Source organism: Mesorhizobium sp. B1-1-6 (assembly GCF_006443035.1).
Taxonomy (GTDB): Bacteria; Pseudomonadota; Alphaproteobacteria; order Rhizobiales; family Rhizobiaceae; genus Mesorhizobium.
Map to the genome: position 1 here is coordinate 57,486 of NZ_VFWR01000004.1, position 226,969 is coordinate 284,454.

Here is a 226,969-nt window from a genome sequence, read left to right on the forward strand (position 1 = left end):
CGCTACGCCGCGCTCGAAGGCCTCACGGTGATGGATCCCGAAACGATGACGCAGACGCCCGCCGACGGCCAGACCATCGGCGAGGTCATGTTTCGCGGCAACATCGTCATGAAAGGCTATCTCAGGAACCGCAAGGCCACCGACGAGGCGTTCGCCGGCGGCTGGTTCCACTCCGGCGATCTCGGCGTCATGCATGCGGATGGATATATCCAGCTCAAGGACCGCTCCAAGGACATCATCATTTCGGGCGGCGAGAACATTTCCTCGATCGAGGTCGAGGACGCGCTCTACAAGCACCCGTCCGTTGCGTCTTGCGGCGTGGTGGCGCGGGCGGACGAGAAATGGGGCGAGGTGCCGGTCGCCTATGTCGAGCTGAAGCCCGGCAAGACAGCGACCGAGGCCGAGATCATCGAGCATTGCCGTGCGCTGCTTGCCCGCTTCAAGCTGCCGAAAGCGGTGGTGTTCGCCGAGATTCCCAAGACCTCGACGGGGAAGATCCAGAAATTCCGGCTAAGGGAGATGGCGAAGAGTGGCAGCGCCAACTCGTAGCAGTTTGCACCAGCATCCGCGAGTTGGTCATCCCAGAGCGTTGCAGGAGCGAAGCTCCGTCGCGGAGCCCTAGGCTCCATGCCGCGACCCGGCAGCCGTGATCCGACGGCCGACAATGGCTTTCCAAGATTGTGGATGCTGGTCGGCCTAACCCTTTGAGCCGATTTATTTTTTTCGACAGAGGTCGCAGCATGGATTCTGAGAGTCTGCGCGTCGCTCCGCTCCTTGCTACGCCCTTGATGATGACGGGATGAGCGCCATTCGCAATCGGCAACGTCGGTCATTGCACACCTGCGACTGTCACCATCTGTCACCATTTTGTACGCGTACGCCGAATCCGCGTTGACATCGCGTTCCTTTCGATTTACGAGTGACGAAAATTAAAATTCATCACTAGTAAATCGAAAGAGGCTATGTCCGAAACCGCCAACCTCGTCGCCGATGCCGCTCGCCAGGAGAATGTAACGCGCATTCTCGATTGCGCTGAGCGCCTGTTCCGGCACTATGGCTACGGCAAGACCAATGTCGCCGACATTGCCCGCGAACTCGGCATGTCGCCAGCCAACATCTATCGCTTCTTTGCTTCCAAGGTCGAAATCCACCAGGCGGTCTGCGGCCGGATGCTCGGGGCCAGCTACAGGATGGCCTACGAGATCATGCATTTGCCGATCAGCGCCGAGGAACGGCTGCGGCGCTACGTGCACGCGCAGTACAAGATGACGATGGAGGTCATGCTCGACGACCAGAAGGTCCATGAGATGGTCATCGTCGCCCTCGAGCGCGATTGGGGCGTCATCGACAAGCATGTCGACAGTATCCATGATCTTTTTGCCGAGGTGATCCGCGAGGGCATCGCGGCCGGCGAATTCAGGGAACAGGATCCGGTGATTGCGTCGCGCTGCTTCGGCGCCGCCACGGTCATTTTGTGCCACCCGCAGATGGTGGCCCAGTGTCTTGCCAAGACCAACCGGGCGATGCCCGACGACCTCATCGAGTATGCGATCAAGGCCTTGAAGAAATAGCCGCCGCCCGCCGGGCGCCGGCAACGACAATCAATCTCCAGTTTGGGAGTGCTAAGGTGTCTTCGTCCAATTCCATTATCCGCTGGCTGCCCGTTGCCGGCCTGATCGTCGCGGCACTCGGCCTGGCCGGTTGTTCCCAGGAGAAGGCGGAGGTCAGGGATATCATCCGCCCCGTCAAGGTCGTCGAGATCGGCGCGGCGCAGACCACCCGCCAGCTCGATTACTCCGGCTCGGTGCGTGCTCGCACCGAGATGAATCTCGGCTTCCGCGTTGCCGGCAAGGTCACCGAGAGGCTCGTCGACATCGGCCAGCATGTCACCTCGGGCGACGTCCTCGCCCGCATCGATCCCTCCGATTACGAGCTTTCGGTCAAAAGCGCCGCGGCGAGCCTTGACGCCGCCGAGCGCCAGGTCGAGACGGTGGATCTCGCCAGGAAGCGCGCCGAGCAGCTTTATGCCAAGAATTTCGCGCCGAAATCGCAGCTCGAGCAGGCGATGCTGGCCTACAACCAGGCGGTCGCGACGCGCGATGCCGCCCGCTCGACCCTCGCCCAGGCTCAGAACCAGGTCCACTATACCGACCTCAAGGCGAGCGAGAACGGCATCGTCACCGCGGTCAGTGCCGATGTCGGCCAGGTGGTCGGTGCCGGCACGCCCGTGATGACGGTTGCCGTCGACGGCGAGAAGGAAGTGCTGATCGCGGTACCGGAAATGGATATTGCCGGCTTCAGGCCGGGCAAGGAGGTCAAGGCAAGCTTCTGGGCGGACGATGCGCTGACGCTTGCCGGCAAGGTCCGCGAAGTGGCCGGCAGCGCCGACCCGCAGTCGCGTACCTTCGCCGTTCGCGTCTCGCTCCCCAACGATCCGCGCGTGCTGCTCGGCATGACCGCCAACGTGCAGGCGACGGTCGACAGCAAGACCCAGCTCGTCTCGATCCCGCTTAGCGCCTTGGCTGAAAAGGATGGCCAGAAGATCGTCTGGGCCGTGGACCGCGGCAGCGACACCGTGCATTCGCGTCCGGTCAAGATCGCGAACTTCACCGCCGATGGCGTCGCGGTTGCCGACGGCCTCAAGCAGGGCGACGTCGTGGTTGCCGCTGGCACCCAGTTCATGACCGACGATCTGAAGGTCAAGCTGTCCGGCGACAGTCTCCAGCAGTCCGCCTCGGCGGCGGACGACGCTGCCACCAGCAGCCTGCGCTGACAGCCAGGCACTACGAAAGCCCCCCTGTCTTGGCGGCGCGAGCCGCAAGACCGGGTAGGCCATGGTTTCCGGGCGGCAGGCGCCCGATCGTCGAGACGCCGGCAAGATGGCTCCCCCGCATCATTGTCGCGTCACACGCGATGCGAGTCTCTCCGCTTGAGGGAGCTTCGCCGCCCGGAAGCCAGACGAAGTACGCATGAACGGCATGATGAACCTGCCCTGCAGATCAATTGGACTGGACTGGCGCCATGACCACCGACAGCAACACTGAAAAGCGGCCTTTCAACCTCTCGCGTTGGGCGATCGGGCATCCGAGCATCGCACGTTTCCTGTTCGGCCTGATCATCCTTGCCGGTGCGCTCGGCCTGATGCGCATGGGCCAGAAGGAAGATCCCGATTTCACCTTCCGCGTCATGGTCGTGCAGGCGATCTGGCCGGGTTCTTCGATCCAGGAGATGGAAGACCAGGTCGTCAACAAGATCGAACGCAAGCTGCAGGAAACGCCGCATCTCGACTTCGTGCGCTCCTATACGCGCGCCGGCAGCGCCATCATCACGGTTCAGATCAAGGGCGACACCAATGCTGCCCAGGTCAACGACGCCTTCTATCAGGTGCGCAAGAAGGTCGGCGACATAGCAGGCGATCTGCCGCAGGGCCTGCTCGGCCCCTATTTCAACGATGAATTCGGCGACACCTTCATCACCTTGCATTCGATCAGCGGCGATGGCTTCAGCTATCCCGAATTGAAGAAGTTCGCCATCCAGGCCCGCGATATGCTGCTGACGACGCCCGGCGTCGAAAAGGCGGTCATCATCGGCGACCAGCCCGAGAAGATCTATATCGACGTCTCGTCCAAGGCGCTGGCCGAGCGCGGCCTGACGCTGACTGACCTGCAGAACGCGATCAAGGGACAGAACAATGTCGACCCGGCAGGCTCTGTCGACACCGGCCTGCGCTCGGTCCGCATTTCGGTCGAGGGCGATGTCACCAGCGCCGCCGACATTCGCGAGCTGCGCTTGCGCGCCGGCAACCAGGTAACGCGCCTTGGCGATATCGCGACCGTGAGCTCGGGGCTGGAGGATCCCTTCGAGCGCAAGTATCGGTTCAATGGCCACGAGAGTGTCCAGCTCGGTGTCGTCATGGCCAAGGGCTTCAACGTCACCGATGTCGGCAAGGACGTCGAGGCGACCTACAAGCGATTCGAGGAGGCGCTGCCCTATGGCGTCTCCGTCGACCAGATATCGGACCAACCCGAGGTCGTCAGGGACGCTGTCAGCGAGTTCATGCATGCGCTCGGCGAAGCGCTGCTGATCGTGCTCGTCGTCTCGTTCCTGTCGATCGGCTGGCGCTCCGGACTTGTCATTGCGATCGCCATCCCGCTGGTCCTGGCCGCCACTTTCGCCATCATGTACGAGATCGGCATTGACCTGCAGCGCATTTCTCTCGGCGCCTTGATCATCGCGCTCGGCCTGCTTGTCGACGACGCCATGATCGTCGTCGAGATGATGGAACGCAAGCTGGAGGAGGGGCTGGTCAAGATCGAGGCGGCGGGTTTCGCCTATTCCTCGACCGCTTTCCCGATGCTGACCGGCACGCTGATCACCACCGCCGGCTTCATTCCGGTCGGCTTCGCCGCCTCCACCGCCGGCGAATATGTCCGCACGCTGTTCTACGTCGTCGGCATCGCGCTCGTCGTGTCCTGGTTCGTGGCGGTCTATTTCACGCCATGGCTGGGATATATGATCCTCAAGCAGCGCAAGCATGCCGGCTCCCACCACGACGTCTTCGACACCAGCTTCTATCGCCGGCTTCGCTCGACCGTTACCTGGGCCGTGCGCCATCGCATCATCGTGCTGACGATGACGCTGGTGACCTTCGCCACCAGCCTGTGGGCCTTCCAGTTCATTCCACAGAACTTCTTCCCGCAATCGTCGCGCCCGGAAATCCTCGTCGATCTCTGGCTGCCGGAAGGCACCAGCATCAAGGAAGTCGAGACGCAGGCCAAGGCGCTGGAAGCCAAGATGATGGACGACAAGGACAAGCGCTTCATCGCCACCTATATCGGCGAAGGCGCGCCGCGCTTCTTCCTGCCGCTGGACCAGCAGCTCAGGAATCCTAACTTCGCCCAGCTTCTTGTGATGGCCAATGACGAGCCGGCGCGCGAGCGGCTGATCGTCAAGCTGCGCACCATCCTGGCGCAGGACTTCCCCTCCATCCGCGGCAAGGTCGACCGCTTGTTCCTCGGCCCGCCGACAGGCTGGCCGGTGCAGATGCGCGTCATGGGCCCGGACCGCCAGGAAGTGCGGCGCATTGCCGACCAGGTGAAGGCGAAATTCCAGGCCAACCCGCTGCTCAGCGCCGTCCACGACGACTGGCTGGAACCTGTGCCGGCGATGAAGCTGGTCATCGACCAGGACCGCGCCCGCGCGCTGGGCGTCACCTCGCAACGCATTCGCCAGATGCTGCAGGCGTCCATGTCCGGCGCGCCGCTGGGCGACTTCCGCGACGGCGAAGAAACGGTGTCCATCGTCGCCCGCGAACCGGATGCCAGCCGCGCCCTGCTGTCCTCGGTCGATTCCATCTACATCCCGACCGATTTCGGTGGCTTCGTGCCGCTGTCGCAGGTGGCCAAGGTTGTGCCGGTGCTGGAGCAAGGCGTCGAGTGGCGGCGCGACCGCTTGCCGACCATCAGCGTGCGGGCGACCTTGCCCGACGGCGTGCAGTCCAACGATGTCGTCACCAAAATGTACAACGACATGAAGGATCTGCGCGACGGGCTTGCGCCGGGCTACAAGATCGAGATCCAGGGCGGTGCCGAGGACTCGGCGGAAAGCCAGGCTTCCATCGCCGCCAAGGCGCCGATCATGCTGGCCGTCATCGTCATATTGCTGATGGTCCAGCTGCAGCATTTCGGCAAGGCGATGCTGGTGCTGGCCACCGGTCCGCTCGGCATCATCGGTGCGGCCGCGGCCCTTTTGATCAGCGGCGCGCCGTTCGGCTTCGTCGCCATCCTCGGCGTCATCGCGCTGCTCGGCATCATCATGCGAAACTCCATCATCCTCGTCGACCAGATCGACCAGGACATCGCGAAAGGCATGGAACGCTCCGAAGCGATCATCGGCTCGGCTGTGCGCCGTTTTCGGCCGATCGTGTTGACGGCAATGACCGCGGTTCTGGCGCTGATCCCGATCTCGCGCGGCGTATTCTGGGGGCCGCTCGCCTACGCCATGATGGGCGGCATTCTGGTTGCAACCGTGCTCACCATCCTGGTGCTGCCCGCTGGCTACGCCCTGTTCTTCGGCCGCGAGCGCAAGAAGGTGCCGACCGACGAACAGACGCCCGAACCAGAAACCGTCGAAGGCGTCGAGAGGCCGCAACTCGCTTTGGCGGCTGAATGAACGAAATCGGCCGGTCTCATTTGAGACCGGCCAATTTCTGTTCTTGCGGAGCCGAAGGCCGCTTGCCCGTCAGGCAAATCAGATGACGAAAAACCAGTTGGCGATCAGCATTACCGCCACGCCGGCGACCAGCGTCAGATAGGGCAGCATGCCCGCCTTTTTCACCGAGAGGTCCGCTCCCGCCATGCCGAGGTCGGCCAGCATGTGGTCGGGGAACTTGCCGCCGTCCTGGATGTAATGGCGGAAGCAGAACACCGGGATGATCAGCGCCGCGGTGATCAGCCCGGCCCACAGCGCCATCGGGTTCCACACCTTGGCGCCGGCGCCCATGAAGATCGCGTTGACATAGGCGAAGATCGCCCCGATCCCCAAGAGCCACGTCGGGGCCTTCCACGGCCGCGCGATATGGCCGTTGTCGATGCGATGGATCCAGCCGGCATTGAGGTTGAGGAAGTTGAAGATGATGTAGCCGCAATTGGATACGGCGAGAATGAAGAAGAAGCTCGTCGCATCGGCCGAGGCGATCGCCAGCACGATCAGGTTGAAGCACAGGTCGGTCCACATCGCCCGCGTCGGCGCGCCATGCTCGTTGACGTGACTGAGGTAGCGCGGCAGCCAGCCGTCGACGGAGCCCTGGTAGAGCGTGCGCGAGGAGCCGGCCATCGCCGTCATGATGCACAGCACAAGCGCCAGGATCATCAGCATCACCAGCAGGCTGTGGATAAGCCCGCCGCCGCCGACCATGCCGGCGAGAGCATCCGCCACGCCCGAACCGTCGACGATCGGCGTCGCCAGCATGCCGTTGAGGCCGAGCACGCCCTGGAAGGTGAACGGCACCAGGATGAACAGCAGCATGCAGAGCAGGCCGGAATAGAAGATGGCCTTGAAGGTATCGGTGCCTGGGTTCTTGAACTCGGAGGTGTAGCAGACGGCGGTCTCGAAGCCGTAGGTCGACCAGGCGGCGATGAACATGCCGCCGAGCACCAGCGTCCAGCCGGCGATGTTCCAGGCGCCGGGCTCTGGCGCATAGGCGGCGGCCAAGGGAACCAGCGGCGAGAAATTGGCCCAGTTGATCTGGCCGGTGAAGATCGGCACGACGCCGACGATCAGCATCGGGACGATGACAAGCAGGCCGATATATTTCTGCACATTGGCGGTGCCCAGGATACCGCGATGCTGGATCGAGAAGATCATCAGCATCAGCACGGCGCCGATGAAGAAGGTGGCGTTGAAGGTGAAGGACACCGGACCCAGCGTGTGACTGAACGCCGACCACGTGCGGATCGCCGGGGTCGCCGCCGCGGTCACCGCGGTAATGGCGTCGCCGGCGCTCGTTCCGGCATGTGCCGCGATATAGGCGGCGACCTCGGGCGACGTGTCGGTAAAGATCGGCACCGGCGCCAGCGCATTGAGGATATAGGCGGCGGCGATCGAGCAGCCGAGCGAGAGCACCGGCGACCAGGCAAACCAGTTGCACCATACCGACAAGGGCGCGATGAACTTGGAGTAGCGCAGCCAGGCGGTGGCGCCGTAGATCGAGGCGCCGCCCGATTTGTTCGGGAACAGGCCGGCGATCTCGGCATAGGTGAAGGATTGCAGGAAGCCCATGACCATGGACACCGTCCAGATCAGGAAAGCGAGCGTCCCGGTCGTGCCGGCAATGCCGCCGATCGAGAACAGGACGAGGGCTGGAACGCCGCTCGCCACCCAGAAGGCGCCGCGCCAGTCGATATGCCTGAGCAGCTTGCTTTCGGCAGGCTGGTCCAGGACCGTGCTTATGGTGCTCATGTCGGTGAATTCCCCTTTTTGATGTTCCCCGCCGGCGACGCCTCGGCTGTGCGAAGCTTGCTCCCGGCCAATATCGCCGCGACTTCAGTGTTTCCACTCAGTCGTATTTTTTTCTTAGGAGTGAAGATTGATCCGGCGCGCTTTCACGTCAAGCGTTTTGTCGCGCCGTGCACATCACGCTTGCGGGCGGGCGCACAAATGTGCCCTGCGGCGCCGCCGACGGGCAATCCCGTATGCCCGGAAGGCCGCGGTCAGGAACGCGGCCTGGTCTTCTGCGGATCGTAATGGGCGAAGGCCACGACTCGCGCCGGCAGCCGCTTGGCGTGGCCGTCGAGCTTGCCGATTTCAACTCGCGCGCCGATGGCGGCGTGGGTGACATCGAGCCGCGCCAGCGCGATGGTCTTGTTCAGCACCGGCGAGCGCATGCCCGACGTGACGACCCCGATCTGGGCGCGGCCGACATGCACGCAATCGCCATGGCCGACCGCGACGTTGGCATCGATGTCGAGCCCGACCAGTTTGTTCTGCGGGCTCTCCTTGCGCCGGATCAGCGCCTCGCGGCCGATGAAGTCGTCGGTCTTGGACTTCAGCGGCACGGTGAAGCCGATGCCGGCCTCGAACGGGTCGGTCTGGTCGGAGAACTCGTAACCGGCGAAGATCAGCCCGGCCTCGATGCGCACCATGTCCAGCGCCTGCAGGCCCATCGGCTTCAATCCATGCGGCTGGCCGGCGGCCCAGATCGCGTCGAAGACCTTTTCGGCGTCGCGCGGATGACACCAGATCTCGTAGCCGAGTTCACCGGTATAGCCGGTGCGCGAGACGACGACCGGAACGCCATTGCCGCCGCCGATGCGCGCGACGGCGAAGCGGAACCATTCCAGTTCCTCGATCGACGGCTGCAGCGGCGAGGTCCAGATCACCTTCCTCAGGATATCGCGGCTCTTCGGCCCCTGCACGGCGATATTGTGCATCTGGTCGGTGGACGAGCGTACCAGCACGTTGAGACCGAGCTTTGTCGCCGTCTCGCGCAGCCATTCGCCGGACAGATCGTCGCCGCCGACCCAGCGGAAATTGTCCTTGCCGAGCCTGAGCAGCGTGCCATCGTCGATCATGCCGCCATGCTCGTAGCACATGGCGGAATAGACGACCTGGCCCACGCCGAGCTTCTTGACGTCGCGGGTCAGCGTATATTGCAGCAGCGCTTCGGAATCCGGGCCGGTGACCTCGAATTTGCGCAGCGGCGACAGGTCCATGATCACGGCGTCCTGCCGGCAGGCCCAGTACTCGGCGATCGCGCCTTCCCTGGCGAAGGAATTGGCCAGCCAATAGCCCCTGTACTCGACGAAGTCGCGGGTGTGCTTGGCAAAGCTCGAATGAAAGGAGGTCTCGCGGGTCATTTTCGGTTCCGAATCGGGCGTCATGCGTCTGGCGATCGCACGCGAGAATTTGTGCTGGCCGGAATAGGTGCGCACATGGATGTCGGTCAGGTCCCAGCCATTGGCCGGCGTCGTGTCGTCGGGGCAGGCGGAGGACACGCAGACGATGTCGGTCAGCGCCCGCAGCAGCACATAGTCACCTGGCCGCGACCATGGCTCGTCGGAGACCATGACGCCATGCGCGTCGATTGCCGTGTTGAAGAAGAAGTTGATAGCCATCCAGCCGGCGCGTGGCGTGACGCCCTTGTCCGACAGCGCGCGGTTGAAGTTCTCCGAGCAGTTGGCATGGCCGGGATAGCCGATGTCATCGTAATATTTGGCGGCGCATGCGAGCGCGAAGGCGTCGTGCCGGCCGCATGTGTCCTGCACCACTTCGACCAGCGGCTCCATGTCCTGGTCGTAATATTTCGAGTGCAGCCCCGGCATCGGATAGCTCGATCCCATCAGCGTGCGTGTCGTCGTCACATCGAGCGGATGGTCGAGCCCCTTGTCCAGCTTGCGCGCCGAAAAGCACTGGAAGTCGGTGCATTGGCGCCCGTCGACGTCGATGATCTGCAGATAGTCGCCGGCTTTGACGAAATAGGATTCCGCCGTCGCCGAATGGACGCGCAGGTCGAGCACCGGATCGGCGAGCGGGTCGGCCAATTGCGACTTCGCCGCCGGACGGATGGTGGCACGCCGCACGATCACGGTAAGCGGCGTCGCCGTGTCATGGCCGTCGACCAGCATCGGCCCGCCGGGCGCGGCGATCACCACCGAGCCGACGCGCGCAACGCTGAAAGCCTGTTCGGTGCCGGCCGGCGTGGCGCCGCCGAATACGCGCACCGCCTTGGCCTGATCGAGCTGCACCTGCCGGCGCGCGAGCCCGCGCCGCAGGGACGCGAGACTGTCATCGCCCTCGGCAAGCAGCACCTTGATGCCGGCGGCATTGCTGTTGGATTTTTCCCCGAGGATGGAGGGATCGGTCGCACCCGTGCCATCCCACGCCAGCAGTTCGCAAGCCTGGCCGCCCTCGACATTGCGCACTGTGATCGTGTCGCCGGCCTCGACCTCGATCAGCACCGCACCATTGCCCTGGACCGTATAGCGCTCCATGCCCGGCGGCAGCGCGATCTGGCCGGGCCGCAGGATCAGGCTCGGCCGGGGTGGTCCGGATGCGACGGCAGGGTAGGGCGACTGGCTCATCTCAGCCTTGCGGTTCGAGAAACAAGTTTGCCTGTGCGTGAAATTATTTTAGCAGCAAGAATAGCAGTGCGGGTGGGTTTGGCAAGGCGGTGGTGGGGCAGGTTCTTCCTTCTCCCCTTGTGGGGTCCGAAGGACGGGGCGAGATCCGTGGCTCGCCCCAGGGCGGTGGATCAGTGCCCAGCGCCGAGACGGTTGAGGGGGTGGGTGACGGCGTGCCGTCATTGCCAAGCTGGAGCACCACTCATCCGACCTCGCTCCGCGAGGCCACCTTCTCCTACAACAAGGGGAGAAGGGAAGGGCGTGCGCAAGGCTACGTCACTTCCTCGGAATGGCTGATATCCACACCATATTCCGCCGCCGCATCGAGCATCGTGTGCCACAGGCTCTCGGCAAAGGTCGCGAAGACCAGAACGTTGAACACCGCCTGTCCGTCCGCCCGATCATTCCCACGCCAGAGCGTGACGCTGGTGTGATCCATCGAGGTTGCGGCGGCAGAGCCGACCGCGAACACACCGGCATGCAGATCGAGCGATGAAAGCTTGGCCAACATCGCCCGCGCCTTGTCACCGGAGATGCTGATCAGCGCCCGCGCATGCGACTGGTCAGACAGCGAAGCCGATCCGGCAAGCAGAGGAGCAAGCGCCTTCATCCCGTGCTTGCCACTCTTCGACAGCACGAAAAACTGATCCGGCCCGGACCAGATCAGCGTGGCATCCGCAATCCGCGCCGCCTTGGGCGCATCCGGACCGGCAATGCCGAAACACGCCGTCGCAGCCCTGGCCAGGTCACCCGCCTTGCCGCGGCGTGCCATCACTTGCACGAGGTCGAAATTGCGGATCTCGGTCAGCGAAACGCCGGCATCGCCCTGCGCGCCATGCGGACCGACGACCAGCGTGCGGTCGAGAGGGCTGCGCGCATCCCAGGTAAATTCAGCCACGCTGGCGCCCTCCATCCGGATCGTAGAAGACGGGATTGCACAGTTCGACATCATACTCCTCTGCGCGCAGCGGATCGTGCGCGCGCACGGTCTCGCCGATACGCTCGCGACCACATTCCACGAGAGCAAGCCCGATCCATTGATCCGATGTCGGCGAGAAGCAGACTGAGGTGACATAGCCCTGGTCGTTATCAGGTCCGGGCGTCTGGCCCTTCGGAACGATGTGCGCGCCGGAGCGCAGCCGCCGCGCCTTGTCGGTCGGCTTGATGCCGACGACGACCTGCCGGTCCGGCGCGACCAGCGCCTCGCGCCCGGCCATGATGCGGCCCACAAAATCCTTCTTGGTCGACATCATCTTGCCCAGGCCGAGGTCGGCGGCCGTGGTCGTGCCGTTCAGTTCCGGTCCGGCGACATGGCCCTTTTCGATGCGCATGACGCCAAGAGCCTCGGTGCCGTATGGCGTCACGCCGAACGGCTTGCCGGCCAGCATCAGATTGCGCACGAGCGCCTCGCCATAGCGCGCCGGCACCGAAATTTCGAACGCCATTTCGCCGGAGAAAGAGATGCGGAACAGCCGTGCCTTGATGCCGCCGCGCAGCGCGACTTCGCGTGCACCCATGAAGGGGAAGCCCTCGTTCGACAGATCCTCTGTCGGGTCGACGATCTCCTTCAGCAGATCACGCGTCTTCGGCCCGGCGATCGAGAATTGCGCCCACTGGTCGGAGACCGAGGTCAGTTGCACGTCCAATTCGGGAAACAGCACCTGCCGGCAGAATTCGAGATGCTGCATCACCAGCCCGGCCTTGGCGGTGGTGGTGGTGAGGAAATAATGATCCTCGGCCAGCCGCGAGGTCGTGCCGTCGTCGTAGACGAACCCGTCTTCGCGCAGCATCAGCCCGTAGCGCGCCTTGCCGACGGCGAGGCTGGAGAAGGTGTTGATGTAGACGCGGTCGAGGAAGGCGCCGGCATCGGGGCCGTGCACGTCGATCTTGCCGAGCGTCGAGACATCGCAGAAGCCGACGCCGGAACGCACCGTCTTGACCTCGCGTGTGACGGATTCCAGCCAGTCCTTCTCGTCCGTGCGCGGATACCATTGCGCGCGCTTCCACAGGCCGGTGTCGACGAAGACGGCACCCTGTTCGACGGCCCAGTGATGCGAAGGCGTCAGCCTTGTGGCGTGGAAAGTCTCGTCGCGGTGATGGCCGGCAAAGGCGCCGATCGCGACCGGCACATAGGGCGGGCGGTAGATCGTGGTGCCGGTTTCGGGAATGGACTTGCCCGACACCGCGGCCATGATGGCAAGGCCGGCGACGTTGGAGGTCTTGCCCTGGTCGGTCGCCATGCCGAGCGTGGTGTAGCGCTTCAGATGCTCGACCGACTCGAAGCCCTCGCGCTGCGCCAGTTCGATGTCGGAAGCAGTGACATCGTGCTGCTGGTCGACGAACGCCTTGCCCTTGCCGGCGACATGCCAGAGCGGCGTCAACGAGAACGCCTCGTCATCGGCGATCGGCGCTGTGCCGGCCTTGCCGCTGCGCCCGGCGTCGAGCGCGGCCGCCGCGCCTGCTGCAAACCCTCCCGCCAGGCAGGCGCCGAGACCGAACGAGCCATTGGCTGCACCGGCGGCGACTATGCCGGGAGGCGCTCCGTCGGGCACGAAGGCGGCGATGTCGTCGCGCCATTTCGGCCGGCCGCGATGATAGGAGGTGAGCCCGACCGCCGGGTTCCAGCCGCCGGAGACGGCAAGCCCGTCCGCTTCCACTTCGGCTCGCGCGCCGCCGGTGAGAGAGACGGAGATTTTCCTCACACCGTCCTTGCCGCCGTCCGCACGGCTGACGGCGCCATGCAGCACCGGGAAGCCGCTCTTCGAGGCGAGCGAACGATGGGCGGGCGAGACGTCAGGCCGTGCGTCGATGACCGCCGCAATCTGCAAGCCTGCGCCGAGTACTGTCTCGACCGTGCGCCAGCCATCCTCATTGTTGGTGAACAGCGCGATGCGTTTTGCCGGCGCGGCGGCATAGCGCGCGACATAGGTCCGCATGGCCGAAGCCATCATCACGCCGGGCGTATCGTTGCCGGCAAAGACGACCGGCCGCTCGAGGGCGCCGGCCGCGACGACGCAACGCCTGGACACGATGCGCCACATGCGCTGGCGCACCTGGTGCTCGGGCGGCGAGGGCAGATGGTCGTTGACCCGCTCGATCGCGCCATAGGTGCCGCCATCGTAGACGCCGAACAGCGTCGTGCGGGTCATGATGCGGACATCGGGCATTGCCTCGAGTTCCGCCAGGGTTCGCGACAGCCACTCGGCTGCCGGCAGCCCGTCGATCGTGCCGCCATCCGAGAGCAGGCGGCCGCCGGGAATAAAATCCTCTTCGCACAGGATGACGCGGGCGCCGGAGCGGCCGGCGGCAAGGGCCGCCGCAAGCCCGGTCGGGCCGGAGCCGGCGATCAGCACGTCGCAATGCGCCCAGGCCTTGTCATAGTGGTCGGGATCGGCAACGCCGGCGGCGCGGCCGAGGCCTGCGGCGCGGCGGATCGCCGGCTCGTAGATCGCCTCCCAGAATTTGGCCGGCCACATGAAGGTCTTGTAGTAGAAGCCGGCGACGAAGATCGGCGCGAAGAGCTGGTTGACCGACATCACGTCGAAATGGAGCGACGGCCAGCGGTTCTGGCTGGCGGCCTCGAGCCCTTCATAGAGCTCGGCGGTCGTGGCCTTGGTGTTCGGCTCGCGGCGTGCGCCGGTGCGCAGTTCGACCAGCGCGTTGGGCTCTTCCGAGCCGGCGGTCAGAATGCCGCGCGGACGGTGGTATTTGAACGAGCGGCCGACCAGCTTGACGCCGTTGGCGATCAGCGCCGACGCCAGCGTGTCGCCCTCGAAGCCGAAGAACGTCTTGCCATCGAAGCGGAAGCTCAGCGGTGACGAACGATCGACGAGGCCGCCAGTGGAGAGACGATTGGACTGGGAGGAAATCACGATGCAGCCCCATGCACTGGCGTCGCGCTGCCCCTCATCGCCCTGCCGCTTCTTACCCTCCCCCTGGTGGGGAGGGTCGCTGCGAAGCAGCGGGGTGGGGGGGCGGCGCCGACCCCCACCCGGACTTGCGGTCCGACCTCCCCACAAGGGGGAGGTAAAGACGTACCGGCCCTCACCGCGGCGCTGAGCTGGACAGAAAAATTCATTTCGCAACCTGCCTCGCCCCGGCGCCCGCCGCCGGCTCCACGGCCGAAATTTCGTGCGTCAGCGTGTTGCGGGTGACCTTCAGCCACGCTCGGCAGCCGCCGCCGTGATACCAATTCTCGTCCATCACGCCGGCGACATTGTCGCGCAGGTAAACGTAGTCGAAGACGTCGTCCTCCGAAGCGCCAGCCTCCGGACGCATCGGCTTGGCGTCGCCGAGATAGGTGAACTCGCCGAGGTCGCGTTCGCCGCAGAAGGGACAGGTGATGCGCATGGCAGGGCCTTCAGTGCAGGTTCGGTTGGGCGCCCTGGCCCTTTTCGTCTATCATCGCACCAGACCGGAACCGGTCGAGGCGAAAGCGGGCGGCCTCCTTGTGGGACTGGTCGCGGGCCAGCAGGTGGGCAAAGACGAGGCCTGAGCCCGGCGTCGCCTTGAAGCCGCCATAGCACCAGCCGGCATTGAGGTAGAGCCCGTCGACCGGCGTCTTGTCGATGATCGGCGAGCCGTCCATCGACATGTCCATGATGCCGCCCCACTGGCGCAGCAGGCGCACACGGCCGATCATCGGCATCAGCGCCATGCCGCCTTCGCAGACGTCTTCCATCACAGGCAGGTTGCCGCGCTGGGCGTAGGAATTGTAGCCGTCTATGTCGCCGCCGAAGACCAGGCCACCCTTGTCCGACTGGCTGACGTAGAAATGGCCGGCGCCGAACGTCATCACATTGGGGATGAGCGGCTTGATCGCCTCGGAGACGAAGGCCTGCAGCACATGGCTTTCGATCGGCAGGCGCAGGCCCGCCATCGCGGCGACGCGCGAGGAGGAGCCCGCGACGGCCATGCCGACTTTCCCGGCGCCGATCTTGCCGCGCGAGGTCTCGACGCCGGTCACCTTGCCGTTGGCGTCGCGCACGAAGCCCGTCACTTCGCAATTCTGGATGATGTCGACGCCGAGCGCGCTCGCCGCATGGGCGTAGCCCCAGACCACCGCGTCGTGCCGCGCCGTGCCGCCGCGCCGCTGCAAGAGCCCGCCTTGCACGGGAAAGCGCGCATTGTCGAAATTCAGGAACGGCATCATCTTCTTGACCGCGGCAAGGTCGAGCAATTCGGCATCGATGCCGTTGATGCGCATCGTGTTGCCGCGCCGCGCATAGGCGTCGCGCTGCGCGTCGGAGTGATAGAGGTTTATGACGCCGCGCTGGCTGACCATCGTGTTGTAGTTGAGGTCCTGCTCCATCCGCTCCCACAGCTTCATCGATAATTCGTAGAAGCCGGTGTTGCCGGGCAGGCCGTAATTGGAACGGATGATGGTGGTGTTACGGCCGGCATTGCCGGAGCCGATCCAGCCCTTTTCAAGTACGGCGACATTCCTGATGCCGTACTCGCTGGCGAGGAACCAGGCGGTGGCCAGGCCATGGCCGCCGCCGCCGATGATCACCACGTCGTAGCGGTCCTTCGGGCTGGCGTCGCGCCAGGTGCGCTGCCAGTTCTTGTGGCCGGAGAAGGCGGCGCGGGCGAGCGAGAAGATCGAATATTTCATACGTTCATTCCGAGGTCGCTCGCACGCTGCGCCGGTCAGATGTCCAGCGTGTGGTCGCGCTCCCATTGCGTGAAGTGCGAAGCATAGGAATTCCATTCCTGGTGCTTCAGCTTTAGATAAGCCGACGAGAATTCCTCACCCAGCGCCGTCTTGAGCGATTTGTCATTGTCGAATTCGCGCAACGCGTCGAGCAGGTTGAGCGGCAATTTCGGCGCGCCCTCCACCGTGTGACCGTGCTGGTACATATCGATGTCGTAGCGCCTGCCGGGGTCGGCCTTGGAGCGGATGCCGTCGAGGCCGGCGGCGATGATGACGGCTTGCAGCAGATAAGGGTTGGCCGCGCCATCAGGCAGCCGCAGCTCGAAACGGCCGGGGCCGGGCACGCGCACCATGTGGGTGCGGTTGTTGCCGGTCCAGGTCACCGTGTTTGGCGCCCAGGTGGCGCCTGAAATGGTGCGCGGGGCGTTGATGCGCTTGTAGGAGTTGACCGTCGGGTTGGTGATGGCGGCGAGAGCCGAGGCATGTTTCATGATGCCGCCAAGAAAGTTCTTGCCCTTGGCCGACAGGCCGAGCTCCATCGAATTGTCGGCAAAGACATTGGTCTTGCCTGTTTTGTCCCACACCGAGATGTGCGCATGGCAGCCATTGCCGGTCAGTCCCTGGAAGGGCTTGGGCATGAAGGTGGCGCGCAGGCCGTGCTTTTCCGCGATCGACTTGACCATGAACTTGAAGAAAGAATGCTTATCGGCGGTCGCCAGCGCATCGTCGAAGGCCCAGTTCATCTCGAACTGGCCGTTGGCATCCTCGTGGTCGTTCTGGTAGGCGCCCCAGCCGAGCGCCAGCATGTGGTCGCAGATCTCGGCGATGACGTCGTAGCGGCGCATCAACGCTTGCTGGTCGTAGCATGGTTTCGCCGCCGTATCATATTCGTCGGAGATCGTTTTGCCGTCGGGCGAGATCAGGAAGAATTCCGCCTCGACGCCGGTCTTGACATGCATGCCGTCGTTAGCGGCTTCCGCGATCAGTCGCTTAAGCGTGTTGCGCGGTGCCTGGTCGACCTCCTTGTCGTCCATGATGCAGTTGGCGGCGACCCAGGCGACGTCAGGCTTCCAGGGCAGCTGGATAACCGAATTCGGATCCGGCACCGCCAGCATGTCGGGATGTGCCGGCGTGAGGTCGAGCGAGGTAGCGAAACCGGCGAAGCCGGCGCCATCCTTCTGCATATCTGATATCGCCTGCGCCGGCACCAGCTTGGCGCGTTGCCCGCTGAACAGGTCGGTGTAGGAGATCATGAAATATTTGACGTTTTTCGCCCTTGCGAACTCTGCAAGATCAACTGTCACGGAAGTTCCCCATTTTTTGTCGATTGTTGGCCCTAGAGCATATGGCCTTCGGCCCTTTGTTGATCAGAAGCCGTTCTTCCCCGGTATCCAGTTGGTGCCGGCCAGCGGCACGCCGGCCATCGCGGCGGCCTCGATCGTGAGCGCGACGAGATCCTCGGGTTCGAGATTGTGCAGGCTGTTCTTGCCGCAAGCGCGGGCGATGGTCTGCGCCTCCAGCGTCATCACCTTGAGATAGTTCGCCAGCCGGCGGCCGGCGGCCACCGGATCGACCCGCTTCATCAGTTCGGGATCCTGCGTGGTGATGCCGGCCGGGTCGCGGCCCTCGTGCCAATCGTCATAGGCGCCTGATGTGGTGCCGAGCTCGTTGTACTCCGCCTCCCAGCGGGGATCGTTGTCGCCGAGCGCGACAAGGGCAGCCGTGCCGATGGAGACCGCGTCGACGCCGAGCGCCAGCGCCTTGGCGACATCGGCGCCGTTGCGGATGCCGCCCGAGACGATCAGCTGCACCTTGCGATGCATGCCGAGATCCTGCAGCGCCTGCACCGCCGGCCTGATGCAAGCGAGCGTCGGCTGGCCGACATTCTCGATGAACACTTCCTGCGTCGCCGCCGTGCCGCCCTGCATGCCGTCGACGACGACGACGTCGGCGCCGGCCTTCACCGCAAGCGCTGTGTCGTAATAGGGGCGGGCGCCGCCGACCTTGACGTAAATCGGCTTCTCCCAGTCGGTGATTTCGCGCAGTTCGAGAATCTTGATCTCGAGATCGTCCGGCCCGGTCCAGTCGGGATGGCGCGAGGCCGAGCGCTGGTCGATGCCCTTGGGCAGCGTGCGCATCTCGGCGACGCGATCGGAGATCTTCTGTCCGAGCAGCATGCCGCCGCCGCCGGGCTTGGCGCCCTGGCCGACGACGACCTCGATGGCATCGGCGCGCCGCAGGTCGCGCAGATTCATGCCATAGCGCGAGGGGAGATATTGGTAGACGAGTTGCTTGGAATGGCCGCGCTCTTCCTCGGTCATGCCGCCGTCGCCGGTCGTGGTCGAGGTGCCCGACAGCGTCGCGCCGCGCCCGAGCGCTTCCTTGGCCGGGCCCGACAGCGAGCCGAAGCTCATGCCAGCAACGGTGATCGGGATTTTCAGCTCGATCGGCTTCTTGGCATGGCGTGAGCCCAACACGACTGATGTGTCGCAGCGCTCGCGATAGCCTTCGAGCGGATAGCGCGAGATCGATGCGCCCAGGAACAGAAGGTCGTCGAAATGCGGCAGCTTGCGCTTGGCGCCGGCGCCCCGGATGTCATAGATGCCGGTGGCCGCGGCGCGGCGGATCTCGGAAAGCGTGTAGTCGTCGAAAGTCGCGGATTTGCGCGGCGTCGTCGGCGGGTTGCGATAGGTCATGCTGCCTCAATACGCGTCGGCGTTGTCGATATTGAAATTGTAGAGCGTGCGCGCCGAGCCGTAGCGCTTGAATTCAGACGGCTTGACACCGGTGACGCCGGCACGATCGAGCAGGCCCTGCAGCAGTTCCAGGTGTTCGGGCCGCATTTCCTTGGCGATGCAGTCGGCGCCCAGGCTGTCGACCTTGCCGCGCACGAACAGCCGTGCCTCGTAGATGGAATCGCCGAGCGCGTCGCCGGCATCGCCCAGCACCACCAGATTGCCGGACTGCGCCATGAAGGCCGACATATGGCCGATATTGCCGTGCACGACGATGTCGATGCCTTTCATCGAAATGCCGCACCGCGAGGACGCATTGCCCTCGATGACGAGCAGCCCGCCCTTGCCGGTGGCGCCGGCATACTGGCTGGCGTCGCCTTTGACTGTTATCGACCCCGACATCATGTTTTCGCCGACGCCGGGTCCCGCCGAACCATGCACGGTGATGGCACTGCCGGAATTCATGCCGCCACAGTAATAGCCGACGCTGCCGCGCACATCGATGCTGACCGGCTGGTCGACGCCGACGGCGACCGAATGGCTGCCCTTCGGGTTCAACACTTCCCAGGCGGTCTCGTTCGAGCCTGGCGTCAGATTGTGCAGTGCCTGGTTGAGCTCGCGCAACGACATCTGGTCCAGGTCGAACACCCGGGAGGCATGGTCGCTCGCCGCCGCGGTTGAAAGTTTTGTTGCCGGCATGAACTCAATGCTCCCAGAAATAGACGGTTGCGGGTTCCGGTTCCCAGACTCTCGCATTGTCTATGCCGGGCAGTTTGGTCAGCGCGCGATATTCCGAGCCGAAGGCGACATACTGGTCCGTTTCGGCCATCACGGCGGGCTTGCAGGCGATCGGGTCGCGCACCACGCCGAAGCCGTTCTTGGTGCCGACGACGAAGGTGAAGAAACCGTCGAGATCTGAGAGGGTGCCCTTCAGCGCCTCGCCGAGGTTCTTGCCATGCGCCATCTGGGAGGAGAGATAGGCGGCCGCCACTTCGGTGTCGTTCTCGGTCTCGAATTTCATGCCTTCGCGGACCAGTTCGCGGCGAACGTTGTTGTGGTTGGACAGCGAGCCATTGTGCACCAGGCACTGGTCGGCGCCGGTCGAGAACGGATGCGCGCCCATCGTTGTCACCGCCGATTCCGTCGCCATGCGGGTGTGCCCGATGCCATGCGTTCCGGTCATCCCACGGATGTCGAAGCGGTCGACCACAGCCCCGGGCAAGCCGACTTCCTTGTATATTTCCACGGCTTCGCCGGCACCCATGATGCGGATGTCGGGCCTGAGCGACTGGATGGTCTCACGCGCGGCATCGACCTTTTCGGGCGTGGTCCTGATGACGGCATGCGTCGATTTTACCATGACGCTCACCGGCACGCCGAGCGCCTTGGTGAGTTCGGCGTCCAGTCCACGGAAATCACGCTCCGGCCTCGGCGACTGGATGGTGATCTTGGCCTCGTTGCGGGACGGCGCGCCATAGATCGCGATGCCGGCGCTGTCGGGTCCGCGATCGCTGAGCGATACCAGCATCTGCGACAACATCGCACCGAGCTGCGGCTCCAGCGCTTTGTCCTTGAGGAAAAGTCCAACGATTCCGCACATGCCAGCCTCCAGACCCTTTGTAGCTAAAAATGATGTATCGAATGAGTTCGGGGAATTCAATTGGTATGAAAAAAATATTCCTCTCGTTACGCGTTGTGTTTTGTCCCATCCGGCGGCCCATCGCCTTGTCGGCGCATGGAATGGGCCCATTTGGCGGTCCGGATACGAGCCATCTTGTAGGCGTCGAGGATCGACAGCGCATAGATCAGGAAGCCGCCGGCGTGGCGGCCGACAAAGCTGGCGTCGGGCGGGGCGATCTTCGCCGTCACCCAGGCCAGGATGACCATGAAGAAAAGAAACTGCAGGCCGCGCGTCGGAACGCCCAGCATGACGTGGCCGCTGCCCGGCAGCAGGGTTGCCGCGCCCAGGACGATATATGGGCTGGTAGGTCCGGGCGAGGGGGTTGCGCCGGTCATGCCGCTTTCCGTTCGTTCCTGTTGATCGCGTCGCGCAGTCCCGAAAGGGATACGAGCAGCCGCGACATCAGCGCCGGGTCGATTTGCGCGTCACCGAAAGCGGCTTGCCGGAAGACACCGTAGCGGGCCCGCTCGGCTTCGGCCAGCAGCCAGACGATACGCACACCCTTTGGCGTGATCAGTAGCTCCTTGGCGCGTCCTTCTGAAAAGGGCTCCAGATGGTCGGCGATGATGTTTTGCGGGAAGCGCACGCCTCTGCGGTCCGTTCGAAGCACCGCCTCGGCGGGAAAGCCGGGCGCCTTCGGCAGCGTGTGGTCGAGATGGTCGAAATTGGAGAACGTCGTCGGCGAGCCCGGCCGCATCATCATGTCGAACGTGCCGGGCACGACTGTTTTCTCCGTTATCGATACGCTGAGCCAGCGCGCCGGCAGCTTTCTCGTCGCCAGCGTGTCGACGATGGTGCGCAGCTGCACGCGCTGGCCGTTCCACGAGCCTTCCCAGGTGATGACGCCGGCAGTACCGTCCGAGACATCTTCGGCGTCGGCAATGACGGCGCGGATGCTGGCCTGGTCGGCGGCGCGTGCCACGGCAGCCCTGTTGCGGCTGCGGCGTGCCAGCCAGGCAAAATGCAGGACGAGAGCCAGGACAGCCGCCCCGGCAAGCAGTGCTGACGTCACCTCGGACATTTCGTCATGCCAGGCCCGCCCAATTCGGACGGGCCTACTCCCATCAATAGCCCTGCGGTTTCGGCCACGGCATGGTGAACTGGTCGCCGCGCCGTACGAATTTGTAGCGGTAGAAATGGAACCACAGCGAGATCAGGAAATAGAACGCGACCATGGCGATGAGCTGCGAGCCGAAGCCGAGGAAGATGGCGAAGAAGGTCACCACGCACAGGCAGAACAAGACGATCGCCGGCAGCGGGTGGAAGGGATGCGTGTAGCCGCGGCGGATGGAGCCCAGCGGCCACTTCTTCCGGAACATCATGATGTTGATGCTCATGAACGTATATTGCAGCACGCCAGACAGGATCGAGAAAGTAATCGCCTGGTTGAGGTCGGCGATGAAGGCGAAGGCGAGCGCGATCGGCAGCAGGAACAGGATCGAGCGGTAGGGTGTGCGGTATCTCGGGTGCACCGCCGAGAACCAGCTCGGCAGGTAGCGATCGCGGCCGAGCGAGAACCAGGCGCGCGCCGCGTCGTTGATGCAGCCATTGGCGGACGCCAGTGCGGCAAGCAGCGTGGCGATGAACAGCAGGTTTTCCAGCAGCGGGTTGCCGGTCAGCTTGCCGGCGTCCCACAGCGGATAATAAGTGATGCCGAGATATTCCCAGGGCATCAGCGAGGCGCAGACATACCAGGTCATGGCGGCGGCGATCAGAAGCGTGATCATGCCGGCCATCGTGCCATAAGGCAGCGAGCGCGCGGGCGAGCGCACTTCCTCGGCCGCCTGCGTGGTGCCCTCGATGCCGAGATAGTACCAGATGCCGAACTGGAAAGCGGCGATGACGCCGATCCAGCCATAGGGCAGCGCGTTCTCTGGGGTGACCAACTCGTTGAGCTTGAGCACCGCGCCTTGCGTCCACGGGCTGACCGAGAAGAACAGGATGACGATGGAGATGTAGGCAATCGCGGTGATGACGAAGTTGACGTTGAGCGTCATCAGCACGCCGCGATAGTTGAGCCATGCCAGGACGACGATGGTGGCGGCGATGAAGGAGTTGTGGGTGAGGCCCTCGACGCCCGCCTTGGCGACGATCGTGTCGCCGAGCAGGATGGCGTCCGACACTTCGAGCATGGTGTAGGCAAAGACCAGGAACAGCGCGACGTTGAAGGCCATCAGCGGCCCGACGATGTGCTTGGCCTGCGCATATTGGCCGCCCGCGGCGGCGACCGTCGACGTCACTTCGGAATCGATCATGGCGACCGAGGTATAGAGCAGCCCGACGACCCAGCAGACGATCAGCGCGGCAAGCGCGCCGCCCTTGTCGGCGGAGAAATTCCAGCCGGTGAACTCGCCGACCAGGACGATGCCCACACCCAACGCCCAGACATGGGCCGGGCCAAGCACCCGAAGCAGCGAGACCCTGTCGCCATTTGTTGCCGAACCCGCAGTTTCAACCACGACCGTCATCGATCAATCCCCACTCAGATCCGGTGTTTTTCGGAAGCGGCTTCAAGTTCGCCTTCGCGCGAGGACGTCAGCACATCCTCGGAGTAGGTCGTATCGACCTTGAACCAATCGTAGAGCATCCACAGCGCAAGCACGATCGAGATGCCCCAGCATGCGTAAGAGAGCGCTATCCACATGGTCTTGTCCCCGGATTATTTCTCGTCGAACTTCTCGTTGATGACGTCGCGATATTCGCGGTCCGATGCCCGGAACAGGAACACGAAATAACCGATTAGCACGGCTGCCATGACAACAAGCGTCGGCCAGTCGATGATGTAGTGGAAACGGTTCTGGATTATGTCGTGCGCGGTCTCTGGCGTATAGCCGAGCCTTTCCCAGATCGACGCCATGGTCGGGTTCTGGCCGAGCGCCTCCCAGGTCTTGGCGTCGAGCGCGTCGATGGACTTGGCTGCTCCCGCCAATCCCAGTTTCAGCGGCAGCCACAGCGCCACGAAGATGGCGACCACGACGACGGCGATATCGAAGACCTGCCCGGCCTTGCTCTGTTGCGGCGGCGTGTAGCGGGACATGCTTCTCTCCCCCCTCAGGATTTGCGGTTGCGGTCGTAGTTCTTGATGTCGAGCCCGTAGATGAACTCCTTGTCCTCCTTGTAGTGGTTGACCATGGCCAGGATCGCCGCCGTGTTGAAGATCAGCACCGCGGCGGCGGCAATCGCGACGACGGCCTTGATGCCGTCATGCGGGATATGCGGCCATGTCATGAAGAGGACGAAGAGGATCGTCGCCCACAGGCAGATGATCAGGAGCGCGGATCCGCGCAAGTCGGAACGGTACAGCGCCTCGATGCGCTGCTGCAGGTCTGACATCGGTTTTCCCCTTTTTCGACGTCCGGTTCCGAATCCACCGTCCGCCGTTCTCTTTCAAGAGAGTGAAATTTTTTTCATAAATTCAGACCGAATTCGGAAATTGTCAAGACGAATTTACGCAGAGTTAACCGTCTTGTTCGGATGACGAATTTTGCCTGACAATGAAATTATTTGCTTTCAGGGGATTGCAGGCCCCACGCGTTTGCGATCAATATTCGCTCAAAGCTCCAGCCCGCGCGCACAGGAGCAGGGAACATAATCAAAATATCGAACGGAGGATCGGATGACGGCATCCTGGAGATTTTCAACCCTGGCGGATCGCCATCGCGCGCTGGGTTCGAAACTCGAAGACTGGAGCGGCATGGGCACCGCCTGGACCTACGACAAGGATGCCGACGAGGAATACATCGCTATCCGCACCAAGGCCGGGCTGATGGATGTCTCGGGCCTGAAGAAGGTCCACATCACAGGCCCGCACGCCTCGCACCTCATCGATCTCGCCACCACGCGCGACGTCGAAAAAATCTATCCCGGCAAATCGGCCTATGCCTGCATGCTCAACGAGGCGGGAAAATTCACCGACGACTGCATCCTCTACCGCACCGGGCCGAATAGCTGGATGGTGGTGCATGGCTCGGGAACCGGACATGAGGAGTTGCAGCGGGCGGCGATGGGCAGGGACGTGTCGCTGCGCTTCGACGACAATCTGCACGACCTCTCGCTGCAGGGGCCGGCGGCGGTCGACTATCTTGCCAGGCACGTGCCGGGCATTCGCGACCTCAACTATTTCCATCACATGCAGACGCAGCTCTTCGGTTTTCCGGTGATGATCTCGCGCACCGGCTATACCGGCGAGCGCGGCTATGAAATCTTCTGCCGCGGCCAGGATGCCGGCACGATCTGGGACAGGATCCTCGACGAGGGCAAGAGCGCCGGCATCATCCCGTGCCGCTTCACTACGCTCGACATGCTGCGCGTCGAGAGCTATCTCCTGTTCTATCCCTACGACAATTCGCAGAAATATCCGTTCGAGAATGAAGGCCCCGGCGACACGCTGTGGGAACTCGGCCTCGACTTCACCGTCAGCCCGGGAAAGACCGGCTTTCGCGGCGCCGAGGAGCACTACCGTCTCAAGGGCAAGGAGCGCTTCAAGATCTATGGCGTGTTGCTCGACGGCAAGGAGCCGGCCGACGAGGGCGCCCCGGTCTATCGCGATGGGAAGAAAGTCGGCGTCGTCACCTGCGCCATGTATTCGCCGCTGGTCGAGAAATCGATGGGCATCGCCCGCCTCGACGTCGACTGCGCCGTCAAGGACACAAGGCTCGAGATCCGCAACAGGAGCGGATCGATCAAGGCGACGGCGCAGCCATTGCCGTTCGACGACCCAAAGAAGACCAAGCGCACGGCGAAAGGCTGAGGCATAGTCGAAGGCGAGGGTTCGAGGCACGAAGCAGAGAATGGCAGCCAAGTCGATCATCAGCCGGCCCGTCTACGGAACCTTGTCTCCGCAGCCCGGCAAGCACCATCTTTTCATCGCCGATGCCGAGGGTGCGCTCGCGATAGCGGACATGGCCAAAACGGCTCCGGACGGGTTCTTCGACGGTGCCGAGATCGTCTTCATTCCCGGGCCGGACGACAGGCAAGTCGCCGCTCTCGAAGCGCTGAAACCGGCGCGCTTCCACCAGGCGCCGTCCTTCGCCAGTCTGCTGCCGCGGCTGAAACAGACGCTTGATAACGCGCATATGGGCCTGCGCCTCTATCTCGCCGGTACCGAAGGGCTGATCGGCCAGGCCATGCAGGTGGCGCTCGATGCCGGCATCGACCACACCGCGATCCAGACCGAACATCGCGGCTCGCTGGCGCGCCGCGTGCAGTGCGTGCATTGCAAGGGCATCACCGAGAATGTAACGACGCAACCCGCCACCTGCTCGCATTGCGGCCTGCTACTTCTGGTACGCGACCACTATTCGCGGCGGCTGGCGGCGTTCCAGGGCGTCTGCATCAATGCCGAGGATCGCAGCGAAATTCCTCCGTTCGAGGAGGTCTTCCGATGAGCACCGGCACCACCAAGCTCGACGTCGTCGTCAGCGATGTTGTGCCCGTCAACGAGCTGGTCACCCGCTTTCATTTCCGCCGCCGCGACGGCGAGCTGTTGCCGACCTTTTCAGGCGGCGCCCATGTCGTGGTCGAGATGCGCGACGGCGACCGCACAAGGCTCAATCCCTATTCGCTGATGGGCTCGCCGCTCGACACGCGCGAATACACGATCTCGATACGTCGCGACGATGTCGGCCGGGGCGGCTCGCTTTTCATGCACCGGAGCGTCAAGCCCGGCCTGGAGATGGTGATCTCCTATCCAGTCAATCTGTTCTCACTCGATCTCCGGGCGAAGAAACATTTGATGCTGGCGGGCGGCATCGGCATCACGCCCTTCATGGCCCAGACCGCGCAGTTGGCAGGCGAGGGCGGCAATTTCGAACTGCACTACACCTGCCGCACGGCTTCGCTCGGCACCTATGCCGATGTGCTGCAACAGCGCTACGGCCGCCGGGTCCGGCTCTATCACGACGACCGCGGGGAACGCATAGACCTCGACCGGCTGCTGTCGTCGCAGCCGCTCGGCACGCATCTCTATGTCTGCGGTCCGGCAGGCATGATCGGCTGGGTGCGCGAGCGCGCCGCCGCGCTTGGCTGGCCACCGGAGACCGTGCATTTCGAGCATTTCGCGGCGCCGCAACCGGGATTGCCCTTCGATGTGACGCTGGCCGTCAGCGGCAAGAGCATCCGGGTCGGCGAGCAGCAGAGCCTGCTCGAGGCGATCGAGGCGGCCGGCGTCGATCCGCCCTATCTCTGCCGCGGCGGCGTTTGCGGCCAATGCGAAACCAACGTCATCGCGTCCGACGGCAAGTTCATCCACAACGACCATTGGCTGAGCGAGGAAGATCATCGCTCCGGCTGCAAGATCATGCCGTGCGTGTCGCGCTTCGAAGGCAAATCGCTGGTCTTGGAAAGATAGGAGGCGAGCTTGGGCATCACCTTTCGCAAGGAAACGTTTCGCGACGACTTCACCTTCAGGAACAGCCCTGAGCACATCAGGCGGTTCCCGTTTCCGTTCCATGAAGACAGCTACATGTATGCGGTCAACATCGAGCCGCATGTCGTCGGTCCGAAGGGCAGCGTGCTGGAAAACCTGATAGATGTCGATGAGCACTATGTCGCCGAGATGCAGGACCGCGCTCTGGTCCTGGCCGAGGATCCGTTGCGCTGCCAGTCGCTGCCGCACATGACGCTCGCCGGCTGGGATCTGCTCGAACTTCTGATGGAGCAGCAGGCGCTGGGCTATCCCGAGCATTTCACGCTGACCCGAGACGGCGATCGCTGGCGCTGGATCAACCGGCCGCTCGGCATCGACGACACCTTCACCTTCGGCGACACAACGACGCTGCCTTACGGGCCGATGGAGTACATCACCCGCCAGAGCCAGGGCGATTTCTGCATCCTCGATCAGCGCGACGGCAATCTTTGGATGGATGCCGGAATGGTCACCACCCAGGCCGACTGGTCGCTCGATTTTGACATCGGCATGAACTTCTTCGAGTGGCACGCGCCGGTACCGCTGGCACATGAAAAGGGGATTTTCGTCAGGGCGCTGAAGTTCCTCATCAACATCCAGCAGGGCAAGCCGGCGCGTCGCCTGAACTGGACCATGACCGTCAATCCGCGCCTCGACACCAGCCCCGAGAATTATCACAAATGGGGCCCGGACCGGGCGACGGTGACGCCCGACAATGTCGGCGACAAGGTGCATCTGCGGGTCGAGTTGCAGAGCTTCTGGCGCCTGCCGCGCTCCAACGCCATCGTCTTCCCGATCCGCTGCTACCTGATCAAGATGGACGAGCTGGTGACGCAACCGAAATGGGCGCGCCGCCTGCACCGCGTCGTCCGCGACCTGCCCGAGGAGCTTGCCACCTACAAGGGGCTGACGCGCTACCGCCCGACACTGGTCGAGTGGCTGTCGAAATTGGATGATGGCAGTGCGACGAGCCCGGGATTCGGGCCGGATTGATTGCTGTATTGACGCTGCCCTCCAAGCAGCCAATCTCCCCCCAAGAGGGGGAGATGCCCGGCAGGGCAGAGGGGGGCGCCGTGGAGCGCAGGCCTTGCCCAATGTCCAACCTCTAACGCTCCGCGAAACTCACCCGCCGCCCAGCCCGGCCACAATCACGACATGCTGGCAGACACTGTCGATGTCGCGGATAACATCGTCGTTCCAGAAGCGCAGGACGGTCCAGCCCAGGGCTTCGAACTTGGCGGTTCTTGCAGCGTCCAATTCCAACGCTTCGGCTTGGCCATGCTGGGAACCATCAAGCTCGACGATCAGCTTTTTGTCCGGGCATGCAAAATCGACGATATGGCCGGCGATAGGCATCTGGCGCCGAAAACCCCAGTCCATCAACCTACGTGCCCTGATCTCATTCCAGAGCTTGAGTTCGGCGTCGGTCATCACCTTGCGCATCCTGCGCGCATTGCGGCGGTTGTTGGAGGATACGAGATTATGCGTCATCGCGGTTCGCCCCCCTCTGTCCTGCCGGACATCTCCCCCTCAAGGGGGGAGATCGGATGTCACTTCGGCTTTCGCCAATCGCCAATGCTGTAAAAAAGGAAATCGAGCCCCGTTAACCCGCGCTCTGCGGATAGCAAATAATCGACAGATAGCGCATGGGCAGTTTCGTCAGCTGCTCCGGTCCGTGCGGGGCGTCGGCGTCGAAGAACAGGCTGTCGCCGGGCTTCATCGGATAGAGATTGCTGCCGTGCCGGTAAATGACCTCGCCCTCGAGCATATAAAGGAATTCCATGCCCTCGTGCTGGAAGGTCGGGAACACGTCCGAATCCTCGGTCAGCGTGATCAGATAGGGCTCGACGACGACGCCGCTGGTGTTTGAGCCGATATGGCCAAGCAGATTGTACTGGTGGCCGGCGCGCGTGCCGCGGCGCTCGACGTCCAACCCTTCGCCCGCCTTGACGAAAACGGCGCTGCGCTCCTCTTCGAAGCGGCGGAAGAAGGCGGTGACGGGAACACCCAGCGCCCGCGACAGCGCCTGCAAGGTGGTCAGCGACGGCGAGGTGATGCCGTTCTCGATCTTCGACAGCATGCCCAGCGAAATGTCGGTGGCGACCGCCAGATCGGCGACGGTGATGCCGAGCTTCTTGCGGAACGCGCGCACCTCGCGGCCGATCGCCACTTCCAGCACCTTTTCACGCGTGTCGCGGATGGCGTGCGGGTTCTGGGTAAGCGGCGCGCGGATGGTCTTCCCGTCCACCGAGACCTTTGGCAGCGGCTTTGCCTTTGCGCCGCCGGCTCCAGCACCGGCCTTTGGATTTGAAGCGTTTTTCGCCATGTCGCCCCCCGGACTTCGCGGATTTATTTCACTCAAGGTGAACATGTTCGGTGGCGATACATGAGCGCAGCCGCGTCGGCAAGCCGTCTTATGTCGCATGCGCCAATCCCGCGATTTCGGCCAATGCGGGTTCTTCGCCAGGAATCCGCCTTGCGCAAACGCCGCTCCCGCAGATGACTGTTGACAGTGCCGAAGGGCCAATTACTGTCACTGCCAGTGAAATTTGTTTCGCTGGGGAAATCAAAAAAATGGAGGCCCGGAAATGAACACTCGCGTTGCCGTCATCGGGGCCGGACCGTCCGGCCTAGCACAGCTCAGGGCCTTCAAGTCAGCGGCCGACAAAGGGGCAGACATTCCCGAGATCGTCTGCTTCGAAAAGCAGTCCGACTGGGGCGGCCTGTGGAATTATACATGGCGCACCGGCCTCGACGAGCATGGCGATCCGGTGCACGGCTCGATGTATCGCTATCTCTGGTCGAACGGGCCGAAGGAATGCCTGGAATTCGCCGACTACACGTTCGAGGAACATTTCGGCCGACCGATCGGCTCCTATCCCCCGCGCGCCGTGCTGTGGGACTACATCAAGGGCCGCGTCGAAAAGTCAGGCGTGCGCAAATGGGTGCGCTTCAACAGTCCTGTGCGCATGGTGACCTTCTCGGACGAGACGAAGAAATTCACCGTCACCGCGCATGACCGCACCAACGACGTCACCTATTCGGAAGAGTTCGACAATGTCGTCGTCGCGTCCGGGCATTTCTCGGTGCCAAACGTTCCCTATTTCGAGGGGTTCTCGACCTTCAACGGCCGCATCTTGCACAGCCACGATTTCCGCGACGCGATGGAATTCAAGGGCAAGGACATCCTGATCATCGGCCGCTCCTATTCGGCCGAGGACATCGGCTCGCAGTGCTACAAATACGGGGCGAAGTCGATCACCTCGAGCTACCGCTCCAAGCCGATGGGCTTCAAATGGCCTGAGAACTGGAAAGAGGTGCCGCTGCTCCAGAAGGTCGTCGGCAAGACCGCGCATTTCAAGGATGGTTCAACCAAGGATATCGACGCAATCATCCTGTGCACCGGCTATCTCCATTCCTTCCCTTTCCTCACCGACGACCTGAAGCTCAAGACCGCCAACCGCATGTGGCCGCTGGATCTCTATGAAGGCGTCGTTTGGGAGAAGAACCCGAAGCTTTTCTACATCGGCATGCAGGACCAGTTCTACACTTTCAACATGTTCGACGCGCAGGCTTGGTTCGCGCGCGACGTGATCATGGGCCGCATCAAGCTGCCGTCCGCGCAGGCAATGGCCGAGCACGGCGCCAGATGGCGGGCGCGCGAGGAGACGCTGGAAGACGCCGAGCAGATGATCTGGTTCCAGGGCGACTACACCAAGGAACTGATGGACCAGACCGACTATCCCGGCTTCGACGTCGAGGCGGTCAACCAGACCTTCATGGAATGGGAGCACCACAAGGTGGAAGACATCATGAGCTTCCGCGACCATTCCTACCGCTCGTTGATGACCGGCACCATGGCGCCGCTGCACCATACGCCCTGGCTTCAGGCGCTAGACGATTCGATGGAGAGCTATCTGGAAGTGAAGGGCGTCGCTGCGGAGTAGCTTGCCGTCAGGCCGGCAATACGACCCAGTCGTGGCGGCTTTCGCCATAGACGGCTTGCGTCGGTGCAGGGAAAGACGGATCGGCGAAACAGCCGACCGCGACAGCGACCGCCTCCGGTTTGCGCGACGGATACCAGAACACCGTCGAGCCGCAGTTTCCACAAAAGTGGAACGTGACGGGAAAGCCGCTGTCGGAATTGCGCCGGAATATCTGGGATGAGCCGTCGATGTCGATCGCGTCGGCATCGAAAAAAGCCGCTATCCCGAACGGACTGCCGGTGCGCCGCTGGCAGTCCAGGCAGTGGCAAAGCGATATTTTGGCCGGCTGTTGCGGACAGCGGATCTGCAATTGGCCACAGGTGCAGCGGGCAATCCTGCTGGTCATGTCTTCCTCCCTTGATAAGTTCGCCGGTTGAGCTTTAACCCAGCCTCGCCCGTGCCTTGGCCGTCCAGGCATTGAATAGCCGGTCGGCGACGATGCCGATGAAGGCGATGGCGAGCCCTGCCACGATGCCGCGGCCCGAATCGGCCTTTGACAGCGCGATGAACACCTCCTGGCCGAGATCACGGGTGCCGACCATGGCGCAGATGATGATCATCGCCAAAGCCATCAGGATCGTCTGGTTGACGCCCAGCATGATCTCGGGCAGCGCGAGCGGCAATTGCACGCGAAAAAAGGTCTGGCGCTGCGTGCAGCCCGAAACCTTGGCCGCCTCGATCAGCGCCGGCGGCACCTGCCTGATGCCGTGATTGGTATAGCGGATCGCCGGCACCACGGCGAAGGCGATCGTTGCGATCATCGCGGTGACGTCACCGACGCGGAACAGCATCACCACCGGAATGATGAAGCAGAAGGAGGGCAGCACCTGCAGCGTATCGATGACGGGCGTGATCACCTTCTCGACGCGATCGCTGCGCGCGGCCATCAGGCCGATGGGAATGCCGATCAGGCAAGCGATGAAAGCAGAGATGCCGCAGAGATAGACCGTCGCCATGGTCTTTTCCCACAGCCCGGTGACGGAGCAGAAGGCGGTCAGCACTGCCACCAGAGCGGCCAGGCGCAGGCCGGAAAGCTGATAGCCGGCAAGGCCGAGCAGAAATACCGCGCCCAGCCACGGAAAGCTTTCGCAGAAGGCGCGCACCGGGTTCAGCACGTTAAGGATCAGCGCCACGCGGAACGCCTCGATGACATCGAAGAAGTTGATCGTCACCCAATTCACCGCCGCTTTCCACAATGGCGCGGTGGTGAAGGTGATCGCCTTCGGCACCGCCGCAAAGGCAGGCACGAAGAGGCCAAGCAGTGTGGTGACGATCAGGATGGCGACGGCCAGCGTCAGATAGCGCCGCCAGAAGGCGGGCTGGACTTGCCGGTGGACGTGACCTTTTGCATGGTTGGCGGCGATGGCCTGGCTCAACCGGTCGAGCGCGACGGCCAGCGCCACGATGGCCAGCCCCGCTTCCATGGCTTCGCCGACCTTCAGCGCACGCAACGCCAGCAACACGTCATAACCCAGCCCGCCGGCGCCGATCATCGAGGCGATGATCACCATGTTCAGCGCCAGCATGATCACCTGGTTAACGCCGACCATCAGCGTCGGCCGCGCCGACGGCAAAAGCACGCGCCACAGTTTCTGCCGCGCCGTGCAGCCGGCCATCTCGCTGAAATCGTCGATCTCGGACGGCACCCGCGAGAGGCCGAGCATCGTTGCCCGCACCATTGGCGGCGCGGCGAAGATGGCGGTGGCGATCATCGCCGAAACCGGGCTGTTGCCGAACAGAAGCAGCATCGGGATGAGGTACGCGAAGGTCGGGATGGTCTGCATCAGATCGAGGGCAGGGGAGACGATCAGCCTTTCCGCCCAAGGCTTGCGCCAGGCCCAGATGCCGACGAACAATCCCGTGGCGATGCAGAATGGCACGGCGATGGAAATCAGCGCCAGCGTCAGCATGGCGCTGGTCCATTGGCCGAACAGCGCGATGTAGAGAAAACAGCCGCCGACCAGCATGCCGAGCTTGCGACCGCCAGCGGCATGCCCGGCGAGGAAGGCCGCCGCGCAGATGCCGATCCAGGACAGGCGCGGCAGCACATAGGCGTCGGCGCCGTGGCCGATCTTGAAATTCTTAGCCAGAAGGTCGAGCGCGAAGTCGAGCGGCACGCCGAGCACGGCAGTGATCGACCGCGTCAGCCATGACAGGTTTATTTTTATCCAGCGCATCAGGGCGCTGATCCAGTCGGCGACCGGCACGATCGCCTCGGCCGGATAATTGACGGCCCAGGGGAGACTGTCCTGGAGCAGGAACACGACCAGCACCACGCCAAGCGCTGCGGCCCAGACCAGCAGCCGGGTCTGCGCCGGTCGCGGCCTCGTCCCACTGGCGCTTGCCGTTACTGTCATGCACCGGCTCCTGACCTCTCGATGCCGGCGAGCAGGTCGATCACCGCTTGCGGCGTCACCTCGCCGATCGGCTTGCCGCTGCCGTTGATCACCGCGAACGGTCTGCCGCCCGCCACGATGCTGGCCGAGAAGCTGGCAATCTTGGCCTCCGGCGCCACCGTGCCGCCATGCTCGGCGCCGTCGCAGGCGCGCATCAGGCTCTTCGCCGAGATCACCTTGGCGCGGTCGACGTCGCGGGTGAATTCGGCGACATAGTCTGTCGCGGGATTAACCACCAGTTCCTCCGGCGTGCCGATCTGGATGACTTCGCCATCCTTCATGATGGCGATGCGGTCGGCCAGCCTTGTCGCCTCGTCGAAATCATGGGTGATGAAGACGATGGTCTTGTGCAGCATGGTTTGCAATCGCATCAACTCGTCCTGCATCTCGCGGCGGATCAACGGGTCGAGCGCCGAGAACGGTTCGTCGAGGAACCAGATCTCCGGCTTGGTCGCCAGGCTGCGGGCGATGCCGACACGCTGCTGCTGGCCGCCTGAAAGTTCGCGCGGATAGAAATGCTCGCGGCCGCGCAGGCCGACAAGCTCGATGACTTCGCGGGCGCGTGCTTCGCGCGTCGCACGGTCCTGCCCCTGGATGCTGAGCGGAAAGGCGATGTTGTCCAGCACGTTGAGATGCGGCAGCAGCGCGAAATTCTGGAACACCATGCCCATGCGGTGGCGCCTGAGTTCGATGAGCGCTGCATCCGAGATCTTGAGCAGGTTCTTGCCCTCGAACTCGACCTTGCCGTGCGTCGGCTCGACCAGACGCGACATGCAGCGCACCAGGGTCGACTTGCCCGACCCCGAGAGCCCCATGATGGTGAAGACCTCGCCCTGGCGGATTTCAAGATCGACGCCGCGTACCGCCCCGACCAGTCCGGCAGCGGCGACATCGGCCATGCTGGCCTTGCCGTCGCGCTCGCGGATGAAACTGGCCGCGTTCGAACCGAACAGTTTCCAGACATTGCGGCAGGCCAGCTTTATCGGGCGGGCATCCTTTGGCGCGCCCGCAACGTTTGATCCCTGTTCGGTCTTGTCAGGCATTCAAGCGTCCTTCTGGAATATCGACGATTGAGGCCCGGCCGATCGACGGCCGGGTCTCATTCTCCAGTCGGAGCAATCACTGTGCCCAGGCTTTCCAGTCGGCTTCGTGGACGGCGATCCAGGCGGCGGCGACGTCCTCCGGCGTCTTGCCGCCGAGGTCGATCTCGCCGCTCATCTTGTTGAGCTCGTCGGTGTCGACCGTGTAGGCCTTGGCCACCTTGTAGGCGACGGGCCATTTGTCCTTCATGCCGTTCCAGGCATATTTCCAGATCTCGCCATGCGGCTTGCCGCAATCATATTTGGCATCGGGATTCGTGCCCCATTTCGGGTCGCTGTAGCATTCGGGCGTGTATTCGGGGAATTCGACCCACTCGCCCTTGTATTTGGCCGGCGCCCAATGCGGCGAATAGATCCACAGCATGATCGGCGCCTTGCGCTGATAGGCCGAATCCAGCTCCGCGAACATCGCCGCGTCGGTGCCGGCGTGGATGACTGTGAATGGCAATTTGAGTGCCTCGACGCGCTCGTCGTCAAAACCCTCCCAGGTCACCGGACCGCCGAGATAACGACCCTTGGGTGTCGTCTCGGCTGTCGAAAAGGCCTCGGCGCATTTCGGGTCTTTCAGCGCTTCCCAATTGGGCAGGCCGGGGCATTTCTCTTTCATATATTCGGGGAACCACCACTCTTCCTTGGCCTTGGGGCCGAGCTTGCCGAGGCGCTCGGTCTGGCCGGTGGCATCGGAAGCCTTCATCGCCTCGCCGGCGGTCGTGTCCCAGAATTCCAGGCCGACATCGAGGTCGCCATTGGTGAGACCGGTGGTCAGGCTGGAGAGGTAATCGGCGGTCGGATATTCGACGGTGTAGCCGAGCTTTTCGAGAATGCCGCCGAGAATCTTGGCGTTGAGGTTGACGCTGGTCCAGTCGAACAGCGCGATCTTGATGGGGTCGTTGGATTCAGGGGCTGCGGCGTGGACGGAAAGCGTTGGCAGGCTCAGTGCCGCGAGCGCGGCGGCGCCCAGGGACAGTTTAGAAACTCTGCTCCGAAATGACATGCTTGTTCTCCTTCAAGCTGTGACGGTTATCGTTCGTTCCCTTCTTGCGTCTTTCTGCCCTTGTTGGGTTTTTTCTTGATTGTGTTGGAAAGACCTGCCTTTGCGCAAGGCCGTTTCCGCCATCGCGCGGCCAAAACCGGCGCAGGCGGGATTGTGCTGAGTTTTTGATTTGCGGAAATGGTGCTGAGAGGGTCGGCGTCATAGCTGCCGACGCATCGCTACGACAGCGATCACCTGCCGGTCGATTGCCAGCCTTATGGCGCCCTGCAAAATGCGAGCCATCAGGGTCCCCTGACCTCGGCTATCGGCCCGGCAAGCCCCATCGCCAGGACGGTTTCATGGGATGAAATTATATATACCAACGTTCATCGCGCGCAACGACTAAGGCTTTGCTGGATGCATAATTCGGACCGCAGGCGAGGTCGCACCCAACCCACCTGCCGAGCCACCTTACCAGCAGACGTAGCCGCCATCGACGATCAGGTCGAGGCCGGTGACGAAGCTCGACGCGCGGCTGGCCAGGAACACGGTCGGCCCGACCATTTCCTCGGGCGCCGCCATGCGCCCCATCGGCGTGTCGCGCTTGAAGATCTTTATCTCTTCCGCCACCTCCGGCCGCTTGTTCATCGGCGTCAGCGTGTAGCCCGGGCTGACCACATTGACGCGCAGGCCGCGGTCGGCCCACTCCATGGCGAGGCTCTTCGACATGTGGATGACGGCGGCCTTCGAGGAATTGTAATGCGCCTGCGTCAGCCCGCGATTGACGATGGTGCCCGACATCGAGGCGATGTTGACGATCGAGCCCTTGCGCCGCGCCAGCATCTTGCGCGCTTCGGCCTGGCAGGACAGGAACACGCCGGCGACATTGACCTCGTGCACCTTCCGCCACGTCTCCAGGGCCATTGTCTCGGCCGGCTCCGATCCGGCGATGCCGGCATTGTTGACGGCAATCGTCAGGGCGCCGAGTTCGCTCTCGACGCGGTCGGTCGCCGCCGCGAGATCGCTCTCGGACGTCACCGTGCCCGTCAGCACCAGCGCCTTGCGCCCAAGCGCGGTGATACGCTGTGCGGTCTCCTCCAGCCCGCCCTTCGATGCATGGCCGAAACAGGCGACGTCGGCGCCGGCCTGCGCCAATCCGATCGCGATTGCCTGGCCGATGCCGCTGCCGGCACCGGTAACCAGCGCGACATCGCCGTCCAGCTTGAAAAGATCCATCGATAACCCTCCCTGCTTCAGGGAGGGTATGCGCTGTCCCGCGTTCCGATCAAGCCTTCAGCGCGGGCATTGCGACACGGCTAGAAATAGCCGTCGGAGGCGGCCGTGGCTTCTTTCGGGATCTCGACGCCGTCGACCAGGATCTTGTCGACCAGTTCGTGATGGAAGCAGACCAGGCCCTTGATGCGCTCCGCCTCATGCACCGGCTCGGGATAATACCAGACGAGGTTCTCGTGGCGCTTCTTGCCCGTCGTCACGTGATAGTAGTTGGAGATGCCCTTGTAGGGGCAGCGCGAGATGTAGCGGCTGGGCGCGAACATATCGAGCCGCGTGTCGGAGATCGGCAGATAATGGCGTACCGGATGGCCGGTCTCGAACAGGAACACGCCGCGCCGTGAATCGGCGATCTGCTCGCCGTCCAGGATGACCTGCACCCGCCGTGAGGACGGCAGGCAGTCGACCCGCCGGAACGGGTCGCGGGCGTGGACGAAGATCTCCTCGTCCTCCTCATACCAATGCGTCATCTTGGGCCAGTAGAAGGACATGTAGTCCGCGATCGGTGGGCAGCCCTTGACCGGGTCGAGATAGCGCCAGGCGGCATCCTCGACCAGCGTGATGCCGGTGTTGAGCGAGTAGTGCGTGGCCAGGCCCTTGAACGGATCTTCCGTCGTCGTCCTGCTCGGCAGCAGGAATTCCTCGCGCACGTCGCTCATCGGGAAATAGTAGACCGGCAGGTGATCGGATTCGTAGAACACCAGCGCCCTGGTCGTGTCGGCGACGATCATCGATCCCACTTGCACGCGCAGCCGCTTCTGCATCGGCATGGTGAAGGCGACGTAGCCGGGCTCGAACTCATACTGCACGATCGTGTCGAGCAAGGGAAAATGCGGCCCGCGGCCGCGCAAATGAGGCTTGCGAATGGTAGTCTCCCGTTTCTTTTCTTTTGTCATAGAGTGCTGGCGCAAAGCGAGATGGACCTGGATTGAGTCGTCTCGGAGTGGGTTTCCGGGCGGCGGGCTTCTCCTGAGTCGAGCGGCTCGAACGATGGCCCCCCATCGCCCTTCGCAGCCCCGCTGGCGGATAGCCTCGCCGCCCGAAAGCAGAAATTGTCCATCCAGCCTCTATCCCAGCGACACCCGGTCGAGCAGCAGGCCGGCGGCGATCGGCGGCAGCCCGCTGACATTCTTGCGCACCGGCACCAGGAGGTCGGGGAAATAGCTGAAGATGACAGGCGTCTCGTCGAGCAGCAGCTTCTGGATGTCTGACGCCGCCGCCCGCTGCGCGCCGATGTCGAGCGCCTTGAGATAGGAATTGACCATGCCGTCATAGGCGGCGCTCTTGAAATGCGCCGCATTCCACGGGCCGTCGCTGACCAGCGGGCTTTTCAGGAAGACGTTCGGCACGCTGCGATGGGCGTAGTCGGTGATGCCGAGCGGGCTGTCCAGCCAGTCCGATTGACCGAACACCGCCTTGCCGTAATATTTGTCCTGGTCCTCGATGTTGAGCGAGACGCGCGCGCCGATCTCCTTGGCGAAGTTCTGGAACAGCTGCGCGTAGCCGGGAATGTCGGAGTAGCGCAGCGTCGTCAGCGTGATGTCGAAGCCGCTGCTGAGGCCCACGGCTTCCATAAGCTGCTTGGCCTTGGCGATGTCCTGGGCGCGCTGCGGCACCGTTCTGTCGGTCGCGGGGAAGGCCGCCGCAAACGGGCTGTCATTGCCGGTCGCCGCCATCCCGCGGCACAGCCCATCCACCAGCTTGGAACGGTCGATGCACAGCGCCAGCGCCTGGCGCACGCGCTTGTCGGTGAAAGGCGCCATGTCGCAGCGCATGTGGAGCTGGCGGTGCGCGGTCGAGGCGACGCGCAGCACGGTGATGTCGGGGCTGTTCAGCACCACTTGGCTGACATCGAGCGGAACGGCGTCGAGAATGTCCACTTCGCCGGCCTGCAGCGCCAGGATGCGCGGCTGGACATCGCCGTAGAATTTGAACTCGAGCCGGTCGGGCAACGCCTTCTCGCCCCAATAATCGGGGTTGCGGATGAAGGTAGCGCCGACTTTCGGCGTGTAGCTCTCCAGCCGGAACGGGCCGGTGCCTTCAAAGGTCTTTTCGTAGTCGCCCTTGTAGCTCGCCGGCAGGATGACGGCATTGTAGTTGTCGATCGACACCGAATAGGGAAAGCTGCCGTTCGGCACGTCGAGATGGAAGGCGACGGTGTGGTCGTCGACCTTCCGGGTGCCGCCCTTCGACAGCAGGCCCTTGAACACCGAAAGCGCGTTCGAGGCCCCGTCCGGGTCGGCCAGCCGGTCGAAGGTCGCGACGACGTCGTCGGCCTTGAAGTCCTCGCCATTGTGGAATTTCACGCCCTTGCGCAGCTTGAACGTCCAGACGCTGCCGTCCTCGTTCGGCGACCAGCTTTCCGCCAGCACCGGCTTCAGCGTGAGGTCCGGCTGTGTGACGCAGAGGAATTCGGCGGTCTGGAAAACCAGCTGGTAGCTGCCGCTGTCGTAGTAGGTGACGGGATCGATGGCCCCGCCTGGCGTCGCCACGCCGGCGCGCACCGTGCCGCCCGGTTTGCCTTCGGCGCGGGCTTCTTGCGTGCCGAGACCGGCGGCGGCGACAAGGCTGCCCAAGAACGGCAGCGAAAGGCCGAGAACGCTGCCATGGCGCAGGAAATCGCGCCGGTCGAGCCGGCCGGCCAGCAATTCGTCGACAGCGGAATTTTCGATTGCAGTGAGATTCCGGCGGGCGATGTCGATCCTCTCGAAATGCTTCGGCATGGCTGCAATCCTCGCTTGTCTTGGGGCAGGCCATCTAGTTCATCGTTGACCGCGAGCGGAAAGCGATATTTTTTGATAGGGGCCATCGGAATTTTCGATGCGGAGAGCCAAGGCATGGACACCGAAAACCTGCGCAGTTTCCTGGAGATTGCCGAGCATGGCAGCTTCACCGTCGCGGCCAATCGGCTGAACCTTGCCCAGTCCACCGTCAGTGCGCGGATAAGAGTGCTGGAGGAGCAGTTGGGGCGACGGCTTTTCATCCGCGACCGCGATGGCATCACGCTGACGCCGGCCGGCCGCCAGTTCCTGCCGCATGCGTCCGCCATCACCCGCACCTGGGAGCAATCGAGGCAGGACATCGCCGTTCCCGATGGCTATGAAACACTGCTCCGGCTGACCGCGCCCGCCTATCTGTGGGAGCGCATCACTTCGCCATGGGTCGAATGGATGCGCGCCGAGCGGCCGAACGTTGCGTTACGGCTCGAGGGCAGTTTTCCCGATCTGGCGATCGACCAACTGGCCGAAGGCCTGCTCGACATCTGCATCCTCTATCTGCCGCGGCCGCATCCCGGAATCGTTTACGAAACGCTGGCCGTCGATCAGGTCGTGCTTGTCCAGCATGCCGCGCAGACGAAGCCATGGACCGAGAACTACATACTGATGGACTGGGGGCTCGAATTCCGCATCGAGCATGATCGGGCGTTTGCCGGCATGGTCAAGCCGGCCATTTCGGCCGGCCTGGTCTTCATCGGTTTGCAGCACGTGCTGTCGCAGCAAGCCGCCGCCTATCTGCCGCTCAGCGCCGTCAGCGGCCATATCGAGCGCGGCGAAATGAAACGCGTCGCGAACACGCCCGTGTTCCAGCGGCCGATCTATCTTGCCTATCCCAGCAATCCGGCGTCGTCGGATGTGCTCGACGTGGCCTTGGCGGGATTGCGGGCACTGACGAGGGATTGGGCCGGCGAGCAGGGCTTTGCCGAGGGCGACCGGTCCTTCAGCATGGCCGGCCATCCGTGAAGGGCAGGGGCCGTATGTTCGGCTACGCCGGCTCGGTATCGACCGCTGCCGGCCTCTGCAGCCTGGCGAGTTCCACATAGGGAATATGGCAACGGATCGAGTGTCCGGGGCGCGCCTCGGCCAGCGGCGGTTCCTGTTGTTCGCAGATCGGGCCGATCTTGCGTGGGCAGCGCGTGTGGAAGACACAGCCCGGCGGCGGATTGGTGGCGCTGGGGATTTCGCCGTCGAGACGGATGCGCGCCGTCTCGGTCTGGTCGAGCCTGGGCACGGCCGACAGCAGCGCTTCGGTGTAGGGATGATGCGGGCCGGAGAAAACGTCCTCCGACGGCCCAAGCTCCATGATGCGGCCGAGATAGAGCACGGCGATTTTGTCGGAGAGGTAGCGCACCACGCCAAGATCATGCGAGATGAAGATGTAGCTGACGTCTTCCTTCGCTTGCAGATCGGCGAGCAGGTTCAGGATCGCGGCCTGCACCGACACGTCGAGCGCCGAGGTCGGCTCGTCGCACACGACGATGCGTGGATCGCCGGCGAAGGCGCGCGCTATGGCAACGCGCTGTTTCAGTCCGCCCGACAGCTGGCGCGGCTTCACGGCCAGATGCCGGTCGGTCAGCCGCACCGAGCGGACGAGGTCGTCGAGGCGCGCCTTGAGCGCCTTGCCGCTCAAGCCCGCCAGCCGCTTCAGCGCGCGGCCGATCAGATGCCTTATCGAATGCGACCGGTTGAGTGCGGAGTCCGGATTCTGGAAGACGATCTGCATCGCCTTGACCTGGTCGTCGCTGCGGTCCCCCAGCCGCGGCGCCAGCGCCTTGCCCTCGAGCTCGATGCTGCCGCCGTCGTCGGGCGGCACGAGGCCGAGCAGCAGCCTGGCGAAAGTGGTCTTGCCGCTGCCGGACTCGCCGACCAGCCCGAGCGTTTCGCCCGGCCTGAGATCGAGCGACACGTCCTTCACCGCGCGCAGCGAATGGCCATGGCTGGCAAAGGTCTTGTTCAGCCCGGCGACCCGCAATACCGGCGTGGCTGCGGCTTTCGGCGCGGCGGGCGCGTCGCTGGGCGTCGTGCGCGGGAGGGATTGCGCCTTCTCGTGATAGTGACAGCGCGACAGCCGGCCGCCCAGCTCGTAGAGCGGCGGCAACTCGTTGCGGCAGCGGTCTGTAGCGAGAGCGCAGCGGTCGGTGAAGGGGCAGCCCTTGATGTCGGCCCCGATGCCGGGCAAAAAGCCCGGGATGGTGTCGAGGCGGCCCTGGTCCTTGCGCTGGCCGCCGCGCGGCAGGCAGCGCAGCAGCGCTACCGTATAGGGATGGCGCGGATCGTTGAAGACGGCCTCCGTCGGCCCTTCCTCGACCAGCATGCCGGCATAGAGCACGCCGACGCGATCGCACATGTTGGAGACGACGGCGAGATTGTGGCTGATGAACAGGATCGAGGCCGACAATTCTTGCCGCAGCTGCGCGATCAGGTCGAGCACCTCGGCTTCGACGGTCGCGTCGAGGCCGGTCGTCGGCTCGTCCAGGATCAGCATCGAAGGATCGTTGGCCAGCGCCATGGCGATCGCCACGCGCTGCTGCATGCCGCCGGAAAGCTGGTGCGGATAGCGTTGCATGACGCTGACCGGATCGGAGATCCGCACCCGGTTCAGCATGGCGATTGCGCGATCCTCGGCTGCCTGCCCCGTTTTGCCCCCAAGCTCGAAGATCTCGGTCAGCTGGCGACCGATGCGGATCGACGGGTTCAGCGCCTTGCCGGGGTCCTGATAGACCATTGAGACGCTTTCGGCTCGCATCTTTCTGAGCGCCTCGGCATCGAGCTTCATGACGTCCTGTCCGTCGAGCGAGATCGCGCCGCCTGATATGGAACCGTTTCGCGGCAGGTAGCGCACGACGGAAAGGGCGACCGTGGATTTGCCGCAGCCGGATTCGCCGACCAGCCCATAGGCCTCGCCTTGGCCGATGGTGAGACTGAGATTGCGCAGCACCGCCCGGTTTCGGCCGGAAACACGATAAGCGACCGACAGGTCGTTGAGGTCGAGTGCGTTCTGGGCCTGCGCCTTCCGGGTCTTGGAGGGTTCAGTCATTGAAGGCTCCATGCACGCCGTCGGCCGCCAGGTTGACGCCGATCACCAGCGAGGCGATGGCGAGCGCGTCGAACAGCACGGTCCACCAGAAGCCGCCGCCGATCATGCCGTAATTGCTGGAAATCGAGAGCCCCCAGTCCGGCGACGGCGGCTGGATGCCGAAGCCCATGAAGGAAAGCGTGGCAACCGCGAAAATGGCATAACCAAGCCGCACGGTCGTTTCAACCAGGATCGGCGGAATGACGTTGGGCAGGATCTCGACGAACATCGTATGCAGCGCACTCTCATGCCTGAGCTGGGCCGCGGCGACATAGTCGAGCTCGCGCTCAGCCAGCACCGCCGAGCGCACGGTGCGCGCGATGATCGGCGCGAAGCTCAGGCCGATGACCACGATGACGGTGGTCTTGGACGTGCCGAGCGCCACGATGGCGAGCAGCGCCACGATCACCACCGGGATTGCCATGAAGGCTTCCAGGATGCGGCTGACGACATCGTCGACGATACCGCGGAAGTAACCGGTGAGCAGCCCGAGCGCCGTGCCGGCCACCGTCGCCAGCAATGTCGCCAGCGGCGCCACGGTCAGGATGTCGCGCGAGCCGACGATGACGCGCGAGAAGACGTCGCGGCCGATCTGGTCGGTGCCGAACCAGTGTTCGGCCGAAGGCGGCGCCAGCGCGTTGATGATGTCGTCGGCGAGCGGATCGTAGGGCGCGAAATGTTCGCCGAACAGCGCACAGGCGACCCAGAACAGCACGATGGTGATGCCGACGAGGAAGGTGCCGGAGCGAAGCAGCGAGGACAAAACCTCCGCCAGGGGGCTGCGCTGGCGGGTGTCGTCCTGTCTGGCGGGACTGGTCTGGACGGCGCTCATTGTTCTGACCCCAGCCGGATGCGTGGATTGAGCACGGAATAGAGGAAGTCGGCCACAAGGGTGGCCACGGCATACACGATGCCGATGGTCAGGATGCCCGATTCCAGCATCGGGAAATCCTTGCCCCGCGCAGCGGTGAAGATCAGCGAGCCGATACCCTGGTAGCGGAACAGCGTCTCGATCACCACCAGCCCGCCGATGAGATAGCCGGTCTGGGTGGCAATGACGGTGATGGTCGGCAGCAGCGCATTGCGCAGCACATGGCGCCAGATCACCGTGCGCCAGGGCAGGCCCTTGAGCACCGCGGTTCGCGTATAGTCGGAATCGAGCGCCTCGATCATGCCCGAGCGCGCCATGCGCGCGATATAGCCGAACAGCACCAGGAACAGCGGCAGCGCCGGCAGGATCAGGTAGTAAAGCTGCGTGAAGAAACCGGCATCGCGCGGCCATGCCGCCGAGATCGGCAGCCAGCGCAGCCAGACGCCGAAGATCAGGATCAGGATGATGCCGGTGACGAACTCCGGCAGCACCGTCACTGACAGGCCGCCAAGGCTGATGATGCGGTCGAGCGGCCGGTTGAGGTTGAGCGCCGCGACGACGCCGCCAAGGATGCCGATCGGCACCACCAGCACGAAGGCGACCGCCGCCAGCTTCATCGAATTCCCCAGCGCATCGATGACGAAGGGGGCGACTGGCGAGCGGAAGATGTAGGACGTGCCCATGTCGCCCTGGACGAAGTTTGAAATCCAGCTCCAGTACTGGGCAAGCAGTGGCCGGTCGACGCCGAGCGAATGGTTGAGCGCATCGACGGCGCGCTGGTCGGCGAACGGCCCCAATATGGCGCGCCCGACATTGCCGGGCAGCACCTGCCCGCCCAGGAAGACCATGATGCTGAGCAGGAACAGCGTGACGAGCGAAAGCGAGACGCGCCGGACAAGGAAGGAGAGAATGGCTAACACTCCCTGAGTAGCCAGCTCCCGTCAGGAAGCTGGCTGTTATAGGATTGGCTTTCCCTTCCGCTCAGGCCTTCGACGCCTTTTCCAGGAACAGCTGCGACATCGCGGTCGGCTGCACGCCGGCCACGCCCTTCGCCGTCGCCGTCAGATAGTCGTAGAAATAGCCGAAGATGACCGGCGTCTCCTCGAGCAGAAGTTTCTGGATCTTGCCTGCCGTCGCCTTCTGCGCTTCGAGATCGAGGGCCGCGATATAGCTGGTCGCCAGCGCGTCGTAGTCCTTGTTCTTGAAGTGCGCCGCGTTCCACGTGCCTTCGCTCTTCAGCGGGGCGGCAAGATAGACGTTCGGCACGCCGCGGTGGCCGTAGTCGGTGATGCCCATTTCCGAGTCCAGCCAGTTCGATTTGCCGAACACGGCGTCGCCGTAATAGGCGCTCTGGTCGAGGATGTTGAGCTCGAGCTCGATGCCGATTTCCTTGACCCAGTTCTGGATGAGCTGGGCGTATTCGGGGATTTCGAGATAGCGCTCGGTGGTCAGCGTCATCTTGAAGCCCTTGCCCGCGCCCGCCGCCTCCATGAGTTGCTTGGCCTGCGCGATGTCCTGCTTGCGCTGCGGCACGCTCGCATCGGTCGAGGGATAAACCGGGGCGAACGGGCTGTCGTTGCCAGCCACGGCGCGCCCCTTCATCAGGCCCGCGACCAGCTTGTCGCGGTCCAGGCTGAGCGCGATGGCGCGGCGCACGCGCGCATCCTTCATCGGCCCGTCGTCGCAGCGCAGGTGCAGTTGCTGGTGCGCCGACGATTTCAGGCTGATGATGTCGATGTTGGGATCGTTGAGCAGCGCCACGCCAGACAGCACAGGCATCTGGTTGATGATGTCGACCTGCCCGCCCTGCAGCGCCAGGATCATTGGCTGCATGTCGGCAAAGAAGGTGAATTCGGTGCGTTCCGGCAGCGCCTTCTCGCCCCAGTAGCCTTCGTTGCGGACGAAGGACGCGCCGACCTTTGGCGTGTATTTGTCGATCTTGAAGGGCCCGGTGCCGTCGAAGCTCTTTTCGTAGTCGCCCTTGTAACTCGCCGGCACGATGACGGCGTTGTAATTGTCGGACGACACCATGTAGGGAAAGTTGCCGTTCGGGGCGTCGAGGTGGAATTCCACCGTGTAGTCGTCGACCTTCTTGCTGGCGCCCTTCGACAGGATGCCGGTGAACACCGACAGTGCGTTGGACGAGTTGGCCGGGTCGGCGATCCGGTCGATGCTGGCCACCACGTCGTCGGCCTTCATCTCGCCGCCGCTATGGAACTTCACGCCCTTGCGCAGCTTGAAAGTCCACACCGAGCCGTTGTCGTTCGGCTTCCAGCTTTCAGCCAGCGCCGGCTTGAGCACGAGATCGGGGCCGTCGACGCAGAGGAACTCCGCGACTTGCTGCATGATCAGCAGGCCGCCGGCATCGGCGATGGTGACAGGATCGATCGTCGCCGCCGGCACGCTGCTTGCGACGCGGATTGTGGCGCCTGGCGCGCCTTGCGCCCGGACGAGCGACGGCATGGCGCCGAGGCCCGCGGCCGTGGTGATGCCGCCCAGCAGCGGCAGCGACAGGCCGAGCAGGCTGCCATGGCGGATGAAGTCGCGGCGGCTGACACGGCCGTCGACGAGACCGTCGATGAGGTGATTTTCGAGCGGCGAGCGGTTGCGCCGGATGAGGTCGAGAATGCGATAATTCTTGCTCATGGGTTTGACCCTTTCCCCTGTTTCTTATGGTTGACGAAAATTCGCGACTACACCGTTTCCGGTCGCCAGAGGCCTGTAGACCGGGACTGTAGCACGCGGTTTTGTCCGGTCCATCCAGTCCTTGGCGTGGACGTGCCGGTTTCTGGGCTGCACTGCTTCCTCTGGTCCGTGGCCACCCTTTCCGATCGGGATCGCGGTGGCTGGCTTCTTCTGTTTTGGCCGGCCGCCCTCATCTAGTTCAGCGGCAAACGACGGTAAGTTCCGGGCTTTGCCGGATCGTGATATTTGTTGCAGGGCCCGTTCTCGGCGAAGTCGCGATGGCAGGCAGCGAGCCGTTCTCGCGACAATGTGATGCCGAGACCGGGCCCCTCCGGCACAGGCACGACATTGTTCCTCGGGCAAAACGGTCCTTCCTCGGTGATGTCGGTCGGTTGCATGCGAAACAGCGACTGGTTCGGTTCCCGTATCCAGCCGAGCGCCGCGCATAGATGCAGGTAGGCGGCGCTGCCGATGCCGCTGTCGCCGCTGTAGCACCAGAAATCGATGCCGGCGTGCTCGCAGGCGCCGACGAAGCGCAGCATGCGGCCGATGCCGCCATGCGCGGTTGGATTGCCGACGAAGGCGTCGGGCACCTTGAGGTCCATGGCGCGGGCGATGTCGATGTTGTGGGTCGAGAACGGGATCGAGCAATGGCGCCTGAGTTCGCGCATCTCCTCGATCGTCGCCACTGGATCCTCCCAATTGCGCACGCTAAGCTCTTCCAGCGGCCGCGTCAGTCGCCGGGCGGTGCTGAGCGAATAGGCCTGGTTGGAATCGATGCGGATCATTGCATCGTCGCCGAGCTTCCTGCGGATCAATTCGATCATCTTCAGCGAGATTTTTGGATCCTGCGTCGAGAACTTCCCTTCGAAGAAGGTCGTTCCGTGGGTCTCATGAAGCTCGACGCAGTAGTCGGCGACTTCCTCCGGCGTCGTCTCGCCTTTCACCCTTGGCCCGTCGCCGCGCAGCGAAAAGTAATCGGTGAACGGGATCTCCTTGCGCACGGCGCCGCCGAGCAGTTGGTAGAGCGGCTGGTTCCACACCTTGCCGCGCAGGTCCCAGAGCGCCATCTCGATCGCGCCGAAGGCCATGATGCGGGTGCGGTCGTTGATCGACTGCACGCCGGTCCAGTAGGGGAGGCAGACATGCTCGGCGCCCGCGATGTCGAAGGCGTCGCGGCCCACGAGCCGCGGTGCCAGGATGTCGTTGATGATCGCGGCTGCTGCCGGCGTCGGTGCTTCGCCGAGGCCGATCAGGCCATCTTCGGTCTCCACTTCGACAATGGTCGGCGAGAAGCCGTCGAGTTCACCGAACACCCAGGCATAAGGCGCCTCGAGCCTGAGGTTGATCGGCGTCGCCTTGATGCCGCGGATTTTCACTGGCCGACCTCGAAGAAGGGCTTGCCGAGAAGATCCGGGACGACGTCGATGCCGAGGCCCGGACCATCCGGAACGCCCATGCGGCTGCCGGTGACCGGCGGCTTGTTCGACGCCGTGCGCACCGTCACCCATTCGTGGAACGCGATGGCGTGCAGGCGGCGCTCCTGCGGCGTCGACAGCGACAGATGCGCCATGGCTGCCGTGTCGATCTCGGCGCCGCCGGTATCCTCGACGGTGATCATGAAGCCGAGGTCGACGGCGACATCGCGGATCAGCCGGGTCCTGCCGACGCCGCCGAGCCGCGAGATCTTCAGCGTCAGCCCGTCGGCCGCGCCTCGGCGATGGATTTCCAGCATGTCCTCGAGCGAGGTGACGGATTCGTCGAGCACCATCGGCTTGTCGAGCATGCGGCGCACCGACATGTTTTCCTCGATCGTCGTGCAGGGTTGCTCGAATGTGTAATCGATCGAGCGCGTCGCATCGGCGAACTGGCGCGCCTGGTAGGGCGTCCAGCCGGCATTGGCGTCGCAGAAGATGACAGTGTCTTTCGGCACTGAGGCGGCGACCGCCGTGACGCGTTCGATGTCGTCGCGGACGTTGCCGCCGACCTTGACCTGCAGCCGGTGGAAGCCGTCCTGGACGATGCGCTGCGCAAGGGCGGCCATGGCATCGACGCTGCCATGGGTGACGACCTTGTAAAGCTCGGCCGTATCGCTCTCCTTGCCGCCCAGCATCGTCACCAGCGGCACGTCGGCGGCGCGCGCGGCGAGATCCCAGCAGGCCATGTCGAGCGCCGACTTGATGTAGGGATGCCCTTTGAACACGATGTCCATCAGCCGGCCGATGCCGGCGAGGCCGCGCGGGTCGTGGCCGATGAGGTGCGTGGCGATCTCCATAACGCCGGCACGGGCGCCCGCCGGGAAGGCGGCCGAATAGAAATTGCCGAGCGGCGCCATCTCGCCCCAGCCGGTGATGCCATCGTTCGAGGTGATGGCGACGATCACCGCGTCGAAGGCGTCGGCGACGCGCCCCTTCGACATGCGATAGGGGCCGTCCACGAAGGGCTGCGCGACATGGTAGGCTTTGATGGTTGCGATCTGCACGTTGATGTCCGTTGTCCGCTGGGGAAGGATCAGGCGCCTTTCGACGGGCGCCGTTCGAGAGCGCGCGCGTAGGCAAGAAGCTCTTCGAAGTCGTGGTCTATATGCTCGCGGGCGTGGCGCTGGGCAGCGCGCATGTCGTCGCCCTTGAGCAGCCGCACGTAAGTCTCGTGAACGTTCTCGGCAGGCACCGCTTCGTTGCGTGCCTGCTGGTGCAGGGCAAAATACATCTGCAACCGGCTGGTCAGCCGTTGCCATGTTTCCAAAAGAACGGAATTGTCGGCCCATTCGTGAATCAGGCCATGCAGTTGCAGCGCGGTTTCGATCTGCCTTGTGGTGTCGCGGTCGCGCGTCGCCTGCTTCACCGCCTCATGGCGCCGGTCGAGCTCATCGAAAAAGCGCCGATCGCGCAGCTCCCATGTCCGCTCGATGGCGAATTCGTCGAGCACCTTGTTGAGCGAGTAGACATCGTCGATGTCCTTGGCGGTGACATTGATGACGAAGGTGCCGGCATAGGGGATGCTGGTCAGGATGCCTTCCTGCACCAGCTCGCGCATCGCTTCGCGCAAAGGCGCGCGGCTGACGCGCATCTGCTCGGAAATCCGCAGCTCGTTGAGCTTCTGGCCCGGCTCCAACTGGCCGGTCAGGATTGCCCGTCGCAGCAGCGCCACGATCTCCGCGCGTCGGGTCGTATCCGCGATTGGACTGAAATCCGCCTTTGCCATCCCGGCCACTCCCGACGAAACAAGGGCAAGACAAGCAGATTGTCGACAATCTAACAAGGACTTTTGCGGCTTTTTTCACATGGCCGGTACTGGTCGGGCGGAGCTGCTCGCAAAAGCGGCGCCCGCGACCTGTGGGAAGGCCGGGGCGCCGCGCTGAAACCGGGCCTGCGGGGGAGTCAGGTGGCCGGTTTCTGTGGCAGTGGCGAAATCGGCATTCCAGGGCCGATCTTCTGCAGATTGCCTGTTATCACCTGGTCGCCTTCCGTGACTCCGCTCAGGATGGCCACCAGGTCGCCGCTGGTCGGCCCGGTCGAGACCAGCCGCTGGTCGACCGTGTTGCCCTTGCCGACGACGTAGAGATATTTGCCGAGCTGGCTCGAACCCAGTGCCACCTGCGGCACCATAAGCGCATCGGGCTGCTGTTTGACGTGCAGCCGGACGCGGACATATTGGCCAGGCAGCAGCGCGAACTTGGCGTTGCCGATGGTGGCGCGCGCAGTGATGGTGCCGGTCGAATGGTCGATCGTGTTGTCGATGAAGGTGAGTTCACCCTTCTGATGGGCTTCGGTCTCGCCCGGGAACAGCACCTCGACCTCGATCGGGCCGGCGGCACGAGCTTCCTCGATCTGCGCCAGATCGCTCTCGCTCGGATTGAAGGTTACATAGATCGGGTCGAGCTGCACCAGCGTGTTGAGCACCGTGCCGGCGACGCTGACCAGCGTGCCGATCGAGGCCTGGTTACGGCCGATGCGGCCTGCGAAGGGAGCGCGAATCTCCGAATAGCTCAAATTGAGCTCGGCCGAGCGGACCGCCGCCTGGTTGAGCGCCAGCGACGCCTGCGCCTCGCGCAAGGTGCTGGTGCGCTGGTCGAAGCTGTCCTTGGCCAGATAGCCGCTCTTGGCGAGCTCGGTGCCGCGGCCGAGATTGGAGCGGGCATAGTCGAGCGTCGCTGTATCACGCTGCACCTGCGCCTTCGCCTGGTCGAGCGCCGCCTGGAAGTCCTGCGGCGCGATCCTGTAGAGGAGGTCGCCCTTCTTGACGTCGGCGCCGTCTTCGGCGGCCTGCTCTTCCAGGTAGCCCGGCACTCTGGCCTGCAGCGTGACGCTGCGGATCGGTTCGGTGCGGGCGGCATAGTCGAGATAGATCGGGATCGTTTTCTTCACCACGCTGGTCACCGGCACCGGCATGACGAATGCCGCGGGAGCGGGCGTTGCCGCTCCGGCCGTGCCGGCATTGAGGCTGAGGCTGCCCATATCGAGCAGGTGAACGCTCGCCACCGAGATTGCGCCCAGCGCGACAGCGGCGCCCAAAGCGATTTTCCATTTACGCATGTTCAGTCTCCAATCTTATTCGGCCGCTTGCGCCATGGGCGGCAAGGCGGGTTCGGCAGTTGGTTCGGAATGCAGGGAAGCGGGCTCGTCGCCGCCGCGCCGTTCGCGCAGCTGTTCGATGACCGCATAGAAGACCGGCACGAACACCAGCGACAGGATGGTCGCCGCCACCATGCCGCCGAAGACGGTGGTGCCGATCGATTGACGGCTGGCAGCACCGGCGCCGGTCGCGAACATCAGCGGCAGCACGCCCAGGATGAAGGCGAAGGCCGTCATCAGGATCGGCCGCAGCCTCAGCCGTGCCGCTTCCATCGCCGCTTCGACAATGCTGAGGCCTTCTTCGCGCCGTCGCCGGGCGAACTCGACGATCAGGATGGCGTTCTTGGCCGCCAGGCCGATCAGCATGACGAAGCCGATCTGCGAGTAGACGTCGATCTGCATGCCGCGCACCCACAGCACCACGAACGCGCCGAACAAGGCGAGCGGCACTGCCAGCAGCACCATGAACGGCATCGCCCAGCTCTCATATTGCGCCGCCAGGATCAGGAAGACGAAGACGATGGCGAGGCCGAAGACGACCGACGCGATCGATCCCGCCTTGAGCTCCTGGAAGGTGATGCCGGTCCATTCGAAGCCGAAATCCCTTGGCAGAGCCGTGGCGGCGGCCCGTTCCATGGCGGCGACCGCCTGGCCGGACGAATAGCCGGGCGCGGCGCCGCCATTGATCGAGGCCGAGGCGTTGTTGTTGTAGTGCGGCACCGTTTCCGGGCCGACGAACGGCACCAGCTTGCCCAGCGTGCTGAGCGGCACCATGCCGCCGGAGGCATTGCGCACATAGAGCCGCGAAATGTCGGCCGCACCCGCGCGTGCATCCTTGTCGGCCTGGATGGTCACCCGGAAGGTGCGGCCGAACAGGTTGAAGTCGTTGACGTAGAGCGAGCCGAGATAGATCTGCAGCGTGTTGAAGACATCTGGCAGATTGAGTCCAAGCAGCTTCGCCTTGGCGCGGTCGAGGTCGTAGTTGAACTGCGGCGTCGAGGTCGAGAATGGCGAGAAAAGCTGCTGGGGGTTGATTTCCGGCTGCTTGCGCGCCTCGGCGATCACGGCTTGCGTTGCGTCGTTGAGCGCGGTGCTGCCGCGGCCGGTAAGGTCCTCGACGACGAATTCGAAGCCGCCCGTGGTGCCGATGCCCGGGATCGAGGGCGGATCGAAGGAGAGCGCGAACGCCTCCGGGATCTGCATCAGCTTGCCGCGCACGTCGGCGACGAGCTTGGAGGCGCTCTGGTCGGGACCACGCTCCTCCCACGGCTTGAGGATGGCGAATTCCACTGCGGAATTCGACTGCGCCGCGCTGGTCAGGAAGTTCAGGCCGCTGATCGAGCCGACGATGTCGACGCCGGGCGTCGCCTGCAGGATGTCGCGCGCCTTCTGCGCCACCGCGTCGGTGCGTTCCAGCGAAGCGCCGTCGGGCAACTGGATGACGACGAAGAAATAGCCCTGGTCCTCGACCGGAAGGAAGGTCGAGGGAAGCTTCGCCCAGACGAAATAGGTGGCGACCAGTCCGGCCGCGAAAAGGCCGAGCATGATCCAGCGCAAACGGATGAGGATGCGCACGCCATTGGCATAGGCATGCGACAGCCTGTCGAAGCCCGAATTGAACCAGCGGAACAGCACGAATTGCGTGCCTTGGCGATGGCGCAGGAAGGCAGCGCTCAGCGCCGGGCTCAGCGTCAGCGAATTGAAGGCGGAAATGCCGACCGAGATCGCCACCGTCAGCGCGAACTGGTTGTAGAGCCGTCCCGAAACGCCGGGGATGAAGGCGACCGGCACGAAGACGGCCATCAGCACCGCTGTCGTGGCGATGATCGGACCGGTGACTTCGGCCATGGCGGCCTTGGTAGCCGCCAACGGTTTCAGCCCGGCCTCGAGCTGTCGTTCGACATTCTCGACCACCACGATGGCGTCGTCGACGACAAGGCCGATCGCCAGCACCATGCCGAGCAGGGAGAGCATGTTGAGCGAGAAGCCCATCATCTCCATGACGACCAGCGTCGCTACCAGCGACACCGGGATGGCGATCGTCGGAATGATTGTGGTGCGCCAGCTTTGCAGGAAGATGAAAACCACGGCGACGACGAGGACCAGAGCCTCGCCGAGCGTGATCAGCACGTCATGCATGGAGGCCGAGACGAAGCGCGTCGTGTCGTAGTGCATGGCATAGCTGACGCCCTTGGGGAAGCGGGCGGACAGCTCCTGCATCTTGTCCTTGACGCGCTGCTGCAGATCGAGCGCGTTGGAGCCGGGCATCTGATAGACGGCGAGCACCACGGTCGGGTCCTTGCCGAAGAAGGCCGACGACGAATATTGCAGGGCGCCGAGCTCGATGCGGGCGACGTCGCGCAGCCGCACCAGCGAGCCGGTGGTGGTGTTGGCGCGCACGACGATGTCGCCGAACTCCTTGGGATCGCTCAACCGGCCGACGGCATTGACCTGCATCTCGAAAGCGGTGCCGGCAGGCGCCGGAGACTGGCCGATCTTGCCGGCGGCCACCTGGACGTTCTGCTCGGCAATGGCGTTCTGGACGTCGACGGCGGTGATGCCGAGATTGGCGAGCTTGTCCGGATCGAGCCAGACGCGCATCGAATAGCGCCGCTCGCCGAAGATCTGCACGTCACCGACACCGGGCAGCCGCTTCAGCGGGTCGACCACTTGCAGATAGGCAAGGTTCGACAGTGCCACCGGATCGACGGAACCGTCGGGCGAGGTGAGGTTGACGATGAGGACAAAGTTCGGATTCTGCTTCTTGATCGTCACGCCGCCCTGATTGACGATCGCCGGCAGCGACGAGGCAGCTTGCGAGACGCGGTTCTGGACGTCGACGGCGGCGGTGCTCAGGGAATAGCCGACATCGAAGGTGATGGTGATCGTCGAGGAGCCGTCGTTGGAGCTGGTCGACGACATGTAGGTCATGCCTTGCACGCCGTTGATCTGCTGCTCCAGCGGCGTCGTCACCGTGTCGGCGACCACCTGCGCGCTGGCTCCCGGATAGTGGGCGCTGACCACGACCTGCGGCGGTGTGATGTCGGGAAACTGCGAGACGGGCAGCAGGAAATAGCAAATCGTCCCGGCGAGCACCATGATGATGGCGATCGCCGAGGCGAAGATCGGGCGGTGAATGAAGAAGTTTACCACGACACGCACGCCTCTCCGGCTGCTCTTGCCTTGCCGAACGCAGTGGCAACCCTGGACAGCCTTTGGCCGCGTCCGAACTCTTCCGACGAACGGAGCAACGGCACATCACCGCGCTGCGTGCCGGCAAGCGTGCGCAGCATTGTTTCGAAAGCGCGCGGATCGACCCCGTCGGCTTTCATGACCAGCCGGATCATCGGATCCCGGACGGCTTCATCTATGGTAAGATCGCGGCGCTGTGGCATTGGCCGGCTCCTTGTCTGTCGATTCGCAGCCCATGCTCGCGAACCGTTTTTCATCTCTTCACCGGCCGGAGCCGCATGAAATGCAATTTTTCGCCCGCCCCGATCTGGCCGGACCAGATCACGGTCTTGTTATTGACGGCGGACGCCATAGGTGTTACCAGTAAGTAACATTCTGGAAGTTACAGACCGGTAACACCCTAGTCAAGAGGTGGCCGAGGGATTTTTGGAAACGAAGGAGATCAATGATGACAGACGGCGTCGTGGAGCGTCCTCGTCCCCGGGATCGGATCCTGGAGACGGCGCGCGACATGTTCCACAAGCACGGCATCAAGGGCGTCGGCGTCGACGCCATCACCGAGGCTGCCGGCACGAACAAGATGACGCTCTACCGTCATTTCGAATCCAAGGACGATCTGATCATCGAATGCCTGCGCGCCACCGCATCAAAGGCCGGCGCGATGTGGGACGCATTCGAAGCCGAGCATCCGGGCGACAAGCTCGCGCAACTGCATGCCTGGGTTCGCAAGGCGGCCGAGATGCTTACGGCCGATTGCCGGGGCTGCGACATGGCCAACGCCGCGGTTGAGCTGACTGAACCCGACCATCCGGCCAGGCGCGTGATCAAGGAACTCAAGGAAGCCCAGCGCGAGCGCCTGGTGGCGCTCTGCCGGGGCGCCGGCATCGGCCAGGCCGAACTTCTGGCCGATACGCTTTCGCTGCTGTGCGAAGGCGCGCGCGTGAGCGTGCAGACCGTTGGCACCGAAGGTCCCAGCGCGCAATTGGTGCGCATGGCGGAAGGGTTGATCCAGTCCTTCAGGGGCGGAGCCGCCGCGGGCTGATCCATCGGCAAGGCTCATTGGCACCGGACAGCGCGTGCGCTTCCGGTCTGCCGTGGCTTTGATGTTGCGTGGATTCCCTGCCGTTCCCGGAAATGTCCGGCATGCAATAAAAAAGCCCGCTGCCGGGAGGAGGTGGCAGCGGGCTCGATTTCGAATGTGGTGCGGGAGGAGGTGCACCCCACTCAGCGCCGGCATCGCATCTGGGAGGAGTAGATGGCCGACAACCAGAAGCTATGAGTTGCCCAATGATTCGGCAATCGTGAATCGTGCATAGCAGCTGTGCAGATTCGCCGTATCGCTCGCGAACACCGTGACCGAAAGGCCTCGCGGCCGCGTCACTGCACCGGGACGTTTTCCCGGAAGATCAGCCGCGGCTCGATGAATTTCCGCGTCAGGTAGGGCGCCGATGATGCGATCGAGCCAAGCAGGCGGATGACCGATTGCTCGGCGATCAGCCTGGCATTCTGGTCGATGACGACGTCGGCGAGATCGTCGACGAGATAGCCGCGCGTTTCCCTCGTCAGGTCGTGACAGATGAATACCGGTTTGCGGTTGGGCCTGGCCTCCCGGATGGCTTTGGCAACGCCGGAGCGTCCGGCTCCAATGCAATAGATGCCGAGCAGTTCCGGCTCGTTGCGCAGCGCCTTCATGGTTTCGGCATAGCTGGCATCGGTCTCGTCGTTGATCTCGACGGCGCTGCTGACGCTTAGGTTGGGGAACTCCTCGCCGAGCACGGAGCGGAAACCCATCTCGCGTTCCTCATGGCCGCGATAGGAGCGCGAGCCGACCACCATCGCCAACTGGCCCTCGCGGTCGCCGAGGAAGCGCCCCATCAGGAGTGCGGCGGTCCGTCCCGCCACCCGGTTGTCTATGCCGACATAGGCCGAGCGTGGTGCGGCCGGAATATCGGACACCAGCGTCACCAGGCGAATGCCGGCCTCGACGATGTCGCGCAGGATGTTGCGCGTCCTGGGATGATCGACGGCGATGACGCCGACGCCGTTGGCTTTCAGCGACAGGTTTTCGACGGCGGTCTGCAAAGCGTTCGGCGAGATTCCGGCGAGGTTGTGGATCCGGCACGAGGCAACGAGCGGCAGGCGCGAGGCATAATCCTCGATATGCCTGGCCAGATCCTGCATGAAGGCGTTGCTGCCGATCGGCAGGAAGAATTCCAGATTGGCCGGCCGCGAGGGGAGCGTTACCTGATCGGCGACCGGCAGATAGCCGAGCTGCTTGGCGGCCTCCATGACGCGCTGCCGGTTGGCCGCGCTGACCCCCTTCCGGTTGTTGAGCACCCTGTCGACCGTCGCCGTCGACAGTTCGCAGTTCCTGGCGATGTCAGAGACGGTGGCTTTCATGCCGCAACCCTATTGCCGATGCGATAGCACGCCAGACGGCCGATTTGAGCGGCGCCGATCGCGCCCATCGCCCGGACGCCCATTCTGCTGTTTCGCAGGGATGTTGCCCTCGTCCTCAATGCGATCCCTTGCCATCGGCGATGGCGTCGCGGATCTCCTTGTCCGACATGCCGGTGATGACGCGTTCAACCTCCGCCACGCTGGTCGTCTTGGGGTCGATGTCCCCGGCCACCACCTTGCCGCGCCGCATGACGACGATGCGGTCCACCACCTGGAAGACATGGTGGATGTTGTGCGCGATGAAGATGCAGGAATGGCCGGAATCGCGCGCGCTGCGCACGAAGCTCAGCACGCCCTGGGTTTCGGCGACGCCAAGATTGTTGGTCGGTTCGTCGAGGATGATGAGATCGCTGTCGAAATGCATGGCGCGCGCGATCGCCACCGCCTGGCGCTCGCCGCCGGAGAGCGAGCCGATCGGCGTGGTCGGCGGAATGTTCTTGGAAATGCCGACCTGCTTGAGCAGGTCGCGGGCGACCGTGTTCATCGCCTCCTGGTCCATGCGGTTGAGGAAGCGCGGCGGCTTGATCGGCTCGCGCCCGAGGAACAGATTGCGGGCGATCGACAGTTGGGTGACCAGCGCCGAATCCTGGTAGATGGTCTCTATGCCGTTGGCGATGGCGTCGCTGGTGTTGCGCAGGTTCACTTTCTTGCCGCGGATGAAGATGTCGCCGCTGGTCAGCGGCACCGCGCCCGACAGCACTTTGATCAGGGTCGACTTGCCGGCGCCGTTGTCGCCGAGCAGGCCGACGATCTCGCGCTCGTTGACATGGAAATTGGCGTCCACCAGCGCCTGCACGCGCCCGTAGGACTTGCGGATGTTCTGCATGCGGATCAGTGGCTCGGCCATGGTTCACGTCCCTGCCTGATGCCGGCGTTCCAGCCATGAATGAAGCGCCATCATGCCAAGGATGATCGCGCCGATGAAGATGTTGTAGGCAAGGCCGGGCACGCCGATCAGCACGATGCCGTTGCGCATGACGCGCAGGATCAGGATGCCGAGCACGGTGCCGATGATGGTGCCGCGCCCGCCCGTCAGCGCCGTGCCGCCGATCACCACCATGGCGATGACCTCGAGTTCGTAGCCGGTGCCGCTGTTGGGGTTGGCCGCCGAGGTGCGCAGCGAGGAGATGACGCCTGCAAGCGAGGCCATGACCGAGGACAGCACGAACAGGCCGATCTTGACGCGGCTGACATTGACGCCGCGCGCCCTCGCAGCGTTCGGGTTGCCGCCGGCGGCCTGGATCCAGTTGCCGGTGCGGCTTTGCGTCAGCACATAGCCCAGCGCGATGGCCGCGGCGATGAACCAGAACAGCGACATGTAGATGCGGAACGGGCCGATGAAGAAATCGCCGACCAGCGCCTCCGCCAGCCAACTGCCCTCGGCGCTCCAGGTGCGCTGCGGAAAGCCGTCGGTGACGAACAGCGCGGTGCCGCGCACCACCAGGAGCATGCCGAGCGTGACCAGAAAGGACGGGATCTTGAGCTGCGTGACGAACCAGCCATTGACCAGGCCGATGAAGGCGGCGACCAGCAGCGCGAGGACGAAGCCCATCTCCAGCGAGGTGAGGCCGCTGTTGAACAGCGTCCACATCAGCACCGGCGAGAAGCCGAACAGCGAGCCGACGGAAAGGTCGAACTCGCCCGACGTCATCAGCAACGTCATCGCCAGCGCGATCAGCCCGAGCTCGACCGTGAAAGCCAGCGTGTTGGAGATGTTCTGGGGTGACAGGAAGTCGTGGTTGAAACCCCAGAAGACGGCGATCTCGACGACGAGCAGCACGAAGGGGCCGAATTCCGGCCGCGCGATCAGGCCTTGGACAAGCGAACGATTTTCCACGTGTAACCCGCGACTGGTTGGAATGGGCCGGGCCATCGGGCCGCATCAAACGGCTCGATACCAGGCGAAAGGGCGGGACGCCGCACGCCCGGTAGACGCGCGGCGCTGGAGATCAGGGGCTATTTGCCGGACAGGATTTTGTCGTAGATCTCGGCGGTGTCTTTCTCATAGAGCGCGCCGGTGATGACGTTGAAGCCCGGGGGAATGCCGCTGGCGGCCATGTTGGCGAGCGACAGCGCGACATAACTGGTCGCCTGCGGATCCTGCCACTGGCCGGCATTGACGTAGCCGTTCAGCACTTCCTGGGTGGTGTCGAGCGAGTTGCCCCAGCCGACGACGGGGATTTCGCCGGGCTTGACGCCGACTTGGTCGAACACGCGTTTGATCGAGCCGGTGACGAGGTCGCCAAGGCCGATGATCGCCTTCACCTTGGCCTTGTTGGCGGTGAGATAGTCGACCATGCGGTTGATCACCTCGGCCTGGTCGAGCGTCGCCTCGGTCACCTCATAGGTGATGCCGAGCGGCTCGAACACGCTCTTGATGCCTTCCTCTTCCTGCACGCCGTAGGTGGCGCCGGGAATCTCGACAGGCATCCAGACGAAGTCGCCCTTCTTCACCAGGCCCTTGTCGACCAGATACTGCGCCCAGTGCTTGCCGAAGGTGACATTGTCGCCGCCGACATAGGCGTTGAAATTGGCCTTGGGATCGGGCGTGTTGAAATTGATGATCGGAATGTTGGCCGCGCGGGCTTCCTTGACGATCTCGACAAGGCTGCCCGGATCGGGGCTGGTGGTGGTGATGCCGTCGGCCTTGGCCGAGATCGCGGCCCGCACCGCCTCCTGCTGCGAGGCGACGTCGCCATTGTGGAACGAGGTGTTGACGGTATTGCCGGTGTCCTTGGCCCATTGCTTGGCGCCGGCAAGGAAGTAGGTCCAGACCGGATCGGCCGGGCCGCCATGTGAAATCCAGTAGAACGTCTTGGCCTGCGCCGCCGCCGGAATGACCGTCAGCGCGACCAGCAGGCCGTATAGAACCACTCTTAGCCGTGTCAGCATTTGATTTCCTCCCGTTTGAAACTGATCAGTTCGAAACCGCCCTCTTGATCGGGCAAGACCGCGTCCTCCCCGCCAACGTCGTGTTGGATGATCAGAGCATCCTCTTTTTCGACAAATGGCAAGCCTCCGCCTGTCAGTCGTAGTCGGCGCCTGACGGGGCGCCATCAGCGGTCCCATCAGATTGCATCAGTTCGGATGATTTTCGCGGCAGGCGATACCGGCCTCAAGGGTCGCCGGAGCGATGATTGACCGCCCTCGGGTGAACCCAGAGCTAGAGGAGGCCGGCCATGGCAAGATCGCGCATCAGATGGCTGGCGCCGTAGGTCCAGTGCGGGCAGTCCGGCGACAGTCGCACCCGGTTGACCAGCGCGCCGAATTTCTCCGACGAGATGGTGACGATGTCGCCGACCTTGTGGGTAAACCCCTTGCCCTTCTCGCCGCGGTCCTTCGAAGGCACGAACATGGTGCCGAGATAGAGCGCCAGGCCGTCCGGGTACTGGTGATGCGGGCCCATGGCAGCCGCTACGAGCTCTTCGGGAGAGCGGCTGATCTCGGCCATCGAGCTCGCGCCCTCCAGCGAGAACCCGTCCTCACCTTCCACTTTCAGCCGGACCACGGCCCGCTTTACGTCGTCGATGGAGAACGTGCCGTCGAACAGGCGGATAAAGGGGCCGAGCGAGGCGGAGGCGTTGTTGTCCTTGGCCTTGCCGAGCAGCAGCGCGGAGCGCCCTTCGACATCGCGCAGATTGACGTCGTTGCCGATGGTGGCGCCGACGATCCTGCCGCTTGAGGCGGCGATCACGGCGATCTCCGGCTCCGGATTGTTCCAGGTAGAGACGGGATGCAGGCCGACATCGGCGCCGAAACCGACCGAGGCCATCGGCTGGCATTTGGTGAAGATCTCGGCATCGGGGCCGATGCCCACTTCCAGATATTGCGACCAGGCGCCGCGCGCGATGAGCTTGGCCTTGATCTCCATCGCTTCCGGCGAACCGGGCTTGAGCTTGGACAGATCGTGGCCGATCAGCCCGGCAATGTCGGCGCGGATGGCATCGGCCTTTTCCGCCGAACCGCGCGCCTGTTCCTCGATGACGCGTTCCAGCAGGCTGACGACGAAGGTGACGCCCGAGGCCTTGATCGCCTGCAGGTCGACGGGGGAGATGAGATAGGGCCTTGCCGGATCACGCGCGGCCTCGAAACTGTTGGCCGCGATCTCATCGAGCGAGCCGATCGGCTTGCCCTTGGCCGAGCGCACATAACCGGCCGGATCGGCCATCTCGCAGATATCGCGCACGGTCGGCGCCGTGCTCGACGTGATGTCGAAGACTGTGCCATCACGCACCGTGACCACCAGGGGATGCGAGGCGTCGCTGCTTCTGGCGCGCCCGACAAAAAGGCCTTCGGCGGGCAGATGCATCGGGTTTGTCATGCGTGCGGTCCTCTGATCATCAAAAATGCGGCTTGCCGGTTCGGCGCGGCACTTTCACCGGATTCCTGTCAAAGGTCTATCCCGTTTGTGGTGAGCCAGGCGCCATGTCTGCCGGCGTCGTCGGCGATTGGCGTACCGCAAGGAAGCACTCCGTCGGGGGTTGGATGCATGCGGCGGTGCGGGAGCCCCAACGCCTGCGTCATTTTTCGGCTTGCGTTTGTTCTCGTTTTGTTCTAGTATGCTCGCCCTGAGTCAATTGGCGGACGAGATCAGTATGAGTGGGCAACCCGCATTCGGAACCGCGAAGAACGGCCAGGCCTTTTTCCGATGGGAACAGGCCGGGAAGCATTTCCACCGGCTGTTCTTTGCCATCCTCGTCGGCAGCGCGATTGCTGGTCGTCTCGCGCGAAAGGCCATTGCCTTGAACCGTGAGTTCGGATTGCAAGGCTGGCTGGTTCCGGAAAATCACATCCACATCTCGCTTGTCGGCCTCGGCGACCATGAGGAGTACCCGCAGGAGTTGGCAGAGGCCGCCTGTCATATCGGATCGATGATCGTTGCGAAGCCCTTCGAGGTCTCGTTCGATCGCCTGTCGGCTTTTGGCGGTGGTGCACTGGTCCTGCGCGGCAGCGATGGCAATCCGTCGCTGCAGAAGTTCTGGCGTGACCTGACGGCGGTGATCTCGGACAGCCCGCTAAAACCCTTTCTCACCAGGTCCATCGAACCGCATGTCACATTGCTTCGTGATGAAGTGGGCGTTCCCAGCATTCGCGAGCGGTCGATCGATCCGATCGGCTGGACTGTCCGGGATTTTGTGCTGATCCACAGTCTCATTGGGAAAGGCGCCTACAAGCAGCCCGGACGCTGGCGGCTGACCGGTCAGGACGATGCACTGCCCGCCATGTGAGAGCCTGGAATCGTCCTCGCATAGTCCGCGCGGTCCATCATCCTGACATGGCATGTCAGCTACCAGACGGCACGACGATGGCAGGCCGCCAACCTTTCCCTATTTGCAATGCGTCTGAACAGGAGGAACACATGACCAACACGGAAATTGCCAAGGATTTCACGGAGCTTCTCAAGCGCGGTGACTACGAAAGTGCTGCCGAGAAATACAACGCCGACGACATCGTCAGCTATGAGGCCATGGAGGGGCCGATGGCCGTCTGCCGCGGCAAGGACGCCGTCAAGCAGAAAGGCCAGTGGTGGCAGGAAAACAACGAAGTCCATGGCGGCTCGGTCGAGGGCCCTTATGTCAACGGCGACCAGTTCGCCGTGCGCTTTACATTTGACATAACGCCCAAGGCCACGGGCCAGCGTGTCACCATGGACGAGGTTGGCCTGTACACGGTCAAGAACGGCAAGATTGCCGAAGAGCGCTTCTATTATTGAGACGGGTTTCCGGCTGTCGGCACATTTCGCCGCATCCTAAGCGGCCAGGATCATGTCCTGGCCGCTATCCGACCTGATGCACATCGTCGTCACGGATCGGCGACCGCGCGCCCGCCATTGAAGAAACTTACTCTTCGATGGTTCTGCCGGGCCGCTGGCAAAGCGCGCCGGGGCTGCTTAATCTGCGGCCAGATTCGAAGTCCGGAAGGCACCTGTTTTGACGATCACCATGTACGGCATCACCACCTGCGACACGATCAGGAAGGCCCGCGTCTGGCTGGAGGGCCACGACGTGCCGTACCGGTTCCACGACTATCGGGCCGAAGGCATCGAGGCGGGCAGGCTGGATGGCTGGGTCCGCAAGGTCGGCTGGGAAAAGCTGCTCAATAAGGGCAGCACCACGTTCCGCGAGTTGCCGGACAAGGATAAGCAGGGCCTGGATGAAAAGAAGGCCAAGGCACTGATGCTGGCCAAGCCGACGATGATCAAACGGCCTGTGCTCGAGGTTGGCGACCGCATCCTGGTCGGGTTCAAGCCGGATGTTTATGAGGCGGCGGTGGTCGGGAAGTAGGGCGCGGTACACTCTCAGTTCGTCATCCTAGGGCGGAGCAAGGAGCGAAGCGACGCGGCGCAGACCCTAGGATCCATGCCGTGACTTTTGGGCGTCGCAGCCGTGCAGATTCTGCTCCGTTGCATTTGCGGACGGACGTCACGGCATGGATCCTCGGGTCAAGCCCGAGGATGACGAAGGGACAGGTCACTGTCCTCTCAGATACCCCGCCAGTACCACGGCATTGTTGTGCGCCTCGTCATGGGCGCCGTAGAGCAGCGTCACCTTGCCGTCGCGGAGCAGGGCGCGCAGTTGCGCCACGGCCTCGCCATTGCCTTCCAGTTCGGCACGATACCGCTTCTGGAACTCGGCCCATCGTTCGGGCTCGTGCCCGAACCACTTGCGCAAGTCGGTACTCGGCGCGATGTCCTTCAGCCATAGCGCCAGCGCGGCATGCTCCTTGCTGACGCCACGTGGCCAGACACGATCGACCAGGACCCGCTGCCCGTCATCGGGCGAGGGTGGTTCATACACCCGTTTGACCGCGATCTCGAAGGCCATCCGCTCTCCTTCGTGCGCTCCCGTCAGGCCCACTCGCCCTTGCGCATGACCGGCACGCGGCTGCCGTCCTTGCCGACGCCGTCGATGTCGATCTTGTCCGAGCCGATCATCCAGTCGATGTGGATGAAGCTCTTGTTGCCGCCGCGCTCCGCGATCTCGGCCTGGCTGAGCGAGGCGCCGTCGACGAAGCACTTCGAATAGCACTGGCCGAGCGCGATGTGGCAGGCGGCGTTTTCGTCGAACAGCGTGTTGAAGAACAACAGGCCGCTCGCCGAGATCGGCGAGGAATGCGGCACCAGCGCCACTTCGCCAAGCCGGCGTGCGCCCTCGTCGGTGTCCAGCACTTTCTTCAGCACGTCCTCGCCCTTCGAAGCCTTCGCCTCGACGATCCTGCCGCCCTCGAAACGCACCGAGATCTCGTCGATCAGCGTGCCCTGGTAGGAGAGCGGCTTGGTCGATGAAACATGGCCTTCCACCCGCCGTGCATGCGGCGTGGTGAAGACCTCCTCGGTCGGGATGTTGGGATTGCAAGTGACGCCGTTCTTGGCGGTGGAGGCGCCGCCCATCCATTCATGGCCGTCGGCCAGCCCGACCGTCAGGTCGGTGCCCGGCCCGGTGAAATGAAGCGCATGGAAAGCATGGCCGTTGAGCCATTCGGTGCGGCTGCGAAGGGCGGCATTGTGCGCCTTCCAGTTGCCGATCGGATCTTCCACGTCCACCCGCGACGCGGCGAAGATGGCGTCGGCGAGCTTGGCGACCGCAACATCGTCGGCATCATCGGGGAAGACCTGCTTGGCCCAGGCGAGATCGGGATAGGCGACGATGTTCCAGTTGATGTCGAAGCCGGTGATCTTTTCCAGCGCCGGCTGGTAGGCCATCGAATTGGCCTTGTTGGCGCGCGCCACGTTCGCCGGGTCCTGCGCCGACAGGAGCGAGGGATCTTCGCCGCGCACGGCAAGTCGCGCCGCATTGTTGGAGAAGGCTTTGGCCATGCCTTCATAGAGCCAGCCGGCGGCGCGGTCGAAGCCGGCGTCGGCGCCATAGCGAAAGCGCGCCAGCGTGATCTCGTCATCGTTGAAGATCGGCGTCACCAGCCCCGCGCCGGCCTTGTAGGCATGCTCGACGATGCGCCGGGTCAGCGGCAGCGCGGCGATGGAGGAGGTCAGCACCAGGTCCTGCCCGGGCTGCAATTGCAGCCCCACCTTGATGGCGACTTCCGCCAGCCTGTCGAGCTTCACCGGGTCGATCGTTGCGGAAACGCCGCGCGAATGTGTGGTCATGATCCTGCCTGCCGTAGTTTGATGTCGGACTCTACATAGACCGGCGCCACGGTGCTTTCCACCGTGATCGCATCGGTCGTGCCCGTCTTCGCGGAGCCGAACCGCGCCATCGTCGCCTCGATCTCTTCCCTGATCCAGAGCTTGAAATCCCGGACCTTGCGGCTTTCGGCCTTGGCGGCGGAGGTCACCAGCCAATAGCCAAGCCCGCTCTGGGCGCGGATCCCGAACGGCGCGACGAGCCGCCCGTCCGCCAGCGCGTCGGCGGCGAGCAACTGCCAGCCCAGCATCACGCCATGGCCGGCAATCGCCGATTCCAGGCAAAGCATCGGATCGGTGAAGCGAGCGCCCTTCAGGAAGGTGACTGGTTCGACACCGGCGGCGTCGAACCAGCTTTCCCAGTTGATCATCGCTCGTTCGTCGGTGATCGCGCAGGTCTGGGCAAGGTCTTCGATCGATTTCAGTTTCTTCGCTATCGAGGGCGCGCAGACCGGGAACACCTCTTGTGCCAAAAGCAACTCCGCCTTGCTGGCCGGCCATGTGCCGTCGCCAAGCCGGATGGCGATATCGATATCGGAATGGTCGAGGTCGGCCAGCCGCACCGAGGCGTCGATGCGCAACAGCACGTTGGGATGCCGGGTGAAGTGATGCGACAGCCGCGGCAGCAGCCATTTCGAGGCGAATGCCGGCGCCACGGAAACCACCAGCGTGCATTGTCGCGCCTCGTCGGCCAGCGCCACGGCCTGGGTGAGCTCGCGGAAACCCGCGCCGAGGCGCATCGCGAACATGGCGCCGAATTCGGTCAGGACCAGCCCCTTGGTCGTTCGCTCGAACACGGCCTGGCCGAGCTGCTGCTCCACGCGCTTTATCTGCTGGCTAACGGCGCTGGCCGAAACGTTGAGTTCGCCGGCGGCCGCGGCGAGCGAGCCGAGACGGGCGACGGTCTCCACGGCGCGAAGGCCGTTGAGGTGGACGCGGTTGAGCATGGCCATTGAGTTTTTCTAAACCAGCGGGGCTGAAATCTCAATTGAAAGTGATGCCGAAAACGCAGACTTTATTCACGGGACAGGCCTGCGGAGGCTGACATGTTGAGGCTGTTATCGTCGCTCAAGATAGTATTCCCTGTGCACGAGCCGCCATACGGTGGCGAAGCGGTCGCCTGGCTGGCCGATCCGCTTGCGCATCCCGTGCTCGACGCCATGTCGGAGCGTGAGCTCGGCGACATACCGTTCCGGCTGACGGCGCGACGCACCGCCCACGAGACGGCGCAAGCGGGCTGCCGCTGATTGGTGCTGACGGTCCGGCGCCTGGCCCAACGCAAGCACGTTGTGTCGCCGGTCTTCGCACTTATTGTGCACCGCGATGACATCCGCCACCTCAACAGCGCTGCGGTTCGCTTTCGCCGGCATGATCGCCATGGCTGTCGCCATGGGCATTGGTCGTTTCGTCTATACGCCGATCCTGCCTGGCATGATGGAAGAACTCCATCTGTCGGCGGCCGATGCGGGCTGGATCGCGTCGGCCAATTATCTCGGCTACCTCGCCGGCGCCTTTGCCGCGGCGGGCGGCTGGGCGCATGGGCGCGAGCGCCTGCTGATGCTGGCCGGCCTCGGCGCCAGCGCCTTGCTTGCCGCGCTGATGGGGCTGTCGGATACGATCGCCGCCTTTCTCGTCATCCGCTTTCTTGCAGGCCTGGCCAGCGCCTTTGTCATGGTGTTCCTGGCCAGCATTGTTTTCAGCCATCTTGCCGCGGCCGGCCGCAGCGATCTGCAGGCGTGGCATTTCGGCGGCGTCGGCCTCGGCATCGCCCTGTCCTCGGTGCTGATGGCGGCCCTGGTCAGCGAACATGCCGGCTGGGCGGCGGGCTGGCTGTGGTCGGCGGCGATCTCGGCTTGTGGCTTCGTCGTCGTGGCGCTGTTGGTGGACAGCGGTCCGCTGGCCAGCGGCGATACCGGCCGCGAGCCGGCGCTGCCAAAAGACCGCTCGCTGACCAAGGTGATCGTCGCTTACGGCTTGTTCGGCTTCGGCTACGTGGTAACGGCGACCTTTCTTGTCGCCATTGTCCGGCAAGGCGGCGGCGGACGCGTGTTCGAGGCGGTGGTCTGGATGGTCACCGGTCTTGCCGGCTTTCCCTCGGTCTGGCTCTGGCAGAAGATATCGGCACGGATCGGCCTTTACGCGACCTATGCGCTGGGATGTTTCGTCGAGGTCGTCGGCATTGTCGCAAGCGTCGCGGTGGGCGGGCGCACCGGGCCGCTGCTCGGCGGCCTGCTCGTTGGCGGCACGTTCATTGCCATCACCGCGATCGGCCTGCAGACCGCGCGGCAACTGGCGCCACAAGCTCCCCGGCGGACCTTCGCCTTGATGACGGCTTCGTTCGGTCTTGGCCAGATCATCGGCCCGATTGCCGCCGGGCTCCTGGCGCAGGCGTCGGGCGATTTCTTCCTTGCCTCGATCGCCGCCGCGGCCGTTCTGGTCGCCTCCGGCGTCATCATATGGTCGGCCGCGCCAAAATCGCCATGATTGTGGGTTTGCTCGGTGCCGGGCATCGGGCATGGGCATTTTCTTTCCCCCTAATGTGTGACTTTATGCCCGCTGAACTCAGCTGATTTGCGCAAAAACCGAGGAATTCGCCACAGTGTTCGTATCCTTCTTCCCGCAGCCGAAGCTGTTTTTCTCTTCGGCCGCCGTCTGGAGCCTTGCGGCGATCCTGTTCTGGTTTTTCGGGGGTGAGCAACTGGGCGCCGTCTTCGGCCTGCCGCCGGCAGCAGCCGGTGCACCGCCCATTATCGGCATCGCCGTCCTCGTCTCGAAGCCGTTTCTCTGGTTCTACATCTACTTCGCGTTCTGCGTAGTCGCTTTCTATGCGTTCTGGAGCTGGTATTCGCCGCATCCGTGGCAACGCTGGTCGATCCTGATGACGGCGGTCATCCTGTTCTTCATCTATTTCAATGTGCAGGTCAGCGTCGCCGTCAACGCCTGGTACGGGCCCTTCTTCGACTATGTGCAGGGGCTGATGTCGGGCACCGGAAAATCGACCAACGCCGAATTCTACATTGGGCTGGCCGATTTCTCGTGGCTTGCGCTGGTCGGCATGAACGTGCAGGTGGTCAACGCCTTCATCGTCAGCCATTGGATCTTCCGCTGGCGCACGGCGATGAACAACTACTTCGTCGAGAACTGGGGCAGGCTGCGCCACATCGAAGGCGCCTCGCAACGTATCCAGGAGGACACGATGCGGTTTTCCCAGATCATGGAAGATCTGGGTTCCAGCTTCGTCCAGTCGATCATGACGCTGATCGCCTTCCTGCCGGTCATGATCCAGTTGCAGGCCCATATAACCGAGTTGCCGATCATCGGCGCGATCCCCCAGCCATTGGTGGTCGCGGCACTGGCCTGGTGTCTGTTCGGAACGATTTCGGTCATGATTGCCGGCATGAAGCTTCCAGGGCTGCAGTTCCGCAACCAGCGCGTGGAGGCGGCCTACCGCAAGGAGCTCGTTTACGGCGAGGATCATGCCGACCGGGCCCAGCCCGCCACCACCGCCGCGCTGTTCGCCAATGTTCGCCACAATTATTTCCGGCTGTATTTCCACTACATCTATTTCAATGTCGTCCGGTACACCTACCTGCAGGCCGACAATATTTTCTCGCTGCTGATCCTCGGGCCGTCGCTGGTCGCCCACAAGATAACGTTCGGCGCGCTGAACCAGATTTCGAATGCATTCGGCAAGGTGACAGGTTCCTTGCAGTTCCTGCTCACCTCCTGGTCGACCATCGTCGAACTGCAATCGGTGCATAAGCGCCTGCGCGCCTTCGAGGCGACGCTGCAGGGCGAGCCGCTGCCGGAAATCGACCAGCGCTATCTGGCGCGGCAAGGCGCCGAGGATCCCGCTTAAGTCAGGAAAGACCTGGGTGCGAAACGGGTCGGCGGCTCAGCCGCCGACGGAAGCCTGCTTCTGGCCAGAACCCTGCCGCGAGATGTAATCGCGAAAACTGATGCATTCGACGTCTGATTTGACGCAGACCTCGCCGGCAAAACGCTCCAGCGCGTTCCAGTAGGCGCCGTCATTCATCAGCGCGAAATGGAAGCCGAGTTGCAGCGGAACGCGCTTGCCCCGGTATTGATCCTCGAAGGCGGCGCGGAAAGCCTGGTAGGTGCGGTCCGCGAACTCGCCTGCCTTGCTCGGCCGCTCGAAGCCGCCGGAATGCCTGACATAGAGATTGTAGTCCATGGCGATCACCGGCCGCGATTTCGGTCCTTCCGGGATCTGCGGCAGTGAAAAGCGCGCGAGGCCGGCGGTGGTCGGCGGCTGGACCGGGCCGCGCGAGACGCCGCTGGCGTCGAACCGGTAACCGGCGGCGGGCAGCGCCTCGTAGAGCGCCTTGCTCGTCGACAGATAGGGCGCGCGGAAGCCAACCACCGCATGCCGCGCGAAATCGCGCCAGCCGGTCGGCTCGGGCTCGATGCCGTTGATCGCATAGGCGTTTTCGAGGATGTGCTCGAACGAGGCGAACTCCTTCAGCCAGTCGGCCTTGCTCCAGTCCTTGCCGTCGAAATGGCCGCAGCCATGACTGGCGATGTCATGGCCTTCCGATGCCGCAAGCCCGATCTGCTCCAGCCGCTGGCTCACTTCCTGCGTCGAGGCGGCGAAGCCGATGTTGGATTTGCCCGATGTCTTGCCCGGCGCGGTGTATTGGCTGCGCGTTTCCGATGACAGCAGGAAGACACAGGAGAGGAAATAGGTGAAATGCGCTCCGGTGCGCTTCGCCAGCGCCCGGCTGCGCTTCCATTGCGAGATGTCGCGGGCGCTGTCGAAGGAGATGATGACGACCTGCTTCGGCCTTGCCGGCAAAGGCGCCCGCGAGCCGGGTGGATCGGCGAAAGCCGCACCGGCCGTGGCAAGCGAAGCGAGACAGAACGCGGCAACGCGAGACGAAAAGGATATTGGCAACAGCTACTGACCCCCGGCGGTTTTGGCCCCGCTATAGCGCAAATGTGGCGTGGGTGCGGTGGGCTTTTTGTCCGTTTGCCCCGCGAATAGGTGATTTTCCGGTCGAACCCCTTCCATGCCGACAAAATTTCGCTAAAACGCGGGCTCGCGAACGCTCCGGCCCGGGGCAGGAATGGTTTTATTGATGTCCGACGACAGTTTTATCCGTGAAGTCAACGACGAGATCCGTCGCGAACAGGCGCAGAAGCTGTGGGACCGTTTCGGCCCGGCCCTGCTTGTGGTCGCGGTGCTGGTCGTGCTCGGCACCGCCGCCTTCGTCGGCTACCGCTACTGGGACGAGACCCGCGCCAACCGTTCGGGCGATGCCTTCTCGCAAGCGTTGAAGCTGGCCAATGACGGCAAGAACGACGAGGCGCTGGCCGCGCTCGATCAATTGGAGAAGGATGGCTACGGCGCCTATCCGCTGCTCGCCCGCATGCGCGCTGCCACCGTCAAGGCCGACAAGGGCGACGTCGATGCCGCCGTCAAGGATTTCGACGAGGTGGCGGCCGACGCCGCCATTCCCCAGGGCATTCGCGACATGGCGCGGTTGAGGGCGGCGCTGCTGCTGGTCGATCACGGCTCCTTCGCCGATGTGTCGAGCCGCGTCGAGGCCCTGACCTCGGACACCAACACGCTGCGCCACACCGCGCGCGAGGCGCTCGGGCTGGCCGCCTGGAAGGAAGGCAAGACCCAGGATGCGCTGAAGCTGTTCGACCAGATCGCCGCCGATGACGGTGCCCCGCGCAACACCCGTGAACGGGCGACCCTGATGTCCGAGCTGATCCGCGGCTCGGGCAGCGCGTCGTGACATATGAGCTTCAAAGTCGCCATCATTGGCCGGCCTAACGTCGGCAAATCGACTCTTTTCAATCGGCTGGTGGGAAGGAAGCTGGCGCTTGTCGATGACACGCCGGGCGTCACCCGCGACCGCCGCGTCCATGCGGCAAAGCTTTACGACCTGCATTTCGACGTCATCGACACTGCGGGTTTCGAGGACGCCGCCGCCTCGACGCTGCCCGGCCGCATGCGTGCGCAGACCGAGATCGCTATCCGTGAGGCCGACCTGATCTTCTTCACCGTCGACGCCAAATCCGGCCTGTTGCCGGACGACCGGACCTTTGCCGAGATCGTGCGCAAATCCGGCAAGCCGGTCGTGCTGGTCGCCAACAAGGCCGAGGCGAAGGGCGCGCAGGGCGGCATGCTGGAGGCCTGGGAGCTCGGGCTTGGCGAGCCGGTTCCGGTCTCGGCCGAACACGGCCAAGGCATGCCCGACCTGCGCGACGCGGTGATCGCCGCACTTGGCGAGGCGAGAGCCTTTGGCGAAGATGAGGACGACGACGAGGAGATCGCCTCCAGCGAGGTGCTGATCGGCGAGGATATCGCCGATCCCGACGCCGACGAGGTGCCGGCCTATGACGACACCAAGCCGATGCGCATTGCCGTCGTCGGCCGCCCCAATGCCGGCAAGTCGACGCTGATCAACGCGCTGATCGGCGAGGAGCGGCTTTTGACCGGACCGGAAGCCGGCATCACCCGCGACTCCATCTCGGTCGATTGGGACTGGCGCGGCCGCCGTATGAAATTGTTCGACACCGCCGGCATGCGCCGCAAGGCCAGGATCCATGAAAAGCTCGAGGTCATGTCGGTGCAGGATGGCCTGCGCGCCATCCGCTTCGCCGAGATCGTCATCATCGTGCTCGACGCCACCATCCCTTTCGAGAAGCAGGATCTCCAGATCGCCGACCTGATCATCCGCGAGGGCCGCGCGCCGGTGATCGCCTTCAACAAATGGGACCTGATCGACAATCCGCAGGAACTCTTGGCCGAACTGCGCGAAAAGACCGAACGGCTTTTGCCGCAGGCGCGCGGCATGCAGGCTGTGACGGTTTCGGCCGAGACCGGGCGCGGCCTCGACAAGCTCATGGAAGCCGTCATCCGCACGCACAAGGTCTGGAACAGCCGCGTCTCGACCGGCAGGCTCAATCGCTGGCTGGAAGGCATTCTTGCGCATCATCCGCCGCCCGCGGTTGCCGGTCGCCGGCTGAAGGTTAAATATGTCACGCAGGCCAAGACGCGCCCGCCGGGCTTCGTCGTCTCGTGCTCGCGCCCGGATGCGATGCCGCAATCCTATGTCCGCTATCTCACCAACAGCCTGCGCGAAGCCTTCGACATGCCGGGCGTACCGATCCGCATGGCGTTGAGGACTTCGGACAATCCCTTTGCCGGCAGGGCCAAGAAGCGCTGACGCCCGGGGGAAGGGTGCCAACCCTTCGACGCGGTGTAGACCCTGGAATGACGAAGAGGGGTTGCGACCAGGGCCTAGGCGACCTTCAGCAGGTTCTCATCCGTCCGCGCGCCCTCCGGTAGTGCCTGCCGCGCCGCTTCCAGCAGGATATCGGCGAGGCGGGCGGCCACCGGTTCGGGTTCGGCGTCCCTGCGGTGCAGGAACAGCGCCATCCTGGGCAGAGCCGGCAGCCTGGCAATCTCCGGCGTCATCGCGCTGACGCTGGCCGGCAGGCCGATGTCGGTGCGGATCGTCAGCCCTAGCCCCGCTGCGACCGCGGCCCAGATGCCGCCAAGGCTCGGGCTGGAGAAGGCCATGCGCCAAGGCAGGCCGGCGCGGTCGAGCGTTTCGGTTGCGACCGTGCGCAACAGGCAAGGTGCTTCCAGCGCCACCAGTGGCAGCGGCTCGCCATGGCGCAGGCTGGTCTCGATGCGCTTTGCCGGGCCGATCCAGCGCATCTGCACGTCGGCGACATGCTGGCTGTATGGCAGCGGCGCGCCGCTGTGCCAGGCAAGTGCGATGTCCAGGCTGCCCGAGATGATCCGCTCCGCGAGCTCATGGCTGCGCGCGATGCGGGCCTCGATCTTGACTTTGGGATGGGCACGGGCGAAGCGGCCGAGCACGTCAGGTAGCACCGCCTCGCCAAAATCCTCCTGCAGGCCGAGCCGCACCCAGCCTTCCAGCTCGACATCATGGATGGCGGCGGCCGCCTCGTCATTGAGCTCGACCAGCCGCCGCGCATAGCCGAGCATGGTCTCGCCAGCTTCCGTCAGTGCCAGCCCGCGTCCCGACTTGCGGAAGATAGGCGTCGCCGCCTGCTCCTCCAGTTTCTTCAACTGCGCGCTGACCGCCGAGGTCGAGCGGCCAAGCCGGTCGGCCGCCTTGGCGAAGCTGCCAAGCTCCATTCCGGTGACGAAGCTTCTGAGGACGTCGAGGTCGAATGTCACGCGTCGCATGATAATCCCGTTTTTTAGGATTGTGCGTCAAAAACTTCCTGATTTTATGGACAAAGCTATGGCGATAGACATGCGCCGTCAAGGCCGGTCACCGGGCCGCAAACGGGAATGAAACCATGTCCGCCATCGTCACCCGCACCGATTGTCAGTCGACGCCACGGGCCGAAGGCTCCGGCTCCAGGACCTTCACGCCCAATCACCGCTGGAAGGTGCTGGGCATCGGCGTCGCCGCCAATGCCGGTTTTTCCGCTACTTTCTCCGGCATACCGGCAACCGCGGTGCTGATGCGGCAGGGCTATCATCTCGGCAATGCTCAGCTCGGCCTGGCGCTTGGCCTTCTCGGTCTGGGCGTTGCGCTCAGCGAACTGCCCTGGGGCCTGCTCACCGATCGCTGGGGCGATCGCCGTGTGCTTTTGACCGGGCTCGGCGCCACGGCGGCATGGCTGTTCCTGATGGCGTTGCTTGTCGTTCCATCCCCGTCCGGCGTGCCGGGCGTTCATGTCCTGGCCGCCGCCTTGCTCGCCACCGGCCTGCTCGGCGGCAGCGTCAACGGTTCGAGCGGCCGCGCCATCATGGGCTGGTTCCGCGAAGGCGAACGCGGATTCGCCATGAGCATCCGGCAGACGGCGGTGCCGCTTGGCGGCGGGCTGGGCGCTCTTGTCCTGCCCTTGCTTGCCGCCACGCATGGCTTCGCGGCGGTCTATGGCCTGCTCGCCGCCTTCTCCGTGATCTCCGCTATCTTCGCCTGGCGCTGGCTGCACGAACCGCCGACACAGGGTTCGGCCGCGCCGACCGTTCTGGCCGGGCCCCGGCCGCTGCGCAATGTCGAGGTCTGGCGCATCGCAGCGGCCATCGGCCTGCTGTGCTTTCCGCAAGTGGCCGTACTCACCTTCGCATCGGTCTTCCTGCACGACTTCGCCGGCATGGGGACCCTGGCCACCAGCGCAAGCCTCGCCGCCGTGCAGGCCGGCGCCATGGCGATGCGCGTCTGGAGCGGGCGCTTCACCGACCGCCACGGCAACCGCAGGCCGTTCCTGCGCCTGTGCAGTGCGCTCAGCGCGCTTGCCTTCACGCTGCTCTGGCTGCTGGTCCTGGCCGGCCCGACCATATCAGGCGGCCAGCCCGTCGCGATGGCCACGCTTCCCGTGTTGCTGATTGTCGCAGGCATCCTGGTCTCCGCCTGGCATGGCGTCGCCTACACCGAGCTTGCCACGCTTGCCGGCGCCGGCCATGTCGGCACCGCGCTCAGCCTGGCCAACAGCTTCGTTTTCATAGGCTTCTTCCTGGTTCCGGTGGCCATTCCCGGGCTCTTGCATCTCTGGTCCTGGCCCGGCGTCTGGTTGTCGGCCGCGGCGTGCGCGTTGATCGCATGGCCCATTTTCCTGCGGCCGGCCTCCGTGTCCGTCCCAAAACCGCCCCACTTCGCAACCACGAGCCTGAGCCGACCGGGAAAACCCGATCGAAGCTGTTAACGTCCCATCAAGGTTAATGCATCATTTTGCTCTCCAGTGGGGTCAGTAGCGTTCCTGGAGAGAGTTCCGTGCATCGACGTGTCTTGACGCGGCTTGTTGCCGTCGCCGGTGAGAAGAAACGCAGCCTCGTGGCACCTTTCATCCTCGGCCTCGGCATCTGGATCGGATTTCCGACGGTTTCCGCCTACCAGGATATGACGAGCCTCGTTTCCGGCCTCGAGGCGCCGACCCGCTGGAATTCCTATGTCGAGAAATCCGTCGCCGGATCGGTCCATGCCGCCGAGATGCCGTTTGTCGACGACGCTGTGACGGGTTCGCTCTCCGGATCGGGGGTGCGCCTGCCCGGCGTAGGCGCCGTCTCCTTTCGCGGCAAGGGCGGCAAGGTCAGCACCACGCCTGATGAGGACCGCATCGTGCGCGCCGACAAGAAGGGCCGCATCGTCCAGATCTCTCCCGTCGCCCCGCCGAAGAACTTCAACGCCGGCTCGATCTTCGAGCGCACCTCATCCCTGCTGCGGCCCAGCATGGACAGCGGCCTGAAGATGGCTTTCGCCAAACCCGAGATCAAAGGCAAGGAAATCCAGATCGCCGCGGCATTCCATGCGCGTGAGGACAAGAAGCCGGATCCCGGCGTGTCGCCCATGCTCGCCGCCCTGGTCAACAACGATCATCCGGATGTGCTGGCGACGGCCTATGCGCAGGCCGCGCCCGATTATGCCAAGGCGTCGCCCTTCGAGGCCCTGCTCCAGGACGAGGAGCCCAACAACGGCCGTTTCATCCCGCCGATGGCCAAGGGCGACCATTCGTGGATCCAGAATCCACTTCCGGCGAGCGTCTTCTCCAAGCCCGAGCAGAAATGCCTGGCCAACGGCATCTATTTCGAGGCGCGGGGCGAATCCGTGCGCGGCCAGGCCGCCGTCGCCCAGGTCATCCTCAACCGTGTCCGCAATCCGGCCTATCCCAATTCGATCTGCGGCGTCGTCTACCAGAACGACAGCTGGTTCAACCGTTGCCAGTTCTCCTTCGCCTGCGACGGCAGGAAGAAGCGCATCGACAACCCGGTCGCCTACAAGACTGCGCAGGACGTCGGCATGGCGGTGACCGCCGGCAAGGTCTTCATTCCCGAAGTCGGATCGTCGACCCATTACTATGCCAATTACGTCCATCCCAACTGGGCGCGTACGATGCAGAAGATGACCAAGATCGGCCTGCATATCTTCTACCGCACCTATGGCGGCGGCTGGAGCTGAACGCCCGATAGGCGTCCATATTTTTGCGCGGCTGCGCGGTCTCTCGAAGAGCCGTCGCGCGGAGGATTCGCTCAAGGCGTCCGCGCCGCCATGGCGGGCACGATGTCGCACCTCTCTATTATATTGATTTCATTGTATAAAATACATGGTAACGAACTTCCGCCCGTGGCTTGACGGGCGCAAACCCTCTAACTATGTTGCCGGCGACTTTAGAAGCGGACGGACGGTGACGGTCTGCCCGGGCAGGGGGGTTGCGATGGCCGATGAAACTGGGCCAGGCGGAACCGGAGAAACCGGCCGCGGCAAGCAGCACGAAGCCGCCATCCGCGACGACGAACTTGAGCGCCGCCGGCGTGAACTTGAAGCATCGCTTGCGACAAGGCGGCCGGACCGGCTCGAGGGGAAAGACGCGAAACCAGTGACCGGGTACGGTCAGGCACTCAAGCTGTCCAGCGAGTTCATCGCCGGGGTGGTGGTCGGTGCCGCCATCGGCTGGATCATCGACCGTCTGGCGGGGACATCGCCATGGGGTCTGATCGTGTTTCTGCTGCTTGGTTTTGGCGCGGGCGTGCTCAATGTCATGCGTTCGGCAGGCGTTGTGGCGGAATTCGGACAGGGCGACAAATCGCGCTCTGGCCGCGACGACAGCAAGTGACCGCCGTTCAGGCGGCACTTGGAAATAGCCGCCTTTCGACGGGCGGCATGGTAACAAGGCCGCATGCGGCACTGACGGGGTTTGAACGTGGCAGCTGACAAGGTCGATCCGATCCACCAGTTCCATATCAACAAGCTGATACCGATCGATATCGGCGGTTACGACTTGTCCTTTACCAATTCGGCGCTGTTCATGGTCGCGACCGTGGTCGTCGCCGCGGCATTCCTGTTTCTGACGACGTCGAGCCGCAGCCTCGTTCCCGGCCGGCTGCAATCGATCTCCGAAATGGCCTATGAATTCGTCGGCAACATGTTGCGCGACGCGGCCGGCACGCAGGGCATGAAGTTCTTTCCCTTCGTGTTTTCCCTGTTCATGTTCGTGCTGGTCGCCAACCTGCTTGGCCTGTTTCCGTATTTCTTCACCGTCACCAGCCACATCATCGTCACCTTCGGCCTCGCCGTCTTGGTTATCGGCACCGTGATTGTCTACGGTTTCGGCAAGCACGGCCTTGGTTTCCTCAAGCTGTTCGTGCCGCAAGGCGTGCCGGTGTTCCTGCTGCCGCTGGTGGTGCTGATCGAAGTGATCTCGTTCGTGTCGCGCCCCGTCAGCCTCTCGGTTCGTCTGTTCGCCAACATGCTCGCCGGGCACATCACGCTGAAGGTCTTCTCCGGCTTCGTGGTCAGCCTCTCGGCGCTGGGCGCGGTCGGCGTCGCTGGCTCGGTGCTGCCGCTGGCGATGGCCGTGGCGTTGACCGCGCTCGAACTGCTGGTCGCCTTCCTTCAGGCCTATGTCTTCGCGGTGCTGACCTGCATGTACCTCAACGACGCCCTGCACCCGGGGCACTGATAAAAAATTTCCGGCGCAAGAGTTTTCAACATTGCCGCCGGAATGGAATCGCAACGGAATTTCAGATCCAAAGGAGTTGAACAAATGGACGTAGAAGCAGCAAAGTACATCGGCGCCGGCATCGCTTGCCTCGGCATGGGCGGCGCGGGCATTGGCCTCGGCAACATCTTCGGCAGCTATCTCTCGGGCGCGCTGCGCAACCCGTCGGCCGCCGATGGCCAGTTCGGCCGTCTGATCTTCGGCTTCGCCGTGACCGAAGCTCTGGGCATCTTCTCGCTTCTCATCGCGCTGCTGGCCCTGTTCGGCTGAGCCCCTGTTTGGCTGAGCCGCCATTTGGCTAAGCTATGGGAAGATTGGACAGGCCGGCCGCGAGAGCGGCGGGTCTGATATCAGGGGATAGTCCATGTTCGTGACATCTGCCTTTGCGCAAGAGTCCGCGCCTGCCACCGAGGCTGGCCACGCTGCGACGGAAGGCGACACGCATTCCGGCACCAGCGTGCCTGCCGAAGCTCATGGCATGTTTCCGCCATTCGATCCGGCGACGTTTCCGTCGCAGCTTCTTTGGCTGGCGATCACGTTCGGGCTCTTCTACCTCTTCCTGAAGAGGGTGGTGGTGCCGCGCGTCGGCGGCATCATCGATGTCCGCAACGACCGTATCAGCCAGGATCTCGATCAGGCCGCGAAGTTGAAGGGCGAGGCCGACGCCGCCGTTGCTGCTTACGAGCAGGAGCTGGCGGAAGCCAAGAAGAACGCCAACGCCATCGGCCAGCAGGCCAATGACGCGGCCAAGGCGGAAGCCGAGACCGCGCGCAAGAAGATCGAGGCCGCGCTCGACGAGAAGCTCGGCGAGGCCGAGGCGCGCATTTCTTCCATCAAGGCCAACGCCATGAAGGAAGTCGGCAGCATCGCCGAGGACACTGCCTCGGCGATCGTCGAGGCGCTGGTCGGCGGCAAGGCCAGCAAGGCCGAGATCGCGGCCGCGGTCAAGTCCGTGGCCGGGTGAGGAGCGCATCATGGACGCCACATCTCTTGCAACGCTCTGGGCCACGATCGCCCTGGTCATCTTTTTGGGTATCGCCATCTACATCAAGGTGCCCCGCCTGATCGCCAAGGCGCTCGATGCCCGCGCCGCCAGGATCAGCAGCGAGCTTGACGAGGCGCGCAGGCTGCGCGAGGAGGCCCAGCAGTTGCTTGGCCAATACCAGCGCAAGCGCAAGGAAGCCGAGCAGGAGGCCGCAGACATCGTCGCCGCGGCCAAGCGCGAAGCCGAACTGCTCGCCGCCGAGGCGCACAAGAAGACCGAGGACTACGTCGCGCGGCGCACCGCTCTTGCCGAACAGAAGATCGGCCAGGCCGAGCGCGAGGCGATCGGCGAAGTGCGCGCCAGCGCCGTCGACATCGCCGTCGAAGCCGCTCGCACGCTGCTCGCCGGCAAGATCGACGCCAAGGCCGGCGCGGATTTGTTCAAATCCGCGCTCCAGGATGTGAAGGCGAAGCTGAACTGAGCCTTGACCGACGCAGAACAATCAAAAGCCGCCTGGGCAACCTGGCGGCTTTTTTGTTGGAGCAGTGCGCAGAAGCTGCCAATCTCCCCCCTCGTGGGGGAGATGCCCGGCAGGGCAGAGGGGGGCGCTGTCCCGCCAGCCTGTCAGACAATCCCTCAGACAATCCCTGCGCTGCCTTGCGACTTCTGCGTGAGTAGAAGTAGTTCTGGAAGGTAGCGATCTTTCGCGCCCCCCTCTGTCCTGCCGGACATCTCCCCCACGAGGGGGGAGATCAGCTATATCGCTGCCGCCCTAATCCAGCCCGGCGAAGCTCTCTTCTTCCACCACCTCGGCACCTTCAAGCCTGAATGGCGCGAACGACACGCGGTGCAGCCGCGCCACCGGCCCGTGCGTCTCGATCGCGGTGCGATGGCGGACCGTGGCATAGCCCATATGCACTTCGAAGCCGTAGTGCTGGTGATGGCTGCCGCAGCCGCACATCATGCGGTCGCGCATCACCTTGGCGACGATCGAGGCGGCGGCTATGGATTGCGAGCGCTGGTCGCCCTTGATCAGCGCGCGCCCCGTGCAAGGCAGGCCCGGCGGCACGTCGCGCCCATCGGCAAGCGCGAGCTTCGGCTGCACCGGCAGGCCGGCGACCGCACGGCGCATCGCCTCCAGGCTCGCCTTGAGGATGTTGCTGCCGTCAATGCCCTCGGCGCTGACCGAGGCCATCGACACGCCGAGCGCGGAGCCGATGATGCGCACGAACAGCGCCTCGCGCTGCAAATGGCTGAGCCGTTTGGAATCGTCGAGGCCGTCGGGGATGTTGGCAGGGTCGAGCACGACCGCAGCCGCCACCACCGGTCCGGCCAGCGGGCCGCGTCCGGCCTCGTCCATCCCCGCGACCGGCCACAGGCCTTCGGCCATCGCCTTCGTCTCGAAGGAGAAATCGGGTTTCTCGACGATTTCGAAGAGAGGCGGAGAATCAGAACGCGCGCGAGCCATGTTGCGGCGAGGTTCGCATCGGCTCTGATTCTCCGCAAGTCCCTCCGGGTCGGGTGGGGCGCCGGACCGGGAGGGCACCGTCTGCAGGCCGGGGCAGGCCGGACGGGATTTTTTCGCCACGGCGGCAAACAGCCGCGGTCGTTCAAAGCAGCATCAACTGCTCCTGGTCCTTGCCGGCGGCGACGAACTGGTCGGTCCGCAGCGTGCGCCGCTCGGCATTGAGACCGAGCCGCTTGGCGGTGATTTCGAAGCGCCGGCCGATCTGCCAGGCGTAAGGACCCGCGCCCTTCATGCGCTTGCCCCATTCCGAATCGTAATCCTTGCCCTCGCGCATCGAGCGGATCAGCGACATCACATGGCGATAGCGGTCGGGATAGTGGCGCAGCAGCCAGTCCTTGAAGATCGGGCTGACCTCGAGCGGCAGGCGCAGCACGACATAGCCCGCCTCGCGTGCGCCGGCATGGTGCGCCGAATCGAGGATGCGTTCCATCTCCTGATCGGTCAGCCCGGGGATGATCGGCGCCACCATGACCGAAGCAGGGATGCCGGCATCCGCAAGCTGCCTGATAGCCTCCAGCCGCTTGGCCGGCGTCGAGGCGCGTGGCTCCATGGTGCGCGCCAGCATGCGGTCGAGCGTGGTCACCGACAACGCCACCTTGGCGAGGCCCCGTTCAGCCATGCGTGACAAGATGTCGATATCGCGCGTCACCAGGGCGGATTTGGTGACGATGCCGACCGGGTGGCCGCGCGCCTCCAGCACTTCGAGGATCTCGCGCATGATCCGATACTGCTTCTCGATCGGCTGGTAGGGATCGGTATTGGTGCCGATGGCGATGGTTCGCGGCTGGTAACCGTCCTTCGACAGTTCCTTGTCGAGCAGGCGCGCCGCGTCGGGCTTGGCGAACAGTTTGGATTCGAAATCCAGCCCCGGCGACAGGCCCATGAAACTGTGCGTCGGCCGCGCAAAGCAATAGACGCAGCCATGCTCGCAGCCGCGATAGGGATTGATCGAGCGGTCGAAGGAGATGTCGGGCGATTCATTGCGGGTGATTATGGTACGCGGCTTCTCGACCTGCACCTCGGTCTTGAAGGGAGGCAGTTCCTCCAGCGAGTTCCAGCCATCGTCGAAGACATGCCGGCTGACCGGCTCGAACCGGCCGGACGGGTTGATGCCTGCCGACCGGCCGCGGTTGCGGTCCGGACGCACGCGCATGCCGCTCTGCTCGATCATCGCGTTGGCCATTTCGGCTCGTCCTGCTCCGAAGGCGGCAATGTCGGCGCGCATGATCGGTTCCATCTTCGCCCGCTCCCAAGGACTGTCCATGTTGTTTCGAATCGCTCTGTTCATGAATTTAATCCTATTTGCCGAACGAGAACAAAGCAAGAACTTTCTATGGTGCGCCGCAAAAACTGGCGCTGCGTTCCGCTTTCCGCTATTCGGCAAATGATGCTCACCGTTCTCATAGAGACCCACAATGACGAGGAGGGCCTCGCTCGCACCTTGGCGACGCTGATCGGCGGCGCCGTGGAGGGCGTGGTTCGCGAGGTCATCGTCTGCGACGCCGGTTCCACCGACCAGACCCATCGCGTCGCCGAGCATGCCGGGTGCCAGTATGCGACCGACGGCGTCGCGGCGGCCATCCGGCACGCGAAGGGCGATTGGCTGTTGCTGCTGGAACCGGGCGCGCGGCTGGTCGACGGATGGATCGACGAGGTCGTTGCGCATACAGCGAGGCAAACCATGGCGGCGCGGTTTTCACGCACACGCGCCGGCCGCGCGCCATTCCTGGCCCGTATCTTCTCGGGAAACCGTGCCTTGGCCGACGGGCTGCTGATCAGCAAGCGCCAGGCCACATCCTTGTCGAAAAGAGCCGGCAGCGCCGAGGCTCTCGCTCGCGGCCTGGCGACCAAGCGGCTGGATGCCGAAATCTGGGCCGCTCCGGCAAAACAAGAGCACCGCCCGTCCAAATGATTTTGCAGCTGCTCTGTCTACGTGCGTTGCACATGTGACGCGCAGCTAGCTTCCGATCACGCGGGTGCCGGCGCGCAGGCCGCGGCTGATGATGGAAGTGGTTTCGGTGTCTCGCGGTCCTCGCGCCGGTGCTTCCACGGCGAGCCGGTCATTCGCTAAAACGCATCTCCACAGGCATCCAGCGAAGACGACGTCTGGCTTGACGCTGTGTCTTGCTTTCCGCGTCGTAGTCGACCGGGATCGGTTCCTGACTGAACGACCTTTGATCGTCCAGGGCGTTGATGATGACGATTGCCCTGGCATCGTCCTCTCCGGCGATTGCGGCGGTATAGACACCGCATTCACCGCAGATCAGGTAGTCGGCCGTCCCTAATCCAAAACGGTATTTCTTCAATCGCTGGATGTCCTTGACTGAGATGACCAGTCTGCCGTCCGGATCGGCGACGGCGCGCGAGCCATGCTTGGTACAGAACGAGCACTGGCAGGCGCGAACCTCGATTTTCGATGGATCGAGCTCGGTTGAAAATCGAAGGCGTATGTTGCCGCAATGGCACCCGCCATTATGCACTGTCATCGCGTCCGCCCGTCTTCAACGGCGATGGCCGCCGCCGCGAGACGATACGTCCTGCCGCATCCGGTTTGGAATGGTCTTTCGAAGGCGAAGGCGGTGTTCTGCCTGGCAAACGCGGCGTGAAACCAGCGCCTTGCCTCGGCTTTCACGGAGCCGACATGCCGCGCCGCAGGTGCTCGTCCAGGCGCGGCATGATCTCGACGAAGTTGCAGGGCATGTGCCGGTAGTCGAGCTGCGCCTTCAAGATGCCGTCCCAGGCATCCTTGCAGGCGCCGGGCGAGCCCGGCAGCACGAAGACGAAGGTGGCGTTGACGACGCCGCCGGTCGCCCGGCTCTGGATCGTGGAGGTGCCGATCTTGTCGTAGGAAATGCGGTGGAACACCTCGGAAAAACCATCCATGCGCTTTTCGAAGATCGGCTCCAGCGCGTCCGGCGTCACGTCGCGCCCGGTGAAGCCGGTGCCGCCGGTGGTGATGACCACATCGATCCCATCATCCTTCGACCAGCCGAGCACCTTGTTGCGGATCTTGTCTCCATCGTCGGTGACGATATCGCGGGCGGCAAGGATGTGGCCGGCTTCCGCGATGCGGTCGGCCAGCGTCTGGCCGGACCTGTCGTCGGCAAGGCTGCGCGTGTCGGAAACGGTCAGCACCGCGATGCGGACCGGAATGAAGGAACGGCTCTCGTCAGTCCTGGCCATGGGCATCTGCCTCCGCCGTCATGCTGCGGGTCGCGGCGACGAACCAGTCGGGTTGCCGGGCACGGATGTCGGCGGCCGCGCGCTTGGCGACGTTGCCGGTCTCGAACAGGCCGAAGCACGTGGCGCCGGAACCCGACATGCGGGCAAAACCGGCCCCGGCCTTGTTCAGCACCGAAAGTGCCTTGCCGATAGCGGGCTCGATGGCGCGGGCCGCCGGCTCGAGATCGTTGCGCGTTATCTCCAGCCAGTTGCGCAGGCCGTGGAAGTCGACCACGCGCGGCAGCGGCGGCAGCGGATCATTGTCGCGCCGCGACAGCGCGTTGAATACGTCGGCCGTCGAGACCGCCTTGCCGGGATTGACCAGCACCAGTCCGAGCGCCGAGAAATCAGGCACGATCGACAGCACCTCGCCGATGCCGCGTGCAATCAGCGGCCTGGCCGCCAGGCACATGGGAATGTCGGCGCCGAGCGAAAGCCCGATCCGCGCCAGCGCGGCATCGTCGATGTCGAGTTGCCAGCCCGCCGCAAGCCCGCGCAGAACGGCTGCCGCATCGCTCGACCCGCCGCCGACGCCGGAAGCTACCGGCAGGTTCTTTTCAAGCTTGATGGCGACCGGCGGCGTGCCGCGAGGACCGGCTGCCTGCCGCAGCGCGTCACGCGCCCTGAGCACCAGATTGCTGCCGTCGACGGGAACATCCGGAGCGTAGCGGCCGGACACGCTGAAATCGTCTCGCTCGGCAAGCGCGATCTCGATCCTGTCGCCAAAGCGCGTGAACACCGCCAGGCTTTCGATCAGATGATACCCGTCATCGCGCCTGCCGGTGACATGCAGAGCGAGGTTTATCTTGGCGGGCGCCGGCCACATCCGGACGCGCTGGCCGGATTCCAGGCTCTCGATTGCGAGTGAAATGAGGATCAGTCCTTGGCCAGCCGGTACTCGCCGGTCTTCGGATCCTTCACCAGCGTTCCCATCGCGCCGTTTGCCGTCTGCTTTTCGGTGCGCCGCACCTTGGCGGTTACGCGCTCGGCCTCGCGGATGAAGGTGCGGTAGCCAAAATAAGCGGCGATCCCGACGACGGCGAAGAAAATGATCTGCGGCATATCAAAACTCCTCCCACGCTGGGCCGGCGAAGGGCGGCCGGTCGGGTCGGTTGGCGCATGTCGTCCAAAGGCGGTTTCTGGAGAAAAACGACATGCATGGAACTTCGAGGTTCATGCTAGACGGTTTTGCCAGGTTTTCAAAGCCCGAAGCGCGCCCACAGAGCGCGCTCTTGCGCCGCATCGATCACGCCGCCGGTGGCAGCGGCGGCAATATCGGGCGCCGAAAATCCCTTGCTCGAGCCGAACAGCCCGAAGCGGCCGAACAAACCGCGCGGCGCCGAGATCAGCTTGAGTTGGGTTTTCGCCCCGAACCGCGTCTTGAGCACGGATCGCATGTCGCCGAGCGCATCGACAAGCCCAAGCTCCAGGCCGCGCTTTCCGGTCCAGAACAGGCCGGTGAACAGGTCGGGATCGTCCTTGAGCTTGGTGCCGCGCCGCTCCTTGACCAGATCGATGAAGGTTTCATGCACTTCGAGCTGCAGCGCCTTCAGCCGTTCGATGTCTTCCTTCTTCTCGGGCTTGAATGGATCAAGCACCGACTTGTTCTGGCCAGCGGTGTGGACGCGGCGCTCGACGCCGATCTTCTTCATCAGCTCCGGGAAGCCGAACGAAGCCGAGACCACGCCGATCGAGCCGACGATGGATGATGGATCGGCGAAAATCTCGTCGCCGGCGACCGCGATCATGTAGCCGCCCGAGGCAGCGACGTCCTCGACGAAGACCAGCACCTTTCTGTTCTTCTCGATCGCCAGGTCGCGGATACGCTTGAAGATCAGCCGCGACTGCACCGGCGAGCCGCCGGGCGAATTGATGGAGATGGCGATGGCAGGCGCGTCGAAGGAAAACGCCTTTTCGATCAGCCCGGCGGTGGAGGCAAGCGACAGGCTGGGACGGAACGGGCCGCCGCCCGCCAGGATGGTGCCGTGCAACCGGATAACCGGAATGGTGACGACCGTGGAACGCCAGGATTTCGGCAGCAGGCGGTTGAAAAGGCGTTTCACTGAGGTCGATCTCCGCTCGATGGGTTGCCAGCATGTAGGAATTTCAAGGCCAACGGCAATGCCGCGGCCATCGCGGCCCGGTTGTGTTCAATCTCCGAACAAGGAGGCGAGGCCGTTGTTGATCATCTCCGTCCGTTCCGACGGGCCGTCACCCGTCTGCGCGTGAAGCATCAAAGGCGGCCGGATAGCGAGTTTGCCGCGCGCCCCGAGCGTTGCCCTGACGATGATGCGGATCGCCGCGGCATCGGGGCGGGGATGCACGGCCAGCATCTCGGCGTCGCCGAAACGGCCCGCGATCGCATCGAGAAGCGAACCGAGTTGCTCGGGCCGCGCGATGATGGCAAGCCCGCCGCGCGGCCTGACCACCGCTGCGGCACTGCGGATCCAGCCCTCTAACAGCCCGTCCTCCATGACATGCGCTTCCTTTCTCAAGCGCTCGGGCGTGGCGCGGTCCTGCGCGGCGTTGAAGGGCGGATTCATGATGACGAAATCGAAATCATTGTCGCCGAGGCCGGCCGCCGTCCTGGCGCGGCCCGAAAGCGCGACATTGGCGACGAGCACCGAAGCGCGGTCGACGAGGTGAGCGTTGCCGGGATGCGCGAGCGTGGCCGCGGCGAAAGCCGCCATTTCCGGCGCGCGTTCGACCAGCACGGCCCGGGCCGTCGGGCAGCGCGCCAGAACGGCAAGTGCCGCGGCACCGGCGCCGGCGCCGAAATCGGCGAGACGCCCGCCGAAGGAGGACGGCACGGCAGCCGCCAGCATCATGGCGTCCATGCCGGCGCGATGGCCGCCATGCTTGGGCTGCACCAGCCAGAACCGGCCGCGATGGAAGGCATCGACCGTGTGGGCTGGCGTGTCCGGGGCGAGGGCGGCTGGCGCGGCGGACATTATTTTTGGCGGATCTCGTTGGCGATGCCGGCATCCGTCAGGATGCGCCGCGCCGCGTCGGCCTTGTCGGCGTCGACCATGACGCGCCGCGGCAGGATGCCGAGCGAGCCGTCGAGCACGCTCATATTCTGGTCGGCCACGAAGCAGCCGATGCCGGCATCGCGCATCAGCGATTCGACGAAGGAGATGATGACGGCGTCGTTGGTGCGAATGAGCTCTATCATCGGACGAAACTCTCAGTTTGCCGCGTTCATGTAAACGCATGCGAGGCCCGAAACCAGAGAAGCCGCGCCAATTCGCCACTTGCCGTGGCCGCGTTCGCCGCCCTAGAGTCCGTAACGGAACTAAGGGTGCCGTCGCACGCGTTACATCAGACGGGAGAGTTTGTCGTGGGTGTCGTTCTCAACATCGAAAACGGAAAGCGGGAACCCGCCTCCATCAAGGATCTGATCGACCTGACGGCGGCCGACATGGGGCGCGTCAACGAATTGATCCTGTCGAAGGCCGGATCCGATGTCGAGATGATCCCGGAGGTCGCCAACCACTTGATCTCGTCGGGCGGCAAGCGGCTCAGGCCAATGCTGACGCTCGCCGCCGCACAGATGTTCGGCTATGCCGGCGAGGGCCACGTCAAGCTCGCTACATCGGTCGAGTTCATGCACACGGCGACGCTGCTCCACGACGACGTCGTCGACGAGAGCGGCATGCGACGCGGCAAGAAGACGGCCCGCATGATCTGGGGCAACCAGGCGAGCGTGCTGGTCGGCGACTTCCTGCTTGGCCAGGCATTCCGCATGATGGTCGATGTCGGTTCGCTGGAGGCGCTCGACATCCTGTCGAGCGCGGCCTCGATCATCGCCGAGGGCGAGGTCATGCAGCTTGCCGCCGCCAAGAACCTGGAGACCACCGAGGACGAGCATTTCGCCGTCATCAAGGCCAAGACCGCGGCCCTTTTCTCGGCTGCCGCCGAGGTCGGCCCCGTCATCGCCCAGGCGACGCGCAACGACCGCGCCGCCTTGCGCTCCTACGGCATGAATCTCGGGCTCGCCTTCCAGCTGATCGACGATGCGCTGGACTATGGCGGCACCAGCAAGGATCTGGGCAAGAATGTCGGCGACGATTTTCGCGAGGGCAAGGTGACGCTGCCGGTCATTCTCGCCTACCGGCGCGGCAGCAAGGCCGAGCGCACCTTCTGGAAGCGGGCCATCGAGGACAATGTCACCGATGACGCCGGCCTCGGAAAGGCGATCGGGCTGATGACCCACCACGGCGCGATCGCCGACACGATCGGGCGCGCCCGTCATTTCGGCGAGATCGCCCGCGACGCGCTGGCGCCGCTGGAGGCGACGCCGCAGAAATCGGCGCTGATCGACGTCATCGACTTCTGCATCAGCCGGGTGAACTGAGCCGCTGCCTTTCACGCAGCTCTCCTCTGGCTCGTGCTGGGGAGAAATCCGTGAATCCTTCTCCGCCGCCTCGACAAGCTGCCCGGCTGCAAATTATCTATAAAACATGGCAAAGGGCACGGACGACACCATCGCGGTGCGCATCGGCAAGGTTCTGGCGGATCGCATCATCTCGGGCGCGATCGAGCCGGGCGCCCGGTTGCGGCAGGACCATGTCGCCGAGGAGTTTAATACCAGCCATGTGCCCGTGCGCGAGGCCTTTCGCCGCCTCGAGGCGCAAGGCCTCGCCGTCAGCGAACCGCGCCGCGGCGTGCGCGTGGCGGCTTTCGACCTCGGCGAGGTCAAGGAGGTCGCCGAAATGCGGGCGGCGCTCGAAGTGCTGGCGCTGCGCCACGCGGCGCCGCATCTGACCTCCGCTATTCTCGATCGGGCCGAGGAGGCCAGCAAGGCCGGCGACAAATCCCGGGACGTCAGGTCGTGGGAAGAAGCCAACCGCGCCTTTCACCGGTTGATCCTGACGCCATGCGGCATGTCGCGTCTTCTCGCCACCATCGATGACCTGCACGCCGCAAGCGCCCGTTTCCTGTTCGCCGCATGGCGCTCGGAATGGGAGACCCGTACCGGCCAGGACCACCGGGCGATATTGGCCGCCTTGCGGCAGGGCAACACCGAATCGGCCGCGGCGACATTGGGGCGGCACGTGCAATGGATTGGCCGTAAGCCGGTCAGGACAGCCTCCGGCACCACGCGAGAGGCCTTCGCGATCGTGGGCTAACCGCCTTGCGCAAGGCGTGCCTTGCCATCGTCCGAAAATTGTGGCTTCGATAATAGATCGAAGGCAAAAATTATCTATAATTTTGGATCGACCAAGGGAGCCCCTATGACCGACATCGCGTTCTCGTCCGCAAAACCGTCCTTCAGCCCGCTCCGGCTTCAGGAGCGATCGCTCGGCTGGCAGGCGGGCGCCGTCGTGCTCGGCACCCTGTTTCTGGCGCTGTCCTCCTACATCGAGGTGCCGATGGTGCCGGTTCCGGTGACGATGCAGACCTTTGCCGTGACGCTGGTCGGCGCGCTCTACGGCTGGCGGCTGGGCGCGATCACCATCGCCGCCTGGCTGGCCGAGGGTGCGGTCGGCTTCCCGGTTCTGGCCGGCGGGGCTGCCGGCGTACAACATTTTATTGGCCCGACGGGCGGCTATCTCTTCGCCTTCCCGGTTGTCGGCGCACTGGTCGGCTGGCTGGCGGAGCGCGGTTGGAACGGCGGCAGGGTCGTGCTTGCCTTTGCCGCCATGCTGCTCGGCAACCTGCTGTGCCTAGCCCTTGGCACGGCGTGGCTCGCCGTCATCATCGGCGCCGAAAAGGCTGTTGCCTTCGGCTTCCTGCCGTTTGTCCTCGGTGGCCTGCTCAAGTCGGCGCTTGGCGCCGCCACGCTGATGGCGCTCCCGCGCGGCAAGGCGAAATAGCGCCAGCCGTGACGATAAGGCTGCGCGCTCATCACCTCCTTTGCCTGCTCACCTATGTGGGCAAGGGATACAGCCCCGCATTCACGGCCAACTACGACGGTATCGCGCAGCGCCTTGGCCGGGGCGAGGACATACTGGTCGTGTCCGGCCCGGACGACATCTGCGCACCGTTGCTGGATGAACAGGAGCCACATTGCCTGCGGGACAGCGCCGCCGAGCGGGACCGGCTTGCCGCCCACGATGCCGGCGCCTTGCTCGGGCGACCAATCCGGGCCGGTGCGCGCCTCGATCCCGGTGCGGACATGCTGGCGCGGATGCGGCAGGCCTTCTCGGCCGGCCTCACGCGCGAGGCCTGCCGAGGCTGTGAATGGAGCGGCCTGTGCAGCGCGGTGGCGTCAGGCGGATATCAGGGCGCGCGCCTGCGGCCCTCCGGTCTTCCGGGCACTCCTGACGCCGATGCGCCGGTTTCGGGCTGAAAGCCGTTCTTTGCCGGCATGGTTTGTTAATCGGGTGACCCGATTGTGAATTCGAGGCGGATTGAAGCGTGACCCCAAAAAGGCCATGCTTTTCTCCGAAAGATCGAATCTACGTCGATCCCGCTGACGCGGAGATGGCGCCTGGCTGAAAGGGATACGATGCAGCAGGGACGTGCGCGCTGGCTGACAAGGCTGGCACTTGTGACGGGCATGGCGATTTCGGCGCTGCCGGCCTATGCCAAGCAGACCACCGAACCGGTGAAGATCACATCTTTCTCGGGAGCCTATCTGGCTGCCCGGATCGCCGAGGGTGACAACGACCTGGATAATGCCATTGCCTACTACAAGCAGGCCCTGGCCTTCGATCCAAGCGATACGGGCCTGCAGCAGAGCCTGATGCTGTCGCTGATCGCGCAAGGCCGCTTCGACGAATCCCTTGTCTATGCCGACAAGCTCAAGGAAGTTCCCGACGTCGAACGGTTCTCGCGCCTGGCGCTGGCGGTCGATTCCTTCCACAAGAAGGATTTTTCCAAGGCGCAGTATTGGTTGAAGCTGTCGCTGGAATCCGATCTCGACCGGCTGATCTCCGGCGTCATGTCCGGCTGGGCCCAAGAGGGCGCCGGCGACCCCAGCGAGGCGATGGCATCCATCGACAAGCTGCAGGGCCCGGACTGGTTCGGCCTGTTCAAATCCTTCCACCGCGCGCTGATCGCCGACGTGTCCAACATGCCTGAGAAGGCCGACGCGATCTATGCCGCGACCATGCAGGACACCGCCGCCGGCAGCGCGGCTCCCGAAACATGGATGCGCAATGCGCAGGCCTATGCCTCGTTCCTGGCCCGCAAGGGCGACACGGCCAAGGCGGTATCGGTGCTCGACCAGGCCGAGGCGTTTTCGCCGGGCAAGCTGGAAATTGTCGCCTTGCGCGACAGGATCAGCAAGGGCGACAAGATCCCGCCCTTCATAGCCGGCCCATCCGACGGCGCCTCCGAGATATTGCTCGATCTGGCAACCGCGCTCAATCGCGGCGGCGGTGAGCCTTTCGTCAGGCTCTATCTGCAATATGCGCTGGCGCTGAAACCCGACAGCGATGCCGCCCTGGTGCAGCTTGCCGCCGTTTCCGAACAGCTGAAGGACGGCGAGGGGGCCATCGCGCTCTACCGACGGATACCGGATACCTCGCCGCTGAAGGAGCTTTCGGACTTACAGCTTGGCCTCAACCTGGCCGATCTCGATCGCCATGACGAGGCGATCACGCATCTGAAGGCCTTCGTCGATAAGCATCCCAACGACATGCGCGCCTATCTGGCGCTTGGTGGGGTCTATTCGTCGAAGGAGGATTTCCGTTCCGCCGCCAATCTCTACGACAAGGCCGTCGAGGCGCTGAAGACGCCGACCGCCGCCAACTGGAATATCTTCTACCAGCGGGGCATCGCCTATGAGCGGCTGAAGGAATGGCCGAAGGCCGAGCCGAATTTCCGCAAGGCGCTGGAATTGCAGCCCGACCAGCCGCAGGTGCTGAACTATCTCGGCTATTCCTGGGTCGACATGAATATGAACCTGAAGGAAGGCCTGGCGATGATACAGAAGGCCGTCGATCTCAGGCCGAGCGACGGTTACATCGTCGACTCGCTGGGCTGGGCCTATTTCCGCCTCGGCAGGTACGATGACGCGGTGCGCGAAATGGAACGCGCGGTGTCGCTGAAGCCGGAAGATCCGGTGCTGAACGACCATCTCGGCGACGCCTATTGGCGCGTCGGCCGCAAGCTGGAAGCCACCTTCCAGTGGAACCAGGCGCGCGACCTGAAGCCGGATCCCGACGTGCTTGCCGCCTTGCAGCAGAAGCTAATGAAGGGACTGCCGCCGATCGAGTCCAACACGGCGCAGGAAACCCCCAAGGTCAAGCCGGCACCGGCTGCGCCGAAGGGCTAAGATGAAATGATGTTGCTCGCGAACGGGGCCCTTGTCGGGCTCCGTTTTCGTTGGCAGCCGTGTCAGAACAGCTTGCGGTAGACGACGAAGCCCGAGCGTTCGCCGATCCTGTCGTAGAGCTTCATGGCGGTGTGATTGGTCTCGTGCGTCAGCCAGTAGACCCGGCCCGAACCGGCCGCCTGCGCCCGCTCGTAGACGCCCTCGATGAGAGCCCGGCCGATGCCCTTGCCGCGCAAGGTCTCGTCGGTGAAAAGATCCTGCAGATAGCAGTTCGGCGCGACCGCCGTGGTGCTGCGGTGGAAGAGGTAGTGCACGAGGCCGACGAGCCGTCCTTCACTTTCGGCAACCAGCGCATGCACCGGCTCATAGGCGTCGAAGAAGCGCGACCATGTCATGGCGGTGATCTCGCTTGCCAGCGCCGTCTCGCCCGAGCGCCCGTAAAACGCGTTGTAGCCGTCCCACAGCGGCAGCCATTGCGCGAAATCCTGGCGCGTGACCGGGCGGACGGTGATGGAGTTGGGCATGGCTGACCTGTTGTCTGGCGAGACGGAGTTGTGAGCGTTCACCAGAAGGCACGTGCTCATCGCCGGCAATGGGCCAGCCGCTCGCAAAGCTTTCGACATGCCTCGCGACGCCCGCGCCTTGCTTGACGCTTCGCCGCCGTGTCTCTAGGACGGGGCCGCAAGTCAGCCCTTGCAGCCGAGGCCACCGTGACGATTGAAATCCCCGCCCATATGCATCCCAGCCGCTCCTTTCAGGGGCTGATCCTGACTCTGCACAATTACTGGGCGGACTATGGCTGCGTGATCCTCCAGCCCTACGACATGGAGGTCGGTGCCGGCACCTTCCATCCGGCCACGACGCTGCGGGCGCTTGGACCGAGGCGCTGGAACGCCGCCTACGTCCAGCCTTCGCGCCGCCCCAAGGACGGCCGCTACGGAGAGAATCCGAACCGGCTGCAGCACTACTACCAGTATCAGGTGATCCTGAAGCCCAATCCGCCCAATCTGCAGGAGCTCTATCTCGGCTCTTTGGCGGCGATCGGCATCGACCCGCTGCTGCATGACATCCGCTTTGTCGAAGACGATTGGGAAAGCCCGACGCTGGGCGCCTGGGGCCTTGGCTGGGAATGCTGGTGCGACGGCATGGAGGTGTCGCAGTTCACCTACTTCCAGCAGGTCTGCGGCATCGAATGCGCGCCGGTTGCGGGCGAGCTCACTTATGGTCTGGAACGGCTGGCCATGTATGTGCAGGGCGTCGACAATGTCTACGACCTCAATTTCAACGGCCGCGACGGCGCCGACAAGGTCACCTACGGCGATGTCTTCCTGCAGGCCGAGCAGGAATATTCGCGTCACAATTTCGAATACGCCGACACGACGATGCTGCTGCGCCACTTCGACGATGCCGAGGCCGAATGCAAGGCACTGCTCGATGCCGGTGCGCCCGCATCGAACGACAATCTGCCTGTGCACCGCATGGTGTTTCCCGCCTACGACCAGTGCATCAAGGCCAGTCACGTCTTCAACCTGCTCGACGCGCGCGGCGTGATCTCCGTCACCGAGCGGCAGAGCTACATCCTGCGCGTGCGCAATCTGGCGAAAGCCTGTGGCGAGGCGTTCTTGAAGACGCAGGCCGGCGGGTTGGCGGCCTGATCTCAGGCACCCTCCCTCATCAAATCGAGGGAAGCGTTGATCGGCGATAGAATCTGGCCGCTCGGGCCGGCCATTATACGCAATGCTTGGCGCACGCCCGGCATCGAGAAGGCGCCATGGGCCTGAGCGGTGAAGCAGGCGATGAGCGCCAGGATTTGCAAAAGTCTGGATGCCGTTTTCATGGTCGTTCAGCCAATAGCTCTCTGCCTGAGCGTGGGTCGCTTCAGCGCTGCGTTCGGTTCATGGAAATCTTTGATCCAAGGACGAGTGGGATCATCCCGTCCCGACAGGACGCCCAAAATTTCTGGAAAGGGTGACAGCGGCCAGCCGAGTTGCTATGGCCTCTTTACCTCCCCCTGGATGGGGGAGGTCGCCGCGAAGCGGCGGGTGGGAGTGACAGCGCGACTTCTCATGCCGAAACTCGATCGGTTCAAACTGCGGTCGTCGCAACGGCTTCGTGCGGCAATGACCGACGAGGAACGCATTTTGTGGCGGCACCTATGGCGCATCCCGGTGGAAGGCACTCATTTCCGCAAGCAGGCGTCGGTCGGTATTTACTTCCCTGATTTCATCTCGCACCGCCTGAAGCTGATCATCGAGGTGGACGGCGCTCACCACAGTTTCGATCGCCAGCAACGACACGATGAAGTTCGGACAAAATGGTTCGAAAGTCAGGGCTATCGTGTCATCCGTTTCTGGAACCACGAAATCAAAAACGAACTGGATTCCGTGCTCGATACGATCTATGCGGCGGTGGAAGAACGAAAACCAGACCTTCGCCTGCCAGACGCCGAAGGCGCCAGAGATTGAGACGCCGCCACCCCACCCCGGCGCTGACGCGCCGACCCTCCCCATCGAGGGGAGGGTGAGGAGCTATCCATGCCTGACCTGCTTCTAGAACTTCGCTCCGAGGAAATCCCGGCCCAGCCGCGCGCCCGCAGCGCCGGAGGCGCGAGGACGCGCGAACAGGAAAATGGCATGCGGGCGGAGACACTCTGATGCCGGACCTTTTGCTCGAACTTCGCTCCGAGGAAATCCCGGCCCGCATGCAGCGCAAGGCGGCTGGCGATCTGAGGAAGATGCTGACCGACGGCCTGGTCGAGGCAGGGCTGACCTACGAGGCGGCGCGCGAGTACTGGACACCGCGGCGACTGGCGCTCGACATCAGGGGCCTGACCGCGCGCTCGAAGGACATCAGCGAGGAGATCAAGGGGCCGTCGACGACAGCGCCGGAACAGGCGGTCCAGGGCTTCCTGCGCAAGGCCGGGCTTTCCTCGGTCGCCGAGGCACACGTCCATTCCGACCCGAAGAAAGGCGATTTCTACGTCGCCCATGTCTCGAAGCCGGGCAGGGCGGCGGAAGAGATCATCGCCGGACTGGTGCCTGACATCATCCGCAATTTCCCGTGGCCGAAATCGATGCGTTGGGGGCCGGCCTCGGCCAAGCCCGGCTCGCTGCGCTGGGTGCGGCCGCTGCAATCGATCCTGTGCACCTTCGGTCCGGAAACCGAGGAGCCGGTCGTGGTCGATTTCGAGATCGACGGCATCCGTTCGGGCAATGTCACTTACGGCCACCGCTTTCACGCGCCCGGCGAAATCACCGTGCGCCGCTTCGACGACTATGTAAGCAAGCTGGAAGCGGCCAAGGTCGTGCTCGACGCAGACCGGCGCAAGGAGATCATCCTTGCCGATGCCCGCAATCTCGCTTTCGCCAACGGGCTGGATCTGGTCGAGGACGAGGGGCTTCTGGAAGAGGTGTCCGGGCTGGTCGAATGGCCTGTCGTGCTGATGGGCGCGTTCGAAGAGGCTTTCCTGGCCATTCCGGCCGAGGTGATCCGCCTGACCATCCGCGCCAACCAGAAGTGCTTTGTGACGCGGCCGCAGGGGCAAGGCGATACGCTTTCCAACCGCTTCATCCTCACCGCCAATATCGAGGCTAGTGACGGCGGCAAGGAGATCGCCCACGGCAACGGCAAGGTGGTGCGCGCGCGCCTCTCCGACGCGCTCTATTTCTGGACGACCGACCAGGGCGATTTGCCTGATCTCGCCGAGCTCGAAGCGTCGGCGAAAAAGTTCGGGCTCGACCTGAAGAAGCCTCTCGACCAGCGCATGGCACGCCTCGACCATCTTGGTGTCACTTTCCATGCCAAGCTCGGCACGCAGGGCGAGCGGGTCGAGCGGATCAGGCGGCTGGCGCAAGAACTGGCGCAGACCGTCGGCGCCGATCCCGCGCTCGCCGCTCGCGCCGCGGTTCTCGCCAAGGCTGATCTGACCACCGAAGTCGTCGGCGAGTTTCCCGAATTGCAGGGCGTCATGGGCCGCAAATACGCGCTGCTGCAAGGCGAACACCCATCCGTGGCCGTAGCCATCGAGGAACACTACAAGCCGCAAGGCCCGTCCGACTACGTGCCAAGCGATCCGGTGTCGGTCGCCGTCGCGCTCGCTGACAAGCTCGACACGCTGGTCGGCTTCTGGGCCATCGATGAGAAGCCGACGGGTTCGAAGGATCCTTATGCGCTGCGAAGGGCTGCGCTGGGCGTGGTGAGGATTTTTGTGGAGAATCGACTTCCAGCTCGGATGCTTCATTTCGCCGGCCGCGCATACTGGCAGCTCTTGCTCAGAGAGGCTCGCAGGCTAAGGGCATTCGACAGTTCTATGGAGATTGTTCCGTTAATTAACCGCATCACCAATTGGGGCTCACTATACAAAACGATCGTCGTCGCAGATCAATTTGAGGACGAATTGCGGTTCGGAGACCAGTTACGAGACTTCAATGAAAAATTCTTTCGGCGCCGTCCTTTCGTTGTCGGATGGGTTTTGCGCGACCAGGTTTCTGATGAAATTCCTGAGATCGCAATTGAATCGCGCCAATTGGAGGGAGAAATCCTATCTGACCTTCTCGCCTTCTTCCACGACCGCCTGAAAGTCTACCTTCGCGATCAGGGTGCCCGCCATGATCTCATCGACGCGGTCATCACGCCACAGGCCGACGACCTCTTGCAGATCGTGCGCCGCGTCGAGGCGCTGGGCTCTTTCCTAGACACCGAGGACGGCAAGAACCTGCTTGCCGGCACCAAGCGCGCCGCCAACATTTTGGCTGCCGAGGAGAAGAAGAAGACGGCGATCGCCGAAACCGTTGAGCCGGCGCTGTTCCGCGACGATGCCGAGAAATCGTTGTTCGCGGCGGTGAATCAGGCCGAGAAGCAAGCCGGCGAAGCGATTCAAAACGAAGACTTTTCCGCCGCCATGCTGGCGCTTAGCGTTTTGCGCGAACCGGTTGATTCATTCTTTGAACGCGTTCTCGTGAATGATGAGGATCAGGCCGTGCGTGCCAACCGATTGGCGCTGCTCGCCCGCATCCGCGCGGCCACCGACCAGGTCGCGGATTTCTCCAAGATCGCGGGCTAGAGGGACTTCAGGCGGTGACGCTCGTCCACGGCGGCAAAAGCGGCCGTCCGGCAATGGTGCCGGACGCCGGATCGACGTCAAGACAGCCGCTACTTGAGCTTGCCGACCCCAGGGACGGGCTGCTGCGCTGCCGCCGCCGGCGCGGCTGCCGGTGATGTCGCCGGGGTCTTCTGCCCATTCGCCGCCGGTGCCGCCGAAGCGGTGGCGGTTGCAGGGGCAGTGGCCGGCGCCTTGGCCTGCGTGGGCGTCGAGAAGGCGCTGCCGACGATACCGCCGCGAATGATCATCGGGTTTTGCAGGAAGCCGTGCCGCGCCTCAGGCGCGTTCGGGATGGCCGCCACCTTTTCATAGGTGACGTCAGGGTCGCCGAGCTCGGTGACCGACGGCGTATCGCCTGCCTGGGCAGCGTCGGCTGCCTTCAGCGCGACAATGGACGGCGTTGCGGACGGCGCGCCGGGAAAGACCAGTGACGAGGCCTGGGCCCCGCCGGCCATCGCCGCCAGAGTTACACCCAGCGTTCCCCAAATACGCACAGACACGATGAAAGCTCCCCATTACCCGGAAGCCGCACGATAGCGGGTCGGAATTGATGCCGGCTTTCACGGAATCGTAGCATTTTAGGGATTGGTGAATCGCCAAGGGACGGCTTGCCCCTTGGACGCCATCGTACTACGCAGCCGACATTCGTGAGGTGACGAGAGTGGCTGAAATTCTTGCCGTCGGCGAGGCGATGGAACGGGCATTGGCGTTGCTTGAAAGCGGCGATGTGGTCGCCATTCCGACCGAGACCGTCTATGGGCTCGCCGGCGACGCCACCAACGGCATTGGCGTGGCGCGTATCTTCGAGGCCAAGGGTCGGCCGCGCTTCAACCCTCTGATCGCCCATATCGCCGATATGGAGATGGCCGAGCGCATCGCTGTGTTCGATCCGCTGTCGAGGAAATTGGCGCTTGCGTTCTGGCCAGGTCCTTTGACGCTGGTGCTGCCGCAGCGGCCCGGCAACGGCACCCATCCTTTAGTCACCGCCGGGCTCGACACGATCGCCTTGCGCATGCCGAGGGGCTTCGGCGGCGACCTGATTGCAAGGCTCGGCCGGCCGCTTGCGGCCCCCAGCGCCAATTCCTCCGGCAGGATCAGCGCGACGACGGCGCAAGCCGTGGCGGCTGATCTCGGCGCACGCATAAAGCTGGTCGTCGATGGCGGGGCGACGCCGGTCGGGCTGGAATCGACCATCGTCAAGGCCGAAGAGGGAAAATTGCGTCTGCTGAGGCCCGGCGGCATTGCCGCCCAGGAAATCGAGGCGGTCGTCGGCATGGAGTTGTTGCGCGGCGCCGACGCCGGTGTCGAGGCGCCGGGCATGCTTGCCTCGCACTATGCGCCTGACGCCGCGGTGCGGCTCAACGCCGGGACCGTCGGCGAAGACGAGGCGCTGCTGGCCTTCGGCAAACGTCGCGCCGAAGGCTGGCAAAACGCGGCCGCCTGGCTCAATCTGTCCGAGGCTGGCGACCTGCGCGAAGCGGCGAGCAATCTTTTCGCCTACATGCAGGAGCTCGATCGCAGCGGCGCTCGGACCATCGCCGTCGAACCGGTTCCCTTCGACGGGCTCGGCGAAGCGATCAACGATCGGCTTTCACGTGCCGCCGCGCCGCGTGACAATAGCTTGCCGCCAACATAGTTTCGCGCACATGACCGACATCGCCGAGATTCCCGACACCGCTCTCATCGACCGCTTCGCGGCGATCGTTGGCGAGAAATACGCATTGCGCGACCAGCGCGATATAGCACCCTACATCACCGAACGGCGCGGGCTGTGGCATGGCGCGACATCGCTTGTGCTGCGGCCAGGCAGCGTCGAGGAGGTCAGCCGGATCATGCGGCTGGCGACCGAGACGGGGACGCCAATCGTGCCGCAGAGCGGCAATACCGGGCTGGTCGGCGCCCAGGTGCCGGACAGGTCCGGCCGTGAGATCGTGCTGTCCCTGTCGCGGCTGAACCGCATCCGCGAGATCGATGCCTTGTCCAACACCGTGACGGCGGAGGCCGGCGTCATCTTGCAGACGTTGCAGGAAGCGGCCGATGCCGCCGACCGGCTGTTTCCACTGTCGCTGGCCGCGCAGGGCTCCTGCCAGATCGGCGGTAACCTTTCCTCCAATGCAGGCGGCACCGGCGTGCTGGCCTATGGCAATGCGCGCGAGCTTTGCCTGGGCGTCGAGGTGGTGCTGCCGACGGGCGAGGTGTTCGACGATCTGCGCAAGCTGAAGAAGGACAATACCGGCTACGACCTCAAGAATCTGTTCGTCGGCGCCGAAGGCACGCTCGGCATCATCACCGCCGCCGTGCTGAAACTGTTCCCGAAGCCGAAAGGTCGCGAGGTTGCGTTCGTCGGCCTGCCGTCGGCCGAGGCGGCGCTGTCGCTGTTCAGCCTGGCGACGGACCGCGCCGGCGCCGCGCTCACCGCCTTCGAGCTGATCGGCAAGCGGCCCTACGATTTTACGCTGGCGCATGCCCAGGGCGTGGTGCAGCCGCTGGCGCAGGATTGGCCGTGGTATGTGCTGATGCAGATCTCGTCCGGCCGTTCGCCGGAGGATGCCAGGGCCCTGATCGAGGACGTGCTCGGGGCCGGGCTGGAACAGGAAATCGTCGGCGATGCGGTGATCGCGGCCAGCCTCGCCCAGGGCGATGCCTTCTGGAATTTCCGCGAGGTGTTGCCCGATGCGCAGAAGCCCGAGGGCGCCTCGATCAAGCATGACATTTCGGTGCCGGTGGCATCGATCCCACGTTTCATCGAAGAGGCCGCCGGCGCGGTGGCTTCGGTCAGCCCCGGAGCGCGCGTGGTCTGCTTCGGCCATATGGGCGACGGCAATCTCCACTATAACATCTCGCGGCCAGTTGACGGCGACGACCAGGCGTTCCTCGATCTCTACCACCCCATGAACAAGGCCGTGCACGACGTCGTGCGCTCCTTCCACGGCTCGATCTCGGCCGAGCACGGCATCGGCCAGTTGAAGCGGGACGAACTGATCGCCACCGCCCCGCCGATGGCGATAGACCTGATGCGCAGGGTCAAGCAGGCCTTCGACCCGGCCGGCATCATGAATCCTGGTAAGGTTATCTGATCCTTTCGGATTCAAGCGCTCGGTCGCATTCCGATAACCATCCCCGTGATCAACAAAATTTAACCGACTTTCTTAAGCGCGGCGGTAAGGAGGCCGCGCTACTGTTTCCACATAACGAGGCCGGGAAAACTGGCCCGGAGAGAACCGGACACCGGCTCTCAGGAGAAACAGGAAGGCATTCAATGAACACTGGACTGAAGCCAGTCTGGGCGGGACGCAACATGCGCCTCGACCCATTCCGCCTGCCGCAGGTGGTAAGCTACGCCACGCGCGACGACTATGGCGACGTGACCTTCACCATCGACCACCGTGGCGCCGTGATCCGCCGCCTGCTCGAGATGAGCGGCGTACCGGCGATCATCGCTCTGCCCGCCAATGCGTTCCGCGGCGTTGCCGCCCGCGCGATGGAGGACCCGGAAGGTAACGTCACGGTGACTTTGGAACTCCTGCACAATGATCCGATGCTGTCGGTGCCGCTGCTGGTGGCCGACGATCTCGACGACGTCGCCGCCGACTGGCGCGCCTGGGCCGACGCCTATCGCCTGCCGATGCTGTTGATCGAATCGGACGGCATCGCCCGCACGCTGGAGGAATCGCTCGGCGCGGCCATCAAGACGCTGCCGCCGCAGGACCGCCGCAAGGGCCGCGTTTCGACCATGCGCCGCCCGCGCTTCCTCGCCCGCCGCAGGGCGGGTGACCTCGGTCTCAGGCTGGTGATCGGCGGCGAGGAGATCATCGCGCGCGAATAGGCTGAAATTCTGTCTGGAAGGCTGGCGCCGGCTAGCGCCACCTTCTCTCCGTAAACGGGGAGAAGGAAAAGAAAACTACACCAGTGGCTTCAGCGCCACCCACAGCGCGCCGCCGATGAGGCCGAGGAAGATCAGCCAGCCGACCTGGTTGTTCGACCTGAACAGCCGCAGGCATTGATCCGGATTGTCGATATCCAGCACCAGGATCTGCCGCGCCATGTGGGCGCCGGCGGCGATAAGTCCGGCCAGAGCCACGACAGGGGCCTGCGCTGACGCGAAGGCGATGGCGAAGCAGACAAGCGCGCCGCCGTAAAGCCCGGCCAGCCACGACTTGGTGTTGTCGCCGAACAGGCGCGCGGTCGAGCGTACGCCCACGATGGCGTCGTCTTCCTTGTCCTGGTGCGCATAGATCGTGTCGTAGCCGATCACCCACAGGATCGAGCCGAGATAGAGCATGATGGCCGGCCCGTCGAGGTCGCCGAACTCAACCGCCCATCCCATCAGCGCGCCCCAGGAAAAGGCAAGGCCGAGAACCAGTTGAGGCCAGTTGGTGATCCGTTTCATGAATGGATAGATGGCGACGATGGCCAGCGAACAGACGCCGAGCAGGACGGCGAAGCTGTTGAACTGCAAGAGCACGGCAAGTCCGACCAGTGCCTGCAGGATGAGAAACAGCCATGCCCCCCGCCGCGTGACCTTGCCCGACGGAAGCGGCCGCGAGCGCGTGCGCTCGACCTGATTGTCGATGTCCTCGTCGGCCAGATCATTATAGGTGCAACCGGCGCCGCGCATGGCGATGGCGCCGGCCAGGAACAGCACGAGATACAAGGGCGCCGGCAGCAGCGAAGGCAGCGGATCGCCCGGGCGCGGATAGGCGCTGGCCGCGAGAGCCGCGGACCACCAGCACGGCCACAGAAGCAACTGCCAGCCGATCGGCCTGTCCCATCGGGCAAGCTGCGCATAGGGCCATATCGGCCGCGGCAGCACGCGGTACACCCAATGGCCGTTCGGCGCGTCGGCGACGCGGCCCTGGGCTGCTTTCGACTGAACCGTTTCCATGAACGATGGAGTGGCAGCAGCCGCGCAAACCGTCAAGCGGCGAGCAGGGCAGTGGCATTCGTCAGCGCTTCAGGAGGCGAAGATGTCGCGGGCGGAGAACCAGCTCTTTGCCACGTCGACGAAGGCCAGCACGGCATTGGGCAGGCGCTGATGCGTGTCATGGGTGAGGAGGATGCGCTGCATGGGCAGCGGATCGGAAAGCGGCTTGCAGACGAGAGGCAAGCCGTCATAGCTGCGGTCGCCATGCGGCCTCGTGTAACTGACGGCGACGCCGAAGCCGTTGGCCACCATGCTGCGCTGGAGTTCGAACGAGCTTGTCTGCCTGTCGGCGACCGGCGACAGGCCACGGCTGCGGAACAGGTCCAGCATGTGCTGCCAGCTATGCGGCTGGTCCGTCGTGATCAGCGGATAGGCGGCCAGATCGGCCAGGCTGACATCGGGACGATCCGCCAGCGCGTGTCCAGCCGGCAAAAGCGCGTGCGGCCTGAGCTCATGCAGCAGGATGCGGGCGAAATGCGAAGGCAGCCCAAGATCATAGGTGAGCCCGAGGTCGACGGCGGCATCGCCGAGGCGCCGCCCGAGCGTCTCGAAGGTCTCGTCGCGCACGATCACTGCAACCTCAGGATGGCGTTCCGAGAAGGCGCGGATCAGGGCCGGCGCGAAATAAGGCGCCAGATCTTCGAAGCATCCGAGCACCAGTTCGCCCCCGAGCGCCGACTTGCGCGAGCCGAGACCGATGAGCTCGTCCGTCTCGGCAAGGACCTGTTTCGCCTTGGCCACCACGGCGCGGCCGAAGGATGTCAGCGAAACGCCGCTTCCGCGCTGGCGCACGAAGAGTTTCTGGCCGAAATCCTGTTCGACCGCGTCGATCGCCACCGAAATGGACGGCTGTGAGACGTTCAGCGCCCTGGCCGCGCCGGTAACGCTGCCGTGGCGAGCGACGGCAACCAGATAGCGCAGCTGCGTTAGGGTCAGACTCATAGAGTGGCACTATGTGACAGATGAGAAGTTATTATTTTACTGAATGAAAGAGGCTTGCGATAGTGGCATCGATCCCTGAAAGGAGAATGCCATGGCTTCCCAGACCGCACCTCGCGCGATCGACACAGGCTTGATCGATGCGCGGACAATAGCGGATTACCAGCGCGACGGCGCTGTCTGCATCCGCGGCGCTTTCAAGGACTGGGTCGAAACGATCGCCGCCGGCATCGAGCGGAACATGCAAAACCGCAGCGCCACCGCATCGGATATCGCCAATGGCCGCGGCAGCTTCTTCGACGACTACTGCAACTGGGAACGCATTCCAGAATTCGTCGAGCTGGTGCGCGAATCGCCGGCGGCCGAACTGGCGGCCGCGGTGATGCGGTCGCGCACGGCGCAGTTCTTCCACGATCATGTCCTGGTCAAGGAACCGGGCACGCAGAAGCCGACGCCCTGGCATCAGGACATCCCCTATTATTTTGTCGACGGCCGGCAGACAGTGAGCTTCTGGATCCCTATCGACCCTGTAAAGGAGGCAACGCTGCGGCTGATTGCCGGCTCGCACAAATGGGACAAGATGATCCTGCCGGTGCGCTGGCTCGACGACAGCAATTTCTATGGCGACGAGGGTGACTACCTGCCGGTGCCGGATCCAGACACGGACTCCTCGCTGGAGGTGCTTGAATGGGAAATGGAGCCGGGCGATGCTATCCTGTTCGATTTCAGGACAGCGCATGGCGCACGCGGCAACCTCACTGCGGCGCGGCGGCGGGCGCTTTCGCTGCGCTGGGTCGGCGACGACGCCCACTATGTCGAACGGCCGGGGCGCACCTCGCCGCCCTATCATGGCCATGGCATGCAGCCGGGGCAGAAGCTGCGCGAGGACTGGTTCCCGATCGTCTTCCAGAGCTGAGGCGCTTGCCCGAAATCGGCGGCGGAGGACGCCGCCGATTTTCTGGCAGGGGTAACGTTCCCGTGCGCAATTTCGACCAAATCGCCCGGATGCCTTGACCCGTCGTCCAGAGAGCAATAGCGGGTTCTTTGGAAGATTACAGGCATCAAGAGGTGGCCATGAACGTTCTTCTTCTCGGCTCCGGCGGCCGCGAACATGCGCTCGCCTGGAAGATCGCCGCGTCGCCGTTGCTGACCAAGCTCTATGCTGCGCCCGGCAATCCTGGCATCGGCCGCGAGGCGGAGCTGGTCAAGCTCGACATCGCCGATCATTCCGCTGTCGCCGCCTTCTGCAAGGACAAGCAGATCGACCTCGTAGTGGTTGGGCCGGAAGGGCCGCTGGTGGCCGGCATCGCCGACGATCTGCGTGGCTGGGGCATCCGCGTCTTTGGCCCGTCGCGTGCGGCGGCGCGGCTCGAAGGATCGAAGGGCTTCACCAAGGATCTCTGCGCCAGATATGACATCCCCACCGCCACCTATGGCCGTTTCTCAGACCTGGCATCGGCCAAGGCCTATGTCGAGAAGATGGGCACGCCGATTGTCATCAAGGCCGATGGCCTTGCCGCGGGCAAGGGCGTCACGGTCGCAATGACGATGGATGAGGCGCTGGCCGCGCTCGACGCCTGTTTCGACGGCTCTTTCGGCACGGCCGGCGCGGAAGTGGTGATCGAGGAGTTTCTGACCGGCGAGGAGGCCAGCTTCTTCTGCCTGTGCGACGGCACTACAGCACTGCCCTTCGGCACCGCGCAGGATCACAAACGCGTCGGCGACGGTGATGTCGGCCCCAACACCGGCGGCATGGGCGCCTATTCGCCGGCCCCGGTAATGACGCCGCAGATGGTAGAGCGCACCATGCGCGAGATCATCGAACCGACCATGCGTGGCATGGCTTTAACGGGTGCATCCTTCGCCGGCATTCTCTTCGCCGGGCTGATGATAACGGACGAAGGGCCGAAGCTGATCGAATACAACACCCGCTTCGGCGACCCCGAATGCCAGGTGCTGATGATGCGGCTGAAGGACGACCTGCTGGTGCTGCTCAATGCCGCCGTCGATGGCCAGCTCGCGCACATATCGGCGCGCTGGAGCGACGAGGCTGCACTGACCGTCGTCATGGCCGCGAGGGGCTATCCCGGGACGCCCGAAAAAGGCTCGGTCATTCGCGGGCTCGATGAGGCTGCCAGCCAGGGCGCCCAGATTTTCCATGCCGGCACCGCCATCAATGGCGGTGCGCTGGTCGCCAATGGCGGTCGCGTCTTGAACGTCACCGCGGTCGGCGCGACTGTCGGCGAGGCGCAGGAGAAGGCCTATGCCGCGCTCGACCGTATCGACTGGCCGCAGGGCTTCTGCCGCCGCGACATTGGCTGGCAGGCCGTGGCGCGCGAAGCGGCAGGAGCAAGCTGACCGCAAGCATCCGGTCGCACAAATTCAGCGTTTGCCGCGGTCGGGTTCGGTAGAAGCGGTGCTCACCGGGTCCGCCGCCGCAGCGAAGGCGGCGTCGAGTTGCGCGGGGGTACGCTGCCCGGTGCGCTTCCAGGAGACATATTGGACGATGCCGAAGATCGGCCGCCGCGGCACCGTCTTCACGACAGGCATGCGGAACCCGTCGCGGAATTTCGACCAGCGCGAACCAAGCACCGCGACCATTTCCCCGAAACTCGGCGGCGTCGCCACATCGGCGTAGATGAGGGTGGTCTTGCCGGCCAAAGCGGCTTCGCGCGAGAGCGGCACCGGTACGCTGGCGAGATAATCCGCGGGCACGTCGATCAGCCCGCCGAACGGCCATTGCTGGCGCAGCGTGGCGGCATCTGTCGGCGCGACGTTGACGTCGATGTCGTCGGGCGTGCCGGCTACCCTGTAGGGGCACCGGAAGCGGCCGCAATTGGCCTGCGCCGAAAACTGCCAGAGCGCATAGCCTTGCCAGTTGCCGATGGGAAAATGCACGTCGATGTCAGGCTTGTAGCGCGCGTACCAGAGCGGCAGCCGCGACAGCAGCCGGTATTTGTAGCTGTTGTCGGCGATATACTGGGCGGTCTTGCCATTGGTGTAGAGTACCGGGAAGCGGCCGATGCGCCGATGCACCTGGCGCACGAACGCCTCGGCGTCGTCGAGCGACATCCATTGCGCGGGATCAATGCCTTCGATGTCGAGGGCCATGAGGTCGTCCGGCGCGGGATCGGCGAAATCGAGGAAATTATTGGCCTGCTCGACCGGATTGCCGGGGCGGGCGAGGTGATAGGCGCCCCATTTCAGGCCGAGGGCCTTGGCGACCACCTTGCGCGTCTGGAACAGTTCGCGCGTCACCGCATGGCGTTTCCACAGTGCCTTGCAGAGTTTGACCTCGGTATCGTCTCCGGAGCAGGAATAGGGCGGCGACATGCCATCGGAGGCTTTGTTGATGAAGCCGACGACGCGCTTGTCCGTGGCAAGCTGCGCCCAGTCGATGGAATTGTATTCGTAAGCATCGACGACAAGCGCCCGGTCGGCACTTTTCCACGGCTCGGAGAAATCCGAGACCCTTGCCGCCGTTGTCAGCGCCATCATCGCCGCGAGAGCGATCGCTGGGCGGCGAAGAAGATGCGCCGTTCTCTTCAAACAGGAATCCCCGTTGATCAAAGGCAAATCCTGGACCGCTATGGTTAAGGATTCGCTTTCAAGGCAATGCGGTCCGTCAGCCGAACAGCTTCAACGCCGTCGCTACTGATAGGAACAGCGACAACCGCCGGTCTTGAAATGGCCTGAAACCATATTTGCAATAGAAGGCGGCGGCCATGTCGTCCTTTGCGTCGACGATCAGTGCGAAGGAAGCAGGAGCAGCTTGGGCGCAGCGCCGAAGTGCATCCACGATCAGTATCGATCCTACTCTTTTTCCCTGATATCGGGTATCAACTGCCAACCTTCCGATCAATATGGCGGGCAGGACCGGGTAACGCGGTAGGCGTCTTGTCAGGTCTTCCGGCAGAGAAGTGATGGGCACATTTGACGCTGCAAGAGTGTAGTATCCGGCAATGAGATCGACATCACGGTCCGCGGCGACAAAGCAGTTGCTAACTCGGCGTTTGACGTCCTGGCTTGCCAACTCGTGTAGATATTGGCCGAGTGCCAGCACGCCACAGCTGAATGTCTTACGATCATACGATCCGCCCAGCGGCTCGATGATCAAGCCTAGACTCACCGGGATTCGACGACAACTCGCTTGTAGGCGTCGGCGGCTTTGCGCAGCGCTTCATTAGGTTCGGGCGGATTGAGAATGGCCTCTACCAGAGCGAGCTGATCCTCGATGGATAGGCGGATGATAGCGATCTCCTCAATGGTGCGTTGTGCAGCTTCCTGCGCTGCGGAGACCACGAAGTCGCTGACGCTGCGGCCCTGGATTTCGGCGGCACGTTTCATCACACTCAGCATATCCGGGGATATCCGAGCTTCGAGACGGGAGGTACGGGTCAGTTGGTTTGTCATTTCGATCACCTCTAGCACGGTATGTACGGGAATACATATCAAGTGCGACGGTCAGCGCGGCCGAATGGCTGAACTTCAAACGGATCCGGCGCGGGCTGTTGCGGCAGCGTGCCTTCGGCCGCGCGTTTGCGATGATGGGCGATCGAGCATTTCGGCGAGCACAATATACCGCGATCCGACCAATAGGCGGCGCCGTTTTCCAATTCACCGTGATAATATGAGAACCCCGCCGCCCGGTAGGGCAGGCCGCACTCGATACAACGGTAGGCGTCAGGTCTGGCAAGCATGAGTTGGTTTCCAGTCGGCTGGTTCTGGTCTGTTGCCGGTCGATTTTGACCCGGCGTCCATCGCATTTAATACGAGCCGGCGCGATTGCAAAATCAGCGTGACAAAATTTGACGTTTACGTAAAAAGAAGATGGGCGATCGCCCAAAGGCGAATACGGTGTGTGGCAAGCAGGTCCCACTCAGGTCCTAGGATCAGCCTGGCCGATGCATCAGGAGGAGCGAGCGGCATGTATCTGGCACCGGTCGAGGACATCGCGTTCACCCTCAAGCATGTGGCCGGCCTGAAGCCTGCCCTCGATGACGGCACGTTCGGCGATCTCGGCGAGGATCTCGTCGACGCCGTTCTTAGCGAGGCCGGCCGCTTCGCCACCGAAGAGGTCGCGCCGCTCTACAAGATTGGCGACGAGCACGGCGCGGTGCTGAAGGACGCGGCAGTGACCATGCCGCCGGGCTGGAAGGAACTTTATCGCCGCTGGATCGACGGCGGCTGGAACGCGCTCTCCGGCCCGGAAGGATATGGCGGGCAGGCGCTTCCGACCATGCTCGGCGTCGCCGCGCTCGAAATGTGGAATTCCGCCGCCATGGCCTTCGGCATTGGCCCGACGCTGACCATGGGTGCGGTCGAGGCGCTCGACAAGCACGCTTCGGAAGAGCTCAAGGCCAAGTATCTCGCAAAGCTCGTCTCCGGCGAGTGGATGGGCACGATGAACCTGACTGAGCCGCAGGCCGGCTCGGACCTCGCTGCCTTGCGCACGCGCGCCGAACCGGCCCGCGACGGCACCTACCGCATCTTCGGCCAGAAGATATTCATCACCTATGGCGAGCATGATCTCACCGACAATATCGTCCATCTGGTACTGGCGCGGCTGCCTGACGCGCCTGCGGGCACGCGCGGCATCTCGCTCTTCCTGGTGCCGAAATTCCTGGTCGGCGCGGACGGCTCGCCTGGCGCACGCAACGACGTCTTCTGTTCGGGCCTCGAGCACAAGCTCGGCATCCATGCCTCGCCGACCTGCACCATGATCTATGGCGACGGTTTTCAGGGCGCCAAGCCCGGCGCCATCGGATGGCTGATCGGCGAGGAGAACAAGGGGCTGGCCTGCATGTTCACCATGATGAACAATGCCCGCCTCGCCGTCGGGATGCAGGGCGTGGCGGTCGCGGAAGCCGCGACCCAGAAGGCGATCGCCTATGCCAATGAGCGCCGCCAGGGCAAGGCGGCGGATTACGCCGGCGCCGGCATGGCGCCGATCGTCCATCACCCCGACGTGCAGCGCAATCTCCTGACCATGAAGGCGCTGACGCAGATCGCGCGGGCGATCAGCTATTCCTGTGCCCATGCCATCGACCTGGCGCGCGTATCGTCTGGTGACCAGGCGGCGCATTGGCGCGACCGGGCCAACCTGTTGACGCCGCTTGCCAAGGCTTTTTCGACCGATATCGGCGTCGAGGTCGCCTCGCTTGGCGTCCAGGTCCATGGCGGCATGGGTTTCATCGAGGAGACGGGGGCTGCGGCACTCTATCGCGACGCCCGCATCGCGCCGATCTACGAGGGCACCAACGGCATCCAGGCGATCGATCTGGTGACCCGAAAACTGCCGCTCGGCGGCGGCGAGCATGTGCACGGCTTCATCGCCGAGCTTGCCGCTGTCGCCAGCGCCGTGCGGACATCAAATCTCGAAGGGTTTGGCCATACGGCCGATGCTCTCGACCGCGGGCTCGACGATCTGACGCAAGCGACACGTTTCCTGCAAAAACTGTCGGCCGATGGCCGGACTGGCGAGGCGCTTGCCGGCGCGACACCCTATCTCCGGCTGGTCTCGCTTGCAGCCGGCGGCGCCTACTTGGCGCGGGGCGCCGTTGCCGATCACGGCCGCGTCGCCCTTTGCCGCTTTTTCGCCGAAAACCTGCTCGGCGAGACAAGTGCCTTGAAGGAGCGCGTTGTCGACGGCGCCGCAAGCCTCGCCGCTGCCGGCAAGACATTGATTTCCGCCTGACGTTCACAAGGAAAGAACCGTGACAGACCATATCCTCGTCGAGCGCCAGGGCGCCATCCAGATCATCCGCATAAACCGCCCGGACAAGAAGAACGCGCTGACGCGCGCCATGTACGCCAAGATGTCGCAAACCTTGGCCGAAGGGGATGCGGATCCGGCAATTCGCGTCCATGTCTTTCTCGGCGTGCCCGGTGCCTTCTCCTCCGGCAACGACCTCGCCGATTTCATGGTCGTCGCCACTGGCGGCGAAGGCGGCACGGAAGTCTGGGATTTCCTGATGGCGCTGGCCAGGGTCGCAAAACCCATCGTCTCCGGTGTCGACGGCATCGCGGTCGGCATCGGCACCACGCTCAATTTGCACTGCGACCTGACCTTCGCCACGCCGCGCACCGTGTTCAGGACACCCTTCGTCGACCTCGGCCTTGTGCCCGAAGCGGGATCGAGCCTGCTGGCGCCGCGCATCCTGGGCCAGCAGGGCGCGTTCGCGCTGCTCGGCCTTGGCGAAGGCTTCTCGGCCGAACGCGCCAAGGCCGCTGGTCTGATCTACGAAGTTGTCGAGGAAGGAGCGCTGGAGGCGTCGGTTCTGGCGGCCGCCGGCCAGATCGCCGCCAAGCCGCCGCAGGCGCTCAGGATCGCGCGCGACCTGATGCGCGGCTCTCGCGAGGACCTCGTCGCCCGCATCAACGTGGAAAGCGAGCATTTTCGCGAGCGGCTGAAATCGGACGAAGCCCGCGCTGCACTGACGGCATTCATGACCAGAAAAAACTAGTTCGGCCCCGCCTCCCTTAGATGGGGAGGTCGGCCCGCAGGGTCGGGTGGGGTGGAGCGCCGACCTATCCCGCGTGCCTCGGTCGCCACTGGCCAGCCCGGGCTAGGCGCAGTGAGGATGTCGGCGCTAGTTTACAAACTCAGGGATAAAGCCGCGTCTTCTCCCAACCGCCCCCGGCATTGCGCGAAAACACCACGCGGTCATGCAGCCGAAACGGTCTGTCGTGCCAGAACTCGATCGTCTTCGGCACGATGCGGAAACCCGACCAGTGTTTTGGGCGCGGAATCTCGCCGATGGCGTAGCGGGCCGTGTATTCGGCCACCGCCTTTTCCAGCGCGAACCGGCTTTCCAGCGGCCGCGACTGTTTCGAGGCCCAGGCGCCGATGCGGCTGCCGCGCGGCCGTGTCGCGTAATAGGCGTCGGCTTCGGCATCGCTGACGATCTCCACCGGCCCGCGCACGCGCACCTGGCGGCGCAGCGATTTCCAGTGGAAGCACATCGCCGCCTTCATACTGCCTAGGATCTCCCGGCCCTTGGCGCTTTCGAAATTCGTGTAGAACACAAAGCCGCTCTCATCGAACCCCTTGAGCAGCACCATCCGCACATCCGGCATGCCCTCGGCATCGACGGTTGCCAACGCCACGCCGTTGGGGTCGTTCATTTCGCTTTTGGTGGCGTCGTCCAGCCATGCGGCAAAAAGGCGAAACGGCTCGGCGGCCTCGGTAAAGTCACCGCTTGTTAACTCAGTCTCACTCATAGTTTTTCTCAAATTTTCATCAAACAGGGGAGGTTGCCGATTGTCGCGTATCGCGCAAGCTTTTGACAGCAGGCAAGGCAGCCTATTTGCTTCAGCCAGCGCCAAAGCCGCGATCGTGATGATTGCCTTGCCGCTTGCCGCATGTGGCGCGGGCGGCTTCAGCCTGCAAAAGGCCGAGGTCGATCGCTCGATCCTGACCGGCAGCATTTCGGCTCCAGCCGCGCCGGCCGATTCGGACCGCGATTCCGACCAGACGACGATCGGCAACGCGGTGTCCTCCGCCGACATCGAGCAGCTCGGCGGTCAAGCCGTGCCGTGGGCCAATGCCGGTACGGGTTCGCGCGGCTCAATTACCGAACTGGCGGAATTGAAGGACGGGGGCCAGACCTGCCGCCGCTTCAAGGCTTCGCGCGAAAGCTTTGACGGCGTTGCCATGTTCGCGGGCGAACTTTGCCTGGCCAGCGCCGGCGGCTGGCGCATGCAGGACTTCAGGGCGCTTTGAGCTTCCACCTTTGAAATAACGTCCAGCACTGGAATTTCTTCCTATGCGAGCGCATATAAGAGGCGACTATGGACTCACTCTTTCTCCAGGGCAGGAAGCATGCGCGACCCCTATGAGGTGCTGGGCGTTGCAAAGAACGCATCGGCCAAGGACATAAAATCGGCGTACCGCAAACTCGCCAAGAAGCATCATCCGGACCAGAATCCGAATGATCCCAAGGCGAAGGACCGTTTTGCCGCGGCCAATCAGGCCTATGAGATCGTCGGGGACGAGAAGACCCGCGCCGCTTTCGATCGGGGCGAGATCGACGCCGACGGCAAGCCGCGTTTCCAGGGCTTCGAGGGCGCCCCCGGTGGCGGTGACCCCTTCGCCGGTTTTCGCCGCCAGCAGCAGGGAGCCGGCGGTTCGCGATTCGAGTTCCGCTCCGGACGCCCGGGCGGCGATCCGTTCGACGGCAACAGCGATATCTTCAGCCAGATTTTTGGCGACGTCTTCTCCGGCTCGCGCGGCCCCGGCCAAAGCGGGGCAGGAATGGGTGACCGCCGCCAGCCGGCAACTGCCGCCGACCTGAATGTCACGCTCGACATCACCATCGAGGAAGCGGCGAACGCTGAAAAGGTCACGGCGATGTTCCCTGACGGCCGCAAGGTGGCGGTCAAGCTGCCGGCCTATGTCGAGGACGGGCAGACCATCCGGCTGAAGGGGCAGGGCGAGCAAGGGCCGGGCCAGCCCGGCGACGCGTTGGTCAAGATCCGCTTCCGCCGGCATCCGCGCTACCGCCTGGAGGGCCGCGACCTGCATGCCGATTTGCCGGTGGGGCTGGCCGATGCCGTGCTTGGCGCCAAGGTGGCCGTAGAAACGCCGACCGGCAAGCTCGCGGTCAACGTTCCCGCCTGGTCGAGCTCGGACAAGGTCCTGCGCCTGAAGGGCAGGGGCCTGCCGGAAAAGGCCGGCGGCCACGGTGATCTCTACGCCCATGTGCGCATCATGCTGCCAGAAGGCGGCGACAGCGCGCTCGAAGGGCTGTTGCGCAGCCAAAAAGGCTGATTGGCGGCTCTTGTCCCCGAACTGTCCCGTTTGAGCGCTTGAAGGGGCTCTGTGCCTGTGCGATAGGGCTCTCCACAAATAAGAAATCTTGCGGAGAGCACGCATATGGCGGGTGGACAGGGCCTGATGGCCGGCAAACGCGGCCTGATCCTCGGCGTCGCCAACAACAGGTCGATCGCCTACGGCATCGCCAAGGCATGCGTCGACAACGGCGCCGAGATCGCGCTGACCTATCAGGGTGAAGCGTTCAAGAAGCGGGTCGAGCCACTGGCTGCGGAACTCGGCGCCTTTGTCGCCGGCCATTGCGATGTGACCGATCCGGCGAGCCTCGACGACGTTTTCGCAAATGTCGCCAATCATTGGGGCAAGCTCGACTTCCTCGTCCATGCCATCGCTTTTTCCGACAAGGACGAACTGACCGGCCGCTATGTCGAGACGACGCGCGATAATTTCCTGCGCACGATGGATATTTCGGTCTATTCCTTCACCACCATCGCCAAGCGCGCCGAGGCGCTGATGACCGATGGCGGTTCGCTTTTGACGCTGACCTATTACGGCGCCGAAAAGGTGATGCCGCATTACAACGTCATGGGCGTCGCCAAGGCCGCACTCGAGGCCAGCGTGCGTTACCTCGCCGTCGATCTCGGCGCCAAGAAGATCCGCGTCAACGCGATCTCGGCGGGCCCGATCAAGACGCTGGCCGCTTCCGGCATTGGTGACTTCCGCTACATCCTGAAGTGGAACGAGTACAATTCGCCGCTGAAGCAGACGGTCACCCAGGAAGAGGTCGGCGATTCCGGCGTCTATTTCCTGTCCGACCTGTCGCGCGGCGTCACCGGCGAAGTGCATCATGTCGATTCCGGCTATCACGTCGTCGGCATGAAGGCGGTCGACGCACCTGACATTTCGACAGTCAAGGATTAACTCCTCCGCCTATCCTCCGCCCAGGCCCTGGCCCGACCTCCGGAAGACCTGATGTACCCGCTGGTTTATATCGTGCGCCACGGCCAGACCGCGTGGAATGCCGAATTCCGGCTTCAGGGGCAGGCCGATACCGACATCAACGCGCTCGGCCGCGAGCAGGCGAGCGCAAACGGGCATCGGCTGGCTGACCTGATCTCCAATCCCGCAGAGTTCGATTTCGTTGCCAGCCCGATGCGGCGCACGCGCGAGACCATGGAGCGCATTCGCGCCGCCATGAAGCTCGACCCGGCTGCCTACGGGACCGATCCCCGCCTTGTTGAAGTGAATTTCGGCGACTGGCAGGGTTTCACCTTTGCCGAGCTGGAGACGCAATTTCCGGGTGCGAGCAGGACGCGTGCGCTGGACAAATGGAACTTTCAGCCACCGGGCAAAGATGCCGAGAGCTACCAGATGCTGCTAGAACGGGTAAAGCCGTGGTTCGACGCGCTCGAGCGCCAGACAGTCTGCGTGACGCATGGCGGCGTCATGCGCACCTTGTTTCGCTTCGTGCTTGACATGGCCGAGGACGATGCGGCGAAGCTGGCGATACCGCAGGACCGCGTGCTCAAGCTGGAAGGCGACAGCCTGGGGTGGCTTTAGGCACCTGGCACGATCCAGGAAGGCTCATGCAGGCTGCCGGCGCAGGTGCATAAAACGGCTGTAACGGCTCAACAAACGCCGAACAGCCGATTTGCATTGGAAGCCTAGTCGGAGTCGCTGTCAGGCAACTGCATATCGGTGACGACGTTTTCGCCATTGGTCACGTCATAGGCGATGACGATGTCCATGCCCGGCTTCAGCGCGTCGAGATCGGTTTCCGCGTTCAGCTTGTAGGATTTGCCGTCGTCCAGCGTCAGGGTCAGCGCGTCCTTGTCGATCTTCTTGATCAGGCCTTCGGTCTGCCCGGCGAAAGCGGCGGTGCAAAGCAGGAATGTGGCGGCAACAGCGCCAATCAGGGTACGCATCATCGTCCTCTTTGGTATTGCGCCGGCATGGGTAGCGGCGGATCCTCAACGGCGAATGGAGCAGAGCAGAAACCAATCGAATGTGTCAAAACTAAATCCGAAGATCACGGTTTGACCCCTGTGGAAAACGCCAATAGAAGGCAGGCTTCAGTCGGCTCCGATGCCGGGCAGGGCACTTTGCGATGTCTCACAACACGTTCGGCCATCTTTTCCGCGTCACCACCTGGGGCGAAAGCCATGGGGCCGCATTGGGCTGCGTGGTCGACGGCTGCCCACCCGGCATCCGCTTCACGCGTGACGAAATCCAGGCCGAACTCGACAAGCGCCGGCCCGGCCAGTCGCGCTTCGTCACGCAACGCCGTGAGCCTGACGAAGTGAAGGTGCTGTCGGGCTTCATCCTTGACGATGACGGCGAGACGATGATCACGACAGGTACGCCGATCTCCATGCTGATCGAGAATGTCGACCAGCGCTCGAAGGACTATGGAGAGATCGCCCGCCAGTACAGGCCGGGCCATGCGGACTACACCTATGACGTCAAATACGGCGTGCGCGACTATCGCGGCGGCGGCCGATCCTCGGCGCGCGAGACCGCGGCTCGGGTCGCTGCCGGAGCCCTCGCCCGCAAGGTCGTGCCGGGCATGGTGGTGCGCGGTGCACTGGTATCGATGGGCGAGAAGTCGATCGACCGCGCCAACTGGAACTGGAATTTCATTGGCGACGCGGACAATCCGTTCTTCACGCCGGATCCGGCGTCCGTTCCCGTTTTCACGAGCTATCTCGACGGCATCCGCAAGGCGGGTTCCTCCGTCGGCGCCGTGATCGAGATCGTCGCCGACGGCGTTCCGGCCGGCCTCGGCGCGCCGATCTACGCAAAGCTCGACCAGGATATCGCGTCAGGCCTGATGTCGATCAACGCCGTCAAGGGCGTCGAGATCGGCAACGGCTTCGAGGCCGCCCGCATCACCGGCGAACAGAATGCCGACGAGATGCGCATCGGCAATGACGGCCAGCCGGTGTTCCTGTCCAACAATGCCGGCGGCATCCTTGGCGGCATCTCGACCGGCCAGGCGATCATCGCCCGCTTCGCCGTCAAGCCGACGTCTTCAATCCTGACGCCCCGGAAGTCGATCGACAAGGACGGCAACGACGTCGAAGTGATGACCAAGGGTCGCCATGATCCGTGTGTGGGCATTCGCGCCGTACCGATCGGCGAGGCGATGGTTGCCTGCGCAATCGCCGACCATTATCTGCGGCACCGAGGACAGACCGGAAGGGAGTAGGCAATAGGGAATAGGCAGTAGGCTTTTTTCCTTTCCCCTACTGCCTTATTGCCTACTCCCTATTCCCTGCGAGCGAAGCGAGCATTCCATGTCTTACGACCAGAAGAAGATCGTCGAAGCAATCCGGGCCTTCGAGCGCGGCGAGATCGTCGTCGTCATGGATGATGACGGGCGCGAGAACGAGGGCGACCTGATCGTCGCCGCCGTCCATTGCACGCCGGAAAAGATGGCCTTCATCGTGCGCAACACTTCGGGCATCGTCTGCACGCCGATGCCGCGCGAGGAGGCCAAGCGCCTCAACCTTGCGCCGATGGTCGCCGACAATGATTCGGCGCACACCACCGCCTTCACGGTTAGCGTCGATTTCAAGCACGGCACCACGACTGGCATTTCAGCTGACGACCGCACGCTGACCGTGCGCAATCTCGCCAACGGCAATGTCGGCGCCTCCGATTTCGTCCGCCCCGGCCACATCTTCCCGCTCATCGCGCGCGAAGGCGGCGTGCTGATGCGTTCGGGCCATACCGAGGCGGCCGTCGATCTGTGCAAGCTCGCCGGCCTGCCGCCGATCGGCGTGATCTCGGAACTGGTCAATGATGACGGCACCGTCAAGCGCGGCCCGCAGGTCGCGGCTTTTGCCGAGGAGCACGGCCTCAAGCAGGTTTCTGTCGCCGACCTCATTGCTTACCGGCAACGCAAGGAAACGCTGGTCGAACGCGTGGCGTGCTCCGAGATCGACACGCTCGGCGGCAAGGCGCAGGTCTTCACCTACACGCTGCCCTGGGATTCCATGCACCATGTCGCCGTCGTCTTCGGCGACATCCGCGACGGAGAAGAGGTGCCTGTGCGTCTGCACTCCGAGGACGTGGTGACCGACGTCTTCGGCACCAGCCACCGGCTGGACGCCATCATGAAGGCGATGGGCGAGCGCAAGCGCGGCGTCATCGTCTATCTGCGCGAGGGCTCGGTCGGTGTCGCCCACCAGGAGCGCAACCGGCCGGCGAGCGGCGACCGGGAGGACCACGAAGAGGCGCGCCGCCGCGAGAATGAATGGCGCGAGATCGGGCTCGGTGCTCAGATCCTGAAGGATCTCGGCATTTCCTCGATCAATTTGATCGCCTCGCGCGAGCGCCACTATGTCGGCCTCGAAGGTTTTGGCATCCACATCGCCAAGACCGAGATTCTCTAGGTTCGACGGCGGCAATAGCGTCCGATCCGCTGAACCGGACGCGTCATGGTTCATTCCGCGGCAGCGACGGCCGCTTCACACCCATCCAACTCGCATTTGTGAGTGGCAAGACTGCGCTGGCCGAGCAGCACCGTGACCAGCGCGATGCCGCCCGCGACCACCGAGACCCAGAACCCGTTCTGGGCGCCGAACGCATCCACCACCGCGCCGGCGGCGAAAGAGCCCAGCGCCATGCCGATGCCGATTCCCGTTGTCACCCAGGTAATGCCCTCGGTCAGCATCGCTTCCGGCACATGCCGTTCGATCAGGCCGAATGCCGTGATGAAAGTCGGCGAGATCGCCACGCCGCTGATGAAGACGGTCAGCGCCAAAATCGGCACGCTGTCGGCGGTGAGCGGCAAAATCGTGCTGACTGCGATGATGGCGACCGCGACGGTCAGCTGGCGCTGTAGCGGCGTCTTGAGGTTGAGCGCGCCGACCACGATGCCCAACACGAACGATCCCAGCGCATAGACGCCGATCACCAGGCTTGCGGCACCGGCTTGGCCGAACTCCTTGGTGATCGCCACGGTGCTCACTTCCGTCGTCGCGAAGGTCGCGCCGATGAAGATCAGGGTGAAGGTGATGATCTGTACCGGCCGCAGGCGGATTGCCGAGCCAGTCGAACCATGGTCCACCGGCCGCACTTTCGGCTCGGTCGATCGCTGCAGGATGAATGCTATCGAGCCCAAAGCGAGAAACAACGTGCTCGCCAGCATGCCTGCTTCCGGAAACAGCGCCGCACTGAGGCCCACCGACAGCGCCGCGCCGGCGATATAGACCAGTTCGTCGGCCGCCGATTCGAAGGCGAAGGCGGTGTTCATCTCCGGCCGGCCGCGAAAAAGCTCGGTCCAGCGCGCGCGCACCATTGCCGGCATGCTGGGCATGGCCGCTGCCAGCAGCGCCGACACGAACATTGTCCATACCGGCCAATCCTGGTTGGCCGACGCAATCAGCAGCAGGAATGCCAGCACGGAGATGATGGTGGTGGGCACGACGATCCATGTCTGGCCGAGGCGGTCGACCAGCCTGGAGATCTGCGGCGCCAGGAAAGCGTTGGCCAGCGCGAATGTCGCCGAGACGGCACCCGCCAGCCAGTATTCGCCACGCGTCTGCGACAGCATCGCCACGATGCCGATCGGCGCCATGGCGATCGGCAGGCGCGCCATGAAGCCTGCAGCGGCAAAGCCCTTGGCGCCAGGGGCTCGAAAGATCTCGGAATAGGGGTTCTGCATGGTCCGTTCCTCGACAAAAGGCGATTCGGAAATTACATACGATGCGTATGAACACTAAATAGATCATACGTCGCGTATGTCAATTGGCATACGTGACGTATGTGGATAAGGCCAGAAGAGATGCACAAGCCCCGCAGGGAAATGATCGCCGAAACGCGCGCCAAATTGATTGCCGCAGCCCGGCATGCGTTCGGAACGATCGGTTATGCCGAGGCATCGATGGATGATTTCACCGCATCGGCCGGGCTGACGCGCGGTGCGCTCTATCATCATTTCGGGGACAAGAAGGGGCTTTTGCAGGCGGTTATCGCCGAGATAGACGCCGAGATGGCGGCACGGGTGAATGAGGTTGCAGCGAAAGCACCGACTCGCTGGCAAAGCTTCGTCGACGAATGCACGAGCTACATCGAAATGGCGCTGGAGCCGGAAATCCAGCGCATCATGTTTCGGGACGGTCCGGCCGTGCTGGGGGATCCCGCGCAATGGCCGAACGCCAATGCCTGCGTCGCGTCGATGACCGATCACCTGACGACGCTGCAGGGCGACGGGGTAGTTGTCCCGGGCGTAGACCCCGAGACCGCGGCACGGCTGATCAACGGGGCGAGCAGCCAGGCGGCGCAGCGGATCGCCAATTCGAACGACCCGGAAGCGACGTCGAAGACCGTGGTGGCGGCATTCAAGCAACTGCTCGAAGGATTGTTGAGGAAGGATGCCGGAGCCGCCTGACGACGGCAGGCCGCCGGCAGCGCGCTGCGCATGCCGTATCGGCAATCAAATCAATGGTTTGTCAGACTTTTCGCATGTTGCCGCCTTGAGGCGTGCGATCGTTGATTTGAGCGGAACTTCGCCCTGTCCGCAAAACGTCTCGCTCATGATCAGCTCGGGCAGCGGCAGCCGCCGCCCCCAGCCATGTGTTTCGAGGTCCGGTTTCGGCGCGAACTCCGAGACACGGCCGACACAGAGATAGGCCACCGGCGTCACATGCTCGGGAATCGACAGAAGGCCTTTCAACGCCTGCGCCTCGATAATGCTGACCCAGCCAACGCCGACGCCTTCGGCGCGCGCCGCCAGCCAGAAATTCTGCACCGCGCAGACCGTGCTGTAGAGATCCATCTCGGGATTGTGCCAGCGTCCCAGCGGCGAACCCTGTGAGCGTCGGCGGTCGCAGGTGATACAGATATTGAGCGCGCTTTCGCAGATGCCTTCCAGCTTGAGCTTGCGGTAGAGCGCCCGCCGCTCTTCCTCGATCGCCGGCAATTCCTGCTCGCGCGCCGCGAGGAACAGGTCGCGCACCTGTTCCCGTCGTTCGGTGCCACGAATGACGATGAAATTCCATGGCTGCATGAAGCCGACCGATGGCGCGTGATGGGCGGCAAGCAGCAGCCGCGCCAAGACCTCGTCGTCGACGGCCTCTGATGTAAAATGGCTGCGAACATCGCGCCGCGTGAACATGGCGCGGTAGACCGCATCGCGCGCCATCTGGTCGAATCCGTCACCCACGGGGATGGTCATATTGTCCGGCATCGCTTGTCCCCTTGCGATTGCAATCAACTGCCGTCCGCCTGACCATGCGGATGACGATGCCTGCCAGGCCGGTCTTCTGGCTCGGGATCAACCCGCATCCGGCGCCTTCCCGTCATCGACAGTGGCATTTACCGGCGCGGTCCCCCTTACAGCGTTGGGCACGCCACGGTATCAAACCGTGTTCCCGATTCTCCCGCTCGCGGCGGGCACCAGGCAGTGGCCGGGACTTTACGACGAAGGCCCTGCGCCGCCAATCCCCGTGGCGACGCGAACGGACGCAAGCGCGATTTTCCCCAACCATCAGGCCGCAACGCATGGCCATCGCCGCGCCAGGGCACTAGATAGGGAGCATGGCCACTCGTCTCTACACCCATCCGATCTTCCTCGAGCACATCACGCCACCCGGCCATCCGGAGCGGCCGGACCGCTTGCGCGCCATTGAGCGCGTGCTCGACGACGAGGCTTTTGCCGCGCTCGACCGCCTCGAGGCGCCACAAGGCGATGAGGCCACCATTCTCTACGCGCATCCCGAGGATTTCGTCGAGCGGGTACGCGCCGCCATTCCCGAGACGGGCATCGCCCGCATCGATGCCGACACAATGGCCAGCCCGAAGAGCTGGCAGGCGGCGATCACCGCGATCGGAGCCGCCAACGCCGCCGTCGACGACGTCTTTGCCGGCAGGGCAGACAACGTTTTCGTCGCCGCCCGGCCGCCCGGCCATCATGCGGAGAAAGCGACGGCGATGGGCTTCTGCCTGTTCAACACGGCGGCCATCGCCGCACGTTATGCACAGCGCAAACACGATATCGAACGCGTCGCCATCGTCGACTGGGACGTGCATCACGGCAACGGCACGCAGGATGTTTTCTGGGACGATCCGTCCGTGCTTTATTGCTCGACGCACCAGATGCCGCTCTACCCCGGCACCGGAGCAAAGAACGAAACCGGCGCCGGCAACATCGTCAACGCGCCGCTTGCGCCGCAGACCGGCAGCGAGGCGTTCCGCGATGCCTTCCTGTCGCGCGTGCTGCCCTCGCTCGACAATTTTGCACCCGACCTGATCATCATTTCGGCCGGCTTCGACGCGCATCATCGCGATCCGCTGGCCGAGATCAACCTGACCGAGGATGATTTCGACTGGGCGACCGGCCAACTCATGCAGCGCGCGGCGCGCCACAGCGGCAACCGGCTCGTCAGCCTGCTCGAGGGCGGCTACGATCTGCAAGGATTGGCATTTTCGGTCGCCGCCCATGTCGGGCGACTGATGAAAGGATGAATGATGGCTGGTGAAACCAACGAAGACGTCAAGGCGATGAGCTTCGAACAGGCTCTCGACGCGCTGGAGAAGATCGTCGATGATCTGGAGCGTGGCGATGTGCCGCTCGACCAGTCGATCAGGATCTACGAGCGCGGCGAGGCGCTGAAGGTGCATTGCGACCGGCTGCTCAAGGCGGCCGAGGACAAGGTGGAGAAGATCAGGCTGTCCCGCGACGGCAAGCCGGTCGGGACGGAGCCGCTGGACGCGGATTGAGGCACGCAGCCGTCTCTCTGGTTTTTGACACGATCATGATTGAGGATAGAACGCGTCCCGATTGAAACGGCTCCAGGACAAGAGGAGATACGGAAGCGATGTGCAGAAACATCAAGACCCTGTTCAATTTTGATCCGCCGGCGACCAACGACGAGGTGCGCGATGCAGCCCTTCAATTCGTTCGCAAGCTGAGCGGAACGACGCGGCCTTCGAAGCAGAACCAGCACGCATTCGACCATGCCGTCGAGGCCATCGCGGCGTCGGCGCGCGAGCTTCTCGATTCGCTTGAAACCAACCAGCATCCGCGCAATCGCGAGGAGGTTGCGGCCAAGCTGCGGGCGAAGGCGGCGATCCGCTTTGCCTGATCTGGCCAAAGCAGCCATCGGCCGCTGACAAGGAGAGTTCATGAGCTTCTTTCCCGGGAAGGACCCTGAAGCCGGCGATGCCTTTGCCAGCGACCAGATCGAATTGATGGTCATTCCGAACGCCAAGGACATTGGCGGTTTTCAGGTTCGCCGCGCCTTGCCGACCGCCAAAAGGCGGCTGGTCGGTCCCTTCATCTTCTTCGACCGCATGGGCCCGGCCATCCTTCGTGCCGGTCAGGCGCTCGATGTCCGGCCGCATCCTCATATCGGCCCGTCGACGGTCACCTACCTGTTCGACGGCAGGATCAGGCATCGCGATTCGCTCGGCACCGAGATGGTGATCGAGCCGGGTGACGTGAACCTGATGACCGCCGGCCGCGGCATCGTCCATTCGGAGCGCACGCCGGAAGAACTGCGCGGCGCGCCGATGTCGATCTCGGGGCTGCAGACATGGTTGGCGCTGCCGGACGGCAAGGAGGAAGTGGCGCCGGTTTTCGAAAACACCGCTGTCGCGCGGCTTCCCGACATCGACGCGGAAGGCGTCAGTGGCCGCATCGTCATAGGCGATTTCCAGGGGCTGCGTTCCCCGGTGCGGGCCGATTCCGAGACGCTCTACGCCGACCTCAGGCTGGCGCCCGGCGCCAGCGTGAAAATCCCTGCCGACGCGGAAGAACGCGCCATCTATACGCTGGAAGGCGAGGTCTCGATTTCCGGCGACGTGTTTCCGGCGGAACGGCTTCTGGTGTTCCGGCCCGGCGACGAGATCGTCGTATCCTCACAGGCTGGTGCCCATTTCATGCTTTTCGGCGGTGCCTCGCTGGGCTCGAAGCGCTACATCTGGTGGAATTTTGTCTCGTCCTCCAAGGAGCGCATCGAACAGGCCAAGCAAGAATGGAAGACCGGCCGCTTCGACATCGTTCCCGGCGATGAGGAAGAGTTCATTCCACTGCCGGAAGGCTGAGGAAGTCGACGACGGGGCGTGCCTTTCGCGTCATTTGGCAGGCATTTACTTTCGCCTGCCGGCGGCCTATCCCGCGCATGAACAGAAGCTTGGGCCTACCCGTGAACGCAACGCCGCATACGCCGCTTCTCGACAAGGTCCGTATCCCGGCCGAGCTGCGCACGCTTTCCGAAAGCGAATTGCCGCAACTGGCATCAGAGCTTCGCCTCGAACTGATCGACGCGGTGTCGAGCACCGGCGGTCATCTCGGCGCCGGGCTTGGCGTGGTCGAACTGACCGTGGCGCTGCACTATGTCTTCAATACCCCCGATGACCGGTTGATCTGGGATGTCGGCCACCAGGCCTATCCGCACAAGATCCTGACCGGGCGCCGCGATCGCATCCGCACCCTGCGGCAGGAGGGCGGCCTCTCCGGCTTCACCCGCCGCACCGAGAGCGAATACGATCCGTTTGGCGCCGCCCACTCCTCGACGTCGATATCGGCCGGCCTCGGCATGGCGGCGGCCCGCGATCTTGCCGGCGGCCGCAACAATGTCATCGCTGTCATCGGCGACGGCGCCATGTCGGCCGGCATGGCCTACGAGGCGATGAACAACGCCGGCGCGCTCGATGCCCGCTTGATCGTCATCCTCAACGACAACGACATGTCGATCGCCCCGCCGACCGGCGCCATGAGCGCCTATCTGGCGCGCCTGGCCTCTGGCAAGGCCTATGTCGGCCTGCGCGACTTCGGCAAGAAACTGACCTCGTATCTTGGCAAGCGTGCCGACCGTGCCATCACCAGGGCGGTCGAGCATGCGCGCGGCTACGTCACCGGCGGCACGCTGTTCGAGGAGCTCGGCTTCTACCATATCGGTCCGATCGACGGCCACAATCTGGACCATCTGATCCCGGTGCTGAAAAATGTTCGTGACAATGGCAAGGGCCCCGTGCTGATCCATGTCGTCACCCAGAAGGGCAAGGGCTACGCGCCGGCCGAGGCCGCGGCCGACAAATATCACGGCGTCAACAAGTTCGACGTCATCACCGGCGCTCAGGCCAAGGCCCCGGCCAACGCGCCGGCCTATACCAAGGTGTTCGCCGAAAGCCTGATCCGGGAGGCCCAGGAGGACGAGCGCATCGTCGCCGTCACCGCCGCCATGCCGGGCGGCACCGGGCTTGACCTGTTCGGCGAAGTGTTTCCGGCCAGGACCTTCGACGTCGGCATCGCCGAACAGCATGCGGTGACGTTCGCGGCCGGCCTCGCGACCGAAGGCTACAAGCCGTTCGCGGCGATCTATTCGACCTTCTTGCAACGTGCCTACGATCAGGTCGTGCACGACGTGGCGATCCAGAAATTGCCGGTGCGCTTCCCCATCGATCGCGCCGGCTTCGTCGGAGCCGACGGCGCCACCCATTGCGGCGCCTTCGACACCACCTTCCTGGCCTCCCTGCCGGGCTTCGTCGTCATGGCGGCGGCCGACGAGGCGGAACTGCGCCACATGGTGCGCACCGCGGCAACCTACGATGACGGCCCGATCGCCTTCCGCTATCCGCGCGGCAATGGCGTCGGCGTCGACATGCCCGATCGCGGCTCGGTGCTCGAAATCGGCAAGGGCCGCATCATCAGGGAAGGCGGCAAGGTGGCACTCCTCTCCTTCGGCACGCGCTTGCAGGATTGCCTGATCGCGGCCGAGGAACTGGGCGCGTCCGGGCTTTCGACCACCGTCGCCGATGCGCGCTTCGCGAAGCCGCTCGACGAGGATCTGATCCGGCGGCTGGCCCGCTCGCACGAGGTTCTGGTCACGGTGGAGGAGGGCGCCATCGGCGGCTTCGCCAGTCACGTTTTGCAGTTCCTCGCCCATGAGGGCCTGCTGGAAAGCGGCCTGAAAGTGCGCCCGCTTGTGCTGCCGGACGTGTTTGCCGACCACGCCAAGCCGGAAAAGATGTATGCCGATGCCGGTCTCGATGCCGCCGGCATCGTCCATACGGTTTTCACCGCCCTCGGGCAGGCGGCCCACGCCCAGCGCGCCTGACTCGACACATCAAGCGTTTTGAATCGGTTTGCCGGCTCGATGTCGTAACGCATTGTTGACATTGCTGTTTGGCGTTTTGCTTACCGTGTCTCTTGCCCGTTTTTCAACGGCACGCTGCTAGGTTCTGGCCAGGCAGGGAGACAACAAAAGTGAAGACGCTTCTGTGCGGTGTGGCGATCCTGACCGCCATCGCAGCGCCGGCCATCGCCGGAACGCGCTACGACCGCAATCTCGAGAAGGCGGCCGTGGATATAGTCGCCAGCAGGATGGGGCATATCAGGGGCGGCTTCTCCTACAAGCAGCTGCCGCAGCTTGTTGTCCCGCCGGACGCCGCATCGGCATCCGCCGCGCCAGTCGAGCGCCCGCGCAGGGAAGTTGCCCGCGATCGGGATGACGGCCTGTCTCCCGCCGTCGAACGGCAGGCTCCCCGCACCATCTTCTGATCTCGCCCAAATCAAACCACCCAAATCAAAACCACATGTCGCGCACGCAGCGGCCATCGCGCGGCAGATCGTCGTAGGTCTCGAGACCGTCGAAATGGTCGATCGGCAGGTCGGCCACGGCTTCCGGCGGCGCAAGCCTTACATTGACGGCGATCCGCGTGCGGCCGGCTGGGCGCAAACCGCGCCAGGCAAGCACGCACGCACATGTCGGGCAGAACAGGATCTCGAGCGTGGGTTCGGCCTTGCCGGCACGTTTATAGCTTTTTATCGGCCCCACGACGCGGATACGTTCATCGACAAAGTCGTAGGCCCAGAGCGTGCCGTAACGTCGGCACAGCGTGCAGTTGCAAGCGGTGATCGGCCCGGGATCGCCCTTCAAGGTCCAGTGGGCCGCACCGCAATGACAGCTTCCCGTCAGCATCCGTCCTCCTTCGCCTTCGGCAGCAAAACGGCGTTTCTTCCTTATCATCGTGGCCGACCTGATGCGATGTGCGACTGGCCGCGAGCGGCTCTCTGCGGTCGCTGCCCTGCGGCGATGTTGCTTCTCCTGCTCCAATCTCCTTGCCTTCGCCGCCGGCTTTCGCCAAGGAAGACCGATGAATTTTCCCCCGCCAGCCAGCACGCGCCAGCGGCTCGACGATCTGCTCGTCCAGCGCGGCCTGTTTGCCAGCCGCTCGCGTGCCCGCGACGCGGTCGAGCGCGGCACGGTAACGGTGGACGGCGCTATTGCCCGAAAGCCTGGCCAGGCCGTGCAACCGGAATGTGTCATCGCCGTTGATGACCCGGCCCAAGGCTATGTCTCACGCGCGGCGCTGAAGCTGATCGCCGGGCTCGACCATTTCGGCCTCGATCCGGCCGGCTGTGAGGCGCTCGACATCGGCGCCTCGACCGGCGGATTCACCCAGGTCCTGCTCGAACGCGGCGCGACCCATGTCACGGCGATCGATGTCGGTCACGGACAGATGCATGCTGATATCGGCAAGGACGCGCGCGTGACGGTCATCGAGGGGCTGAACGCCCGCGATCTCTCAACCGCCGATCTTGGCGGCCGCAGTCCGGACTTCATAGTCTCCGACGTCAGTTTCATTTCACTGAAACTGGCCCTGCCGCCTGCGCTTGCCATCGCCAAGCCCGGTGCCGCAGCGATGTTTCTGGTCAAGCCGCAGTTCGAGGCGGGTCGCGAGGCGATCGGCAAGGGCGGCCTGCTGAAAGACCCCTATCATGCCGCCCGTGTCGCCGGCTTGCTGCAGGATTGGCTGGATGCCGTGCCCGGCTGGCGCTCGCTCGGCTTGCATCTGTCGCCAATCGAGGGCGGTGACGGCAATCGCGAATTCCTGCTTGGTGGGGTCAAGGACCGATGAGTGCACGCTTCACCATCAAAAAGCTTGGCGCCCAGGGGGATGGCATCGCCGACACCGAAAGCGGCGATCTGTTCATTCCTTTCACGCTGCCAGGCGAGGTCGTCACCGCGGCGCGTGAAAGGGATCGCGCCACGCTGATGGCGCTGATCGAGGCCTCGCCCCTGCGCATCGAACCCGCCTGCCGCCATTTCGGCGAGTGCGGCGGCTGCGCCCTCCAGCATTTGGAGGCGCAAGCCTATCAGCAGTGGAAGCGCGAGAAGGTCGTGCATGCGCTGAGAGGCATCGATTGCGAAATAGGCGGTCTGGTCGCCTGCGCGCCGCACACGCGCCGCCGCGTCGTGCTCGCCGCCAGGCGCACCGAAACAGGCATGCTGCTCGGCTTCAATCGCCATCTGTCGCCGGAAATCATTTCCATCTCCGAATGCCCGATCTCGCTGCCTGGGATCGTCAACGCGCTCGACAGCTTGAGGGCACTCGCCGAATTGATCTGCGCCACCCCGAAATCGTTTCGCATGGCGGTCACAGTGACGGGTTCCGGCCTCGACGTGGCGGTGCATGAATCGGGCAAGCTCGGCGAAAACCAGCGCCGCATCGCCGCCAATTTTGTCATTGCGCAGGGCCTTGCCAGACTGTCCATCGATGACGAGATCATCATCGAGCCGAAGAAGCCTGTCGTCATGTTCGGCAGCGTTGCCGTCGCGGTGCCGCCGGGCGCCTTCCTGCAGGCGACGGAGGCAGCCGAACGGACCATGGCCGATATCGTCGGCGGACATCTGAAACGTGCCAAAAAAATTGCCGATCTCTTCGCCGGCTGCGGCAGCTTCGCCCTGCGGTTGGCCGCGAGATCGGAAGTGCATGCGGTGGAGGGCGATGCGGCCGCACTTTCGGCGCTCGATCGGGGTTCACGCTTCGCCACCGGCCTGAAACGCGTGACCGGCGAGCGCCGAGACCTGTTCCGCCGTCCGCTGACGTTCAAGGAGTTAAACGCCTTTGATGGCGTTGTCTTCGATCCGCCCCGCGCGGGCGCGGAGGATCAGTCGAAGCAGATCGCCCGCTCGGATGTTCCATTCGTTGCCGCGGTCTCCTGCAACCCGGTGACGCTCGCGCGGGATTTGCGCATCCTCATCGACGGCGGCTACGCGGTGAAAAGCGTGACGCCGATCGATCAGTTTCTGTGGTCGCCCCATGTCGAGGCTGTTGCCTTGCTGGAGAAGCCGCGGAAAAGACGCTAGGCGCTTAGCCCTGCTCAGCGAGACCGGCAGCGTCATGCAGTCTGCCCCGAAATCCCAGCCAGGTTTATCGCTAAAGTTGTGGATCATCGCCACTGCGGTTGAATCTGCCCCTCAAAAAGGCATAATCCAAATTGGGATAGGGGGAGAAGATGATTTCACCAGGTTTTGTTGCCGAGATTTTTGGTTCGGCTCTCATCATGGCGCTCACCGGTGCGGTGCTCGCTTGGATCTTGAGAAAATTCACGCGTGTGGGGCTGGTGCCATCCTATGCGCTTGGCGTCGCGGTCATGACGTTTGTCGGCGTTGCGCTCTATGTCTCGGGCCATGATGGGACCGTCGACTACCTGAGTGCATGGACCCAGTACGCGATCGGCGGCGTTATCGGCTTCCTGATCCTGTATGCCACGTCGCGCCGGTCTGTGAGCAAGACCTAGCAGACTGGCCACGAGGCGGCTTCAAACCCTTGTGCCGCCGACCGTCATCTGGTCCATTCTGAGGTGCGGCTGGCCGACGCCGACCGGCACGCCCTGTCCAGCCTTGCCGCACATGCCGATGCCGTTGTCGAGCTTCATGTCATTGCCGATCATCGAAACGCGGTGCATGGCGTCGGGCCCGTTACCGATCAGCATTGCGCCCTTGATCGGCTGCGTCACCTTGCCGTTCTCGATCATGTAGGCTTCGGTGCAGCCGAACACGAACTTTCCGGAGGTGATGTCGACCTGGCCGCCGCCGAAGGAGACGGCATAGATGCCGTTCCTGACCGAGGCGATGATCTCGTCCGGCTCCATGTCGCCCGATGTCATGTAGGTGTTGGTCATGCGCGGCATCGGCTGGTGCGCGTAGCCCTCGCGCCTTCCGTTGCCGGTGGCCCGCATGCCCATCAGCCGGGCGTTCTGGCGATCCTGCATGTAACCGACCAGCTTGCCGTCCTCGATCAGCACGTTGCGCGCCGAAGGCGTGCCTTCATCGTCGACGGTGAGTGACCCGCGCCGCTCGGCGATCGTGCCGTCATCGACGACGGTGACGCCCGTTGCCGCCACCTGCTGGCCCATCAGGCCGGCGAAAGCCGAAGTTTTCTTGCGGTTGAAGTCGCCTTCCAGCCCGTGGCCGACGGCCTCGTGCAGCATGACGCCGGGCCAGCCGCTGGAGAGCACGATGTCGAACGTGCCGGCCGGCGCCGGTACGGCTTCGAGATTGACCAGCGCCTGGCGCAGCGCCTCCTTGGCGGCGTGCTTCCAGCTGTCCTCGACGAGGAAGTCGCCGAACGCCTTGCGTCCACCCATGCCGTAGGAGCCGCTTTCCTGGCGATCGCCGTCGCCGACCACCACCGACACGTTCACCCTGACCAGCGGCCGGATGTCGCGCACCACCTGGCCGTCGGCGCGCACGATCTCGACATGCTGCCAGGACGAGGTCAGCGACGCCGAGACCTGGCGCACGCGCGGATCCTCGGCGCGCAGCCAGGCGTCGATTTCCTGCAACAGCTTCGCCTTGGCCTCGAAGGAAGGGGAGGGGATCGGGTTCTCATCGCCATAGAGATGGCGGTTGGTGCGGGCGGGCGCGGCGGCAAGCGTTCCGGAATAGCCGCCCTTGACGGTCGAGACGGCGTCAGCCGCGCGTCGCAGCGAAGCCTCGGACAGGTCGCTGGAGTGGGCATAGCCGCTGGCTTCGCCGGCAACCGCGCGTAGGCCGAAACCCTGGTCGGTGTTGAAATTGGCCGTCTTCAGGCGACCGTTGTCGAACACCAGCGCTTCGCTCTCGCTGTATTCGACGAACAACTCGCCATCGTCGGCGCCGTTGATGGTCTCTGCGACGATCTCCTTGACGCGATCGTCGGAAATATCGAATTGGCCGATAAGGCTGTTCATGGCGTATGTCCGTGGATGAATGGTTATATCCGGGATGTAGGCGCGAAGCTGCGCCCAGACAATCGCCAATCGGCATTCAAATGCAGGGCGGCGGCGTCCCGGATCTATCCCAGGTCCGGAAAACCTATCGTTGATCGGCAGCTCCCGGGTCGAGGCGCGGGAGTCTACGGCAGGGCTGCAAATCCGTCGGCAAAACCCTTGAGGTCCACCGGGATGCCGATGCCTTCTTCCGGCGTCTGGAAGACGATGAAGGTGGCCGACGTGCCGGTCTTCAGCGTATCGAGCAGCGGCTTCTCGAGGATGACCTCGGCGTAGCAGCCGTCCTGGAAGCAGCGCACGAAATAGGCGCGGCCGATATCCTTGCCGTCGACATTGAGGCCGAGCCCGTTGGGCAAGAGCACACCGAGCGGCGCCAGCACGCGCAGGATCTCCGCCTTGTTGTCGGCGGTGCGCAGCACGACGACCGACAGTCCCATCTCTGGGCGGTCCTCGGCGACGACGTTCTGCATCATCACGCATTGTTCGGACGTGGCGCCGGCCGGCGTGTCGCAGATGATCGACCACGCGCCATGGGTCGAGCGCACCGTGCCGCTCGGCTGGGCCGCGTTGGCCTGGCCGGCGGCCGACAAGCCGGCGACGGACAAGGCGGCGAGAAAGATGACCTTCGCCAAGGGGCTCGAAAGCCCAAATCCCGACAGCCAAGAGTTCATGACGGCTCCATTGCGAATCACGGCACTTTAAGCCGCGCCAAAGCCAAGTAAAGGACGAGACAGCGGCCGAGCCGCCACGAAAATGCCAATGCGGCGCTTTTCCTAGCCAATTTCGCCAGAATTACGACGCCAGGCGCGCCGGCCGGCAGCAAGCAGCCGATCCGTTGAACATAGCCGATTCGCCATCGCGACCGCCGCCTTCAAAGATGCATTCCGGCTTGCGCGCAAAAATGCCGCACGGTTTCCTCCGCTCCTTTCTTGCGGAGGGAAAAAGAGTATGGTTTGAACCAGCTTGAGACAGTCGGGATTCCCGTCCCGGCATTGTTCGTTATTCTCGTGGACACAGCCGCGAGGAACTGGGAGACGAAGAGGGCGATGAGAAATTTCCTGGCAAACGCCAAGCTTCCAGCAAGTGCCAAGTTTCTAAGCGCTTGTGCCGTTACCACGTTTTTCGCCGGCACGGCCGCCCATGCCGATCAGCCCGTCGAGTGGGAGACGACCTTCCAGGCGCCGGCAACCGACATGATGCGCCAGATCGAGTGGTTCGGAAACTACACGATGTGGTTCATCATCCCGATCACCGCCCTGGTATTGGTCCTTCTGATCTACTGCATCGTGAAATTCCGCGCGAGCGCCAACCCGGTTCCGTCCAAGACCAGCCACAACACGCTGATCGAGGTGATCTGGACTGTCGGTCCCGTCGTCGTCCTGCTCTGCCTCGCGATCCCGTCGTTCCAGCTCTTGACCGCGCAGTACACGCCGCCGGAAGAAGCTAAGCTCACCGTCAAGGCGACGGGCAACCAGTGGAACTGGGATTACGAATACCAGACCGACAACACGCTCTCGTTCAACTCGGCGATCCTCCAGGATGGCGACCGTGCCGCCGCCGGCAAGGAAGATCGCAAGGTCTATCCGCGCCTGCTTGCCGTCGACAACGAGATGGTGGTGCCCGTCCACACGATGACCCGGGTGCTCGTCACCGCGACCGACGTGATCCATTCCTTCGCCATGCCGTCCTTCGGCATCAAGATCGATGCCATTCCCGGCCGCACCAACGAGACCTGGTTCAAGGCGGAGAAGGAAGGCCTCTACTACGGCCAGTGCTCGCAGCTCTGCGGCAAGGACCATGCCTTCATGCCGATCGCCATCCGCGTCGTCTCCGACGCGCAGTTCAAGACCTGGCTGGCTGCGGCCAAGACCGATCTGCCCGGCGCCAACAAGACGCTGATGGCCGAGGTCGATGGCCAGAACAAGGTAGCGGCCGCCGGCAACTGATGCCGCGGGTTAGCAAGATTTAGGGAACGGAGCGGAACATGGCAGACGCTGCAGCTCACGACGGGCACGACCACAAGCCTTATCATGGTTGGGTGCGCTGGGTTTATTCGACCAACCACAAGGACATCGGTACGCTCTACCTGATCTTCGCGATCATGGCCGGCATCATCGGCGGCGCGCTGTCGGTCGCCATCCGCATGGAGTTGCAGGAGCCTGGCATCCAGATCTTCAGCGGTCTGGCGCAGATGGTCTACGGCATGAACGGTGACGCCGCGATCGACGGCGGCAAGAGCATGTACAACGCCTTCGCCACGGCGCACGCGCTGATCATGATCTTCTTCATGGTCATGCCGGCCCTGATCGGCGGTTTTGCCAACTGGATGGTGCCCATCATGATCGGCGCCCCGGACATGGCGTTCCCGCGCATGAACAACATCTCGTTCTGGCTGCTGCCGCCGGCTTTCATCCTGCTGCTTATCTCGATGTTCGTGCCGAGCGCGCCTGGCGCCTACGGCGTCGGCGGCGGCTGGACGCTCTATCCGCCGCTTTCGACCTCCGGTCAGCCCGGTCCGGCCATGGATCTGGCGATCCTGTCGATCCACATCGCCGGCGCGTCCTCGATCCTGGGTGCCATCAACTTCATCACCACCATCTTCAACATGCGCGCGCCAGGCATGACGCTGCACAAGATGCCGCTGTTTGCTTGGTCGGTGCTGGTCACCGCATTCCTGCTGCTGTTGTCGCTTCCGGTCCTTGCCGGCGGCATCACCATGCTGCTTACCGACCGCAATTTCGGCACGACCTTTTTCGCTCCCGATGGCGGCGGCGATCCGCTGCTGTTCCAGCACCTGTTCTGGTTCTTCGGCCATCCGGAAGTGTATATCCTGATCCTGCCGGGCTTCGGCATCATCAGCCATATCGTCTCCACCTTCTCGCGCAAGCCGGTGTTCGGCTATCTCGGCATGGCCTACGCCATGGTCGCGATCGGCGCGGTCGGCTTCATCGTCTGGGCGCACCACATGTACACGACCGGCCTGTCGCTCGACACGCAGCGCTACTTCGTCTTCGCCACCATGGTCATCGCGGTGCCGACGGGCGTGAAGATCTTCTCCTGGATCGCGACGATGTGGGGCGGATCGATATCGTTCAAGCCGCCGATGCTGTGGGCGCTGGGCTTCATCTTCCTGTTCACGATCGGTGGTGTTACCGGGGTTCAGCTGGCCAATGCCGGTCTCGACCGGTCGCTGCACGACACCTATTTCGTGATCGCGCACTTCCATTACGTGCTGTCGCTGGGGGCGGTGTTCGCCATCTTCGCCGGCTGGTACTACTGGTTCCCGAAGATGACCGGCTACATGTATTCGCCCGTCATCGCCAACACCCATTTCTGGGTCATGTTCGTCGGCGTCAACCTTGTCTTCTTCCCGCAGCACTTCCTCGGCCTTGCCGGCATGCCGCGCCGCACCATCGACTATCCGGACGCGTTTGCGGGCTGGAACATGGTGTCGTCCTACGGTTCGTACATTTCGGCCGTCGGCGTGGTGATCTTCCTCTATGGCGTGTTCGAAGCCTTCCAGAAGAAGCGGATCGCTGGCGCCAATCCATGGGGCGAGGGCGCAACGACGCTGGAATGGCAGCTGCCGTCGCCGCCGCCGTTCCACCAATGGGAGCAGCTGCCGAAGATCAAATAAGGCGGCAGCCCGGAATCGAAACCGCCGGCCTGCCGGCGGTTTCGGCCAAACGGAATATGGATTTGAGTACGCATGGCCCTTGTCGACGAAACCAGCATTGACGAAGCGGGCTTCCGCATGTCGGAAGCGACGGCGGGTGATTTCTTCGCCCTCCTGAAGCCGCGCGTCATGTCGCTGGTGGTGTTCACCGCCTTTGTCGGACTGGTCGCGGCACCCGTGACCATCAATCCGCTGCTGGCGGTGATCGCGATCCTGGCTATTGCCATCGGGGCTGGTGCCTCCGGCGCGCTCAATATGTGGTACGATGCCGATATCGACGCGGTGATGACACGCACCGCCACCCGCCCGGTGCCGGCCGGCCGCATCCAGCCCCACGAGGCGTTGAGCTTTGGGTTGGTGCTTTCGGTTTTGTCGGTGATGACGCTCGGCGTGCTGGTCAACTGGCTGTCGGCGGCGCTGCTGGCCTTCACCATCTTCTTCTATGCCGTCGTCTACACAATGTGGCTGAAGCGCTGGACGCCGCAGAACATCGTCATCGGCGGTGCTGCCGGCGCCATTCCGCCCGTGATCGGCTGGGCCGCGGTGACCGGCACGGTCAGCCTGGAGAGCGTCGTCCTGTTCCTCATCATCTTCCTGTGGACGCCGCCGCATTTCTGGGCGCTGGCGCTGTTCAAGTCGCAGGATTATGAACGCGCCGGCATCCCGATGATGCCCAATGTCGCCGGCCCGGCGTCGACCCGCCGTCAGATCTTCGCCTATGCTCTGGTGCTGGCCCCGGTCGGTGTGCTGCCGTGGCTGCTTGGCTACACCACGCCGTTCTATGGCGTGGCTGCCCTGCTGCTCGGGCTCGGCTTTGTCTGGTATGCGTGGAAAGTGCTTGGCATGTCCGACGACGATCGCGCGATGAAGCCAGCCAAGGCGTTGTTCGGCTATTCGCTGCTCTATCTCTTCGCCATCTTCGCCGTCTATCTCGCCGACAGCGTCGTCGAACGTGCACTTGCGGTGGGTGGAGCATGAGCATGATCGAAGACAAGCTCGAAACGGTCACCTTGACCGAACGCCAGCGGAAGGCCCGGCGCAACCGCTCGGTCGCCATCGGCGTAGCCTTGGCCGTGCTGGTCGTTATCTTCTATATCGCGACGATCGTGAAGTTCGGTCATAACCTCTCTGGCACGATGTGAGGCGGGAGATGGGTGTCGACACGAGCGCCAAACCGGCCGGGCACAACAGCAACCGCCTTGTTGCGGCCGTCTGCCTTGCCTTCTTCACCGGCATGATCGGCATGGCCTATGCCGCGGTGCCGCTGTACAAGATGTTCTGCCAGGCGACAGGCTATGGCGGCACGACGCAACGCGTCGAGAAGCAGTATGCCGGCCGCGTGCTCGATCGCGAGATCACCGTCCGCTTCGATGCCAATATCGCCGGCGTGCCGTGGGATTTCCAGCCGGTCCAGCGCTCGATGACCATGAAGATCGGCGAGACGGTGCAGGCGCACTATCAGGCGACCAACAAGTTCGATCGCCCCATCACCGGCCGCGCCACCTTCAATGTCCAGCCTGAACTGGCGGGTCCCTATTTCAACAAGGTCGAATGCTTCTGCTTCACCGACACCACGCTGAAGCCCGGCGAAACGCTTGACATGCCGGTCCTGTTCTACGTGGACCCCGATATCGTCAACGTGCCGGAACTGAAGGACGTGAAGACGATCACCCTGTCCTACACGATGTTTCCGGTCGAGAAGAACAAGCCGGTCGCATCGTCGGAGCCGGTCCAGGGCAACAGCAAGACAATTTCAAATACCGAAGGAAATCTCGGGGGTTGATATGGCAGACGCGCACGCAAAACATCACGACTATCATCTCGTCGACCCGAGCCCGTGGCCTTTCCTGGGATCGATAGGGGCGCTCGTCACCGCCTTTGGCGGCGTTTGCCTCATGGAATACCTGAAGGGCGGCTCGTTCCCGATCTTCGGCTTCAACATCGCCAATCCGTGGCTGTTCTTCATCGGCCTCGCGATCGTCCTCTACACCATGTTCGCCTGGTGGTCGGACACGATCAAGGAAGCGCATGAGGGCCATCATACGCGGGTCGTGTCGTTGCATCTGCGCTATGGCATGATCATGTTCATCGCCTCCGAGGTGATGTTCTTCGTCGCGTGGTTCTGGGCCTATTTCGATGCCAGCCTGTTTCCGAGCGAAGCCCATCAATATGCCCGCACCGCGTTCACCGGCGGCGTCTGGCCGCCGAAGGGCATGGAGGTTCTCGATCCTTTCCATCTGCCGCTCTACAACACCGTGATCCTGCTGTTGTCGGGCACCACGGTCACCTGGGCGCACCACTCCCTTATCCACGGTGATCGCAAGGGCCTGATCAACGGGCTGGTGCTGACCGTCGGCCTCGGCATGCTGTTTACCATGGTGCAGGCCTACGAGTACATGCATGCTCCGTTCGCCTTCAAGGATTCCATCTATGGCGCCACCTTCTTCATGGCGACCGGCTTCCACGGCTTCCATGTCATCATCGGCACCATCTTCTTGGCCGTCTGCCTGATCCGGGCCATGAAGGGCGATTTCACGCCCAAGCAGCATTTCGGTTTCGAGGCTGCCGCATGGTACTGGCATTTCGTCGACGTGGTCTGGCTGTTCTTGTTCGCCTCGATTTATGTCTGGGGATCGGTCGGCGCGGTAATCGAAGCCCATTGATACCGGTCTGATGATTTTTGAAGGGGCGGCTGCGGCAACGTGGCCGCCCTTCTTCTTTTCGGTGCAATGCGATCCGGGCGGTTGCGAGGGCGCGCAGTGTCGATGCCGGCGGCATGATCATGATCCACGGCCAGCCGAACGGATTCGGCGGCTGCTTCAATTGGTCGGCTGGACCGACGGCGGCATTGCCGTTACGGACTCCGGCATGGACGAAGTCTGGGCAGTGGTGGTCGATGGAATACCCATCAGGATTGAGCGGTAAGCAATGAGCGACGACAAGGCGATCTGGCCTCCGATCGACCCGATTTCGGCGGGCTTGCATGGACGCTGCCCGCGCTGCGGCGAGGGGCGGCTGTTTTCCGGCTTTCTCACCGTAGGCAAACGCTGCACCAATTGCGGTCTTGATTATTCCTATGCCGATGCCGGCGACGGGCCCGCGGTTTTCGTCATCCTGATCATCGGCTTCATCATCGTCGGCCTGGCGCTCTGGGTCGAAGTGACGCTGAGCCCGCCGCTCTGGCTGCATCTGCTGGTCTGGATCCCGCTGGCGCTGGTGCTGTGCCTGACGGCGCTCCGGCTGATCAAGGGGGTGCTGCTTACCCTGCAGTACCGCAACAAGGCGGCCGAGGGCCGGCTGGATCGCGGCGAATGACCGACATGTCCGCCAAGGGCGGTCGTTCGCGGCCAGGATCGGTATTGCTGCTCGGCATTGGCCTCGTCCTGCTCCTGATCCTGCTGGCGCTCGGCACCTGGCAGGTCCAGCGCCTGCACTGGAAGGAAGGTCTTATCCAGACCATCGACCAGCGCACCCACTCGCCGCCGCTCCCGCTGGCCGAGGTGGAGAAACAATTCGCCTCGACTGGGGACGTCGACTACACGCCGGTGACGGTGACCGGCACGTTCCTGCATTCCGGCGAGCGGCATTTCTACGCAACATGGGAAGGCGAAGCCGGCTTCAACGTCTACACGCCGCTGGCCCTCGACGATGGCCGCTTCGTCCTGATCAATCGCGGTTTCGTGCCATACGATCTGAAGGATGCCGCCAAGCGCGCCAAGGGACAGGTCGCGGGCAAGGTCACGGTCACCGGCCTCGCTCGCAATCCGCTGCCGGCAAAGCCGTCGATGATGCTTCCCGACAACGACGTGGCGAAGAACATCTTTTACTGGAAGGACCGTGACGTGATGGCGGCGAGCGCTGGCTTGCCGGCGAGCGCCAAGCTGGTGCCAATCTTCATCGACGCCAACAAGACGCCGAATCCGGGCGGTTTGCCCATCGGCGGTGTCACCATCATCGACCTGCCGAACAGCCATCTGCAATATGCTATGACCTGGTATGGGCTTGCCGCGGCACTTGCCGCCGTTCTCATCCTGCGGCTTCGCAGGCCAGCGAAAGAGGAATGAGCGCGACCGACCCGCTTGAAGGGCCATCGCCCTTGACAGGACGGGGGTAGGCACCTCATTTCGGCTCTGATCAAACGGCCCGGATTCATGCTTCAGACCAAGACAAAGCCTCCTCTGACGATCCGCCTCTGCCAGCCGCGCGGTTTTTGCGCCGGCGTCGACCGTGCTATCCAGATCGTCGTGCTGGCGCTGAAGAAATATGGCGCGCCGGTCTATGTCCGCCACGAGATCGTGCACAACCGCTATGTCGTCGAGGGTCTGCAAAGCCTTGGCGCCGTCTTCATCGAGGAACTTTCCGAGATTCCGGCCGAACATCGGCAGTCGCCGGTCGTCTTTTCCGCGCATGGCGTGCCGAAGTCGGTACCGGCGGATGCCCAGGCGCGCAATTTGTTCTATCTCGACGCCACCTGTCCGCTGGTCTCCAAGGTCCACAAGCAGGCGATGCGCCACCAGCGGCTCGGCCGCCACGTGCTCCTGATCGGCCATGCCGGACACCCCGAGGTCATCGGCACGATGGGACAATTGCCGGAGGGCGCGGTAACGCTGATCGAGACCGAAGCCGATGCCGCGAGGCTTGCGCCGACGGACCCGAAGGCGCTCGGCTTCGTCACCCAGACCACGCTATCGGTCGAGGACACGGCCGGCATCATCCGCGCGCTGCAGGACCGATTTCCCGATTTGCAGGCGCCGGCGGCGGAATCGATCTGCTATGCCACCACGAACCGCCAGGAAGCGGTCAAGGATACCGCCGCTGGCGCCGATCTCTACCTGATCGTCGGCGCGCCCAATTCCTCCAATTCGCGGCGTCTTGTCGAAGTGGCTGAGCGTGCCGGCGCCACCATGTCGCTTCTCGTGCAGCGCGCCGCCGAGATTCCGTGGGACGACATCGGAGACATCTCGACGCTCGGTCTGTCGGCGGGGGCATCCGCCCCGGAGATCATCGTCGACGAGATCATCGATGCATTCCGCCAGCGCTTCGATGTCACGATCGACCTGGCCATCACGGCCACCGAAACGGAGGATTTTCCCGTCATGCGGGTACTGCGCGATGTCGAACTGACGGCGGCCGACATGGCTTTCGTCAACGGGGCGCCGTAAGGCACATGGCGGTCTACACCGACGTTGCGGAAGGCGAACTCGGCGCATTCCTGAAGCACTACCCAGTCGGCGATCTCCTCTCCTACAAGGGGATCGCGGAGGGCACCGAGAACTCGAATTTTTTGCTGCACACCTCCAGCGGCTCCTACATCCTGACGCTCTATGAAAGACGGGTCGAAAAGGCGGATCTGCCGTTTTTCCTCGGGTTGATGGGCCATCTCGCCAAAAAGGGCGTGTCCTGCCCGCTGCCGGTAACCGCGCATGACGGCAGCGTCATCGGCACGCTGGCGGGCCGGCCGGCCGTCATCATCACTTTCCTCGAGGGTCTCTCGCTCCGGCGGCCGACATCGATCCATTGCGCCGAGGTCGGCAAGGCGCTGGCCTCCCTGCATCTGGCCGGTGCCGACTTTCCGATGACCCGCCCCAATGCGCTCGCCATCGACGGCTGGCGCAAGCTCTGGTCGGCAGCTCGCGACCGTGCCGATGAGGTCGAGCCGGGCCTTGCGGCCGAAGTCGACGCCGACTTCGCCGACTTCGAGCGGAATTGGCCGAAGGGTCTCCCGGAAGGCATCATCCATGCCGATCTTTTCCCGGACAATGTGTTCTTTCTCGGCGAGAAGCTCTCCGGCTTGATTGATTTTTATTTCGCTTGCAACGACCTCTACGCCTATGACGTCGCCACATGCCTGAACGCCTGGTGCTTCGAGAAGGATTTTTCCTTCAATCTCACCAAGGGCAAGGCGTTGCTTGCCGGCTACCAAGGTGTGCGGCCTCTGAGCAATCAGGAAAAGGCAGCACTTCCGATGCTGGCACGGGGCTCGGCGCTGCGTTTCATGCTGACCCGACTGTATGACTGGCTGACCGTTCCCGATGGCGGGCTGGTGATGAAACGCGATCCGACCGAATACATCAGGAGAATGCGGTTTCATCGGACGATCAAATCTGCTTCGGAATATGGGCTGGCATGAGCAAACACGTTGAGATCTTCACCGATGGCGCCTGTTCGGGCAATCCCGGCCCGGGCGGCTGGGGCGCGATCCTGCGCTTCAACGGCGCCACCAAGGAACTATCGGGTGGCGAGGCCGAGACGACCAACAACCGCATGGAATTGCTTGCCGCCATCTCGGCGCTGAACGCGCTCAAGGAACCTTGCACGGTCGATCTTCACACCGACAGCAAATATGTCATGGACGGCATTTCAAAGTGGATCCATGGCTGGAAGAAGAACGGCTGGAAGACCGCCGACAAGAAGCCGGTCAAGAATGGTGAGCTCTGGCAGGCGCTGGATGAAGCCAATCGGCGTCACAAGGTCACCTGGATCTGGGTCAAGGGCCATGCCGGCCATACCGAGAACGAACGCGCCGACGAACTTGCTCGTGAGGGCATGGCGCCGTTCAAGAAGGGCGCGGTCAAGCTTGTTGCTGCCCCAGCGAAGCCGGTCGCGCAGTCCAAGCAGCCGGCGATGGTAAAGGTGCGGCGCTCGACCCAAAGCTATTGAATTCCGGGGCGGCACCATTCCCAGACTGGATCTCTATCGTGCCGATCCTCCACTATGTGATGCATCCCCAGGTTCAGGTGGACGCCAAGATTCCGGTACCGGGATGGGCCTGTCCGATGTTGGACGCGCGAGAGCGATTGCAATGCTGGCTGCTTTGACCAACGTCCAGTGGGCGTACGCATAGAGCCCATAACGTTGCAGTTGCTCCGGGATAGGAGTAATATTTGCTACCAAAGAGCAATGAAGGAAGCCGGCGTGGCGAACGTGGAAAAAATGAGCATTGCGGTGACGCCGCAGCAGGCAGCCGTCATGCGAGAGGCGGTGGAAGCGGGCGAGTATGCCACTGCAAGCGAGATTGTGCGGGAAGCAGTGCGAGATTGGCTGGCCAAACGTGAACTGCGGCATGACGATATCCAACGGCTGAGACAGCTGTGGGATGAAGGCAAGGCAAGCGGAAGACCCGAGCCTGTGGATTTCGACGAGCTGCGAAAGGAAGCTCGGCGAAAGCTGACGGACGTCTCGCTGAATGGCCGTTAGGCTAGTCTGGTCACCCGCAGCTAGAGCGGACCTCATCGACATCTACATGGTGATCGGCAGCGAAAACATACGGGCGGCCGATCGTTATTATGATCGGCTGGAAGCGCGAGCCATGCAGCTGGCAGACCAGCCGCGCATGGGAGTTAGACGACTGGACATCAGGTCGTCCGCACGAATGCTGGTGGAGACGCCGTTTTTACTGCTCTACGAAACGATTCCGGACACCGACGATGGCCCTGTTGAGCAGGTTGAAATCGTCCGGGTTGTTGATGGGCGGCGAGATTTGAACCGCTTGTTTTAGCCATTCAGCGGATCAACAGCGCCGTGCCCCAAAGCCCGAGGGCGAACACGGTGTGTGACACCAGGTTCAGCGCCCGTACCTTCATCGGGTTGGGCCGCTTCGACGCTGCCCAGCCCGCGCCCATGCCGGGCGCCAGCAGGAACCAGCCGGCGCCGACCGTGACCATGCCGAGGATGAAAGCCGGCAGGAAAGTCGGCGCGACAAGCCAGCCCGCTCCGGCCACCACGACAAGGATGATGCCGTAGACGATGCCGACAAAATAGTGAAAGGCCCAGCCCAAAGCCGATTCGTGTACATAGGGCGTCGCATCGCCAATATCGTCGTGAAAGACTTTTTTCCGTAAATGCCAGACCCAGCGGCCAACGGGGGCCCAGTTCGGCCGTGCTTGACCGAACATCTTGTAGAGAAGAAAGGCCCAGATATCCATCAGCAGCGTGGCGCCGACGCCGATCGCCACGCTACGCCAGACGATGTCGAACGTCATGGTCAGAGCAGTTCGAGGATCTTGGCGGCGCCGGATTCATCGACGCCGGGCTTGGTCTCGACATTGAGGGCGGTGACCTTGCCGTCATCGACGATCATTGAAAACCGCTTCGACCGAAGACCCATGCCTCCGCCGGAGAAGTCGGCGTCGAGGCCGATCGCCTTGGCGAAGTCGCCATTGCCGTCGGCGAGGAACAGGATCTTGCCTTCACCGCCGGTGAAGCGTGCCCAGGCGCCCATGACATGGACGTCGTTGACCGAAACCACGGCGACCGTATCGACACCGCGCGCCAGGATGGCGTCGCGGTTCTCCAGGTAGCCCGGCAAATGATTGTTGCTGCAGGTCGGCGTGAAGGCGCCAGGCACGGCAAACAGCACGACCTTCTTTCCCGCAAAAATCTCGGCCGTCGTGATCGGCTTGGGACCGTCGGCAGTCATCGTCTTGAACGTCGTATCGGGCAGTCTGTCGCCAGCAGAAATGGTCATGAGTTCCTCGCTTGGGAGAATGGGGAAGGACGTAGCCTTGGGTAGCGAACTATGCGGTTTCCCGCAACCATCGCGGAGGGCTGGATCAAGGGAAAGGCAAGAGCCCTTCGACCGCGCCTGCCGAACTCGTCAGTGTATAGTGAAGTCCGCCATCCGTGGGGGTCGTCGATGGCCGGTCGAGGATCGGCACGGTGAAGACCAGCTTGCCGTTCTTCTGGCTGCGGGCCGGCGAACCGAACATGTAATCGCGGTCTCCTGCAACGAAGAAGTCAGCCGCTTCCGGATCGCCGGGAAAGCTCGCCTCCACAACCAGCGTTTCATGGTCGCCCGGCAGCACGTTGATGCCGAAGTCGGATCTTGCCGGCGCGGGCAAGGCGGCGAAGCTCGCCTTGACCAGCTCCGCGTCCTCGGCATTGTCCGGGTCGGAGCCGGGGTCGACGGTCAGCCGCGTCTGCACAGGGATGCATATCGTCTCGCAAATGCCGAGGAAAATGTCGGCGTCGATGACGGACGGATCCTTCGCGGCCGACAGCGTGAACGTCACCGGCAGCGAGACCGGATAGTCGTAGCCCGCCCATTTGCCGTAGCCGTCGTCATGACGCTTCGGCGCCGGGAAGGAAAGGCTGGCATCGGAAATGTTGGTGCTGGCCGAGATATCGAGTTGCGGCGGCACGCCCGCGTCGCCCGGGTCGCGCCAATAAGTCTTCCAGCCAGGCTTGAGCGCTATGTCGAGAACGCCCCGGATGCGGCCGGCATCGTCGGGCTTGCCGCTCGTCACCAGCCGTACCTTGCCGCCTTCGCTGTTGTACCAGGCGGACGAAGAGGCCGCGGCTGGGAGTGTGATTGCCGATCCGATAACGGCGCCGAGCAACAGGATTTTCAAGCTTTGCATGGTGATGATTTGATCGTCCGTTCATGGCCGTGCAATGATTTCATGGGCTTGCCGGTATCATATTTGCGTGACCTTTGCCGCAGGTAATGATCGGCCTGCGGCACGGGCTTGGTCGAAAACCGGCGCGGTACATCTTTTCGGCGCCCGGGAAACGCGTTACCCTCTGATCATGGACTTGTTGCGCCACAAGAAGACGGCCGCCGGCAGCGGCTTTCTCGACGATCAGTTCCTCATTGCCATGCCTGGCATGAAGGACGACCGTTTCACGCGCTCGGTCATCTATATCTGCGCCCACAGCGATGAGGGCGCGATGGGCCTGATCATCAACCAGACGCAGCAGATGCTCTTTCCGGACCTTTTGGTGCAACTTGGCATCATGAACGAGCACGAGGCGATCCGGTTGCCCGCCCGTACCCGTGATTTCGTCGTTCGCAATGGCGGGCCCGTCGACCGAAGCCGCGGCTTCGTGCTGCATACGGGCGATTACCGGGTGGAGTCTTCGTTGACCGTTTCCGACGATGTCTGCCTGACCGCGACCGTCGACATATTGCGCGCCATATCGTCGGGCCGGGGACCCCGTCACGCGCTGATGGCGCTGGGCTATTCGGGTTGGGGCGCCGGCCAGTTGGAAACCGAGATAGCCGAAAACGGCTGGCTGACTTGTCCGGCCACTCCGGAGCTTCTGTTCGATACCGACATCGAGCGCAAATACGACCGGATTCTCGCCTCGATCGGCATCGACCTCGCGCATTTGAGTGTAGCGGCCGGCCACGCCTGAGCTCCAGCGGCGTGAAAGCCAACTACGCCTGCGTCAGCGGATACTGTTCCTTCAGCGTCTTCAGCACCTGATCCCCGGGCATCGGGGCGCCGAACATGAAGCTCTGCACATATTCGCAGCCCATCTGGCGCAGCTCCAGCGCGTCGCGCTCGTCCGAAATGCCTTCGGCGACCACCGACAGGCCGAGCTCATGCGCCATGCTGACCATGGATTTGAGCAGCACGGCGCGTTTGGGCGTGCTGTCGTCCACGAAACTCTTGTCGATCTTGATCGTGTCGAAGGGAAAGCGCGTCAGGTAGGCCAGCGAAGAATAGCCGGTACCGAAATCGTCCAGCGACAGGCCGATGCCGAGCTGCTTCAGCTTGGTCAGCACATGGGCAGTCTGCTCGGGATTGTCCATAACCAGCGATTCCGTGAGCTCGAGCCGGAAGCAGCGCGGCTTCAGATTGGCTCGCGCAATCACGGAGCGGACGTCGCTGACCAGGTCGCGGCGGATGAGCTGGCGGCTGGAAAGGTTGACCGAAACCGACAGCGGCGCGTCGCCGATCTGCTTTTGCCATGCCGCCAGATCCTCGGCGGCTTGCTGCATGGCGAACAGCCCAAGCTGTACGATCAGCCCGCAGCTTTCGGCGACCGGAATGAAATCCGCCGGCGGGATCATGCCGCGGCGCGGATGGTCCCAGCGAAGCAATGCCTCGAAGCCGGCGACGCTGCCGTCTTCCAGCCGAACGATCGGCTGGTAGGCAAGCGTGAATTCGCGCCGTTCGATGGCACGGCGCAGGTCGGATTCGAACTGCAGCCGATCGGTGCCGACGGTGCGGAAGGCCGGGCGGAACGGTTCGATCCTGTCGCCGCCGAAGCGTTTGGCCTGATGCATGGCAAGCTCGGCGTCCTTGACCATGTCCTCGGCCGAGGTCTGCGCCGAGGTCCAGGTGATCAGCCCGATCGAGGCGGTCAGCACGATCTCGCGCTTGGCAAAGGTGATCGGGGCGTTGATGGCATGCTTGATGGCGTCCGCCACCGCCGCGATGCGGGCCGGGTCCTGCTCGGAAAGCAGCATCAAGGCGAACTGGTCGCCGGCGAAGCGTGACAGCGAGTCCTTCGGCTTCAAGAGCCGGTGCAGGCGTCGCGCGATGGTGAGCAGGATGGTGTCGCCGGCCGAGATGCCGAGCCCGTCATTGACCTGCTTGAAGCGGTCGATGTCGATGACGAAGACGGTCGGGCGCACCTTCTCTTCGGTCCGTGCGATCGAGATGATCGCCTCGAGCCGGTTCATGAACAATTCGCGATTGGGCAGGCCGGTGAGGTTGTCGTGCACCGCGTCGTGCAGCAGCCTCTCCTCGGATTTTTTCTGCTCGGTGACGTCAACCATGGTGCCGACACAGCGGATGACCTCACCGTCCGATCCGATAACCGGGCGCGCGCGCAGCGCAAACCAGTGATAGTGGCCGTCGGCGCCGCGCAACCGGAAGTTCTGCGCCACCTTGCCGCGACGGTGCTCGAGCACCACGTCGAGCGTGGTGCGGAACGTGTCGCGGTCATCGACATGCAGCACCGGCAGCCAGTTGCGGGCTGCACCCCCCAGGCTGTTAGGGGCGAGGCCGAGCTGGATGCTGACGTCGGGCTTGGTGACGACGCGGTCGCGCAGCACGTCCCAGTCCCACACCGTGTCGCCCGAGCCGGCCACCGCCAGCGCCTGCCGCTCGAGGTCGGAGAACAGGCCCTGGTGCAGCGCGCCGCCGGCAAAGGCATGCTGCATGACGGTGAAGCCGATCAGCAGGATGATGAGGATCAGACCGCCGCCAAGCGCCGGCTGGGCGATGTCGTTGTCGAGCATGCCGGTTATCGCCATCCACGATCCGCATAGCCACAACAGCACCATCACCCAACTGGGCACCAGCATGATGGCACGGTCATAGCCGCGTATGCCGAGGAAGATGATCAGGCCGAGCCCGGTCAGCGCGGTGGCGGCGAAGGACAGCCTGGCGATGCCCGCGGCGACCGCCGGGTCGACGATGGCGACGCCGGCGATCAAGAGCAGCCCGAGGATCCAGACCAGCGCCCCATAGCTGAAATGGCCGTGCCATCGGTTGAGGTTGAGATAGGCGAACAGGAACACCACGAAGGTCGCCGCCAGGGCCACCTCCGTTCCCGCCCGCCACATCTGCTCGTTGCCGGGCGATATCTCGATGATCTTGTTGAGGAAGCCGAAATCGACGCAGATATAGGCAAGCACGGCCCAGGCGAGTGCTGCGGTCGCAGGGAACATGGAGGTTCCCTTGACCACGAACAGGATGGTCAGGAACAGCGCGAGAAGCCCGGCGATGCCGATGACGATGCCGCGGAACAGCGTGTAGGAATTGACTGAGTCCTTGTAGGATTCCGGGTCCCAGAGATAGACCTGCGGCAGCTTGGGCGAGGCGAGTTCGGCGATGAAGGTGATCACCGTCCCCGGGTTCAGCGTCACCCGGAAGACGTCGGCGTCCGGGCTGCTCTGGCGGTCGAGCGCAAAGCCTTCGCTGGGCGTGATGGCGGCGATACGGGTCGAGCCGAGATCCGGCCAGAAGATGCCGGAATTGACCAGTCGGAAATGCGGCGCCACGATCAGCCGGTCGAGCTGCTGGTCGGTGGTATTGGCAAGCGCGAACACGGCCCAGTCGCCGGTGGAACGGGCGTCATTGGCCTCGACCTCGATGCGTCGCACGATGCCGTCGGGTCCGGGCGCGGTTGAAACCTGGAAGTTTTCGCCCTGGTTCCGGTAAATTTCCACGGCGCCGGACAGATCGAGCGCGACATCGTCGCGAGCGATCTTGATCGGTTCGACGGCAAAGGCCGAGGACGCCGCGCACAGCGTCAGGATCGTCGCGAGGACAAAGGCGAACAGCGGCCCGTTGCGCAGGAATTTCGTCAAAAATCAGTCCTTCGTTCCAGCGCCTGGCGGATCGTCCGCGATCCGGGCGTAGAGGTAGTGGTCCTGCCAGATGCCATTGATCCTGAGGTAGGATCGCAGAAGTCCTTCGCGCCGGAATCCGGCTTTTTCAAGCACACGGATCGACCTGATATTGTCGGGAATACAGGCCGCTTCGATCCGGTGCAACCTCAGCGTATCGAAGGCGAAGCGGGTCACGACCTTGACGGCGTCGGTCATCAGGCCACGGCCGCCGAAGCGCTCGCCGATCCAGTAGCCGACATGCCCGCTTTGCGAGACCCCGTGGCGTATGTTGCCGAGCGTAATTCCGCCAGCCAACCTGCCGCTCGATTTCTCGAATATGAAGAAGGCGATCGCCGTCCCTTGCGCATAGTCCTCGCGGTAACGGCTGATGCGCAGCCGCCATGCCGCCCGGTCAAGCTCGTCCGGCGCCCAGCGCGGCTCCCATGGTTCTAGAAAGGCCCGGCTCTCGCCGCGCACCGCCGACCACTCCCGGTAGTCATTGGTGAACGGCACGCGCAGCGTCACGCGGTCGCCCTTCAGTGCCGGCAGGTCGCGGCGAAAGAAAGGGAGCGCGAACACGGCGCTTGTGCGGGCTTAGACGGCGAGCTTGCGGGCCGTGGTGGGCGTGCCCGGAAGCGAATCGAGGATCGCTTCGTATGGCGCCAGCGTACCCACGGGCCCTACAGCGGTAAGCGTCGGTTTGGTCGAGAACAGCCGTGACGACAGGTCGGTCAAACGATCGACCGTCAGCGCCGACAGCCGCTCCATCAGTTCCTCCTTGGCGATCGGCCGGCCGAACAAGAGCAGCTGTCTCGCGATCTGCGAGGCGCGGCTGGCCGGGCTTTCCGCCGACATGATCAGACCTGCGCGGTATTGCGCGCGCGCCCGGTCGAGCTCTTCCTGCAGGATGTTCTCGCCGGCCTTCTGCAATTCCTCGATGATGACGGGCACCAGTTCGGCGATGTCGCTCTGCCCGGTCGCGGCATGGACGCCGAATATGCCGGTGTCGGAAAAGCCCCAGTGGAAGGCATAGACCGAATAGCACAGGCCACGCTTTTCGCGGACTTCCTGGAACAGCCTGGACGACATGCCGCCGCCGAGGATCATCGACAGCACCTGCGAGGCGTAGAAATCGCGCACATGGTAGGCGCGGCCTTCGAAGCCCAGCACGATCTGCGCGTCCATCAGGTCGCGGTCCTCGCGGAAATCGCCGCCAACATATTGCGCATATTGCGGGATGGTGTTGTCGGCCTTGGTGCGGAAACCGCCGAGCTGCTTTTCCACCTCGCGCACGAAATTGTCGTGCTTGATGTCGCCGGCGGCCACGATCACCATGCGTTCGGCGCCGTATTGGCGCTCGATGAAATCGTGCAATTGCTTCGAGGTAAAGGATTTGACGGTCTCCGGCGTGCCCAGAATCGAGCGGCCGATGGTCTGGTGGCGAAAGGCGGTCTCGGTGAACCGGTCGAACACGATGTCATCGGGCGTGTCGTGCGCGGCGCCGATTTCCTGCAGGATCACGTGTTGCTCGCGTTCGAGCTCCTGCGGATCGAATTCCGATTCCTGCAGGATGTCGGCAAGAATGTCGACGGCCAGCGGCACGTCGTCGGAGAGCACCCTGGCATAGTAGGATGTGGTCTCGACGCTGGTGGCGGCGTTGATCTCGCCGCCGACGTCCTCGATTTCCGAGGCGATCTCGAAGGCTGTTCGCCGCTTTGTGCCCTTGAACGCCATGTGCTCGAGCAGATGGGCCATGCCATGCTCTTCATCACGCTCATTGCGGGCACCCGACTTGACCCAGGCACCCAGGGCAACCGATTCGATGCTTGGAAGGGTTTCGGTGGCGACTGTCAGGCCGTTCGACAGACGGCTTACCTCAACACCCATATGGTTCGTACTCCTTAACGCGCCGCTCGCGCACGGCGGCTGACGTAATCTTCCACCATTTTCAGGTCGGATGGAAGTACCGTGTATTTTTCCTCCGATGTCATCAATCCACCTAGCCATGCGGGCAGTGCGGGTGACACGCCGCTGGCGGCCTCGACGGCGGCCGGGAATTTTGCTGGGTGCGCAGTGCCCAGCACCACCATCGGCACGGCATTCGAAGCCTTGCCGGCCGCGACATGCACGGCTGCCGCGGTATGCGGATCAAGCAGGTAGTTGCTAGCCGCGAGCGTCGAGCGTATCGTCGCGGCGACCTCGTCCATAGCTGCGCGGCCGGCATCGAATTCGGCCCGCATCCCCGCGATTTCCGCGGCTTCTATGGTGAAGGCGCCGGATTGTTTGAGCCCGGCCATGTAGCGCCGCACGGTCGCCGGGTCGCGGCCCGACGCCTCAAACAGCAGGCGCTCGAAATTCGACGACACCTGGATGTCCATGGAAGGCGAGGTGGTCGCGAACACGCCCTTGGTGCGGTATTCGCCGGTCGCGAAAGTGCGTGCCAGTATGTCGTTGTCGTTGGTGGCGATGACCAGCCGATCGATCGGCAGGCCCATTTTTTTGGCGGCGTAACCGGCAAAGATATCGCCGAAATTCCCTGTGGGCACGGTGAAGGAGACGGGGCGATCGGGCGCGCCGAGCGACAGGGCCGAGGAGAAATAATAGACGATCTGGGCCATGATGCGGGCCCAGTTGATCGAATTCACCCCCGACAGCGAGACACGGTCGCGAAAGCCGTGATCGTTGAACATGTCCTTGAGCATGCCCTGGCAATCGTCGAAATTGCCTTCGATCGCCAGGGCATGCACGTTCTCAGCCTTCGATGTCGTCATCTGCCGTTGCTGCACCGGCGACACGCGGCCATGCGGGAAGAGAATGAAGATGTCGGTGCGGCTGCGCCCGGCGAAGGCGTCTATCGCTGCTCCGCCGGTGTCGCCCGATGTGGCGCCGACGATGGTGGCATTCTGGTTGCGTTCGGCGAGCACATGGTCCATCAGCCGGGCGAGCAACTGCATCGCCACGTCCTTGAAGGCGAGCGTAGGTCCATGGAAGAGTTCGAGGACAAAAGCGTTGGGGCCGGTCTGGACCAGCGGGCAGACAGCCTCGTGGCGGAAGGTGGCATAGGCCTCCCGCACCAGGCGCTCGAACACGGGGGCCGGGATTTCGTCGCCAAGGAACGGCGACAGCACCCGGATGGCCAGTTCGGGATAGGCCAGGCCGCGCATGGCGCGGATCTCGGCCATCGAGAATTGCGGCCACTGGCGCGGCACATAGAGCCCGCCGTCGCGTGCCAGGCCTGTCAGGACGGCATCGCAAAACCCAAGCGCGGGCGCCTCGCCGCGGGTACTCACATATTGCATCGTCACAATTCCGTTACTGCCTTGGGTTTTCGACCCACGCAAGGTGGTTAATTTCTACGCTGGCTCAGTCGCATTTTTGCCGCGCGGTTGATATACGTCACCAGCTTTGCGAGAGGGAAGTGCAGTTTCATGGCGTTTCATACATTCAGCGGTCGCTTTTTCGCGGGTCTTGCGCTCACCGGCTTTATGCTTGCCGCCGCCGGCTGCCAATCAGGCGACAACGGTATGCTGAACCTGGGTTTTGGCAAGAAGGACCCGACCGCGCCACCGCCGCCGCAGGACCCCAAGATTTTGGCCAGCCAGTTGAATGCCTATTGCCCGAGGGTGATGCTTCGCGACGGCACGGCATTCTTCAACACCTACGCCAACGAAGCCCGGAAGCCCAGGCCCAAGCTCAAGAAGACCGGCGACGCCGCGCAGGATGCCGCGGCCCAGGCTGCGGCCGATGCTGCCGCTGCTACTCCGCCGGACGATTCGGCGAGGGTCATTTATCAGGCCTCGATCAGCGACGTGACCCGCGATTGCAGCCGCGCCGACGGACAGCTGACGATGAAGATCGCCGTCGCCGGCAAGATCGTGCCAGGGCCGAAATTCACGCCCGGCACCATCACCATGCCGATCCGCACCGCGGTGATGCATGGCACCGAGGTGCTTTATTCGCAGATCCACCAATATCAGGTCCAGGTTACCGACCCCTCGGTCGCCACGCAGTTCGTCTTCACCGATTCCAACATCGTCGTGCCGGCGCCGACGGCGCAGGACTATCAGGCCTATGCCGGCTATGATGAAAATGCGCCGAAGGCCGCGACCGACAAATCGAAGAAAAACAGGAAGAAAGCCGCCGCGACCAACTAAATCCGCAGGGGTGCTCGTCGGGGCCTAGCGGACGCTCACACGTCCGCCGACCATTCTGATAGGGCGGCCAGCGTGCCGCTCAGATCCGCCCAGCGGCGGATCACCGTCTCGGCGCCCGCCTCCGTCAGCGCATCGGCATGGCCGGGATAGCTATGGGCGGCGCCCGTGAACCCGATGACACGCATTCCTGCCGACCTTGCGCCGGTCACGCCGTGCACGGAATCCTCGATGACGAAAGTGTTTGCCGGATGGGCGCCGAGCTTTTCGGCGGCGAACAGGAACACGTCCGGAGCCGGTTTGGTTTTTCCGGTCGGCGTCTCCATCGCGGAGAAGATGCGCCCGGCAAAGAATGGCAGCAGATGCACCTTCTCCAGCATGAATTCTATCCGCTCCGAGCGTGAGTTGGAGCAGATGCAACGTTGCGCCGTCACCGAGGCGACCGCTTCGCGCACGCCCTCGATGGCACGAACGTCGCTGCGCAGTTTCCGGTCGACCAGCTCTTCGGCGCGATCGATCAGCGAAACCTGGAACGGGATGTTGGACTTCTCCTCAACCCGCATCAGAATGTCCTTGAACGTCAGCCCCGCATAAGTCTCGGCAATCTCCTCGGCCGAGATTTCGTATCCGGACAAGGTCAGGAGCTCGGCCTCGACGCGCGCGGCGATGATTTCGGAATCGACGAGCACGCCGTCGCAATCGAAGATGACAAGGTCTGGCTGGGGCATGGTGATCCGGGCAATGAGAACGGGCAGGCTTCAGGCGGCGCGGCATACACCAACGGGCACGTCGGCGCAAACCGGCGGCGTCCGATCGCTGCCCTTCACCGAATATTTACGCTGATCGGTAACCATAACCGGGAGTAAACAGTAACGCGTGCCTTGGGTGTAAAAATGTCAGCCGTGCGTCTTGTCGACGAGCTTTCCCATGCTCCCCAGCAATCCGAATGGCTGGACACGATCCTGAAGGGCGACTGCGTCGCGGCGCTCGACCGGCTGCCCGAAAAATGCATCGACGTCATCTTCGCCGATCCACCCTACAATCTGCAGCTCGACGGCGACCTGCACCGGCCCGACCAATCCAAGGTCGATGCGGTGGACGACGACTGGGACCGGTTCGAGAGCTTCGAGGCCTACGATGCCTTCACGCGCGCCTGGCTGCTGGCCGCGCGCCGGGTGTTGAAGCCCAACGGCACCATCTGGGTCATCGGCTCCTATCACAACATCTTCCGGGTCGGCGCCAAGATGCAGGATCTCGGCTTCTGGATCCTCAACGACGTCGTCTGGCGCAAGACCAATCCGATGCCGAATTTTCGCGGTCGCCGCTTCCAGAACGCGCATGAGACGATGATCTGGGCCTCCCGCGACCAGAAGGGCAAGGGCTATACCTTCAACTACGAAGCGTTGAAGGCGTCGAACGACGACATACAGATGCGTTCCGACTGGCTGTTCCCGATCTGCACCGGTGGCGAGCGGCTGAAGAACGACAATGGCGATAAACTGCACCCGACGCAGAAGCCGGAGGCGCTGCTCGCCCGCATCATGATGGCCTCGACCAAGCCGGGCGACGTCGTGCTCGATCCCTTCTTCGGCTCCGGCACGACAGGCGCGGTGGCCAAGCGCCTTGGCAGGCATTTTGTCGGCATAGAGCGCGAGCAGGCCTATATCGACGCCGCCAATGAACGCATCGACGCGGTGCGGCCGCTCGACGGCGCGGACCTGACCGTGCTCACTGGCAAGCGCGCCGAGCCTCGCGTCGCCTTCGTCAGCCTGATCGACACCGGGCTGGTGACGCCCGGTGCTACGCTCTACGACGCCAAGAAGCGCTGGGCGGCCAAGGTTCGCGCCGATGGCACGGTGGCGATCGGCGACAGTGCCGGATCGATCCACAAAATCGGCGCCGAAGTTCAGGGCCTGGATGCCTGCAACGGCTGGACCTTCTGGCACTATGAACGCAGCGGCGGCCTGACCCCGATCGACGAACTGCGTCGCATCGCGCGTCTCGGCATGGAAAGGGCAGGGGGCTGACCCTGCCGATTGCCGCGGCTTTGGCGTTGGTTCAAAGTCTCAACGAAGTACTGGAAGCGATTCAAATCACGCCTTGATTCCGAGCCGCTCAAGGTCTGCTTGAAGTGTCTTGGCATCGGTGAACAGCACTGCTTGCCAGCCGGCCGCTTTGGCGCCGTCGACATTCTTCTGGCTGTCGTCGATGAACAGCGTCGCGGACGGTTCGAGCTCGAACGCGGCGACGTGATGGTCGTAGATGTCGCGATCCGGCTTGATCTTGCCGATCTCACCCGAAATGGTGACACCGCGCGGACGATTGAGAAAATCGAAGCGTTTGCGCGCTTCGGCCAGCGTATCGGCGGCGAAGTTGGTCAGCATGGTGACATCGTGGCCGCTGTCGATCAGGCCGACCATGATGGCGACGCTGTCGTCATAGGCATGCGGCACCATGTCGTGCCAGTGGCGGCGAAAATTGCGGATGTTATCCGCGTGATCCGGGTGGTCCGCGATCAGCAGCGTTTCCGCCTCTTCCCATGTCCGGCCGCGGTCCTGCTCGATGTTCCAGTCATGCGTGCAGACATTGTCGAAGAACCACTTTCTCTCCTCGGCATCGGGAATAAGCCGGCTGAACGGGATGTTCGGGTCGTAGTGGATCAGCACTTTGCCGATGTCGAACACGATGTGGCGGATTTCAGTCATGGGGCCTCTCTGCACTGTTCGGTGACGGCTTTTTCGTCGCGCCGGGTATCGCAGCCTCGATTGCCTTTTTCATGACAGTGGGCAGCGCTTCACCCGAAATGTCCGATGGCAGCGACCAGAAATGCCCGGCGGGCGTCTCGCCGGTGCTTCGGGCGAGGAAGATTTCGAGCTCGAGCGCAAAATGGGTGAAGACATGCGCGATCCGGCCGGCTTGTCGCCAGTCGCCGGGAAAGGGTGCGGCCGCCGCTGTGGTCGCGCCGTCCAGCCGCGCCGTCCAGCCGGTCGTCGGCACCTCGGTCATGCCGCCGAGCAGCCCTTTGTCGGCGCGTTTGCGCAGAAGAATGGCACCGTCGCTTCGCACGGCGACGAAGGCTGCGCCGCGCCGCAGCGGTTTGTCGGCCTTGGGCAGGCGCACGGGATATTGTTCAGGATCGCCTGAAACGACCGCGCTGCAGCCCTCGCGCAGCGGGCAAAGCATGCAGCGCGGTCGGCGCGGGGTACAGATCGTGGCGCCGAGGTCCATCATCGCCTGGGCGAAATCGCCGGGCCTCGTCGTGGGAACCATGCGCTCGACACGGGCGCGAATGTCGGCCTTGGCTTCGCTGAGCGGCGTGGCAATGGAGAACAGGCGGGTCACGACACGTTCGACATTGCCATCGACGACGGCAGCCGGCCGGTCGAAAGCGATCGCCGCGATCGCCGCCGAAGTATAGGCGCCGATGCCCGGCAATTCCTTCAAGCCGGCTTCCGTATCCGGAAACCGGCCGTCGCGCCCGGCCACCAGATCGGCGCAGGCCTTGAGATTGCGGGCACGGGAATAGTAGCCGAGCCCTGCCCAGGCTTTCATCACGTCCTCGACGGGCGCCGCCGCCAGCGCCGCGACATCAGGCCATTTCTCGACAAAGGCGCGAAAATAGGCCTTCACGGCTTCAACCGTGGTCTGCTGCAGCATGACCTCCGACAGCCAGATCCGGTAAGGATCGGGCCGCACGCCACGGGCATTGTCGCGCGGGGTCACGCGCCACGGCAACTCGCGATGATGCACGTCGTACCATGCGAGCAGGCGGGATGCGGTATCGCCAGCTTTGCTGCTGTCCCCGGACGCAGCTCTGCTGCTGTCCCCGGACGCAGCTCTGCTGCTGTCACTAGACGCAGCTTTGCTGCTGTCACTAGACGCAGCTTTGCTGCTGTCACTAGACGCAGCTTTGCTGCTGCTGTCCTCTGATATGGCCTTGCGGGTCTGCTCGTGCGGTGCCATTGATCTCGTATCGGCCTCGGCCGGGAAGAGTGGAGGTGGTGGCTGGAGAACGCACATGGCAGGGAAAAGGCCCTTCGGCAATCCCGTTCCGGTGAGCGATCTCGCCACCGCGATCCTCGACCCGGTGCTGCGCAAGCGGGCGGGCATTTCGGTCAGCCTGGTCCAGTCGTGGGAAGAGATTGCCGGTTCGCGCCTGGCCGGCCATTCGCGCCCTGAAAAGATCCAGTGGCCTCGGCGGCTGCACGAAGACGACCCGTTCGAGCCGGCCGTGCTGGTGATCGCCTGCGAGGGCATGGCGGCGCTCCATCTGCAGCATGAGGCCGGCGAGATCATCAATCGCGTCAATGCATTTCTCGGCTTCACGGCCATCGGCCGCATCAGGATAGTGCAGAAGCCGGTTCTAAGTGAAAAGGCGCGGCCGAAACCACCCGTCAGGCCTCTCAATGAGGCGGAAAAATCAAGACTGTCGCACATCGTCGGCAAGATAGAAGACGATGGCCTGCGTGCCTCTCTGGAGCGGCTCGGCGCCACTATTCTGGGACAAAGAAAGTCATAGCACCGTCGCCAATCTCGCGATTTCGTGATTATAAGCTTCAAGTTTCACGATTGGATTGGGGACGGCGATGCCTTAATTCGCGCCAACTCTCGCCTTTTCGTGCCTTTGCGTTGCAAAATCCAACCCCTGTCAGGTGATTCGTATGAACCGTCCTCCGTTCGGCAAAAGCTTGTCCCGCAGAAACCTGCTGTCTTCGCTGGCCGCCATTCCGGTGGTGGCCGTGCTTGCGGCATGCAGCGACTCTGGTGAGGAAGCCAAGGCGGCCGATGTGAAGCCTGCCGCTCCCGCCGCACCCGCGACATCGGCCACGCCGGCCGCCGTCAAGGCGCCGGAGGCTCAAGGCACCGTCGACATGGCCGAACTGCTTAAGCCCGGCGCATTGCCCGACAAGCAACTCGGCAAGGACGACGCCAAGGTCACGATCGTCGAATACGCCTCGATGACCTGCCCGCATTGCGCGCATTTTGCCGAAACCACCTTTCCGGAATTGAAGAAGAAATACATCGATACCGGCAAGGCGCGCTATATTCTGCGCGAATTCCCGTTCGATCCGAGCGCCGAGGCTGGTTTCATGCTGGCGCGCTGCGCCAAGGACAACTACTTCCCGATGGTGGATGTCCTGTTCAAGCAGCAGGCGAACTGGGTGGGCGTGTCCAACACCAAGGATGCGCTGCTGCAAATCTCCAAGCTCGCCGGTTTTACACAGGAGTCCTTCGAAGCCTGCTTGACGGACCAGAAACTTCTGGACGATGTGAGGGCGGTCCAGAAACGCGGCGCCGACGAATTCAAGGTCGACTCGACGCCGACCTTCTTCATCAACGGAAAGACCTACAAAGGGGCGATGTCGATTGAGGAAATGTCGGCCATCATCGACCCTCAGCTCTGACGTCTTGGCGATGCCGAAGCGGCAGCGCTTCGGCATGCGTGGCCTTTGGCCGTGCTGCGCGCCGCCGCAAACCCGCGGCGCGTTTTCGCAAAAGTCGCTTTCAGGGCGGCGTGAATGAAGTTTTCGCGCCTTCGCCTCCTCGGTTTCAAATCCTTCGTCGAACCAGGCGAGTTCGTGATCGAACGCGGCCTGACGGGCATTGTCGGGCCGAACGGCTGCGGCAAGTCTAACCTTGTCGAGGCGCTGCGCTGGGTGATGGGCGAAAGCTCCTACAAGAACATGCGCGCGTCCGGCATGGACGACGTGATCTTTTCCGGCTCGGGCACGCGCCCGGCACGCAATACCGCCGAGGTCACGTTGTTCCTCGACAACAGCGATCGCTCGGCGCCGGCAGCCTTCAACGACGCCGACGAATTGCAGGTCTCGCGCCGCATCGAGCGTGAGGCGGGCTCGCTCTACCGTATCAACGGCAAGGAAGCGCGCGCCAAGGACGTGCAGCTTCTGTTCGCCGACCAGTCGACCGGCGCGCGTTCGCCCTCGATGGTTGGCCAGGGTCGCATCGGCGAGCTGATCCAGGCCAAGCCCCAGGCGCGCCGCGCCCTGCTGGAAGAAGCGGCCGGCATTTCCGGCCTGCATACGCGCCGCCACGAGGCCGAACTCAGGCTCAAGGCCGCCGAGCAGAACCTCGAGCGCCTGGATGACGTCGTTGGCGAGCTGGAAAGCCAGATCGAAAGCCTGAAGCGCCAGGCACGCCAGGCCTCCCGCTTCAAGAACCTGTCGGCCGACATCCGCAAGGCCGAGGCGACGCTGCTCCATCTGCGCTGGACGCTGGCCAAGGCCCAGGAAGGCGAGGCACGTTCGGCGCTGGCCGTCGCCACCGCCCTGGTTGGCGACCGCGCCGCCGCCCAGATGGCGGCCGCCAGGGAGCAAGGTATCGGCGCGCATCGGCTGCCCGATTTGCGTGACGCCGAAGCTGCGGCGGCCGCGGCCTTCCAGCGCCTGTCGATCGCCAGATCGCAGATCGAGGAAGAAGCCGGCCGCATCCGCGCCCGTCAGGCGGAACTCGAGCGCCGGCTCCAGCAGCTCGACGGTGACATCGCCCGCGAGGAGCGCATGGTGCGCGACAATGCGGATATCCTCGAACGCCTGCGCGCCGAGGAAGCAGCGCTCAACTCCGAAAATGCCGGCGCGGCCGAGCGTGAAGCAACCACCCGCGCCGCCTTCGAACAGGCAGCCGCGACGCTCTCGCAGAGCGAAGCCAGGCTTGCAGCACTTACCGCCGAGCGGGCCGAGGCCGCCGCTTCGCGCAATCAGGTCGAGCGGACGCTGCGCGAGACCGCCGAGCGTCGGGACCGTTTCGCCCGCCAACTCGCCGATGTCGACCGCGAATTGTCGGAAATACTCTCCAAAGTCGCGGGCCTGCCCGACCCGGCCGAGAAGCGACTTCTGGTCGAGGACGCGCTGGCGCGGCTCGAAGAGAGCGAGGCCGGCGCGATTGCCGCCGAACAGGCGGTCGCCGAGGCGCGCGCCGCCGAAAATGCCGCCCGCCCGCCATTACAGGACGCCAGGGCCGAACTGGCGCGCATCGAAACCGAAGCCCGCACGCTGGCCAAGATCCTGAACGCAGCCAGCGGCGATCTCTTCCCGTCCGTGCTGGAACAGATCAGCGTCGAGCGCGGCTATGAGACGGCCTTGGGCGCCGCCCTCGGCGAGGACCTTGACGTGCCGCTCGACCGCAGCGCCCCGGTGCATTGGGGCGAGAGCGCGATCCAGGCCGATGACGCCGCGCTTCCCGAAGGCATCAAGAGCCTGGCCAGCGTGGTACGTGCCCCGGCGCAGCTTGCCCGCCGGCTGGCGCAGATCGGCATTGTCGAAGCCGCCGACGGCCGCCGCCTGCAAGGGCTGCTCGCGCCCGGCCAGAGGCTGGTCAGCCCTGAGGGCGCGCTGTGGCGGTGGGACGGGCTGACCGCCAGCGCCGACGCGCCGACCGCGGCCGCGCAACGCCTGGCGCAAAAGAACCGGCTGGCCGAGCTCGATGCCGAAGCGGTGCAGGCGACGCTTGTGCTGCGCGAGGCCGAGGCGGTGCTCGCACAGGCCGAACAGTCGCTTCGCGAGGCCAGCGAGGCCGAGCGCGCCGCGCGTCAGGCCGGACGCGACGCCCAGCACGGGCTGGACGCCGCCCGCAACGCGCTGGCCGAAGCCGAAAAGGCCGGCGGCGAGTTGGCGAGCCGGCGCGCCGCCCTGGACGAGGCCCGCGCCCGTATTGTCGACAGTCATGAAGAAACTTCGGCCGCCTTTGCTGAGGCGGAAATGCTGCTGCAGGACGCGCCCGATCTCGGCGACCTGCAGATACAGCTCGAGCAATCCTCGGCCAATGTCGCCCGCGACCGCGCCACGCTCGCCGATGCGCGTGCCGTCCATGAAGGGTTGCGGCGGGAGGCCGAGGCGCGGTCGCGCCGGCTCGATGCGATCGGCGCCGAGCGCAGCAACTGGCTGGAGCGCGCCGAGAACGCTTCGACGCAGATCGCCTCGCTGGGCGAACGCAAGGCAGAGGCCGAGGCCGAACGCGAGAGATTGGCCGACGCACCCGACGAGATCGATGCCAAGCGGCGCGCCTTGCTGTCACAGCTCACCGAGGCCGAGACCTTGCGCAAGGCGGCGGCCGACCGTCTGCAGGAAGCGGAGAACAGGCAGGCCGAACTGGACAAGGCGGCCACCAGCGCCATCCAGTCGCTGGCCGAGGCGCGCGAGACCCGTGTCCGCGCCGAGGAGCGCTTGACCGCGGCCGACGAGCGCCGGCTGGAGGTCGAGGCGCGCATCCAGGAGACGCTGAACACGCCGCCACATCTGGTCATCCGCCATACCGGGCTGGAGGCCGACGATCCGATGCCCGAAATGGCCGAGATCGAGCGCCAGCTCGACAGGCTGAAGATCGAGCGCGAGCGGCTCGGCGCCGTCAATTTGCGCGCCGAGGAGGAGCAGAAGGAGCTTTCGGACCGGCTGGAGACCATCGTCTCGGAGCGCGAGGACATCATCGAGGCGATCCGCAAGCTCAGGCAAGCGATCCAGAGCCTCAACCGCGAAGGCCGCGAGCGGCTTCTCGCCGCTTTCGACGTGGTCAACGGTCATTTCCAGCGGCTATTCTCGCATCTCTTCGGCGGCGGCACGGCGGAATTGCAGCTGATCGAATCCGAGGATCCGCTCGAGGCAGGACTTGAAATCCTTGCCCGTCCGCCCGGCAAGAAGCCGCAGACCATGACGCTGCTGTCCGGTGGCGAGCAGGCGCTGACGGCGATGTCGCTGATCTTCGCCGTGTTCCTCACCAACCCGGCGCCGATCTGCGTGCTCGACGAAGTCGATGCGCCGCTCGACGATCACAATGTCGAACGCTTCTGCAATCTGATGGACGAGATGGCCAAGACCACCGAGACGCGCTTCGTCATCATCACCCATAATCCCATCACCATGGCGCGCATGGACCGGCTGTTCGGGGTGACCATGGCCGAGCAGGGCGTCAGCCAGCTCGTTTCGGTCGATCTGCAGGCAGCCGAAGCCATGCGCGAGGCAAGCTGACTTCACCTTCAACGTGCCGTGCTGAAGCCTGATTTTGAGCGTTGTCTTTCGCGGTAAGGCAGTCGGTTCGGCTTCTTCTCACCTTGCGCGTTGCACGATCCAGGTCGCCCAGATCGCGGCCAGCAGACCGCATGCAATGCCAATGCAATCGGCAACCCAGTCGAGCACGTCGAAATCGCGGCCTATCGCCGTGGTGCCCTGGAGAACTTCTATGGCAGCGCCGACAAAGGCGAGGAAGACGATCAGCGCCGGCTTGTGCCGCGGCCAGCCGAGGCTGCCCAGGAAAGCCAGCACGGCGAATGCGCTGGCGTGATTGAGCTTGTCATAATGGAAGCCGATATCGATTCCGAATTGCTTGAGGCGATGTGCCGGCAGCAGCGCGAGAACGAGGACGGCCAGGAGCGTGACGACAAAGGCAATCCGCTCGGCGATGGAATAGATTCTCATTCTGCTCCAACAACATGTCTCCGGTATAAACCGTAACCTATGTGTCCGGAACGGACCTTGCGCGCTTGGCTGGGGCGCCAGGATTCGAACCTGGGAATGTCGGTACCAAAAACCGATGCCTTACCACTTGGCGACGCCCCAGCAGCTGACATGCGTCGACTGCGCGCGGCCTTATAGGCTGTGCCGGTGGAAAGCTCAATGCCTGGAGATTGCGACTTTCCTGCTGATCCACCACTCTATTGGCGACGGTCGCCTCATGCGCCGGTCGCGCCGCCTATTCTCCCCACACCGCCATCTCGTTTCCAGCCGGGTCGGCAAAGTGGAACCGCCTGCCGCCCGGAAACGAAAAGATCGGTTTGATGATCGTGCCGCCGGCATTCTCGACGGCTGCCAGCGTCTCTTCCAGATCCTGGGAGTAGAGCACCGGCAACGGCTTGGCGGTGGCGTCGCCGCTGTCGGCCTGGAAACCGCCGTCCAGTCCCTCGCTAAAGGCCGAATAAGTCGGTCCATAGTCGGTGAACGACCAGGCGAAGGCGGCGCTGTAGAAGGCTTTCACACTGTCCAGCGTCGCGCCGGTTGCCGGCAGTTCCAGATAGTCGAGTTTTCCGGTGAGCTTCATGATGCACCTCTTCGTTCCCTGTATGTTCTAGTCTTGGACCGTTGCACTGGCAAGTCCTTTTGCCGCAGCTTTTGCTTAATCGATTGTAGCGGCCAAACGGCTTTGCCGACGCCTTGCCTTTCGCATTGCAGCATCATATCCGTCCAAAGTCGGGATATGGCGGGGCTTTCTGTTTCGTCAATCTTTCCAATCTCCTGCAACCGGAGAGCAAAGCATGACCAAGTGGGTTTTCACCTTTGGCGATGGTGCGGCCGAAGGCCGGGCTGGCGACAAGAATCTGTTGGGCGGCAAGGGTGCCAATCTGGCCGAGATGTGTAGCCTTGGCCTGCCGGTGCCGCCGGGCTTCACCATCACGTCGGAGGTCTGCAACGCCTACTATGCCAACGGCCGCGCCTATCCGGCAGGGCTTGAAGCGGACGTCGCCGTGGCGCTGGACCATATCGGCCGGCTCACCGGCCGCCGTTTCGGCGATCCGTCGAAACTGCTGCTTGTGTCGGTGCGCTCCGGCGCCCGCGCCTCGATGCCTGGCATGATGGACACCGTGCTCAATCTCGGCCTCAACGACGAAACCGTCGAGGCGCTGGCCGCCGATTCCGGCGATGCGCGCTTTGCCTATGACAGCTACCGGCGCTTCATCCAGATGTATTCCGATGTCGTCATGGGGCTCGACCACGAGGTGTTCGAGGAGATCCTCGAGGATCAGAAGGCCAGCCTCGGCCATGAACTCGACACGGAACTGACGGCTATCGAGTGGCAAGGCGTCATCGCGCTCTACAAGGCCAAGGTCGAAGAGGAGCTCGGAAAGCCGTTCCCGCAGGATCCGCACGAACAGCTCTGGGGGGCGATCGGTGCCGTGTTCTCGAGTTGGATGAACAACCGCGCCATCACTTACAGGCGCCTGCACGATATTCCCGAAAGCTGGGGCACGGCGGTCAATGTCCAGGCCATGGTGTTCGGCAATATGGGCGAGACCTCGGCCACCGGCGTCGCCTTTACCCGCAATCCCTCAACCGGCGAGAAGCAGCTCTATGGCGAGTTCCTGGTGAATGCGCAGGGTGAGGACGTCGTCGCCGGTATCCGCACGCCGCAGAACATCACCGAGGCGGCTCGCATCGCCGCCGGCTCCGACAAGCCGTCATTGCAGAAACTGATGCCGGACGCCTTCCAGTCCTTCGTCACCATCTCGGACAGGCTGGAAAAGCACTACCGCGACATGCAGGACCTCGAATTCACCATCGAGCGCGGCAAATTGTGGATGTTGCAGACGAGGTCCGGCAAGCGCACCGCCAAGGCGGCGCTGAAGATTGCCGTCGAGATGGCCAGGGACGGCCTGATCTCGAAAGAGGAGGCGGTCGCCCGCATCGATCCCGCCTCGCTCGACCAGCTCCTGCACCCCACCATCGATCCGAAGGCCGCGCGCGACGTCATCGGCGTCGGCCTGCCGGCGTCTCCAGGCGCCGCCACCGGCGAAATTGTCTTTTCCTCCGCGGACGCCGAGGATCTCAAGACACAAGGACGCAAGGCTATCCTGGTGCGTGTCGAGACCAGTCCCGAGGACATCCACGGCATGCATGCGGCGGAGGGCATCCTGACCACGCGCGGCGGCATGACCAGCCATGCCGCGGTCGTGGCGCGCGGCATGGGCAAGCCGTGCGTTTCGGGCGCCGGTTCGCTGCGCGTCGACTATAAGGCAGCTACGCTGATGTCGATGGGGCAGACCTTCCGCAAGGGCGACATCATCACCATCGACGGCGGCAACGGGCAGGTGCTCAAGGGCGCAGTGGCGATGCTCCAGCCTGAGCTTTCCGGCGATTTCGCCGCGATCATGGAATGGGCGGACGCGGTGCGGCGCATGAAGGTGCGCACCAACGCCGAAACCCCGCTCGACGCGCGCATGGCGCGCTCCTTCGGTGCCGAAGGCATCGGCTTGTGCCGCACTGAACACATGTTCTTCGATGGCGCCCGCATTGTCGCCATGCGCGAGATGATCCTGGCCGACACCGAAAAGGACCGGCGCGCCGCGCTCGCCAAGCTGCTGCCGATGCAGCGAGCGGATTTCCTGGAGCTGTTCGAGATCATGGCCGGCCTGCCGGTGACCATCCGCCTGCTCGATCCGCCGTTGCACGAATTCCTGCCCAAGACCGAGGCCGAGATAGCCGAAGTCGCGGCGGCGATGAATGTTGCGCCGGACAAGCTCAGGCAGCGCACCGAGGCGCTGCACGAATTCAACCCGATGCTCGGTCATCGCGGCTGCCGGCTTGCGGTGTCCTATCCCGAGATCGCCGAGATGCAGGCGCGCGCCATTTTCGAGGCCGCCGTCGAGGCCGGCCGTAAGGCCGGCGCGCTGGTGGTACCCGAGATCATGGTGCCGCTGGTCGGGCTTGTGAAGGAACTCGACTACGTCAAGGCGCGCATCGATGCGGTGGCCAAGAGCGTCATGGACGAGAGCGGCGTCAAGATCGACTACCTGACTGGAACCATGATCGAGCTCCCCCGCGCGGCGATCCGCGCCCATGTCATCGCTGAATCGGCCGAGTTCTTCTCTTTCGGCACCAACGACCTGACCCAGACGACATTCGGCATCTCGCGCGACGACGCGGCCTCGTTCCTGGAGACCTATCGCCAGAAAGGCATCATCGAACAGGATCCGTTCGTGTCGCTGGACATCCATGGCGTCGGCGAACTGGTGCGCATGGCCGCCGAGAAGGGCAGGGCGACGCGGCCAGGGATCAAGCTCGGCATTTGCGGTGAGCATGGCGGCGATCCGGCCTCGATCCGCTTCTGCGAGGAGGTCGGACTGGACTATGTGTCCTGTTCGCCCTACCGCGTGCCGATCGCCAGGTTGGCGGCCGCGCAGGCGGCCGTTCAGGTGGCAAAGGCGGGCCGCGGCTGAGCGCCTGCCGCCGATCGGAACGAGGAACTGCCGCAAGACGGTCAGATTGTCGCGTCTGGTGCTTTTCTGCTATCCAGCTCCGATTTTCGCCTTCATGCGGGTCTTGGGATGCCTGCGTGAAACCCCCGATTGGAATTGGATTTGATGCGCCTGCTGCAAAAAAATCTCTGCATTGTCGCCATGTCTCTGGCCGTGGTGTCCAGCGGCCATGCCGCATCGCTGGTCGAGCCCATCCTGCACATTAAGCCGGATACAGGCGGAGCCGGGCGCGTTGCCCTGACCCTCGATGCCTGTGGCGGACGGACCGACAACCGCATCCTCTCGGCGCTGGTGGAAAACAGGATACCTGCGACCATCTTCGTCACCGGCATCTGGCTGAAGCGGAACGCCGCCGCCGTCGAGATCATGCGGGCGCATCCCGACCTGTTCGAACTGGAAAACCACGGCGGCCGTCACATCCCGGCCGTCGACACGCCGCAGAAGATCTATGGCATACGCAGCGCCGGCAGTCCGGAAGCGGTTCTGGCCGAGGTCGAGTCGGGCGCCGTCGCCTTGGCCGGGACTGGCGAGCCGGCGCCGAAATGGTTTCGGGGCGCGACCGCGGAGTATAGTCCGTCGGCGATCGCCATGATCCGCAAGCTGGGCTTCAAGATCGCCGGCTTCTCGATCAATGGCGATGGCGGGTCACTGCTCGGCGCCAGGGAAACCACAAGGCGCATAGGAGCTGCCAAGGACGGCGACGTCATCATCGCCCATATCAACCAGCCGACCCATGCCGCCGGGGAGGGCGTCGTGCAGGGCCTGCTGGCGCTCAAGCAGAAGGGTCTGACCTTCGTGCGGCTCGACGATGCCGGAGGCTTCGGCAATAACGGCACCACCGACTGATCGGCAGGACGGCAGGTCCGGCCTCCTCGTTCGTCCGTTCAAGCTGGCTTGGCTTCGATGCTGACCTTGCTTGCGTAGAACGCGCCGTGGTTGCGGATTTCAGCCATTTCGTCGAAAGGCTGCTCATAGGCCCACATCGCATCCTTGCCTGCCTCGGCGGCAGGCAGCACGCTCCAGTAGCTTGCGTCGCCCTTGTAGGGACAATGGGTGGAGGATTGCGTGCCGCTCAGCTTGTTGAAATCGATGTCTGCGAACGGGATGTAAAAGGCGGCCGGATAGGGCGCTTCCGTCAGCACCTTGGCGTTCGTCGATGAGGCGATAACAGTGTCGCCTGCACGCACGGTGACGGTGCCCTTATACGGTTCGACGGTGATGACCTTATCGGGGTTGCGCTGGAAGCCGGGTGCCGGGTTGGCGATCTTGTCCATGCTGTTTCTCCTCGTCTCAGCTTTAAGTGTGTCGACGAGGTGGTTTGCGCAAGGGCGACTGTCGCCGGCAATCCGCAATCGATCTCCAGCCGTGTGCGCTGCCGACGGCATTTTTAGCGATGACCTTGTCCGGCGAGGCTCAGGCCGCGGTTCTGAACGCGTCCATCAGGCCGGCATAGGCGGCCGCGATACCGGCCACGGGATTGCTGCTCCTGGATGCGGTCTCGACCTTCAAGTGGCCGCCGCCGGTCGGCAGGGTGAGCAGCAGGAATTGACGATTGCCGCCATCGCCCACGGACGCCGCGGCGACGTGCTCGCCTTCCCCTTCGCTCTGAACGCACATCTTGAACAGCAGCGTGCCGCCGACCGCTTCGAGCGCACCGCCGACAACTTCAACAAATTCATCTTCGGAAACAGTCTTTGTGTCCGGCACCAGATCGCCCAGGCTTTCGGCAAGCGTGCTTTCCAGTGCCTTATCGTCGAGCTGCGTGTCCATGCGAACCTCTTTCAGTCGCCAATCGCACCCCTTTGCCCATTAACGAAACTTAATGCCGACGATGGCCGGATTGTGGCGGATTCTCCTCTCGGTCGAGTAATTTAGACTTCTCTGATATAATGGATTTCAAGGCCGCCGGTCCTATGACATGAGCGCCAGGCATTCGGACCTCCAAGAAAGACGCGATTCGATCGCTTGCCTGCGCGACCGGCATTCGGATTTCGTTCGCCACCGGCGGTGGCTGGACAATCCACCGGTTCGCTTCACAATGGCAACAAAAGCGAGGAGCGTAAGGGAGGAACGAATGCTGGGGCTGATGCAGGAATGGCCGCTTCTTTGCCATAAGCTTATCGACAACGCAGAGCGGCAGCATGGCGCGCGAGAGATCGTATCGCGCTCGATCGAAGGTCCGATCGTGCGCACAACCTACGCCAGCATCCACCGTCGCGCCCTGAAGGTCTCCCAGCGCCTGGAGCGTGACGGCTATCGGCTGGGCGACCGCATTGCGACGCTGGCCTGGAACACGGCGCGCCACATCGAGGCCTGGTATGGCATCATGGGCATCGGCGCGATCTATCACACGCTCAACCCGCGGCTGTTTCCCGAGCAGATCGTCTGGATCATGAACCATGCCGAAGACAAGGCGGTCTTTGTCGACCTGACTTTCCTCCCTTTGCTCGAGAAGATCGCCGGCGCGGTCAAGTCCCTGAAACAGGTGATCGTGCTGACCAACAGGGCGCATCTGCCGCAGACCACGCTGCCCAACGTCGTCGCCTACGAAGAATGGCTCGACGAGGCCGATGGCGATTTCGCCTGGAAAAGCTTCGACGAAGGCACCGCCGCCGGCATGTGCTATACGTCTGGAACCACTGGCGATCCAAAGGGCGTCGTCTACAGTCACCGCTCGAATGTCCTGCACGCCATGATCGCCGCCATGCCCGACGCGATGGGCCTGTCTTCGCGCGACACGATCCTACCGGTGGTTCCGATGTTCCACGCCAATGCCTGGGGCCTTGGCCAGAGCGCACCGATGATCGGCGCCAAGCTTGTCATGCCGGGCTGCAAGATGGACGGCGCCTCCATCTATGAATTGCTCGACACCGAGAAAGTAACCTTCAGTGCCGCCGTGCCGACCGTGTGGATGATGCTGCTGCAATATCTGGAGGAGACCGGCAGGAAGCTGCCCTACCTCAACAAGGTCGTCATCGGCGGCTCGTCATGCCCACGCATCATCACCAAGAAATTCCAGGACAATTACGATGTCCAGGTCGTCCACGCCTGGGGCATGACCGAAATGTCGCCGCTCGGCACACTGTGTACGCTGAAGCCGGACTATGAAAGCCTTCAGGGTGACGCCCGGCTCGATGTCCAGGGCAAGCAGGGTTACCCGCCCTTCGGCGTCGAGATGAAGGTGACGGACGACGACGGCAACGCGCTGCCTTGGGACGGCAAGACATTCGGGCGGCTGAAGGTGCGCGGCCCCGCGGTGGCCAGCGCCTACTACGGCGGCGCCGGCTCGGAGCAGTTCGACGAGGACGGCTGGTTCGATACCGGGGATGTCGCCCACATCGACGCTGGCGGCTATATGCAGATCACCGATCGCGCCAAGGACGTCATCAAGTCCGGCGGCGAATGGATTTCGACCATCGACCTGGAGAATCTGGCCGTCGGCCATCCCGATGTCGCCGAGGCAGCCGCCATTGGCGTCCCTCATTCGAAATGGGGCGAGCGGCCTTTGCTGGTGGTTGTCCGCAAGCCGGGGAAGGAACCGACCAAAACCGATATCCTTGGTTTTCTCGACGGTAAGGTGGCCAAATGGTGGATGCCCGACGACGTCGCTTTCGTCGGCGAAATTCCGCACACCGCCACCGGCAAGATCCAGAAGATCACCTTGCGCCAGCAATTCAGCGACTATCGCTTGCCGACGGATTGACGGGATATTGCGTGTCTCGGCCTGATGCGGTCGTAAAAGGACAGTGCAGCGACGTGCACCTTTCCGGCAGGGCACGATAGCATTTCCAACTGGCGCACGATCCTCCTCGAAAATCGATTCCGATTTTGGTGGCCATGCGCTAAGTCTTCTTCGGCTTGGGATGACGCAGAGAAACATGGTCAGCATTTCGGAACGGCAAACGTCGAAGGCTGCCGGATGGTCGCGGCGCACCGCTGCTTTTTCGGCGGTGCTTTTGCTGACCGTGTTCGTCGGCCATTATTTCAACCTCGTTGAAACGCCGGTGTTCCTGTGGGTGTTGGCTATCGTCGCGCTGTTGGCGGCGCTGGCGCTGCTGTTCGCCGGATTTGCCTTCTCGAGGGTGTGGAATTTTGGCGACTATGGCGGCCGCGACATCACGGTCGGCGTCTTGCTGGCAGTGCTGGTGCTGACCCCCTATGGCATCGCCGCCTATTGGGCGACAATCTTTCCGCCGCTCAGGGATATTTCGACCGATTTCGACGAACCGCCGGCACTCGACGTCACCGGTCGCACGAAGGACATGAACGTGCTCTCGCCGCCGACGCCCGGCGAGCAGCGGTTGCAGACCGACAGCTATCCGCTTGTCACCGCGCGCAGCTACGACCTGCCGTTCGAGACCGTCGTCACTGCCGTTGAAACCGTGCTCGACCGCCGCAATTGGGATCTTACCGGACCCTATCCCGAACTCGCCGGGCAAAGCGACGTGACGATTACCGCTGTCGCCAGGAGCTTCGTGTTGGGCCTCCCCGCAGACGTGGCAATTCGCATCACGGACGACGGGGATACGGTTCTCGTCGACATGCGGTCGGCTTCCCGCTACGGCCGCTACGACCTCGGCGACAACGCTGCGCGCATCACCGACTTTCTGGCGGAGTTGGACCAGGAAGTCGCCGGCCAGGTCGGCGCGGCTCCGGCCGAATAGCCGAATAGATGCTCGGGCCTAAGGGGCTGGCCTAAAAATGCCGTCTATGGCCGGCGCGGCGTCTGTCGCGACCAGGCCGCGCGCCACCAGATCCTCCAGATGGGCAAGCACCGACAACCCGGCGGCGCCATGCAGCCGCGGGTCGGTATCCCTGTAGATCGCCTTGACCATGTCTGCGATCGTGCGGTCGCCCGCGCGGATCCGCTCCAATATGGCCCGTTCGCGCATTTTGCGATGGGTCTTCAATCCGCGCATGAAGCCTCGCGGTGCCGTCACCGGCCCGCCGTGGCCGGGCAGCAGCAGGCGGTCACCGCGTTCGATCAGCCGGTCCAGCGAGGCCATGTAGTCCGCCATCGCCCCGTCCGGCGGCGCGACGATGGAGGTCGCCCACGCCATGACGTGGTCGGCCGAAAACAGGATGCCGGTGCCCTCCAGCGCGAATGCCGCGTGGTTGGCGGTATGGCCGGGGGTCAGGACCGTGCGGATTGCCCAGCCGTCGCCGGCGACCAGCGCGCCGTCCGGCAGCGCGAGATCGGGAACGAAAGCGGTATCGGCGCTGGCATCGAGCGCGTTGATCTCGCCAATATGCAATGGCCTTGCCGGCCGGTGCGGCCCTTCCGCCATCACCTGGGCTCCGGTCTCCTGCTTCAGCCGTGCCGCCAGCGGTGAATGGTCGCGATGCGTGTGGCTGACGAAGATGTGGCTGACCGGCCTGCCGGCGATGACGTCGAGCAAGGTGCGAAGGTGAGCTTCGTCATCCGGCCCCGGATCGATCACTGCCAGCGTATCGCGTCCGACGATGTAGCTGTTGGTGCCGTGAAAGGTGAAGGGACTTGGATTTCGGGCCGTGACGCGCTGCACGTCGGGCGCGACGCTGACGCCCCCGCCGTAGCAGGGATCGAAGCTGGTATCGAATTCGAGGGCCATGACGGTGTCGATGCCTGGTGCGGGAATGGCAAAACCGATTGCCGCATAGCACGCAAGCCAATATAGGAAAACGCAAGACCGCGATCATCGGATGGCGGCACTCGGATGGGGAAGACCATGGCAACTGCAACGACGATGCGCCCGCTTGTTTCTCTGGCTCTGCCGCAAGATGGCGCGGCGCGGCTGGCAACGCAGTTCTTCCTGGCGATAGCCGGGACATTGCTCCTGACCCTGTCGGCCAAGACCAAGGTGGTTCTGGGGCCCGTCGATATTTCGATGCAGACGCTCGCCGTCCTGCTGATCGGGGCCGCTTTCGGCCTGCGGCTCGGCGTCGCCACCCTGCTGCTCTATATGGCCGAGGGCGCGATGGGCTTCCCGGTCTTCCAGAGCACGCCGGAAAAGGGAATCGGCATTGCCTACATGCTCGGCTCGACCGGCGGCTATCTCGCCGGCTTCGTGGTCATGGCGGCGATCGCCGGCTGGGCCGCCGATCGCGGCTGGGATCGCCATCCGATCAAGCTTTTCAACGCGATGCTGGTTGCCGAGTTCGTCATGATGGCCATGGGCTTTGCCTGGCTGGCGATGCTCATCGGTCCGGAAAAATCCTGGCAGTTCGGCGTCGTGCCGTTCATCGTCGGTGATCTGATCAAGGTTGCTCTTGCTGCCAGCCTGGTGCCTGCCCTCTGGTCGCTGCTGAAGCGCAACTGAGAGGCAACTCGGCCTGAGCGGAGGTCAGAGGTCTATTCTGGGGACGGGCGGTTCTGATGAAGGTCCTGGTCACCGGCGCTGCCGGCTTCATAGGTTACCACGTCGCCAGGCGGCTGCTCGAACGCGGCGACGAGGTCGTCGGTATAGACAGCATCAACGACTACTATGATCCGCAGATCAAGCAGGCGCGGCTGCGGCTTCTGGCCGAAGCCAGCCGCAACACCAATGCGGGCTACCATTTCATCCACGGTAATCTCGCAGAGCGAAACGTGGTGGACGGCTGCTTTGCCGATCACGCCTTCGACAGGGTGATCCATCTCGCCGCCCAGGCCGGCGTCCGCTACAGCCTTGAAAACCCGCACGCCTATGTCGAGAGCAACATTATCGCCTACGCCAACATGCTGGAGGCCTGCCGCAACAGCCGTGTCGGCCACCTGACCTATGCCAGCACGTCGAGCGTCTACGGCGCCAATACCGACATGCCGTTTTCCGAGCATCGCCCGGCCGACCATCCGCTGCAGTTCTACGCCGCAACCAAGCGCGCCAACGAGTTGATGGCGCACAGCTACAGCCACCTGTTCGGGCTGCCGACGACCGGCTTGCGTTTCTTCACCGTGTACGGCCCCTGGGGTCGTCCCGACATGGCGCTGTTCCTGTTCACCAGGAACATCCTGGCCGGCGAGCCGATCAAGCTGTTCAACAACGGCAATCATACACGCGACTTCACCTATGTCGAAGATATCGCCGAAGGCGTGATCCGCGCCAGCGACAGCCCCGCCGCGGCTAACCCCGCCTGGGATTCCGATAATCCGGATCCTGCGACGAGCAGCGCGCCTTGGCGCATTTTCAACATCGGCAACAACAACCCGGTGAAGCTGACCGCCTATGTCGAGGCGCTTGAAAACGCGCTTGGCCGCAAGGCCATCGTGGAACTCTTGCCGCTGCAGGCCGGCGACGTGCCTAACACTTTTGCCGATACTACGGCGCTGCAAGCGGCGGTCGGCTATCGCCCCGGCACGTCCGTGACGGAGGGCGTCGGCCGGTTCGTTGAATGGTACCTGGCGTATTTTGGGCGGGGATAGGGCATCACGCCTTTGCGCGCCCCCTGGGTGCAATTTTTGACTAGGCGGCGGAGCGCTCTCGCGGCAAATTGTGGAGATGTGTAATCTCTACAACATCACCACGTCGCAAGAGGCCATTCGCCAATGGACTCGGACTTTACGAGACATCTTGGGCAACCTTGAGCCGTCTATTGACATCTATCCCAACCGGCCGGGCCCTGTCGTCCGCAATGCGGCGGACGGCGAGCGCGAGCTTGCTAATCTTTTATGGGGCATGCCGACACCCGTTGAGCGAATGAAGGGCAAGGCCGACTACGGCACCACCAATATACGCAATCCACAGTACGGCCATTGGCAGCAGTACGTTGGCGTCGAGAACCGTTGTGTGGTCCCCGTGACGAGCTTTGCGGAGCCTAGCCCGACATCCGGCGACAAGGACCCCGAGACGGGAATCCAGCGAAACTATTGGTTCGCGCTCAATGAGGACCGCCCTCTGTTCTTCTTTGCCGGGCTCTGGACGCGTTGGCATGGGGTGCGCAAGGTCAAGGATGGGCCCGCCGATTTTGAGCTTTACGGTTTCATGACGACTGCGCCCAACGCCATCATCAAACCAATACACGCAAAGGCCATGCCGGTCATTTTGACCACACAAGAGGAAACAGAGACTTGGCTTACCGCGCCTTGGTCGCAAGCCAAACGGCTACAGCGCACCGCGCCGGACGATGCATTGGTGATTGTGGAAAAGCCAGCTACGCAGGTCAAGTTCCCTCAGCAGGCACCGCCAGCTCAGGGCTCGTTATTCTAGGTCGGACTTAGTTATCTTTCCAGATCACGCGCCGTACCATGCGGACCTCAATTAGTCGCCTAACACGTATCTTCATGCCCTCCGACGCGCTAGGCAGCAAGATATCGACGTCAAGATCGCGACGTTTGCACCGCTCGCAACGCATATGCCGGTCAATTTCCCAAAATGGGATGTCTCCGACGAGCTTGGCGAGATCTCCCGGCAGATAATGGCGGGTGATGTTGCAATTAATGCAACGGATACGGATTAGTTGTCCCACCTCATGCGCTCGGCACAGGGTCTGCACAAGGCGGCGTGGTCGTCTGCTCTGTTCTGGCATGCAAAAAAATAAGAAGATATTCCTCACGGAGTCAATTCGGGCTTGACAATTTTGTTCCCTTTTTGTTCACTAGGACGCAACACCCTTTGGAGCAGTCCCATGGACCATATGGTATCGCTGGATAGTCGCCAAGAAGCCGCCCTCCAGGCAATCGCCGACAAATTCATTGCCCAACACAAAGGCGACCCGGTAAAGGCGCTTAAAGAAATGATCGTTCTAAATGGTCATCTGCAGGATCGGCTTGACACGCTCACGACACCACACCGCGCAAGACGCTAGGGGACGTGCGACGGCACAACGTCTGAACGTTGCCGAGCCACTTTTACGTCGCCTGGATCACCGCGGAACGAGAACAATGTCAACGGGCCTAATTGCAGCCGAAAGCACCACAAGAACCGCTGAAGGCGTTCCCATCGGAGTCGGTGCCAGAATAGAAGGTCGAGTTGCCAATCCGCTGTTGCTGCATATGCCAGGCGCCCCCGTCAGCGGCCGTTCCATTTGTGATAGTGGTGTTGCCGAACGTGTTGCTGTTTTGAGACCAAGTCGACCCCGTGTTTGCGTTGTAGCCGGTCATGTTGGTGGTATTGCCGTAGTGCTGAATGTTATAAGAATTGCCGTTTTCATCGGTGCATGTCTTGAAAGCATGGCTTCCGAAACAAGCGGCCTGCAATGAAGTAGGCGCAATGGCCAACACCATTGCCATGAGCAATCTTTTCATTCCACCCTCCCAATTGTACGATGACATTGCCACATCGAAGAATGGATGTCGAAAAGTTTCGACAGCGGAGCATGTTGCGCCTGACTCCCTGATTTCAGTAAATCTTGGCGCGATTAGCCGGAGTAGATTGCCACGTCCCGGCGCATCTCAGCAGCTTCTCTGACGCTGATCCAGCGCTTGTTATCTGCGATTAACCGATGGATGAACCGGTGACAGCAGGCGCACAGCAGAGACATGTCCGAAAGGCGGGTTTTCTGCTCTCCCTCGGCCGCGGCGAGGGGGACAGTGTGATGCCCCTCAAAGAAGCTGTCTGTCGATCTGGGAGAACCTATACCAAAGCTGAAACTACACACTTCGCACTTAAGTCCCGATGATTTCCGTGCCTCAATTAACTTCTTGCGTAACCGCTTGTCTCGCTGTCGATGCCGTGCGGTCAATACCTTGCCCTCTGGAAACTCTAAGTCGTCATCGCCATCGACTTCCGCTGTCGGTTCCTCCCAAAGAGCTACCCGAATAGCCGTTGCCAGTTTGGCCAGTTCGTTCTTTCGGCCGTTCGGGAACTCGGCCACGATTGCGGTGTCAGTCTTTGAAAAGCTCAGCCCTCGATTTGGATCAATTGCAGAGAGCAAATTTTGCATCTTCAATGCGACGCCATCCACATTGCGAAAATTCTCTTTCCGCCCCGCTGCGGGATAGATATGCGCTCTACGCAGAAGGGTAGACAATTCCAATGTGTCAACATGCTGCCGGTCGAGCGGCTTGCCGTGACGATAGAGCAAATCCAAGGCTAGTAGGGACTCGTCGCGCGTCCATTTCGGATTCCCAGAACCTTTCGTTACCGGCATGACAATCGGACTCTCTAGTTGGTTGGCTTACAATTATGATGGTGCACCTGAAGACTCAAAGCATAAGATCGTCACTATTCTGTTTGCGACGCTTTCATCCAACCGCTCTCGCCACTTTTAATTGAGCTGGAGCCTGTGTGTTTGGCGGCGAAGCGAGCCCGTATGTTAGGAATATCGTAACCTTTCCCCAATGCTAATTTAATATCTATAGGAGACTGTAATTCGCGTAGGTAGGGGCGCGGCGATGAACAAATTATTCTTTGGGGACAATCTTCACGTTCTTCACGAGAGAATTAAGCCGGAATCTGTTGATCTCGTCTATCTCGACCCGCCGTTCAATTCGAATGCGAACTATAATGTGCTTTTTCGGGAGGATAGTGGTGCTCCGACCGAAGCGCAAGCTGAAGCGTTCAGGGATACTTGGGAGTGGGGCGAGCAAGCAGCTGAAGCATACGAAGACGTTATGCGTGCGTCTGGTGATGTGGCTCTGGCTCTAAGAGGAATGCGAGCCTGGATAGGCCAAAATGCAATGATGGCCTACTTGGCTATGATGGCAGTGCGGCTCCTAGAGTTACGCGATGTCCTGAAGCCCACTGGATCACTCTATTTGCATTGTGATCCTAACGCCAGCCACTACTGAAAATCATCCTAGATGCGTTGTTTGGTCCTTCGAGTTTCCGGACCGAGATAAGTTGGAGGCGCCAGTCGGCACACAACGATGCCAAACAAGGGCGCAAACAATACGGAAACGTACGAGACACAATACTATTCTATATAAAATCTGACAAGTGGAAATGGAATACCCAGTATACTCCCTATGATCCGGAGTACGTCCGTGATTTCTATAAGTACAGAGAGCCAGGAACAGGCCGAGCATATCGGTTGAGCGATCTTACTGGGCCTGGCGGGGCCGCCAAAGGCAATCCATTCTATGAAGTGCTGGGGATTAAGAGGCACTGGAGGTTCAGCCGAGAGAAGATGGACCTACTAATTTCTCAAGGGCGGGTCGTTCAGACCAAACCTGGCACCGTCCCAGCACAGAAGCGCTATCTTGACGAAATGCCCGGAGTAGCCCTTCAGAACGATTGGTCAGATATAAGGGCGGCCTCTGGCAAGGAGGCGCTGGGATACCCAACACAAAAACCCTTGAGCCTCCTCGAGCGCATCATTCAGGCATCCTCAGATCCTGGCGACGTTGTGCTTGATCCCTTCTGTGGTTGCGGAACCACGGTAGAAGCGGCGGAACGGATCGGGCGCCAGTGGATCGGCATTGATGTAACGCACTATGCAATAACTCTCATCGAAGCTCGATTGAAGGCAAATCATCCCAAAGTATCATTCTCAGTGCATGGTCGGCCGGTTGATCTCGCGAGCGCACGTGACCTCGCTCGGCGGGACAAGCATCAGTTCCAATGGTGGGCGGCGTGGCGTGTCGGTGCGCAAACCTATCGGGAAGAAAAGCGAGGGGCGGATCGCGGTATTGATGGAAACATACTTTACAAAAATGGCCCGTACGGTGACGGTCGCATCATCGTATCAGTTAAAGGCGGCGAGCACGTTGGCGCGCAAATGGTGCGCGATCTACGCGGCGTGATTGAGCGAGAAGAAGCAGAGATGGGCATTCTCGTCTCTCTTGCTGAAGCAACTCAACCAATGATCCGCGAAGCGGCAGACGCTGGTTTTGTGATGCGCTCTGCTCATGGTCGACTGCCTAGAATCCAGATCGCGACAATCGCTGACATGCTTTCTGGACGTATGCCAAAACTCCCACCGCTGCCCATCCCTGAAAGGAAACTGACGGCTTCCGTTCGGCGGAAGGACAAGGATCAGCTAGAGTTGCTGCTACCATTCGATGGCGAAAAGGTCATCCCGACCAAAGGGGTATTTGTCGATCCGCGGTTTGTGACATTGACTGGGTAGTTGTGAGTCTTCAAAAACAATGAGCGTCGAGGAGAGCGGCAGAGCGCTGCTCCGCCTTGTAGTTGCTTTCTCCTTACGATTGGCTAACCCTCGAAGTCGTTCATGACCTCGAATTGGCACTTGAGGGCGGCATACCGGTCGTTTTGTTAATGATTGTGTATGCCATATTGCTTTTCGCCTCGTCGGTCCGGATTCGCCGGGAGCCGTTACAGAAGGCTGCATTTCTGTCGGTGTCGTTTTTGCTCGTTCACTCTCTTGTCGACTATCCCTTGCGAACCGCAGCACTCGCGATGACGTTTGCCTATTTGAATGCGATCGTCTTTCACAAGGGTTTTGCCGAGCGGCTGAACCAAAGGCGCGAGATGGGCGAGATAGGCCATCACGATGAAGACAATCTGCTTGTCCCGGCCAGGACCTCGGGCCCGGCAAGGCAAGGGCGGTTGGCAGGGGCCGGTGACAATCGCTCGGCCCCTTCGTCGGGCACCAGATTGACAAGCCACGGCATGAAACCTAAGCACGGGCGGCTTGTGTCAGGGGAGGGGACTTAGGCATGTCAAGGAGAGTTTCTTGAAAGGAATTATCCTTGCTGGAGGCAGTGGAACGCGCCTTTATCCGCTAACGTTGGCGGTCTCCAAGCAAATCCTCCCGGTATACGACAAACCGATGATCTATTACCCGCTGAGCGTTTTGATGCTTGCGGGGATTCGAGAGATTCTGGTCATATCCACGCCGCGGGACCTGCCGGTTTTCCGCGAGCTGTTGGGCGATGGATCGGAATTCGGGCTTGAGTTGTCCTACGCCGAGCAGCCGCAGCCCAACGGGCTTGCGGAAGCGTTCATTATCGGCCGCGATTTCATCGGCGCGGACAGCGTTTCGATGATACTGGGCGACAACATCTATTTTGGCGACGGATTGTCCAAGCTTTGCCGCACCGCGGCATCGCGCGAAAGCGGCGCTTCGGTGTTCGCCTACCATGTCGAGGATCCGGAGCGCTATGGCGTGGTGTCCTTCGACAAGACCACTGGAACCGCGCTCACGATTGAGGAAAAACCACAGAAGCCGAAATCCAACTGGGCCGTCACCGGCCTTTATTTCTACGACAACCAGGTTGTCGATATCGCCTCAAGGATTCGGCCCTCGGCTCGAGGCGAGCTCGAAATCACGGCGGTCAACAATGCCTATCTCGAGCGTGGCCAGTTGCAGGTGCATCGGTTGGGGCGCGGCTATGCCTGGCTCGATACCGGCACTCACGACAGCCTGGACGATGCTTCTTCGTTCGTGCGTACAATCGAACGTCGCCAGGGCATCAAGGTCGCCTGTCCGGAGGAAATCGCCTTCGAACAGGGCTGGCTGAGGGCCGATGAAGTGTTGCAGCGGGCAACCCGCTTGGGAAAAAATGAATATGCCGCTTATCTGCGCCGTCGCGTGGTCGAGTTGTCGGAGGACTAGATGCTGGAGGTGAGACCCCTTGGCATCGAAGGTCTGCTCGAAATTATTCCGAAGCGGCACGGCGATGCCCGTGGCTACTTCACCGAAACCTGGAACGCCGCACGCTTCGCCGAGGCCGGCCTCGAACTCGCCTTCGTCCAGGACAATCACTCCTATTCCGCCGCGGCCGGTGTCGTCAGGGGGCTGCACTATCAGTTGCCGCCACGTGCCCAGGACAAGCTGCTGCGCGTTGTCAGAGGCAGCGTCCTGGATGTCGCGGTCGATATCCGCCGCTCCTCGCCGACATTCGGAAAATGGGTTGCCCTCGAGGTCTCGGCCGAGAAGGGCAACCAGATCCTGGTGCCCAAGGGCTTCGCCCACGGCTTCATGACGCTCGTGCCCCATACCGAGGTGCTGTACAAGGTGACCGACACCTATTCGCCCGAACACGACCGCTCGATCCGTTTCGACGATCCGGCCATCGGTATCGAATGGCCGCCGCCGGCTGGCGGCTTCCAGCTTTCTGACAAGGACCTCAAGGCGCCGCTGCTCGCCGCCGCCGAGGTGTTTGCCTGATGAACATTGCCAGATGCACGGGGATAGCGGCATGAACTTTCTGGTGACGGGCGGGGCCGGCTTCATCGGTTCGGCGGTGTGCCGGCATCTGTGCGCCAACCCGGCCTACCGGGTGACCAATCTCGACAAGCTGACCTATGCGGGCAACCTGGCCTCGCTGCGGCCGATCGAAAATGCACGAAATTACAGCTTCGCCCACGCCGACATCTGCGACGAGCGGGCGGTGCTCGACATATTGCGCCGCGGCGATATCGACATCGTCATGAACCTCGCCGCCGAGAGCCATGTCGACCGCTCGATCGATGGGCCGGGCGCCTTCATCGAGACCAACATCGTCGGCACCTACCGGATCCTCAACGCAGCGCTGGAGTACTGGCGCGGCCTTTCCGACGACAGGAAGGGCCGTTTCCGCTTCCATCACGTCTCGACCGACGAGGTGTTCGGCGACCTGCCCTTCGATGGCGGCATGTTCGTGGAAGAGACGCCTTACGCGCCGTCTTCGCCCTATTCCGCCTCCAAGGCGGCCTCCGACCACCTGGTGCGCGCCTGGCACGAGACCTATGGCCTGCCGGTGGTGCTGTCCAATTGTTCGAACAATTACGGGCCTTACCATTTTCCCGAAAAGCTGATTCCGCTGGTCATCCTCAACGCGCTCGACGAGAAGCCGCTGCCGGTCTACGGAGCCGGCGCCAATGTGCGTGACTGGCTGTTCGTCGAGGACCATGCGCGCGCGCTGGAACTGATCGCCACCAAGGGGCAGCCGGGCGAGAGCTACAATGTCGGCGGCAATTCGGAACGCACCAATCTGGGCGTCGTCGAGACGATCTGCGATCTGCTCGACGCCAGGCGCCCCCGGGCCGGCGGCAAAAGCCATCGTAACCTGATCTCTTTCGTCACCGACCGTCCCGGCCATGATCGCCGCTACGCCATCGACGCGTCCAAGATCGGCCGCGAGCTCGGCTGGACGCCGAGGGAGAATTTCGACAGCGGCCTGGCAAGGACGGTCGACTGGTACCTGGACAACAAATGGTGGTGGGGACCGATCCGCGAACAGCGCTATGCCGGCGAAAGACTGGGCGAAGCGCGCAAGGAGGCGGTGTGAGGCTCGCTGTCACCGGACGCGAGGGCCAGGTTGCGGCAAGCCTTCTGGAGGCTGGGCGCGAAGACGTCAAGGTCATCGCCATCGGCCGGCCGCAACTCGACCTCGCGCGGCGCGGGACTGTGATCGAGGCCATCACCGCCGCTAAGCCCGATATCGTCGTGTCGGCCGCCGCCTACACGGCGGTGGACCAGGCCGAGGACGAACCCGAGCTCGCCTTTGCGGTGAACGCCGCCGGCGCCGGCGAGGTGGCGCAGGCGGCGGCTCGGCTCGGCGTGCCCGTCATCCATCTGTCGACCGACTATGTCTTCGACGGCACCAAGGACGGTCCCTATCTGGAAACCGACGCGACCGCGCCGATTGGCGTCTACGGCGCCTCCAAGCTTGCCGGCGAACAGGCGGTGGCATCAGCCAATTCGCGCCACCTGATCTTGCGCACGGCGTGGGTCTACAGCCCGTTCGGCAAGAATTTCGCCAAAACCATGCTGAGGCTGGCCAGCGACCGCGACGAGATACCGGTTGTGGCCGACCAATGGGGAAATCCCACTTCCGCGCTTGATATCGCTGACGCGATCCTGCATGCGGCAGCACGGCTGCACCGCAACGAGGATTTCGCCGCGTGGGGCATCTATCATCTGGCCGGCACGGGCGAGACCAACTGGAGCGGCTTCGCCCGCCATATCCTGGACATAAGCGGTGGGCTCGGTGGCCCCTCCGCGCGGGTGCGCGATATTGCTGCGACGGACTATCCGACCAAGGCGCGCCGCCCCGTCAATTCCCGGCTGTCGAGCGCGAAGTTTGCCTCCGTGTTTGGATGGAGTGCGCCGGTACTGCAGAAATCGGCGCGAGAGGTGGTCCGTCGTCTCCTGAGCAGGTGACCTGACGGGGATTTGACTGCATCAACAACCAACAAATCGCGGGGATTCACCGGCTGCCACAGTGCGACACCGTATTCAGCGTCGGCGGTTATCGAGTTGGTGATAGAGATCGGCGTATGTTTTTCCCATCCTGTCAGCTGTAAAGAGGCGAACGTAGCGATCGCGAGCAGCTCGCCCCCAGTTCGCTGCCTCGACCGGCGAATCGACGACCTGGTTGATGGCTTCGGCAAGGCGTGCTGGATCGGAAGGCGGTACGACCAACCCGGTCTCGCCCGCTTTGTTCACATAACTTGTTCCCGTTCCGATCTCGCAGGAGATCATCGGTTTACCGCACATCGCAGCCTCGACGAGAGAAAGCCCGTAGGCTTCCGACCTCTGGTTTGACGGAAAAACGAACCCCAGGCAGTTGTGGAGGAGCGCCATCTTGTGCCGCTCGGCCACCTCGCCGAGGAATATCACATTGTTGCGACGCAACGTCTTGGCCTGAAGCTTCAGGCGCTCTTCGATAGGCCCTGATCCGGCAATAACGATCTTGCACCTGACTTTGTCGGCCGCCTGAATCAGCACGTCCAGCCCCTTGTAGTAGCGCAAGACGCCGACGAAGAGCACGAAAGGCTCCGTCATCGCCGCTTGGCACCATCTGTTGTCGGCTTCGGTCGGCGTGGGATAATCGGTTTCATTGATGCCGATTGGGATGATCGCCGATTTGCCCTCCAAGGCTCTGAGAACGGGGCTCGATTTCAAATAGTCCGGAGATGTCGCGACGATAGCGTCCACATCCCTGAGGAAGCGCAGCATCAGCGGCCGATAAAGAGGCAGCAAAAGCCGCTGTTTGACGATGTCGGAATGGTAGGTGACGACGGTCGGTTTGCCATGACGGGATTGAAAATGCACCATGTCCATGAATGGCCATGGGAAATGGTAGTGTATGAGGTCGGCTTTCCCGGCGAGCGCCCCGAACTTCCGAAAGACCTCGAGCGAAAACCCGGTCGACGCCAGTTCGAAATCCAGCCTGGCTTTTCGGGCCATGTGCCCGTCGAGATGCTGCGTGTTCTCGTTCGGAGCACGGCTCAACGAGAGCACTTCGGTTTCAATGCCGCGGCTGGCGGTGCTTTGAGCGATGGCATGTATCGTCCGCTCCACCCCGCCAAAGGTATCGGGCCAGTACGTCTTGAAGAAATGCAGCACTTTCAAATGTTGGTCTTCCGTCTTCGCTCGATGGCCAGTTCAAAAATCTGAAGCATACCTTCCACGTCAGCGCCTTCTTGCGATTATGGCCAATTCGAACACTGCGACCAGGTCCAAGGCGCTTTTTCTCCAGTCGAACCGGAGCGCGTTCAGGGGCGCTTTCTCAGCCAGCCGCGAGCGCAACGCATTGTCGAGTGCCAACCGGCCCATCGCGGCGGAGATATCCTGGACGTTGGTCGGGTCAACAAGAATGGCAGCTTCGCCAGCCACCTCGGGCATGGAAGACATATTTGAAGTTACAACAGGCACCCCAACCCCATTTGCTTCGATAATTGGAAATCCAAAGCCTTCGTATAGCGACGGCATGACAAGAAACTTCGCTCGGCGATAGAGGACAGCGAGATCGCTGTCCGTGACATAACCCGTAAGTCGCACGTCCGATTCGATTTCGAGGCGCACCATGCGCTCGCGCAGGTCGCCGAGACGCCACCCCTGACCCCCCGCTATGACGAGCAGCAGATTTTTCCTGACAGGCTCCGGAAGCAGCGCATATGCTTCCAGGAGATTTGGCAAGTTCTTGCGGGGTTCAAGTGTGCCGACAAAAAGGGCGTAATCGCGGTCGATGCCTTTGTCCGCAAGCACGCTGTTGGTCCCGCCATCCTCCAGGCGCGTCACTCCAGGGTACACCACGTGCAGTTTCTTGGAGACCTGTGGATACAGCATTCGAATGGCATCGGCCGTAGCGCGCGAGACTGCGACGATCTTATCCGATGAAAATACTGCAGGTCGCATGAGGAAGCGATCGCCGAGCCAGCCCTGCAAACGCATTGTCGATGCCGCATGGTGCCATACGAGATCGTGAATGGTCACAACGCGGGGAATATCCGGATCCAAGCTAAAGGGCAATCTGTGGGCAGGGCCCCAAAAGATGTCGATTTTGTCGCGAGCTGCCTGTTTGGGTAAGATGGTTTGACCCCAAACCATGCGCCTGAAATTGCCTGCATGACCAGATATCCGAAACGTTCCGCCCGATAGACGAGAAATATCCGAGACCGGTCGCTCCGGGAGATACAGAAAGATTTCGTGACCGGCTTCCGCCAACCCACGGCACATCTCCAGCACATAGCGGCCGATGCCTGTGAGATTGTGGACAAGGTTGCGGGCATCAATGCCGATTTTCATGAATCGGACCGTTTTTTCTGTTCGAGCCTGAAAGGAAAGCGGCTGGCGCTGTCTAGCCGTGGGCTCGACGGGCCGGCGTGCCTGTATACACGCCGGGCACTTCAATGTCTCGGACGACCGTTGCGCCAGCGCCGATGATGACATTGTCGCATATGCTGAGCCGATCAATCACGGTCGCACCTGCGCCAACCAGAACCTGTGTGCCTATTCGGCAACGGCCTGCAACGGTCGCATTGACGGATATATGAGAAAAATCACCGATCACGCATTCGTGGTCAACGACTGCGCCGCTATTGATGATGACGCCCCGGCCAACCTTTGTAAGCGGTCCTATATGGGCCTGATGAGCGACCAGTGAGCCTTGCCCGATCTCACATTGCCTCCCGACAGAGGCAGTCGGTGCGACGAGCATCGCAAGAGGAACAAGCGCGCTCCCGCATTGCGCGCGTCGCCGCGCATTGTCACCCGAGCCCGGAAACATGAACCAACCGGCGCCGGAGGCATTGCTGGGAAGAACAGCGACAGCAGGAAAGCCCGCAAATTCCTCACCGGCCTTTGCCTGGTCATCGATGAAAATCAAATCATCGAACCCTGTCGATAAGGCTATGTCTCCTACGCTGCGCGCATGGCCGCCAAAGCCCAGAATGAAAAGGCCTTTGCTCATAGTGACGGCGTCATGCCTTTCTGCTCTGCTTTTGATCTGCCCGAGGTCCGTCGGCACTGTGTCAGGGGCTTAAACAGCTTCATTGAGTCGTTCGACAATCTCAGGCGTATATGAAAACGGCTTGCCAGCCATGTCGTTCAGAATGTCAATATAGTCGGCGACAACATGGTCCCACGTACGGTTCACCAAAACCTCATCGTAGAATGCTCTCTGGATTTTGTAGAGGCTATCCTTGTGCTGGATCGCCCATTCGATTTTTTCGGCCATCGCCGTCCAGCTCTCGGGATTAAATACTGTCTTTTGATGCACCACTTTGTCGGTCAGGATTTCCTTAGTGACAGGGATGTCTGCCATGACAACTGGGGTCCCGACCGACACTGCTTCTGTAAACGTGAACGGCATCCCACCTTCTGACAAGCTCGGGTTCACAGCGAGGACAGCGCGGTTATAGCACGCGGCCAGTTCCCGCTCGGTGAGATTACGTAAACACAGGACATCATCGTGTAGGTTGTTTTCAGTCAAATACCTGTTGACTTCCCTGTCCGCCTGCCAAGCTCCAGTAAGAATAAGCTTGTAACGCAACAGCTTCTCGCGTCGGAGCCAGCGATACGCCTTCAACAGAGTGACGACATTCTTGTTCGGTCGAAACTGACTTGCATAAAACACAAAACCAAGATCGCCAGAAGAAAACCTCACGCCATTCCAGTTGTTGGTCGCCTTCGAGGTTGCTGACCAGAAATATTGCGCGCTCAATGCATCGCTGGCTTTCCTGTTATCTGCAAAACCAGTCACTGTGATCAGCTCATCGAGCCGGTTTGCGCCATGCGGCACAACGTGAACCGACGATCCCTTGACCTGAAACCTTTCCACCAGCGTCTTCTGCTTCACGTGCTTACTGTAGGTGACAAAGGCATGGCCCGCGTCGATAATTGATTCGATGCGCCGGAAATTATTAAACAATTGATCTGCCGCCGGTTCATCCGTAGCAAACCCGACCGGGAAGCCGGTGAACACTACGTCGGGAACGCACGTCAAACGCGGCTTTTCAATCAGATTGAATTGCGGCCAGAACGCTGTCGGGCAATACCAGGCCGAAATATCATCCCGCCTGTTTGCCATTTCAGCGACAAGCCGGGCTTCTTCGTCACACATCGTTTGATAGAGATGATGCCGCATTCGGCCAAGTAGCCCAAAGATGCGGGGTTTCGCAGGTTGCGTGGTCCCCAGCATTCTGCGCAAAGTAGAACTGCGCCTGAGACGGCCAACCCCCTTCAGAACAGTATTGCGCAGCAGATAGATCAGCGCGGCGAACGGCAGTAAGCTAAGCGCGAGAATGACAGTAGCAACGAACACTAGCGGATTTCGCGTTCGCATGAGATAGCGGGTCACTCGGGACACCAAGCGAATACCAGCAAACTTGATCCGAAGAAGCAGCCCCCCTTTTTTTACGTCATCCTTCTTGCGGACGCGAGACAACCATTTCCTCACTCTCGTTCCTGTCTGAAAGGCTGACCATGAAAGGGAACTCTGCGTCGGACCGAGTATTTCGTATTGGCCTTCACTGACCCCGAAACCATCCATCAGATCTCTGAGATGATCCCTCATCCAGCTCGGCGCTGCGATTACAAACTCGACGTCATCACGCCTAAGGGAGGCGCGCAGAAATTCGGCAAGGTGACGGCCAAGGCCTTCATTGCGCAACTCGATCCGTGGCCCATAGGCCAAATATATTCCGTATTTGGTTACAGGCATTCTGAAATGACGTTCCAATAATCGCGCGCGCAATCCTCAATCGACATCTCACGCCCTTTGAATGGTGCAAGCGGCAAAGAATGGTCCCGAGCGGGTTCGCAAATGTTCCCTGCCATAGAGTTCGGGTCTTCGTCATCGGTCCAGGTAATGTTAAACCCGAGATTTCCAGCATATTCTTTCAACACCGGGCAATGTGCCGCAACAACACGCTTTCTAAAGGCCCGGGCAATGGTTATGGTCGTAATGTCACTGTCGAGTTTGCCTGGGCGCCATAGGAAAGCCGACTCCTTGATGACCCGCCGGAGCTGCCTTTCGGACAACAATTCAGAGATCGAGTAACGCCTGCGCGGAATATTCCATCGGCGCATCGCCTTCGTAAGGTTGCGTTTGACATTGCTGATATCATCGTCGGTCAATTTCGTCTGGTATGCCTCCGAGAGAAGAATATTGCATTTCAGCTTGCCGCTCATCTCATGATAGTAAATTGCAAGCGCTTCCGCAGCACGATCGATGTTGGCGATTGAAAGTGGGTGCAGCACCCAGACAAACGCTTTTGCCTCCTCACCCACATCCAAGGCTGGAGCAACCTCGATTGTTGGCAAAGGTGGCAAAACATGGACATTCCTGGCGGAGACCCCCTCGCAGTGAATCAGCTCCTCACTTGCAAACTGGCTGTCGACGATGACGGCTTCGGGTGCAAGCGTTAACCCAAACTGCCCCATCTTAACGATTTCTTGCGGGCCTGGGCGGAAACGTGGCGCTATCGTGTCTGGAGCTAGAACAATCGGACGAATTGGCAGGATCGGTGTGCTGACTTCTGACGCGACAACCACCCAGAGATCACAATCCTGCAAATGATTGATGCCGTCATCAGGGATGAGATAACTATTTAATGTCAAAGGTCGCGCAGCACCGGCATAAACAAGCGCCCGATTGGCAGCTTCCCGGTCAAGCGCACGCCATGAGAATTCCCTTACGGGCACGTCGAACTCTTCCTTTTCAATCGGTTTACTCGAATAAGCCCGCTTGCTGCGTTCGATGGTGAGAACTATTTCCACATCCTCATTGGCGAGTTTGGCCCCTTCCTCCAGCGCCAAGGCCAAAGCGCGAGCCTTGGCTATGGAATTCTTGTCGGTCAGCACAGCAATGCGCTTGGGCAGCGGTTCCAATTCCTCCGCATCAGCTCGCGATTCTGCAAGCTTGGTGAATACCTTCTCCATGCCTTGACGCCAGAACCCGGTACAGTTCTCTGCCTTCATCGGATCGAGCAGGACCGCTTGGCTCTCACGTATCTTATTAATCAGTTTCCAGTCATCCTTGAGGATGCGGTCAATTTTTTTTCTCGCCTCCTCGATAGTTGCGCAACGGCCGGGCAATTTCTTACCACCGAACATATCGAGAATGCCGCCACCCATGAATACAAGCGGCATCCCAGCTTTAATCGCCTCGAACGGGTGGAAGTGAATATGGTTAGGTTCTTGGCTGTGATAGAACATCACGCGCATCTCGCGCATATTTCTGCGATGTTCCTCGATCGGCAGATAACCCAGCACGCTTGGGTCTGTCGTCTTGACCGATTGCGCGCCGCCGATTGCATAGGGAAACCCACGGAAGTCTTTCTTAAATTTCTGGAATATCTCTACATAGGCTTGGTTAAAACCAATGTCGGGGCAGATGAACAGGATGCGCCGGTCACCGCCGTTCCATTCCGCCGAGATCGGATCACTTGCCCCGCCCATACCTAGTGGCAGAAACACGGTCTTAGATGCAAGATAATCAGGCTCGACTTTATGCAGATGAGGATAGCCTTCGGTAAACCAGAAGCGTTTTCCAAGGGCCTGGATTGCAGTGTAAACACCTTGGTAGAATGGCATTGTTTCGATGATCTTCGAATAAGTATTGTTGCCCGCCAAGCCATAGGTACGCCAGAGCATTGCTCCCTGGAACCGCCTGGCGGCAATTTCAAAACCCTTGGGATCGAAGACGATGCAGAACATGATGTCAAAATATTTGTTGGCGATTTCCCAAGCTTTGCGCGGCGCGCCTCTATACCAATCAGCCTTATTCAGAACTGCAAGGTCATCCGGCGGGATTGTTAAGTTTTTATCCTCCGAATAATCGACGGAAGCGCTTCGGAAATTAGCATCGTCTGGATAGATCTTTGGAGTAAATACCTCATAGCCGAGTTCCCGCAACATTGGGATCTCGAATTTTCTGGCCGCAGTGTGATTGAGGATCCACATTACACGCGGCACATTGTCGACCCGGACGCTCTTTTCTAAACGCATAGGACTCTCTTTCTAGCAACTTCGATAGCGCCAGTATATTAGCTGACCTTAGCATTTCTCAAACGGGCTTGTTCAGACTAGAATGAGAAGAGCGCTTGAGACCCATGGCTAGGCAGCTATCCCATTTGCCCTATTGTATTCTGCGATCGCGCCAAGAATGTCGCCGTCAAAAATGATTTCGCCGTGATGAAATACAACTCCCCTTGCGCATATGGATTGCAGTGTTTTGAAATCATGCGAAGCTAACAGCAGAATCTCCGCCTGCTCGACAAGATCCAGGATGCGTTTGCGCGCTTTTCCCATAAAATTCGCATCACCGGCACCGATCACCTCGTCGAGGAGGAGAATGTCACCGCCGACCGCTGTCGAAATCGCGAAGGCGAGGCGCACCTGCATGCCAGCGGAATAGGTTTTGATCGGATAGTCGATAAACTCCCCGATATCGGCAAAGGCGACAACCTCGTCCTCTATCGAGCGCATGAATTTGGGCGAGAGACCAAGGAGAAGTCCGCGGTACAGGATGTTCTCCCGGCCGGTGGCATCAGGCTCGAAACCCAAACTCAGGTCAAACAAAGACCGGACGGTCCCCTCGACCACGCGCTTCCCGGAAGATGTCGGGTATAATCCTGCCACCATCTTGAGGAACGTGCTCTTGCCGGCCCCATTGTGTCCTAAAAGGCCAACGCGTTCGCCGGGACCAATGTCCAGACTAACATCCTTCAATGCGTGGATGTCGACGATCTTCTTGCCTCCTCCGTTCAACGTCGCCAGCGACGCCAGCATGGATTTCAACGACCGCTCGCTGAAGCCGACGGATGCATAATGGAGGTTTACCGACTCGAGGTGAATCCGGTTTGTCATAGGTAGAAGATCACCCTCTTTTCGGCGGACCTGCCCACGAGTGCTGCGATCAGCATGAGCACTGCGATAGTCCCGAAGCACCACAGGTAATTGGCAGCGACGGGCCATTCACCATGCAGGAGTGGAGCGCGTACGATCTGGAGGAGGTGATAAAGCGGATTGTAGTCCAGAAGGACATGCAGATTGCCTTTGCGGAACACCGAAGTCTCGAAATAGATTGGTGAGACAAACCATAGGGCTTGCAATATCAGGCCAAGCGCATGCGGCAGATCGCGAAAACGGGCAGAAAAATATGCCATTATCGTCGCCCACGGCCAGACAATCAGACCGATGATCGGGAATATCGTGAGGGCGGCAAGCCAAGACCAGCCGAAATTCTGCGGCATAACGACAAGCACCCAACCGATGAGGCTGATGCTGGCCAGGGCAAGCACCATAAGCCCGGAAATAACGTTTCGAAGCGTATATATCGCTAACGGGTGACGTGTCTGCTTGATGTACGCGTCGGCTTGGACGAAAGCCAATGCGCCTCCACTTACATTGAAGACGATGTACTCCCAGATGATGACCCCGGAGAGAATGTAGGGCGCATATTCCGAGATCGCGGCGTCGAAGATGCGACTGAATACGATGGAGATAAGGATCGTTAGGCCCAGAGGCTGGATAATCGACCACAGGACACCGAAGAAGGACCTTCTCCAGCGACCGCGCAGATCGGACATCGCGAGATGCATCCAAAAATATCGCGCGGCCCAAATGCCCCTAAGATACTCGTTCACAGGCCATTTCCTTAACGCAAAGTCACCGCGGTCGATCCTCGAAATAACCGATGATCGAAGAACATATGCGGTTCAACTGTTCCTCGGTCAGTCCGGGGTAGCTCGGCAGATTGATGCCACGCTTGCTTACGCTATCGCCATTCGGAAAGGCCCGGTCAGAATAACAGTGCGGCATGTGGCTGGCTAAGGGGAAAAACGGGCGTGTCTCGATTTCGTCGTCGGCAAGACGCGCACGCAACCGATCTCGATCCTCAACGTGGTCAACGACAATCGAACACATCCAGTGCGAATGATTAACGTCGCCCACGGGATCATGGGTCCTCAAGGGAAGCCCGGACAGTCGGGTCCGGTATATCTCTGCGATCTGCTGCTTGCGGTGGATGATCTCTTCAGCCATCTCGATCTGGGCAAGCCCGATCGCCGCCTGGATATTGGTCATCCGATAATTGTAGGCGAGCATGTCGTGCCAGTATTCGCGGGTCGGCGAGACACCTTGGCTTTTCAGGCGCCGACACTTGTCCATCACCTCAGCCGATCGCGCCAGAACCATTCCGCCTTCGCCAGTTGTGATTGTCTTGTTCCCGAAGAAACTGAAGGTGGCAACATCACCAAACGTGCCGACATGCCGGCCTTTCCACCGGGTCCCGAAGCCTTCCGCGCAGTCCTCGATGAGCAAAAGATCGTGATCGCGGCAAAGGCCCGAGATCGCATCCATATCACAAGGATGGCCATACAAATGCACCGCCATGACCGCGCGGGTTCTCGGGGTTATAGCGTCACGTATTGCCTGCGGATCCACCTGCAGCGTGTCTTCCAACGAATCGACGTAGACTGGCGTCGCGCCGGTCTGCAAAATGGTGTTGACCGACGCTATGTAGGTGAAGCTTGGAACGATGACCTCGTCGCCGGCACCGATGCCCAATGCATCCAGCACAAGGTGGATGGCTACGGTGCCGTTTGCCACGCTTGTCGCCTCTTTCGCGCCTACATACTCCGCAAAAGCTTTTTCAAATCGGGATATGAAGGCTCCACGCGAGGAAATCCAACCCGTAGTCAAGCACTCGTTGACATACGCCGATACGTTTCCGCTGAGGTATGGCTCATATACTGGAATTCGTGCCATGGTTATTCTGCGCGAGTGAAGCGTTGATAGCCATGCGTTGTAAGCAGCTTTTCCTGCTCGGCACCCTTAAAGTCCTCGCGAATCATTTCTTGGACCAGCTCGGTGAATTTAATTCTAGGTTCCCAGCCAAGGTTCTTTCGAGCTTTACTGGCGTCGCCAAGAAGCGTTTCGACTTCTGTCGGCCGAAAGTAAGCCGCATCGACAGCCACTATACATTGACCGCTTTTGTTATCGTACCCTTTCTCGTCGACGCCTTTTCCCTCCCATCTTACGTCAATATCCAGTTCCGCAGCCGCCAGGGTCACAAATTCGCGCACGGAATGCTGCTCGCCAGTTGCGATAACGTAATCCTCAGGCGCCTCCTGTTGCAACATAAGCCATTGCATCTCAACATAGTCTTTGGCATGCCCCCAGTCGCGCAGTGAATCTAGATTACCCAGGTAAAGCTTCTCTTGCATGCCTAGCTTGATCCGTGCCAGCGCTCGCGTAATCTTACGCGTCACAAACGTCTCACCTCGCATTGGGGACTCGTGATTGAACAGAATGCCGTTACACGCATAGATGCCGTATGCTTCGCGATAATTGATCGTAATCCAGTATGCATACAATTTGGCCACGGCATAAGGAGACCGTGGGTAGAATGGCGTGGTTTCCTTTTGCGGCGTCTCTTGCACGAGCCCGTACAGCTCAGACGTAGACGCCTGATAGAAACGGACCTTCTTCTCCAAGCCGAGAATTCGGATGGCTTCCAAAATTCTCAACGCCCCTAGAGCGTCGGAGTTGGCGGTGTATTCAGGTTCCTCAAATGAAACGGCTACGTGACTCTGTGCCGCCAGATTGTAAATCTCATCCGGCTGAACGAGCTGAATGATCCGCATCAGACTTGATGAGTCAGTCAGATCGCCATGATGCAACGTCAGATCTACACCCTTTTCATGTGGATCATGATACAAATGATCGATGCGATCCGTATTAAAAAGGGATGTGCGGCGCCTTACGCCGTGAACGGAATAACCCTTTTCCAGCAGGAATGCCGCCAGATAGGCGCCGTCCTGCCCGGTGATGCCGGTTATCAGTGCTTTTTTTTTCATCAATGTTCTCGATGTATCCGATTTGTGTCCGCCCAGCCCCTAAGGCTTTGCCGCCCCCAGCACCGTGAGCCAATGGATTGTCAGGCGCGGCCGTATACGTCGTCAAAACGCACGATATCGTCCTCGCCGAGATAATCGCCGCTTTGCACTTCAATGATCACCAGGTCAATCCGGCCAGGGTTTTCCAGCCTGTGTTTATGACCGCAGGGGATGTAGGTTGACTCGTTGGTCGCCAGGAACAGCTCCTGGTCGCCATTGACTATTTTCGCGGAGCCGCTGACCACGACCCAGTGCTCGGAACGATGGTAGTGCATCTGCAGGCTCAAACGTCTGCCGGGTTTCACCTCGATGCGTTTGATTTTGAAGCGCTCGCCTTCCTCCAGAACCGTATAGGTGCCCCACGGCCTATGTACGGTGCTGTGGACCAAATGTGCCTCATGCCCGGAAGCCTTGAGGCCCTCGAACAACTTCTTGACGTCCTGAACGCGATCGCGGGAGGCGACAAGCAATGCGTCGGGAGAATCGACGATCACCAGATCGCTGACCCCGACCGTGCCGATGACGCGTTTGTCGGAACTTATATAGCTGCCGGTGGTGTCCACCATATGAACATCGCCGCGTAGCCTGTTGCCGCTTTCGTCAGGAGTGATCAAATCGGCCATTGCGTTCCAAGATCCGATGTCGTTCCAATCCATGTCGCAAGGAACCACGGCAAGATTGTTTGCCTTCTCCATAACCGCATGATCGAGAGAGATACGCGGAGCGGAGCCAAAATGCTCGGGCGCGAGTTCGATTTTGGCAAAGCCTTCGCCTTGACTGAATCGGCCGTTCTCATAACTGTCGGAAACCGCCTGGATCACTTCGGGGCAATGCAAAGCCATCTCGTCGAGCATGCGTTGCGCGCTGAAGCAGAATATCCCCGCGTTCCAGAAGAAGCGTTTGGATTCGACATAGGCTTTGGCTGTGTCGAGATCCGGTTTTTCAACGAAACGGACGACTTTCTCACCATCGGCTTCGATATAGCCGAACGCCGTGTCCGGCCTGGTTGGGCTGATGCCCAGTGTGGCAATCCGCCCCAGTTTTGCATATTCGATGGCGCGGCCCATAACGTCTAGAAATGCGGGCAGGTTGCCAATCATGTGATCGGCCGGGAAGACGCATAGAATCGCATCAGGGCCCTGCGTTGCCTTGGCATGGACAGTGGCTGCCGCCACGGCAGCGGCCGTATCCCGGCCTTCCGGCTCGAGCAGAAACGTACGTGGCAACACAACCGAATCCAGTTCGTCGAAGTCGTCCTTCGTGAGGAAAAGGTGGTCCCCGGACGTTACAGCCACGAGTTCCACCACTCCCTCAATCGACGCGGCGCGCAGCACTGTGTGCTGAATAAGCGAATGCCCGTCCGCCACTTTAAGAAAAGGCTTGGGGTGCGATTGCCTTGAGGCAGGCCATAGTCGCGATCCGGCTCCACCGCTGATGATGACGGGAACCACTTTCATGAAATGACCTCTGCTTCGTTTGTGGATGCGATTGCCTGCGCCCTGTCGAGCGTCAGCGCCACAATCGCTCTCGCTCTGCCTGGGTCTGCTGCCTCCGAATAACAGCGAAGTTCAGGCGCGTTGCCGGACGGCCGCAGATGGATGATCTCGCCAGTCAGCATTTGTGTCCTTAGGCCGTCGGTCTCGTCAACTTCAGCAACAATCCCGAACGGGGCCAGAAACCGCTGCAGTGCAGGCCGATCCGCGAGCCGACGCATCAAGCTGCGCGAACTCTCCACTGGGAAATTCTCAAGGCGTTCGCTTGCACAGGCCGGAAGATTCCACAACGCGCGCAGACCTGACAGCGACTTTCTTGTCGACGCGACCATTCCGAGGACAGCCAGGATGGGGAGCAGTGAATCCCGTGTCGGCAATGCCGTCAATGTCTTGCCGTGTAGCGAACAGTCCGACCCCAAGAGAACGCCACCATTGGCTTCAAAGCCCACAACGATTTTCTCGGGGTGGTGTGAGGCTTCCATGGCTTCGACGACGAAGGGAGATCCGACCTTCGTTCTCAGAACCGTAAAACCGAAGGCTTTCGAAATACCTGAATTGGAAGTCACGGGCGTCACCACGATGTCAGCCCGCAGGAACAGAGCCGTGGCGAGGCCGATCAGGTCGCCGCGAAACAGGTCACCATTCTCGTCGGCAATCAGTGGCCGATCAGCATCGGCATCGGTCGACACGATGGCGTCGAGGTGGAATTCCCGCGCCCAACCCTTGAACTTTGCAATTGTGGTTTCGTCAACGGCTTCGGTATCGACGGGTACGAAGGTCTCCGATTTCCCGACAGGTGTCACATCTGCGCCAAAGGATCGGAGAACCTCCACCAGAAGATCCGCCGCGACCGAACTGTGCTGATAGACGCCGAGCCTCAGGCCCGAAAGGGACCCTGGCTCCAAGATGTCATCAGCGCGCGCGCGATAGGCGGCGATCGCATTGTCGTGATGCCCCGGCAAAGCCGTACCTATTGGCGGCGGGGGGCAATAGGCGTCTAGCCGTTCGGCAGCATAGTGTGCCATAGCGGCTTCATCGGCCTTGGTGATCTCGCCCCGCGGGCTATAGAACTTGATGCCATTGCGGTCCGCAGGGATGTGCGAACCCGTAACCATGAGCGCCGCTGCGTCATGCTGCCCGGCATACAACGCCAAGGCTGGCGTTGGAATGGCACCGCAATCGATCGGTTGAAACCCACTTGCCGCCAAGGCAGCCATGCAGTTGGCGGCGATCGTCGGACTGCTATCGCGCAAGTCGCGACCAACGAACACCTTGGCCTTCGATCGGACCCCATCGGCAACGAGACGCCAAGCGAAAGCCTCCGTATAAAGGCCGCTGGGTTTCCCGACTAATTCTGAAGCCAACCCTCGCAGGCCACTTGATCCAAACTTCATCACTTCGCTTTGGCTGGTAAAGGGAAGACCGTCATATTGCAGCAGACTTGGCTGTCAACCGCAAAATCGCTTCGGGCGGTTCACCTTTCCTTCCAGCTATCCACGCTGCATTCCCAGCCGCGTCGACAGGGTGAGAGCCGTCTGGCGTCAAGGACCGAGCGATGGCCTCACGATCGCGCTGCCGGCATTCTCGAACCGCTTGATATCTGCGGAACCATAGGCCATAGGTCGAGAGCAGACCGCACCAGGGCAAAGAGTAGTCAAGGATTGACCTCTACGGCCGACCCCTCTCTCTCTATCCTGAGTTGCTGTCGGACTCTAGGGCTCTTTGCAGTTGATGTGCAAGATCTTGATCAAACGGACTTTCTCTTCACCCGCCAACCTATGAAAAAATCTCTGGCGATGATTTCAAGTCCACGCTATGCGATACACGCGGCGGGGGCCGAAGATTTGGTACTAAAAAGAAGCCGCCGGTGACGGATGGTATTCGCTCTAGAGCCACTTTAGTATTGAAGTCTTCGCGCCTGGAGTTCAGTACCGTCCGATGAAATCCTATGTAGAAGCTGTACCCGGACTCCGGCCCACAATGCGTCGCGCCATCATCATGATTCAAGACATCGCCATGGTTTTGGTGGCGGTGGCGCTTAGCCTGACTTTATCGCAGTCGAGGCTGTCGTTCGAAGCGTTCTCTCCAGCGGGTTTCGCTTGCTGGGCGAGCATCATTATTCTTAGTCATCTGTTATTCAGATATTGCGGCCTCTACAATACTGTGTGGCGCTTCGCCTCGACGCCGGATTTCTTCAACATCCTGAAGGGCTGCGCAATACTGACCATCGTCCTTTACTGTGTTTCGCTTTTTGTTCGTTCCTTTCAGCCGGTGGCGGGCCTCAATGAGCGCCAGTTCATCGTCTTCTTCCTGGTTTCTTTCACGATCATCTCGGCGCCCCGGATTTTCTACCGGTTCTTTCGCGACGGCGCGAGCTGGCGCATTCTGAGTCGCGGCAAGGCTTCGACCAAGAGAGCGGTGTTTGTCGGCAAGCTGAGCGAGGCCGACGTAATCATCCGTTTCACGCGCACGACGCAGCCTGTAGAGTATTCAATTGCAGGGATTATGGCGATTGAGCACGGTGTTCCGCAGGGCACTCGGATCCAGGGCGTTCCCGTCGTGGCCACCCGCCCCCGCCTGATCGAGGTGCTGGAAGAATACGCCAAGGGTACGACAAGCCTGGACCTGCTGATTTTCGGCAGCGGCGCCGAACATGAGATCGAGGAGTATTCGGAGCTCGTCCGTGTTGCCCGGCAAGGCGACATAGCGGTGGTGCAGTTCTCGGGGCTTTCGCAGCTCGGCCAGGAGGGAAAGCTCGTTCTCGACGAGGTCGAGATGGAAACGATCCTGCGCCGCCCCACGGTTCCGTCCGACATCGAACGCATCGGGGCCTTCGTCGGCGGCAAGCGCGTCCTGGTCACCGGCGGCGCCGGTTCCATCGGCCGCACCCTGGTCAAGAGGTCACTGGAACTGGGCGCGGAGGCGGTGCTGGTTGCCGACAATTCCGAGTTCGGCATTTTCCAGTTGAGCCAATACGTCGAAGAGAAGGACCATGACCGCCTCAAGGTCCGCATTGTCGATGTCGCCGACCGGCGCCAGATGACGCGTGTCGTCACCGAGTTCAAGCCGGACATCGTTTTCCACGCCGCGGCACTGAAGCATGTGCCTTTGCTCGAGGAAAACTGGGATTCGGCCATCCAGACCAATGTCTTCGGAACGCTTGTCTGTGCCGAGGTTGCCGCCAAATGCGGCGTCAAGCAATTCGTGCTTGTTTCGAGCGACAAGGCCGTGGACCCGACATCCGTGCTGGGCCTGACGAAGCGGGCGGCCGAACAGATCGTCAGCGCCTTGCATGAAACGCCCGCCGGCGAGCCCGGCGCACGGCGCCCCGCCACCAAGTTCATAGCCGTTCGGTTCGGCAATGTCTTTGGCAGCAATGGCTCGGTCGCAACCATATTCCAGGCGCAGATCGAGGCCGGAGGTCCGGTCACCATAACCGACCGGCGCATGACGCGCTATTTCATGACCGTGGCCGAAGCCGTCGACCTCGTCATCATGTCCGCGGCCGATGCCGCCTCGCGGAAAGCCGGCGACGACTACGCCGTCTACATGCTCGACATGGGCAAACCGGTGCCGATCCTCGAAGTTGCCGAGACGATGATCCGCATGTCCGGAAAAAGCCCATACACGGACATCCCCATTCGCTTCACCGGAATCCGGCCGGGTGAAAAACTCCATGAAACGTTGCATGGTGAGGATGAGGAGCTGGTCGAACTCGGCATTTCCAAGATTTTTGGCCTGAGCACCGATGTCGCGGAATGGTCCGATGTCCAGGCGGCGCTTGCGGCCCTGCAGCAATCCGTGAAGAGCCAGGACAAGGCATCCTCGCTCGCTGTGCTTGCGGGTCTTGACCATACCAAGAAGGTAAGAGGGGACGTGCCTGAGGCCGTGATCCCGAAAGCGGCCGGGCAGGCGAACTGATGCTTCAAAAGACCCTGGCCTTCTTCGGCGCTTGAGCAGTCTGCGCAAGAGCGGCATTTATCGGCGGACCTTCGGGACTCTGGGGCGCTGGCTGGCGAGGGGTCGAGCTTGGTCGAGCGATAGCCTCATGCTACGTCGAGCGGATTCGTATTTCGTCTTTGGTTTTGGCAACGAGCACTATCGGCGGTTCATGAAGACAGCCAAGCAAATCTTCGATCTTGCCGGCGCGGCGCTGCTGCTCCTGGTCACGTCACCCGTCCTGGCGCTCGCTGTCCTGGCTGTTCGTATATCGTCGCCCGGTCCGGCCATCTTTTCTCAAACGCGGGTTGGCCGCGATGGCGTGCTCTTTCGCTGTCACAAATTGCGCACGATGTATGTCGGCACGCCATCCTTGCCTTCGCACGAGGCGCCGGCGAATGCCGTGACGCCGGCCGGAAAAACCCTGCGGAAGTTCAAGCTCGATGAGCTGCCGCAGTTCTGGAATGTTCTGAAGGGCGAGATGAGCTTGGTCGGACCGCGTCCCTGTCTGCCGACGCAAACCGAGCTGATCGAGTGCCGCCGACGGCTGGGCGTTTCATCGGCGCTTCCCGGCATCACCGGCCTGGCTCAGGTCAAGGGCATCGACATGTCGGACCCGGCCCTATTGGCCGAAACCGATGCCGACTATCTCAAGGTCGCCTCGATCGGCCTTGATCTTCGCATCCTGCTTGCGACGATTTATCCAGGTTGAGCTTGCCTGCTGCGCGCCGCGATTTCGCTTAGACGATCAAGCGTCGCTGTTTCCGGCAGCCAGCCCTGCGAGACGAGCAGGGAAGGGTCGCATATCTGTGTCGCCGTCATGCTTTCCCAAAACGCCCGCTTGCCTAGCGCCACCGCGGCCATCCGCATCAGGCTGGCCGGTACGGCAGCCAGGCGCACCGGCCGCCCAAGTCCCTTACGGAAGGCGCTTACGACGGCTGCCACCGACACCGGAGGCACGTCGCTGGCTATATAGGCAGGGCTGAGCGGCCCCGGATGAGCCAACAAATGCCGCACGGCTTGCGCGGCTGCGTCGGCCGACACCAGCGAGCGGGTTCCTGTCAGAATACCTGTCGGCAGCGGCAGGCCCGTATCGGCCAGGCGCATCAGCATTGCCAGATTGCCCTTCATGCCGCTTGCGTAGGCCGCCGGCAGGCGCAGCACGGCGGCGTCGGCGCGGCCGTGCGATGCATAGGCGTCCAGGACCCTGATCTCGCCCTCGCGTTTCGAGCGCCCGTAGGCGCATTGCGGATCGGGGACCGTATGCTCGTCGATCGTTGCGCTGACGCGGGCGCCGATCACGGCCCGGACCGATGACAGTTGGATGAAACGTCCGCCTGCCTGCATGGCGGCCGCATGCGCCAGCCGCGCGCTCAGTTCCGCGTTGGCGGCTCGGTAGTCGGCTTCGGTGGCCCCGCCGTGATCATTGTTCAAGCCGGCGCAGTGAACGACGTCCGTGACGTCACGGGTGATGACAAGGAAGGCCTCGGCCGGCGCATCGAACCGCGGCAAGGCGACGGTGTCGCTGCCCGAAGCGAGCCTTTCGGGATAGCGTGAGGCGAGGCGAACCTCCACGCCTGCCTCGCGAAGCCTTTGCACGACGAGACGTCCGATGAAGCCCGATGCGCCTGTGACCAAGACCTTCATTGCCTTGCCCGGAGCCGCTATTGCGTGACTGGCGGATGTGGCATCTCTTCCGGCAGCGGGGCCTGGCGACCCGACGCAAGATAAGTCCCGGATACCAGGAAGACCATGAACACCGAATCCAGGATATCTTGGCCGACCAGGATGCCTGTCATCCCAGCCGTCAGGTAGGTGATCACCATGACGACGACCATGGTGGCGCCAAAGCGCTCGATCGGGTCGGCGCTGTTGCGCAGGACCAGGGCGGCGTTTCTGCCGGCGACGACAAAGATCGCCGCCAAAGTCACGGCGCCCAGGATGCCCGCCTGTACCAATGCCGTCAGGAAACCATTGTGAAAATGATTGAAACCTGCCGTTTTCGCGAACAGGTCCTGGAAGCCCTGCCGGATCAAGAGCTGGTTCGCGCCCACTCCGTGTCCGAACAAGGGCATCTCGCGGAATGCCTTCAGGCCGATGTCCCAGAGGGCAACACGTATTCCAAGCGAGGTGTCGGAATTGCCGTGCGCCCCAAGCGCGTCCCAATCAGAGCGCAGAAAATCAAATCTGTCGGATATTGTATGGAAGCCGATAGCGGCGACCGCGACGCCGATCGCCGCCAGCAGAAGCAGCAGACGGACGGCATTCTTCCCTTTCAGCCAATGCTGGTTGATCAACAGCACGGCAATGCCGGAAATCAGCAGCGCCAGCCAGATGATGCGCGTGCCGGAATAGATGATGGCGATCGTTCCGCCGAGCGCTGCGCAGATCAGCGCACTCTTGTGCCTTTCGATGCCCGACAGGGCACCGGCCACGCAGGCCATCACTGCAAGGCAGACGACCGTGGCGAACACTATCGCATTTCCCGCTCCGCCCTCCGCCCTCATCCCGATCCAATATTGCTGGATGATCGCCAACAGCAGCGCGACGAAACAGGCGGCCATGCTGCTGAGGATTATGATCCGGACAAGGGTTGTTTTCTGCGTAATGCTCCAGGTTGAATAGGAGAGGGGGAAAAACAGGAAGGTGACGAGCGGGATCAGATGCGGCGCATCCCTGACAATTGCGTTATTGGCGAGCGAAGCCAGGAGATTTGCCGCGCAATAGGCATAGATCGCGATCGTGAGCGCCATCATCGCCCGGTCGATGTTGAAGCGCCTCTTTTTCGAGGCGATCAAAAGAACCGACCACAGGCCGCCGCCGTTGAACACGAAGCTCACCACAGACCCCAGGACCGGTGGAAAAAAGAAGCAAGCGATGGAAAAATAGATATTGATCCGCGCGGGCGAGAACTGCCGTCTTATCGATGAAAGCTGGCTCAAGGGCGGCTCACCATTCTCGGACGCTTCACACGGCGGATTGTCTGACGGCGGCAAACATAGCCCTGCCGAAATTGCCCGTGTCGCATCGTGCATCTGCCCGCTTTCAGGGGCCGGTATAGCGGCTTGGGTCTTTTTCTGAAAGTGCATCAAGGCCGATTGCCACCGAAAATCGGTAGTCGCTGGCAGACGATCGGATTTGGGCGCGGCGAAGACTGCGTGCTTTTCATCAAGCAATTTTTTCCCCCGCATTTTCTCAGCCGCCGGCGTGACAAGCAGGAATTTCCGCATTTTGACGCATGGATGGAAAATTCATTCCCGAACCACTCCTTGCCAGGCGCGTCTTGCATTGTTCTGGGCAGCGGCGATCTGCTAGAACGCCCGCAAGAATAACATTGTCCAGAAGCAAGCTTGAACCGGGCGGGAAGCCCGATGATTTGATGCCAGGTCTTCTGTCGGAAGGCACGAGAGAACGCTAGACAGGCCATGACAACAGCGCTTACGCACCTGCAGCGGCTTGAGGCCGAGTCAATCCACATATTCCGTGAAGTCGCGGCCGCCTTCGCCAAGCCGGTCATGCTCTATTCCGTAGGCAAGGATTCGTCCGTGCTGATGCACCTGGCGATGAAGGCGTTCTATCCCGCCAAGCCGCCCTTTCCGTTCCTTCATGTCGACACAACCTGGAAATTTCGCGAGATGATCGCCTTTCGCGATCAGATGGCGCAAAAACTCGGTTTCGATCTCCTGGTTCACGTCAACCAGGATGGCGTGCGCGACAACATCAATCCCTTCGATCATGGCTCGAACACGCACACCCATGTGATGAAGACCGTGGCGCTGCGCCAGGCGCTCGACAAATACGGTTTCGATGCCGCCTTTGGCGGCGCCCGCCGCGACGAGGAAAAATCGCGCGCCAAGGAGCGCATCTTTTCCTTCCGCAACGCCCAGCACGTCTGGGATCCGAAGAATCAGCGCCCCGAAATGTGGAAGATCTTCAACACCCGCATCGCCACGGGTGAATCGATCCGCGTCTTTCCGCTGTCCAACTGGACCGAGCTCGACATCTGGCAGTACATCCTGCAGGAGAACATCCCGATCGTGCCGCTCTATTTCGCCAAGCAGCGGCCGGTCGTGGAACGCGATGGCATGCTCATCCTCAAGGACGACGATCGCATGAAATTGCGCCCCGGTGAGGCGATCGAGAATCGGCTGGTGCGCTTCCGCACGCTCGGCTGCTACCCGCTGACCGGCGCTATCGAATCGGAAGCAGACACGCTGGAAGCTATCGTCGGCGAGATGCTGACCGCGCGCACCTCCGAACGGCAGGGCCGCCTGATCGACCGGGACGAAGCCGGCTCGATGGAAAAGAAGAAGCGCGAGGGGTATTTCTGACCATGCGCCACATCATGGCAAAGAGCCTCGCACCTACCGACGGCGTCCGCGATTATCTGGCGGCGCAGGAGAAGAAATCGCTGCTGCGCTTCCTCACCTGCGGCTCCGTCGACGATGGCAAGTCGACGCTGATCGGCCGCCTGCTCTCGGACACCAAGCAGATTTTCGAGGACCAGCTCGCCGCGCTCGAACGCGATTCGCGCAAGCACGGCACGACCGGCGACGACATCGATTTCGCACTGCTTGTCGACGGTCTCGAAGCCGAGCGCGAACAAGGCATCACCATCGACGTCGCCTATCGCTTCTTCGCCACGCCAAAGCGCAAATTCATTGTCGCCGACACGCCCGGCCACGAGCAGTACACGCGTAACATGGCGACCGGCGCGTCCACCGCCGACCTGGCAATCGTGCTGATCGATGCGCGGCAAGGCGTGCTGCGCCAGACCAGGCGCCACTCGATCATCGCCTCGCTGCTCGGCATCCGCCATATCGTGCTGGCCGTCAACAAGATCGATCTCGTCGATTTCGACCAGGCGGTCTTCGACCGGATCACGCAGGACTATCTGCAATTTTCGCGCGATCTCGGCTTTGAGACCATCGTGCCGATCCCGATGTCGGCGCGCTACGGCGACAACGTCACCGGCCGCTCCGACAGGATGGAATGGTATTCCGGCCCGACGCTGATCGAACATCTCGAAACCGTTTCGGTCGACGAGGCCGCGGCCGAGCTGCCGTTCCGTTTTCCGGTGCAGTACGTCAACCGCCCCAATCTCGATTTTCGCGGCTTCGCCGGAACGATCGCCTCGGGCGCGATCTCGCAAGGCGACGAGGTCGTCGTCGCCAAATCGGGCAAATCCTCCCGCGTCAGACGCATCGTCGCGCAGGGTGGCGACCTCGCCCAGGCGGTTGCCGGCCAGGCCATCACGCTTGTCCTCGATGACGAGGTCGAGATTTCCCGGGGCAACATGCTGGTGGCGCCTGCGGCACGCCCGCAGGTCGCCGACCAGTTCGCCGCCAACATCGTCTGGTTCGACGAACATGCGCTGTTGCCGGGCCGCTCCTATATCCTGCGCACCGAGACCGACCAGACCAGCGCTACCGTCACCGATTTGAAATATCGGGTCAATGTCAATGACTTTGCCCGTGAAGCTGCCAAGTCGCTCGAGATGAACGAAGTGGGCATCTGCAACATCTCGACGCGCACGCCGATCGCTTTCGACACCTTCGCCGAGAACCGTACAACCGGCGCGTTCATCCTGATCGACCGCATCAGCAACGCCACGGTCGGCGCCGGCATGATCCTGCATTCGCTGCGCCGTGCCGAGAACATCCATTGGCAATCGCTCGATGTCGGCAAGCGGGTACGTGCCGACATCAAGAACCAGCGGCCCGCCGTGTTCTGGTTCACCGGGCTGTCGGGCTCGGGCAAATCGACCATCGCCAACCTGTTCGAGAAGAAGCTGTTTGCCTCCGGGCGCCATACCTACATTCTCGACGGCGACAATGTCCGCCACGGCCTCAACCGGGATCTCGGCTTTACCGACGCCGACCGCGTCGAAAACATCCGCCGCGTCGCCGAAGTGGCCCGCCTCATGGCCGATGCAGGGCTGATCGTCATCGTTTCCTTCATTTCGCCTTTCAGCGCCGAGCGGCGCATGGCCCGCGAATTGATGGCCGAAGGCGAGTTCGTCGAAGTGTTCGTCGACACGCCGTTCGAGGAATGCGCCAGGCGTGACCCGAAAGGCCTCTACGCCCGCGCGCTCAATGGCGAGATCAAGAATTTCACCGGTGTCGACTCGCCTTACGAAGCGCCGGAAAAACCGGAAATCCATCTGAAGACGCTCGGCAAATCGGCCGAGGAGATGGTAGATGCCCTGGAACACTGGCTGAACGAGCGTGACATTGCCGAAGACCAATACGACAATGGCGGCGGCATCTGACGACAGGTCGATGCTCGAAATTTTCGAGGGGCTCGCTTTGGCGGCCGGCCGCGAGGTCATGCGTGTGTTCCACGCCGGCTGCGCGGTCGACCAGAAATCAGATTCCTCGCCGGTGACCGAGGCGGACCGCGAGAGCGAGAAGATCATTCTGGCCGGATTGCGTGCGGCCTTTCCCGACATTCCCTGCGTGGCCGAGGAGGAAGCATCCGCCGGCATCGTGCCGCCGGACCTGGACGGGGCTTTCTTCCTGATCGATCCGCTGGACGGCACCAAGGAATTCGTCAATCGCCGCACCGATTTCACCGTCAACATCGCGCTTGTCCGCCACGGCGTGCCGGAAGTCGGCGTCGTTTTCGCGCCCTGCACGGGCCGGTTCTTTTCCGGGCTGCCGGGCAAGGCGGAATTCCTCGAAATAGATGGCGACTTCCGCATCGTCTCTCGCCGGCCGATTTCGGTGAGGGCGGCTGCGACGCCGCTGGCGGTGGTTGCGAGCCGCTCCCACAACACGCCCGAAACCGAAGCCTATATTCGTGACCTAGGCATCGCCGAGATCGTCTCTGTCGGCTCGTCGCTGAAATTCTGTCTGGTCGCCAATGGCGAGGCGGACATTTATCCGCGCTTCGGTCGTACCATGGAGTGGGATACCGCAGCCGGCGATGCCGTGCTGCGCGCCGCGGGCGGCATCACGCGCACGTTGGATGGACAGCCCTTGATGTATGGCAAGCGAGACCAGGGCGGCGATGCGGATTTTGCCAATCCGCATTTCATCGCCAGCGGCAGGGCAGGGGCAAGCTCCGCCTGAAGTCGGCTGGTTACTCGGCCGCGGCCTGCGCCGAGTTCGATCCGATATAGTTGCGGATCGTCTCGATGATCCGGTCCTGATCGGCTTCGCTGAGATAGGGATGCATCGGCAGGCACAGGATGCGCTTGGGCAATTGCTCGGATACGGCAAGGCCGGTCGGCGTTCTCGGATAGTCGCGATAGGCGATCTGCTCGTGCAGCGGCTTCACATAGTAGATGACCGACGGAATGCCTTTTTCGCCGAGATGCGCCTTCAGCCCGTCGCGCTTGGGCGTCTCGATGGCGTATTGCGCCCAGGCCGAGCGGCTGCCGTCCAGGTTGCGGGCTGCCGTGACGACATCAGCAAGCCCTTCGGCATAACGGTTCGCCACCATTTGCCGGGCAACCATCTCGTCCTCGAGAATGGCGAGCTTTTCGATCAGGATCGCGGCCTGCAGCGTGTCGAGCCGTGAATTGATGCCGACCCGGATGTTGTCATATTGCGTCTCGCCCTTGCCGTGGAAGGCGAAGGAGCGCAGCTTGTCGGCCAAGGCGTCGTCGTTGGTGAACATCGCTCCGCCGTCGCCGTAGCAGCCGAGCGGCTTCGCCGGATAGAAACTGGTCGAGCCGACCGTGCCTAACGACCCGCACATCTTGCCGTCCGCCGAACCGCCCATTGATTGGGCGGCATCCTCGATCACCATCAGGCCTTCTCGGTGGGCGATCGCCATGATGGCATCGTAGTCGGCGGCAAGGCCGAAGAGGTCGACCGGAATGATCGCCCTGGGCTTCAGCCGGCCTTCTTTCTTGATCATCGTGATCGCCGCCTCGAGGCTGGCGATGTCGATGTTGTAGGTCTTGGGATCGACGTCGACGAAAACCGGCTCGGCCTTGGCCAGCGCCACCACTTCCGCCGTGGCGGCAAAGGTGAAGCTCGGAACGAACACGGCATCGCCCGGGCCGATCCCGGCGGCGAACAGCGGCAAAAGCAGTGCGTCGGTGCCGTTGGCGCAGGCCACGACGTGCTTGACGCCGACATAGGCGGCGAGCTTTTTCTCGAATTCGGCTACCTGGGGACCGAGGATATAGCGGCCGTCCTCGACGACATGGTCGATCGCGGCCTTCAGCCGGTCGCGGATTCGTTCGCGCTGTGCGCCAAGATCGATGAACTGCATGTCGTCCTCAAACGATTTTAACCGGGCGGTCTGGCCTCGACCCGCTGGTACCAGAATTGCGCCTGCCGAGAAAGCCGGGCGCGCGGAGCGACAAATTGCCCGGTCGTGGCAGTCTGTTACCGCATTTTTCGGTGTCGGTCAGCCGGACGCCGGAAATCCGGGATTCGTGCGGCGCAATTACGGCCTTATAACCCCAGAGTCGACCCTGCTAAACATAAAGTGATCGGCCGGCTCAATCCATGTTGGGCCTTACCACGGCCCGAACTTGGGTCAGCCAAGGCCTGAGAACGGCCAGTCCGCAGTGCGGCAACTATCCGAAGATAGGAATTTTTTCTTGACGGGGTGAAGGCAACTATGCTACATATTTGCCCATGGTGCTGAGTTGCGCCAAGGACCCGCCGCACAGGCGGGTTTTCTTTACTACCTCATCAACAGCGCGCCGGCGAAGGTTCCAAGGAACCTGTTAATTCGGATTCGTTCCTCTGGCCCGCCACTCAGGCGATCTCATGCCGCCAGGGCGGATTGGCGCCGGCCCGCGCCACGGTTACCGCCGCTGCCTTGGCACCAAGCACCAGCGCCTTGCGGATAGCGTCCTGCGACAGCCCGGAGATTGCCGCCTTCGTCAGCAGGCCTTGTTCGTGCAGGGAGGCGAGGATGCCGGCATTGAACGTATCACCGGCGCCGACCGTATCGACCACCTCGACTTTTTGCGGCGTCACGCTGACCATGTGATCCCTGGTGTAACCGACGGCGCCTTCGGCGCCATGGGTCACGACGATCAGCTTGGGTCCGCGGTCGAGCCAGTTGCGCACGACATCCTCGTGCGAGCCGGCTTCGTCGAACCAGTGAAGATCTTCATCCGAGAGTTTCACGATATCGGCCATCGCCATCATCTCGCGGATACGCTTCAGATGCTTTGCCTTGTCCGGGATGAAGTTCGGCCGGATGTTGGGGTCGAGCATCATGACGCGACGACCATGCTCGCGCTTCATCAATTCCTCGTAGGCGGCCCCCGCCGGGTCCGAAATAAGGCTGATGGCGCCGAACAGCATGGCCTCGATCTCCGGACCAAGTTGCGGCAGATCCTCGCCGGTCAGCATGCGCCCGGCGGTGTTCTCGTCGTAGAAAGTGTAGGTTGCCTGGCCATCGTTCAGCCGCACGAAGGCGAGCGTCGTCGGCCGGGGCGAAGTGTGCGCATAGGTGGAACTGACCTTGCTCGCCCCGAGCGCTTCGCGGAGCTGGCCGCCGAACAGGTCCGACGACAGGCCCGAGAAGAAGCTGGCAGGAGCGCCCAGCCGGCCGAGCGCAATGGCGGTGTTGAACACCGCGCCGCCGACATAGGGTGCGAAGGCCCGTTCTCCCTCCGTCGTCGTGCGCGGCAGCATATCGATCAGGGCCTCGCCGCAGCAAAGGATCATTGTCTTGTCGTCTCCGGCGGATGGATCACGCCCTTGCGGATGATGATGTTGGCGTAGAGCCTGGGTTCGCTGGTCGCGACGATGGCGTGCGCGGCCCTGACGCGTGCATAGAAGTCGGCACCGGCCAGCGCAACCACCTTGCGCCCGGGCGCGCGTTTTGCACACAGCACTTCGATTTCATGATGCACGGGATCGGCGAGCGAGGGGTCGCCCTTGGCCGAGGCGCGAAACAGCGCCTCCGGCACGACGTCATCGACGGGCAGCACGCTCAATATGGCGTCCAGCACCGGAATGAGATGGTGGCCGTCGGCCCGCACCAGCCGCTTTGCCTGCTCTTCGGCCGGGTAGTTTCCATCGACCAGGGCGATTTCGTCGCCATGCCCCATCGCACGCAGGATCGCCAGAAGCTCCGGACCGAGCAGCGCCGGAATTCCGATCAGCATTCAGATGCTCCTGGAAATCGTGGTCGAACCGATCAGGAAGCGCTCGGATAGTGGCAGGCTGGCGCCCCCGAGAGCGCGCGCGTGAATACCGACGGTGCCTTCGCGGACGTTTGGCAGTTTCAATCCCTCGGCATCGACCGTGTCGATGGTTGCGATGACGGCGTCGACCAGCCTGCGGCGCACCTGCGTCGGCATCCAGCCGTCGATCACCGCCGCCTCGAAGTCGATGACGGACGATGCCGCGACGATGGCATAGGCGAGCGCCCGCGAGGCGTTTGTAATCCAGTCGTCGAGCTCGGCGCCGATCTCGCCCCAGTCCTCGGGCGACGTCCACAGATGCGAAGCCTCGACGCCACGTGCATTGAGCGCTTTTTCGAGCATGGCGATCGAAGCCACGTCGATCAATTGGGTCGGCTTTCCCTCCGGTCCGGGCACCGGCATGGAGCCCAGCGCGCCGGCGTTGCCGGTCGGGCCGCCAAAGAGCCGCCCGTTGAGGACGATGCCGCCGCCGGCAAAGGCGCCGATATAGAAATAGACGAAATCACGCGGGGCGCCTGCCTGGCCGAAGACCAGTTCCGCGCCGCAGGCCGAAGTGGCGTCGTTCTGCAGATAGACCGGAAAATCGCATTGCGCCTGGATGTCGGCGCGGATATCGCGATGGCGCCATTCGTCCATGACGTCGCGCGGCGCGCCGGCGGTATCGGCCCAGTTCCAGAGCTCGAACGGCATGGCGATGCCGAGTCCCGCTATGCGTTTGTCCTGCGCGGGCGAAAGCTCGCCACGCATCTTCTTCATGCCTGATGTGACGAATTCCACCGTCTCGCGCGGGGCAGGGTAGCGGTAGGAATGCTGCAGCATCGAACGTACATTGCCGAGGAAATCGATCAGCACGAGTTCGGCGCTGCGGCGGCCGATCTTCAGGCCGATGAAGAACGCGCCTTCGGGATTGAGCGCCATGGGGATGGAGGGCTGGCCGATCTTGCCGCGCAGCGGCGCCTGCCGCAGCAGCAGGCTTTCCTCCTCGAGCTCGCGCATGATCACGGAGACGGTTTGCGCCGACAGTCCGGTCATGCGGGCGATGTCGGACTTCGCCAGGCTGCCATGCTGGCGCACCAGCGACAGCACCAGCCGCTCATTGTGGTCCCGCATGCCGCTCTGGTTGGTACCGCGGTGAATAAGGCTCTCATTCGCCTCGGGCGAACCATGCCTGGCAGTGGCCGTCTCCACCCCTGTTCCTCCCGTCATTTCCCCTCGAGGCTTTTGGAACAGAATGTGCGAACGACGCAAGGCTGTCAATAATAAATAAGAGTGATTTAATTATTGACAGAGAGATTGGTCTGGTGTCATTTGAGGCAGGCATCCCCACCGGGAGAGGTTGCTTGGATGCCGTACGGATGCCGGTTGGCCGGCATCCGGAATGTTCCACTGGGAGGAAAATCGTGACCAATACAAAACTGTTGAAGTCCACCGTTTTTGCGGCGGCCGCTCTGGGCCTGATGGCATTCGCCTCGTCCGCATCCGCGGCCGGTGTCGGCGCCTGCCTGATCACCAAGACCGACACCAATCCCTTCTTTGTCAAGATGAAGGAGGGTGCGACCGCCAAGGCCAAGGAGCTTGGTGTCGACCTCAAGACTTATGCCGGCAAGATCGACGGCGACAGCGAAAGCCAGGTCGCGGCGATCGAGAGCTGCATCGCCGACGGCGCCAAGGGCATCCTCATTACCGCGTCCGACACCAAGGGCATCGTGCCGACCGTGAAGAAGGCGCGTGACGCCGGCCTGCTGGTGATCGCGCTCGACACGCCGCTCGATCCGATCGACGCCGCCGACGCGACCTTTGCCACCGACAATTTGGAGGCCGGCAAGCTGATCGGCGCCTGGGCCGCCGCGACGCTCGGCGACAAGGCCAAGGACGCCAAGATCGGCTTTCTCGACCTGACCCCCTCGCAGCCGACCGTGGACGTGCTGCGCGACCAGGGCTTCATGATGGGCTACGGCATCGACGTGAAGGATCCTAACAAGATCGGCGACGAGGATGACGCGCGCATCGTCGGCCATGACGTCACCAACGGCAATGAGGAGGGCGGCCGCAAGGCGATGGAGAACCTTCTGCAGAAGGACAACACCGTCAACGTCATCCACACCATCAACGAGCCGGCCGCGGTCGGCGCCTATCAGGCGCTCAAGGCCGTCGGCCTGGAAAGCCAGGTGCTGATCGTCTCCGTTGATGGCGGCTGCCCCGGCGTGAAGTCGGTGGCCGAAGGCGTCATCGGCGCGACATCGCAGCAATATCCGCTGCAGATGGCGGCGCTCGGCATCGAGGCCATCGCCAACTTCGCCAAGGACGGCACCAAGCCGAAGCCGACCGAAGGCAAGAACTTCTTCGACACCGGCGTCAATCTGGTGACCGACAAGCCGGCCAATGGCGTGAAGTCCATCGACACCAAGGAAGGCCTCGCCAAGTGCTGGGGCTGATGCCGGTCTGACTGGCAACGAAAAACGGAGCGGCCGGACTTGATCCCCGGCCGCTTCGGGTGGACGATGGTCGCGTGACCGCGAACAATCCCGGCAGGAGACCGGAAAGACGTGGACGGGTGTCGCCGCGTGGCTGATACCCTACGGGGAGGAAACATGTCTCAAGCTCAGGAATTCGAGAAGGTTCTCTCTGGCAGCGACACGAGCGTTGCCGCGTTTGACGAGCATAAATCGGCGGTCAGACGCATCCAGCATTTTCTGCACTCGACGCCGGCCGCGGTGCCGCTGATCGTTCTGGTCCTGGCGATCATCGTGTTCGGCCTCACCATTGGCGGGCGTTTCTTCTCGTCCTACACGCTGACGCTGATCCTGCAGCAGATCGCCATCGTCGGCATACTGGGTGCCGCCCAGACCCTGGTCATCCTCACCGCCGGCATCGACCTGTCGATTGGCGTCATCATGGTGATTTCGGCTGTGATCATGGGCAATTGCGCCGTCAGCTACGGCCTGCCGAGCGTCCTTGCCGTGGCGATCGGACTTGCCGCGGGTGCTGCCTGCGGGCTGCTCAACGGGGTGCTTGTCGCCTACATGAAACTGCCGCCATTCATCGTGACGCTCGGCACCTGGAACATCGTCATGGCGACGAACTTCATCTATTCGGCCAATGAGACGATCCGCGACACCGACGTCGACGTTCAGGCGCCGCTGCTGCATCTGTTCGCGCTCAGCTTCAAGGTCGGCACCGCTGTGCTGACGGCCGGCGTGATTGCGATGGTCGCGCTCGTGCTGCTCCTCTGGTACGTGCTCAATCACACGGCATGGGGCCGCCATGTCTACGCTGTCGGCGACGACCAGGAGGCGGCGAAACTGTCGGGTATCCAGACCAAGAAGGTGCTCATGACGGTCTATACCCTGGCCGGGCTGATCGCCGCTTTCGCCGCCTGGGTCTCCATCGGTCGCAATGGGTCGATCTCGCCGTCGGCCGCCGTGACCGACTACAATCTGCAGGCGATTACCGCCACGGTGATCGGCGGTATTTCTCTTTTCGGCGGCCGCGGCTCGATCCTCGGCACGCTGTTCGGCGCGATGATCGTCGGTGTCGTCTCCATGGGCCTCAACATGCTGGGCGCCGATCCGCAATGGAAAGTGCTGCTCACCGGCGTGCTGATCATCGGCGCAGTGGCGGTTGATCAATGGATCAGAAAGGTTTCGGCATGACCCAGGACCCTATCCTCACCGCTCGTGGACTGGTCAAGCGCTACGGCCGCGTCACCGCCTTGGACAATGCCGATTTCGACCTCTACCCCGGCGAAATCCTCGCTGTTATCGGCGACAACGGCGCCGGCAAGTCGTCGCTCATCAAGGCGATTTCAGGCGCTGTCGTGCCCGATGAAGGCGAAATCCGGCTTGAGGGCAAACCGGTCGCCTTCAAATCGCCCATGGAGGCCCGCGAAGCCGGCATCGAGACCGTCTACCAGAACCTGGCGCTGTCGCCGGCGCTGTCGATCGCCGACAACATGTTTCTCGGCCGCGAGATCCGCAAGCCCGGCTTTGTCGGCCAATGGCTTCGCATGCTCGACCGTCCGGCGATGGAAAAGCGCGCCCGCGACAAGCTGACTGAACTCGGCCTGATGACCATCCAGAACATCAGCCAGGCGGTGGAGACGCTGTCCGGCGGCCAGCGCCAGGGCGTGGCAGTGGCGCGCGCCGCCGCTTTCGGCTCCAAGATGGTTATCATGGACGAGCCGACGGCAGCACTTGGCGTCAAGGAAAGCCGCCGCGTGCTGGAACTCATCCTCGACGTGAAGAAGCGGGGCCTGCCGATCGTGCTGATCTCGCACAACATGCCGCATGTCTTCGAAGTGGCAGACCGCATCCACATCCATCGGCTGGGTCGTCGGCTGTGCGTCATCGATCCCAAACAACATACAATGTCCGATGCCGTCGCATTCATGACCGGGGCAAAGACGCCGCCGGAGGCGGCGCTGGCGGCCTGAACTGCCAAATTGCCGCTGGGTAAGTCGCCTCCGGCTTACTTAAATCGATTGAACGTTTGCTGCAATGCGGTAGCATGGGCTGGGATGAATGATGAAAGCCGGTATGATCGTGGCAAACGCACGAGAGGCAGCATGACGCGCACGATGACATCCGACCCCCTCCCGCCACTGCTTGAAAATCCCGACCCCAAGACGCTCGCAAGGGAAGTCTTGATGGCCCTCAAATACAGGGTCGGCAAGGACACCACCGTCGCCACCCAGTACGATTGGCTGACCGCCTCGATCAAGGTCGTGCGCGACCGCATCGTCGATCGCTGGATGCAGGCGACGAAAGAGGCCTACGCCCAGCAGGAAAAGCGCGTCTATTACCTCTCGCTGGAGTTCCTCATCGGCCGCCTGATGCGTGACGCCTTCTCCAATCTCGGCCTGATGGAGAACATGCGCGAGGCGTTGTCGTCGCTGGGTGTGGAACTCGACCTCATCGCCACGCTCGAGCCGGATGCAGCACTTGGCAATGGCGGCCTCGGCCGGCTCGCCGCCTGCTTCATGGAAAGCATGGCCACCGTCGATATTCCCGCGCATGGCTACGGTATCCGCTACGCCAACGGCATGTTCCGCCAGGAGATACATGACGGCTGGCAGGTAGAATTGCCCGAGACTTGGCTCGATCACGGTAACCCCTGGGAGTTCGAACGCCGCGAACGGTCGTTCGAGGTCGGGTTCGGCGGCTCGGTGGAATCGGTCACCACCAGGGATGGCCGGCTGGAACGCCATGTCTGGAAGCCGACCGAGCATGTGCTGGCCGTCGCCTACGACACACCTGTCGTCGGCTGGCGGGGGAACCGCGTCAACACCTTGCGGCTTTGGTCGGGCATGCCGGTCGATCCGATCCTGCTCGACAAGTTCAATGCTGGCGACCACATCGGCGCACTCGCCGAAAGCAACAAGGCCGACGCGCTGTCGCGCGTACTCTATCCCGCCGATTCCCACATGGCAGGGCAGGAACTCAGGCTGCGGCAGGAATATTTTTTCTCCACCGCCTCTTTGCAGGACATCGTGCAGCGGCATCTCAGCCAATATGGCGACCTGAAGTCGCTGCCCGACAAGGCGGCAATCCACCTCAACGACACCCATCCGGCGATCGCCGTGCCGGAGCTGATGCGCCTCCTGATGGACGTCCACGGCATGGATTTCGACCGGGCCTGGGACACCACCAAACGCACCTTCGGCTATACCAACCACACGCTGTTGCCGGAGGCGCTGGAAAGCTGGCCGGTGCCGCTGTTCGAGCGGCTTTTGCCGCGCCATATGCAGATCGTCTACGCCATCAACGCGCAGGTGCTGCTCGAGGCGCGCGCCACCAATCAGTTCTCCGGCGAGCAGATCAGCCGCATCTCGCTGATCCAGGAGAATGGCGACCGTCGCGTGCGCATGGGCAATCTCGCCTTCGTCGGCTCGCATTCGATCAATGGGGTCTCGGCGCTGCACACCGAGCTCATGAAGGAAACGGTGTTCGCCGACCTGCACACGCTTTATCCCGACCGCATCAACAACAAGACCAACGGCATCACGCCGCGGCGCTGGCTGATCCAGTGCAACCCAGGTCTGACCGCACTCGCCCGCGAGGCGATCGGCGACCGCTTCCTGGATGACATCGACGCCATCAAGGGGCTCGATGCCTTTGCCGACGATACCGCTTTCCGCGAAAAATTCGCCGGCGTGAAGCGGCAGAACAAGGTGAAGTTGGCCAATCTCGTCGCCGACCGGCTCGGCATCCGGCTTGATCCCTCGGCGCTGTTCGACATCCAGGTCAAGCGCATCCACGAATACAAGCGCCAACTCCTGAACATCCTCGAGGCGGTCGCGCTCTACGACCAGATCCGCTCGCACCCGGAGCGCGACTGGATGCCGCGCGTGAAATTCTTCGGCGGCAAGGCGGCGCCCAGCTACCACAATGCCAAGCTGATCATCAAATTGGCCAACGACGTTGCCAGGGTCATCAACCGCGATCCGGCCGTTCGCGGCTTGCTCAAGGTGGTGTTCGTGCCGAACTACAATGTCAGCCTCGCCGAGATCATGATGCCGGCCGCCGACCTTTCCGAGCAGATCTCGACCGCCGGCATGGAGGCTTCGGGCACCGGCAACATGAAGTTCGCGCTGAACGGCGCGCTGACCATTGGCACGCTCGACGGCGCCAATGTCGAAATCAAGGAGTGCGTCGGCGACGACAACATCTTCATCTTCGGCCTAACCACGGCGGAGGTCGCCGAGCGCCGCAACAATGGCTACGATCCGCGTGGCGTCATCGAGGCATCGCCCGAACTGTCGCAGGCGCTCGCGGCCGTTTCATCGGGCGTCTTTTCGCCCGATGATCCCAACCGCTACCGCGATCTCATCAATGGTCTCTACGACAGCGACTGGTTCATGGTCGCGGCGGATTTCGACGCCTATGCCGCTTGCCAGCGAGACGTCGATGCCGTCTGGCGCAACAGTCCGGACTGGTACGCCAGGGCAATCCGCAACGTCGCGCGCGTCGGCTGGTTCTCTTCCGATCGCACGATCCGCCAATACGCGAAAGACATCTGGAACGTACCTGCCTGATGTGATTGCATGAGGCCACGAACGATGTAGTCCGGGGTGTGAGTTCAAACGCCGAATTTATACCTTAAAACAAACATTTGGTGCCCGGGGAGGGACACTGCCCGATGAGGAAACCGCGCGCGACCGCTGCGACAAGCGGGCCGGACGGATCGGCCCCGGCCAGCGATGTCGCGGCGATTGTCGCCGGCACGCACGGCAATCCGTTTGCGGTCCTCGGCGTCCATGAGGTGGGCAAGAACCTGTTTGCCCGCTGTTTCGTTCCGCATGCGGAGTTCGTCACCGCCTATACGCTGACCGGCATGATTGCTGGTGAACTGTCCAGGCGTGACGATGGCGGCTTTTTCGAAGGCAAGCTGTCGATCAAGAAGCGCCAGCCATTGCGCTATCACGCCAGGAATGCCGGGGGCGACTGGTGGTTGACGGATCCCTATTCTTTCGGCCCGGTGCTCGGTCCGATGGACGATTACTACATTGCCGAGGGCTCGCATCTGAGGCTGTTCGACAAGCTCGGCGCGCATGTCATCGAGCACGAAGGCGCCACCGGCGTGCATTTCGCCGTCTGGGCCCCCAATGCAAGGCGCGTCTCGGTGGTCGGCGATTTCAACGACTGGGACGGCCGCCGCCATTCGATGCGCGACCGCCGCGACACCGGCATCTGGGAGGTATTCATCCCCGATATCGGCGCCGGCAGGCCCTACAAGTACGAGATCATCGGCCCCGATGGCGTAAGATTGCCGCTGAAGGCCGATCCGTTTGCCTTCAAGTCCGAACTGCGCCCGGCGACCGCGTCGGTGACCGCTGCGTCGCCCGCCCATCAATGGGGCGACGAGGCGCATCGCAGTTTCTGGCGCAATGCCGATCCGCGGCGCGAGGCCATCTCCATCTACGAGGTCCATGCCGGCTCCTGGCAGCTTCGCGACGATGGAACGTTTCTGTCATGGGATGAACTGGCCGACCGGCTGATCCCCTATGTCGTCGAGACCGGCTTCACCCACATCGAGTTCATGCCGATCTCCGAACATCCCTATGATCCCTCCTGGGGCTACCAGACGACAGGCCTCTATGCGCCATCGGCGCGCTTTGGCGACCCGGCCGGCTTTGCCCGCTTTGTCGACGGCGCCCACCGTGCCGGCGTCGGCGTCATCCTCGACTGGGTGCCGGCGCATTTTCCGGTCGACGAGCACGGCCTTGTCCATTTCGACGGCACTGCGCTCTACGAGCATGCCGATCCGCGCCAGGGCTTTCATCCCGACTGGAACACCGCGATCTACAATTTCGGCCGCCGCGAGGTGGTGTCGTTCCTGGTCAACAACGCGTTGTTCTGGGCCGAAAAATATCATGTCGACGGCCTGCGCGTCGACGCGGTCGCCTCGATGCTCTACCTCGATTATTCGCGCAAGGCAGGCGAATGGATTCCTAACGAGAAGGGCGGCCGCGAGAACCTCGAGGCGGTCAGCTTCCTGCAGAAGATGAACAAGGAGCTCTACGGCCACCATCCGGGCGTCATGACCATCGCCGAGGAATCGACCTCGTGGCCGAAGGTCTCGGCTCCGGTCCATGAAGGCGGGCTGGGCTTCGGCTTCAAGTGGAACATGGGCTTCATGCACGACACGCTGGAGTATTTCTCCAAGGAGCCGATCTTCCGCAAACACCACCACAACGACCTTACCTTCGGCCTAGTCTATGCCTTCTCGGAGAATTTCGTGCTGCCGCTCTCGCATGACGAGGTCGTGCACGGCAAAGGCACGCTGCTTGGCAAGATGGCCGGCGACGACTGGCAGAAATTCGCGACATTGCGCGCCTACTACGCTTTCATGTGGGGCTACCCCGGCAAGAAGCTGCTGTTCATGGGCCAGGAGTTCGCGCAGCGCCGCGAATGGAGCGAGGCGCGCGCGCTCGACTGGAATCTTCTCGATTTCCGCTCGCATCGCGGTGTCTGGCAGGTGGTGCGCGACCTCAACTATCTCTACCGCTCGCGACCGGCCCTGCACGGCCGCGACTGCGAGCCGGAAGGCTTTTCCTGGCTGATCGTCGACGACAGCCAGAATTCCGTCTTCGCCTGGCTGCGCAGCGCGCCGGGAGGCAATCCGGTCGCGATCATCTCCAATTTCACGCCGGTGCCGCGCGACAACTACCGCGTGCCGCTGCCGAAAGCCGGCACATGGCGCGAGATCATCAACACGGACGCTTCCGAATATGGCGGATCCGGCAAAGGCAATGGCGGCGCCGTCGAAGCGCGGGCGGAGGAAGGGGGCATCTCCGCAACGATGCTCTTGCCGCCGCTGTCGACGATCATGCTTGAACTGGTCGCGGAACAAGCCATGTCGAGACCGGGTAACTTGGGAGGGTAGAAAATGGCAAACTCGAAACGAACCCAGCCGCTGGCCCGCGACGCCATGGCCTATGTGCTGGCCGGCGGGCGCGGCAGCCGCCTCAAGGAACTGACCGACCGGCGCGCCAAGCCGGCGGTCTATTTCGGCGGCAAGACGCGCATCATCGATTTCGCGCTCTCCAACGCCCTCAACTCCGGCATCCGCCGCCTTGGGGTTGCCACCCAATACAAGGCGCATTCGCTGATCCGCCATTTGCAGCGCGGCTGGAACTTCCTGCGGCCCGAACGAAACGAAAGCTTCGACATCCTGCCGGCCAGCCAGCGCGTGTCGGAAACCCAGTGGTATGAAGGCACGGCCGACGCGGTCTACCAGAACATCGACATCATCGAGGCCTATGGCCCCGAATACATGGTCATCCTCGCCGGCGATCACATCTACAAGATGGACTACGAGCTGATGCTGCGCCAGCATGTCGACGCCGGCGCCGATGTCACCGTCGGCTGCCTCGAAGTGCCGCGCATGGAGGCCACGGGCTTCGGCGTCATGCATGTCGATGCCAAGGACAACATCATCGCCTTCGTCGAAAAGCCGGCCGACCCTCCCGGCATTCCAGACAAACCGGAGTTTGCCCTGGCCTCGATGGGCATCTACGTGTTCAAGACCAAGTTCCTGATGGAGCAGCTGCGCCGCGATGCGGCCGAGCCCGGTTCGAGCCGCGACTTCGGCAAGGACATCATCCCCTATATCGTCGAGCACGGTAAGGCGATCGCCCACCGCTTCGCCAAGTCCTGCGTGCGCTCGACCGCGGAAAATGAGGCCTACTGGCGCGATGTCGGCACCGTCGATGCCTATTGGGAAGCCAATATCGACCTGACCGACGTGACGCCCGAACTCGACCTCTACGATCGTGACTGGCCGATCTGGACCTATGCCGAGTTGAAGCCGCCGGCGAAGTTCGTGCATGACGAGGATGGACGGCGCGGTTCGGCCGTGTCCTCGCTTGTGTCGGGCGACTGCATCGTCTCGGGCGCGACGCTCAGGAAAAGCCTGATCTTCACCGGCGCGCGCATCAATTCCTACTCGACGCTGGAAGAGGTCGTCATGCTGCCCGACGTTCATGTCGGCCGGAACGCAACGTTGAAGCGCGTCGTCATCGACCACGGTGTAAGGATACCGGAAGGGCTGGTGGTCGGTGAGGATCCCGTGCTCGACGCCAAGCGCTTCCGCGTTTCGGAAAAGGGCATCTGCCTGATCACGCAGGACATGATCAACAAGTTGTCAACCTGATCAGTTTGATCAACAAGTTGTCAATCCGATCGGGTTGATCAACAAGCTGTCACTTTAGGGTGGTTTGTGCATGTCCTTGCCCCAGAACCGCTGCACGGTTTGGGCTACATGCACCAGGAGCGGTTCGGTAAGCGCATGCAGGTTCTGTCGGTCACGCCCGAGATCTTTCCGCTGATCAAGACCGGCGGGCTTGCCGATGTGACCGGCGCGCTGCCCGTCGCGCTGGCCGCCAAAGGCGTGACCATGCGCACGCTTATTCCCGGTTTTCCCATGGTGATGGACGCCTTCAAGAAAAAAAAGTCTGTCTACAAGTATCCGCTGCTGCAGGGCGGCAAGGCTTCGGTCCATTCTGTCCAGCTTGCCGGGCTCGATCTTTTCGTGCTCGATGCGCCGCATCTGTTCGATCGTCCCGGCGGTCCTTATGGCAATGCCGCGGGTGCCGATTGGCCGGACAATTGGCGCCGTTTCGCAGCGCTCAGCCAGGCCGGCGCCGACATCGCCGGCGGTGCCATCTCCGGTTACATGCCCGATATCGTGCATGCCCATGACTGGCAGTCGGCGATGACGCTGGCCTATATGCGCTATGGCAAAGCGGTCGGCACGCCGTCGATGATGACTGTCCACAACCTCGCCTTCCAGGGGCAGTTCGGCGCCGGCATCTTCGGCGAACTCGGACTGCCGACGGCGGCGATGGCGCTTGACGGCGTGGAATATTATGGCGGCGTCGGCTTCCTCAAGGCCGGCCTGCAGGCTGCCTGGGCAATCACCACCGTCAGCCCGACCTATGCGCAAGAAATCCGCTCGCCGGAATTCGGCATGGGTCTCGACGGCCTGATCAACATGCGCTCCAGCGATCTCTATGGCATCGTCAACGGCATCGACACCGCCATCTGGAACCCGGAGACCGACAAGCATCTGGTGTCGAACTATACAGCCGCCTCGCTCAAGGCGCGCGCGCCCAACAGGGCCGCTGTCGAGGGCCGTTTCGGCCTCGATCGCGACGGTAGCCCGATCGTCTGCGTCGTCAGCCGCCTGACCTGGCAGAAGGGCATGGACATACTGGCGACGGCGGTCGACGGCATCGTTGCGACGGGCGCGCGGTTGGCTATTCTGGGTTCGGGCGATGCCGGCCTCGAAGGCGCGCTGCTCGCCGCCGCCGCACGCCACCGCGGCCGTATAGGCGTCGTCGTGGGGTATGACGAAGGCCTGTCTCACGTCATGCAGGGCGGCTGCGACGCCATCGTTATCCCGTCGCGCTTCGAGCCTTGTGGACTGACGCAGCTTTATGGCCTGCGCTATGGCTGCGTGCCGGTGGTCGCCCGCACCGGGGGGCTCGCCGACACCATCATCGACGCCAACGAGGCGGCGATTGCCGCCGGCGTGGCGACCGGGTTCCAGTTCGCGCCCAGCGACGGCGGCGCGCTGCTTCATGCCATCCGCCGCCTGGCCGAGGCCCATGCCAGCCCCGCGATCTTCGAGGCCATCCAGCGCCAGGGCATGAAGACCGACCTGTCCTGGGACCGAAGCGCTGACAAATACGTTGAACTCTATCGCCTGCTGCTTTCGAAAAGGGTTGCTTGAAGCATGATACGCACCGTTCCCACCAAACCCTATTCCGACCAGAAGCCCGGCACTTCGGGGCTGCGCAAGAAGGTGCCTGTGTTCCAGCAGGAGCACTATGCCGAGAACTTCATCCAGTCGATCTTCGACGCGCTGGACGGGTTCAAGGGCAAGACTCTGGTGATCGGCGGCGACGGCCGCTTCTACAATCGCGAGGTCATCCAGAAGGCCATCGCCATGGCCGCCGCCAACGGATTCGGCAAGGTGATGGTCGGGCAGGGCGGCATCTTGTCGACGCCGGCCGCTTCGCATGTCATCCGCAAGTACAAGACGTTCGGCGGCATCATCCTGTCAGCCAGCCACAATCCGGGCGGCCCGCACGAGGATTTCGGCATCAAGTACAATGCCGGCAATGGCGGCCCGGCGCCGGAAAAGCTGACCGATGCGATCTTCGCCAGGACCAAGGCGATCTCCAGCTTCAAGACCGTCGACATCGATCCGATCGACATCGACGCGATCGGTACCGTCAAGGCCGCCGGCATGACGGTCGAGATCATCGATCCGGTCGTCGACTATGCCGAGCTGATGGAAAGCCTGTTCGATTTCGACGCGCTGCGCAAACTGTTCAAGTCGGGCTTTCGCATGCGCTTCGACGCCATGCACGCGGTGACCGGCCCCTACGCCAAGGAGATCCTCGAACACCGGCTTGGCGCGCCCGACGGCACCTGCCGCAACTTCAAGCCGCTGCCGGATTTCGGCGGCCACCATCCGGATCCGAACCTGGTCCATGCCAAACATCTCTATGACGAGATGATGGGACCGGACGCCCCGGATTTCGGTGCCGCTTCCGACGGTGACGGCGACCGCAATTTGATCATCGGCAAGGGCATTTTCGTCACCCCGTCGGATTCTGTCGCCATGCTCGCCGCCAACGCCCGCCTGGCGCCGGGCTACAAGGAAGGCCTGAAGGGCATTGCGCGCTCGATGCCGACCAGTGGGGCCGCCGACCGCGTCGCCGAAAAACTCGGCATTGGCATGTATGAGACGCCGACCGGCTGGAAATTCTTCGGCAATTTGCTCGACGCCGGCATGGCGACGATCTGCGGCGAGGAAAGTGCGGGCACCGGCTCCAACCATGTGCGCGAGAAGGACGGCCTGTGGGCCGTGCTTTTGTGGCTCAACATCCTCGCCGCGCGCGGCGAGAGCTGTAAGCAGATCGTCACCGAGCACTGGGCGACCTACGGCCGAAACTATTATTCGCGCCATGACTACGAGGAAGTCGAGAGCGGGCGCGCCAATGCGCTGGTCGACGAACTGCGCGCCAAGCTTGGCTCGCTGCCGGGCACCAGCGTGCGCGGCCTGAAGATCGCCAATGCCGACGACTTCACCTATCACGATCCGGTCGACGGTTCGGTGAGCGAGCATCAAGGCATCAGGGTGCTGTTCGAAGGCGGCTCGCGCGTGGTCTTCCGGCTTTCCGGCACGGGCACCTCGGGCGCCACCTTGCGCGTCTACATCGAGCGCTACGAGCCGGACAAGGCCAGGCACGATCTCGATACGCAGAAGGCGCTCGCCGATCTGATCGCGGCAGCGGATGACATCGCGGGAATTAGGAGCCACACCGGCCGCGACAAGCCGAGCGTGATTACTTGAGCGTGGCGGTGGCTTCACCCTCCCCCTTGTGGGGAGGGTCGATCCGCGTAGCGGGTCGGGGTGGGGGTGCTCGTAGAGGGCTTTGCCGGCGTCACCCCCCACCCCGCTCACTTCATTCGCGACCCTTCCCACAAGGGGGAGGGTGGAGGACGCGCCGATGACCTCACTAGGCGCCACCATCACCCCCGACGGCATCCGCTTTGCCGCCTGGTCCTCGTCGGCGCGCCGCCTCTGGGTCTCGATCTTCGACGAACAGGGAAACCGCGAACTCGACCGGCTGGAGCTGAAAGCGGAAGGAGAGGGGGTGCATGCACTCTTCGTCTCCGGCCTTGCCGAGGGCACCCGCTACGGTTTCCGCGCCGATGGCGACTACGCGCCCGAGCGCGGATTTTGGTTCGACCCCGACAAGCTGCTGACCGATCCCTACGCCGTCGAGATCGATCGGCCCTATGCCTATCACTGGCGTCTCGCCGCGCGGCGCAACGAAGGTGCCGATACCGCGCCGCTGATGCCGAAGGCCGTGGCGAAAGCCTTGCTCACGGCTGTGCCTGTGCCGCCGCCGCTGTTCCGTCCGGGCGGCCTGATCTACGAAGTGCCGGTGCGCGCCTTCACCAAGCTGCATCCGGATGTGCCGGAAAAACAGCGCGGCACGACCGCCGCGCTTGCTCATCCGGCTATCGTCGAGCACCTGCGAAGGCTCGGCGTCTCCGCCGTCGAGCTGATGCCGGTGACGGCATCGATCGACGAGCGGCATCTGCCGCCGCTCGGGTTGAGCAACGCCTGGGGTTATAACCCTGTCACCTTCATGGCACTAGACCCGCGCCTGGCCCCTGGCGGCCTGGCCGAATTGCGCGTTACCGTTGCCGCGCTGCGTGCGGCCGGCATCGGCACCATTCTCGACCTCGTCTTCAACCACACGGGCGAAAGTGACAGGCTCGGTCCGACATTGTCGCTGCGCGGCCTAGACAATCAGGCTTATTACCGGCATCAGCCGGATGGCAGGCTGGTCAATGACACCGGTACCGGCAACACGATTGCCTGCGATCACCCGGCGGTGCGGGAAATGGTGCTCGACACGCTTCGCCATTTTGTCCGCCATACCGGCGTCGACGGTTTTCGTTTCGACCTGGCACCGGTGCTGGGGCGCGTCAACGGCACATTCGAAGCGCAAGCGCCGTTGCTGGAGGCGATGCGCGAGGATGCGCTGTTGGCCGGCCGTGTGTTGATCGCCGAGCCCTGGGACATCGGTCTCGATGGCTATCAGCTCGGCAACTTCCCCTCCCGCTTCCTGGAATGGAACGATCGTTATCGCGACGATGCCAGGCGCTTCTGGCGCGGCGATGCCGGCATGGTTGGTACGCTGGCGACACGACTTGCCGGTTCGTCCGATATTTTCGGCAGGGGCGGCCAGCCCGCCAGCCGCACGGTGAATTTCATCGCGGCCCATGACGGCATGACGCTGGCCGACATCGTTGCTTATGAGGAGAAGCATAACGAGGCCAATGGTGAGCAAAATCGCGATGGCCACAACGAGAACCTGTCCTGGAACAACGGCGTCGAGGGCGCGACGGACGACGCGGCAATCGCGAAGGCGCGCTTCAGCGACCAGTGTGCGCTGCTCGCCACGCTGTTCGCCTCGCGCGGCACGATCATGCTGACGGCCGGCGACGAATTCAGCCGCAGCCAGCAAGGCAATAACAACGCTTATGCGCAGGACAACAACATCACCTGGCTCGACTGGAAGGGGCGTGACCAGGCGCTGGAAGGCTACGCGCGTGCACTGGCCGCCTTGCGCCGCGCGGTGCCGGCGCTCTCTAATACAGATTTCCTCACCGGCCAGCCGCTGGCCGGGTCGGACACTGCCGACGCCGCCTGGCTCACCGAGACGGGGGCGCTGCTCGGCGAGGCGGAGTGGAACGATCCCGCCCGGCATCGCCTCGTCATGCTGCTCGGCGGCGTGGATGGCCGGCTTGCCGTCATGGTCAATGGCGATCGCCGCCAATGCATCTTCACATTGCCCGCGCGAGACGGATTCCGATGGCATCCCGCCATCGAAGCGCAAGCAGTTGATCTTTCTCGCGCGCTGCCGGGCCGCAGCGTGAATTTCATGATCGAGCGCAGGACGGAAGGGCCCAGACAGGGAAAGGGTCGTGATGACTGACGACAATGCCGAGCGAGCGGCCGACTGGTGGCGCGGTTGCGTCATTTACCAGGTCTACCCGCGTTCCTTCCAGGACACGACCGGCGACGGCAGCGGCGATCTCGCCGGCATCACATCAAGGCTCGCCCACATTGCCTCGCTCGGCGCCGATGCCGTCTGGCTGTCGCCTTTCTTCAAGTCGCCGATGGCCGATATGGGCTACGACGTGTCGGATTATTGCGACGTCGATCCGATGTTCGGCACGTTGGAGGATTTCGATACACTGGTTGCCGAAGCGCACCGGCTTGGCCTGAAAATCATCATCGACCAGGTGCTGTCGCACTCCTCCGACAGGCACCAATGGTTCGTCGAAAGCCGCGCCAGCCGCGACAATCCAAGGGCCGATTGGTACGTGTGGGCCGACGCCAGACCGGATGGTGGTGTGCCCAACAACTGGCTGTCGGTCTTCGGCGGCCCCTCGTGGGAATGGGATGCGACCCGCCGGCAGTACTATCTGCACAATTTCCTCGCTTCGCAGCCGGATCTCAACTTTCACAACCCGGAGGTCCAGGACGCGCTCCTGGATGCGGTGCGGTTCTGGTTGGAGCGCGGCGTCGACGGCTTCCGGCTGGACACCGTCAACTACTACGTCCACGACCGCTGGCTGCGCAGCAATCCGCCCTTGGCGTCGAGCGTTGCAGGCACCAACACCGAGACCAACACCTACCTCTACCAGGAGCACCTGTTCGACAAGACGCAGCCGGAAAATCTAGCGTTCCTGCGGCGCTTTCGGGCGCTGCTCGACGAGTACGGGGATCGCGCCGCCGTCGGCGAAATCGGTGATGAGGGGCGCTCCCTACAGACGCTGGCCGCCTACACCTCCGGCGGCGACAAGCTGCAGATGTGCTACACCTTCGATCTGCTTGGCCCGCAATTTTCGGCGGCGCATGTGCGCGGCTGTGTCGAGGCTTTCGAAAACGCTGTCGTAGATGGCTGGGTCTGCTGGGCGTTTTCCAACCATGACGTCATGCGTCATGTCAACCGCTGGACGCGGCCGGGCGGCGATCCTGACGTGGTGGCCAAATTCTCGATCATGCTGCTCTCTTGCCTGCGTGGCTCGATCTGCCTCTACCAGGGCGAGGAACTCGGGTTGCCGGAGGCGGAACTTGCCTATGAGGACCTGCGCGATCCGGTAGGCATCCGCTTCTGGCCCGGTGTGAAGGGAAGGGATGGCTGCCGCACGCCCATGGTCTGGGAGACCGGCGCCGATAATGCGGGCTTCTCCACCGGTAAACCCTGGCTGCCGGTGCCGGAAAGCCATCGCGCTCGCGCGGTCGATGTACAGAGCGGCGATGAGCAATCGGTACTTTCCGCCTACCGTTCGGCACTCGCTTTGCGCAAGCGGCATCCGGCGCTGGTCGGCGGTTCGATCCGCTTTCTCGACGCCGAAGGCGACGTGCTGGCCTTTGTCCGCGAGCATGGCGATGAGAGGCTGCTTTGTGCCTTCAATTTCGCCGGGGAACCGGCCAATTGGCCGCTGCCGCAAGACTTAGGAGCGGTTGCGAAACTTGGCGGCGATGCCTCGCTCGCCGGAGAAGCCGTGCTTTTGCTGCCGACACTCGGATGCTTTCTTGGACACCTTGCCTAGATCAGCGCGTGCCGGCCATCTTACTGGACAAGCACGGCACGTCCGCACGTTGCGCCGGTGACCCGGACGTCGGCTTCACCGAGACGCACGCCAAGAGCTCCGAGCAGATTGGTAAGCAACGTGTCGACCGGAGCTGTTACGCTGTTCAGAAGTGCCACCACTGGCGGGCTTACGGTTGCGATCAGCGTGTTCAGATTCAGCAGCGGCAGACCGAGTAAATTCGCCGTCAGCGACAAATCGCTGACCAGCGACGTAGTCAACGACTGGGTAAAATTTTGGGTGTAAGCGGTCCTTATCGTCTTGGCATCGATATCGGCCTTGTTGAAAGTCAACGTCGTTGGCGTGTTGTTGGCCATGTCGAACGCCGCTGAGCCCACCACCGACAGCACCGGGATGATCAGAAGTTTCACGCTCGCGATTTCCGTGTTGGAAAACGTCTCCTTGTTGGTGAAATCGGCAAAGCCGGCGCTGCTGCTGTCGCCGAGATGCCCTTCGACGATACCGGGACGGGTGGCGATGGTCACCTTGATGCTGCTGGGGCCTGTCGGACAACTTATGTCGGTGAGCTTGGCCTCGGCATAGGCGACTTCGACATGCAGAGGCAGACTGAACGACACCAGGGTGATACCGCCTCCGACATTGCTGTTGCCGGCTCCGATCTTCACCACCAGCTTGATACCGGTCTGGGCCGTCCGCACAATGGTGCCGACTTCGCCAACCTTCAGCCATGGCGAGGATTGCGGCGGTTCGCCAAAGGCGATGGCGAGCGTGCTCGACAGCACCCCCGGTATGCCGGTGCTGAGACCGAGGTCGATCTGCTTCGAACCGTTTGCCAGTTCGGCGGCGGCCATCAGCATTCCCATCGCGCTGGCGTCAACGCCAAGGCCGGCTGGCCTCTGCCCGAGGCCAAGTCTGCCGAGGGGGCCGAGGTCAATGAGATGGCTGAGCGGAATCTTGACCGTGTTAGTCGATTTGCTTGCCATGGTTTGCAAGGCGACCTTGGCCGTGTTGCCGAGCCCGGGAACATTGGCCATGGCGGTGGCGATCTGGCCGACTGTAGCCTTTGAGGCCAGAACCTCCGAATAGGTCACGCCCGTCAGGTTCAATTGCACCGCCAGGGCATCGACGAAGGAAAGCACGCTGACATCGGCGGAGATCAATCCGTTGTAGTCCATGACGCTGAGCGAGATGTTGCCGCCTAGGAGGCCGCCGAGAAGCGCGTTGAGGATGGGGCTGTTGCTGGTATTGACGCTGAGCAACCTCGATCCGACCGAGAAAGTGGCCTGTGGCGTCATGCTGGCGGTGGCTTCGGTGCCGATGATGGGCGTTGGGATCAGCGAGCTTGCGAAATAGCGGTTGGGGATCTTGCGCAGGGTCACATGAACCGCGTTGTAAGGGGTTACGCCTGCTTGGAAGCGATGATCCACATTGACCGAGGATGCCCCTGCATATCGGCCCCGCGTGACCGTCACGACGGTTTTGCCCACCGCCGCGGGAATGGTTTGACCCGAGCCCTGAACGACGACACCTGGCATCCCGTTGTCGGTGAGCGTGGTCAAGACCGCGGTCTGGACGTTGTTGATGTTCGAAGCCGCGGTGATCGCTGCCAGGTCGACCATCGCCTGTGCTTCTCGGCGCTCGGTGTAAATGGAGGCCTCGTCGATCGCCACTGCTGCCAGCGCCAGCGCGACCGGCGCGCTCAACGCCGTCATCACCGTGAAATTCGCTCGTTGGTCACCAAGCATCAGGCGTGCAAGCCTGCCGATCTTCAAGCGCGAACTGAGCAGCATTCAGATGCCCCCGACCCTGATCGTTGATTGGCGTTTGATCGTGGTACCCGGCATGGCTATGCCCGGAAAGAGATTCCAGATCGGCAGGTTTCGGGCATCGTACTGGATCAACACCACGAACTGATTGCCGTCCGCCGTGCTGTCATTGGCCCGATAAGTCAGCTTGCTGGCGTCGACGAAGGGATATCCACCGGCATTATTGGCGAGAAACGAGGCCACGAGCGTCTGCCGCTCGGTCTGGTTCAGCCCCGAGATGGCCGTCCGGGCGGCGTCCGCCGCGATCTGCTGTATTGAATTGGCCGCGCCGAAATAGATACCGTATGCAACCATTCCGAGCAGGAGAAGGATGAATATCGGTGATAGCAGAGCGAACTCAATCGCCGAAGTTGCCGAAGTGTCTGTCTGGAATCGGCGCCCCTGGATCCGGCGAATGAGGTTCTGAACCATGCCGCCGAGCATGCCAAAGTTCGCATGCAAAAAGCGAAAACTCTAGGCGCAACCTGGAAGTGTGTATGATTGAAAAGCTACGCTAATTTAGCCGCGGCTTCTTTGATTCCTGGCTATTGACTTAGGGTCAATCAGTACTCGGTTGAAAAGAGCTTGCCGCCTGTCTAGTCTCCTGCCACCAGCCGACGGAGGGAACCGGCGGCGCGCTCAAAGGGGCCAGACATCGGTCCCGGGGCGTCAACACGCAAAGGCGCGCCGTTGGCAGCGCCGACAGGGAGAAACTTCATGCTGAAAAACATGCTGAAGGCGACGGCATTCGCCACAACCATGGCGCTGGCCGCCGGAACATTCTACACGCCGGCCTTTGCCGAGGTCGTCTACAACAGAGGCACTGCTGCCGAATCCGAGTCGGTTGATCCGCATAAGACCTCGACGGTTTATGAAGCCAACGTCTTGCGCGACCTGTTCCAAGGTCTGGTGATGCAGGACGAGAAGGCCAACGTCATCCCCGGCGCCGCCGAGAGCTGGACGGTGTCGGATGACGGTACCGTTTACACCTTCAAGCTCAGGAAGGACGGCCAGTGGTCCGACGGCAGCCCGGTGACGGCCGAAGACTTCGTCTTCGCTTTCCGCCGCCTCGAAGACCCGGCGACGGCCGCCGAATATGCCTCGATGCTCTATCCCGTCAAGAACGCCGAGGAAGTCAACACCAAGAAGGGCAAGCCCGAGGACATGGGCGTCAAGGCCATCGACGCGACCACCCTTGAAGTGACGCTGAAGGCGCCGACGCCATATTTCCTCGAAATGCTGACCCACCAGGCGACCTATCCGGTCAACAAGGCGTCCATGGACAAGCTCGGCGCCGACTGGATCAAGCCGGGCAATCTCGTTTCCAACGGCCCCTATACGCTGGCCGAGTGGGTTCCCAACGATCATATGAAACTGGTCAAGAATCCGAAATTCTGGGATGCCGGAAGCGTCAAGATCGACGTCGTCAACTACATCCCGACAGAGGATCGCTCCTCGGCGATGAAGCGCTTCGAGGCCGGCGAACTCGACAGCTACGACGATCTACCGACCGAGCAGCTCGCCGACCTCAAGGCCAAGTTCGGTGATCAGATCAAGGTGGGGCCGTATCTCGGCACCTATTACTACGCGATCAAGACCGACAAGAAGCCCTGGGACAATGTCGAGCTGCGCAATGCCATCTCGATGGCCATCGACCGCGATTTCATTGCCGAAAAGGTCTGGCAGAATTCAATGCTGCCAGGCTATTCGATGGTCCCTCCGGGCATCGAGGGCTACACGCCGGCGATGGCCAAATATGCCGACATGTCGCAGATCGACCGCGAGGACGCAGCCAAGAAGATACTCGAGAAACTCGGTTACACGCCGGAGCATCCGCTGAAGATGGAGATCCGATACAACACCTCGGAGAACCACAAGAATACCGCGGTCGCCATCCAGGAACAGCTGAAGCCGCTCGGCGTCGACGTCACGCTGCTCAACACCGACACCAAGACCCACTACTCCTTCCTCGAGCAGAGGGGTGACTATGACGTTGCGCGCGCCGCCTGGATTGCCGACTACAAGGATCCCGAAACCTTCCTGGGCATCTCGCGCAAGGCCAGCGGCAACAACTATTCGGTCTATGACAGCCCGCAATATGAGGCGGCCATGGACAAGGCGGCCGCCGCCGGCGGCAAGCCGGAAGAGCGCATGAAGGAACTCGCCGCCGCCGAACGTGTCCTCGTCGACGACGTCGGCCAGATCCCGCTTCTCTACTATAGCTACCACGATATCGTTTCCCCGAAGCTGCACGGCTTCGTCGACAACGTCATGGACGTGCATCCGTCCCGCTTCATCTCCAAGGATTGAAAACCTTGATCGAACCGCCGCCCGTTCAGGACGGCGGTTCGATCTGTCGTCGCATGGGGCCCGAAAGTCG

At 62.7% G+C, this 226,969-nt stretch carries 213 protein-coding genes, 1 tRNA gene, 1 pseudogene and 1 riboswitch (1 of these 216 running past the window's edge); of the genes and pseudogenes, 110 read left to right on the forward strand and 105 right to left on the reverse strand.

The genetic code is table 11. The features are described 5' to 3' along the window. The 4 genes from FJ979_RS09445 to FJ979_RS09460 all read left to right on the forward strand — a co-directional run. Positions 1 to 549 carry the 3' portion of an acyl-CoA synthetase gene (locus FJ979_RS09445; protein ID WP_140580695.1) on the forward strand. It extends 1,104 nt beyond the left edge of the window, so the window shows 549 of its 1,653 coding nt (coding positions 1,105–1,653); its start codon lies beyond the left edge, outside the window; the stop codon is at positions 547 to 549. 413 nt (positions 550 to 962) lie between these two features. After that, positions 963 to 1,571 carry a TetR family transcriptional regulator gene (locus tag FJ979_RS09450; RefSeq protein WP_140580697.1) on the forward strand — a complete coding sequence of 203 codons (609 nt, stop codon included), beginning with the start codon at positions 963 to 965 and terminating at the stop codon, positions 1,569 to 1,571. Between the two features lie 56 nt (positions 1,572 to 1,627). Continuing rightward, positions 1,628 to 2,773, forward strand: a complete 1,146-nt coding sequence (locus FJ979_RS09455) for an efflux RND transporter periplasmic adaptor subunit (protein ID WP_140580698.1) — start codon at positions 1,628 to 1,630, stop codon at positions 2,771 to 2,773. A 248-nt stretch (positions 2,774 to 3,021) separates the two neighbouring features. Continuing rightward, positions 3,022 to 6,171 carry an efflux RND transporter permease subunit gene (locus FJ979_RS09460; protein ID WP_140580700.1) on the forward strand — a complete coding sequence of 1,050 codons (3,150 nt, stop codon included), beginning with the start codon at positions 3,022 to 3,024 and terminating at the stop codon, positions 6,169 to 6,171. A gap of 78 nt (positions 6,172 to 6,249) precedes the next feature. On the opposite strand, the gene FJ979_RS09465 is transcribed toward FJ979_RS09460, so the two are convergent. From FJ979_RS09465 to FJ979_RS09540, 16 genes are all read right to left on the reverse strand, one after another. Beyond that, on the reverse strand, positions 6,250 to 7,959 hold the full coding sequence (locus FJ979_RS09465) for an APC family permease (protein WP_140564312.1): 1,710 nt from the start codon (positions 7,957 to 7,959) through the stop codon (positions 6,250 to 6,252). A 251-nt stretch (positions 7,960 to 8,210) separates the two neighbouring features. Next, on the reverse strand, positions 8,211 to 10,580 hold the full coding sequence (locus FJ979_RS09470) for an aminomethyltransferase family protein (protein ID WP_140580702.1): 2,370 nt from the start codon (positions 10,578 to 10,580) through the stop codon (positions 8,211 to 8,213). A gap of 310 nt (positions 10,581 to 10,890) precedes the next feature. After that, a complete protein-coding gene (locus tag FJ979_RS09475; RefSeq protein WP_140564310.1) occupies positions 10,891 to 11,517 on the reverse strand; it encodes a sarcosine oxidase subunit gamma family protein in 627 nt (208 codons plus the stop codon). Next, complete coding sequence (locus FJ979_RS09480; RefSeq protein ID WP_140580704.1) at positions 11,510 to 14,491, reverse strand: sarcosine oxidase subunit alpha; 2,982 nt, start codon at positions 14,489 to 14,491, stop codon at positions 11,510 to 11,512. Before FJ979_RS09480 ends, FJ979_RS09475 begins: the two co-directional genes overlap by 8 nt. Positions 14,492 to 14,693: 202 nt before the next feature. After that, positions 14,694 to 14,969, reverse strand: a complete 276-nt coding sequence (locus FJ979_RS09485; RefSeq protein WP_140520863.1) for a sarcosine oxidase subunit delta — start codon at positions 14,967 to 14,969, stop codon at positions 14,694 to 14,696. A gap of 10 nt (positions 14,970 to 14,979) precedes the next feature. After that, on the reverse strand, positions 14,980 to 16,233 hold the full coding sequence (locus FJ979_RS09490; RefSeq protein ID WP_140497859.1) for a sarcosine oxidase subunit beta family protein: 1,254 nt from the start codon (positions 16,231 to 16,233) through the stop codon (positions 14,980 to 14,982). A 35-nt stretch (positions 16,234 to 16,268) separates the two neighbouring features. Further along, complete coding sequence (gene glnT / locus FJ979_RS09495) at positions 16,269 to 17,576, reverse strand: type III glutamate--ammonia ligase (protein WP_140497861.1); 1,308 nt, start codon at positions 17,574 to 17,576, stop codon at positions 16,269 to 16,271. Positions 17,577 to 17,639: 63 nt separating this feature from the next. Beyond that, positions 17,640 to 18,968, reverse strand: a complete 1,329-nt coding sequence (locus FJ979_RS09500; protein WP_140514697.1) for an FMN-binding glutamate synthase family protein — start codon at positions 18,966 to 18,968, stop codon at positions 17,640 to 17,642. Positions 18,969 to 18,974: 6 nt separating this feature from the next. Further along, the gene (locus FJ979_RS09505; RefSeq protein WP_140551135.1) at positions 18,975 to 19,706 is read right to left on the reverse strand and encodes a GXGXG domain-containing protein; all 732 of its coding nucleotides are present in this window, start codon (positions 19,704 to 19,706) and stop codon (positions 18,975 to 18,977) included. A gap of 4 nt (positions 19,707 to 19,710) precedes the next feature. After that, entirely contained in the window at positions 19,711 to 20,607 is an 897-nt protein-coding gene (locus FJ979_RS09510) for a glutamine amidotransferase family protein (protein WP_140580705.1), read from the reverse strand. 86 nt (positions 20,608 to 20,693) lie between these two features. Then, positions 20,694 to 21,023 carry a hypothetical protein gene (locus tag FJ979_RS09515; protein ID WP_140497867.1) on the reverse strand — a complete coding sequence of 110 codons (330 nt, stop codon included), beginning with the start codon at positions 21,021 to 21,023 and terminating at the stop codon, positions 20,694 to 20,696. Further along, positions 21,020 to 21,709 carry a hypothetical protein gene (locus FJ979_RS09520; protein WP_181168565.1) on the reverse strand — a complete coding sequence of 230 codons (690 nt, stop codon included), beginning with the start codon at positions 21,707 to 21,709 and terminating at the stop codon, positions 21,020 to 21,022. Before FJ979_RS09520 ends, FJ979_RS09515 begins: the two co-directional genes overlap by 4 nt. 43 nt (positions 21,710 to 21,752) lie before the next feature. Next, on the reverse strand, positions 21,753 to 23,156 hold the full coding sequence (locus FJ979_RS09525) for an amino acid permease (RefSeq protein ID WP_140497869.1): 1,404 nt from the start codon (positions 23,154 to 23,156) through the stop codon (positions 21,753 to 21,755). Positions 23,157 to 23,170: 14 nt separating this feature from the next. Then, positions 23,171 to 23,332: a hypothetical protein gene (locus tag FJ979_RS09530; RefSeq protein ID WP_140551131.1), complete on the reverse strand. Its 162-nt coding sequence runs from the start codon at positions 23,330 to 23,332 to the stop codon at positions 23,171 to 23,173. Between the two features lie 15 nt (positions 23,333 to 23,347). Next, complete coding sequence (locus tag FJ979_RS09535; RefSeq protein WP_140497873.1) at positions 23,348 to 23,725, reverse strand: hypothetical protein; 378 nt, start codon at positions 23,723 to 23,725, stop codon at positions 23,348 to 23,350. A 14-nt stretch (positions 23,726 to 23,739) separates the two neighbouring features. Next, a complete protein-coding gene (locus tag FJ979_RS09540; RefSeq protein WP_140497875.1) occupies positions 23,740 to 24,021 on the reverse strand; it encodes a hypothetical protein in 282 nt (93 codons plus the stop codon). 283 nt (positions 24,022 to 24,304) lie between these two features. On the opposite strand from FJ979_RS09540, the gene FJ979_RS09545 reads away from it, so the two are divergent. The 4 genes from FJ979_RS09545 to FJ979_RS09560 are packed head-to-tail and all read left to right on the forward strand — an operon-like array spanning position 24,305 to position 28,087. Continuing rightward, the gene (locus FJ979_RS09545; RefSeq protein WP_140497877.1) at positions 24,305 to 25,438 is read left to right on the forward strand and encodes an aminomethyltransferase family protein; all 1,134 of its coding nucleotides are present in this window, start codon (positions 24,305 to 24,307) and stop codon (positions 25,436 to 25,438) included. 40 nt (positions 25,439 to 25,478) lie between these two features. Beyond that, positions 25,479 to 26,075: a dimethylamine monooxygenase subunit DmmA family protein gene (locus FJ979_RS09550; RefSeq protein ID WP_140497879.1), complete on the forward strand. Its 597-nt coding sequence runs from the start codon at positions 25,479 to 25,481 to the stop codon at positions 26,073 to 26,075. Then, positions 26,072 to 27,037: a PDR/VanB family oxidoreductase gene (locus FJ979_RS09555; RefSeq protein ID WP_140497881.1), complete on the forward strand. Its 966-nt coding sequence runs from the start codon at positions 26,072 to 26,074 to the stop codon at positions 27,035 to 27,037. Before FJ979_RS09550 ends, FJ979_RS09555 begins: the two co-directional genes overlap by 4 nt. 9 nt (positions 27,038 to 27,046) lie before the next feature. Continuing rightward, a complete protein-coding gene (locus FJ979_RS09560) occupies positions 27,047 to 28,087 on the forward strand; it encodes a DUF3445 domain-containing protein (RefSeq protein ID WP_140497883.1) in 1,041 nt (346 codons plus the stop codon). 129 nt (positions 28,088 to 28,216) lie between these two features. Here FJ979_RS09560 and FJ979_RS09565 read toward each other — a convergent pair whose 3' ends face one another. Together FJ979_RS09565 and FJ979_RS09570 are read right to left on the reverse strand one after the other, a co-directional pair. After that, the gene (locus FJ979_RS09565; RefSeq protein ID WP_140580707.1) at positions 28,217 to 28,585 is read right to left on the reverse strand and encodes an endonuclease domain-containing protein; all 369 of its coding nucleotides are present in this window, start codon (positions 28,583 to 28,585) and stop codon (positions 28,217 to 28,219) included. A 112-nt stretch (positions 28,586 to 28,697) separates the two neighbouring features. Continuing rightward, on the reverse strand, positions 28,698 to 29,420 hold the full coding sequence (locus FJ979_RS09570) for an XRE family transcriptional regulator (RefSeq protein WP_140580709.1): 723 nt from the start codon (positions 29,418 to 29,420) through the stop codon (positions 28,698 to 28,700). 262 nt (positions 29,421 to 29,682) lie between these two features. Here FJ979_RS09570 and FJ979_RS09575 point away from each other — a divergent pair, with 262 nt between their 5' ends. Continuing rightward, a complete protein-coding gene (locus FJ979_RS09575; RefSeq protein ID WP_140514713.1) occupies positions 29,683 to 31,041 on the forward strand; it encodes an NAD(P)/FAD-dependent oxidoreductase in 1,359 nt (452 codons plus the stop codon). A gap of 7 nt (positions 31,042 to 31,048) precedes the next feature. Here FJ979_RS09575 and FJ979_RS09580 read toward each other — a convergent pair whose 3' ends face one another. The 7 genes from FJ979_RS09580 to FJ979_RS09610 all read right to left on the reverse strand — a co-directional run bounded on the left by FJ979_RS09580 (position 31,049) and on the right by FJ979_RS09610 (position 39,562). Continuing rightward, positions 31,049 to 31,426 carry a GFA family protein gene (locus FJ979_RS09580; protein ID WP_140580710.1) on the reverse strand — a complete coding sequence of 126 codons (378 nt, stop codon included), beginning with the start codon at positions 31,424 to 31,426 and terminating at the stop codon, positions 31,049 to 31,051. Between the two features lie 34 nt (positions 31,427 to 31,460). After that, on the reverse strand, positions 31,461 to 33,437 hold the full coding sequence (locus tag FJ979_RS09585) for an ABC transporter permease subunit (RefSeq protein WP_140580712.1): 1,977 nt from the start codon (positions 33,435 to 33,437) through the stop codon (positions 31,461 to 31,463). Beyond that, positions 33,434 to 34,519, reverse strand: a complete 1,086-nt coding sequence (locus tag FJ979_RS09590) for a glycine betaine/L-proline ABC transporter ATP-binding protein (RefSeq protein ID WP_140580714.1) — start codon at positions 34,517 to 34,519, stop codon at positions 33,434 to 33,436. Before FJ979_RS09590 ends, FJ979_RS09585 begins: the two co-directional genes overlap by 4 nt. A 76-nt stretch (positions 34,520 to 34,595) precedes the next feature. Beyond that, positions 34,596 to 35,570 (reverse strand): ABC transporter substrate-binding protein, encoded by a 975-nt coding sequence (locus FJ979_RS09595; RefSeq protein ID WP_140580715.1) that lies wholly within the window; start codon positions 35,568 to 35,570, stop codon positions 34,596 to 34,598. A gap of 450 nt (positions 35,571 to 36,020) precedes the next feature. After that, the gene (locus FJ979_RS09600) at positions 36,021 to 36,785 is read right to left on the reverse strand and encodes an SDR family oxidoreductase (RefSeq protein WP_140551121.1); all 765 of its coding nucleotides are present in this window, start codon (positions 36,783 to 36,785) and stop codon (positions 36,021 to 36,023) included. Positions 36,786 to 36,865: 80 nt separating this feature from the next. Continuing rightward, positions 36,866 to 37,735 (reverse strand): DUF427 domain-containing protein, encoded by an 870-nt coding sequence (locus tag FJ979_RS09605; protein ID WP_140559338.1) that lies wholly within the window; start codon positions 37,733 to 37,735, stop codon positions 36,866 to 36,868. 171 nt (positions 37,736 to 37,906) lie between these two features. Further along, a complete protein-coding gene (locus tag FJ979_RS09610) occupies positions 37,907 to 39,562 on the reverse strand; it encodes an ABC transporter substrate-binding protein (protein ID WP_140580717.1) in 1,656 nt (551 codons plus the stop codon). Positions 39,563 to 39,676: 114 nt separating this feature from the next. Between FJ979_RS09610 and FJ979_RS09615 the strand changes: the two genes are divergently transcribed. Continuing rightward, positions 39,677 to 40,579, forward strand: a complete 903-nt coding sequence (locus FJ979_RS09615; protein ID WP_140497905.1) for a LysR family transcriptional regulator — start codon at positions 39,677 to 39,679, stop codon at positions 40,577 to 40,579. A gap of 22 nt (positions 40,580 to 40,601) precedes the next feature. On the opposite strand, the gene FJ979_RS09620 is transcribed toward FJ979_RS09615, so the two are convergent. The 9 genes from FJ979_RS09620 to FJ979_RS09660 form a co-directional block, all read right to left on the reverse strand. Next, positions 40,602 to 42,653: an ABC transporter ATP-binding protein gene (locus FJ979_RS09620; RefSeq protein ID WP_140580719.1), complete on the reverse strand. Its 2,052-nt coding sequence runs from the start codon at positions 42,651 to 42,653 to the stop codon at positions 40,602 to 40,604. Beyond that, positions 42,646 to 43,524, reverse strand: coding sequence for an ABC transporter permease (locus FJ979_RS09625; protein ID WP_140497909.1), 879 nt, complete (start codon positions 43,522 to 43,524; stop codon positions 42,646 to 42,648). Before FJ979_RS09625 ends, FJ979_RS09620 begins: the two co-directional genes overlap by 8 nt. After that, complete coding sequence (locus FJ979_RS09630) at positions 43,521 to 44,474, reverse strand: ABC transporter permease (protein ID WP_140498118.1); 954 nt, start codon at positions 44,472 to 44,474, stop codon at positions 43,521 to 43,523. Before FJ979_RS09630 ends, FJ979_RS09625 begins: the two co-directional genes overlap by 4 nt. 70 nt (positions 44,475 to 44,544) lie before the next feature. Continuing rightward, on the reverse strand, positions 44,545 to 46,209 hold the full coding sequence (locus FJ979_RS09635) for an ABC transporter substrate-binding protein (protein WP_140514726.1): 1,665 nt from the start codon (positions 46,207 to 46,209) through the stop codon (positions 44,545 to 44,547). Positions 46,210 to 46,442: 233 nt separating this feature from the next. Continuing rightward, entirely contained in the window at positions 46,443 to 47,627 is a 1,185-nt protein-coding gene (locus FJ979_RS09640; RefSeq protein WP_140580720.1) for a mandelate racemase/muconate lactonizing enzyme family protein, read from the reverse strand. Then, complete coding sequence (locus tag FJ979_RS09645; protein ID WP_140580722.1) at positions 47,624 to 48,730, reverse strand: mandelate racemase/muconate lactonizing enzyme family protein; 1,107 nt, start codon at positions 48,728 to 48,730, stop codon at positions 47,624 to 47,626. Before FJ979_RS09645 ends, FJ979_RS09640 begins: the two co-directional genes overlap by 4 nt. Before the next feature lie 29 nt (positions 48,731 to 48,759). After that, a complete protein-coding gene (locus tag FJ979_RS09650) occupies positions 48,760 to 49,452 on the reverse strand; it encodes a GntR family transcriptional regulator (RefSeq protein WP_140497917.1) in 693 nt (230 codons plus the stop codon). A gap of 176 nt (positions 49,453 to 49,628) precedes the next feature. After that, positions 49,629 to 50,783, reverse strand: a complete 1,155-nt coding sequence (locus FJ979_RS09655; protein WP_140580723.1) for an efflux RND transporter periplasmic adaptor subunit — start codon at positions 50,781 to 50,783, stop codon at positions 49,629 to 49,631. Positions 50,784 to 50,798: 15 nt separating this feature from the next. Beyond that, a complete protein-coding gene (locus FJ979_RS09660) occupies positions 50,799 to 53,975 on the reverse strand; it encodes a multidrug efflux RND transporter permease subunit (RefSeq protein WP_140580947.1) in 3,177 nt (1,058 codons plus the stop codon). 62 nt (positions 53,976 to 54,037) lie between these two features. Here FJ979_RS09660 and FJ979_RS32480 point away from each other — a divergent pair, with 62 nt between their 5' ends. Together FJ979_RS32480 and FJ979_RS09670 are read left to right on the forward strand one after the other, a co-directional pair. Further along, the gene (locus FJ979_RS32480; RefSeq protein WP_181168564.1) at positions 54,038 to 54,385 is read left to right on the forward strand and encodes a hypothetical protein; all 348 of its coding nucleotides are present in this window, start codon (positions 54,038 to 54,040) and stop codon (positions 54,383 to 54,385) included. 77 nt (positions 54,386 to 54,462) lie between these two features. Then, complete coding sequence (locus FJ979_RS09670) at positions 54,463 to 55,056, forward strand: TetR/AcrR family transcriptional regulator (protein WP_140497923.1); 594 nt, start codon at positions 54,463 to 54,465, stop codon at positions 55,054 to 55,056. A 335-nt stretch (positions 55,057 to 55,391) separates the two neighbouring features. Here FJ979_RS09670 and FJ979_RS09680 read toward each other — a convergent pair whose 3' ends face one another. The 5 genes from FJ979_RS09680 to FJ979_RS09700 all read right to left on the reverse strand — a co-directional run bounded on the left by FJ979_RS09680 (position 55,392) and on the right by FJ979_RS09700 (position 60,795). Then, on the reverse strand, positions 55,392 to 56,414 hold the full coding sequence (locus tag FJ979_RS09680; RefSeq protein WP_140580727.1) for a LacI family DNA-binding transcriptional regulator: 1,023 nt from the start codon (positions 56,412 to 56,414) through the stop codon (positions 55,392 to 55,394). A 115-nt stretch (positions 56,415 to 56,529) separates the two neighbouring features. Continuing rightward, complete coding sequence (locus FJ979_RS09685) at positions 56,530 to 57,321, reverse strand: ATP-binding cassette domain-containing protein (RefSeq protein ID WP_140497927.1); 792 nt, start codon at positions 57,319 to 57,321, stop codon at positions 56,530 to 56,532. A 3-nt stretch (positions 57,322 to 57,324) separates the two neighbouring features. Further along, a complete protein-coding gene (locus FJ979_RS09690; RefSeq protein WP_140497929.1) occupies positions 57,325 to 58,311 on the reverse strand; it encodes an ABC transporter permease in 987 nt (328 codons plus the stop codon). Between the two features lie 119 nt (positions 58,312 to 58,430). After that, entirely contained in the window at positions 58,431 to 59,366 is a 936-nt protein-coding gene (locus FJ979_RS09695) for a substrate-binding domain-containing protein (protein WP_140497931.1), read from the reverse strand. A gap of 271 nt (positions 59,367 to 59,637) precedes the next feature. Then, complete coding sequence (locus FJ979_RS09700; RefSeq protein ID WP_140580728.1) at positions 59,638 to 60,795, reverse strand: fumarylacetoacetate hydrolase family protein; 1,158 nt, start codon at positions 60,793 to 60,795, stop codon at positions 59,638 to 59,640. A 256-nt stretch (positions 60,796 to 61,051) separates the two neighbouring features. On the opposite strand from FJ979_RS09700, the gene FJ979_RS09705 reads away from it, so the two are divergent. From FJ979_RS09705 to FJ979_RS09715, 3 genes are all read left to right on the forward strand, one after another. Next, entirely contained in the window at positions 61,052 to 61,702 is a 651-nt protein-coding gene (locus FJ979_RS09705; RefSeq protein WP_224680498.1) for a 2'-5' RNA ligase family protein, read from the forward strand. 131 nt (positions 61,703 to 61,833) lie between these two features. Then, entirely contained in the window at positions 61,834 to 62,187 is a 354-nt protein-coding gene (locus FJ979_RS09710; protein WP_140497937.1) for a nuclear transport factor 2 family protein, read from the forward strand. A 217-nt stretch (positions 62,188 to 62,404) separates the two neighbouring features. Further along, positions 62,405 to 62,758 carry an ArsC family reductase gene (locus tag FJ979_RS09715; protein ID WP_140520840.1) on the forward strand — a complete coding sequence of 118 codons (354 nt, stop codon included), beginning with the start codon at positions 62,405 to 62,407 and terminating at the stop codon, positions 62,756 to 62,758. A gap of 186 nt (positions 62,759 to 62,944) precedes the next feature. Here FJ979_RS09715 and FJ979_RS09720 read toward each other — a convergent pair whose 3' ends face one another. The 3 genes from FJ979_RS09720 to FJ979_RS09730 are packed head-to-tail and all read right to left on the reverse strand — an operon-like array spanning position 62,945 to position 65,567. After that, a complete protein-coding gene (locus FJ979_RS09720) occupies positions 62,945 to 63,298 on the reverse strand; it encodes a DUF488 domain-containing protein (RefSeq protein WP_140580730.1) in 354 nt (117 codons plus the stop codon). A gap of 23 nt (positions 63,299 to 63,321) precedes the next feature. Beyond that, positions 63,322 to 64,578 carry an aminopeptidase gene (locus tag FJ979_RS09725; RefSeq protein WP_140564288.1) on the reverse strand — a complete coding sequence of 419 codons (1,257 nt, stop codon included), beginning with the start codon at positions 64,576 to 64,578 and terminating at the stop codon, positions 63,322 to 63,324. Next, complete coding sequence (locus FJ979_RS09730) at positions 64,575 to 65,567, reverse strand: LysR substrate-binding domain-containing protein (RefSeq protein ID WP_140580732.1); 993 nt, start codon at positions 65,565 to 65,567, stop codon at positions 64,575 to 64,577. The genes FJ979_RS09725 and FJ979_RS09730 overlap by 4 nt, the downstream gene beginning before the upstream one ends. A 93-nt stretch (positions 65,568 to 65,660) precedes the next feature. Between FJ979_RS09730 and FJ979_RS09735 the strand changes: the two genes are divergently transcribed. From FJ979_RS09735 to sbmA, 3 genes are all read left to right on the forward strand, one after another. Continuing rightward, entirely contained in the window at positions 65,661 to 65,861 is a 201-nt protein-coding gene (locus FJ979_RS09735; protein ID WP_140497946.1) for a hypothetical protein, read from the forward strand. A 76-nt stretch (positions 65,862 to 65,937) separates the two neighbouring features. Beyond that, positions 65,938 to 67,098, forward strand: coding sequence for a YbfB/YjiJ family MFS transporter (locus FJ979_RS09740; RefSeq protein ID WP_140520835.1), 1,161 nt, complete (start codon positions 65,938 to 65,940; stop codon positions 67,096 to 67,098). Between the two features lie 115 nt (positions 67,099 to 67,213). Further along, the gene (gene sbmA / locus FJ979_RS09745; RefSeq protein WP_140497950.1) at positions 67,214 to 68,473 is read left to right on the forward strand and encodes a peptide antibiotic transporter SbmA; all 1,260 of its coding nucleotides are present in this window, start codon (positions 67,214 to 67,216) and stop codon (positions 68,471 to 68,473) included. Positions 68,474 to 68,509: 36 nt separating this feature from the next. Here sbmA and FJ979_RS09750 read toward each other — a convergent pair whose 3' ends face one another. After that, positions 68,510 to 69,523 carry a polysaccharide deacetylase family protein gene (locus tag FJ979_RS09750; RefSeq protein WP_140558293.1) on the reverse strand — a complete coding sequence of 338 codons (1,014 nt, stop codon included), beginning with the start codon at positions 69,521 to 69,523 and terminating at the stop codon, positions 68,510 to 68,512. Positions 69,524 to 69,713: 190 nt separating this feature from the next. Here FJ979_RS09750 and FJ979_RS09755 point away from each other — a divergent pair, with 190 nt between their 5' ends. Both FJ979_RS09755 and der read left to right on the forward strand, forming a co-directional pair. Then, positions 69,714 to 70,379: a tetratricopeptide repeat protein gene (locus tag FJ979_RS09755; RefSeq protein WP_140514747.1), complete on the forward strand. Its 666-nt coding sequence runs from the start codon at positions 69,714 to 69,716 to the stop codon at positions 70,377 to 70,379. A 3-nt stretch (positions 70,380 to 70,382) separates the two neighbouring features. Further along, positions 70,383 to 71,816 (forward strand): ribosome biogenesis GTPase Der, encoded by a 1,434-nt coding sequence (gene der / locus FJ979_RS09760; protein ID WP_140580733.1) that lies wholly within the window; start codon positions 70,383 to 70,385, stop codon positions 71,814 to 71,816. Positions 71,817 to 71,890: 74 nt separating this feature from the next. On the opposite strand, the gene FJ979_RS09765 is transcribed toward der, so the two are convergent. Further along, positions 71,891 to 72,811 carry a LysR substrate-binding domain-containing protein gene (locus FJ979_RS09765; RefSeq protein ID WP_140580735.1) on the reverse strand — a complete coding sequence of 307 codons (921 nt, stop codon included), beginning with the start codon at positions 72,809 to 72,811 and terminating at the stop codon, positions 71,891 to 71,893. Between the two features lie 116 nt (positions 72,812 to 72,927). Here FJ979_RS09765 and FJ979_RS09770 point away from each other — a divergent pair, with 116 nt between their 5' ends. The 7 genes from FJ979_RS09770 (at position 72,928) to FJ979_RS09800 (ending at position 78,539) form a co-directional block, all read left to right on the forward strand. After that, a complete protein-coding gene (locus FJ979_RS09770; RefSeq protein WP_140580737.1) occupies positions 72,928 to 74,283 on the forward strand; it encodes an MFS transporter in 1,356 nt (451 codons plus the stop codon). 68 nt (positions 74,284 to 74,351) lie between these two features. Then, on the forward strand, positions 74,352 to 75,533 hold the full coding sequence (locus tag FJ979_RS09775; RefSeq protein ID WP_140564284.1) for a cell wall hydrolase: 1,182 nt from the start codon (positions 74,352 to 74,354) through the stop codon (positions 75,531 to 75,533). A 256-nt stretch (positions 75,534 to 75,789) separates the two neighbouring features. Continuing rightward, complete coding sequence (locus tag FJ979_RS09780; protein ID WP_140498124.1) at positions 75,790 to 76,188, forward strand: AtpZ/AtpI family protein; 399 nt, start codon at positions 75,790 to 75,792, stop codon at positions 76,186 to 76,188. 87 nt (positions 76,189 to 76,275) lie between these two features. Then, positions 76,276 to 77,034: a F0F1 ATP synthase subunit A gene (locus FJ979_RS09785; protein ID WP_140497962.1), complete on the forward strand. Its 759-nt coding sequence runs from the start codon at positions 76,276 to 76,278 to the stop codon at positions 77,032 to 77,034. Positions 77,035 to 77,118: 84 nt separating this feature from the next. After that, positions 77,119 to 77,343 (forward strand): F0F1 ATP synthase subunit C, encoded by a 225-nt coding sequence (locus FJ979_RS09790; protein WP_140497964.1) that lies wholly within the window; start codon positions 77,119 to 77,121, stop codon positions 77,341 to 77,343. A gap of 94 nt (positions 77,344 to 77,437) precedes the next feature. Further along, a complete protein-coding gene (locus FJ979_RS09795; RefSeq protein ID WP_140497966.1) occupies positions 77,438 to 78,037 on the forward strand; it encodes a F0F1 ATP synthase subunit B in 600 nt (199 codons plus the stop codon). A gap of 10 nt (positions 78,038 to 78,047) precedes the next feature. Beyond that, positions 78,048 to 78,539 (forward strand): F0F1 ATP synthase subunit B, encoded by a 492-nt coding sequence (locus FJ979_RS09800; protein ID WP_140497968.1) that lies wholly within the window; start codon positions 78,048 to 78,050, stop codon positions 78,537 to 78,539. 291 nt (positions 78,540 to 78,830) lie between these two features. On the opposite strand, the gene FJ979_RS09805 is transcribed toward FJ979_RS09800, so the two are convergent. Both FJ979_RS09805 and FJ979_RS09810 read right to left on the reverse strand, forming a co-directional pair. Next, positions 78,831 to 79,526: a ribonuclease HII gene (locus FJ979_RS09805; RefSeq protein WP_140514759.1), complete on the reverse strand. Its 696-nt coding sequence runs from the start codon at positions 79,524 to 79,526 to the stop codon at positions 78,831 to 78,833. Positions 79,527 to 79,668: 142 nt separating this feature from the next. Next, positions 79,669 to 80,823 carry a PA0069 family radical SAM protein gene (locus FJ979_RS09810; protein ID WP_140514951.1) on the reverse strand — a complete coding sequence of 385 codons (1,155 nt, stop codon included), beginning with the start codon at positions 80,821 to 80,823 and terminating at the stop codon, positions 79,669 to 79,671. Positions 80,824 to 80,973: 150 nt separating this feature from the next. Between FJ979_RS09810 and FJ979_RS09815 the strand changes: the two genes are divergently transcribed. Then, the gene (locus tag FJ979_RS09815) at positions 80,974 to 81,498 is read left to right on the forward strand and encodes a glycosyltransferase (protein WP_140564453.1); all 525 of its coding nucleotides are present in this window, start codon (positions 80,974 to 80,976) and stop codon (positions 81,496 to 81,498) included. A 148-nt stretch (positions 81,499 to 81,646) separates the two neighbouring features. On the opposite strand, the gene FJ979_RS09820 is transcribed toward FJ979_RS09815, so the two are convergent. The 7 genes from FJ979_RS09820 to FJ979_RS09850 form a co-directional block, all read right to left on the reverse strand. Beyond that, a complete protein-coding gene (locus FJ979_RS09820) occupies positions 81,647 to 82,066 on the reverse strand; it encodes a hypothetical protein (protein WP_140580739.1) in 420 nt (139 codons plus the stop codon). A 148-nt stretch (positions 82,067 to 82,214) separates the two neighbouring features. Further along, positions 82,215 to 82,769: a molybdenum cofactor biosynthesis protein B gene (gene moaB, locus FJ979_RS09825; RefSeq protein WP_140564282.1), complete on the reverse strand. Its 555-nt coding sequence runs from the start codon at positions 82,767 to 82,769 to the stop codon at positions 82,215 to 82,217. After that, positions 82,756 to 83,634 (reverse strand): 4-(cytidine 5'-diphospho)-2-C-methyl-D-erythritol kinase, encoded by an 879-nt coding sequence (locus FJ979_RS09830; protein WP_140564281.1) that lies wholly within the window; start codon positions 83,632 to 83,634, stop codon positions 82,756 to 82,758. The genes moaB and FJ979_RS09830 overlap by 14 nt, the downstream gene beginning before the upstream one ends. Before the next feature lie 50 nt (positions 83,635 to 83,684). Continuing rightward, entirely contained in the window at positions 83,685 to 83,870 is a 186-nt protein-coding gene (locus tag FJ979_RS09835) for a hypothetical protein (protein ID WP_140497980.1), read from the reverse strand. 137 nt (positions 83,871 to 84,007) lie between these two features. After that, complete coding sequence (locus tag FJ979_RS09840) at positions 84,008 to 84,871, reverse strand: S49 family peptidase (protein WP_140497982.1); 864 nt, start codon at positions 84,869 to 84,871, stop codon at positions 84,008 to 84,010. A gap of 87 nt (positions 84,872 to 84,958) precedes the next feature. Then, entirely contained in the window at positions 84,959 to 85,759 is an 801-nt protein-coding gene (locus FJ979_RS09845; RefSeq protein ID WP_140564280.1) for a methyltransferase, read from the reverse strand. Beyond that, a complete protein-coding gene (locus FJ979_RS09850) occupies positions 85,759 to 85,983 on the reverse strand; it encodes a DUF2007 domain-containing protein (protein WP_135901951.1) in 225 nt (74 codons plus the stop codon). The genes FJ979_RS09845 and FJ979_RS09850 overlap by 1 nt, the downstream gene beginning before the upstream one ends. A 165-nt stretch (positions 85,984 to 86,148) precedes the next feature. Between FJ979_RS09850 and FJ979_RS09855 the strand changes: the two genes are divergently transcribed. From FJ979_RS09855 to FJ979_RS09875, 5 genes are all read left to right on the forward strand, one after another. After that, a complete protein-coding gene (locus FJ979_RS09855) occupies positions 86,149 to 87,165 on the forward strand; it encodes a polyprenyl synthetase family protein (RefSeq protein ID WP_140497986.1) in 1,017 nt (338 codons plus the stop codon). 106 nt (positions 87,166 to 87,271) lie between these two features. Then, the gene (locus tag FJ979_RS09860) at positions 87,272 to 87,940 is read left to right on the forward strand and encodes a GntR family transcriptional regulator (RefSeq protein WP_140580741.1); all 669 of its coding nucleotides are present in this window, start codon (positions 87,272 to 87,274) and stop codon (positions 87,938 to 87,940) included. 105 nt (positions 87,941 to 88,045) lie between these two features. Further along, on the forward strand, positions 88,046 to 88,627 hold the full coding sequence (locus FJ979_RS09865; protein WP_140497991.1) for a biotin transporter BioY: 582 nt from the start codon (positions 88,046 to 88,048) through the stop codon (positions 88,625 to 88,627). 8 nt (positions 88,628 to 88,635) lie between these two features. Further along, complete coding sequence (locus FJ979_RS09870; RefSeq protein WP_140497994.1) at positions 88,636 to 89,103, forward strand: DUF1284 domain-containing protein; 468 nt, start codon at positions 88,636 to 88,638, stop codon at positions 89,101 to 89,103. Between the two features lie 159 nt (positions 89,104 to 89,262). Next, positions 89,263 to 91,035: a tetratricopeptide repeat protein gene (locus FJ979_RS09875; protein WP_140580743.1), complete on the forward strand. Its 1,773-nt coding sequence runs from the start codon at positions 89,263 to 89,265 to the stop codon at positions 91,033 to 91,035. A 62-nt stretch (positions 91,036 to 91,097) separates the two neighbouring features. Here the strand turns inward: FJ979_RS09875 and FJ979_RS09880 are convergent, their stop codons facing one another. Continuing rightward, complete coding sequence (locus FJ979_RS09880) at positions 91,098 to 91,559, reverse strand: GNAT family N-acetyltransferase (protein ID WP_140498002.1); 462 nt, start codon at positions 91,557 to 91,559, stop codon at positions 91,098 to 91,100. Between the two features lie 210 nt (positions 91,560 to 91,769). Between FJ979_RS09880 and FJ979_RS09885 the strand changes: the two genes are divergently transcribed. From FJ979_RS09885 to glyS, 3 genes are all read left to right on the forward strand, one after another. Continuing rightward, positions 91,770 to 92,690 (forward strand): glycine--tRNA ligase subunit alpha, encoded by a 921-nt coding sequence (locus tag FJ979_RS09885; RefSeq protein WP_181165179.1) that lies wholly within the window; start codon positions 91,770 to 91,772, stop codon positions 92,688 to 92,690. A gap of 141 nt (positions 92,691 to 92,831) precedes the next feature. Then, positions 92,832 to 93,500 carry a DUF559 domain-containing protein gene (locus tag FJ979_RS32915; protein WP_246679293.1) on the forward strand — a complete coding sequence of 223 codons (669 nt, stop codon included), beginning with the start codon at positions 92,832 to 92,834 and terminating at the stop codon, positions 93,498 to 93,500. 188 nt (positions 93,501 to 93,688) lie between these two features. Next, a complete protein-coding gene (glyS, locus tag FJ979_RS09900) occupies positions 93,689 to 96,097 on the forward strand; it encodes a glycine--tRNA ligase subunit beta (RefSeq protein ID WP_140580749.1) in 2,409 nt (802 codons plus the stop codon). Between the two features lie 89 nt (positions 96,098 to 96,186). Here glyS and FJ979_RS09905 read toward each other — a convergent pair whose 3' ends face one another. After that, on the reverse strand, positions 96,187 to 96,636 hold the full coding sequence (locus FJ979_RS09905; protein WP_140580751.1) for a hypothetical protein: 450 nt from the start codon (positions 96,634 to 96,636) through the stop codon (positions 96,187 to 96,189). 161 nt (positions 96,637 to 96,797) lie between these two features. On the opposite strand from FJ979_RS09905, the gene FJ979_RS09910 reads away from it, so the two are divergent. From FJ979_RS09910 to FJ979_RS09920, 3 genes are all read left to right on the forward strand, one after another. Next, complete coding sequence (locus FJ979_RS09910; RefSeq protein WP_181168563.1) at positions 96,798 to 97,772, forward strand: L-threonylcarbamoyladenylate synthase; 975 nt, start codon at positions 96,798 to 96,800, stop codon at positions 97,770 to 97,772. 10 nt (positions 97,773 to 97,782) lie between these two features. Beyond that, positions 97,783 to 99,213 (forward strand): FAD-binding oxidoreductase, encoded by a 1,431-nt coding sequence (locus FJ979_RS09915; RefSeq protein ID WP_140580755.1) that lies wholly within the window; start codon positions 97,783 to 97,785, stop codon positions 99,211 to 99,213. Between the two features lie 182 nt (positions 99,214 to 99,395). Continuing rightward, positions 99,396 to 99,962, forward strand: a complete 567-nt coding sequence (locus tag FJ979_RS09920; RefSeq protein WP_140498020.1) for a DUF6101 family protein — start codon at positions 99,396 to 99,398, stop codon at positions 99,960 to 99,962. A 75-nt stretch (positions 99,963 to 100,037) separates the two neighbouring features. On the opposite strand, the gene ubiA is transcribed toward FJ979_RS09920, so the two are convergent. Continuing rightward, positions 100,038 to 101,021, reverse strand: a complete 984-nt coding sequence (gene ubiA, locus FJ979_RS09925) for a 4-hydroxybenzoate octaprenyltransferase (RefSeq protein ID WP_140580757.1) — start codon at positions 101,019 to 101,021, stop codon at positions 100,038 to 100,040. A 69-nt stretch (positions 101,022 to 101,090) separates the two neighbouring features. Continuing rightward, positions 101,091 to 102,002, reverse strand: coding sequence for a LysR family transcriptional regulator (locus FJ979_RS09930; protein ID WP_140580759.1), 912 nt, complete (start codon positions 102,000 to 102,002; stop codon positions 101,091 to 101,093). Between the two features lie 91 nt (positions 102,003 to 102,093). Between FJ979_RS09930 and FJ979_RS09935 the strand changes: the two genes are divergently transcribed. Together FJ979_RS09935 and purD are read left to right on the forward strand one after the other, a co-directional pair. Next, positions 102,094 to 102,915, forward strand: a complete 822-nt coding sequence (locus FJ979_RS09935) for a phytanoyl-CoA dioxygenase family protein (RefSeq protein WP_140558219.1) — start codon at positions 102,094 to 102,096, stop codon at positions 102,913 to 102,915. Positions 102,916 to 103,073: 158 nt separating this feature from the next. Continuing rightward, complete coding sequence (gene purD / locus FJ979_RS09940) at positions 103,074 to 104,357, forward strand: phosphoribosylamine--glycine ligase (protein WP_140514787.1); 1,284 nt, start codon at positions 103,074 to 103,076, stop codon at positions 104,355 to 104,357. A gap of 24 nt (positions 104,358 to 104,381) precedes the next feature. Here purD and FJ979_RS09945 read toward each other — a convergent pair whose 3' ends face one another. From FJ979_RS09945 to FJ979_RS32920, 4 genes are all read right to left on the reverse strand, one after another. Then, positions 104,382 to 105,497 carry a glycoside hydrolase family 25 protein gene (locus FJ979_RS09945; RefSeq protein ID WP_140580949.1) on the reverse strand — a complete coding sequence of 372 codons (1,116 nt, stop codon included), beginning with the start codon at positions 105,495 to 105,497 and terminating at the stop codon, positions 104,382 to 104,384. A 127-nt stretch (positions 105,498 to 105,624) separates the two neighbouring features. After that, the gene (locus FJ979_RS09950) at positions 105,625 to 106,116 is read right to left on the reverse strand and encodes a GNAT family N-acetyltransferase (RefSeq protein ID WP_224684799.1); all 492 of its coding nucleotides are present in this window, start codon (positions 106,114 to 106,116) and stop codon (positions 105,625 to 105,627) included. Between the two features lie 8 nt (positions 106,117 to 106,124). Continuing rightward, entirely contained in the window at positions 106,125 to 106,412 is a 288-nt protein-coding gene (locus FJ979_RS09955) for a DUF1778 domain-containing protein (protein ID WP_140514791.1), read from the reverse strand. A gap of 38 nt (positions 106,413 to 106,450) precedes the next feature. Further along, positions 106,451 to 106,699 carry a hypothetical protein gene (locus tag FJ979_RS32920; protein WP_140514793.1) on the reverse strand — a complete coding sequence of 83 codons (249 nt, stop codon included), beginning with the start codon at positions 106,697 to 106,699 and terminating at the stop codon, positions 106,451 to 106,453. A gap of 227 nt (positions 106,700 to 106,926) precedes the next feature. Here FJ979_RS32920 and FJ979_RS09965 point away from each other — a divergent pair, with 227 nt between their 5' ends. Both FJ979_RS09965 and FJ979_RS09970 read left to right on the forward strand, forming a co-directional pair. Next, on the forward strand, positions 106,927 to 108,696 hold the full coding sequence (locus FJ979_RS09965; RefSeq protein ID WP_140559372.1) for an acyl-CoA dehydrogenase: 1,770 nt from the start codon (positions 106,927 to 106,929) through the stop codon (positions 108,694 to 108,696). Positions 108,697 to 108,715: 19 nt separating this feature from the next. Further along, a complete protein-coding gene (locus FJ979_RS09970) occupies positions 108,716 to 109,465 on the forward strand; it encodes a crotonase/enoyl-CoA hydratase family protein (protein ID WP_140580761.1) in 750 nt (249 codons plus the stop codon). Positions 109,466 to 109,604: 139 nt separating this feature from the next. Here FJ979_RS09970 and pdxH read toward each other — a convergent pair whose 3' ends face one another. Continuing rightward, complete coding sequence (pdxH, locus tag FJ979_RS09975; RefSeq protein ID WP_140498039.1) at positions 109,605 to 110,222, reverse strand: pyridoxamine 5'-phosphate oxidase; 618 nt, start codon at positions 110,220 to 110,222, stop codon at positions 109,605 to 109,607. A 40-nt stretch (positions 110,223 to 110,262) separates the two neighbouring features. Between pdxH and FJ979_RS09980 the strand changes: the two genes are divergently transcribed. The 4 genes from FJ979_RS09980 (at position 110,263) to FJ979_RS09995 (ending at position 113,334) form a co-directional block, all read left to right on the forward strand. After that, positions 110,263 to 110,724 carry an RT0821/Lpp0805 family surface protein gene (locus FJ979_RS09980; RefSeq protein ID WP_140580763.1) on the forward strand — a complete coding sequence of 154 codons (462 nt, stop codon included), beginning with the start codon at positions 110,263 to 110,265 and terminating at the stop codon, positions 110,722 to 110,724. A gap of 99 nt (positions 110,725 to 110,823) precedes the next feature. Further along, a complete protein-coding gene (locus FJ979_RS09985) occupies positions 110,824 to 111,771 on the forward strand; it encodes a DnaJ C-terminal domain-containing protein (RefSeq protein WP_140580765.1) in 948 nt (315 codons plus the stop codon). Between the two features lie 105 nt (positions 111,772 to 111,876). Beyond that, entirely contained in the window at positions 111,877 to 112,695 is an 819-nt protein-coding gene (gene fabI, locus FJ979_RS09990; protein WP_140580767.1) for an enoyl-ACP reductase FabI, read from the forward strand. A 51-nt stretch (positions 112,696 to 112,746) separates the two neighbouring features. After that, positions 112,747 to 113,334: a histidine phosphatase family protein gene (locus FJ979_RS09995; protein WP_140498047.1), complete on the forward strand. Its 588-nt coding sequence runs from the start codon at positions 112,747 to 112,749 to the stop codon at positions 113,332 to 113,334. Positions 113,335 to 113,438: 104 nt separating this feature from the next. Here FJ979_RS09995 and FJ979_RS10000 read toward each other — a convergent pair whose 3' ends face one another. Then, positions 113,439 to 113,699 (reverse strand): DUF1344 domain-containing protein, encoded by a 261-nt coding sequence (locus FJ979_RS10000; protein WP_140498049.1) that lies wholly within the window; start codon positions 113,697 to 113,699, stop codon positions 113,439 to 113,441. A gap of 182 nt (positions 113,700 to 113,881) precedes the next feature. Between FJ979_RS10000 and aroC the strand changes: the two genes are divergently transcribed. Continuing rightward, entirely contained in the window at positions 113,882 to 114,982 is a 1,101-nt protein-coding gene (aroC, locus tag FJ979_RS10005; RefSeq protein WP_140558211.1) for a chorismate synthase, read from the forward strand. 88 nt (positions 114,983 to 115,070) lie between these two features. Further along, the gene (gene ribB / locus FJ979_RS10010) at positions 115,071 to 116,171 is read left to right on the forward strand and encodes a 3,4-dihydroxy-2-butanone-4-phosphate synthase (RefSeq protein ID WP_140514808.1); all 1,101 of its coding nucleotides are present in this window, start codon (positions 115,071 to 115,073) and stop codon (positions 116,169 to 116,171) included. 50 nt (positions 116,172 to 116,221) lie between these two features. Here ribB and FJ979_RS10015 read toward each other — a convergent pair whose 3' ends face one another. Then, entirely contained in the window at positions 116,222 to 117,445 is a 1,224-nt protein-coding gene (locus FJ979_RS10015) for an MFS transporter (RefSeq protein WP_140558209.1), read from the reverse strand. A gap of 120 nt (positions 117,446 to 117,565) precedes the next feature. Here FJ979_RS10015 and FJ979_RS10020 point away from each other — a divergent pair, with 120 nt between their 5' ends. Further along, entirely contained in the window at positions 117,566 to 118,171 is a 606-nt protein-coding gene (locus FJ979_RS10020; protein WP_140498058.1) for a TetR/AcrR family transcriptional regulator, read from the forward strand. A 45-nt stretch (positions 118,172 to 118,216) separates the two neighbouring features. On the opposite strand, the gene bluB is transcribed toward FJ979_RS10020, so the two are convergent. Further along, positions 118,217 to 118,969 carry a 5,6-dimethylbenzimidazole synthase gene (bluB, locus tag FJ979_RS10025; RefSeq protein WP_140520811.1) on the reverse strand — a complete coding sequence of 251 codons (753 nt, stop codon included), beginning with the start codon at positions 118,967 to 118,969 and terminating at the stop codon, positions 118,217 to 118,219. A gap of 48 nt (positions 118,970 to 119,017) precedes the next feature. Next, positions 119,018 to 119,198, reverse strand: a riboswitch (cobalamin riboswitch). A gap of 121 nt (positions 119,199 to 119,319) precedes the next feature. On the opposite strand from bluB, the gene FJ979_RS10030 reads away from it, so the two are divergent. From FJ979_RS10030 to FJ979_RS10055, 6 genes are all read left to right on the forward strand, one after another. Beyond that, entirely contained in the window at positions 119,320 to 120,246 is a 927-nt protein-coding gene (locus tag FJ979_RS10030; protein ID WP_140580769.1) for a histone deacetylase family protein, read from the forward strand. A 3-nt stretch (positions 120,247 to 120,249) separates the two neighbouring features. After that, positions 120,250 to 120,501 carry an exodeoxyribonuclease VII small subunit gene (locus FJ979_RS10035; protein ID WP_140498064.1) on the forward strand — a complete coding sequence of 84 codons (252 nt, stop codon included), beginning with the start codon at positions 120,250 to 120,252 and terminating at the stop codon, positions 120,499 to 120,501. Between the two features lie 98 nt (positions 120,502 to 120,599). Further along, positions 120,600 to 120,866, forward strand: coding sequence for a DUF2277 domain-containing protein (locus FJ979_RS10040; protein ID WP_010914875.1), 267 nt, complete (start codon positions 120,600 to 120,602; stop codon positions 120,864 to 120,866). Between the two features lie 40 nt (positions 120,867 to 120,906). Continuing rightward, positions 120,907 to 121,827: a pirin family protein gene (locus FJ979_RS10045; RefSeq protein ID WP_140580771.1), complete on the forward strand. Its 921-nt coding sequence runs from the start codon at positions 120,907 to 120,909 to the stop codon at positions 121,825 to 121,827. Positions 121,828 to 121,904: 77 nt separating this feature from the next. Then, a complete protein-coding gene (dxs, locus tag FJ979_RS10050; protein ID WP_181171924.1) occupies positions 121,905 to 123,842 on the forward strand; it encodes a 1-deoxy-D-xylulose-5-phosphate synthase in 1,938 nt (645 codons plus the stop codon). A gap of 149 nt (positions 123,843 to 123,991) precedes the next feature. After that, on the forward strand, positions 123,992 to 124,285 hold the full coding sequence (locus tag FJ979_RS10055) for a hypothetical protein (protein ID WP_140580773.1): 294 nt from the start codon (positions 123,992 to 123,994) through the stop codon (positions 124,283 to 124,285). Between the two features lie 25 nt (positions 124,286 to 124,310). Here FJ979_RS10055 and FJ979_RS10060 read toward each other — a convergent pair whose 3' ends face one another. Further along, the gene (locus FJ979_RS10060; protein WP_140580775.1) at positions 124,311 to 124,706 is read right to left on the reverse strand and encodes a GFA family protein; all 396 of its coding nucleotides are present in this window, start codon (positions 124,704 to 124,706) and stop codon (positions 124,311 to 124,313) included. A gap of 175 nt (positions 124,707 to 124,881) precedes the next feature. Here FJ979_RS10060 and FJ979_RS10065 point away from each other — a divergent pair, with 175 nt between their 5' ends. The 3 genes from FJ979_RS10065 (at position 124,882) to FJ979_RS10075 (ending at position 127,312) form a co-directional block, all read left to right on the forward strand. Continuing rightward, entirely contained in the window at positions 124,882 to 125,646 is a 765-nt protein-coding gene (locus FJ979_RS10065) for a TlyA family RNA methyltransferase (RefSeq protein ID WP_140580777.1), read from the forward strand. Then, on the forward strand, positions 125,643 to 126,878 hold the full coding sequence (locus tag FJ979_RS10070) for a class I SAM-dependent RNA methyltransferase (protein WP_140580779.1): 1,236 nt from the start codon (positions 125,643 to 125,645) through the stop codon (positions 126,876 to 126,878). Before FJ979_RS10065 ends, FJ979_RS10070 begins: the two co-directional genes overlap by 4 nt. A 149-nt stretch (positions 126,879 to 127,027) precedes the next feature. Then, positions 127,028 to 127,312 (forward strand): hypothetical protein, encoded by a 285-nt coding sequence (locus FJ979_RS10075; protein WP_140580781.1) that lies wholly within the window; start codon positions 127,028 to 127,030, stop codon positions 127,310 to 127,312. 21 nt (positions 127,313 to 127,333) lie between these two features. Here FJ979_RS10075 and tldD read toward each other — a convergent pair whose 3' ends face one another. Both tldD and FJ979_RS10085 read right to left on the reverse strand, forming a co-directional pair. Continuing rightward, positions 127,334 to 128,746, reverse strand: a complete 1,413-nt coding sequence (gene tldD / locus FJ979_RS10080) for a metalloprotease TldD (protein WP_140580783.1) — start codon at positions 128,744 to 128,746, stop codon at positions 127,334 to 127,336. Positions 128,747 to 128,910: 164 nt separating this feature from the next. Beyond that, complete coding sequence (locus FJ979_RS10085; protein ID WP_140494976.1) at positions 128,911 to 129,456, reverse strand: invasion associated locus B family protein; 546 nt, start codon at positions 129,454 to 129,456, stop codon at positions 128,911 to 128,913. Positions 129,457 to 129,714: 258 nt separating this feature from the next. On the opposite strand from FJ979_RS10085, the gene coxB reads away from it, so the two are divergent. The 14 genes and pseudogenes from coxB (at position 129,715) to FJ979_RS10160 (ending at position 139,959) form a co-directional block, all read left to right on the forward strand. Next, positions 129,715 to 130,731, forward strand: a complete 1,017-nt coding sequence (gene coxB / locus FJ979_RS10090; RefSeq protein ID WP_181167186.1) for a cytochrome c oxidase subunit II — start codon at positions 129,715 to 129,717, stop codon at positions 130,729 to 130,731. Between the two features lie 38 nt (positions 130,732 to 130,769). Beyond that, positions 130,770 to 132,422, forward strand: a complete 1,653-nt coding sequence (ctaD, locus tag FJ979_RS10095; protein WP_140494972.1) for a cytochrome c oxidase subunit I — start codon at positions 130,770 to 130,772, stop codon at positions 132,420 to 132,422. Between the two features lie 72 nt (positions 132,423 to 132,494). Beyond that, positions 132,495 to 133,439: a heme o synthase gene (locus FJ979_RS10100; protein ID WP_140494970.1), complete on the forward strand. Its 945-nt coding sequence runs from the start codon at positions 132,495 to 132,497 to the stop codon at positions 133,437 to 133,439. 2 nt (positions 133,440 to 133,441) lie between these two features. Then, positions 133,442 to 133,603, forward strand: a complete 162-nt coding sequence (locus tag FJ979_RS10105) for a hypothetical protein (RefSeq protein WP_140494968.1) — start codon at positions 133,442 to 133,444, stop codon at positions 133,601 to 133,603. Positions 133,604 to 133,611: 8 nt separating this feature from the next. Further along, positions 133,612 to 134,244, forward strand: coding sequence for a cytochrome c oxidase assembly protein (locus tag FJ979_RS10110; protein WP_140514826.1), 633 nt, complete (start codon positions 133,612 to 133,614; stop codon positions 134,242 to 134,244). A 1-nt stretch (position 134,245) separates the two neighbouring features. Continuing rightward, a complete protein-coding gene (locus tag FJ979_RS10115) occupies positions 134,246 to 135,124 on the forward strand; it encodes a cytochrome c oxidase subunit 3 (protein ID WP_140494964.1) in 879 nt (292 codons plus the stop codon). Between the two features lie 77 nt (positions 135,125 to 135,201). After that, positions 135,202 to 135,386, forward strand: a pseudogene (locus FJ979_RS32925) (hypothetical protein); the annotation flags it as partial. Between the two features lie 3 nt (positions 135,387 to 135,389). After that, the gene (locus FJ979_RS10125) at positions 135,390 to 135,776 is read left to right on the forward strand and encodes a DUF983 domain-containing protein (protein ID WP_140494962.1); all 387 of its coding nucleotides are present in this window, start codon (positions 135,390 to 135,392) and stop codon (positions 135,774 to 135,776) included. Further along, on the forward strand, positions 135,773 to 136,525 hold the full coding sequence (locus tag FJ979_RS10130) for an SURF1 family protein (RefSeq protein ID WP_181167187.1): 753 nt from the start codon (positions 135,773 to 135,775) through the stop codon (positions 136,523 to 136,525). The genes FJ979_RS10125 and FJ979_RS10130 overlap by 4 nt, the downstream gene beginning before the upstream one ends. Positions 136,526 to 136,612: 87 nt before the next feature. Beyond that, positions 136,613 to 137,623 (forward strand): 4-hydroxy-3-methylbut-2-enyl diphosphate reductase, encoded by a 1,011-nt coding sequence (gene ispH / locus FJ979_RS10135; RefSeq protein WP_140514830.1) that lies wholly within the window; start codon positions 136,613 to 136,615, stop codon positions 137,621 to 137,623. Between the two features lie 5 nt (positions 137,624 to 137,628). After that, the gene (locus FJ979_RS10140; RefSeq protein ID WP_140494958.1) at positions 137,629 to 138,591 is read left to right on the forward strand and encodes a homoserine kinase; all 963 of its coding nucleotides are present in this window, start codon (positions 137,629 to 137,631) and stop codon (positions 138,589 to 138,591) included. Continuing rightward, entirely contained in the window at positions 138,588 to 139,121 is a 534-nt protein-coding gene (gene rnhA / locus FJ979_RS10145; RefSeq protein ID WP_140580785.1) for a ribonuclease HI, read from the forward strand. The genes FJ979_RS10140 and rnhA overlap by 4 nt, the downstream gene beginning before the upstream one ends. A gap of 255 nt (positions 139,122 to 139,376) precedes the next feature. Further along, positions 139,377 to 139,658, forward strand: a complete 282-nt coding sequence (locus tag FJ979_RS10155) for a type II toxin-antitoxin system ParD family antitoxin (protein WP_140580963.1) — start codon at positions 139,377 to 139,379, stop codon at positions 139,656 to 139,658. After that, positions 139,648 to 139,959 (forward strand): type II toxin-antitoxin system RelE/ParE family toxin, encoded by a 312-nt coding sequence (locus FJ979_RS10160; RefSeq protein WP_140580787.1) that lies wholly within the window; start codon positions 139,648 to 139,650, stop codon positions 139,957 to 139,959. The genes FJ979_RS10155 and FJ979_RS10160 overlap by 11 nt, the downstream gene beginning before the upstream one ends. Before the next feature lie 4 nt (positions 139,960 to 139,963). Here FJ979_RS10160 and FJ979_RS10165 read toward each other — a convergent pair whose 3' ends face one another. From FJ979_RS10165 to FJ979_RS10175, 3 genes are all read right to left on the reverse strand, one after another. Continuing rightward, positions 139,964 to 140,443, reverse strand: a complete 480-nt coding sequence (locus FJ979_RS10165) for a DUF2938 domain-containing protein (protein WP_140580789.1) — start codon at positions 140,441 to 140,443, stop codon at positions 139,964 to 139,966. A gap of 2 nt (positions 140,444 to 140,445) precedes the next feature. Further along, positions 140,446 to 140,928: a peroxiredoxin gene (locus FJ979_RS10170; RefSeq protein ID WP_140514835.1), complete on the reverse strand. Its 483-nt coding sequence runs from the start codon at positions 140,926 to 140,928 to the stop codon at positions 140,446 to 140,448. Positions 140,929 to 141,013: 85 nt separating this feature from the next. After that, complete coding sequence (locus FJ979_RS10175) at positions 141,014 to 141,820, reverse strand: protein-disulfide reductase DsbD domain-containing protein (RefSeq protein ID WP_140559385.1); 807 nt, start codon at positions 141,818 to 141,820, stop codon at positions 141,014 to 141,016. 169 nt (positions 141,821 to 141,989) lie between these two features. On the opposite strand from FJ979_RS10175, the gene FJ979_RS10180 reads away from it, so the two are divergent. Further along, positions 141,990 to 142,598, forward strand: a complete 609-nt coding sequence (locus FJ979_RS10180) for a YqgE/AlgH family protein (protein WP_140494949.1) — start codon at positions 141,990 to 141,992, stop codon at positions 142,596 to 142,598. 22 nt (positions 142,599 to 142,620) lie between these two features. Here the strand turns inward: FJ979_RS10180 and FJ979_RS10185 are convergent, their stop codons facing one another. From FJ979_RS10185 to thrC, 4 genes are read right to left on the reverse strand one after another with little or no spacing between them, the layout of a single operon-like run. After that, positions 142,621 to 145,509 (reverse strand): EAL domain-containing protein, encoded by a 2,889-nt coding sequence (locus tag FJ979_RS10185; RefSeq protein ID WP_140514838.1) that lies wholly within the window; start codon positions 145,507 to 145,509, stop codon positions 142,621 to 142,623. A gap of 3 nt (positions 145,510 to 145,512) precedes the next feature. Further along, on the reverse strand, positions 145,513 to 146,109 hold the full coding sequence (locus FJ979_RS10190) for a GNAT family protein (protein ID WP_140520802.1): 597 nt from the start codon (positions 146,107 to 146,109) through the stop codon (positions 145,513 to 145,515). A gap of 15 nt (positions 146,110 to 146,124) precedes the next feature. Further along, positions 146,125 to 147,417: a pitrilysin family protein gene (locus FJ979_RS10195; RefSeq protein ID WP_140494943.1), complete on the reverse strand. Its 1,293-nt coding sequence runs from the start codon at positions 147,415 to 147,417 to the stop codon at positions 146,125 to 146,127. A gap of 14 nt (positions 147,418 to 147,431) precedes the next feature. Further along, positions 147,432 to 148,829, reverse strand: a complete 1,398-nt coding sequence (thrC, locus tag FJ979_RS10200; RefSeq protein ID WP_140580790.1) for a threonine synthase — start codon at positions 148,827 to 148,829, stop codon at positions 147,432 to 147,434. Positions 148,830 to 148,958: 129 nt separating this feature from the next. Here thrC and FJ979_RS10205 point away from each other — a divergent pair, with 129 nt between their 5' ends. Further along, entirely contained in the window at positions 148,959 to 149,684 is a 726-nt protein-coding gene (locus FJ979_RS10205; protein ID WP_140494939.1) for a hypothetical protein, read from the forward strand. A 35-nt stretch (positions 149,685 to 149,719) separates the two neighbouring features. Here the strand turns inward: FJ979_RS10205 and FJ979_RS10210 are convergent, their stop codons facing one another. Then, positions 149,720 to 150,409, reverse strand: a complete 690-nt coding sequence (locus tag FJ979_RS10210) for an HAD family phosphatase (RefSeq protein ID WP_140558193.1) — start codon at positions 150,407 to 150,409, stop codon at positions 149,720 to 149,722. A gap of 165 nt (positions 150,410 to 150,574) precedes the next feature. On the opposite strand from FJ979_RS10210, the gene FJ979_RS10215 reads away from it, so the two are divergent. Continuing rightward, complete coding sequence (locus FJ979_RS10215; protein WP_140558191.1) at positions 150,575 to 151,708, forward strand: site-specific DNA-methyltransferase; 1,134 nt, start codon at positions 150,575 to 150,577, stop codon at positions 151,706 to 151,708. A gap of 66 nt (positions 151,709 to 151,774) precedes the next feature. Here FJ979_RS10215 and FJ979_RS10220 read toward each other — a convergent pair whose 3' ends face one another. Together FJ979_RS10220 and mutY are read right to left on the reverse strand one after the other, a co-directional pair. Continuing rightward, the gene (locus tag FJ979_RS10220; protein WP_140558189.1) at positions 151,775 to 152,386 is read right to left on the reverse strand and encodes an HAD family phosphatase; all 612 of its coding nucleotides are present in this window, start codon (positions 152,384 to 152,386) and stop codon (positions 151,775 to 151,777) included. After that, positions 152,379 to 153,701 carry an A/G-specific adenine glycosylase gene (mutY, locus tag FJ979_RS10225; protein WP_246679294.1) on the reverse strand — a complete coding sequence of 441 codons (1,323 nt, stop codon included), beginning with the start codon at positions 153,699 to 153,701 and terminating at the stop codon, positions 152,379 to 152,381. Before mutY ends, FJ979_RS10220 begins: the two co-directional genes overlap by 8 nt. Here mutY and FJ979_RS10230 point away from each other — a divergent pair. From FJ979_RS10230 to smc, 3 genes are all read left to right on the forward strand, one after another. After that, entirely contained in the window at positions 153,700 to 154,200 is a 501-nt protein-coding gene (locus FJ979_RS10230; protein ID WP_140555929.1) for a DUF721 domain-containing protein, read from the forward strand. The genes mutY and FJ979_RS10230 overlap by 2 nt on opposite strands. Positions 154,201 to 154,342: 142 nt before the next feature. After that, entirely contained in the window at positions 154,343 to 155,086 is a 744-nt protein-coding gene (locus FJ979_RS10235) for a DsbA family protein (protein ID WP_140494928.1), read from the forward strand. A 114-nt stretch (positions 155,087 to 155,200) separates the two neighbouring features. Next, positions 155,201 to 158,659, forward strand: coding sequence for a chromosome segregation protein SMC (gene smc, locus FJ979_RS10240; RefSeq protein WP_140555927.1), 3,459 nt, complete (start codon positions 155,201 to 155,203; stop codon positions 158,657 to 158,659). Between the two features lie 78 nt (positions 158,660 to 158,737). On the opposite strand, the gene FJ979_RS10245 is transcribed toward smc, so the two are convergent. The 3 genes from FJ979_RS10245 to FJ979_RS10255 all read right to left on the reverse strand — a co-directional run bounded on the left by FJ979_RS10245 (position 158,738) and on the right by FJ979_RS10255 (position 159,725). Continuing rightward, positions 158,738 to 159,106 carry a VanZ family protein gene (locus tag FJ979_RS10245; protein WP_140580794.1) on the reverse strand — a complete coding sequence of 123 codons (369 nt, stop codon included), beginning with the start codon at positions 159,104 to 159,106 and terminating at the stop codon, positions 158,738 to 158,740. Between the two features lie 66 nt (positions 159,107 to 159,172). After that, positions 159,173 to 159,247 (reverse strand) — tRNA-Gln (locus FJ979_RS10250). A 133-nt stretch (positions 159,248 to 159,380) separates the two neighbouring features. Further along, a complete protein-coding gene (locus FJ979_RS10255) occupies positions 159,381 to 159,725 on the reverse strand; it encodes a VOC family protein (RefSeq protein WP_140494922.1) in 345 nt (114 codons plus the stop codon). Positions 159,726 to 159,939: 214 nt separating this feature from the next. Between FJ979_RS10255 and ppdK the strand changes: the two genes are divergently transcribed. Then, on the forward strand, positions 159,940 to 162,618 hold the full coding sequence (gene ppdK / locus FJ979_RS10260; protein WP_140580795.1) for a pyruvate, phosphate dikinase: 2,679 nt from the start codon (positions 159,940 to 159,942) through the stop codon (positions 162,616 to 162,618). A gap of 144 nt (positions 162,619 to 162,762) precedes the next feature. Next, a complete protein-coding gene (locus FJ979_RS10265; RefSeq protein WP_140580797.1) occupies positions 162,763 to 163,503 on the forward strand; it encodes a polysaccharide deacetylase family protein in 741 nt (246 codons plus the stop codon). 38 nt (positions 163,504 to 163,541) lie between these two features. Here the strand turns inward: FJ979_RS10265 and FJ979_RS10270 are convergent, their stop codons facing one another. Further along, a complete protein-coding gene (locus tag FJ979_RS10270) occupies positions 163,542 to 163,931 on the reverse strand; it encodes a DUF427 domain-containing protein (protein ID WP_140494914.1) in 390 nt (129 codons plus the stop codon). A gap of 139 nt (positions 163,932 to 164,070) precedes the next feature. Further along, the gene (locus FJ979_RS10275) at positions 164,071 to 164,427 is read right to left on the reverse strand and encodes a hypothetical protein (RefSeq protein WP_140551013.1); all 357 of its coding nucleotides are present in this window, start codon (positions 164,425 to 164,427) and stop codon (positions 164,071 to 164,073) included. A gap of 304 nt (positions 164,428 to 164,731) precedes the next feature. Here FJ979_RS10275 and FJ979_RS10280 point away from each other — a divergent pair, with 304 nt between their 5' ends. Both FJ979_RS10280 and FJ979_RS10285 read left to right on the forward strand, forming a co-directional pair. Then, positions 164,732 to 166,360, forward strand: coding sequence for a fatty-acid--CoA ligase (locus tag FJ979_RS10280; RefSeq protein ID WP_140580798.1), 1,629 nt, complete (start codon positions 164,732 to 164,734; stop codon positions 166,358 to 166,360). 175 nt (positions 166,361 to 166,535) lie between these two features. After that, positions 166,536 to 167,321 carry a DUF1499 domain-containing protein gene (locus FJ979_RS10285; RefSeq protein WP_140494907.1) on the forward strand — a complete coding sequence of 262 codons (786 nt, stop codon included), beginning with the start codon at positions 166,536 to 166,538 and terminating at the stop codon, positions 167,319 to 167,321. An 18-nt stretch (positions 167,322 to 167,339) separates the two neighbouring features. On the opposite strand, the gene FJ979_RS10290 is transcribed toward FJ979_RS10285, so the two are convergent. Next, entirely contained in the window at positions 167,340 to 168,248 is a 909-nt protein-coding gene (locus tag FJ979_RS10290; protein WP_140564248.1) for an MBL fold metallo-hydrolase, read from the reverse strand. Positions 168,249 to 168,365: 117 nt separating this feature from the next. Here FJ979_RS10290 and FJ979_RS10295 point away from each other — a divergent pair, with 117 nt between their 5' ends. The 4 genes from FJ979_RS10295 to FJ979_RS10315 all read left to right on the forward strand — a co-directional run bounded on the left by FJ979_RS10295 (position 168,366) and on the right by FJ979_RS10315 (position 171,420). Further along, positions 168,366 to 168,956 carry a biotin transporter BioY gene (locus FJ979_RS10295; protein ID WP_140580800.1) on the forward strand — a complete coding sequence of 197 codons (591 nt, stop codon included), beginning with the start codon at positions 168,366 to 168,368 and terminating at the stop codon, positions 168,954 to 168,956. A 56-nt stretch (positions 168,957 to 169,012) separates the two neighbouring features. Next, positions 169,013 to 170,038, forward strand: a complete 1,026-nt coding sequence (locus FJ979_RS10300) for an NAD-dependent epimerase (protein ID WP_140564247.1) — start codon at positions 169,013 to 169,015, stop codon at positions 170,036 to 170,038. A gap of 76 nt (positions 170,039 to 170,114) precedes the next feature. Further along, the gene (locus FJ979_RS10305; RefSeq protein WP_140564246.1) at positions 170,115 to 170,822 is read left to right on the forward strand and encodes an SOS response-associated peptidase; all 708 of its coding nucleotides are present in this window, start codon (positions 170,115 to 170,117) and stop codon (positions 170,820 to 170,822) included. A gap of 418 nt (positions 170,823 to 171,240) precedes the next feature. Continuing rightward, complete coding sequence (locus FJ979_RS10315) at positions 171,241 to 171,420, forward strand: hypothetical protein (protein ID WP_140564245.1); 180 nt, start codon at positions 171,241 to 171,243, stop codon at positions 171,418 to 171,420. 88 nt (positions 171,421 to 171,508) lie between these two features. Here FJ979_RS10315 and FJ979_RS10320 read toward each other — a convergent pair whose 3' ends face one another. Together FJ979_RS10320 and FJ979_RS10325 are read right to left on the reverse strand one after the other, a co-directional pair. Further along, positions 171,509 to 171,859, reverse strand: coding sequence for a hypothetical protein (locus FJ979_RS10320; RefSeq protein WP_140564244.1), 351 nt, complete (start codon positions 171,857 to 171,859; stop codon positions 171,509 to 171,511). A 113-nt stretch (positions 171,860 to 171,972) separates the two neighbouring features. Further along, positions 171,973 to 172,644, reverse strand: a complete 672-nt coding sequence (locus tag FJ979_RS10325; RefSeq protein ID WP_181173417.1) for an HNH endonuclease — start codon at positions 172,642 to 172,644, stop codon at positions 171,973 to 171,975. 304 nt (positions 172,645 to 172,948) lie between these two features. Between FJ979_RS10325 and FJ979_RS33315 the strand changes: the two genes are divergently transcribed. The 7 genes from FJ979_RS33315 (at position 172,949) to rfbD (ending at position 178,605) form a co-directional block, all read left to right on the forward strand. Beyond that, a complete protein-coding gene (locus FJ979_RS33315; RefSeq protein ID WP_281405999.1) occupies positions 172,949 to 173,344 on the forward strand; it encodes a DNA methyltransferase in 396 nt (131 codons plus the stop codon). Between the two features lie 17 nt (positions 173,345 to 173,361). Further along, complete coding sequence (locus FJ979_RS33320; RefSeq protein WP_281406000.1) at positions 173,362 to 174,624, forward strand: DNA methyltransferase; 1,263 nt, start codon at positions 173,362 to 173,364, stop codon at positions 174,622 to 174,624. 113 nt (positions 174,625 to 174,737) lie between these two features. After that, positions 174,738 to 175,172, forward strand: coding sequence for a hypothetical protein (locus tag FJ979_RS32940; protein ID WP_246679295.1), 435 nt, complete (start codon positions 174,738 to 174,740; stop codon positions 175,170 to 175,172). Positions 175,173 to 175,191: 19 nt separating this feature from the next. Further along, positions 175,192 to 176,073: a glucose-1-phosphate thymidylyltransferase RfbA gene (gene rfbA, locus FJ979_RS10340; RefSeq protein ID WP_140514965.1), complete on the forward strand. Its 882-nt coding sequence runs from the start codon at positions 175,192 to 175,194 to the stop codon at positions 176,071 to 176,073. Then, positions 176,074 to 176,628: a dTDP-4-dehydrorhamnose 3,5-epimerase gene (gene rfbC / locus FJ979_RS10345; protein ID WP_140514872.1), complete on the forward strand. Its 555-nt coding sequence runs from the start codon at positions 176,074 to 176,076 to the stop codon at positions 176,626 to 176,628. A gap of 31 nt (positions 176,629 to 176,659) precedes the next feature. Next, complete coding sequence (gene rfbB / locus FJ979_RS10350; protein WP_140580802.1) at positions 176,660 to 177,730, forward strand: dTDP-glucose 4,6-dehydratase; 1,071 nt, start codon at positions 176,660 to 176,662, stop codon at positions 177,728 to 177,730. Continuing rightward, entirely contained in the window at positions 177,727 to 178,605 is an 879-nt protein-coding gene (gene rfbD / locus FJ979_RS10355) for a dTDP-4-dehydrorhamnose reductase (protein ID WP_140580804.1), read from the forward strand. The genes rfbB and rfbD overlap by 4 nt, the downstream gene beginning before the upstream one ends. Before the next feature lie 75 nt (positions 178,606 to 178,680). On the opposite strand, the gene FJ979_RS10360 is transcribed toward rfbD, so the two are convergent. From FJ979_RS10360 to FJ979_RS10410, 11 genes are all read right to left on the reverse strand, one after another. Further along, entirely contained in the window at positions 178,681 to 179,799 is a 1,119-nt protein-coding gene (locus FJ979_RS10360; RefSeq protein WP_140580806.1) for a glycosyltransferase, read from the reverse strand. A gap of 60 nt (positions 179,800 to 179,859) precedes the next feature. Then, positions 179,860 to 180,975, reverse strand: coding sequence for a glycosyltransferase family 1 protein (locus FJ979_RS10365; RefSeq protein WP_140494862.1), 1,116 nt, complete (start codon positions 180,973 to 180,975; stop codon positions 179,860 to 179,862). A gap of 52 nt (positions 180,976 to 181,027) precedes the next feature. Further along, positions 181,028 to 181,639 (reverse strand): NeuD/PglB/VioB family sugar acetyltransferase, encoded by a 612-nt coding sequence (locus FJ979_RS10370; protein ID WP_140520773.1) that lies wholly within the window; start codon positions 181,637 to 181,639, stop codon positions 181,028 to 181,030. Positions 181,640 to 181,708: 69 nt separating this feature from the next. Then, positions 181,709 to 183,391, reverse strand: coding sequence for a glycosyltransferase (locus FJ979_RS10375; RefSeq protein WP_140520772.1), 1,683 nt, complete (start codon positions 183,389 to 183,391; stop codon positions 181,709 to 181,711). Next, positions 183,382 to 185,679: a glycosytransferase gene (locus tag FJ979_RS10380; RefSeq protein WP_140520771.1), complete on the reverse strand. Its 2,298-nt coding sequence runs from the start codon at positions 185,677 to 185,679 to the stop codon at positions 183,382 to 183,384. Before FJ979_RS10380 ends, FJ979_RS10375 begins: the two co-directional genes overlap by 10 nt. Before the next feature lie 108 nt (positions 185,680 to 185,787). Continuing rightward, the gene (locus tag FJ979_RS10385; RefSeq protein WP_140520770.1) at positions 185,788 to 186,540 is read right to left on the reverse strand and encodes an ABC transporter ATP-binding protein; all 753 of its coding nucleotides are present in this window, start codon (positions 186,538 to 186,540) and stop codon (positions 185,788 to 185,790) included. Further along, complete coding sequence (locus tag FJ979_RS10390; protein WP_181165147.1) at positions 186,537 to 187,319, reverse strand: ABC transporter permease; 783 nt, start codon at positions 187,317 to 187,319, stop codon at positions 186,537 to 186,539. Before FJ979_RS10390 ends, FJ979_RS10385 begins: the two co-directional genes overlap by 4 nt. Positions 187,320 to 187,341: 22 nt before the next feature. Then, positions 187,342 to 188,442 (reverse strand): DegT/DnrJ/EryC1/StrS family aminotransferase, encoded by a 1,101-nt coding sequence (locus FJ979_RS10395; protein ID WP_140580808.1) that lies wholly within the window; start codon positions 188,440 to 188,442, stop codon positions 187,342 to 187,344. A gap of 2 nt (positions 188,443 to 188,444) precedes the next feature. Beyond that, positions 188,445 to 189,533: a GDP-mannose 4,6-dehydratase gene (gmd, locus tag FJ979_RS10400; RefSeq protein WP_140494852.1), complete on the reverse strand. Its 1,089-nt coding sequence runs from the start codon at positions 189,531 to 189,533 to the stop codon at positions 188,445 to 188,447. Positions 189,534 to 189,613: 80 nt separating this feature from the next. Further along, positions 189,614 to 191,029, reverse strand: coding sequence for a mannose-1-phosphate guanylyltransferase/mannose-6-phosphate isomerase (locus tag FJ979_RS10405; RefSeq protein ID WP_140555889.1), 1,416 nt, complete (start codon positions 191,027 to 191,029; stop codon positions 189,614 to 189,616). Next, positions 191,026 to 192,459 (reverse strand): phosphomannomutase, encoded by a 1,434-nt coding sequence (locus FJ979_RS10410; protein ID WP_140580810.1) that lies wholly within the window; start codon positions 192,457 to 192,459, stop codon positions 191,026 to 191,028. The genes FJ979_RS10405 and FJ979_RS10410 overlap by 4 nt, the downstream gene beginning before the upstream one ends. A 544-nt stretch (positions 192,460 to 193,003) precedes the next feature. Between FJ979_RS10410 and FJ979_RS10415 the strand changes: the two genes are divergently transcribed. Both FJ979_RS10415 and FJ979_RS10420 read left to right on the forward strand, forming a co-directional pair. Beyond that, positions 193,004 to 194,986 carry a nucleoside-diphosphate sugar epimerase/dehydratase gene (locus FJ979_RS10415; protein WP_181165146.1) on the forward strand — a complete coding sequence of 661 codons (1,983 nt, stop codon included), beginning with the start codon at positions 193,004 to 193,006 and terminating at the stop codon, positions 194,984 to 194,986. A gap of 190 nt (positions 194,987 to 195,176) precedes the next feature. Further along, positions 195,177 to 195,716, forward strand: a complete 540-nt coding sequence (locus FJ979_RS10420; RefSeq protein WP_140494844.1) for a sugar transferase — start codon at positions 195,177 to 195,179, stop codon at positions 195,714 to 195,716. Here the strand turns inward: FJ979_RS10420 and FJ979_RS10425 are convergent. Together FJ979_RS10425 and FJ979_RS10430 are read right to left on the reverse strand one after the other, a co-directional pair. After that, positions 195,704 to 196,651: an NAD-dependent epimerase/dehydratase family protein gene (locus tag FJ979_RS10425; protein ID WP_140580811.1), complete on the reverse strand. Its 948-nt coding sequence runs from the start codon at positions 196,649 to 196,651 to the stop codon at positions 195,704 to 195,706. The two genes, FJ979_RS10420 and FJ979_RS10425, sit on opposite strands and share 13 nt — an antisense overlap. Before the next feature lie 17 nt (positions 196,652 to 196,668). Next, positions 196,669 to 197,946 carry an O-antigen ligase gene (locus tag FJ979_RS10430; protein ID WP_140580965.1) on the reverse strand — a complete coding sequence of 426 codons (1,278 nt, stop codon included), beginning with the start codon at positions 197,944 to 197,946 and terminating at the stop codon, positions 196,669 to 196,671. A 483-nt stretch (positions 197,947 to 198,429) separates the two neighbouring features. Between FJ979_RS10430 and cysD the strand changes: the two genes are divergently transcribed. From cysD to cysQ, 3 genes are read left to right on the forward strand one after another with little or no spacing between them, the layout of a single operon-like run. Next, the gene (cysD, locus tag FJ979_RS10435) at positions 198,430 to 199,335 is read left to right on the forward strand and encodes a sulfate adenylyltransferase subunit CysD (protein WP_140494839.1); all 906 of its coding nucleotides are present in this window, start codon (positions 198,430 to 198,432) and stop codon (positions 199,333 to 199,335) included. A gap of 2 nt (positions 199,336 to 199,337) precedes the next feature. After that, on the forward strand, positions 199,338 to 201,275 hold the full coding sequence (cysN, locus tag FJ979_RS10440) for a sulfate adenylyltransferase subunit CysN (protein WP_181167193.1): 1,938 nt from the start codon (positions 199,338 to 199,340) through the stop codon (positions 201,273 to 201,275). Positions 201,276 to 201,285: 10 nt separating this feature from the next. Continuing rightward, positions 201,286 to 202,077, forward strand: a complete 792-nt coding sequence (gene cysQ, locus FJ979_RS10445; protein WP_181165144.1) for a 3'(2'),5'-bisphosphate nucleotidase CysQ — start codon at positions 201,286 to 201,288, stop codon at positions 202,075 to 202,077. A 10-nt stretch (positions 202,078 to 202,087) separates the two neighbouring features. Here the strand turns inward: cysQ and FJ979_RS10450 are convergent, their stop codons facing one another. The 4 genes from FJ979_RS10450 to FJ979_RS10465 form a co-directional block, all read right to left on the reverse strand. Continuing rightward, positions 202,088 to 203,230, reverse strand: a complete 1,143-nt coding sequence (locus tag FJ979_RS10450; protein ID WP_140580813.1) for a DegT/DnrJ/EryC1/StrS aminotransferase family protein — start codon at positions 203,228 to 203,230, stop codon at positions 202,088 to 202,090. A gap of 494 nt (positions 203,231 to 203,724) precedes the next feature. After that, the gene (locus tag FJ979_RS10455; protein ID WP_140580815.1) at positions 203,725 to 204,648 is read right to left on the reverse strand and encodes a carbohydrate kinase; all 924 of its coding nucleotides are present in this window, start codon (positions 204,646 to 204,648) and stop codon (positions 203,725 to 203,727) included. Further along, positions 204,645 to 205,091, reverse strand: coding sequence for an RbsD/FucU domain-containing protein (locus FJ979_RS10460; RefSeq protein WP_140514913.1), 447 nt, complete (start codon positions 205,089 to 205,091; stop codon positions 204,645 to 204,647). Before FJ979_RS10460 ends, FJ979_RS10455 begins: the two co-directional genes overlap by 4 nt. After that, entirely contained in the window at positions 205,092 to 206,318 is a 1,227-nt protein-coding gene (locus tag FJ979_RS10465) for an ROK family protein (RefSeq protein WP_140520761.1), read from the reverse strand. Between the two features lie 230 nt (positions 206,319 to 206,548). Between FJ979_RS10465 and FJ979_RS10470 the strand changes: the two genes are divergently transcribed. From FJ979_RS10470 to FJ979_RS10515, 10 genes are all read left to right on the forward strand, one after another. Next, complete coding sequence (locus tag FJ979_RS10470; protein ID WP_181167209.1) at positions 206,549 to 207,565, forward strand: sugar ABC transporter substrate-binding protein; 1,017 nt, start codon at positions 206,549 to 206,551, stop codon at positions 207,563 to 207,565. Positions 207,566 to 207,721: 156 nt separating this feature from the next. Beyond that, entirely contained in the window at positions 207,722 to 208,783 is a 1,062-nt protein-coding gene (locus tag FJ979_RS10475; protein WP_140494823.1) for an ABC transporter permease, read from the forward strand. Beyond that, positions 208,780 to 209,562, forward strand: a complete 783-nt coding sequence (locus FJ979_RS10480) for an ATP-binding cassette domain-containing protein (protein ID WP_140495053.1) — start codon at positions 208,780 to 208,782, stop codon at positions 209,560 to 209,562. Before FJ979_RS10475 ends, FJ979_RS10480 begins: the two co-directional genes overlap by 4 nt. A gap of 132 nt (positions 209,563 to 209,694) precedes the next feature. Then, positions 209,695 to 212,163: a glycogen/starch/alpha-glucan phosphorylase gene (locus FJ979_RS10485; protein WP_140555881.1), complete on the forward strand. Its 2,469-nt coding sequence runs from the start codon at positions 209,695 to 209,697 to the stop codon at positions 212,161 to 212,163. 104 nt (positions 212,164 to 212,267) lie between these two features. Further along, the gene (gene glgB / locus FJ979_RS10490) at positions 212,268 to 214,514 is read left to right on the forward strand and encodes a 1,4-alpha-glucan branching protein GlgB (RefSeq protein ID WP_140494818.1); all 2,247 of its coding nucleotides are present in this window, start codon (positions 212,268 to 212,270) and stop codon (positions 214,512 to 214,514) included. A 3-nt stretch (positions 214,515 to 214,517) separates the two neighbouring features. Then, complete coding sequence (gene glgC, locus FJ979_RS10495; protein ID WP_140494816.1) at positions 214,518 to 215,783, forward strand: glucose-1-phosphate adenylyltransferase; 1,266 nt, start codon at positions 214,518 to 214,520, stop codon at positions 215,781 to 215,783. A gap of 135 nt (positions 215,784 to 215,918) precedes the next feature. Further along, positions 215,919 to 217,364, forward strand: a complete 1,446-nt coding sequence (gene glgA / locus FJ979_RS10500; RefSeq protein WP_140494814.1) for a glycogen synthase GlgA — start codon at positions 215,919 to 215,921, stop codon at positions 217,362 to 217,364. 3 nt (positions 217,365 to 217,367) lie between these two features. After that, complete coding sequence (locus FJ979_RS10505) at positions 217,368 to 218,996, forward strand: alpha-D-glucose phosphate-specific phosphoglucomutase (protein ID WP_140494811.1); 1,629 nt, start codon at positions 217,368 to 217,370, stop codon at positions 218,994 to 218,996. 157 nt (positions 218,997 to 219,153) lie between these two features. After that, positions 219,154 to 221,157 carry a glycogen debranching protein GlgX gene (gene glgX, locus FJ979_RS10510; protein ID WP_140555878.1) on the forward strand — a complete coding sequence of 668 codons (2,004 nt, stop codon included), beginning with the start codon at positions 219,154 to 219,156 and terminating at the stop codon, positions 221,155 to 221,157. Further along, a complete protein-coding gene (locus FJ979_RS10515) occupies positions 221,150 to 222,784 on the forward strand; it encodes an alpha-glucosidase family protein (protein ID WP_140580818.1) in 1,635 nt (544 codons plus the stop codon). The genes glgX and FJ979_RS10515 overlap by 8 nt, the downstream gene beginning before the upstream one ends. Before the next feature lie 20 nt (positions 222,785 to 222,804). Here FJ979_RS10515 and FJ979_RS10520 read toward each other — a convergent pair whose 3' ends face one another. Further along, a complete protein-coding gene (locus FJ979_RS10520) occupies positions 222,805 to 224,574 on the reverse strand; it encodes a TadG family pilus assembly protein (protein WP_140580820.1) in 1,770 nt (589 codons plus the stop codon). After that, a complete protein-coding gene (locus FJ979_RS10525; RefSeq protein ID WP_140580968.1) occupies positions 224,575 to 225,021 on the reverse strand; it encodes a TadE/TadG family type IV pilus assembly protein in 447 nt (148 codons plus the stop codon). Positions 225,022 to 225,306: 285 nt separating this feature from the next. On the opposite strand from FJ979_RS10525, the gene FJ979_RS10530 reads away from it, so the two are divergent. Further along, positions 225,307 to 226,899, forward strand: coding sequence for a peptide ABC transporter substrate-binding protein (locus FJ979_RS10530; RefSeq protein ID WP_140520754.1), 1,593 nt, complete (start codon positions 225,307 to 225,309; stop codon positions 226,897 to 226,899). Positions 226,900 to 226,969 lie beyond the last annotated feature (70 nt).

Excerpts from the sequence above, each read along its gene's own strand:
- FJ979_RS09450 (WP_140580697.1), top strand. The coding sequence starts at position 963 with ATGTCCGAAACCGCCAACCTCGTCGCCGATGCCGCTCGCCAGGAGAAT.
- FJ979_RS09460 (WP_140580700.1), top strand. The coding sequence starts at position 3,022 with ATGACCACCGACAGCAACACTGAAAAGCGGCCTTTCAACCTCTCGCGT.
- FJ979_RS09465 (WP_140564312.1), bottom strand. The coding sequence starts at position 7,959 with ATGAGCACCATAAGCACGGTCCTGGACCAGCCTGCCGAAAGCAAGCTG.
- FJ979_RS09470 (WP_140580702.1), bottom strand. The coding sequence starts at position 10,580 with ATGAGCCAGTCGCCCTACCCTGCCGTCGCATCCGGACCACCCCGGCCG.
- FJ979_RS09485 (WP_140520863.1), bottom strand. The coding sequence starts at position 14,969 with ATGCGCATCACCTGTCCCTTCTGCGGCGAACGCGACCTCGGCGAGTTC.
- FJ979_RS09490 (WP_140497859.1), bottom strand. The coding sequence starts at position 16,233 with ATGAAATATTCGATCTTCTCGCTCGCCCGCGCCGCCTTCTCCGGCCAC.
- FJ979_RS09500 (WP_140514697.1), bottom strand. The coding sequence starts at position 18,968 with ATGACCTATCGCAACCCGCCGACGACGCCGCGCAAATCCGCGACTTTC.
- FJ979_RS09505 (WP_140551135.1), bottom strand. The coding sequence starts at position 19,706 with ATGCCGGCAACAAAACTTTCAACCGCGGCGGCGAGCGACCATGCCTCC.
- FJ979_RS09510 (WP_140580705.1), bottom strand. The coding sequence starts at position 20,607 with ATGTGCGGAATCGTTGGACTTTTCCTCAAGGACAAAGCGCTGGAGCCG.
- FJ979_RS09515 (WP_140497867.1), bottom strand. The coding sequence starts at position 21,023 with ATGACCGGCGCAACCCCCTCGCCCGGACCTACCAGCCCATATATCGTC.
- FJ979_RS09520 (WP_181168565.1), bottom strand. The coding sequence starts at position 21,709 with ATGTCCGAGGTGACGTCAGCACTGCTTGCCGGGGCGGCTGTCCTGGCT.
- FJ979_RS09525 (WP_140497869.1), bottom strand. The coding sequence starts at position 23,156 with ATGACGGTCGTGGTTGAAACTGCGGGTTCGGCAACAAATGGCGACAGG.
- FJ979_RS09530 (WP_140551131.1), bottom strand. The coding sequence starts at position 23,332 with ATGTGGATAGCGCTCTCTTACGCATGCTGGGGCATCTCGATCGTGCTT.
- FJ979_RS09535 (WP_140497873.1), bottom strand. The coding sequence starts at position 23,725 with ATGTCCCGCTACACGCCGCCGCAACAGAGCAAGGCCGGGCAGGTCTTC.
- FJ979_RS09540 (WP_140497875.1), bottom strand. The coding sequence starts at position 24,021 with ATGTCAGACCTGCAGCAGCGCATCGAGGCGCTGTACCGTTCCGACTTG.
- FJ979_RS09545 (WP_140497877.1), top strand. The coding sequence starts at position 24,305 with ATGACGGCATCCTGGAGATTTTCAACCCTGGCGGATCGCCATCGCGCG.
- FJ979_RS09550 (WP_140497879.1), top strand. The coding sequence starts at position 25,479 with ATGGCAGCCAAGTCGATCATCAGCCGGCCCGTCTACGGAACCTTGTCT.
- FJ979_RS09555 (WP_140497881.1), top strand. The coding sequence starts at position 26,072 with ATGAGCACCGGCACCACCAAGCTCGACGTCGTCGTCAGCGATGTTGTG.
- FJ979_RS09565 (WP_140580707.1), bottom strand. The coding sequence starts at position 28,585 with ATGACGCATAATCTCGTATCCTCCAACAACCGCCGCAATGCGCGCAGG.
- FJ979_RS09570 (WP_140580709.1), bottom strand. The coding sequence starts at position 29,420 with ATGGCGAAAAACGCTTCAAATCCAAAGGCCGGTGCTGGAGCCGGCGGC.
- FJ979_RS09575 (WP_140514713.1), top strand. The coding sequence starts at position 29,683 with ATGAACACTCGCGTTGCCGTCATCGGGGCCGGACCGTCCGGCCTAGCA.
- FJ979_RS09580 (WP_140580710.1), bottom strand. The coding sequence starts at position 31,426 with ATGACCAGCAGGATTGCCCGCTGCACCTGTGGCCAATTGCAGATCCGC.
- FJ979_RS09585 (WP_140580712.1), bottom strand. The coding sequence starts at position 33,437 with ATGACAGTAACGGCAAGCGCCAGTGGGACGAGGCCGCGACCGGCGCAG.
- FJ979_RS09590 (WP_140580714.1), bottom strand. The coding sequence starts at position 34,519 with ATGCCTGACAAGACCGAACAGGGATCAAACGTTGCGGGCGCGCCAAAG.
- FJ979_RS09595 (WP_140580715.1), bottom strand. The coding sequence starts at position 35,570 with ATGTCATTTCGGAGCAGAGTTTCTAAACTGTCCCTGGGCGCCGCCGCG.
- FJ979_RS09600 (WP_140551121.1), bottom strand. The coding sequence starts at position 36,785 with ATGGATCTTTTCAAGCTGGACGGCGATGTCGCGCTGGTTACCGGTGCC.
- FJ979_RS09605 (WP_140559338.1), bottom strand. The coding sequence starts at position 37,735 with ATGACAAAAGAAAAGAAACGGGAGACTACCATTCGCAAGCCTCATTTG.
- FJ979_RS09610 (WP_140580717.1), bottom strand. The coding sequence starts at position 39,562 with ATGCCGAAGCATTTCGAGAGGATCGACATCGCCCGCCGGAATCTCACT.
- FJ979_RS09615 (WP_140497905.1), top strand. The coding sequence starts at position 39,677 with ATGGACACCGAAAACCTGCGCAGTTTCCTGGAGATTGCCGAGCATGGC.
- FJ979_RS09620 (WP_140580719.1), bottom strand. The coding sequence starts at position 42,653 with ATGACTGAACCCTCCAAGACCCGGAAGGCGCAGGCCCAGAACGCACTC.
- FJ979_RS09625 (WP_140497909.1), bottom strand. The coding sequence starts at position 43,524 with ATGAGCGCCGTCCAGACCAGTCCCGCCAGACAGGACGACACCCGCCAG.
- FJ979_RS09635 (WP_140514726.1), bottom strand. The coding sequence starts at position 46,209 with ATGAGCAAGAATTATCGCATTCTCGACCTCATCCGGCGCAACCGCTCG.
- FJ979_RS09650 (WP_140497917.1), bottom strand. The coding sequence starts at position 49,452 with ATGGCAAAGGCGGATTTCAGTCCAATCGCGGATACGACCCGACGCGCG.
- FJ979_RS09655 (WP_140580723.1), bottom strand. The coding sequence starts at position 50,783 with ATGCGTAAATGGAAAATCGCTTTGGGCGCCGCTGTCGCGCTGGGCGCA.
- FJ979_RS09670 (WP_140497923.1), top strand. The coding sequence starts at position 54,463 with ATGACAGACGGCGTCGTGGAGCGTCCTCGTCCCCGGGATCGGATCCTG.
- FJ979_RS09680 (WP_140580727.1), bottom strand. The coding sequence starts at position 56,414 with ATGAAAGCCACCGTCTCTGACATCGCCAGGAACTGCGAACTGTCGACG.
- FJ979_RS09685 (WP_140497927.1), bottom strand. The coding sequence starts at position 57,321 with ATGGCCGAGCCACTGATCCGCATGCAGAACATCCGCAAGTCCTACGGG.
- FJ979_RS09695 (WP_140497931.1), bottom strand. The coding sequence starts at position 59,366 with ATGCTGACACGGCTAAGAGTGGTTCTATACGGCCTGCTGGTCGCGCTG.
- FJ979_RS09700 (WP_140580728.1), bottom strand. The coding sequence starts at position 60,795 with ATGACAAACCCGATGCATCTGCCCGCCGAAGGCCTTTTTGTCGGGCGC.
- FJ979_RS09710 (WP_140497937.1), top strand. The coding sequence starts at position 61,834 with ATGACCAACACGGAAATTGCCAAGGATTTCACGGAGCTTCTCAAGCGC.
- FJ979_RS09720 (WP_140580730.1), bottom strand. The coding sequence starts at position 63,298 with ATGGCCTTCGAGATCGCGGTCAAACGGGTGTATGAACCACCCTCGCCC.
- FJ979_RS09725 (WP_140564288.1), bottom strand. The coding sequence starts at position 64,578 with ATGACCACACATTCGCGCGGCGTTTCCGCAACGATCGACCCGGTGAAG.
- FJ979_RS09730 (WP_140580732.1), bottom strand. The coding sequence starts at position 65,567 with ATGGCCATGCTCAACCGCGTCCACCTCAACGGCCTTCGCGCCGTGGAG.
- FJ979_RS09735 (WP_140497946.1), top strand. The coding sequence starts at position 65,661 with ATGTTGAGGCTGTTATCGTCGCTCAAGATAGTATTCCCTGTGCACGAG.
- FJ979_RS09740 (WP_140520835.1), top strand. The coding sequence starts at position 65,938 with ATGACATCCGCCACCTCAACAGCGCTGCGGTTCGCTTTCGCCGGCATG.
- FJ979_RS09755 (WP_140514747.1), top strand. The coding sequence starts at position 69,714 with ATGTCCGACGACAGTTTTATCCGTGAAGTCAACGACGAGATCCGTCGC.
- der (WP_140580733.1), top strand. The coding sequence starts at position 70,383 with ATGAGCTTCAAAGTCGCCATCATTGGCCGGCCTAACGTCGGCAAATCG.
- FJ979_RS09765 (WP_140580735.1), bottom strand. The coding sequence starts at position 72,811 with ATGCGACGCGTGACATTCGACCTCGACGTCCTCAGAAGCTTCGTCACC.
- FJ979_RS09770 (WP_140580737.1), top strand. The coding sequence starts at position 72,928 with ATGTCCGCCATCGTCACCCGCACCGATTGTCAGTCGACGCCACGGGCC.
- FJ979_RS09780 (WP_140498124.1), top strand. The coding sequence starts at position 75,790 with ATGGCCGATGAAACTGGGCCAGGCGGAACCGGAGAAACCGGCCGCGGC.
- FJ979_RS09790 (WP_140497964.1), top strand. The coding sequence starts at position 77,119 with ATGGACGTAGAAGCAGCAAAGTACATCGGCGCCGGCATCGCTTGCCTC.
- FJ979_RS09795 (WP_140497966.1), top strand. The coding sequence starts at position 77,438 with ATGTTCGTGACATCTGCCTTTGCGCAAGAGTCCGCGCCTGCCACCGAG.
- FJ979_RS09800 (WP_140497968.1), top strand. The coding sequence starts at position 78,048 with ATGGACGCCACATCTCTTGCAACGCTCTGGGCCACGATCGCCCTGGTC.
- FJ979_RS09805 (WP_140514759.1), bottom strand. The coding sequence starts at position 79,526 with ATGGCTCGCGCGCGTTCTGATTCTCCGCCTCTCTTCGAAATCGTCGAG.
- FJ979_RS09810 (WP_140514951.1), bottom strand. The coding sequence starts at position 80,823 with ATGGAACCGATCATGCGCGCCGACATTGCCGCCTTCGGAGCAGGACGA.
- FJ979_RS09815 (WP_140564453.1), top strand. The coding sequence starts at position 80,974 with ATGCTCACCGTTCTCATAGAGACCCACAATGACGAGGAGGGCCTCGCT.
- moaB (WP_140564282.1), bottom strand. The coding sequence starts at position 82,769 with ATGGCCAGGACTGACGAGAGCCGTTCCTTCATTCCGGTCCGCATCGCG.
- FJ979_RS09830 (WP_140564281.1), bottom strand. The coding sequence starts at position 83,634 with ATGTGGCCGGCGCCCGCCAAGATAAACCTCGCTCTGCATGTCACCGGC.
- FJ979_RS09835 (WP_140497980.1), bottom strand. The coding sequence starts at position 83,870 with ATGCCGCAGATCATTTTCTTCGCCGTCGTCGGGATCGCCGCTTATTTT.
- FJ979_RS09845 (WP_140564280.1), bottom strand. The coding sequence starts at position 85,759 with ATGTCCGCCGCGCCAGCCGCCCTCGCCCCGGACACGCCAGCCCACACG.
- FJ979_RS09850 (WP_135901951.1), bottom strand. The coding sequence starts at position 85,983 with ATGATAGAGCTCATTCGCACCAACGACGCCGTCATCATCTCCTTCGTC.
- FJ979_RS09860 (WP_140580741.1), top strand. The coding sequence starts at position 87,272 with ATGGCAAAGGGCACGGACGACACCATCGCGGTGCGCATCGGCAAGGTT.
- FJ979_RS09865 (WP_140497991.1), top strand. The coding sequence starts at position 88,046 with ATGACCGACATCGCGTTCTCGTCCGCAAAACCGTCCTTCAGCCCGCTC.
- FJ979_RS09875 (WP_140580743.1), top strand. The coding sequence starts at position 89,263 with ATGCAGCAGGGACGTGCGCGCTGGCTGACAAGGCTGGCACTTGTGACG.
- FJ979_RS09880 (WP_140498002.1), bottom strand. The coding sequence starts at position 91,559 with ATGCCCAACTCCATCACCGTCCGCCCGGTCACGCGCCAGGATTTCGCG.
- FJ979_RS09885 (WP_181165179.1), top strand. The coding sequence starts at position 91,770 with ATGCATCCCAGCCGCTCCTTTCAGGGGCTGATCCTGACTCTGCACAAT.
- FJ979_RS32915 (WP_246679293.1), top strand. The coding sequence starts at position 92,832 with ATGAGCGCCAGGATTTGCAAAAGTCTGGATGCCGTTTTCATGGTCGTT.
- glyS (WP_140580749.1), top strand. The coding sequence starts at position 93,689 with ATGCCGGACCTTTTGCTCGAACTTCGCTCCGAGGAAATCCCGGCCCGC.
- FJ979_RS09915 (WP_140580755.1), top strand. The coding sequence starts at position 97,783 with ATGACCGACATCGCCGAGATTCCCGACACCGCTCTCATCGACCGCTTC.
- FJ979_RS09920 (WP_140498020.1), top strand. The coding sequence starts at position 99,396 with ATGAACACTGGACTGAAGCCAGTCTGGGCGGGACGCAACATGCGCCTC.
- ubiA (WP_140580757.1), bottom strand. The coding sequence starts at position 101,021 with ATGGAAACGGTTCAGTCGAAAGCAGCCCAGGGCCGCGTCGCCGACGCG.
- FJ979_RS09930 (WP_140580759.1), bottom strand. The coding sequence starts at position 102,002 with ATGAGTCTGACCCTAACGCAGCTGCGCTATCTGGTTGCCGTCGCTCGC.
- FJ979_RS09935 (WP_140558219.1), top strand. The coding sequence starts at position 102,094 with ATGGCTTCCCAGACCGCACCTCGCGCGATCGACACAGGCTTGATCGAT.
- purD (WP_140514787.1), top strand. The coding sequence starts at position 103,074 with ATGAACGTTCTTCTTCTCGGCTCCGGCGGCCGCGAACATGCGCTCGCC.
- FJ979_RS09945 (WP_140580949.1), bottom strand. The coding sequence starts at position 105,497 with ATGATGGCGCTGACAACGGCGGCAAGGGTCTCGGATTTCTCCGAGCCG.
- FJ979_RS09955 (WP_140514791.1), bottom strand. The coding sequence starts at position 106,412 with ATGACAAACCAACTGACCCGTACCTCCCGTCTCGAAGCTCGGATATCC.
- FJ979_RS32920 (WP_140514793.1), bottom strand. The coding sequence starts at position 106,699 with ATGCTTGCCAGACCTGACGCCTACCGTTGTATCGAGTGCGGCCTGCCC.
- FJ979_RS09965 (WP_140559372.1), top strand. The coding sequence starts at position 106,927 with ATGTATCTGGCACCGGTCGAGGACATCGCGTTCACCCTCAAGCATGTG.
- pdxH (WP_140498039.1), bottom strand. The coding sequence starts at position 110,222 with ATGAGTGAGACTGAGTTAACAAGCGGTGACTTTACCGAGGCCGCCGAG.
- FJ979_RS09985 (WP_140580765.1), top strand. The coding sequence starts at position 110,824 with ATGCGCGACCCCTATGAGGTGCTGGGCGTTGCAAAGAACGCATCGGCC.
- fabI (WP_140580767.1), top strand. The coding sequence starts at position 111,877 with ATGGCGGGTGGACAGGGCCTGATGGCCGGCAAACGCGGCCTGATCCTC.
- FJ979_RS09995 (WP_140498047.1), top strand. The coding sequence starts at position 112,747 with ATGTACCCGCTGGTTTATATCGTGCGCCACGGCCAGACCGCGTGGAAT.
- FJ979_RS10000 (WP_140498049.1), bottom strand. The coding sequence starts at position 113,699 with ATGCGTACCCTGATTGGCGCTGTTGCCGCCACATTCCTGCTTTGCACC.
- aroC (WP_140558211.1), top strand. The coding sequence starts at position 113,882 with ATGTCTCACAACACGTTCGGCCATCTTTTCCGCGTCACCACCTGGGGC.
- ribB (WP_140514808.1), top strand. The coding sequence starts at position 115,071 with ATGTCTTACGACCAGAAGAAGATCGTCGAAGCAATCCGGGCCTTCGAG.
- FJ979_RS10015 (WP_140558209.1), bottom strand. The coding sequence starts at position 117,445 with ATGCAGAACCCCTATTCCGAGATCTTTCGAGCCCCTGGCGCCAAGGGC.
- FJ979_RS10020 (WP_140498058.1), top strand. The coding sequence starts at position 117,566 with ATGCACAAGCCCCGCAGGGAAATGATCGCCGAAACGCGCGCCAAATTG.
- bluB (WP_140520811.1), bottom strand. The coding sequence starts at position 118,969 with ATGCCGGACAATATGACCATCCCCGTGGGTGACGGATTCGACCAGATG.
- FJ979_RS10030 (WP_140580769.1), top strand. The coding sequence starts at position 119,320 with ATGGCCACTCGTCTCTACACCCATCCGATCTTCCTCGAGCACATCACG.
- FJ979_RS10035 (WP_140498064.1), top strand. The coding sequence starts at position 120,250 with ATGGCTGGTGAAACCAACGAAGACGTCAAGGCGATGAGCTTCGAACAG.
- FJ979_RS10040 (WP_010914875.1), top strand. The coding sequence starts at position 120,600 with ATGTGCAGAAACATCAAGACCCTGTTCAATTTTGATCCGCCGGCGACC.
- FJ979_RS10045 (WP_140580771.1), top strand. The coding sequence starts at position 120,907 with ATGAGCTTCTTTCCCGGGAAGGACCCTGAAGCCGGCGATGCCTTTGCC.
- dxs (WP_181171924.1), top strand. The coding sequence starts at position 121,905 with ATGAACAGAAGCTTGGGCCTACCCGTGAACGCAACGCCGCATACGCCG.
- FJ979_RS10060 (WP_140580775.1), bottom strand. The coding sequence starts at position 124,706 with ATGCTGACGGGAAGCTGTCATTGCGGTGCGGCCCACTGGACCTTGAAG.
- FJ979_RS10065 (WP_140580777.1), top strand. The coding sequence starts at position 124,882 with ATGAATTTTCCCCCGCCAGCCAGCACGCGCCAGCGGCTCGACGATCTG.
- FJ979_RS10070 (WP_140580779.1), top strand. The coding sequence starts at position 125,643 with ATGAGTGCACGCTTCACCATCAAAAAGCTTGGCGCCCAGGGGGATGGC.
- FJ979_RS10075 (WP_140580781.1), top strand. The coding sequence starts at position 127,028 with ATGATTTCACCAGGTTTTGTTGCCGAGATTTTTGGTTCGGCTCTCATC.
- tldD (WP_140580783.1), bottom strand. The coding sequence starts at position 128,746 with ATGAACAGCCTTATCGGCCAATTCGATATTTCCGACGATCGCGTCAAG.
- FJ979_RS10085 (WP_140494976.1), bottom strand. The coding sequence starts at position 129,456 with ATGAACTCTTGGCTGTCGGGATTTGGGCTTTCGAGCCCCTTGGCGAAG.
- ctaD (WP_140494972.1), top strand. The coding sequence starts at position 130,770 with ATGGCAGACGCTGCAGCTCACGACGGGCACGACCACAAGCCTTATCAT.
- FJ979_RS10100 (WP_140494970.1), top strand. The coding sequence starts at position 132,495 with ATGGCCCTTGTCGACGAAACCAGCATTGACGAAGCGGGCTTCCGCATG.
- FJ979_RS10105 (WP_140494968.1), top strand. The coding sequence starts at position 133,442 with ATGATCGAAGACAAGCTCGAAACGGTCACCTTGACCGAACGCCAGCGG.
- FJ979_RS10110 (WP_140514826.1), top strand. The coding sequence starts at position 133,612 with ATGGGTGTCGACACGAGCGCCAAACCGGCCGGGCACAACAGCAACCGC.
- FJ979_RS10115 (WP_140494964.1), top strand. The coding sequence starts at position 134,246 with ATGGCAGACGCGCACGCAAAACATCACGACTATCATCTCGTCGACCCG.
- FJ979_RS10125 (WP_140494962.1), top strand. The coding sequence starts at position 135,390 with ATGAGCGACGACAAGGCGATCTGGCCTCCGATCGACCCGATTTCGGCG.
- FJ979_RS10130 (WP_181167187.1), top strand. The coding sequence starts at position 135,773 with ATGACCGACATGTCCGCCAAGGGCGGTCGTTCGCGGCCAGGATCGGTA.
- ispH (WP_140514830.1), top strand. The coding sequence starts at position 136,613 with ATGCTTCAGACCAAGACAAAGCCTCCTCTGACGATCCGCCTCTGCCAG.
- FJ979_RS10140 (WP_140494958.1), top strand. The coding sequence starts at position 137,629 with ATGGCGGTCTACACCGACGTTGCGGAAGGCGAACTCGGCGCATTCCTG.
- rnhA (WP_140580785.1), top strand. The coding sequence starts at position 138,588 with ATGAGCAAACACGTTGAGATCTTCACCGATGGCGCCTGTTCGGGCAAT.
- FJ979_RS10160 (WP_140580787.1), top strand. The coding sequence starts at position 139,648 with ATGGCCGTTAGGCTAGTCTGGTCACCCGCAGCTAGAGCGGACCTCATC.
- FJ979_RS10165 (WP_140580789.1), bottom strand. The coding sequence starts at position 140,443 with ATGACGTTCGACATCGTCTGGCGTAGCGTGGCGATCGGCGTCGGCGCC.
- FJ979_RS10170 (WP_140514835.1), bottom strand. The coding sequence starts at position 140,928 with ATGACCATTTCTGCTGGCGACAGACTGCCCGATACGACGTTCAAGACG.
- FJ979_RS10175 (WP_140559385.1), bottom strand. The coding sequence starts at position 141,820 with ATGCAAAGCTTGAAAATCCTGTTGCTCGGCGCCGTTATCGGATCGGCA.
- FJ979_RS10180 (WP_140494949.1), top strand. The coding sequence starts at position 141,990 with ATGGACTTGTTGCGCCACAAGAAGACGGCCGCCGGCAGCGGCTTTCTC.
- FJ979_RS10195 (WP_140494943.1), bottom strand. The coding sequence starts at position 147,417 with ATGGGTGTTGAGGTAAGCCGTCTGTCGAACGGCCTGACAGTCGCCACC.
- thrC (WP_140580790.1), bottom strand. The coding sequence starts at position 148,829 with ATGCAATATGTGAGTACCCGCGGCGAGGCGCCCGCGCTTGGGTTTTGC.
- FJ979_RS10205 (WP_140494939.1), top strand. The coding sequence starts at position 148,959 with ATGGCGTTTCATACATTCAGCGGTCGCTTTTTCGCGGGTCTTGCGCTC.
- FJ979_RS10210 (WP_140558193.1), bottom strand. The coding sequence starts at position 150,409 with ATGCCCCAGCCAGACCTTGTCATCTTCGATTGCGACGGCGTGCTCGTC.
- FJ979_RS10215 (WP_140558191.1), top strand. The coding sequence starts at position 150,575 with ATGTCAGCCGTGCGTCTTGTCGACGAGCTTTCCCATGCTCCCCAGCAA.
- FJ979_RS10220 (WP_140558189.1), bottom strand. The coding sequence starts at position 152,386 with ATGACTGAAATCCGCCACATCGTGTTCGACATCGGCAAAGTGCTGATC.
- FJ979_RS10230 (WP_140555929.1), top strand. The coding sequence starts at position 153,700 with ATGGCAGGGAAAAGGCCCTTCGGCAATCCCGTTCCGGTGAGCGATCTC.
- mutY (WP_246679294.1), bottom strand. The coding sequence starts at position 153,701 with ATGTGCGTTCTCCAGCCACCACCTCCACTCTTCCCGGCCGAGGCCGAT.
- FJ979_RS10235 (WP_140494928.1), top strand. The coding sequence starts at position 154,343 with ATGAACCGTCCTCCGTTCGGCAAAAGCTTGTCCCGCAGAAACCTGCTG.
- smc (WP_140555927.1), top strand. The coding sequence starts at position 155,201 with ATGAAGTTTTCGCGCCTTCGCCTCCTCGGTTTCAAATCCTTCGTCGAA.
- FJ979_RS10245 (WP_140580794.1), bottom strand. The coding sequence starts at position 159,106 with ATGAGAATCTATTCCATCGCCGAGCGGATTGCCTTTGTCGTCACGCTC.
- FJ979_RS10255 (WP_140494922.1), bottom strand. The coding sequence starts at position 159,725 with ATGAAGCTCACCGGAAAACTCGACTATCTGGAACTGCCGGCAACCGGC.
- ppdK (WP_140580795.1), top strand. The coding sequence starts at position 159,940 with ATGACCAAGTGGGTTTTCACCTTTGGCGATGGTGCGGCCGAAGGCCGG.
- FJ979_RS10265 (WP_140580797.1), top strand. The coding sequence starts at position 162,763 with ATGCGCCTGCTGCAAAAAAATCTCTGCATTGTCGCCATGTCTCTGGCC.
- FJ979_RS10270 (WP_140494914.1), bottom strand. The coding sequence starts at position 163,931 with ATGGACAAGATCGCCAACCCGGCACCCGGCTTCCAGCGCAACCCCGAT.
- FJ979_RS10275 (WP_140551013.1), bottom strand. The coding sequence starts at position 164,427 with ATGGACACGCAGCTCGACGATAAGGCACTGGAAAGCACGCTTGCCGAA.
- FJ979_RS10280 (WP_140580798.1), top strand. The coding sequence starts at position 164,732 with ATGCTGGGGCTGATGCAGGAATGGCCGCTTCTTTGCCATAAGCTTATC.
- FJ979_RS10285 (WP_140494907.1), top strand. The coding sequence starts at position 166,536 with ATGGTCAGCATTTCGGAACGGCAAACGTCGAAGGCTGCCGGATGGTCG.
- FJ979_RS10290 (WP_140564248.1), bottom strand. The coding sequence starts at position 168,248 with ATGGCCCTCGAATTCGATACCAGCTTCGATCCCTGCTACGGCGGGGGC.
- FJ979_RS10295 (WP_140580800.1), top strand. The coding sequence starts at position 168,366 with ATGGCAACTGCAACGACGATGCGCCCGCTTGTTTCTCTGGCTCTGCCG.
- FJ979_RS10300 (WP_140564247.1), top strand. The coding sequence starts at position 169,013 with ATGAAGGTCCTGGTCACCGGCGCTGCCGGCTTCATAGGTTACCACGTC.
- FJ979_RS10305 (WP_140564246.1), top strand. The coding sequence starts at position 170,115 with ATGTGTAATCTCTACAACATCACCACGTCGCAAGAGGCCATTCGCCAA.
- FJ979_RS10315 (WP_140564245.1), top strand. The coding sequence starts at position 171,241 with ATGGACCATATGGTATCGCTGGATAGTCGCCAAGAAGCCGCCCTCCAG.
- FJ979_RS10320 (WP_140564244.1), bottom strand. The coding sequence starts at position 171,859 with ATGAAAAGATTGCTCATGGCAATGGTGTTGGCCATTGCGCCTACTTCA.
- FJ979_RS33315 (WP_281405999.1), top strand. The coding sequence starts at position 172,949 with ATGAACAAATTATTCTTTGGGGACAATCTTCACGTTCTTCACGAGAGA.
- rfbC (WP_140514872.1), top strand. The coding sequence starts at position 176,074 with ATGCTGGAGGTGAGACCCCTTGGCATCGAAGGTCTGCTCGAAATTATT.
- rfbB (WP_140580802.1), top strand. The coding sequence starts at position 176,660 with ATGAACTTTCTGGTGACGGGCGGGGCCGGCTTCATCGGTTCGGCGGTG.
- FJ979_RS10365 (WP_140494862.1), bottom strand. The coding sequence starts at position 180,975 with ATGAAAATCGGCATTGATGCCCGCAACCTTGTCCACAATCTCACAGGC.
- FJ979_RS10370 (WP_140520773.1), bottom strand. The coding sequence starts at position 181,639 with ATGAGCAAAGGCCTTTTCATTCTGGGCTTTGGCGGCCATGCGCGCAGC.
- FJ979_RS10375 (WP_140520772.1), bottom strand. The coding sequence starts at position 183,391 with ATGCCTGTAACCAAATACGGAATATATTTGGCCTATGGGCCACGGATC.
- FJ979_RS10380 (WP_140520771.1), bottom strand. The coding sequence starts at position 185,679 with ATGCGTTTAGAAAAGAGCGTCCGGGTCGACAATGTGCCGCGTGTAATG.
- FJ979_RS10385 (WP_140520770.1), bottom strand. The coding sequence starts at position 186,540 with ATGACAAACCGGATTCACCTCGAGTCGGTAAACCTCCATTATGCATCC.
- FJ979_RS10395 (WP_140580808.1), bottom strand. The coding sequence starts at position 188,442 with ATGGCACGAATTCCAGTATATGAGCCATACCTCAGCGGAAACGTATCG.
- gmd (WP_140494852.1), bottom strand. The coding sequence starts at position 189,533 with ATGAAAAAAAAAGCACTGATAACCGGCATCACCGGGCAGGACGGCGCC.
- FJ979_RS10405 (WP_140555889.1), bottom strand. The coding sequence starts at position 191,029 with ATGAAAGTGGTTCCCGTCATCATCAGCGGTGGAGCCGGATCGCGACTA.
- FJ979_RS10410 (WP_140580810.1), bottom strand. The coding sequence starts at position 192,459 with ATGAAGTTTGGATCAAGTGGCCTGCGAGGGTTGGCTTCAGAATTAGTC.
- FJ979_RS10415 (WP_181165146.1), top strand. The coding sequence starts at position 193,004 with ATGAAATCCTATGTAGAAGCTGTACCCGGACTCCGGCCCACAATGCGT.
- FJ979_RS10420 (WP_140494844.1), top strand. The coding sequence starts at position 195,177 with ATGAAGACAGCCAAGCAAATCTTCGATCTTGCCGGCGCGGCGCTGCTG.
- FJ979_RS10425 (WP_140580811.1), bottom strand. The coding sequence starts at position 196,651 with ATGAAGGTCTTGGTCACAGGCGCATCGGGCTTCATCGGACGTCTCGTC.
- cysD (WP_140494839.1), top strand. The coding sequence starts at position 198,430 with ATGACAACAGCGCTTACGCACCTGCAGCGGCTTGAGGCCGAGTCAATC.
- cysN (WP_181167193.1), top strand. The coding sequence starts at position 199,338 with ATGCGCCACATCATGGCAAAGAGCCTCGCACCTACCGACGGCGTCCGC.
- cysQ (WP_181165144.1), top strand. The coding sequence starts at position 201,286 with ATGCTCGAAATTTTCGAGGGGCTCGCTTTGGCGGCCGGCCGCGAGGTC.
- FJ979_RS10450 (WP_140580813.1), bottom strand. The coding sequence starts at position 203,230 with ATGCAGTTCATCGATCTTGGCGCACAGCGCGAACGAATCCGCGACCGG.
- FJ979_RS10455 (WP_140580815.1), bottom strand. The coding sequence starts at position 204,648 with ATGATCCTTTGCTGCGGCGAGGCCCTGATCGATATGCTGCCGCGCACG.
- FJ979_RS10460 (WP_140514913.1), bottom strand. The coding sequence starts at position 205,091 with ATGCTGATCGGAATTCCGGCGCTGCTCGGTCCGGAGCTTCTGGCGATC.
- FJ979_RS10475 (WP_140494823.1), top strand. The coding sequence starts at position 207,722 with ATGTCTCAAGCTCAGGAATTCGAGAAGGTTCTCTCTGGCAGCGACACG.
- FJ979_RS10480 (WP_140495053.1), top strand. The coding sequence starts at position 208,780 with ATGACCCAGGACCCTATCCTCACCGCTCGTGGACTGGTCAAGCGCTAC.
- FJ979_RS10485 (WP_140555881.1), top strand. The coding sequence starts at position 209,695 with ATGACGCGCACGATGACATCCGACCCCCTCCCGCCACTGCTTGAAAAT.
- glgB (WP_140494818.1), top strand. The coding sequence starts at position 212,268 with ATGAGGAAACCGCGCGCGACCGCTGCGACAAGCGGGCCGGACGGATCG.
- glgC (WP_140494816.1), top strand. The coding sequence starts at position 214,518 with ATGGCAAACTCGAAACGAACCCAGCCGCTGGCCCGCGACGCCATGGCC.
- glgA (WP_140494814.1), top strand. The coding sequence starts at position 215,919 with ATGCAGGTTCTGTCGGTCACGCCCGAGATCTTTCCGCTGATCAAGACC.
- FJ979_RS10505 (WP_140494811.1), top strand. The coding sequence starts at position 217,368 with ATGATACGCACCGTTCCCACCAAACCCTATTCCGACCAGAAGCCCGGC.
- glgX (WP_140555878.1), top strand. The coding sequence starts at position 219,154 with ATGACCTCACTAGGCGCCACCATCACCCCCGACGGCATCCGCTTTGCC.
- FJ979_RS10515 (WP_140580818.1), top strand. The coding sequence starts at position 221,150 with ATGACTGACGACAATGCCGAGCGAGCGGCCGACTGGTGGCGCGGTTGC.
- FJ979_RS10520 (WP_140580820.1), bottom strand. The coding sequence starts at position 224,574 with ATGCTGCTCAGTTCGCGCTTGAAGATCGGCAGGCTTGCACGCCTGATG.
- FJ979_RS10525 (WP_140580968.1), bottom strand. The coding sequence starts at position 225,021 with ATGGTTCAGAACCTCATTCGCCGGATCCAGGGGCGCCGATTCCAGACA.
- FJ979_RS10530 (WP_140520754.1), top strand. The coding sequence starts at position 225,307 with ATGCTGAAAAACATGCTGAAGGCGACGGCATTCGCCACAACCATGGCG.